At 49.6% G+C, this 230,686-nt stretch carries 193 protein-coding genes (2 of these 193 cut by a window edge); 87 read left to right on the top strand and 106 right to left on the bottom strand.

The window, feature by feature from the left end; genetic code table 11:
• The 3 genes in view from arsJ to SPL68_RS02920 are tightly spaced (at most 17 nt apart) and all read left to right on the top strand, a layout consistent with a single transcriptional unit that may run on beyond the window.
• On the top strand, positions 1-1,053 hold the 3' portion of the coding sequence (gene arsJ, locus SPL68_RS02930; RefSeq protein ID WP_323813569.1) for an organoarsenical effux MFS transporter ArsJ. It extends 159 nt beyond the left edge of the window; 1,053 of the gene's 1,212 nt are visible here — the last part of the coding sequence; its start codon lies off the left edge, out of view; it ends in the stop codon at positions 1,051-1,053.
• A 2-nt stretch (positions 1,054-1,055) separates the two neighbouring features.
• The gene (locus SPL68_RS02925; RefSeq protein WP_323813568.1) at positions 1,056-1,511 is read left to right on the top strand and encodes a potassium channel family protein; all 456 of its coding nucleotides are present in this window, start codon (positions 1,056-1,058) and stop codon (positions 1,509-1,511) included.
• Between the two features lie 17 nt (positions 1,512-1,528).
• The gene (locus SPL68_RS02920; protein WP_323813567.1) at positions 1,529-2,794 is read left to right on the top strand and encodes a hypothetical protein; all 1,266 of its coding nucleotides are present in this window, start codon (positions 1,529-1,531) and stop codon (positions 2,792-2,794) included.
• 23 nt (positions 2,795-2,817) lie between these two features.
• Here the strand turns inward: SPL68_RS02920 and SPL68_RS02915 are convergent, their stop codons facing one another.
• The 3 genes from SPL68_RS02915 to SPL68_RS02905 form a co-directional block, all read right to left on the bottom strand.
• Positions 2,818-3,489, bottom strand: a complete 672-nt coding sequence (locus tag SPL68_RS02915) for an RES family NAD+ phosphorylase (protein ID WP_323813566.1) — start codon at positions 3,487-3,489, stop codon at positions 2,818-2,820.
• The gene (locus tag SPL68_RS02910; RefSeq protein ID WP_323813565.1) at positions 3,489-3,899 is read right to left on the bottom strand and encodes an MbcA/ParS/Xre antitoxin family protein; all 411 of its coding nucleotides are present in this window, start codon (positions 3,897-3,899) and stop codon (positions 3,489-3,491) included. Before SPL68_RS02910 ends, SPL68_RS02915 begins: the two co-directional genes overlap by 1 nt.
• 197 nt (positions 3,900-4,096) lie before the next feature.
• Positions 4,097-5,602 (bottom strand): methyl-accepting chemotaxis protein, encoded by a 1,506-nt coding sequence (locus SPL68_RS02905; RefSeq protein ID WP_323813564.1) that lies wholly within the window; start codon positions 5,600-5,602, stop codon positions 4,097-4,099.
• 173 nt (positions 5,603-5,775) lie between these two features.
• On the opposite strand from SPL68_RS02905, the gene SPL68_RS02900 reads away from it, so the two are divergent.
• From SPL68_RS02900 to SPL68_RS02870, 7 genes are all read left to right on the top strand, one after another.
• Positions 5,776-6,150, top strand: coding sequence for a hypothetical protein (locus SPL68_RS02900; protein ID WP_323813563.1), 375 nt, complete (start codon positions 5,776-5,778; stop codon positions 6,148-6,150).
• Between the two features lie 93 nt (positions 6,151-6,243).
• Complete coding sequence (locus tag SPL68_RS02895; RefSeq protein ID WP_323813562.1) at positions 6,244-7,545, top strand: TolC family protein; 1,302 nt, start codon at positions 6,244-6,246, stop codon at positions 7,543-7,545.
• Positions 7,542-8,804 (top strand): efflux RND transporter periplasmic adaptor subunit, encoded by a 1,263-nt coding sequence (locus tag SPL68_RS02890; protein WP_323813561.1) that lies wholly within the window; start codon positions 7,542-7,544, stop codon positions 8,802-8,804. Before SPL68_RS02895 ends, SPL68_RS02890 begins: the two co-directional genes overlap by 4 nt.
• 13 nt (positions 8,805-8,817) lie before the next feature.
• Positions 8,818-11,925, top strand: a complete 3,108-nt coding sequence (locus SPL68_RS02885; protein ID WP_323813560.1) for an efflux RND transporter permease subunit — start codon at positions 8,818-8,820, stop codon at positions 11,923-11,925.
• Between the two features lie 11 nt (positions 11,926-11,936).
• On the top strand, positions 11,937-12,287 hold the full coding sequence (locus SPL68_RS02880) for a DUF3147 family protein (protein ID WP_323813559.1): 351 nt from the start codon (positions 11,937-11,939) through the stop codon (positions 12,285-12,287).
• Positions 12,288-12,373: 86 nt separating this feature from the next.
• Positions 12,374-12,997 carry a cation efflux transmembrane domain-containing protein gene (locus tag SPL68_RS02875; RefSeq protein WP_323813558.1) on the top strand — a complete coding sequence of 208 codons (624 nt, stop codon included), beginning with the start codon at positions 12,374-12,376 and terminating at the stop codon, positions 12,995-12,997.
• 19 nt (positions 12,998-13,016) lie between these two features.
• Positions 13,017-13,694 carry a YkgJ family cysteine cluster protein gene (locus SPL68_RS02870; protein ID WP_323813557.1) on the top strand — a complete coding sequence of 226 codons (678 nt, stop codon included), beginning with the start codon at positions 13,017-13,019 and terminating at the stop codon, positions 13,692-13,694.
• A 79-nt stretch (positions 13,695-13,773) separates the two neighbouring features.
• Here SPL68_RS02870 and SPL68_RS02865 read toward each other — a convergent pair whose 3' ends face one another.
• The 31 genes from SPL68_RS02865 to SPL68_RS02715 form a co-directional block, all read right to left on the bottom strand.
• Positions 13,774-15,330, bottom strand: coding sequence for a pectate lyase family protein (locus tag SPL68_RS02865; protein ID WP_323813556.1), 1,557 nt, complete (start codon positions 15,328-15,330; stop codon positions 13,774-13,776).
• Between the two features lie 439 nt (positions 15,331-15,769).
• Positions 15,770-22,369 (bottom strand): outer membrane protein assembly factor BamB family protein, encoded by a 6,600-nt coding sequence (locus tag SPL68_RS02860; RefSeq protein WP_323813555.1) that lies wholly within the window; start codon positions 22,367-22,369, stop codon positions 15,770-15,772.
• Positions 22,370-22,494: 125 nt separating this feature from the next.
• Positions 22,495-25,227: a bifunctional diguanylate cyclase/phosphodiesterase gene (locus SPL68_RS02855; protein WP_323813554.1), complete on the bottom strand. Its 2,733-nt coding sequence runs from the start codon at positions 25,225-25,227 to the stop codon at positions 22,495-22,497.
• On the bottom strand, positions 25,193-29,809 hold the full coding sequence (locus SPL68_RS02850) for an eCIS core domain-containing protein (RefSeq protein ID WP_323813553.1): 4,617 nt from the start codon (positions 29,807-29,809) through the stop codon (positions 25,193-25,195). Before SPL68_RS02850 ends, SPL68_RS02855 begins: the two co-directional genes overlap by 35 nt.
• Before the next feature lie 15 nt (positions 29,810-29,824).
• Complete coding sequence (locus SPL68_RS02845) at positions 29,825-30,619, bottom strand: hypothetical protein (RefSeq protein ID WP_323813552.1); 795 nt, start codon at positions 30,617-30,619, stop codon at positions 29,825-29,827.
• Positions 30,620-30,656: 37 nt separating this feature from the next.
• A complete protein-coding gene (locus tag SPL68_RS02840) occupies positions 30,657-35,075 on the bottom strand; it encodes a DUF6519 domain-containing protein (protein WP_323813551.1) in 4,419 nt (1,472 codons plus the stop codon).
• Positions 35,076-35,293: 218 nt separating this feature from the next.
• Positions 35,294-36,970, bottom strand: a complete 1,677-nt coding sequence (locus SPL68_RS02835; RefSeq protein WP_323813550.1) for a phage tail protein — start codon at positions 36,968-36,970, stop codon at positions 35,294-35,296.
• The gene (locus tag SPL68_RS02830) at positions 36,963-39,779 is read right to left on the bottom strand and encodes a baseplate J/gp47 family protein (protein ID WP_323813549.1); all 2,817 of its coding nucleotides are present in this window, start codon (positions 39,777-39,779) and stop codon (positions 36,963-36,965) included. Before SPL68_RS02830 ends, SPL68_RS02835 begins: the two co-directional genes overlap by 8 nt.
• Complete coding sequence (locus tag SPL68_RS02825; RefSeq protein WP_323813548.1) at positions 39,776-41,236, bottom strand: baseplate J/gp47 family protein; 1,461 nt, start codon at positions 41,234-41,236, stop codon at positions 39,776-39,778. The genes SPL68_RS02830 and SPL68_RS02825 overlap by 4 nt, the downstream gene beginning before the upstream one ends.
• Positions 41,236-41,631: a GPW/gp25 family protein gene (locus SPL68_RS02820; RefSeq protein ID WP_323813547.1), complete on the bottom strand. Its 396-nt coding sequence runs from the start codon at positions 41,629-41,631 to the stop codon at positions 41,236-41,238. The genes SPL68_RS02825 and SPL68_RS02820 overlap by 1 nt, the downstream gene beginning before the upstream one ends.
• Positions 41,632-41,677: 46 nt before the next feature.
• The gene (locus SPL68_RS02815; RefSeq protein WP_323813546.1) at positions 41,678-42,490 is read right to left on the bottom strand and encodes a phage baseplate assembly protein V; all 813 of its coding nucleotides are present in this window, start codon (positions 42,488-42,490) and stop codon (positions 41,678-41,680) included.
• Between the two features lie 41 nt (positions 42,491-42,531).
• Complete coding sequence (locus tag SPL68_RS02810; RefSeq protein ID WP_323813545.1) at positions 42,532-43,659, bottom strand: phage late control D family protein; 1,128 nt, start codon at positions 43,657-43,659, stop codon at positions 42,532-42,534.
• A 1-nt stretch (position 43,660) separates the two neighbouring features.
• Positions 43,661-43,948, bottom strand: coding sequence for a hypothetical protein (locus SPL68_RS02805; RefSeq protein ID WP_323813544.1), 288 nt, complete (start codon positions 43,946-43,948; stop codon positions 43,661-43,663).
• 81 nt (positions 43,949-44,029) lie between these two features.
• Positions 44,030-44,695, bottom strand: a complete 666-nt coding sequence (locus SPL68_RS02800; protein WP_323813543.1) for a CIS tube protein — start codon at positions 44,693-44,695, stop codon at positions 44,030-44,032.
• Complete coding sequence (locus SPL68_RS02795) at positions 44,692-44,967, bottom strand: hypothetical protein (RefSeq protein WP_323813542.1); 276 nt, start codon at positions 44,965-44,967, stop codon at positions 44,692-44,694. The genes SPL68_RS02800 and SPL68_RS02795 overlap by 4 nt, the downstream gene beginning before the upstream one ends.
• 1 nt (position 44,968) lies before the next feature.
• Positions 44,969-46,243, bottom strand: a complete 1,275-nt coding sequence (locus tag SPL68_RS02790) for an ATP-binding protein (protein ID WP_323813541.1) — start codon at positions 46,241-46,243, stop codon at positions 44,969-44,971.
• Between the two features lie 77 nt (positions 46,244-46,320).
• The gene (locus tag SPL68_RS02785; RefSeq protein WP_323813540.1) at positions 46,321-47,343 is read right to left on the bottom strand and encodes a Pvc16 family protein; all 1,023 of its coding nucleotides are present in this window, start codon (positions 47,341-47,343) and stop codon (positions 46,321-46,323) included.
• Positions 47,343-48,230, bottom strand: a complete 888-nt coding sequence (locus tag SPL68_RS02780) for a hypothetical protein (protein ID WP_323813539.1) — start codon at positions 48,228-48,230, stop codon at positions 47,343-47,345. The genes SPL68_RS02785 and SPL68_RS02780 overlap by 1 nt, the downstream gene beginning before the upstream one ends.
• Positions 48,227-49,138, bottom strand: a complete 912-nt coding sequence (locus SPL68_RS02775) for a T4 family baseplate hub assembly chaperone (protein ID WP_323813538.1) — start codon at positions 49,136-49,138, stop codon at positions 48,227-48,229. Before SPL68_RS02775 ends, SPL68_RS02780 begins: the two co-directional genes overlap by 4 nt.
• A 3-nt stretch (positions 49,139-49,141) precedes the next feature.
• Positions 49,142-49,651 (bottom strand): phage tail protein, encoded by a 510-nt coding sequence (locus SPL68_RS02770; RefSeq protein ID WP_323813537.1) that lies wholly within the window; start codon positions 49,649-49,651, stop codon positions 49,142-49,144.
• Positions 49,652-49,747: 96 nt separating this feature from the next.
• Positions 49,748-51,259, bottom strand: a complete 1,512-nt coding sequence (locus tag SPL68_RS02765; RefSeq protein ID WP_323813536.1) for a phage tail sheath family protein — start codon at positions 51,257-51,259, stop codon at positions 49,748-49,750.
• Between the two features lie 469 nt (positions 51,260-51,728).
• A complete protein-coding gene (locus SPL68_RS02760) occupies positions 51,729-52,511 on the bottom strand; it encodes a HEAT repeat domain-containing protein (protein WP_323813535.1) in 783 nt (260 codons plus the stop codon).
• A 31-nt stretch (positions 52,512-52,542) separates the two neighbouring features.
• Complete coding sequence (locus SPL68_RS02755) at positions 52,543-53,487, bottom strand: HEAT repeat domain-containing protein (protein WP_323813534.1); 945 nt, start codon at positions 53,485-53,487, stop codon at positions 52,543-52,545.
• Positions 53,488-53,560: 73 nt separating this feature from the next.
• Entirely contained in the window at positions 53,561-54,619 is a 1,059-nt protein-coding gene (locus SPL68_RS02750; RefSeq protein WP_323813533.1) for a glycoside hydrolase family 11 protein, read from the bottom strand.
• Between the two features lie 456 nt (positions 54,620-55,075).
• Positions 55,076-55,513: an energy transducer TonB gene (locus tag SPL68_RS02745; RefSeq protein WP_323813532.1), complete on the bottom strand. Its 438-nt coding sequence runs from the start codon at positions 55,511-55,513 to the stop codon at positions 55,076-55,078.
• Between the two features lie 48 nt (positions 55,514-55,561).
• On the bottom strand, positions 55,562-56,053 hold the full coding sequence (locus SPL68_RS02740; RefSeq protein WP_323813531.1) for a sulfite exporter TauE/SafE family protein: 492 nt from the start codon (positions 56,051-56,053) through the stop codon (positions 55,562-55,564).
• Between the two features lie 5 nt (positions 56,054-56,058).
• Positions 56,059-56,331, bottom strand: coding sequence for a hypothetical protein (locus tag SPL68_RS02735; RefSeq protein WP_323813530.1), 273 nt, complete (start codon positions 56,329-56,331; stop codon positions 56,059-56,061).
• A 56-nt stretch (positions 56,332-56,387) separates the two neighbouring features.
• The gene (locus tag SPL68_RS02730; RefSeq protein WP_323813529.1) at positions 56,388-57,983 is read right to left on the bottom strand and encodes a sensor histidine kinase; all 1,596 of its coding nucleotides are present in this window, start codon (positions 57,981-57,983) and stop codon (positions 56,388-56,390) included.
• Positions 57,976-58,566 (bottom strand): YfiR/HmsC family protein, encoded by a 591-nt coding sequence (locus tag SPL68_RS02725; RefSeq protein WP_323813528.1) that lies wholly within the window; start codon positions 58,564-58,566, stop codon positions 57,976-57,978. The genes SPL68_RS02730 and SPL68_RS02725 overlap by 8 nt, the downstream gene beginning before the upstream one ends.
• A gap of 59 nt (positions 58,567-58,625) precedes the next feature.
• Positions 58,626-60,689, bottom strand: coding sequence for a TonB-dependent receptor plug domain-containing protein (locus SPL68_RS02720; protein WP_323813527.1), 2,064 nt, complete (start codon positions 60,687-60,689; stop codon positions 58,626-58,628).
• Between the two features lie 104 nt (positions 60,690-60,793).
• Positions 60,794-61,795: a diguanylate cyclase gene (locus SPL68_RS02715; protein WP_323813526.1), complete on the bottom strand. Its 1,002-nt coding sequence runs from the start codon at positions 61,793-61,795 to the stop codon at positions 60,794-60,796.
• A gap of 231 nt (positions 61,796-62,026) precedes the next feature.
• Between SPL68_RS02715 and SPL68_RS02710 the strand changes: the two genes are divergently transcribed.
• Complete coding sequence (locus tag SPL68_RS02710) at positions 62,027-63,619, top strand: sigma-54-dependent transcriptional regulator (protein WP_323813525.1); 1,593 nt, start codon at positions 62,027-62,029, stop codon at positions 63,617-63,619.
• Between the two features lie 13 nt (positions 63,620-63,632).
• Here SPL68_RS02710 and SPL68_RS02705 read toward each other — a convergent pair whose 3' ends face one another.
• The 5 genes from SPL68_RS02705 to SPL68_RS02685 form a co-directional block, all read right to left on the bottom strand.
• On the bottom strand, positions 63,633-64,022 hold the full coding sequence (locus SPL68_RS02705; protein ID WP_323813524.1) for a helix-turn-helix domain-containing protein: 390 nt from the start codon (positions 64,020-64,022) through the stop codon (positions 63,633-63,635).
• Positions 64,023-64,031: 9 nt separating this feature from the next.
• A complete protein-coding gene (locus SPL68_RS02700) occupies positions 64,032-64,316 on the bottom strand; it encodes a type II toxin-antitoxin system HigB family toxin (RefSeq protein WP_323813523.1) in 285 nt (94 codons plus the stop codon).
• 89 nt (positions 64,317-64,405) lie between these two features.
• On the bottom strand, positions 64,406-66,235 hold the full coding sequence (gene glmS / locus SPL68_RS02695) for a glutamine--fructose-6-phosphate transaminase (isomerizing) (protein ID WP_323813522.1): 1,830 nt from the start codon (positions 66,233-66,235) through the stop codon (positions 64,406-64,408).
• A 176-nt stretch (positions 66,236-66,411) separates the two neighbouring features.
• Positions 66,412-67,191 (bottom strand): DeoR/GlpR family DNA-binding transcription regulator, encoded by a 780-nt coding sequence (locus tag SPL68_RS02690; RefSeq protein ID WP_323813521.1) that lies wholly within the window; start codon positions 67,189-67,191, stop codon positions 66,412-66,414.
• A 70-nt stretch (positions 67,192-67,261) separates the two neighbouring features.
• The gene (locus SPL68_RS02685) at positions 67,262-67,936 is read right to left on the bottom strand and encodes a hypothetical protein (RefSeq protein WP_323813520.1); all 675 of its coding nucleotides are present in this window, start codon (positions 67,934-67,936) and stop codon (positions 67,262-67,264) included.
• Between the two features lie 172 nt (positions 67,937-68,108).
• Here SPL68_RS02685 and SPL68_RS02680 point away from each other — a divergent pair, with 172 nt between their 5' ends.
• Positions 68,109-69,533, top strand: a complete 1,425-nt coding sequence (locus SPL68_RS02680; RefSeq protein ID WP_323813519.1) for an MATE family efflux transporter — start codon at positions 68,109-68,111, stop codon at positions 69,531-69,533.
• Between the two features lies 1 nt (position 69,534).
• Here the strand turns inward: SPL68_RS02680 and SPL68_RS02675 are convergent, their stop codons facing one another.
• From SPL68_RS02675 to rpmH, 22 genes are all read right to left on the bottom strand, one after another.
• A complete protein-coding gene (locus tag SPL68_RS02675) occupies positions 69,535-70,359 on the bottom strand; it encodes an oxygen-binding di-iron domain-containing protein (protein WP_323813518.1) in 825 nt (274 codons plus the stop codon).
• 200 nt (positions 70,360-70,559) lie between these two features.
• Complete coding sequence (locus SPL68_RS02670) at positions 70,560-72,776, bottom strand: glycoside hydrolase family 9 protein (protein ID WP_323813517.1); 2,217 nt, start codon at positions 72,774-72,776, stop codon at positions 70,560-70,562.
• Positions 72,777-72,945: 169 nt separating this feature from the next.
• On the bottom strand, positions 72,946-74,304 hold the full coding sequence (glmU, locus tag SPL68_RS02665) for a bifunctional UDP-N-acetylglucosamine diphosphorylase/glucosamine-1-phosphate N-acetyltransferase GlmU (RefSeq protein ID WP_323813516.1): 1,359 nt from the start codon (positions 74,302-74,304) through the stop codon (positions 72,946-72,948).
• Positions 74,305-74,404: 100 nt separating this feature from the next.
• Complete coding sequence (locus tag SPL68_RS02660; protein WP_323813515.1) at positions 74,405-74,830, bottom strand: F0F1 ATP synthase subunit epsilon; 426 nt, start codon at positions 74,828-74,830, stop codon at positions 74,405-74,407.
• A 77-nt stretch (positions 74,831-74,907) separates the two neighbouring features.
• Positions 74,908-76,287, bottom strand: a complete 1,380-nt coding sequence (atpD, locus tag SPL68_RS02655) for a F0F1 ATP synthase subunit beta (RefSeq protein WP_323813514.1) — start codon at positions 76,285-76,287, stop codon at positions 74,908-74,910.
• A 108-nt stretch (positions 76,288-76,395) separates the two neighbouring features.
• Entirely contained in the window at positions 76,396-77,259 is an 864-nt protein-coding gene (gene atpG, locus SPL68_RS02650) for a F0F1 ATP synthase subunit gamma (RefSeq protein ID WP_323813513.1), read from the bottom strand.
• Positions 77,260-77,331: 72 nt separating this feature from the next.
• Positions 77,332-78,876, bottom strand: a complete 1,545-nt coding sequence (atpA, locus tag SPL68_RS02645; protein WP_323813512.1) for a F0F1 ATP synthase subunit alpha — start codon at positions 78,874-78,876, stop codon at positions 77,332-77,334.
• A gap of 22 nt (positions 78,877-78,898) precedes the next feature.
• Complete coding sequence (locus tag SPL68_RS02640; RefSeq protein ID WP_323813511.1) at positions 78,899-79,435, bottom strand: F0F1 ATP synthase subunit delta; 537 nt, start codon at positions 79,433-79,435, stop codon at positions 78,899-78,901.
• Between the two features lie 11 nt (positions 79,436-79,446).
• On the bottom strand, positions 79,447-79,917 hold the full coding sequence (locus SPL68_RS02635) for a F0F1 ATP synthase subunit B (protein WP_323813510.1): 471 nt from the start codon (positions 79,915-79,917) through the stop codon (positions 79,447-79,449).
• A gap of 46 nt (positions 79,918-79,963) precedes the next feature.
• A complete protein-coding gene (gene atpE, locus SPL68_RS02630) occupies positions 79,964-80,200 on the bottom strand; it encodes a F0F1 ATP synthase subunit C (RefSeq protein ID WP_323813509.1) in 237 nt (78 codons plus the stop codon).
• A gap of 58 nt (positions 80,201-80,258) precedes the next feature.
• Entirely contained in the window at positions 80,259-81,167 is a 909-nt protein-coding gene (gene atpB, locus SPL68_RS02625) for a F0F1 ATP synthase subunit A (RefSeq protein WP_323813508.1), read from the bottom strand.
• 39 nt (positions 81,168-81,206) lie between these two features.
• On the bottom strand, positions 81,207-81,638 hold the full coding sequence (locus SPL68_RS02620; protein WP_323813507.1) for an ATP synthase subunit I: 432 nt from the start codon (positions 81,636-81,638) through the stop codon (positions 81,207-81,209).
• 264 nt (positions 81,639-81,902) lie between these two features.
• Positions 81,903-82,814 carry a ParB/RepB/Spo0J family partition protein gene (locus SPL68_RS02615; RefSeq protein ID WP_323813506.1) on the bottom strand — a complete coding sequence of 304 codons (912 nt, stop codon included), beginning with the start codon at positions 82,812-82,814 and terminating at the stop codon, positions 81,903-81,905.
• Positions 82,815-82,837: 23 nt separating this feature from the next.
• Positions 82,838-83,638, bottom strand: coding sequence for a ParA family protein (locus SPL68_RS02610; protein ID WP_323813505.1), 801 nt, complete (start codon positions 83,636-83,638; stop codon positions 82,838-82,840).
• 36 nt (positions 83,639-83,674) lie between these two features.
• Positions 83,675-84,280, bottom strand: a complete 606-nt coding sequence (gene rsmG / locus SPL68_RS02605; RefSeq protein WP_416377413.1) for a 16S rRNA (guanine(527)-N(7))-methyltransferase RsmG — start codon at positions 84,278-84,280, stop codon at positions 83,675-83,677.
• A gap of 84 nt (positions 84,281-84,364) precedes the next feature.
• The gene (mnmG, locus tag SPL68_RS02600) at positions 84,365-86,275 is read right to left on the bottom strand and encodes a tRNA uridine-5-carboxymethylaminomethyl(34) synthesis enzyme MnmG (protein WP_323813503.1); all 1,911 of its coding nucleotides are present in this window, start codon (positions 86,273-86,275) and stop codon (positions 84,365-84,367) included.
• A 774-nt stretch (positions 86,276-87,049) separates the two neighbouring features.
• Entirely contained in the window at positions 87,050-87,850 is an 801-nt protein-coding gene (locus SPL68_RS02595) for a ParA family protein (RefSeq protein WP_323813502.1), read from the bottom strand.
• Positions 87,851-87,975: 125 nt separating this feature from the next.
• A complete protein-coding gene (mnmE, locus tag SPL68_RS02590; RefSeq protein ID WP_323813501.1) occupies positions 87,976-89,340 on the bottom strand; it encodes a tRNA uridine-5-carboxymethylaminomethyl(34) synthesis GTPase MnmE in 1,365 nt (454 codons plus the stop codon).
• Between the two features lie 5 nt (positions 89,341-89,345).
• Entirely contained in the window at positions 89,346-91,004 is a 1,659-nt protein-coding gene (gene yidC, locus SPL68_RS02585; RefSeq protein WP_323813500.1) for a membrane protein insertase YidC, read from the bottom strand.
• 1 nt (position 91,005) lies between these two features.
• Positions 91,006-91,308, bottom strand: coding sequence for a membrane protein insertion efficiency factor YidD (yidD, locus tag SPL68_RS02580; RefSeq protein ID WP_416377404.1), 303 nt, complete (start codon positions 91,306-91,308; stop codon positions 91,006-91,008).
• A complete protein-coding gene (gene rnpA, locus SPL68_RS02575) occupies positions 91,286-91,825 on the bottom strand; it encodes a ribonuclease P protein component (RefSeq protein ID WP_323813499.1) in 540 nt (179 codons plus the stop codon). The genes yidD and rnpA overlap by 23 nt, the downstream gene beginning before the upstream one ends.
• A gap of 108 nt (positions 91,826-91,933) precedes the next feature.
• Positions 91,934-92,071: a 50S ribosomal protein L34 gene (rpmH, locus tag SPL68_RS02570; protein WP_084617888.1), complete on the bottom strand. Its 138-nt coding sequence runs from the start codon at positions 92,069-92,071 to the stop codon at positions 91,934-91,936.
• A 549-nt stretch (positions 92,072-92,620) separates the two neighbouring features.
• Here rpmH and dnaA point away from each other — a divergent pair.
• From dnaA to SPL68_RS02545, 5 genes are all read left to right on the top strand, one after another.
• Positions 92,621-94,252, top strand: a complete 1,632-nt coding sequence (gene dnaA, locus SPL68_RS02565; protein WP_323813498.1) for a chromosomal replication initiator protein DnaA — start codon at positions 92,621-92,623, stop codon at positions 94,250-94,252.
• Between the two features lie 82 nt (positions 94,253-94,334).
• Positions 94,335-95,438 (top strand): DNA polymerase III subunit beta, encoded by a 1,104-nt coding sequence (dnaN, locus tag SPL68_RS02560; protein WP_323813497.1) that lies wholly within the window; start codon positions 94,335-94,337, stop codon positions 95,436-95,438.
• 17 nt (positions 95,439-95,455) lie between these two features.
• Positions 95,456-96,568: a DNA replication/repair protein RecF gene (gene recF, locus SPL68_RS02555; RefSeq protein ID WP_323813496.1), complete on the top strand. Its 1,113-nt coding sequence runs from the start codon at positions 95,456-95,458 to the stop codon at positions 96,566-96,568.
• Positions 96,569-96,669: 101 nt separating this feature from the next.
• Entirely contained in the window at positions 96,670-99,090 is a 2,421-nt protein-coding gene (gene gyrB, locus SPL68_RS02550; RefSeq protein WP_323813495.1) for a DNA topoisomerase (ATP-hydrolyzing) subunit B, read from the top strand.
• A 311-nt stretch (positions 99,091-99,401) separates the two neighbouring features.
• The gene (locus tag SPL68_RS02545) at positions 99,402-99,569 is read left to right on the top strand and encodes a hypothetical protein (protein WP_323813494.1); all 168 of its coding nucleotides are present in this window, start codon (positions 99,402-99,404) and stop codon (positions 99,567-99,569) included.
• A gap of 80 nt (positions 99,570-99,649) precedes the next feature.
• Here the strand turns inward: SPL68_RS02545 and SPL68_RS02540 are convergent, their stop codons facing one another.
• Positions 99,650-102,454, bottom strand: coding sequence for an alpha-amylase family glycosyl hydrolase (locus SPL68_RS02540; RefSeq protein WP_323813493.1), 2,805 nt, complete (start codon positions 102,452-102,454; stop codon positions 99,650-99,652).
• A 275-nt stretch (positions 102,455-102,729) separates the two neighbouring features.
• Positions 102,730-104,271 carry a sigma-54 interaction domain-containing protein gene (locus SPL68_RS02535; RefSeq protein ID WP_323813492.1) on the bottom strand — a complete coding sequence of 514 codons (1,542 nt, stop codon included), beginning with the start codon at positions 104,269-104,271 and terminating at the stop codon, positions 102,730-102,732.
• 287 nt (positions 104,272-104,558) lie between these two features.
• Between SPL68_RS02535 and SPL68_RS02530 the strand changes: the two genes are divergently transcribed.
• Genes SPL68_RS02530 through SPL68_RS02510 form a run of 5 tightly spaced genes read left to right on the top strand, consistent with a single transcriptional unit; the run spans position 104,559 to position 108,677 of the window.
• Complete coding sequence (locus SPL68_RS02530; RefSeq protein ID WP_323813491.1) at positions 104,559-106,019, top strand: CmpA/NrtA family ABC transporter substrate-binding protein; 1,461 nt, start codon at positions 104,559-104,561, stop codon at positions 106,017-106,019.
• Positions 106,019-106,846, top strand: a complete 828-nt coding sequence (gene ntrB / locus SPL68_RS02525) for a nitrate ABC transporter permease (RefSeq protein WP_323814300.1) — start codon at positions 106,019-106,021, stop codon at positions 106,844-106,846. Before SPL68_RS02530 ends, ntrB begins: the two co-directional genes overlap by 1 nt.
• 3 nt (positions 106,847-106,849) lie before the next feature.
• Complete coding sequence (locus SPL68_RS02520) at positions 106,850-107,773, top strand: ABC transporter ATP-binding protein (protein ID WP_323813490.1); 924 nt, start codon at positions 106,850-106,852, stop codon at positions 107,771-107,773.
• An 11-nt stretch (positions 107,774-107,784) separates the two neighbouring features.
• The gene (cynS, locus tag SPL68_RS02515; RefSeq protein WP_323813489.1) at positions 107,785-108,225 is read left to right on the top strand and encodes a cyanase; all 441 of its coding nucleotides are present in this window, start codon (positions 107,785-107,787) and stop codon (positions 108,223-108,225) included.
• A gap of 5 nt (positions 108,226-108,230) precedes the next feature.
• Positions 108,231-108,677 (top strand): nuclear transport factor 2 family protein, encoded by a 447-nt coding sequence (locus tag SPL68_RS02510; protein WP_323813488.1) that lies wholly within the window; start codon positions 108,231-108,233, stop codon positions 108,675-108,677.
• A 96-nt stretch (positions 108,678-108,773) separates the two neighbouring features.
• Here SPL68_RS02510 and SPL68_RS02505 read toward each other — a convergent pair whose 3' ends face one another.
• Entirely contained in the window at positions 108,774-109,121 is a 348-nt protein-coding gene (locus SPL68_RS02505) for a hypothetical protein (RefSeq protein WP_323814315.1), read from the bottom strand.
• Between SPL68_RS02505 and SPL68_RS02500 the strand changes: the two genes are divergently transcribed.
• Positions 109,120-110,226 carry a CAP domain-containing protein gene (locus SPL68_RS02500; RefSeq protein WP_323814299.1) on the top strand — a complete coding sequence of 369 codons (1,107 nt, stop codon included), beginning with the start codon at positions 109,120-109,122 and terminating at the stop codon, positions 110,224-110,226. The genes SPL68_RS02505 and SPL68_RS02500 overlap by 2 nt on opposite strands.
• A 294-nt stretch (positions 110,227-110,520) precedes the next feature.
• On the opposite strand, the gene SPL68_RS02495 is transcribed toward SPL68_RS02500, so the two are convergent.
• From SPL68_RS02495 to SPL68_RS02485, 3 genes are all read right to left on the bottom strand, one after another.
• Complete coding sequence (locus SPL68_RS02495) at positions 110,521-110,922, bottom strand: hypothetical protein (RefSeq protein ID WP_323813487.1); 402 nt, start codon at positions 110,920-110,922, stop codon at positions 110,521-110,523.
• Positions 110,909-112,156, bottom strand: a complete 1,248-nt coding sequence (locus tag SPL68_RS02490) for a lysozyme family protein (RefSeq protein ID WP_323813486.1) — start codon at positions 112,154-112,156, stop codon at positions 110,909-110,911. The genes SPL68_RS02495 and SPL68_RS02490 overlap by 14 nt, the downstream gene beginning before the upstream one ends.
• Positions 112,157-112,313: 157 nt before the next feature.
• Positions 112,314-112,787 carry an Lrp/AsnC family transcriptional regulator gene (locus tag SPL68_RS02485; protein ID WP_323813485.1) on the bottom strand — a complete coding sequence of 158 codons (474 nt, stop codon included), beginning with the start codon at positions 112,785-112,787 and terminating at the stop codon, positions 112,314-112,316.
• A 395-nt stretch (positions 112,788-113,182) separates the two neighbouring features.
• Between SPL68_RS02485 and leuA the strand changes: the two genes are divergently transcribed.
• The 8 genes from leuA (at position 113,183) to SPL68_RS02445 (ending at position 123,025) form a co-directional block, all read left to right on the top strand.
• A complete protein-coding gene (leuA, locus tag SPL68_RS02480) occupies positions 113,183-114,850 on the top strand; it encodes a 2-isopropylmalate synthase (RefSeq protein ID WP_323813484.1) in 1,668 nt (555 codons plus the stop codon).
• Between the two features lie 136 nt (positions 114,851-114,986).
• Complete coding sequence (locus SPL68_RS02475) at positions 114,987-115,538, top strand: hypothetical protein (protein WP_323813483.1); 552 nt, start codon at positions 114,987-114,989, stop codon at positions 115,536-115,538.
• A gap of 323 nt (positions 115,539-115,861) precedes the next feature.
• Positions 115,862-117,112: an ABC transporter permease gene (locus SPL68_RS02470; protein ID WP_323813482.1), complete on the top strand. Its 1,251-nt coding sequence runs from the start codon at positions 115,862-115,864 to the stop codon at positions 117,110-117,112.
• Positions 117,112-118,377, top strand: a complete 1,266-nt coding sequence (locus tag SPL68_RS02465) for an ABC transporter permease (RefSeq protein ID WP_323813481.1) — start codon at positions 117,112-117,114, stop codon at positions 118,375-118,377. The genes SPL68_RS02470 and SPL68_RS02465 overlap by 1 nt, the downstream gene beginning before the upstream one ends.
• A 211-nt stretch (positions 118,378-118,588) precedes the next feature.
• Positions 118,589-119,317, top strand: coding sequence for an ABC transporter ATP-binding protein (locus SPL68_RS02460; protein WP_323813480.1), 729 nt, complete (start codon positions 118,589-118,591; stop codon positions 119,315-119,317).
• A 73-nt stretch (positions 119,318-119,390) separates the two neighbouring features.
• Positions 119,391-120,629, top strand: coding sequence for an ABC transporter permease (locus SPL68_RS02455; RefSeq protein WP_323813479.1), 1,239 nt, complete (start codon positions 119,391-119,393; stop codon positions 120,627-120,629).
• A gap of 12 nt (positions 120,630-120,641) precedes the next feature.
• A complete protein-coding gene (locus SPL68_RS02450) occupies positions 120,642-121,907 on the top strand; it encodes an ABC transporter permease (RefSeq protein WP_323813478.1) in 1,266 nt (421 codons plus the stop codon).
• Positions 121,908-121,951: 44 nt separating this feature from the next.
• Positions 121,952-123,025, top strand: coding sequence for an efflux RND transporter periplasmic adaptor subunit (locus tag SPL68_RS02445; protein WP_323813477.1), 1,074 nt, complete (start codon positions 121,952-121,954; stop codon positions 123,023-123,025).
• 53 nt (positions 123,026-123,078) lie between these two features.
• Here the strand turns inward: SPL68_RS02445 and SPL68_RS02440 are convergent, their stop codons facing one another.
• On the bottom strand, positions 123,079-123,813 hold the full coding sequence (locus SPL68_RS02440; RefSeq protein ID WP_323813476.1) for a helix-turn-helix domain-containing protein: 735 nt from the start codon (positions 123,811-123,813) through the stop codon (positions 123,079-123,081).
• A gap of 158 nt (positions 123,814-123,971) precedes the next feature.
• Between SPL68_RS02440 and SPL68_RS02435 the strand changes: the two genes are divergently transcribed.
• On the top strand, positions 123,972-124,310 hold the full coding sequence (locus SPL68_RS02435; RefSeq protein WP_323813475.1) for a hypothetical protein: 339 nt from the start codon (positions 123,972-123,974) through the stop codon (positions 124,308-124,310).
• A 50-nt stretch (positions 124,311-124,360) separates the two neighbouring features.
• Positions 124,361-125,230, top strand: a complete 870-nt coding sequence (locus tag SPL68_RS02430) for a DUF2145 domain-containing protein (protein WP_323813474.1) — start codon at positions 124,361-124,363, stop codon at positions 125,228-125,230.
• A gap of 38 nt (positions 125,231-125,268) precedes the next feature.
• On the opposite strand, the gene SPL68_RS02425 is transcribed toward SPL68_RS02430, so the two are convergent.
• Positions 125,269-125,967, bottom strand: a complete 699-nt coding sequence (locus SPL68_RS02425) for a hypothetical protein (RefSeq protein ID WP_323813473.1) — start codon at positions 125,965-125,967, stop codon at positions 125,269-125,271.
• Positions 125,968-126,282: 315 nt separating this feature from the next.
• On the opposite strand from SPL68_RS02425, the gene SPL68_RS02420 reads away from it, so the two are divergent.
• From SPL68_RS02420 to SPL68_RS02320, 21 genes are all read left to right on the top strand, one after another.
• Positions 126,283-127,194, top strand: a complete 912-nt coding sequence (locus SPL68_RS02420) for a MipA/OmpV family protein (protein WP_323813472.1) — start codon at positions 126,283-126,285, stop codon at positions 127,192-127,194.
• 70 nt (positions 127,195-127,264) lie between these two features.
• Entirely contained in the window at positions 127,265-127,654 is a 390-nt protein-coding gene (locus SPL68_RS02415) for a DUF3019 domain-containing protein (RefSeq protein ID WP_323813471.1), read from the top strand.
• A gap of 154 nt (positions 127,655-127,808) precedes the next feature.
• Complete coding sequence (locus SPL68_RS02410) at positions 127,809-128,507, top strand: response regulator (protein ID WP_323813470.1); 699 nt, start codon at positions 127,809-127,811, stop codon at positions 128,505-128,507.
• Between the two features lie 91 nt (positions 128,508-128,598).
• On the top strand, positions 128,599-129,921 hold the full coding sequence (locus SPL68_RS02405; protein ID WP_323813469.1) for an ATP-binding protein: 1,323 nt from the start codon (positions 128,599-128,601) through the stop codon (positions 129,919-129,921).
• Positions 129,922-130,447: 526 nt separating this feature from the next.
• On the top strand, positions 130,448-133,411 hold the full coding sequence (locus SPL68_RS02400; RefSeq protein ID WP_323813468.1) for a TonB-dependent receptor: 2,964 nt from the start codon (positions 130,448-130,450) through the stop codon (positions 133,409-133,411).
• Positions 133,412-133,463: 52 nt separating this feature from the next.
• Positions 133,464-135,830, top strand: coding sequence for a fibronectin type III domain-containing protein (locus tag SPL68_RS02395; protein ID WP_323813467.1), 2,367 nt, complete (start codon positions 133,464-133,466; stop codon positions 135,828-135,830).
• Positions 135,831-135,919: 89 nt separating this feature from the next.
• The gene (locus SPL68_RS02390; protein WP_323813466.1) at positions 135,920-139,147 is read left to right on the top strand and encodes a pectinesterase family protein; all 3,228 of its coding nucleotides are present in this window, start codon (positions 135,920-135,922) and stop codon (positions 139,145-139,147) included.
• A 94-nt stretch (positions 139,148-139,241) separates the two neighbouring features.
• On the top strand, positions 139,242-141,068 hold the full coding sequence (locus tag SPL68_RS02385) for a pectate lyase family protein (protein ID WP_323813465.1): 1,827 nt from the start codon (positions 139,242-139,244) through the stop codon (positions 141,066-141,068).
• Positions 141,069-141,205: 137 nt separating this feature from the next.
• Positions 141,206-143,944 carry a pectate lyase family protein gene (locus SPL68_RS02380; RefSeq protein WP_323813464.1) on the top strand — a complete coding sequence of 913 codons (2,739 nt, stop codon included), beginning with the start codon at positions 141,206-141,208 and terminating at the stop codon, positions 143,942-143,944.
• Between the two features lie 387 nt (positions 143,945-144,331).
• Entirely contained in the window at positions 144,332-144,886 is a 555-nt protein-coding gene (locus SPL68_RS02375; RefSeq protein WP_323813463.1) for a PEP-CTERM sorting domain-containing protein, read from the top strand.
• 11 nt (positions 144,887-144,897) lie between these two features.
• A complete protein-coding gene (locus SPL68_RS02370) occupies positions 144,898-149,154 on the top strand; it encodes a pectate lyase family protein (protein WP_323813462.1) in 4,257 nt (1,418 codons plus the stop codon).
• Between the two features lie 519 nt (positions 149,155-149,673).
• Complete coding sequence (dinD, locus tag SPL68_RS02365) at positions 149,674-150,516, top strand: DNA damage-inducible protein D (RefSeq protein ID WP_323813461.1); 843 nt, start codon at positions 149,674-149,676, stop codon at positions 150,514-150,516.
• A 74-nt stretch (positions 150,517-150,590) separates the two neighbouring features.
• Complete coding sequence (locus SPL68_RS02360; protein WP_323813460.1) at positions 150,591-150,731, top strand: hypothetical protein; 141 nt, start codon at positions 150,591-150,593, stop codon at positions 150,729-150,731.
• 80 nt (positions 150,732-150,811) lie between these two features.
• Complete coding sequence (locus SPL68_RS02355; protein ID WP_323813459.1) at positions 150,812-153,670, top strand: monovalent cation/H+ antiporter subunit A; 2,859 nt, start codon at positions 150,812-150,814, stop codon at positions 153,668-153,670.
• Positions 153,670-154,044 carry a Na+/H+ antiporter subunit C gene (locus tag SPL68_RS02350; protein WP_323813458.1) on the top strand — a complete coding sequence of 125 codons (375 nt, stop codon included), beginning with the start codon at positions 153,670-153,672 and terminating at the stop codon, positions 154,042-154,044. Before SPL68_RS02355 ends, SPL68_RS02350 begins: the two co-directional genes overlap by 1 nt.
• Positions 154,041-155,570, top strand: coding sequence for a monovalent cation/H+ antiporter subunit D (locus tag SPL68_RS02345; RefSeq protein WP_323813457.1), 1,530 nt, complete (start codon positions 154,041-154,043; stop codon positions 155,568-155,570). Before SPL68_RS02350 ends, SPL68_RS02345 begins: the two co-directional genes overlap by 4 nt.
• Positions 155,570-156,100: a Na+/H+ antiporter subunit E gene (locus tag SPL68_RS02340; RefSeq protein WP_323813456.1), complete on the top strand. Its 531-nt coding sequence runs from the start codon at positions 155,570-155,572 to the stop codon at positions 156,098-156,100. The genes SPL68_RS02345 and SPL68_RS02340 overlap by 1 nt, the downstream gene beginning before the upstream one ends.
• Positions 156,082-156,351 (top strand): K+/H+ antiporter subunit F, encoded by a 270-nt coding sequence (locus SPL68_RS02335; protein WP_323813455.1) that lies wholly within the window; start codon positions 156,082-156,084, stop codon positions 156,349-156,351. The genes SPL68_RS02340 and SPL68_RS02335 overlap by 19 nt, the downstream gene beginning before the upstream one ends.
• Before the next feature lie 53 nt (positions 156,352-156,404).
• On the top strand, positions 156,405-156,734 hold the full coding sequence (locus SPL68_RS02330; RefSeq protein ID WP_323813454.1) for a Na+/H+ antiporter subunit G: 330 nt from the start codon (positions 156,405-156,407) through the stop codon (positions 156,732-156,734).
• A 27-nt stretch (positions 156,735-156,761) separates the two neighbouring features.
• Positions 156,762-157,472 carry an HMB family subclass B1 metallo-beta-lactamase gene (gene blaHMB / locus SPL68_RS02325; protein ID WP_323813453.1) on the top strand — a complete coding sequence of 237 codons (711 nt, stop codon included), beginning with the start codon at positions 156,762-156,764 and terminating at the stop codon, positions 157,470-157,472.
• Positions 157,473-157,490: 18 nt separating this feature from the next.
• Entirely contained in the window at positions 157,491-157,847 is a 357-nt protein-coding gene (locus tag SPL68_RS02320) for a VOC family protein (protein ID WP_323813452.1), read from the top strand.
• Between the two features lie 15 nt (positions 157,848-157,862).
• Here the strand turns inward: SPL68_RS02320 and SPL68_RS02315 are convergent, their stop codons facing one another.
• The gene (locus SPL68_RS02315) at positions 157,863-159,584 is read right to left on the bottom strand and encodes a DUF3592 domain-containing protein (protein WP_323813451.1); all 1,722 of its coding nucleotides are present in this window, start codon (positions 159,582-159,584) and stop codon (positions 157,863-157,865) included.
• Between the two features lie 580 nt (positions 159,585-160,164).
• Between SPL68_RS02315 and SPL68_RS02310 the strand changes: the two genes are divergently transcribed.
• The 6 genes from SPL68_RS02310 (at position 160,165) to SPL68_RS02285 (ending at position 167,561) form a co-directional block, all read left to right on the top strand.
• Entirely contained in the window at positions 160,165-162,264 is a 2,100-nt protein-coding gene (locus SPL68_RS02310) for a pectate lyase family protein (RefSeq protein WP_323813450.1), read from the top strand.
• A gap of 111 nt (positions 162,265-162,375) precedes the next feature.
• Positions 162,376-164,916: a pectate lyase family protein gene (locus SPL68_RS02305; protein ID WP_323813449.1), complete on the top strand. Its 2,541-nt coding sequence runs from the start codon at positions 162,376-162,378 to the stop codon at positions 164,914-164,916.
• 141 nt (positions 164,917-165,057) lie between these two features.
• Entirely contained in the window at positions 165,058-165,648 is a 591-nt protein-coding gene (locus SPL68_RS02300) for a Crp/Fnr family transcriptional regulator (protein ID WP_323813448.1), read from the top strand.
• 97 nt (positions 165,649-165,745) lie between these two features.
• The gene (locus SPL68_RS02295; protein WP_323813447.1) at positions 165,746-166,372 is read left to right on the top strand and encodes an NAD(P)H-dependent oxidoreductase; all 627 of its coding nucleotides are present in this window, start codon (positions 165,746-165,748) and stop codon (positions 166,370-166,372) included.
• Complete coding sequence (locus tag SPL68_RS02290; RefSeq protein ID WP_323813446.1) at positions 166,369-166,809, top strand: DMT family transporter; 441 nt, start codon at positions 166,369-166,371, stop codon at positions 166,807-166,809. The genes SPL68_RS02295 and SPL68_RS02290 overlap by 4 nt, the downstream gene beginning before the upstream one ends.
• Positions 166,810-166,817: 8 nt before the next feature.
• Entirely contained in the window at positions 166,818-167,561 is a 744-nt protein-coding gene (locus SPL68_RS02285) for a GNAT family N-acetyltransferase (RefSeq protein WP_323813445.1), read from the top strand.
• Positions 167,562-167,579: 18 nt separating this feature from the next.
• Here SPL68_RS02285 and pelA read toward each other — a convergent pair whose 3' ends face one another.
• From pelA to glyQ, 5 genes are all read right to left on the bottom strand, one after another.
• A complete protein-coding gene (gene pelA, locus SPL68_RS02280; RefSeq protein WP_323813444.1) occupies positions 167,580-168,719 on the bottom strand; it encodes a pectate lyase in 1,140 nt (379 codons plus the stop codon).
• 26 nt (positions 168,720-168,745) lie between these two features.
• Entirely contained in the window at positions 168,746-169,504 is a 759-nt protein-coding gene (locus SPL68_RS02275) for a lysophospholipid acyltransferase family protein (protein WP_323813443.1), read from the bottom strand.
• 24 nt (positions 169,505-169,528) lie between these two features.
• The gene (gene gmhB, locus SPL68_RS02270; protein WP_323813442.1) at positions 169,529-170,104 is read right to left on the bottom strand and encodes a D-glycero-beta-D-manno-heptose 1,7-bisphosphate 7-phosphatase; all 576 of its coding nucleotides are present in this window, start codon (positions 170,102-170,104) and stop codon (positions 169,529-169,531) included.
• Between the two features lie 156 nt (positions 170,105-170,260).
• A complete protein-coding gene (gene glyS, locus SPL68_RS02265) occupies positions 170,261-172,354 on the bottom strand; it encodes a glycine--tRNA ligase subunit beta (RefSeq protein WP_323813441.1) in 2,094 nt (697 codons plus the stop codon).
• Complete coding sequence (gene glyQ / locus SPL68_RS02260; protein WP_323813440.1) at positions 172,354-173,337, bottom strand: glycine--tRNA ligase subunit alpha; 984 nt, start codon at positions 173,335-173,337, stop codon at positions 172,354-172,356. Before glyQ ends, glyS begins: the two co-directional genes overlap by 1 nt.
• 372 nt (positions 173,338-173,709) lie before the next feature.
• Here glyQ and SPL68_RS02255 point away from each other — a divergent pair, with 372 nt between their 5' ends.
• The 5 genes from SPL68_RS02255 (at position 173,710) to SPL68_RS02235 (ending at position 178,916) form a co-directional block, all read left to right on the top strand.
• Entirely contained in the window at positions 173,710-174,276 is a 567-nt protein-coding gene (locus tag SPL68_RS02255) for a CBS domain-containing protein (protein ID WP_323813439.1), read from the top strand.
• A gap of 200 nt (positions 174,277-174,476) precedes the next feature.
• Positions 174,477-175,364, top strand: a complete 888-nt coding sequence (locus SPL68_RS02250) for a lysophospholipid acyltransferase family protein (RefSeq protein ID WP_323813438.1) — start codon at positions 174,477-174,479, stop codon at positions 175,362-175,364.
• Positions 175,365-175,446: 82 nt separating this feature from the next.
• The gene (locus SPL68_RS02245; protein ID WP_323813437.1) at positions 175,447-176,262 is read left to right on the top strand and encodes an ATP-dependent zinc protease family protein; all 816 of its coding nucleotides are present in this window, start codon (positions 175,447-175,449) and stop codon (positions 176,260-176,262) included.
• 66 nt (positions 176,263-176,328) lie between these two features.
• Positions 176,329-177,912 (top strand): inactive transglutaminase family protein, encoded by a 1,584-nt coding sequence (locus SPL68_RS02240; RefSeq protein WP_323813436.1) that lies wholly within the window; start codon positions 176,329-176,331, stop codon positions 177,910-177,912.
• Positions 177,909-178,916 carry an alpha-L-glutamate ligase-like protein gene (locus tag SPL68_RS02235; protein ID WP_323813435.1) on the top strand — a complete coding sequence of 336 codons (1,008 nt, stop codon included), beginning with the start codon at positions 177,909-177,911 and terminating at the stop codon, positions 178,914-178,916. The genes SPL68_RS02240 and SPL68_RS02235 overlap by 4 nt, the downstream gene beginning before the upstream one ends.
• Before the next feature lie 234 nt (positions 178,917-179,150).
• Here SPL68_RS02235 and SPL68_RS02230 read toward each other — a convergent pair whose 3' ends face one another.
• The 4 genes from SPL68_RS02230 to SPL68_RS02215 form a co-directional block, all read right to left on the bottom strand.
• Entirely contained in the window at positions 179,151-179,417 is a 267-nt protein-coding gene (locus tag SPL68_RS02230; protein ID WP_323813434.1) for a superinfection immunity protein, read from the bottom strand.
• Positions 179,418-179,533: 116 nt separating this feature from the next.
• On the bottom strand, positions 179,534-180,250 hold the full coding sequence (locus tag SPL68_RS02225; RefSeq protein WP_323813433.1) for a LytR/AlgR family response regulator transcription factor: 717 nt from the start codon (positions 180,248-180,250) through the stop codon (positions 179,534-179,536).
• On the bottom strand, positions 180,243-181,412 hold the full coding sequence (locus SPL68_RS02220) for a sensor histidine kinase (protein WP_323813432.1): 1,170 nt from the start codon (positions 181,410-181,412) through the stop codon (positions 180,243-180,245). The genes SPL68_RS02225 and SPL68_RS02220 overlap by 8 nt, the downstream gene beginning before the upstream one ends.
• Positions 181,413-181,459: 47 nt before the next feature.
• Positions 181,460-182,221 carry a CPBP family intramembrane glutamic endopeptidase gene (locus SPL68_RS02215; RefSeq protein WP_323813431.1) on the bottom strand — a complete coding sequence of 254 codons (762 nt, stop codon included), beginning with the start codon at positions 182,219-182,221 and terminating at the stop codon, positions 181,460-181,462.
• A gap of 478 nt (positions 182,222-182,699) precedes the next feature.
• Between SPL68_RS02215 and SPL68_RS02210 the strand changes: the two genes are divergently transcribed.
• The 9 genes from SPL68_RS02210 to SPL68_RS02170 all read left to right on the top strand — a co-directional run bounded on the left by SPL68_RS02210 (position 182,700) and on the right by SPL68_RS02170 (position 190,136).
• On the top strand, positions 182,700-183,842 hold the full coding sequence (locus tag SPL68_RS02210) for a DUF5924 family protein (RefSeq protein ID WP_323813430.1): 1,143 nt from the start codon (positions 182,700-182,702) through the stop codon (positions 183,840-183,842).
• Between the two features lie 461 nt (positions 183,843-184,303).
• On the top strand, positions 184,304-184,867 hold the full coding sequence (locus SPL68_RS02205; RefSeq protein WP_323813429.1) for an outer membrane beta-barrel protein: 564 nt from the start codon (positions 184,304-184,306) through the stop codon (positions 184,865-184,867).
• A gap of 147 nt (positions 184,868-185,014) precedes the next feature.
• Positions 185,015-186,382 carry a glycosyltransferase family 4 protein gene (locus SPL68_RS02200; RefSeq protein ID WP_323813428.1) on the top strand — a complete coding sequence of 456 codons (1,368 nt, stop codon included), beginning with the start codon at positions 185,015-185,017 and terminating at the stop codon, positions 186,380-186,382.
• Complete coding sequence (locus SPL68_RS02195; RefSeq protein ID WP_323813427.1) at positions 186,369-187,079, top strand: class I SAM-dependent methyltransferase; 711 nt, start codon at positions 186,369-186,371, stop codon at positions 187,077-187,079. Before SPL68_RS02200 ends, SPL68_RS02195 begins: the two co-directional genes overlap by 14 nt.
• Complete coding sequence (locus SPL68_RS02190; RefSeq protein WP_323813426.1) at positions 187,079-188,149, top strand: prenyltransferase/squalene oxidase repeat-containing protein; 1,071 nt, start codon at positions 187,079-187,081, stop codon at positions 188,147-188,149. The genes SPL68_RS02195 and SPL68_RS02190 overlap by 1 nt, the downstream gene beginning before the upstream one ends.
• Positions 188,150-188,178: 29 nt before the next feature.
• Entirely contained in the window at positions 188,179-188,904 is a 726-nt protein-coding gene (locus tag SPL68_RS02185; protein WP_323813425.1) for a 16S rRNA (uracil(1498)-N(3))-methyltransferase, read from the top strand.
• 10 nt (positions 188,905-188,914) lie between these two features.
• Positions 188,915-189,385, top strand: a complete 471-nt coding sequence (locus SPL68_RS02180) for a tRNA-uridine aminocarboxypropyltransferase (protein ID WP_323813424.1) — start codon at positions 188,915-188,917, stop codon at positions 189,383-189,385.
• Positions 189,386-189,482: 97 nt separating this feature from the next.
• Positions 189,483-189,749, top strand: coding sequence for a DksA/TraR family C4-type zinc finger protein (locus tag SPL68_RS02175; protein WP_323813423.1), 267 nt, complete (start codon positions 189,483-189,485; stop codon positions 189,747-189,749).
• Positions 189,750-189,878: 129 nt separating this feature from the next.
• The gene (locus tag SPL68_RS02170; protein WP_323813422.1) at positions 189,879-190,136 is read left to right on the top strand and encodes a hypothetical protein; all 258 of its coding nucleotides are present in this window, start codon (positions 189,879-189,881) and stop codon (positions 190,134-190,136) included.
• 31 nt (positions 190,137-190,167) lie between these two features.
• Here SPL68_RS02170 and SPL68_RS02165 read toward each other — a convergent pair whose 3' ends face one another.
• The 12 genes from SPL68_RS02165 to SPL68_RS02110 all read right to left on the bottom strand — a co-directional run bounded on the left by SPL68_RS02165 (position 190,168) and on the right by SPL68_RS02110 (position 199,343).
• Positions 190,168-190,800, bottom strand: a complete 633-nt coding sequence (locus SPL68_RS02165) for an FMN-binding negative transcriptional regulator (protein WP_323813421.1) — start codon at positions 190,798-190,800, stop codon at positions 190,168-190,170.
• Between the two features lie 22 nt (positions 190,801-190,822).
• Entirely contained in the window at positions 190,823-191,053 is a 231-nt protein-coding gene (locus SPL68_RS02160; RefSeq protein WP_323813420.1) for a hypothetical protein, read from the bottom strand.
• A 65-nt stretch (positions 191,054-191,118) separates the two neighbouring features.
• Positions 191,119-191,571, bottom strand: coding sequence for a very short patch repair endonuclease (locus SPL68_RS02155; protein ID WP_323813419.1), 453 nt, complete (start codon positions 191,569-191,571; stop codon positions 191,119-191,121).
• Between the two features lie 7 nt (positions 191,572-191,578).
• A complete protein-coding gene (locus tag SPL68_RS02150; RefSeq protein ID WP_323813418.1) occupies positions 191,579-192,973 on the bottom strand; it encodes an MvaI/BcnI family restriction endonuclease in 1,395 nt (464 codons plus the stop codon).
• A 19-nt stretch (positions 192,974-192,992) separates the two neighbouring features.
• Complete coding sequence (locus tag SPL68_RS02145) at positions 192,993-193,262, bottom strand: hypothetical protein (RefSeq protein WP_323813417.1); 270 nt, start codon at positions 193,260-193,262, stop codon at positions 192,993-192,995.
• A gap of 21 nt (positions 193,263-193,283) precedes the next feature.
• Positions 193,284-194,531, bottom strand: a complete 1,248-nt coding sequence (dcm, locus tag SPL68_RS02140; RefSeq protein WP_323813416.1) for a DNA (cytosine-5-)-methyltransferase — start codon at positions 194,529-194,531, stop codon at positions 193,284-193,286.
• A 251-nt stretch (positions 194,532-194,782) separates the two neighbouring features.
• Complete coding sequence (locus SPL68_RS02135) at positions 194,783-195,715, bottom strand: family 43 glycosylhydrolase (protein ID WP_323813415.1); 933 nt, start codon at positions 195,713-195,715, stop codon at positions 194,783-194,785.
• Positions 195,716-195,932: 217 nt separating this feature from the next.
• Positions 195,933-197,042 (bottom strand): hypothetical protein, encoded by a 1,110-nt coding sequence (locus SPL68_RS02130; protein ID WP_323813414.1) that lies wholly within the window; start codon positions 197,040-197,042, stop codon positions 195,933-195,935.
• Between the two features lie 106 nt (positions 197,043-197,148).
• Positions 197,149-198,045, bottom strand: a complete 897-nt coding sequence (locus SPL68_RS02125; RefSeq protein ID WP_323813413.1) for an NAD(P)/FAD-dependent oxidoreductase — start codon at positions 198,043-198,045, stop codon at positions 197,149-197,151.
• 3 nt (positions 198,046-198,048) lie between these two features.
• Complete coding sequence (locus tag SPL68_RS02120; RefSeq protein ID WP_323813412.1) at positions 198,049-198,537, bottom strand: Rrf2 family transcriptional regulator; 489 nt, start codon at positions 198,535-198,537, stop codon at positions 198,049-198,051.
• Positions 198,538-198,724: 187 nt separating this feature from the next.
• Positions 198,725-199,126, bottom strand: a complete 402-nt coding sequence (locus tag SPL68_RS02115) for a PIN domain-containing protein (RefSeq protein WP_323813411.1) — start codon at positions 199,124-199,126, stop codon at positions 198,725-198,727.
• Complete coding sequence (locus SPL68_RS02110) at positions 199,116-199,343, bottom strand: AbrB/MazE/SpoVT family DNA-binding domain-containing protein (RefSeq protein ID WP_323813410.1); 228 nt, start codon at positions 199,341-199,343, stop codon at positions 199,116-199,118. Before SPL68_RS02110 ends, SPL68_RS02115 begins: the two co-directional genes overlap by 11 nt.
• Positions 199,344-199,525: 182 nt before the next feature.
• Here SPL68_RS02110 and SPL68_RS02105 point away from each other — a divergent pair, with 182 nt between their 5' ends.
• Both SPL68_RS02105 and SPL68_RS02100 read left to right on the top strand, forming a co-directional pair.
• Complete coding sequence (locus SPL68_RS02105) at positions 199,526-199,771, top strand: type II toxin-antitoxin system CcdA family antitoxin (RefSeq protein ID WP_323813409.1); 246 nt, start codon at positions 199,526-199,528, stop codon at positions 199,769-199,771.
• Complete coding sequence (locus tag SPL68_RS02100; RefSeq protein WP_323813408.1) at positions 199,772-200,089, top strand: CcdB family protein; 318 nt, start codon at positions 199,772-199,774, stop codon at positions 200,087-200,089.
• Positions 200,090-200,187: 98 nt separating this feature from the next.
• Here the strand turns inward: SPL68_RS02100 and SPL68_RS02095 are convergent, their stop codons facing one another.
• The 11 genes from SPL68_RS02095 to pilG form a co-directional block, all read right to left on the bottom strand.
• Entirely contained in the window at positions 200,188-201,519 is a 1,332-nt protein-coding gene (locus SPL68_RS02095; protein WP_323813407.1) for a reverse transcriptase domain-containing protein, read from the bottom strand.
• Positions 201,516-202,097, bottom strand: a complete 582-nt coding sequence (locus tag SPL68_RS02090) for an SLATT domain-containing protein (protein WP_323813406.1) — start codon at positions 202,095-202,097, stop codon at positions 201,516-201,518. Before SPL68_RS02090 ends, SPL68_RS02095 begins: the two co-directional genes overlap by 4 nt.
• Before the next feature lie 595 nt (positions 202,098-202,692).
• Positions 202,693-203,031, bottom strand: a complete 339-nt coding sequence (locus tag SPL68_RS02085; RefSeq protein ID WP_323813405.1) for an FKBP-type peptidyl-prolyl cis-trans isomerase — start codon at positions 203,029-203,031, stop codon at positions 202,693-202,695.
• A gap of 185 nt (positions 203,032-203,216) precedes the next feature.
• Positions 203,217-203,702 carry a chemotaxis protein CheW gene (locus SPL68_RS02080; RefSeq protein ID WP_323813404.1) on the bottom strand — a complete coding sequence of 162 codons (486 nt, stop codon included), beginning with the start codon at positions 203,700-203,702 and terminating at the stop codon, positions 203,217-203,219.
• 39 nt (positions 203,703-203,741) lie between these two features.
• Positions 203,742-204,662: a chemotaxis protein CheB gene (locus SPL68_RS02075; RefSeq protein WP_323813403.1), complete on the bottom strand. Its 921-nt coding sequence runs from the start codon at positions 204,660-204,662 to the stop codon at positions 203,742-203,744.
• Between the two features lie 9 nt (positions 204,663-204,671).
• Positions 204,672-212,039 (bottom strand): hybrid sensor histidine kinase/response regulator, encoded by a 7,368-nt coding sequence (locus SPL68_RS02070; protein ID WP_323813402.1) that lies wholly within the window; start codon positions 212,037-212,039, stop codon positions 204,672-204,674.
• A gap of 29 nt (positions 212,040-212,068) precedes the next feature.
• Positions 212,069-212,965 carry a CheR family methyltransferase gene (locus SPL68_RS02065; protein WP_323813401.1) on the bottom strand — a complete coding sequence of 299 codons (897 nt, stop codon included), beginning with the start codon at positions 212,963-212,965 and terminating at the stop codon, positions 212,069-212,071.
• Between the two features lie 10 nt (positions 212,966-212,975).
• Positions 212,976-215,135 (bottom strand): methyl-accepting chemotaxis protein, encoded by a 2,160-nt coding sequence (locus tag SPL68_RS02060; RefSeq protein WP_323813400.1) that lies wholly within the window; start codon positions 215,133-215,135, stop codon positions 212,976-212,978.
• 158 nt (positions 215,136-215,293) lie between these two features.
• The gene (locus SPL68_RS02055) at positions 215,294-215,836 is read right to left on the bottom strand and encodes a chemotaxis protein CheW (protein WP_323813399.1); all 543 of its coding nucleotides are present in this window, start codon (positions 215,834-215,836) and stop codon (positions 215,294-215,296) included.
• A gap of 121 nt (positions 215,837-215,957) precedes the next feature.
• On the bottom strand, positions 215,958-216,320 hold the full coding sequence (gene pilH, locus SPL68_RS02050; RefSeq protein ID WP_323813398.1) for a twitching motility response regulator PilH: 363 nt from the start codon (positions 216,318-216,320) through the stop codon (positions 215,958-215,960).
• Positions 216,321-216,470: 150 nt separating this feature from the next.
• Positions 216,471-216,866 (bottom strand): twitching motility response regulator PilG, encoded by a 396-nt coding sequence (gene pilG / locus SPL68_RS02045; protein WP_007639219.1) that lies wholly within the window; start codon positions 216,864-216,866, stop codon positions 216,471-216,473.
• 358 nt (positions 216,867-217,224) lie between these two features.
• Between pilG and gshB the strand changes: the two genes are divergently transcribed.
• From gshB to SPL68_RS02020, 5 genes are all read left to right on the top strand, one after another.
• Positions 217,225-218,178 carry a glutathione synthase gene (gshB, locus tag SPL68_RS02040; protein WP_323813397.1) on the top strand — a complete coding sequence of 318 codons (954 nt, stop codon included), beginning with the start codon at positions 217,225-217,227 and terminating at the stop codon, positions 218,176-218,178.
• A 64-nt stretch (positions 218,179-218,242) separates the two neighbouring features.
• Complete coding sequence (locus SPL68_RS02035; RefSeq protein ID WP_323813396.1) at positions 218,243-219,166, top strand: energy transducer TonB; 924 nt, start codon at positions 218,243-218,245, stop codon at positions 219,164-219,166.
• A gap of 64 nt (positions 219,167-219,230) precedes the next feature.
• The gene (locus SPL68_RS02030; RefSeq protein ID WP_323813395.1) at positions 219,231-219,827 is read left to right on the top strand and encodes a YqgE/AlgH family protein; all 597 of its coding nucleotides are present in this window, start codon (positions 219,231-219,233) and stop codon (positions 219,825-219,827) included.
• A 17-nt stretch (positions 219,828-219,844) separates the two neighbouring features.
• The gene (gene ruvX, locus SPL68_RS02025; protein WP_323813394.1) at positions 219,845-220,264 is read left to right on the top strand and encodes a Holliday junction resolvase RuvX; all 420 of its coding nucleotides are present in this window, start codon (positions 219,845-219,847) and stop codon (positions 220,262-220,264) included.
• A gap of 34 nt (positions 220,265-220,298) precedes the next feature.
• Entirely contained in the window at positions 220,299-221,198 is a 900-nt protein-coding gene (locus SPL68_RS02020) for an aspartyl/asparaginyl beta-hydroxylase domain-containing protein (protein WP_323813393.1), read from the top strand.
• Positions 221,199-221,245: 47 nt separating this feature from the next.
• Here SPL68_RS02020 and SPL68_RS02015 read toward each other — a convergent pair whose 3' ends face one another.
• Together SPL68_RS02015 and SPL68_RS02010 are read right to left on the bottom strand one after the other, a co-directional pair.
• On the bottom strand, positions 221,246-222,391 hold the full coding sequence (locus SPL68_RS02015) for a PilT/PilU family type 4a pilus ATPase (protein ID WP_323813392.1): 1,146 nt from the start codon (positions 222,389-222,391) through the stop codon (positions 221,246-221,248).
• A gap of 95 nt (positions 222,392-222,486) precedes the next feature.
• Positions 222,487-223,521, bottom strand: a complete 1,035-nt coding sequence (locus SPL68_RS02010; RefSeq protein WP_323813391.1) for a type IV pilus twitching motility protein PilT — start codon at positions 223,519-223,521, stop codon at positions 222,487-222,489.
• 75 nt (positions 223,522-223,596) lie between these two features.
• On the opposite strand from SPL68_RS02010, the gene SPL68_RS02005 reads away from it, so the two are divergent.
• From SPL68_RS02005 to SPL68_RS01995, 3 genes are read left to right on the top strand one after another with little or no spacing between them, the layout of a single operon-like run.
• Complete coding sequence (locus SPL68_RS02005) at positions 223,597-224,292, top strand: YggS family pyridoxal phosphate-dependent enzyme (protein WP_323813390.1); 696 nt, start codon at positions 223,597-223,599, stop codon at positions 224,290-224,292.
• A 52-nt stretch (positions 224,293-224,344) separates the two neighbouring features.
• The gene (proC, locus tag SPL68_RS02000; RefSeq protein ID WP_323813389.1) at positions 224,345-225,166 is read left to right on the top strand and encodes a pyrroline-5-carboxylate reductase; all 822 of its coding nucleotides are present in this window, start codon (positions 224,345-224,347) and stop codon (positions 225,164-225,166) included.
• A gap of 45 nt (positions 225,167-225,211) precedes the next feature.
• The gene (locus SPL68_RS01995; protein WP_323813388.1) at positions 225,212-225,805 is read left to right on the top strand and encodes a YggT family protein; all 594 of its coding nucleotides are present in this window, start codon (positions 225,212-225,214) and stop codon (positions 225,803-225,805) included.
• 50 nt (positions 225,806-225,855) lie between these two features.
• Here SPL68_RS01995 and SPL68_RS01990 read toward each other — a convergent pair whose 3' ends face one another.
• Together SPL68_RS01990 and SPL68_RS01985 are read right to left on the bottom strand one after the other, a co-directional pair.
• Complete coding sequence (locus tag SPL68_RS01990; RefSeq protein WP_323813387.1) at positions 225,856-226,044, bottom strand: hypothetical protein; 189 nt, start codon at positions 226,042-226,044, stop codon at positions 225,856-225,858.
• A 76-nt stretch (positions 226,045-226,120) separates the two neighbouring features.
• Positions 226,121-226,321, bottom strand: a complete 201-nt coding sequence (locus SPL68_RS01985) for a CsbD family protein (protein ID WP_323813386.1) — start codon at positions 226,319-226,321, stop codon at positions 226,121-226,123.
• Positions 226,322-226,587: 266 nt separating this feature from the next.
• On the opposite strand from SPL68_RS01985, the gene SPL68_RS01980 reads away from it, so the two are divergent.
• The 3 genes from SPL68_RS01980 to metX form a co-directional block, all read left to right on the top strand.
• Positions 226,588-227,505, top strand: a complete 918-nt coding sequence (locus tag SPL68_RS01980; RefSeq protein WP_323813385.1) for a transporter — start codon at positions 226,588-226,590, stop codon at positions 227,503-227,505.
• A gap of 231 nt (positions 227,506-227,736) precedes the next feature.
• Positions 227,737-229,755 (top strand): dynamin-like GTPase family protein, encoded by a 2,019-nt coding sequence (locus tag SPL68_RS01975; RefSeq protein WP_323813384.1) that lies wholly within the window; start codon positions 227,737-227,739, stop codon positions 229,753-229,755.
• Positions 229,756-229,889: 134 nt separating this feature from the next.
• On the top strand, positions 229,890-230,686 hold the 5' portion of the coding sequence (metX, locus tag SPL68_RS01970) for a homoserine O-succinyltransferase MetX (RefSeq protein WP_323813383.1). The gene runs 346 nt beyond the window's last position; 797 of the gene's 1,143 nt are visible here — the first part of the coding sequence; the start codon lies at positions 229,890-229,892; its stop codon lies beyond the right edge, outside the window.

Raw genomic sequence — 230,686 nt, 5'->3', positions numbered from 1 at the left:
TTTGGTGTGGTCACTAATTTATTCGGCGGTTATTTGGGTGCGCGTATTGGTTTGAATCGCACCATGAATATAGGTTTGGGTTTGCAAGTTATCGCGCTTGCGCTGCTCGCTGTTCCTACATCATGGTTAAGCGTGCCCTTGGTGATGGGTGCGCAGGCGCTCTCGGGTGTCGCCAAAGATTTAAATAAGATGAGTGCTAAAAGTGCGATTAAACAATTGCTGCCCGGCGATCAGCAGGGGCGCTTGTTTAAATGGATCGCCTTGCTAACCGGCTCTAAAAATGCATTAAAAGGGGTGGGATTTTTTCTCGGTGGCCTACTGCTAGCTACAGTTGGATTTAAAACCGCTGTGATATTAATGGCTGCTGTATTAGCTTTGGTATGGATGTGCAGTGTTCTACTGTTGCAACAGGATTTAGGCAAAGCCAAAAACAAACCCAAATTCAGCGAACTGTTTTCCAAAAGCCGCGCCATTAATTTTTTATCCGCGGCGCGTTTATTTTTATTTGGTGCACGCGATATTTGGTTTGTGGTTGCGTTGCCGGTGTTTTTATCCAGCCAGTTGCAGTGGGATTTTTGGCAAACCGGCGGTTTCTTAGCGAGCTGGGTTATCGGCTATGGAATCGTGCAATCCCTAGTGCCTTTTATTTTGCGCAGCAAACACCAATCGGCGCCGGGCGGAACGGCAGCACTTGGTTGGGCCAGCGTGCTTGCTGCCATCACTGCGGCACTGGCAATTGCTATAACGACCTATGACGCCATAGAAACCATCCTGATTAGCGGCTTAATTATTTTTGGTATTGTGTTTGCGATTAATTCATCGCTGCACAGCTATTTAATTGTCAGCTACGCCAAGGACGATGGCGTATCGCTCGATGTCGGTTTTTATTATATGGCTAATGCGCTCGGGCGCTTGGTTGGAACACTACTTTCCGGCTACCTTTATCAGCAGGGCGGACTTTCATTGTGCCTATGGGGCAGTGCGATTTTTTTATTGCTGGTAGTGTTTATTTCTATGGGTTTGCCCAATACCCAAACCAAACAGGTTGAGTAACCATGCTAATCTCTTTGTTGGTTAATTTTCTCATTGTTGCACTCTGTGTATTAATTCATTTTGAAACCATCAATATACTGACTAACACCCTGTTCAGTGCAAAACGCTCGCCGCGCATCAGTATTTTATTCAGCCTATTCGCCTGCTTTTTTGCTCACGTAATTGAGGTGCTTATTTTTGCCGCTGGTTATTATTTTTATATGCAAGCCGGCGGATTCGGGCAACTGGTAGGTGGTGACTTGGCTGGTCATGGTTTATTTGGTACACCCAGCACCGGCTTTATTGATTGCATCTATTTTTCACTTACCTGTTATACATCACTGGGTTTTGGTGATTTGGCGCCCACTGGTTGGTTGCGTTTTCTAGCGGGAGTTGAAGCACTCTTAGGTCTGTTGCTTATCGCCTGGACTGCTTCATTTATGTATTTGGAAATGCAAAAACATTGGCGGGTTAAATAAATCTCGATAGGTGAAACATGAGCAATTGCACAACTGATTGTAACTCTGCCGCTGAGTTATTAAATCGCGGCTGCTTCTGTAAAACCCTTGACCGCGACCAGCTCATAACCAAGCTACAAGCACAAAAATTACCTGCCGAAGTATTACAACATCAGCAGCAATTGTTTTCCCATACCGCCGTGTTTGTCTCGCCAGAGCAGTGGCAACAGTTGCAACAACTGGTAGCATCAGTAATGCGTGTTACTGAGTTGCCCGCTTACCGAACGCTCGCGTTAAGCAATGCGCCCGAAATTGCCCAAATACCCAGCCCAACCACCGGTGTTTTTATGGGGTTCGATTTTCATTTAAGCGATGCAGGTCCACAGATTATTGAAATTAATACCAATGCCGGCGGCGGCTTTTTAAATGCAGTTTTACTCAGCGCACAAACAGCTTGCTGCAATGCAAGCGATAGTTTTCCTGCACTGCTACAACCACAAATTGAAACTGAATTTGTCGCCATGTTTTTACGTGAGTGGCAATTGGCACGCGGCGACCAACCACTGCGCGCTATTGCTATTGTCGATGAAAATCCCACAAGTCAATTTCTCTATCCGGAATTTTTATTAGCCCAAGAATTATTTGAGCGGGCGGGGATTCGCACGTTGATTGCTGATCCGCAAGAGCTGGAATTGATTGCGGGAGAAGTGCACTGCCAAAATCACACTATCGATTTGGTCTATAACCGACTCACGGATTTCTCGCTCGCTCAACCAAACAATCAAACTTTGCGCGCGGCTTACGAACAAGATGCGGTTGTACTCACACCCAATCCATTTCATCACGCGCTTTATGCCGATAAACGCAACCTCACGCTATTAAGCGATGCACAGCAACTCGCTGAGCTTGGCGCTGCAACTGAGGATATTGATTTATTGATCGCCGGTATTCCGCGCACCCAATTAGTGAGCAGCGAGCGCGCCGATGAATTTTGGCAGATGCGCAAACACTTATTTTTTAAACCAGCCACCGGTTACGGCAGCAAGGCGGCTTATCGCGGTGACAAACTCACTAAAAGTGTGTGGCAGGATATTTTGCAAGCGGATTATGTCGCGCAACAGCAAGTGCCGCCGAGCGAGCGCGGCATTCTAGTGGATGAAGAAAAACAGCAATTAAAAATGGATATTCGCGCTTACGTTTACGCTGGAAAAATCCAGCTGCTCGCCGCGCGCCTGTACCAGGGGCAAACCACCAACTTCCGCACTCAAGGTGGTGGTTTTGCTCCGGTATTTGTGGCGGGATAGATGCAGGGTAGTTACTGAGGTAGTTACTGAATTTCTGATACCGCCAACACATGCGTGATCAAATTTCCATCCCAATAAAACTGGTAATGCCCCGCTTGTATCGCCGGTGGTGTTAACGCTTTTGGGCGCAATGCAGCGATGCATTCACCGCCCAGATGACGAACCGAGTTATACAAAATCCCCATTTCGTTTTGCGCTTTTAATTGCCGCCCCAAGGTTTGGGCATAAGCGAAACTGTCCGGGTTGTGAACTTGCGGATCAGCGCGAAGATCGACCAACTCTGTGTGCAGCTCGCAGGTGTAGCAGCGCATGGTGAGCATCAGCGGTGGTTCATTGGTCGCTTGTAAGAAGCGCGTGCGGCTAAAGCGCGATTCAGCCAACGCCGTTTCCAAACTCAAACCAGCGTAATAAATACCGAAGCGGCCATCGGTAAAGCGGCTGGCAATTCCGATGTGGGTAAAGGCAGCCATGATGGCCGTAGTTCCCATACCAGTAACTCGATCCTCAGGGGCAACCAAGGCGATATTGCCTGCTTGATCTTGCAGGCGGTCATTGGTGAGGCTTTCGAGCGCGTAGGCGGCATCCAGCTCGGCGGGGTCGAGTAGATTTTCAAAAAGTGAGATAGGCGGGAAATGGCTGGGGATCAGGCGATAGCTATTGCTGTGAACTTCCTTGTATTGGGTAGGTGCTGTCATCAAACATATGCCTCGCCGCGCCATGCATCCAGATAGCGGCGTACATCTACCAAGTCCACTACCCGGCCGGCCAGCATACGCTCCAGTGCAGATGCACCGCCAAAATCGCGATTGGGTTTGCGCACCCAGTTTTTCCACTGTGCCGGATCGGCAAAGAGCAACTGAAGCGCCTTGTAGATACCGGCAAGGTAAGACAGCCGTTCAAGAGTGTCTTTGCCCAGTTTGATGGGTTCACCCGCCGCCAGTTTTTGTCGCCAATTGTGCAGGGTGGTGCGGGTGCCAAGTCCGGCAAGGGTGCAACGCTGTTCGTCGGTAAGACTCCATTCTTCTGCTATGCCAAAGAACAATTTCACAGCGACACGGCTCATTTGTACTTCATCTATAGCGGGTTGAGGTTGTGGCTTGCTCATGGTTTTTTGCTCCTGCATTTTTACATCTCCCTTTACTATATGTTCAAAAGTGAACAATATCAAACTATGCGTTTTAAAATATACAATTTAAATGGATCTCGACTTGGACACCAAAAGCAAAAATAGCGATCACCAGCGGCTGGTTAGCCACTGGTGATAATCAAGATATTTACTAAAGAAAATTCAGGAAGCGGCGATTAACTCGCCACTTTGAAAAACGACATCAAGTGATGCAGGTGTTGCGATTGGTCGTTGGTCTGTTCAGCGGTGGCGGCCAGTTCTTCTGCGGCGGCTGCGTTTTGTTGGGTGACGCTGTTAATTTGGCTCATGGCGACATTCACTTCCGATAATCCGCTCGATTGCTCGGTCGAACTGGCGGCAATTTCCTGTACCAAATCCGAGGTTTTGGTAATCGCAGGTACCATGTCGCCCAGTATTTTTCCGGCGCGCTCCACCAAAACCACATTGCCGTTAGTCAGTGCATCAATTTCCTGCGCGGCAACGCGGCTGCGCTCAGCGAGTTTGCGCACTTCACCCGCAACCACGGCAAAACCGCGCCCGTGTTCGCCTGCGCGCCCAGCTTCAATTGCAGCGTTCAAGGCGAGCAAATTGGTTTGGTAGGCGATGTCATCGATAATGGCGACTTTTTCTGCAACCAAACGCATTGCATCCACCGTTTTAGTCACCGTCTGGCCGCCGTCTTTGGCTTGCAGCGCCGCTTTGGAAGCTATGCCGTTGGTGATTTTGGCGTTGTCGGAATTCTGCGCCACCGAACTGGAAATTTGCTCCAAGGTTGCCGAGATTTGCTCGACACTGCTGGCCTGCTCAGTGGTGGCTTGGCTCAAACTTTGGGTGGTTGCCGATACCTGTGCCGAGGCGCTGGAAAGCGCATCTGAGGTTTGCAGAATATCGGTCACGGTTTGCGACAGGCGCTCCATGGAATCATTCATCGCACCCAACAGCTGACCGAATTCATCTTTGCGCGTATCACTATTGCGGAAGCTTAAATCGCCCTCGGCCAATTGGCGCACGGCATTGGCCACTGTCTGCAAAGGTGTGGTGATACTGCGGAACAGGGCGATGGAGAGAATGATCGCCAGTACTATGCCGATAGCGCCGGTGATGATCATGGCTATTGAGGTGCTGTTAAAATTGGCCACAGCCGATTCATGTTTGGCTGCCAGAATTTGCTCCAAGCGCTCCTGCATTAAATCCAGCTGATTGCGCATGGCTTCAAAATCGTCGGCTGCTTTTCCGGTACTCAACTGCAAGGCAGCTGCTTGGTTACCTTGTTTTATCAGGGCGATTACCTGATCGGTTGAAGCCTCCCACTGATCGCGCAACCCTGCGTAGAGTTTCATCTGCTCACTTAGTTGGGCATCGTCCATCAGGCTGAAAAACTGATCGACCCTGTCGCGCGCCTGCTGTTTATTTTCGGCGTGCTCTTCCAGCAGGGTTGGGATTTTATCGCTCGCGGGATCAGTTGCGATTAGCGTGCGCTCGGCCACCAGCGCCTGCTGTAAATCCCGGTCTGATGAGTAGAGCACGCTGGTGCCAGGAATAAAATTACTCAACAATAATTTGGTAGTGCTGTGCTCCTGATGAAAGGCATAGGCGACAAATACCAGCAGTGCAACAAAGGTGAGTGTCACCAATGCAAAACCGCCGCCCAAGCGTTTGGAAACCGAAATATTCACGAGCATAGGGTGCCTCCGTTCTCGCTGTGCAGATTATGTTTATTCGTCACTCATTCGGTGGTGCCAGCATTTAAGCTAGCCCGAGTTGAGTGCTTATTCCAGTGCCGCGCCGGATAAAACCTAGGCAGACTCTGCGCTCTTGGTTATGCTTGGCACTCATACAACCGTTTCTGCTTTTTATGCGCAAACCAAAACTCGCTCATCACTTTGCCTTTATGGCATTCGCGCTCTGGCTGCTCGGCAGCTGGTTGGGTGCGCATGGGCATTTTTGTTTTGATGGGCAGGAGCCGCCGGTGTCGGTGCATATGCATGGATTGAGCGATCATCCGGAACACCATGCCGATGAAGAGCATCAGGATGCCGATGTCGATTGGATGCAATCGGCCATCGCCAAGCTGAGCAAACTGGATCTGGGTTTAATTCTGTTTGCGGTGATTGCGCTATTTCTGGTGCAACCGCCCCGGCAGATTTCCAGCACCCCCTACTTCACCCTTGTCCCCACCCACAGACCCTTTGCGCGGCCTCAGTTGCGCGCCCCTCCACTGACTGCCTGAGTATTCGTTGTTGATGTGAACTGCACGCGCAGTTCTGATGAATAGCTTGCGCCGAAAAAGCGCCTACTTGATAAAAAGTGGTCAGGATTTGCTATGAAAACCTTATTAACTGCACTGGTTCTTGCGACCAGCGCATCGTTTGCCTGTGCTTCGGCGCAGACAATCAACTCATCCAATGAGATCAGCCTGCAGCAAGCGCTCAACCTCAGCTTGCAGCACAACCCGCAACTCGCGGGCTATCAATTCCGCCGCACCGCCTTGGTGGGGGAACAGACCAGCGCCAATTTGCGGCCGCAAACCCATATCCAACTGGAGGCAGAAAATCTCGCTGGTTCAGGGGATTACACAGGTGCAGATGCGGCTGAATTTACCCTGTCTTTCGCATCGATAATCGAACTGCATGGCCAGCGCGATAGCCGTGTTGCCGTGACAACAGCGCGCCAGCAACAGCTGGAAAGTGAAAGGCGCGTTGCGGTGTTGGATCTGGTCGCGGCGGTGAATTACCGTTTTGTCGCCCTTTTGGCAGCGCAGGAACAGGTGAAGCTGGAAGAGGAAGCGCAGCGACTGACGCAAGATTTGGTGAACAGCCTGATCAAACGTGTACAGGCTGGCAGCACCCCGCAAGCCGAATTGATGCGCGCCCGCGCCGCCTTGGCGCGCACCGAAATCGCACTGGAAAAAACCCGCCAGCAGGCACAGCAGGAAACCATGCAGCTGAGCGCTTACTGGGCCGATGCCACGCCGGATTTCACCCGCGCGCGCGGCGATTTGTTTGCACTAAGCCATCTAGAAAACCTAGGGCCAGAAAGCCTCGCCAACTGGCAATCCCGTCTTGCACATAACCCGGATTTGGCGCTCTTGGGCGACGCCAGCCGCCTGCGCGCCGCCGAACTGCGCAAGCTTGAAACGGAAAGTAAATCGACGCTCGGCTGGAGTGCTGGTGTGCGTCAGTTTCAAGAAACTAGCGATACCGCACTGGTAGTCGGATTAAGCATGCCACTTGGCAGCGGCAAACGTGCAAGCGGCGCCTTGCAAACTGCCCGCGCCGAGCAAGATGCCGCCGAGTTCGCCGAAGATAGCGCCAAGTCCCAGCTGCAAATTCGCTTGAATCAAACTTTTAGCCAACACCAGCAAGCCTGGAGCGAGGTGCAAAGCCTGCGCGAGCGCATTTTGCCGCTGATGCAGGAGGCCAGCCGCGCTACCGCCAATGCCTTTGAGCAGGGCCGCTATAGCTCGCTCGAACTGGCTATGGCGCAACGCGAGCTGCTGGACACCCGTGCCGAACTGATCAGCGCCGCGCTGCGCGCCCACGAAACCCGCATTGAATTGGAGCGACTGACTGCATCCGCGCAATCAGCGACTGCACCAGCGACAGAATTTGAGGTGACCCCATGAGTCGATTAGCCATAAAACCCATCATCAATACCTTTGTAAAAACCCTGATGCTCGGCCTTGCCTTCAGCTTGGCTAACCCGATTTTCGCCTCCGGCGATCACGGCCATGGTCACGGTGATGAAGAACACGCAGAGCCCGAATTTGAAAAAGGCTCTCACAATGGCCGCTTGTTAGTAAAAGATGATTTTGTGCTGGAACTGGCGATTTTTGAGCAGGATGTTCCACCTGAATATCGCGCTTGGGCGACTTTAGATGGCAAGCCCCTCAAACCAAGCAAATGGCAACTGGAAGTAAAACTCACCCGTCTCGGCGGCCGCGAAGATGTGTTCCCATTCAAGGTCGAGCAGGACTTTCTGCGCGGGCAGGGCGTAGTGGAAGAGCCGCATTCGTTTGATGTCAGCGTCACCGCGACTCACGCCGGCAAACGCTACCACTGGGATTACGACTCCTACGAAGGCCGCATCACTATGGCCGAGCCTGTCGCTCAAGCCTCCGGCCTGACTACCGCCATCGCAGGTGAGGGAGTGCTGCAAGAGCGCATCAAACTCTACGGCAATATAGTCGCCGACCCGCTGCGCCTGAGCCATATTCAGGCGCGCTACCCGGGTTTGATTCGCAAGGTAAACCCCAGCATCGGCATGCGCGTAAAAGCAGGCGATGTGTTGGCGACGGTCGAATCCAACGAGAGTCTGCGCGAGTACCCGTTGCTATCGCCGATTGATGGGACTGTAGTTGAGCGCCACGCCAATGCTGGTGAATTTACTGCAGATCGCGTGCTGTTCAGCATCCTCGATGAGCGTGTACTTGAACTTCACTTACAAGCCTTTCCCGCCGATGCCACCAAGATCAAAAACGGCCAGACAGTGACGATCAAGGCCGACGGCCAACAAACCAACACCAAAATCGAGTACATCACCCCGCGCCACGGCGACACCCCAACACTGGAAGTTCATGCGCCGGTGGATAACAGCGCCGGTAACTGGGTGCCCAATCAGGCAGTGGAGGGCTGGGTGGATGTAGCCCAAACCCCGGTGCCGCTGCTGATCGACACCCGCGCCTTGCAGCCTTTCCGCGACTGGCAGGTGGTGTTTATCCAAATTGGCAACACTTATGAAATTCGCCCGCTGGAGTTGGGGCGCAGCGATGGAGAATTCACTGAAGTGCTGGGCGGATTAAACCCGGGCGATAGTTATGTGGTGGAAAACGCTTACCTGCTCAGAGCGGATCTGGAGAAATCCGGCGCCTCTCACGATCACTAAGGAGGCAGCCAGCATGATTGAATCTCTATTACAGACCGCGATTGCGCGGCGCTGGCTGGTACTCGCCACCGTAGGTTTTCTTATCGCATTGGGCATTTGGAATTACCAGCGCTTGCCGATTGATGCGGTGCCCGACATCACCAACGTGCAGGTGCAAATCAACACAGAAGCGCCCGGCTATTCGCCGCTGGAAACCGAGCAGCGCATTACTTATCCGGTAGAAACCGCGCTCGCCGGTTTGCCCAAACTTTCCTACACCCGTTCGATTTCCCGTTACGGTTTATCGCAAGTCACTGTGGTATTTGACGAGGGCACGGATATTTATTTTGCGCGCAATTTAATTAACGAGCGAATCAGTCAAATTAAATCCAATCTTCCCGAAAATATTTCGCCGACTATGGGGCCAATCGCGACTGGCCTTGGTGAAATATTTATGTACACGGTGGAAGCGAAGGACACCCCACAAAACGATGGAGAGACGTTTGACGCAATGGCTTTGCGCGAATTGCAGGATTGGGTCATTCGCCCGCAATTGATGCAAGTAAAAGGCGTGGTGGAAATCAACGCGATTGGCGGTTACACACGGCAGTATCACATCACCCCCGATCCGGTGAAATTATTGCAGTGGAAGCTGAGCTTTGACGACATCATCAGCGCATTAAACGCGAACAATAATAATCGCGGTGCCGGTTATATCGAGCGCAACGGCCAGCAATTATTAGTGCGCACACCAGGGCAGCTGGACAATATCAGCGATATTGAAAATGTCATTGTCCGCAACAACGCCGGTGTAAAAGTGCGCATTCGCGATTTGGCACAAGTAGCGATTGGCAATGAGCTGCGCACCGGAGCAGCAACCCAAAACGGGCGCGAGACTGTGCTGGGTACTGCGATGATGTTGATGGGCGAAAACTCACGCACTGTTGCACGAGCGCTGGCAATTAAACTGGAAGACATTAATCGCTCACTGCCAGAGGGTGTAACTGCAACAGCCGTTTATGACCGCACGCAATTGGTGGATAAAACTATCGATACCGTGCAAAAAAATCTGCTTGAAGGCGCACTGCTGGTTATCGCCATATTGTTTTTATTACTCGGCAATATGCGCGCGGCCTTAATTACCGCTGCAGTGATTCCCATCTCTATGCTGATGACCATTACCGGCATGGTCAACGCCGGAGTATCTGCAAACCTGATGAGCTTGGGTGCATTGGATTTTGGTTTGATTGTGGATGGCGCGGTGATTATTGTTGAAAACTGCATTCGCCGTTTGGGTGAAGCGCAGCGCGGCGCAACATTGGATGTAAAAGCCCGCCTGCAACTCGCCTATGAAGCTACCAATGAAGTGATTCGCCCAAGTTTATTTGGCGTGGGCATTATCACGCTGGTGTACTTGCCGATATTTACGCTCACAGGTGTGGAAGGAAAAATGTTTCACCCTATGGCGCTTACGGTAGTGATTGCACTGACCGCCGCGCTAATTTTATCGCTCACCTTTGTACCCGCCGCTATCGCCCTTTTTATGAATGGCAATATTGCCGAGCATGAAAACCGTGCAATGCGCTGGTTAAAAGATCGCTATCAACCGCTGTTAGTTGCTGCGTTAAATTTCAAAGCAGTTATTCTGGCAAGTGCGTTGATATTAGTGATTGGCTGTGTGTGGCTATCTACACGTTTGGGTTCCGAATTTATTCCGCAATTGGATGAAGGCGATATAGCGCTACACGCACTGCGCATTCCCGGCACTGGACTTGAGCAAGCGATCTCCATGCAAAGTATTTTGGAAGAGCGCATTAAAGAATTTCCCGAAGTGGATAAAGTCTTTGCCAAACTCGGCACTGCCGATGTCGCCACCGACCCTATGCCGCCTTCGGTTGCCGATAACTTTGTCATCTTTAAACCGCGCGATCAGTGGCCAGATCCTAAACGCTCCAAACAGGATTTGGTAAAAGCGATTGAAGAGGCGGTTAGCAACTTGCCCGGTAACAATTACGAATTCACCCAACCGATTCAAATGCGTTTTAACGAATTAATTTCCGGTGTGCGTTCGGATTTGGGCATTAAAGTGATTGGTGATGACCTTGAGCAATTACAAAAATCCGCTGCGGAAATTTTGGAAGTGCTGGAAAAAATTCCCGGTGCTGCCGATGCGCGCATGGAGCAGGTCACAGGTTTACCCATGCTGACCATTACACCCAAGCGACGCCAACTCGCGGCCTATGGTTTAACCATGACCGAAGTACAGGATTTTATTGCAGCAGCGATTGCTGGTGAAACTGCCGGATTAATTTATGAAGGCGACCGCCGTTTTGAATTAGTCGTGCGTTTACCCGAAAATCTGCGCACCGATTTACGCGCACTCGAACGTCTGCCAGTGCCCATCGCGGGCGAACCCAATTTTGTGCCGCTCTACGAAATTGCGAGCGTCGATTTAGCCACAGCGCCCAACCAAATTAGCCGCGAAAATGGCAAGCGTTTGGTGATTGTCACCGCTAATGTGCGCGGCCGCGATTTGGGTTCATTTGTACAAGAAGTGCAAACGCAAATCAGTGAACAAGTAAAATTGCCCACGGGTTATTGGCTGGATTACGGCGGCACTTTTGAACAGCTCGAATCCGCGAGTAAACGCTTAGCGATTGTTGTTCCATTAACACTATTAATGGTAATCGCATTATTGGTAATGGCATTTGGCTCACTAAAAGACGCACTGATTATTTTCACCGGCGTGCCACTAGCACTCACCGGCGGCGTACTCGCACTCTGGCTGCGCGACATGCCTTTATCCATGAGTGCAGGTGTCGGCTTTATTGCACTCTCCGGCATAGCGGTATTAAATGGCTTGGTCATGCTCGCATTTATCCGCCAGCTCCATCACACCTCCGGCGATTTAATTAACGCAATCATCCAAGGCGCACTCACGCGCTTGCGCCCGGTATTGATGACTGCGTTAGTCGCAAGCCTCGGTTTTGTACCTATGGCATTTAATGTAGGAATCGGTGCGGAAGTACAACGGCCATTAGCGACAGTGGTGATTGGCGGGATTATTTCATCCACATTATTAACGCTGGTGGTGTTGCCGATTCTTTATGCGTTGGTTCACCGGAAATCAATCAAACACTAAACGTAGAAACTATGAACTGGATTATTACTAAATACTTAATCACTGCCGCTATGGTGGTGTTGATTTCCGAAGTTGCCAAACGCAGCGATAAGCTGGGCGGTCTGATTGCCGCCCTGCCGCTGGTGACGTTACTCACGCTGACCTGGTTATTTATCGAGAATCAACCCGCTGCGAAAATCGCCAACCATGCCTGGTATACCTTTTGGTATGTAGTGCCAACACTGCCGATGTTTTTATTTTTCCCAATGCTGCTTAACCGCTTTGGTTTCTGGTTAGCACTGGGAATGTCAGCCATAATTACCATCGTCAGTTTTGTGTTGTTTGCATTGGTGGTAAAGCGTTTTGGCGTTGAACTTTGGTAATTAAACGCTAGCAGCCGCTGCAGGTTGGGGTGAGCTTGCGAACCCCAACATTTATCACAATAGTAGTTATTGATAGGGGAGATCCCATGGGTGCCAGCTGTTGCAATCACGACCACGATCATGAACCTTCGCATTCACCCGATCCCAAATATCGCCGTATTTTATGGGTGGCGTTGATTATTAATGCGTTGATGTTTGTGGTGGAAATTATTTTTAGCCAGCGCGCTAATTCGGTGTCGCTGCTTGCTGATTCCATCGACTTTCTCGGCGATGCGGCCAATTACGGTATTAGCATCTGGGTGTTGGCAATGAGTGTGCAGGCACGCGCTAAGGCTTCATTGGTGAAAGCGGCGTCTATGGGGATTTTCGGGATAGCGGTGCTTGCTCATGCCGTTTGGAATGCAGTGAGCGACGTAGTGCCGGATGCACATACCATGACGTTGATTGGTTTTCTTGCACTCGCGGCGAATGTGAGTGTGGCGATCATGTTGTATGCCTATCGCAATGGCGATAGCAATATGCGCAGTGTGTGGTTGTGTACGCGCAACGATGCACTGGGCAATATCGCGGTGGTGTTGGCGGCGGTGGGTGTATTTGGTACTGGCACCGGCTGGCCGGATTTTATTGTCGCGGCGATCATGGGAACGCTGGCGCTGACGGCTTCTGTACAGGTGATCAAACAAGCGCGACAAGAATTGCACCGCCATTAATTTTTTTGATGTTGATTCGATGACCGATATTTTCCAAACCGCTGCGCTGACTGAATACCAAAAATCCTCAGCGCAGATTGCCAAATTAAAAGACGCACCTACTGCGCTAAGTAAATCCTATGAGCGCTACGATAATCTTATCGCGACAGCGTTTGATGAATCGCCAAACAAACCTGCGTGTAAAGCAGGTTGCGCGTTTTGTTGTCATTACAAAGTAGAAGTGCGCGCGCATGAAATATTGTTGCTGAAAAATTACATCAGTAAAAATTTTTCAGCAGAACAAATTCACACTGTGCTTGCAGAGGCAGAAAGCAACGCGGCAATTATTCGCACACTCACGCCTGAACAGCACCTCACCACCAATTTAAAATGCCCGATGCTGGTGGATAATCAATGCAGCGTTTATCCCGCGCGCCCCTTTCGCTGCCGCAACTTTCATTCAACCGATGCAGTTGCCTGTGAACAATCGTTTAATGATCCGGGCAATATGGAAATCGCGGTGGGTATGATTGAAGATGTCGCCATGCTCGCCGATGCGCTTACGCAAGGTTTTGAGGCCGCCGCAGAACAGACCGGAAAAGATAATCGCGTCTACGATTTTACTACTGCATTGGTAGAAGTATTTAAGGATGCAAATGCACTCAAACGTTATCAGCGCGGCAAGCAAACTTTTCAAACCGCAATTGTGGTTGAGTAATTAATCAATTCATTGCTCGAAAACAAAAAAACCGATCTTTTGGGATCGGTTTTTTACTTTCACAACTAGCTGTTAAACATTATTTTTTGTACGAACATTTGTTCGGGTTGCCTTGCGGATCTGAACCGAAGGCAGCAACGGTACAGGCGATTGAACCAGGTACAGATACTTTCTTCACTACCCAATTACCTTTACGACCAAAAGCTACCCAGCCATCCCCTGAAGTTACTGAACAAGTGCCACCCAGATCAGCACATTTGGAGAAGCCAGTTGGATAGTCACCTGTGCCAGTTAATACCGGCGCTCCGCCCGCTGAACTTGCTACGCTGCTTGAGCTGGAAGATTTGCTGGATGACGAAACCGCAACGGAACTCGATGAAACCGCAACGGAACTTGATGATTTACTGGAAGAAGAAACTGCCACTGAACTTGCTGCCGAACTGGTGCTGGTACCACATGCAGAGCTGGTCAATTGCGCACCGTTTTTACCTACACCGGCATAGCTTGCCAATTTGCTTTTCACACAGTCAGCTGACACTGGCGAGTAGCTGTATGGCAGGCTGATCGGGAAAGGCGCCGTGGTTGTCCAATTAGTCGCATCAACAGTGCCACCGCTAGACCAAGTGATATTGTAAGTTGCAAAATCGCCCGGGGTTTTTACGTTGTTATTGCGCAGATCCCAGAAGCCGCAGTTGCTGCTGTCGTAGCGACAAGTGACCGGGTTAAGCGCATTTTCAAAGTAGTTGTTTTCAATCAGCGCATAGCCGCCCTGACGCACGTTAATACCGGAACCGGTAATGCCGTCGTAGTGGTTGTTGTACATGTGCGTCCAACCGCCGCGTTGCAGAGGCAAGCGCGCATTTACATTTTTATAAATGTTGTGATGGAAAGTAATGTTGCGTTGGAAATCAACCGAGGTGTGACCATCCAAACCGACTTTTTTGCTGTCGTGAATATTGTTGTAAGACACAGTGACATTTTTGGAATCTTTTTTGATATCCAGCGCACTCTCAAATGTCAGGTCGCCATCGGGTGAACCATTACATTCGTTATTAACAGCAAACAATTCGTTGTGATCAATCCACACGTTGGAGGTGTTATCCACGCGCAACATATCCGCGTCGTTATTAGCACCGCCGAGCGCACCAATTTTCATATTGCGAATAATCACGTTTTCACTTTTGATCAAAGTAATACCAAAGTTGGCCGAAGAACCATTGGCACCCTGAATAGTAATCCCCTTGGTGAATTCTTTGATTTGCACTTCGCGGTAGGCATCGTTCCAGTGCGCTTTGGGGCAGTTGCCGTTGGCGTCGACTGTGTGATCTTTTACGATCTGGTTGATCAGCGAATCTTCATTGCCGGTATAGGTGATGATGAGCGGGTAAGCACCGCCAGTCACTTTATTGCCGCTGGAATCCAAGCGCGCGTTAGCGATGATGGTGTTGATCTCTTGATAGGTTGCAGCGGTGAAAGATTTTGCACCCGAAACATTGCCGCCATCGGTAGTTGCGAAACCACCGGACGCCGCTGCAAAAGCCGTCGAGCCAGCGCACAAAGCGACAGCAGCAGCCATAGTTTTTAAGGTAAAACCTGCTGCATTTTTTTGCGCAGTAGAGCTGTGGAAAGTGGACATAATTACAATCTCGTCTTGGTTATTCATTATTAGGACGGATTGACCGAGATGCCTGTGTTGTCGATTGGGGAATAAAATTCCGGTAACGACTGCGAACGCTTTTTTATTTTTTATGGCTGTTATTTTTATTGTCGCCTAGGCGCTAATCGATACCTCTGGTAACTAAATATAGAGCGCACTTGAGCGAGGCGCGACATTACGGCTTCTCTATGTCGCTCGCAATATATCTACGCACTAATGGCGCCAAAATCCATATAAATTTAGCGGATGATATTTACCCGTTTCGGAAAGTGACAAGCGCTGATTTTTGTCCGTGGCGCTTTAGTAACGCGTGTTACTGAAGCTCGCTGTAGTTTGTACGCCGCACTAAAAAGATACAGGCTAAAAAAGAAAACCGATCGCGGGGATCGGTTTTCTTTTTTGCTCAGTCCAACAATTGTTATTGCACGCGGATGTTGTCGATCCAAACGGCGTCCTCGCCTCTGGCAACACTGCCATCTTTTTGGTAGACGAATTTGATAGTGTGGAAACCCGCGCTGATCGGCAAACTTTGCGACTGCCATTGATCGATGGATTGCACGTAGAGTTTCAACTCACCATCTACATAGACATACAAACTATCGCAACAGCTTTCAGAGGAAACCCGCGCATCAAAACTCAATGTGGATTGATTAAATACTGCGGCCCATTCCACCGCAGAGTTTTGGCTATCGCCAATCGCACCTGAGCGCAAACTCTTAGTGCCATTTGATGCAACGCCATCAGTTACCGTCCAACCCGCATGAGTATTAGCCGGCGTAATCCAGCCCGTAAACGACTGCTCAAATGACTCTGCAAAGCTCACCAGCGCGGCGGGTTTGCTCTGCGCATCATTCGGGTCAGTCATAAAATGGGTGACTTCCAGCAGATCGCTAATGGAGTCCGAATCCGAGTCACTTTGCAGCGGATTGGTGTGATATTGATAGACTTCTTCGCCATCGGTTAAGCCATCGTCATCCGAATCCGGGTCATTCGGATTGGTATTGAACTCGTTGACCTCATCGCCATCATTGACCAGATCACCATCGGTATCATCAAGCGCAGGATTGGTATCGACTGCAAACTCTTCCAAGGCACTCAGGCCATCGTTATCGCCATCTAGCGCAGCATCGCCCGGGCTATCGAGATCAAGGCCATTGGCCAGTTCCCACCAATCCGGTAGTCCATCGCTATCGCTGTCCGGCTGCGGGAAACTGGCCAGATAAACTGTTGGTATCGCCAGTGTTTGCGCACGCTGCCAATCCGCCGAGTACCAGACAATCTGGTTGTCGTAGTTAATGACCAACAATTCGTTGCGATCATTAACACTGGCCGTGCGCGCAGAGTTGACGCTCACCCGCTGGTCGATCAAGCGCTGGGCGTTGTAGCGAATTACTTCGTTATAAGCCACTGCGATCAGGCGATCCTCGCTATCGATCAGGATTTGCCGTGCATCAACCGTGTTCATCTGGCTGACCAGCGCCAGCGTATTCGGGTTGTACTTGTACACCACCGAATTGCTATAGGCGTAGATAAAACCACCTGAGTCCAAGGCAATCGAGGTGTAGTTGTGCGAACCAAACCGGGTAATCGCGCCAGAGGTCAGATTGACCCTGTCGATCCCCCCGGTATTGGTTGCCGAATTCCAGGTAGTCGCATAGGCAAAGTTACCCGCTGCCGCCACTAGGCCGCCAACGTCAGAATAGTAGCTGAGCGCGCCCAAACCATCGAAGTAGCGCCAGTTAAAAGTGGCCAAATCCAGCACCCCCAAACGAACCTGATTGCCACCAAACAGTGCTACCAGTTTTTCATTGCCGATACTGGCGATGCTCTGCACAGTTGCATCCTGCACCGATAGGCCGGTACCCAGGCTTCTTACAAGAGTTTTATTGGCATCGATAAATTGCAAGCTGTTGTTGTACAGACTTACAAACTGCACCCCCAATTGGGTATTGGTCTGCGCCGTTTGAATCACCAGATTGTCCAGATAAATCGCGCAAGACTGGCTGTTACTGCGAATACTGATCGTGTGCATTCCCAATGGAATAACCGTCTTGAGGCTAGCCCAACTGGTAGTCACGTAGATGCTGCCCATCAACTGCTCATCCACATAAACGTCCAAGGTGCCGGCATAGTCGCAATTCGCTTTCACATCGAGCGAGAAATCACTGGCGCTAAAGAAGCCGGTAAAACCTATGTCTGCTTCATAGCGCATTTGCAGGGCTTTGGTGCCGTGGCTGGCGTTATTCAGGCTGATACTGACATCAGTGGTGGTATCCGATAACACCCAACCAGCAGGTAAGTTGGCATCTTCGAACGAATAAACGCCCGCACTGAACATGGGCGGAATCGAAAGCGCATTGTTCGGGTCTGTGCCCACCAGATACTCGGAGTAGTTAGGTATGCCATCGCCGTCAGTATCCAGATCGCGGTCAGCGGCATCGAGCGGATTGAAGCCATTGCTGACTTCCCAGTCGTCGCGCATGGAGTCGCCATCCGAGTCTATGCTGGTCGGATCTGTGTGATGCGTATTCACCTCATCAGCATCGCTCAACTGGTCGCCATCCGAGTCCGTCTGGTCGGCGTAGGTGCCTTGCGTGAACTCTTCCAGATTGGTGAGGCCATCGGCATCCAGATCGAGCGCTGCATCGCTGGCATCCTGCAGATTCAAACCATAGTGACGCTCCCACCAGTCGGGCAGGCCGTCGTTATCGCTATCACCTTCCAGATTGATCGCCACCAACTGCTGATCCGCCTGAATATAGAGTGCACCATCGGCGCCCAATGCCAAGCGTCCACCCGCTGCATAGCTCCAGAGCAGCTCACCGGTGCTGGACGAGAGCGCATAGGTAGTATTGCTAGTGGCAACAAAGATATGACTGAGGGTCGCAATGATATTGCTGTTCAGATAATAGCTATCCGGACGCCAGCTCCAGCGCTGCTGGCCATTGATTTCATCCACCGCCGTCAGCGAGCCATTAGTCAGGTAGATCACCTGCCCATTGGCGGCAACCGGCAGGACACTTTCATTGTAGTACTGATCATTGACGCGCCAATTAATCTGGCGTGTCGCTATGTCGTAGCTGATCAAATCATTGGCGTGAGTGAGGATATTGTTGCGTGAACCCAATACTAGATTAGGGTTGGCGTTTGCTTGGGTATCGATGCTAAACGCGGCCGTACCGGTAGTGCGACTCAAGGCATGGATTTGCGCGCTGTAGGTATAAAACAGGTACTGGTCATTGAGTGCCATATCATTGCCGGTGGACACGCTGGCACTCCACAGGTTTGCACCTGTATCCAAGCGCGTTGCCACAATAGCGTTGTGCGCCATTGAGTAGGCGGTATTGCCCAACACACTGGGGCGCAGCTGGCTCGCGTAAAAAGAGTTACCCAAGCTGACACTGGTCGCTGCCGCACCGGAATCTGCATTAAATTGGCGGATGCTGGTTGGGTTCGAGGCCTGCACAACTACCTGACCAACACTAAAGGTGGGTGCGCTGATATTGTAGATTTGTGACAGATCTTGCTTCCATTCTTGCTTGCCATCTACCGCATTGAGCGACAGCAGACTATTGCCACTGGAGTAGTTGCCACCCTGAGTGACAAACACATGGCTGTCGCCGGTTGCCACAGGCGAGATTGGCAGGCTAAAACGCTTGCTCCAGCGCAGGCTAAAGTCAGCTTCATCGAGGCGATAGGGTTGGAAGCCATTGTGGGCGGCATTGCCCTGTGTCATCGCCCAATCACCCAAGTGCGGAGTGCTGGCGGCGCTGTTGTGGTCGGTGCCACTGTAGATTTCATCGAGGTTGCTGAAGCCATCGCCATCGCTATCAGCAGTGGCATCATTTTCATCGAGCGGGTTCAAGCCGAGCGCCAATTCGCGCGCATCATCCAGACCATCGCCATCAGTATCAGCCAAGAGAGGATTGGTAGCGTGAGTGTTCAGCTCGGCACCGTCACTTAGACCATCGCTGTCCGAATCGGCGCGCAATGGGTTGGTGCCACTGGTATTCAGCTCATAACCATCAGTCAAACCATCGCCGTCGGTGTCGGCCACCAGCGGATTGGTTTTGGCCGTGTATTCCTGCAGGTTGCTCAAACCGTCGCTATCAAGGTCAACCGCCGGATCCAGATCGCCGCCATAGCGGCGCTCCCACCATTGCAGCAGGCCATCATTGTCGGTATCGCCCTGGGTATCCACCGCAGTCACTTGGTTGCCATTGAACAGATACAGGGTGCCATCAACCCCCATCGACAACTCGGCAGCGCCCTTGGCAATACTCCAGGCAATAGTGCGCGTGGTCAGGTTCAGGCCATAGGTAGTGCTGCCATCAGAATAGAAAAGATGGCTGGCGGTCAGGACTATATTGTTTGAACCCCAGTTGTAGGGCAGCGTCATGCTCCAGCTGAGCGCACCTGTTTGCTCGTTGATCACACAGAGTTTGTTATTGCCCATGACATACACATGGCCATTGCCCAAGGCGGTACGGTAGCCCGGACAATCCGGGTTGAGCCAGCTGCGGGTGCCATCGGCGGTATTGATGCTGCTGAGTTTGCCATCCTGGGTTTGCACAATCAGGTTGTCTCTGGTGCCCATCATCACCTGCTCGATGTAGCCCTCAAGGGTGATGCGTCTTAACAAACTGCCATTAGTAACCGAGAAAATATTGAGCGAACTGCTGCCTACGGCAACTAGCTGGTTATTACCCAGCAAGAAGCGCTCGCTATTGTAAAAATAATCGCTGGCGGCGTTTGAACTCCACAGTAAATTCCCGCTCGCCAGACTGTAAGCCTCAAACGAACGGCCACTGCTGGCGACGGCATAGAGTGTATCGCTGCCCAAGATAGGCAGGCGATTGTTGGAGTTGCTGCCCAAGGTCTTGCTGCGCAATTGAGCGCCGGTCGCGGCATTAACTACCACAAAACTCGCAGTGCCATTTTGGCTGGTGAAATACACCAATTTGCCATCCTGAGTGGCGAGGTTGGTATCGCTGCTATTGGCCGTTGTGTTGCGCCAGATTTCTGCACCTGTACCTGCATCCCAACCTACCAGCTGGCTATTGGCGGTGCGCATAATCAAGGTATCGCTCGCACTTACCGGCATGCTGAGCGTTTGCACCGAGCTCCTGCTCCAGCGCTCGCTAAAGCGGCTGTCATCCAACATTAAAGGGTTGTAGCGATTACGCTGGTTATTGCCGGAAGTACGCGACCAGTCACTCGCTTGCGGGCGGGAATTAGCGTCATTAAACGCAGTATTGGCGCGCAGCTCATGGAGGTTGGAAAAGCCATCGCCATCGCTATCGGCAAGGGCGTCTTGACCGTCGAGCGGGTTTAAGCCAACGCTGATCTCTTCTTTATCACTTAAACCATCGCCATCACTATCCACTTTGGTGGCATCGGTCAGATGGGTTTTTATTTCGGCGTAGTCACCCAAACCATCGCCATCGGTATCCGCGATTAAGGGCGAGCTAGCGCCGCTGGACTCTTCGCCATCCAACAGCCCATCACCATCGGTATCAGCGATTGTCGGGTTGGTATTCAGATTGAATTCTTGCAATCCGGTCAAACCATCGCCATCGGTGTCGGCGGTAGGGTTGATGTTTTTATGCAGGCGCTTTTCCCACCAATCGGGCAGGCCATCTGCATCTATATCGCCTTCAAGATCAATTGCCACCACGCCAGTCGCGCTAAAAATAACTAGCGCACCTTCCGCCATCAACATACCACCGGAGGTGTTGTTCAACGTCCAAGCTAATACACCTGTCTCCAATAGATAGGCATAGGTATTTTGAGCGTCGCGCACAAACAAGAGGTTGTTGGTCAACAGTGGATCGCCGATAAAACTGTTGCTGCCACTGATGGTGGAGACTAGCGCACCTGTCGCTATGGCACGACCTTCAATCACACCATTATTGATAATGTAAAACTGATCGCCCTTAACCACTGGCTGGCCGCTAAAAGTAGAACCGAGCTCCCATGCCAGTGTTTTGCTCGCAAGGTTAAACGCCACTAACCGGCCCTGATAGTTAGCGAGCACATAATCACCCGCCACCACTGGTGCCAGGTTCATACTCCAACCGCCCCAGACAAAATTCGGATCGGGAATTTCAAAATCCACATTGCCGGTAAGACGGTTGGCAACGGTCAGTTTGGGCGAGTATTGGCCGGTATAGGCGATGGCATAGCCACCTGATATAGCAGGGGTAAATTGATCGTACTGGTTAAGGGTCTGCCACCATTTTTGCGCACCGGTTTTGGCATCAATCGCATACATTCCACCGTAGTAACCTCCGGCGATATACACAGTGCCATCCACGATGGTTGGAGGGAAAAAACTACTCCACTGATCTTCCAGCTTGGTTTTGAATACCGGTGCACCATTCGCCGCGGTAAACGCCCAGAGAAAGGCATCCTCATAACCGCCGGTTTGTACATAGACAATGCCATCGGCGTAGGCTGGCTGGTTAAGCCCATAAAAGGAATCGCCCGCCAGAGATTGGGTCCAGAGGGTGGTACCGGTACGGGCATCCAGCGCTATCAGCTGGCCACCCTGATTGAGGAAAATATAGCCGTCACCCGCCGCGCCCGGAATGGCGGAGGACAGCGCAAGGTTGGTGCTCCAGCGCTGCTTGAAGTTGCTGGTAGTGAGGGTGATATCTATATGGCCGCTGTGTTTGGCATTGGCTTGATAGGTTGTCCAAGCCGGGATCGCTTGCCCTAATGGATCGGTATCGGCGTTATCGCCAATCCCGTCATTGTCGGTATCGACAGTCTCAGTAGCATCATTCGGGAAGCGGTCTTTGTTATCGCCCACACCGTCGCGGTCAGAGTCGAGCCACTCACTGGGATCATTGGGGAATGCATCAGTGCTATCGGGATGACCATCGCGGTCAGTATCCAAAGGCGCAACAGATGAAGTCCCGCCGCCTCCACCCCCACCACCTCCGCCGCCACCACAGGCGACAAATAGCGAACACAACAACACGCCAGCTAGCAAACGAACAGAACGTCCGGACATACAAACCCCTTCCATAAGGAATCAATTTATTAAATTTATTAGGAAATTGGCCAGAGACCCTTGGCCAGAGCACGCATGCTAGCAATCAGCTTGTTTATTTGCACGACAATTCGCAGCAGTATTGATCAACGTCCGTCAGGAAACTCGGAAATAGGTACAGGGCGACCAAAAAAGTAGCCTTGGTATTTAAAACAGCCTTCGCTTTCGAGCCAATCGCGCTGCTCTTTGGTTTCTACACCCTCAGCGATAACCGTGAGTTCCATGCTTTGTGCGAGACGGATCACCATACGCGCGATGGCGGCATCGTTGGGGTCGGTGAGTACATCTTTGACGAACGACTTGTCGATTTTCAACTCGCTGATCGGCAAGCGCTTGAGGTAGGAGAGGGATGAATAGCCAGTGCCAAAGTCGTCGAGCGAGAAGCGGATACCCCGGCTTCTAAGCGCGTCCATTTTGGTGATGATGTCCTGCTGATTGGCGACCAGCATGCTTTCGGTGAGTTCGAGTTTGAGGCGATTGGGCACAGCACCCGTCTGCTCGATTATCGCCAACAGCTGCTCTACAAACTGCGGGTGCTGGAATTGGCGCGCACTGACGTTGATCGAGAGGATGATGTCTGCCGTCTGCGGACTTTTGCTCCACTCCACCAACTGCGCGCAGGCGGTGGCGAGAATCCAGTGGCCGAGCGGCAAAATCAGCCCCGACTCTTCCGCGAGCGGGATAAATTCCAGCGGCGGCACCATGCCGCGTTGCGGGTGAATCCAGCGCACCAAGCCTTCGGCGCCCACCACCTTGCCGTGTTGATTGAGCTGCGGCTGGTAGTAGAGTTGGAACTGTTGTTGGTAGAGCGCATCGCGGATTTCATTTTGCAGCGCAAACCGCTGGGCGGTGATGGTCTGCATTTCCGGGTCAAAAAAGCGCAGGGTATTTCGCCCCGCCGCCTTGGCGTGATACATGGCCTGATCGGCTTGTTTCAGCAGCTCGTCAATCTGCACCGGAGTATCGCCAAACAGGCAAATCCCGATACTGGGCGAGTTGAAATACTCCTGACCTTCAAGTTGATAAGCGTTATTGAGGCTGGCGAGGATTTTCTCGGCAATCTGCTGCACCTGACGCGCGGCCTTGTCGTGCTCGGCATCCAACCCTTCAAACACCACCAGAAATTCATCGCCCCCCAAACGCGCCACCGTATCCTGAGTGCGCACCGCTTGGCGCAAGCGATCCGCTACGGCGATCAACAGCAAATCGCCGATGTGATGACCGCGGTTATCGTTGAGGGTTTTGAAGTCGTCGAGGTCGATAAACAAGAGCGCGCCCAGTGAGCTTTGGCGCTGGCTGGTGACGATTGCACGCTCCAGCCGATCTTGCAGCAGACGGCGGTTAGGCAACTGGGTGAGCGGGTCATAAAACGCGAGTTTGTTGATGCGCTCTTCGCTTTCTTTGCGCTGGGTGATGTCGCGGCTCAAAACCACAAAACGGGTAACGCCATCCTCACTATCGGCTTTGCGTGACACAGATAACTCAAAAGTCGCCGGGCCACGCGGCAAATTTATCGAATACCATTTGCCAGTGGAGATGCCGCATTCTGCTGCTTCGCGCAGTGCCTCATCCACAATGGTGCAAGCCGGTTCGGGCAGGAACTGATGAAACCTCTGCCCCAAAAACTCGTCCGGTTTGAGTACCAATAAATCCGGCTGGTTGGTGTGATAACTGTGGATGATGCCTTTACTATCAACCTCAAATAACTGGTCGGGGATGGCATCCAGCGTCGCCTGCAGATGGGCGCGCGCCTTGAGCAGCTCGCGCGTCTGGTCGGCTACTGCATCCTGTAAATGCAAACGCCGCCGCTGAATCATCACCATCAGCCAACCTTGGTAACTCAGCAGCAAACTCAGCAACAAAGCGATCAGGATTTCACCCAGTAAATGCATCTGATCCGTCCAACCTGCAACCGGCGCGACACTGAGCGTCCAATTGCCATTAGGCACATCAAACATTTTATGCACAGGGTCGATCAGAAAACCGGCTTCATGGGCGGTAATCGTCTGCTGCTCTCCGGTATCGGGATTAGTGCGCCACAGCCGATAGGCCATGCCCTGATCCGCCAATTGGTTGAGATTAGCGCTCTGCAACAGGCGATCGATACGAATAATGACGTTACTAAACCCCCAAAACTGCTGCCCTTCAGGGGTCGATAAATACACCGGCAGCCGCGCCACAGCACCTACGCCCCCTTGCACCAATTGCACCGGGCCGGCGAGGGTTAACTGGCCGGAGTCGCGCGCGCGTATCGCCTCTTTGTTTTGAAAGGTGTCGGCCAATTGATTGAAGCCGAGCGATGCCTCGTTGCCTTCGAGTGGGTATACCTTGGTAATAATCCCGTTCGGCGACAAACTGATATGGGAGACGCTATCGAAATAGGGCAGAAGCTCGCGCGCGGCATCTTCAAAGCGAGCAGTGGCGCCGTGGCCAAGGCGTACCATAGCGGCGAAAGAGTAGTTGAGCGTCAGTGCCTGATTGAGGCTATCGCGCACCAAAAAAGCATGGTTCTGGGCAATATTTTCCACATCAGCGCGGCGCGCATGGCGTTGGTTATCTTCCAATTGCCAAATAATCAACGCCGACAAACTGAGGCAAACCGCCAACACCGCCAACGCCATCGCCTTGGGACTGCGCAAAAGTAAGGGAATGGCCTCAGGCATATTGGGAAACAATCCGGTTACAAAACAAACAATGAAAGATGTGACAACTATAGCATTGCTATAGCCGCTTGCCTGCGGGATTGCTGCATGAATGGTGCCTAAATGATCAGATATAAACCCACTAGCTATCGCCTTCAGGTATAGGATCAGAATCACTCTCAGTTACTGGCGAGGTGTATTGGGTATAAATGGAATCGATCGGACGGCGAATCTCATCGCGCTTGGTGCCATCGGCATTTTTGATATAGGCATAGCAGTTGAATCTGGCGTTGATAAAGTTTGCCGGATCTTTTTTGCCCGGCTGGGGAATTGTCTCCTGAATGTTGTTTACATCTACGCTGTAATAAACCCAGTAGTGATGCTGTATCACCCAGTTTTTCACCTGCGTTTCTATTTGATGTAGATGCGCACTGTTGGCAGCTGCGGTGATGGGATACATATTGGCATTATTGCCAAGCCCACCAATATGATGATTGAGCAAGTGTCCCTTGATATAACGCGATACGCTGGGACGACGTGGATTTGTCACTAAATTTTTCATCACATCACCCAGTGCGGCTCGCGCAGGAGGGCTGCCTTGGTTAATTTTATCTGGCCCTACCGGATCAGCCACCATGGTTACTCCCACAGGGAAACCAGCAGCTGAGCCACTAGTTCCGGTGGGAGTCAAATTGGACGCCAAGGTCAGCCCCGACGTTGTGCCTTTGAGCGGCGAATTGATATCGACCATCTGCTCTTGCGTTGCGCGCAATTTCACGCGGGTGATTTCGCCAGAGGTTTGGTACACCACTTCACTTAACGCAAAGCGATTTTTGATGCGCAGGAAATATTCGGCCAGTGCATCTGTGCCATCCGTTGCCTCTACCGCCAGCAAAATCATTTGGCGCGCACCGTTTAAATCGATGCGCTCTTCATCGGCGCTGCGCGGTGTGGTGACGGGCACATCATTTAAATTATTTAACGTAAGTGGATTAGGCAGACGCCCGCTCGCATCACCCACACCCAATAAAGGTGTGAGGTGAGTCGCGAGTAAATCCACTTTTTGTGTCAGCTCCGCGCGCAGTGCCGTGGTATCTGCACCTTCAGCGGCGCTCGCCAAGCGCTGTTTAATGCTTTGAATTTCACGCAGGGTCGCAACCGCTTGGGTTTTATGGGTTTGTTTTTGCGCGCGCTGTGGATCGGCATCGGCAATCACCAGATTTTCCAGAAAAATATTCACCGGCGTAGGTGTCGATTCCACAATCAATTCGCCGCGCTCACTTTGAAAATACAATTCGTGGCTGTGACCTTCACTATCGCGAAATTCTTTGCGGCTCTCCCACCAGTTGCGCACTGCCGCAGCACCGGCGCGCAGCATATCCAGAAACGCGCGCCCGGCACGCACCGCTGCACCGATAATACTGTCGAGCGCGCCGTTAACCCGCTCGCGAATACTTTCCACCAATTCGCGAATACGCTCGCCCAGATTGCCAAAACCAAATTGATTGGCGAGAAAACCGATCACAATCGGCATGGCATCCGCCATAGTGGTTTCCAAATAATTCGCGGCGGTATCAATCATGCCGCGCGCAATATCGGCGATGCCCGCCACCACCGAATTAATAATTCCCAACATTTCCACCATGTACTGCGCAAAGGATTCAATCGCGTGGTAAATCGCAATCAGCGCATTGATCACCGGCATAATGCCGGTCACATCCAAGAGCGACATCAACCAGCGCGAAGCAGTGCCGATAATCGCAGTGTTAATCCAATTGACCGCGCTGGTGAGCACCATATTCCACAAATCGGAAATGCGCTCCTGAATCATGCGCCACAATCCGGGCAGCCCCTCCATAATCGCCACTTGAATAAATTCCCACGCGCCGCTCGCCAATTCCACTGCGCCGCGAATGCGCTCCACCATCGGCTGCCCCACATGCACCGCGAGCAAACGCCAGATATTTTCCAGTGTCAAACCCAGCAGCTCAAACACAAAACCGATAATCGAGCGGAAGCTGGTAATGTCGGGCGGCGTTAATCCGGCCTCGGTAATTTTGCTAAATAGCCAACCGGTTACGCCGCCAAATAGATGCGTAAAAATATTGCCAAAAAATTGCGTGACGCCCTGCCACATGGAGCGCAATAAATTGCCGAGAAAACCGATTGGGTCCATCAAAATATCGGAAAAAGCTTGCGCGGCATTGGCGACAATTTGCACCAGCAATTGCGCCGGAATTCCAATCAAGCCGAGCATCTCGCGGAAGAAACGCCAGGCCGCGCCAAACAAATCGCCATCGACAAAAATTTGCCGAAGTATCGCCAATGCTGTCGTTTGCACCCGCTGCCAGATATCGCCCGCCGCAACCAATTGTTGAAACAGCGGAATACGGCCGATAATTTGTTCGACAAAAAAATCTTTCAACGGATTTTTAATGCAGTCAGGCACCAGCGCCCAGAGCGGCCCGAGTAAAAAATCCGGCAGCCGCCCGAGCAGATCACCCACCACTGACACAATCCGCTGCAGTGCATTTAACACCGGCTCGATAAAGTGCGAGAGGTACACAAGTGCATCGCCCAGCGCGCTAAATAATCCCTGCACGGTTTCGCGCGCCCAACTGCCGATGCTGTCCAGCCCGGTGCTAAGCCAGGAAAACACACTGCTTAAACCATTGAGCAGCGGGGCGATAACCAAGGCATTGATAAATTGTTTGCCGGTATCCACAGCGCCGCCAATTTTTTCAGCAATCCAGCTGCCGGTATCAATCAAGGTGGTGCGAAAGTTTTGAATGCCGAGCAAAATCGCAGGCAATAGTTCACGCAGTGTCGTTTGGTTTTCGGCAACATCGCCGCCTTCACTGGTATCCATATTGCGCGCGGTTTCCGCGACCTGTTGTAACCAGCCATTTACCGTTTCGCGGAAATTTAAAATCGCTTCCAGCGGCAATATTTCCTGCACCTTGGTAATCACCGCTTGAATGGGTTCGATCACCGGTGCGAGTTCGGTTTTAATTGCCGTCCACGCCTCTTGCGCTTTGCCTTGCACCCATTGGATTAATCCGTTTTGATCATTGCCCTCATCGTCCGGCAAGCCCAATTGCGCTTTGATCCAATTCCAGGCATCGCTCATTACATCACGCACGGCATTCACGACCGGGCTCGCCCAGTTCCAAATATCCTGACCCAGTTCCTGAATAAATTGCCAGGCATCACCGGCAACTTCTTGCAACCATTCAATTACTGGTGCGCCAAAGCGCTGCCATAAATTGGAAAAAAACTCGCCGATAGGGCGAAAGAAATCGCTGATCGCTGTCCATGCATCATTGGCTAATTCGGTCACTGCATCGCGCATGCTGCGCAGCGCGGCAAACAAGGGTTCACAATCGCCCTGCGCGAGTCCCGCCAGAATTGTGGTGGCACTTACCGCCAAGCGCGAAAAGGTCGTTAGCAAGGTGGCAACAAAACCACTTTGATCTTCAAGGCCGTCAAAAATCGATTGGGTTACCGCTTCAATTTTTTCGCGCAGATAACCAAAAAATCCCTTCTCGCGTATTTCAGTAATCAAGCGCGCCAACTCGGGTGCATAGTCTTCTACATAAGACCAAACAAAATCCGCGCCCGCTTCAATAACTGCTTCGCCTGCATCAACTACTGCACCGCCCACTGCCACTGCCGCATCACCAACCGCGCCTACCGCATCGCCCGCTGCATCCCATGCATCACCCGCCCAATTGCGCTGCACTTGCTGACTTGAGTTGGAAATTTCGGCGGGCGCCGTGTTTGTTAATGGCACCGCAGGAGTTAGCACAGAAGCAATTTGATTAACTGAGTTTACCGGCTCAGCGGTTAACACATCGGCATTGAGAACTGCTGTATTGAGCGCAGCCGGCGCAAGTGTTTGCACTGCTCCCTGTTGCACCACATGGGTGAGCTCGTGCGCGAGTAAACGCAAACCGCTACTGGTTTCCGGTTGATATTCTCCCGGCGCAAAGGCGATGTGATCGCGCCAGGTAAACGCGCGTGCATGAATTTCCTGCGCGCTTTCGGCGGCTTGTTGATGGGTGTGAATTTGCACGCGCGAAAAATCGTAACCCATACGCGCTTTAAAAAAATTCACTGCACTTTTGGGTAGATAACGGCCGGTGCGAAATGCACTTTTAATTCGCTGCCATAAACCGGGGCGCGTTTGTGTCTGTGATTCAGATGACGTTTGTTGTTCCGCTTGCGCATAGCGTTGCAACTGCTCCTCTTCACATTCTGAACAGAGGCGCTGCAATTCCGGTTCTGTCGTTTGATTTGCTGATTGCACTAGAGGTTCAGCGGTCACACGTTGAATTTCAGTTTCTTCTTCACAACTGGCGCAAGCGCGCTGTACTTCAGCAGCATTGCTCTGCGTTGCAAATGGAGAATATGCAGTGCGGTCAGTTTGCGCCATCACGCTATCGGCAACACGCTCAGCTTCTAATTCAAGCGGATCGCTTGGTTCACTAATCGCAGGCAATGATTGTTGCGGTTTTTTTTGTACTTCTTCCGCACATTCATCGCACTGACGCGATAACAGAGATTCGCTGCTAGGGGATATATGACTGAGCGAGTGATTGGTTGTTGCGGTTGTAGTCTCAGAGGCTGAATTTTCCACCAAGCCCGGACGCAACACGCGCATAACACTTGCAGTTTGACGATGTGCAGTCACAGGTCTGCTTTTACTGCGCGCAGCAGCAGCGGGTTTACGCGCGATACTGACCTGTGTGCGTTCCATAAGCGAATGCCGGATTTATACCCTAGGACACTGATTGCTGTAAGACGAAAAGCCAAACACATCCGCGATATAACTTGCATAACATTCAGGGTTGCGACCACGCTGGCGCTGGTTGCCCGCATTGTGCGCTTGCAAGCCGTAACGCAGATGCGCCAATTCATGCACGATCATGGTCGCCTGTTCACCCGCGGTTGATGACCAAAACGGCGGGCAGAGTGCAATTGCGCGCGCGCTTCGCTCCGGGCAAGTCCAGGCACCCCACGCAGGATGCGCACTGCAGCGATCGCGACAAGAACCAATACTCACGCGTGAACGATCATTGCTAATGTAACCAATGCCCGCATCGAGATAAGTGCCAATATTTTCAAAGCGCGCAGACAGCGATTCCAATTCGCGCGCTTGCGCCTGAGCTTCGGTTGCATAGGTTTGGCCACTAAACCGATTGCGAAAACGCGTGCCTACTTGTTCCGGCGTATCGAATCGGTTCAGGTAGGCGAGGAAGGAATTCGATGAACTGTTATTCATCGCCATATCCAACATCATGCTATCGAGAAAACTAAAAATGGTTGCTGATGTTAGATAACCGGCGGCCGCTGAATCTGCCGCAGTAACTACCGCACGCGGATCAGCCGACGCGGAATGCAAATTCGCTGGCAGAGATGAATTTCCAGAAACTGTACCCACAGCCGATGTTTGCATCACTTCCTGCACCGCAGGAGATTGCTGTGGATATATACGTGAACGCGACGTTTGCGGGTTCCGCATTGCAATGTGCGCGGCACGTTTACCCGTACAATATTTAACAGCCATAACCTTTCCTCCATGAGGAAAAATACAGCGGCGATAATTAACGCAAGAGTTTCAGTTTGTTCTGTGCCTCTTGCACCATGACCAATACTTTTTGTGCATCTACACCGCGCTCAACTAATTTGGCACTATCGACACTGGCCAGATCATTTACCGTTAACACACCTTCATTGCGCAAAATTTCCTGGGTTTTGGCATCGACGCTGGCCAATTCTTTTACCGGCCGCACCTTGGTGACTTCCAGTTGTAGGGATTTTAAATTGGTGCTGATTTCCACCATACCCGATTGCATGGCGATCAACTCCTGTTGCGCTTTGCTGCGTTCAGTGCGCAACAGATTCAACTGCGAATTCAGTGCTGCTACATCTTCAACGGCTTTGGATTTTTCTTCTTGCAGGGCTTTCAACTGATTTTGCAGTTCGGTGGTTTCATTGAGCGATTGTTTGCGCGCTTCAACGCGGGCGATGGATTCTTCCACCGCCTGCATATTTTCCAGCGACTGTTTGCGCAGCTCAAATTCAGCTAATTTATTTTCATCCAGCGTTAGTATTTTTTCCTGCGGCGCTTCTGCTGCATAAAACAACACCTTTCCATTTTTTTGATAGACAGTCACCTTGCTGTTTTTCGGAATGCGCTTGGGTGTCTCTTGATATTTTTGTAATACGACTCCCGCTTGCTCAGGGCGATATTCTTTTACCTCAACTTGCATTCCCTGTTGTTCCAACTCTTGTACTGCAGATTCCGTTTGCGCAAATCGCAATGCCAGTTTATCTGCGCCATCTTCTGCTGGTTTGCGTTGATTAAACAACAATTTATCGCGCAGCAATGCCATAGGTGCGGAAAACTGTTTGGTGTTTTCGCGCATCATCATTTTGACATCGGTTGTTTTTGCCTGATACATCGCCTGTTTATAGGTCTTGCCACTGACAACGGCAAACTGGTCAGTATTGGCCTGATACTTATCGGCATAATTTTTAAAGAGATTGGGGAAAATAGCGCAGCAGATTTTAGATACACCCAGTTTTATCACTGGCAAGATAGGTACTATAGAAAGCCAGTACTCCAATTTTGGAAAAGTCCATACATCTTTGCGTTTACCTAGATTGCAAATTTTATACACTTCGCTGTCTTTCACCGTTATGCACGCCAGCCATACCTTGTCTTTTTCATCGCAGTCCGGGCAATTCATCAACAGCAAATGGCAAAAACAATCTTTCAGGTTTTGCAAAAGATTTCCAGCCAATGCAACAAATGCGAGGATAACCTCCCAGCGATACTTAGCCAGCGCATTATTAAATGCTTGATCAGTTTTTAATTCATCCTGCGGAATTGCGGTGAGTGTATTACTGGCAAAATTTAAAGAATAAACCGTGCCTTTTTCGCGGCTTATAGCTAACGCGGTCGGCATTATTTGCACGGGAACTCGCTCTACCGCCACGTTTATCCGTTCAAATAATTGCAAGCGAAATTCATCTTGCAAGGCAACAATCAAACATGAAAGCCCGGTGTGGTAGGCGAGGGTTATTTCAGTGTCCGGCAACTGCGAATATATTTGCGGTGGTGCAGTGGGAAAAACACCATTGTTGATGTTGTAAACTCTGATTTCTTTATTGTCATTACTACCGTCAACGACAACATAGAGCTCGTTGGTATTGTTTTGATTTGCGGGGCTTAGCGCAATGCCATCGCTGCCACTGGCCAACACACCACTCGCGGGATTCGTTAATGTATGAGTTTGCGCAACTATATTTTCACTATTCGCAGTTGCACCAGCCAAAGGCACTATTACAATCCGGTCATAGATTGTAGTTTCTCCGGCACTGGCGTCAGCGGCAGTAGCAAACAATCGCTCCTGCTCAACGTCATAAGCGACATGACCCACCGCATTAAATTGACAACTGGGTGCGGGGACAAATTTTTCATCGCTAAATATTTTTTCAGCATCGATGATATAAAGCCCATCGCCGATGCCTAACACAAACAGCAAGTTTTCCTGCTTGGACACAAAACGCATATCCGCTACACGTACACCGCAGAGTACGGCACTCACTTCCCATTCGATTTTTCCCTCTTCAAAACGACCGCGGCTTAAAATCGAATCCATACCGTTAATATCGACTGCGGCATAAATTAATTTTCCGTCCTGTGAAAAAGTAACAGCAGTTGTCTCACCGCCTTGCGCCGAAGGCACATTGCTTTTTGCTATGAGTGTTTCGTTATCCACATTAAAAATATTAACGCTGGTATCGCTGCCGCCGTAGGTGAGTACAAATTGCTCCTGCGGATGAACTACAAGCTGTTGATGATGGTCGCGGCCAAAATAGGTGGTGATGCTGGTTTCCGGAAATGGATACTCGGGAAAGTCCTGCCCTTTAAGCATGCCGCAAAAAGTTTTACTCTGCAGAATTTCGCGCAGGCGATGATAAAAATCACGCAGGATCACGTGCTCTTTCTTGGAGGTAAACACATAAGCGCCGTGGGGTTTGGAAAGTAAATAGACAATCAGGTTAATCAGGGTGGTAAATTTTTTGCGGCGCACGGAAATTAATTCGCCATTGTTTTTTTCCTCTTCATCAATTTCATCGATATTCAAATCGTCAAGTTCGTCTTTCACATCGTCGATCAAGTCCTTGATACAGGTCTGATAGAAATCCATCCAAATGGTGCTATCAAACAGATTATCTTTATGGGTTTTTTCGTCATAGGCTTCGATTTTTAACACCGGGTCGCCGCCAGCTTCGCCTATATCGATATACAAGCAAAGGCTTGCATTGCCTTCTGCATCCAGTATTGTTGTTGCTGTTTCCTCTTCGAGTTTTTTAACCGCTTCGAGCACATTAAAATTCTGCGGCAATTCCAGCACCAGATCATCGCCCTCACAGCCCAACGCATAACCGGGTGTGACAGTTACGCGCTCTTGCGGCTGCACACTGCCATCGTCTTCAATTACTGCCGGTGCGCATTGCACTTTTAATCCGCAGACCACACCCATGCCGTGCAAATGTTTGTTGTGCCATTTTAGATTGCGCTGCTGGCATAAATAATCCAGCGCTTCTTGCACAGTGCGCACATTGGGACCGTCGCAACTGCTGTTGTCGTAACACACATCTTTTGCGCTTATGTCGGTGAGCGGCGGAAATTCAAACGAGGTGCATTCACTGCTTTCGGGAATAAAATTGCTCAGGCTACCGTCAGCGGCTATTTGCGCACGGCCGAGCACAAAATAATGATGGCGAATGCCATTGGGCAGCGCTTGATCAAGCAATACTGAACCCGCGCTGTGAATAACTTCGCGCACCGGTGCCTGCCAATAATCTCCTGCCAATGCGGTGTTACTGGCAAGATCAAAAGTTAAAACAGTTTCATTTAGATTGATTGTGATCGGGCCCGTTAAATCGATAAACGCGTGGTCGCTATCGCCATAACTATTACTCAAACTGCGGCCGCGATCTGCACCGCTTACTAGCGACCAAACGCCCGCAATTTTTTGTAGCTGCACAAATCCATCCCAGCGTCTTACCAGTGGTAAATTCGCGGGTTTACTTGAGGGATAACCATCAAACAATTGCCCGCGCACCGGCGCAAAACCATTGGTGAGATGATGACCGAGGTGTTTTTCACTGGTCATGTGTAATGCAGCATTCTCTGTATTAACGCCAGAAAAAAATTCGTAACACCACTGGCTGGATGCAAAACCCGGCGGCGTTTCACCATCGACATATTGTTCAGCGCCGTTTTCGCTTGACCATTTAAACGTGATACCACTGATTTGTGGAATCGCATCCGTTGTCCATTCAACATGGTGCACTTCAATGCGAAATAAATAATTGCCGACTTTATCTTGCAGCGCGAGTTCATCGGCACAGGGATCGCAGGGATCTTTCACTGTTTTACCGGCGCGCAGCGAGAGCGAAACCGGAATTGTGCCTATGGCGGGATTGAGCGCGGCATTATTGTGAATATCGTTAATACTGATGCTGGTGGCACAGGCTTTTATTTGCGCCATGGTTTGTGTGCGTGTGCAGGTGTCGGCGCCTTTTAAACCCGGGTCTAATAAATTTTCATCTTCCAGTGCGGTAACTGCGCGCTCCCACACATCGGCATATAAACGATATTCACCGGCAGCCAATAGCGGGGCGGAAGGAAAATCCGCTTGCTGATAAAAATTAAATTGCGGATTGGCAGTTTTGCTATTGGGTAAAACGCGCGCGCGAATACCATCGACATACACATGTCCCCAATGCAGTTGATGATTGTTGGGTGCGAGGGTTTTGACCATGCCGCGCATGCGTGGTGTGCCGCTGCCGATCACATCTTGCAGCGCGTCCTGCATTTGGAATTGCACCAGTTGCGACAGTTCATTCCAATCCGCATCGGTGATCATGCGCCCCATCTGCTGGAATACGCCGGAGTAATTATTGTCTGCTGAAAAGCTGGCGCGGGAAATTTGTGTTTTCATAGCCTTGTCTCAATCGCTGGTTTAATCGTTGAAAATCCGTTTGTCCTTGGTCTTACATCGAGTATGTTCCCTGCTGGAATGGATTTGATTACTGGTTGCGGGACCGTCTGAGACAGGGATGTCGAAGATGAGCCTACATGGATGTATTCACGGCGTGTCCCGCAATCAGTAATCAAGTCCATTGAACAAAGTCCATCAAATTCAATATTCAATTAACACTAAGTCATTAATTCCGGAAAGCGCGTTAAGTGTTCATCCGGAATCACCACTGCTTCAAAACCTATGGGTAAATAATCTTTCAGTTTTTCTTTCACTGCCGCAAAACGCACACACAAATATAAAAAGTGATAGGCGCCCATTTCGGTTCCATCTTCGGCGCCCTGACAAATGCTTTCGTCGCTTGCTGGATGCAATACTCCACAACTGCCATGACCAAATTGCTCGCTAAAAAAATGCACCGGCGCGCGCGTATTGTGAAAATGTTGTTCGAGATTGGCGGGTAGTTGCGCGGGCAAAATATGGCTGTAGCGCACACACATTTTGGTGGGCGGCGCTTTGGCGGGTTCGGCGGGAATCACATGGTCTTTGCGAATCAGGCAAGTAAAAATGCACTCACTCGCTTGCAGCGCTTCCACCAAACATTTTTTCAACACTGTGCAATATTCAAGGCGCGTTAAACTGGTGGCGGATTGCAGATCGCGAAATAGACAATTGCGCGCATGAATCACTGGCACCTTGAGATGACGCGGATCTGTGCCCTCAAAACGGCTGTGTACTTCCAGAATTTTTACCGCGCAGCGATCCAGCGTTACCACACCTGAATCGATTTCAACTTTGTTATTGAGCACCAGCCCGGCAAAGTGATAGCCGTTGACGCCCGGGTCTGGCTCTGGGTCAGCGGGGCCGACACCGGAAGGAATGATTTGGCCGAGTTTAAATACGCCGTTGATTTGCACCGGGGTAAAAACACGCGCACTGAGTTGGCGATTTTCAAATACCAAAGTGCCATCGAGTCGAGAATAAAGCGCAACCTGTTTTAAAAAACTCTCGCTGGGAATTTCAACGTTATCCAACCAACTTTGCTGCCATTGCACTTTGATGATGTTGCGCGGAAAAAATCCTTCGGGCTGCACCACATTGAGCAAAATTTTGCGCGGATGAAAATGGCCAACGCGCCAGTCACTACTGCGCAAATCGGGCGTGCGTTTACTGGCATCATCAAAGGCCGCGCTATGAAATTTTCCACTCGCGTCTATGTGCTGGTGATGGCAGGGTACGCCGTGAGGATATTGTTGGCGCCAGCGATAGGACACACCGCCGACACTGCTCACCTGACTGTTGGGATAGTTGTCTTCACTGGCTACCGCGCGGGTGCCTATGCGGAAATCGATAGTCGCCGCAGGCAGGCCGGGGTGTTTGGCCATTTCACTGGGAATTGTCTTATTCAGCTCAGTCTCGGCACCAAAATAGGCTTCCGGCAGTAGCGGTTCATCCAAGCGCGGTGTCATCGCCAGCCGACGCCATGCCTCCTGCACCACCACTTCCCACTGGCCAATGGCTTCGGCTACCTCATCCACCACTCGCAAGGTGCCTTTGCGCTGGCGCCAAGCCACAGCCTTGGCAATTTCAGCGCGTTTACCCTCAGCCAAGGGTGATACCAAACGCACATCGAGCAGGTCGGCAAAGTAGGGCAGCAGCCACTCCTGTGCGGCGGGTTCTGTGTCATCCAGCGGCAGGTCGGGAAAGTTGTCGGCGTAGTGCTGACGCATTGTCTGGTAGAGGCGGTCGAGCAGGCTGTCGGCCGCCGCTAAATAGTCGCGCGTATGGCCGGTTTCATCCTGCTGGCGAATGTAGGCGGGCAGTATGTCGTAGAGTTTGAGGGTGCGATCAGACATCGGCGGCCTCCCAGCTGATACTTGGGGCGATAAGCTCCGCGTTGAGGTAAATCAGTTGGCGATTGCCCGGCGTCAGGCGGCGCAATGTGTGGTCGTCACCGTAGAAGAGATCGGCAGGCTCGGTCAGGTCGCCGGCCTCATCGATAAAGCCGTCGGGATTAATCAGAACATCGGCGTTTTCCACACCTTCCACTGCTTCCACTACTTGGTAGACGCGCGATAAATAGAGTGGTTCGGCCAGCTGCGCTTGTTGCAAACTAAAGCTATCCAGCAGGCTTATACGTACAAGTTCGGCGATCTTGTCGCCATCGTAGGCATTGATATCGACCCGTAATTTGATACGTAAATCGAGCAATATCGCCTGATAGGCTTCGATGTAGACCGACACACCGGGGCGCGAAAAACCTTCCAGATAAGTTTTGATGCCAGCTTTGAAATCTGCACTTAAAGCCCCGCCACCAGCGGGCACCAACACCACTTCCACCCGATCAGTAGCGCGTGGGGTATCGGGCAGGGCGTAGGAACGGGCTTGCCAGATGCTGGCGTGGCGCTGGGCGATATGGCCGTAATCGGCGATGGATACTGCCCGCTCCAGCGTCAGTACCGAAGCCGGTGCCAGCTCGCGCAGGGACGCCCCGGTTTCCAAGTCACCGCCACCAGTCGCGGCCACTGGTTGCAACACCGCCTCCACCAGCGCATGAGGCTTTTTCAGTTTGCTCAGGCTGGCCGCGGGTAAATTGCCCGCAATACCGGCGCCGAAACGCGCCTGAATCAGCAGGTTATTGGTGCCGGTGGGCAGGCGCTGGCCGTGAATGCCATCGCCAAAGCGCACCAGCGCCTGATGGTCTTCATTGAGCGCCACTTCATAGTGGGTATCGGTAGCTTCCGAATCGCGCAGGTTATCCACTTGCGTCCAGACGCGGTCATCCACCTGAATCCGCACTGCAGCGCGCACGCCACTGATAAAGTTGTTGTCCTGTTCAAAGGCCAGGCCGGTTTTGGCGAACAGAAATTGCTGATTGGCCTCGATCCGGTTGCCACTGCCCAGTACTGACTGGCCGCGATTTTCGCCCTGCCCGGCCTTGACCACATTGGCGCAGACGCGGGTGGCGTATTTGGGCAAATCCATACCGCTAAGACTGGGTTTTACTGAGATCACCAGCTCGCCATCATCAAAATCCAGAATCTCCTGCACCGTCACCAAGCGGCTATCCTGCGCGCCCAGCACCCAGAGCGCGCGGCCAACGGTCATTGCTGGAGGCAACTCGGCGAGGTTCAGCGTCAATTGGCTGTGAGTGCTGGAGCTATCGTGATAAATCGAATCCTGATTTTGGTTGTAACCCAAGTGCGGCAGGGATTCCTTAAAGTGCCCCTGCCCCAGAATCCAGCGCCCACTAGCCAGACTGCCTTGTACCGTGAGGCGATAGGCGCCCTCAAGCAGCTCGATCTTGGCAATTTTGCGGCTGTAAAACTGGCCGCTGGCATTTTGCAGAATGATCCAGTCACCGCTCGCCAGATCCCCCGGTTTACCGGAGAACTGTAATACCGCAGACGTAGTGTTGAGGATGCTGAACGCAGCAGGCGGGTTGACTGGCAGGTAATAAATACTGGCGCTGGTATTGGCATCAAGCGCGTCATAAATATGCTCACTGCCTTCATTATGTGCTGTCGGCGTAACCGCTGTCTGATCTGATTTCCATACCGAGGCATAGCCGCGCTGTTTCGGCAGGACAAATTCACCCGCTTGCTTTTTGGACTGCAAGGTCTGATACAACACTGTGCCACTGGTAACCGAGCTATTGAATTCAACACGATTGCCATCCACCGCCAGTACCTTGCGAACAACCCAATTAGCGCCTGAGGCATAAGCCAAAAGGTCATCTGCACGCACACTGGTATTGACGCTGGATACCTCCACCACATTGGCACCATTCAAGCGCGGTGCGTTTTGCCATGCAGGCGCCAACTGCAAACGCAGATCAGCCAGTGCCCAGCTTTGCGCGCTAAAGCCCTGCTCAATCACCTTGAGGCCGATGTGATCACTGCTGATCGATATGATTTCTACCGCCGCCGCCTGATTCAGGCAGGTCACCAGCCCTCTATCGCCCACACTGGTGCCCTCGGGGATGCCTTCTGGGATGGTACTGAGCCAATACTCCAGCGTGCCGTTGCAGGCGGGAATGGTCAGGTTTGCAACCGAGCGATCATGGTTAGGCGCGCGCAGTTCATTGAGGCGATAATCAAGCGCCAGCTCTTGCAGGGTTTCAAACACCAGCGGGCTGCTGCCGTCTTTGGGCTGGTTTTGCAGGGCGAGCCCCGGATCAATCACACCTACACCTGTGATGCCCTTGCTGGCATCGGGCAGCTTGGCAAAGAGCGCGACCCAGGCCTCGGCCGAGGCGGGCGGTGCCGGGTGATAGTCGAGCATTTTCACCAGCCGCCGCACATTGTCCCACTGGGTGGCGGTGCGGATGTAGCGCTCGTTGCTATAGGCATCGATGGTCTGCGCCAGCACATGGCTGGAGCGGGCAAAAGTGCGCAGGATTTCCCAGGCGTAGTCGCGCCTTGGGCTGCCGTATTGGTCGAGCAGCCGCACCTGCCATTCGCGCAGGTTTTTATCGCTGGCGAGACTATCAAGATCGCCGCCCAACCACGCCAGCACATCCTCATCGGCGCCAAATTGGGTGCGCAGCGCGAGGCGCAGGTCTTCCAGATAAGTGGCCGCATTGCCGTCGATATACTGCAAACGGCTCAGGCCAGCGCGATTCCAGCGAGTCAAATCATCTGTGGATTCGAGGGAGCTGCTCATCCGCGTTGCCCTCCGTGTAACGTCAGCCGCCAGTAGCCGTAGGATTGTCTTTTCTTGGTCGCAGCGTCTGGCTCATCCTTGGTGCAAGCCTCCGGCAGGTTGTCGCAGCGGGCGATCTCAAAGGCATCGAGCTTGATCACTCCCGAGCCGGATTCATCGGCATAGCGGTCGCCGACCCGCTTAAAGCGGTTGAGGCAGACCGCCTTGACGCCATCGAGTGCCATCAGGGTTTCGATCAGGTCGCTGGCGTAAATATCCTGCCCAAAGGCCAGTCTGCCCGGCTCAAAAAACCCGCCCGGATCAGTGCCCAGCGCCTGGGCGATGGCCTGCCGGACTTCAGATTGGAAGTAGTTGGCATCCACCCGCACCGACAGGTTCAGATAGAGGCCGACCGGTGTGGCATCGCGCAGCCAGACCTGTTGACCGGCCATGCGATAGCGGTCGATATAGGCGTCGATCACCATGCGAAAACTCGGGTGCAGATGCCAATCCACCGAGGGCAGTTGCTCGCCCCAGTGAAAGTCATCCACCGCCTGCTGCAATCCGGCCAGTTCATCGGCGGGAACGGCGGCGTCTATGGCTTCATCCAAAATACCGTTTTCACTTAATACCGCGACTATTTCGATGGTTGCCCATGAGCCAGTCCAGCGGCTGTTGGCGGCGGCGCGCAATACCAGTGGATGATCTTCGCTGCGCTCGCGATAGTCGTTGAGCGTCACCATGCGCCGGTTGGTGTGCAGCGCGGCGGGGCCAGCGCGGCGCGCGGCGTCCATCAAATGGCTATTGTTGTACCAGCGCTGCTCCAGCTGTTCAGTGGCAAAGCGGCGGTGGGCGGGAATTTCCAAATCCAGCGCCTCGCGCAGGTTGTCGGCGTCATAGCCCAGCAGCTGCAAAAACTGGCGCTCGGTAGTGCGATTGGCAAGACTGGGGGCGCTGCCCAAGGCATTAGCGGGTTGCTCCAACCAGATCAGCAGTCGAATCAGGTGCTCAGTACGGGTCAGGTCGGGCACAAAATTGAGGCTCGCCACCGCTAGCCCTTTGAACGCAAGCAGATGTTTGACCAGTGCGGCATCGTTCCACTGGGGCTGATAGTGCTCGCGCACCGCGTCGTAACCGATTAGCGATAACAGACGGCGCAGGCTGTCTGGGCGGCGCGCCGAGTCCAGATAGGCTTCACTCTGGCTGCGGTCGAGGGTGTCGGAGATCTGGTCGAGCACTACCGCCAGCGCCTCCACTAACACCACTTCAATATCCGCCGGCGTCCAGCGGCTGCGTTCAGGGAAGCGACCGGCCAGCTCCTCCAGCATAAACAACCGAAAACCGTCGTAATCGCGCTGCATCCAGTCGAAATCGTCGCCGATCTTCGGCAAAGGGCGCGGCAAATCCACCTGCCGCTGGCCGCAGTCGCCACAGCAGTTTTTGACAAATTCAAGCAATGGCTGGGGCGTTTGCGCCATCACACACCTCCTGCCACGTCAAACTCCACCAGCTCGGTGTGGTTGAGCGCCGTAAGGTGATAGGCAATGCTGACGATCAAGCGCTCGGGAAAATCCTCATCGGCGCGCACACTGATTTCCAGATCGCGCGGTGCGACTTCGCCCGCGAGCGCCTCCGCCAAGCTCGCCTGCAAACGCTGTTTGGTGATTTGCCAGAGTGGTGAGCTGTTGGGCTCAAAGATAAGCGCGCGTATACCGGCGCCAAATTCCGGCCGGAACCAGCGCTCGCCCGGGTCGGTAAACAGCACCATTTCAATCTGGTCGCGGATATGGGGAATGCGCTGCAAGGTCGCCGCCCCTGTGCGCCCCAAACGCAGCGGGAAATCCATATAAACCGGTTGATTGAGTTTGCTCATGGCCTGTTCTTCCTGGATTGAGTGGCTAATTGCGTTGATTTTGCGTCTAACTGGCCGTCGTTTTGGTGGTTAAGGTCGACATCTCACCCTGCGGGATCGGCGGCGAGGTCGGCCCGACCGCACAGGTGTGCATATGGGTGGCAAACATAGTTAAGAAGCTGGTGCCCTTGATCAGTGGCTCGCCGCCGCTGCCGCCCAGCGCGACTTGGCTGCCTTCAATAGTGATCATGGTGCCTTTCACGGTTAACTGGCCGGCGGCCATGGTGATCTCATTGCCGTTGGCGTCTTTAATCACTGTGCCGCTCGAGTCCATCACCATGCTGTTGCCATTGGCATCTTCGAGGGTGACGCTATTGCCTTGAGCATCGAGCGTTAGCGTGGCGCCCTTGGCATCGGTGAGGATCACTGTGCCGTTTTCATCTACATTCAGCTCCGCCCCTTTGGGGTGGGCGAGGCGCAGCTTTTCCTTGCCGGATTCATCGTCAAACTGCAACACATGGCCAGACGGCGTTTTGATCACACGAGTGGTCGGCGGCGATTTTTGCGCCTCGGTCGGGATCGCCTCGCTCGGCTGCCAGAAGACGCCCACCCAGATCGGCTGGTCTTTGTTGCCCTCTTCAAACTCCACCCACACCTGCGCTCCCACCTCGGGGATCATAAACACACCCTGTTCCGCCAGACCGCCAAAGGGCGAGCAGGGCAGCGCCCAAAAAGTCTCTTCGCCGCTGAACACCGAGGGCACAGTTACCTTGACTCGGCCGAGCTTATTCGGATCCTGATTGTCGGTCACAAAGCCGCGGTACTTGCCGTAGTAGCGCTGCTGGCTGTGGCGGACGAGTTGTTCCAAAGCATTGGGCATGGGTCTTAATCCCTTTTGGTTAAATCATCAAACAATCCACTTCAAAAAATGGCCGCGAGCGGATTGCTCAGGCTGAGTAGGTCATCGCCATAGGCATTGCGGGCGACCTCAAAACTCTGGCGATAGCCGCTCATATCGAACTTGTGTTCCACCTTGGTCACATACCAGCGGCCGCCGTAGCGATTGCCGATACCGTCGATACCCACCGGATCGCCCGGCAGCAGCACATGGCCGTAGAGCACGCCGTCCAGCTCGCCGGTCGCCTTGATCTTGAGCGACTCGCTATTGGCCTGCGCCTGCGCCCGCTGCTCGGCCTGATTGGGGCTGCTCACACCTTCGCGGCTCAGGCGCCAAGCGAACTCATCGCTGCCGGGGTTGGCGCTACTCACCGGTGTGGTACCGAGCAGCGGCAAGTTGGGCGTCACCCGCGAGGGGCTGGTGGTCGAACCTGAATCGCTGGCGATTTCATAAATCACCGCGTCCGGGTGGTGGCCGTCGTCATCCAGATCAAAGCGAATACAGGAGGTGGAAGTTCCCGCATACACCAGAATGCTGGGCTGGGGCTTGCGCTCAAAACGCGGCGCGCCGAAGTACAGCTGGCCGGCGCGGAAGAACAAGTCATAGGCGTTTTCCTGCGCGCGCTTGGCCAGAAAGCGGATGTCGGTTTCGTTCTGCTGCACCACCAGATCGCTCATGCCTTGGCCGGGCATATCCAGCGGTAGCAAACCCGCTTCAGCCAATATCTGCTGGACGATTAAGGCATCGGTCGTGGGCGCTTCATCGCCCCAGCGTTTGTCGCGCTGGTTGCGGTCGAGCAGCAGCGAAGTGTCCTGACAGGTGACGGTGACCTTGGCCGCGCCTTTCTGCTCGGGAAATTCCACCCGCACTTGGCGGATATAACCGCGAAACACCTCATCTTCGCGCACGCCGAAGCTGGCCAGAATCTGGATGCTCTGCCAGGGCCGGATACGCTCGTCGTCGTGCACGCTCCACTGATCGCCCGCGACGCGGCGGGTTTCAAATACCAGCGTCGCCTCGCTCGCCTCGGCGTTGTTGAGCACTGCGTTCACCTCCACCAAGCAGTAGTAGAGATCGGCAATTTCCAGCCCGGCGATGCGGATAATGCAGCTCGCCGGCGCGCGGATGAGATCGTTCAGCCAGTCCAACATATCAAGCCTTGCCCTGCGGAATTAGAATTACCCGCCCGACGTAATCCGGCCCCAGTAACTTGTCGGCAAACAACAGCTGCGGGTTGGCGTCGATAATGCGCCACCAGAGCCGATCATCGTCGTAGTAGTGCCGGGCGAGGTGGTCGAGCCGGTCGGTATCGGTGATCGTGTGTTCGATCACCCCTTCCAAGGTCGTCACCGGCCGCGCGCGCAGACCGCGAAACACGCCTTCCTGCCCCTGCGGTTCAAACAACCGACCGCCGTTGTAACGGGATTTTTTCACTAACATCGCCGCCTCCTTGTTGATCACAGTTAACTACACTGACCGACCATCACCACCACAACTCTCGCCACTCACGACGCTTTGTTATCAACCAAAAATACGCCCCAATACACTGGCAGGGGTGGAGGCAAAATTCAGCGCCGCACCCGCCGCCATACGCACTCGCTCCACCTTAAAGAAGGGGTTGTTGCCCTCAATCACCTGAAAGCTCAGGTTGACGTTGGCGCGATAGGGTTTGAGATTGGGCAGATGCGCCACTTCCTCGACCTGCACGCTGGTGAGAAATACCGGCAGCACATGGCTGCCCCAGACCAGCAATAACACCGAGGGATACTCGTCGCGCGCAAACGCACGCGCGCTGCCCAAACCCAGACCCGCCAGCATTTGCACGCCACCGGGCCCCTGGGTTTTGGGTTCCACCATGGCGCGCAAAGTATCCAGATCCGGCTCTACCCCGAAGTCGTTGGCGACTGCGTGGGCAGGGTGGTTGATATCGCCCATGCGGTCGGTGGCATCGACCAGAATATCGAGGCTGAACTGCTCCGGCTCCACACTCACCCCCTGCGCCACGCGGCTGGTTTCGGAGGGGAAGTTGAAGTCGTAACCGCCCTTGGTGCCCGGTGCGCTACCCGTGGTAATAGTGACCGAGCGGGTGCGGCTGAGGGATTCGGGGTTGAATTCAAACTCCAGTACCAGCGGCGGCATAGTCAAGCCGTACTCCACCAGTGCGCCCTTGGTGACATTGGGAATCACAACCGACCTCCTTGCGCCAATTGGCGCTGCGCACTAGTAATCAGTGCCTGCGCCAGTTGGCGGGCGATGGCCAGATTGGTCTGCTGGCAGGAGAGCGGCAGCGGCGGCAGATCCAGTCGCGCCAGATCCCCCTTCGGCCATTCCAGCCGCATCAACTCACTGCGCAGCAAGCGCACTATGCGGTGTTTGCGCGCACCAAGGCTGGCGGGCAACTCCAACGTAAGGGAGGTGATATGCACATCGGCCGAGGCAGTTTTCGGAGTAGCTTTCATCTCAACTTACCTCCAGATGATCGGGAATATAGGCCGCCAGCGCGCCCAGTTGGCTGGCGGGCACACGGCTCTGCTCTTTTGCCAATTCGCGGTGAGCGGCAAGGGCGATGCAGGTGATATCGATGGATGTTTGCTGCGCCGCAGCGAGATAAGCGGCGTGGAGCGCGGCATTGCGGATTTGTCCGCCGCTGAAATTCACCGCTGCGGCGACTTGGGCTAAATCCAGCTCCGCTGCTAGCGGTGCGCGCGGTGGCAGCAAGCCGCGCCAGAGTGCGAGCCGCTGCTCGGCGTCGGGGCGCGCGAACTCCACCACGATTTGAAACCGGCGACAGAAGGCTTTATCGATCTGGCTGCGCAGATTGGTGGTGAGCACACAGGGGCCGTCGTGATCTTCAATGCGTGTGAGCAGGTAGCTAACTTCCATATTGGCGTAGCGGTCGCGCGCCTCGCGCAGCTCGCCGCGCTTGCCCATGAGCGCGTCCACCTCGTCAAACTGCAAAATCACCTGCCGGCCGTGGGTCGCATCAAACAGACGGCCGATGTTTTTTTCCGTCTCGCCCACGTATTTGCTCACCAGCGCGGCCAAGTCCACGCGAAACAGCGGCCAGCCCAACTCCTGCGCCAGCACACTGGCGGCGAGGGTTTTGCCGGTGCCCGATGGCCCGGCAAAGAGCGCCACCGGCCCGCCCACTTTTTGCCCGCCCCAGTTATCCACCACTTGCTGCTGGTGCTCGATCCAGTACAAAAACTCGCGCAGCAGATTTTTTTGCGCCGGTGGCAGAATCAGTTCATCCCAACTGGCGCGCCGTTTGACTGCGTAGGCACCGGGTGGTGCGCAGTCCTCCAGCGACCAGCGCATCAGCCGCGAGAGCGATAATCGGTCGGGTAGCAACGGCGAAAACGGGTCGCTGCTCTCGCGCTGGACCAGACCGCGCTGCTCCAGTTTCCACAGGGTTTTGCGCGACTGTTCCAAGAGTTCGTCGGGCAACCCCAGCAGTGAAATGAGCAGCGCCTCACTGGGCGCTGGCTGGCTGCTGTTTTGCAGGTTTTGGTAGAGCCAGCCCACGCGCGGCAAGACTTGCGGGGCGATGATGCAGGCGAGCAGATCCTGCGCGAGCAGATCGCCGCCCAAATCCAACACCTGCCAAAAATCGCCCTTGCGCCACTGGATCACCGCTTGCTGCGCCTGTTTAAGATCGCTCAGCAGCGCCTCGCCCGGCCCCTCTTTGGCGTTGAGTAAACACAGACATAGCAGCTCGATACGCTGCCACTCCACCAGATTGCCCAGCAGGGGCGGCGCGGCCTGAGCGGCTTGTTCGGCCAGCATTTCGCTATCTAGGGCAAGCGACTGGGTCATTCGGTCGCCTCCCGGTAGAGGGTGATTAACAGGGGATTACTGCGCAGAGTGATGCTGGGGCCGCCGCTAAACGCTTGATAGCTGCGCACCGCGTAGAGCAGTAATTGCCAGCGCGCGGCATCGGTCAGGGTCAGCGTGGGCAGATCAATGGTCGGCAGACCGACGGGGATGGATTCCGGCTCTATCGCCGCCGAACTGATAACCAAGTTGCCGCCATCCGCCTCGTTCCAGCGCTCATCCTGCCAAACTTGCCATTCGAGGCTGATCGACGCGCCCGCCTGACCAGCGACCCACAGGCGCGGTTTGACTGTGGCCGGGTCAACCGCGTCCACATCAATACTCAGCACACTGCTACAAGCATCGCCCTCCACCCAGCAGATCACCGGTGTCCAGGCCGGATTGGCGCTATTGACCGCGTGGCGGCTGACCGGCAGCGCGCGCAAACTGCCCGCAAAAGGCTCAAAGCGGCGGCGCATATCGGCGCGGGTTTCCAAGCCGGTAAAACCGACGCGCGGCGGTTCACCGCGCAGGTTGGTGGGCATAATCGGCGCGAGCGAAACCTCGTAAATCACCGAGGGGCGATAGCTGGTATCGCCCTGAGTCGACCAAATCTGGTTGAGCTGCTCTTCGCTTGCGGGCACAAACACCACTTGCAGGCGCAACTGCTCAGTGCCGATAGTCACTTGTGGCATTAGCCGATGTTCATTGAAGTAAGACATCACCATGCCCAGCAGACGCAAATCCTCCAAACCCTGATCCTGATCCAGCTTGGTCATACAGGTCACCAGCACAAACATGCGTATGCGCCAAGGTTCGTTGGGGTGTACACCGGCCTGAAAACCCGAGGGTTCAAAGCGATAAAAAAACAGATTGAGGCGATTCTCATCGGTTTTGCTGGCGATATCCGCCGGCGACCCCATGGAAATACTGATCTCGTGGGTATTGGCCTGAATACCTTCTTCCAGCCCATCGACCAGCGCTTTGCAGGCGAGATACAAGGAGGAGTCCGGCAGCGCCATTAGAGTGTCCTCAAAAATTGGCGGCTGTCCGCGCTGGTGATGGCATCTGAGATTTGCGCTTTTTTCCCAACGTCACTCGGGCGCTGAGCGGCTGCCTGAGCAGGCGCACTATCTATCACCCGAATACTGACCGCACCGATCCGCAATTGCGGCGCCGATGGTTTTTCTAGCGCAAGGCGCTCGGCCAAAACACTTTCGCTTAACAGCCGCTTGCTGCAATGAGGTTCCGCCATAGATACCTGCGGCTGTGCAGATTCGTGCGCAGACCGTTCGCCCTGGCTGGTGCTGGCTTCGCTTGTAGTGGGTTGGCGAGCACTGGTTAAATCCGGCGCAGGTGTTAAATGCTGCTTGTTAAATATCGGCCGATTAAGTTGCTGTTGATTAACAGGTTGTGAGTGAAATACCGGCTGATCGAATGTCGGCGCGCTGCGTGTGCTAATTCGCAGCGGCATTTTTTTTGACGCTGATTGAATGACCTTGGTCGGTAGCACGGGCGCTGGTGCTGTTACTGATTGTGTTAGGGGTTGTGTTGCTGATGTCGCAATTCGCGCTTGCTTATCCACCAATGTACTAGCGTTATTGGCAACGACATGAGGCGCATCAGTTCCACTGGGGTTAACCATCGCCGGCTGAGCAACAGGATCAGAGAAATTCACAGCCACACGCGAGTTGTCAGCGGGCGTCGATGTGTTTGCAGATAATTTGTGCTGTGAATCCTGAGCGCTCGAATTGAGATGTGTATCTGTTACAGGTGACAGCATTTGTTGCACAGACTCTTCTAATTCAAATGCTGGACGCGCATGTGAATCATCAGGCAAAGGAGTCAGCGCATCGCGAATAATGCGCGCAAAAAATCCTTGCTGAAAATTATTGATTTTACCGCTCACAGTGCCGCGCCTCCCTCATTGCTCCAGCGGCTAATCCCGCGTGCGCGTTCAAGTCGCTGCAAATAGGCCATGCGCCGCGCTTGTGGCAGCGCGAGAATTTCCTGTTCGCTCCAGTGATAATTGGCCGCGAGTTGATGAATTTGATCGAGCAGTTCATCCACCGGTTTGTGCATACCGCGATACCAATCCAATTGCACCTGATGTTGCGTTCCACATTCAGGGCAACTCAGTTGCAACTGTTCGGCAATTTCCGGCGACGCCTGCTCCAGCGCCGATTCAAGCGCGACAATATGTTCATCGCTGAGATGATTAATTAACGCGGCAGAATTTTCCTGCAGGATTAATCGCTGCAACAGTGCGCGGCGCAGTTGCGTTGCATCGCGCGTGGTTAACTGCGCGATAAATTCCTGATCGCTGCCGCGCGGAACACGCACCTGAATTTCATCTTCACCATTTACTGCCGATGACAATCTAAAACGAATCTGCGGAAAGTTTTCACCCGCCGGTTTTATCGGCAGTTCCGCCCATTCAAGCGGAAAATCGTAGCGCGCTTCACACTCTGGGCAGTGCGCACTCAACCATTCGTAATCACTGCCACCCGCAACAAACAAACGCCATTGCAATAATAAAAAATGGCGGTCGGCCACACAGAGTTCGCGCACCAGCGCCAAGCCTTGCGCCACACTTTTTTCATCGCTCTGCACAATGGTGTGAGTGGCGATGCGTGCGAGCACGGTGGTTAAAAATTGGCTGATCCAGAGTGGATGCGTATCCTGATTGGCGCGGCAGTCGTGCAGCAAATCTTGCAAGCGCAATTCAAGCGCGCCGGTAATCGGGCGAAAACTAAAATCGCACAGGCGCTGAGTTTCGCCATCGACTTCCATGATCAATCCGCCGGGCAAATTCACGAATCAATTCTCCGCGGGTTCGTTGACTGAGTTGTCGCGCTCCCAACCTTCGTGCTGCAACACAATGCTTTGAATGCCCACCGCATTCATGGTGCCCGCATCAAATTCCGGCAGCGCTTGATACTCGGAAACCCAGGCGCGATACACCTTGTAAGAAATCGCCACTGTGCCTTGCAAGTTCAATACGTTGAGCACTATGTCTTTGCGAAAATCTTTCAGCGACATGCCCGAACTGCCCTGAATGTTATTCACCAGATTGGCCCAATTTTCAAATACCGGATCGTGGGTTAATCCCTGCTCCAAGGTAATTGCTTCATAGCTGGTGCCACCGGGTAATACGCGCTCGTGTGATGGGTCACCGGCGGTGCGCCACTTGACTGCCTCAGTGGTTTTTTTCAGCACGCTCATTTTTTTTAAACCGGCAACGACCTTGCCGTCGATAATCACTTGAAACATAAAAGTGCGATAGGGATCGTAGCGATGCGCATTGACCGAGAACATGGGTGCGGCCATTTTTTCTCTCCTGAAAATATTTAAAGTGCGGAATTAAAAAATAAAAATCCTGCTGCCGTACTAATCGATAATTGCCAATCGATAACTACTGATCGACTATTGCTGACCGACTTTTTGCTGTAAGCGCAGGATCACAAATTCCGCCGGTTTCAGCGGAGCAAAACCCACCACAATAATCACTTGGCCGCGATCTATATCGCCTTGCGTCATAGTGTCGCCCAGCCCGCAGCGCACAAAATAAGCTTCATCGGCAGTCTTGCCTTGAAACGCGCCCGCGCGAAACAGGCCATTCATAAATGAACCAATATTGGCGCGCAGTGAACTCCACAGCGGATGATCATTAGGTTCAAATACCGCCCACTGAATGCCGTTAAAAATACTTTGCTCGATATAAATTGCCGTGCGGCGCACAGGCACATAGCGCCATTCAGGATCGGCTTTGGTAGCGAGTGTGCGGCTGCCCCAAAATACCGGGCCATAACCGGGGCGTTTGCGAATGCAATTCACGCCGAGTGGATTGAGAAAATCCTGCTCCAAATCTTCAACATCGTAGGCGACACCCGCAACATTAATGCGCGTCTCTACACCGGCAGGTGCTTTCCACACGCCGCGTTTTCCATCGATTTTTGTCCACATACCCGCAGCAATTGCAGAGGGCGCAATTTGAATGGTGGTTGCCGCAGTGGGATTGGTATCCGCATTGAATAAGGGATTATTAATCGTCACCCAGGGATAAAATAAAACGGAATAGGTGGAGGTGGGCAGCCCAAGACCATCAACATCTGAAGCGCTATCTAACTCTTCATTTTCAATATCGATAATGGCTACACGGCTCATTGTCGCTTCACAGTGAGCGATGGTCGCGTCAACAATATCGGAATTATCTGGATAAAATTTTCCCGGCAAAACGATAATTGAAACATCGGAAACTTTGCGCAACACATTGTCGTACAAAGATTGGTATTCAGTGACGGTTGCAGCTGAACCTGCCGCGCCATCGGCTATATCCGTAAATGCGCCCGCTGCATGCATTGTTGGCAAAGTGGTTGAAAGCACCTCCACTGTTACCAAACGCGATGAAGCATTTACGACTTTTTCAGCAAAATTATCCGCAGTTTCTACCAGCGATAATCCTTTAAAATATTCGCCAATAATGGGAACAAACTCTGATCCAATTTGAGTCCCAATTGCCAAATCAAATCCTGCCCCATTTGCATAAACACCAACACCTAAATTATTTGCCCATTCACCCGGGCTTGATGCTGTTATTTTTAAAACAGGTGTTGCATCTTTATTGATAGTGAGGGTCGCCGCTGTCGGAGAACCGCCCAACAGACGACAAATGTAAGCCGCTTTTCCGCCATTTTGATAAAACGCACGCACGGCTAATGCCGTTGCGTCAGTTTCACTTTGAATGCCGGTGCGCTGATTAAAATCACCAAACTGCGCGACATATTCATCCCAGGTACCGATCAAGGTTGGCGTATTAACCGGCCCGCGAAAGGTGGTGCCCACAAATGCCGTGGTCGAGGTGGATACACCTTCGATAGGTTTGGAACCGCTGGGAATTTCTTCGATGTAAACACCGGGGTGCAGGTAACTGGGCATGAGCGCTTTCTCCGTTTTGTGCAGAAATCGGAAAGAAGCAGAGACGAATGCGATAGTCGTCTGGCAGACATCCTTCTGATTCAGACTCGTTTATGAAATGGATAAACCAAACGGACGTGCAACATGCCAAGAGAAAGGCGACTCACACATCCTTGAACGATAAAGACAGCTAAAACAACACAACTTTTAATAATTTCGACGACAAAATAAATATTTTGATGACAGCGAATAGCGTGAGTTTTGCAACGACAATGACAGTAAAGGTGACAACAAAAGCGACAACAAAAAACAGCGGGGAAAAATACGTTTGTTTGTGAACTGATTATTTTATGAGCTAGTTTTTTCTGCTTGTCAAACTCCCTCTTTGGTGAATATTCACATTGGCATCGCAATCATTTTTTTACCGATCAACGGAATATTTTGTTCAGGCAAGTGGGAAGCATCTACACATTTTTTTGGCACAAATTATTTACTGCGGCAGTTCTGCATTGATATCCGCAAGCGAGATTCGGGTGCGCGCTTTGGTGCTCAGGTTTTGCAGATGTTTGAAGGCATCCTGCGCCAGCCAGCTGACTGACTCATCGGTGTGATTGAGCAGCGGTTCGAGCGCAACCAGATGACTTTCATTGCCAGTGGCGCGCAATGCCAAAAGTGCATCCAGCAGCACACTGGTGTCGCTGGTTTGCAGTACCGGCAAGAGTGCGTTGGCGGCTCCGGCGTAGTGGGTTTTGGCGAGGGTTTGTAGGGCGGCGCGCTGGGCGAGGGGGTTATCACCGGCCAGTGCTTGCGCAGTTTTATTCACAAAATCATCCAACAGTTGGTTGTCGCCGCGCAGCGATAACACCTGCGCTATCACTCGTTGTAAGTCCTTATCCGTCTGATTCCGGTACAGCTCGATCAGCTCTTGGTTGCTCAGCGCAGCGGGATTTTCGGCCAAATCCACAACAACCTTGCAGGCGAGGGGAATCGTTTGGGGGATGCTATTTTCGCCCACAAAGTCGCGCAGCTTTTCACCCAGGGTGCGCGGGTCGCCGATAAATCGGGTACTTAAATCCTTGCGCAGTTGCTCTATATCCACCGCCGGTGCCGCAGCTTCTGTTGCGGCCAGCGCAAGCTCTGGCACCCTGTTGATCGCTAAGTGATCGCGGTTATCGCTCCACCTCTGCAAACCAACATGCGCGCCATAGCCCAGCGCCGCGCCGATACAAAGGGCGAGCAATAAATGGTGGCGATGGTAGCGAGGCGGGTTCATAAATTTCCTTTAATCAAATTACTGAGCTGTTTTACTGAGAAGGGATCACTGGTAGCTCGGCGACTATATCGGCGGTGGCCAACTGGGTGCGGGCGCTGTCGCTCAGGTTTTGCAAGCTGCTGCTCACATCGCGCGCCAACCAACTAACGGCTGGGTCAGGGTCATTCACCAGCGCATTCACCGCGTGCAAGTGGCGCTGGTTGCCAGTGGCGCGCAGGGCTAAAAGTGCGTCGAGTTTTACGCCTGTGTCCTGATCCTGCAGCAACGGGGTTATCAGATTGGCCGCGCTGGCGTAGCGGGTTTTAGCCAGTGCAATCAACGCCTGCTGACGCTGCTCCGGTTGGTCGCTATGCAAGCGGGTTTCGCTGTTGGCGATTTGCTGTTCGAGCAGACGATTATCGCCGCGTGCAGCCATCACCTGCGCTGCTACCCGCTGCAACTCGGGGTTGCGTTGCTGTTGGTAGAGGGCTTCGAGTTCATAGTCGGGCAAGAGCGCGCGGTTGTCGGCCAGATCGACCAGACTCTTGCTGGCGATAGCGATATTGGTGCGGCTGGAATCCTGCGCCAGCAAGTCGGCGATTTTTTCCGAAAGCGCGCGCGGATCGCGTTCCGACTGAGTACTCAAATCGCGCAACAGACTGTCACTGTCGGGCGCAGCAGGAACGGATGCTTGATTCTTATCCACAGCGGCGGGCAGGTTTTGGTCTTGGCTCGCCCGCGCGGATGACGTTGGTTTTGCAGGCTGACCTTGGGCGAGGGAGGCAAAATCCCCCGCAGCAAAAAAGCGCGCATCTTCCAGATCGGCTTGGCTTTGCTGAAGCTGTAACTCCAAGTCCAGAATCCGGTTTTCCAGCAGGCTAATTTGTTGCTGCGAATGCTCACTATCATCGACAAACACTTGCACACCAAAGACCAGCGCAGCGCCAAAACTGGCGGGTAGCAGCCATTGGTAGATGAGATCACGACTGGGGCGCATAGCTATCTCCCGTACGGGTATCGTGGATGAAGAAAAGGGGCAGAAGATCTGCCCCTTTGTCATTGTCGATAACTCAGAGATTTCCGTAGCCGATAGCGCCGTTGCAGTGCAGCCACTCGCTCATACCATTACCGCCGCCGCAGCTGCCGTTTTGGTAGACGCCAGTGTTATAGCTTTGCGCTTCTGACTGGCGCACCGAGCCGTTGACGCTGATGTAATCCACCTGCACATCGCGGCCAGTGGCATCGTTGGTGTACTCCACCACTGAACCGCCGCTCAGACTGGTGGTTGCGGTGTAGTTGGTCATGGTGGTGCTCAGCGTCCAGGTCTGTACCGCCGTGTTGTTCACTTTGAGGGTGATGCTTTCACCGCCAGCAACGCCGCGTGCACGTACTACGATGGTTTTGCTGCCGCCCGATGGCGCCGAGCTTGAGCTGCCACCGCCGCTCCCACTGCCAGAGGCAACAGTGATATCGGAACTACCGGTACTTTGGTAACCCTCGGTCGCCATTACCTGATAATCGTGATTACCCAGATTCAACCCCTTGCTCGCCCAGAAATTCACGTGGTTGGCAAAGGTGATAGTGCCGGAAATATTGCCGAAGCCTTTTTTCGGATTGCGCACACTGAAGTATTGGTAGAAGGTCTGGGTGCCATCGATAGAAGGCTGTTGCACGCGCTGACAGCGGCGCACGTTGTAGGTCGCGCCATCACTTTGGAAGCTGCCGTAGTCAGTACCACCGGAACAGCTAGCCGGATTGTAAGAACCGTAGCTTTCGATGATGTAGTACTCGATCAGTGGATTGCGCGTCCAGCCGTAAAACGCCAGATATGAGTTCTGGCTACTGCTAACACCGTAGTTGCCCGAGTAGTTCAACACGCGCGAACTGCTGCCCGGATTCCAGCCTTTACCGCCCACCCAGTTGTTGGTATTGCTGGTCCACTGCGAGGTATAACGGCCGCCCGACTGCAAAGTCATGGACGCACTGCCCGAGTCTTTCCAGAAGGTGTAGTAGAACCCGTTGTTGGTGCCGGTTGAGTTGGAGTTGAGGGTTTGTGCACTTGCCGCAGATGCACACAGAACACTAGCGGCACCAAGTGCCATCATGGTTTTTTTGCCAATCAATTTCATTATTAGAGTCTCGTGAATGCCACTCAACCAATACCGCCTATAGAGGAGGTGGACTGTTGAAGGTTGATCCCGTCTATTGCAGACAGGCGTCATTGAGCGCCAAACAGAACTGCTGTTATTGTTAATACCACCCAGCGCCCAACGCATACTTGTATACATCTGGATTTATATATTGTCAAACAAACCATAAGCATATAGTCAAACAAACAATAAAGTCTGATTTATATGATGCGGGCTAGGTAAATTGAAGCGACCGAGGTGGGAAATTTGGTTACAGCTCAGGAAATGGAATGGAAAAATGGGATGAGTAATCCGCAATAAAAAAGGCAGCTAAAACTTAGCTGCCGGAGAAGAAAGTGAAAATGTTTAAAGACACTCGCAAGAATCCCCTTAAACACTTGCGATTATAGACGCTTTAATCTACTTGCCTATGCGGCAAATTGGCGCAGGCTCGGGTCAGTTATTAAGGCTGCACTCTGCCGCTGCCTGAGCATAGCTCCGACCATTACTCATAAAGAAGGTAAAAGTGTTGTTAGTAATAACCGCTTCTCGCTGTGAATTGGTTGCTGAAGGAGAGAAAGTAAACTTTGCAACTGTACTCAAGGCAACCTTATCAAAGACTCCGGCAGGTGACGATTTAACAACTCGCGCATTTTTAGGGCGACCATCAGAGTCAACAATAAACTCCACATTGGCACAGCCTTCGGTCCCACTGCTCAATGCTCGTGAAGGATATGGAGGCGGGACTTTTTTAGGAATCCACATACTAACGTCATCACTGGCAAGATGTTTTAACTGGGATCTATCAATGTCAATTTGTTCAGTAGTAATCACTTGGGACTGACTTGCACAGCCCGATAACAAAAGTAAGAAGAGAATATTTTTTCGCATCATTTGATCCATCATCTGTTTATTAGAAGTTATCTAGTTTAAAGACAAATCTCACAGCACCGCAACCAACCCAAATAAACTGACGACCAATAACGCGCAGCCAATCACCCGATAAAAAATAACTGGGTCGGCATTGACCAAATGCTTGTGAAATTTCAATCCAAAAAAATGCCCGACGAAAGCGGCTGGCAAGAGCCAGAGATGCGCTTGCAATTGCAAATCCACCCCGGCAATCAAAAACGCCACCATCTTGATACAGACCAAAATAAACCAGAGCACAAACAGGGTATCGCGCAATTTTTCGCGTGCGACATGCGCCATGTACACACTCATGATCAACGGCGCGCCAATTAAAGACGTACCGCTAATGTAAGCGCCGAGCGATAGAAAAATGCCATCGCTAACCGGGTGTGAACTCTTGAAGGGTTTATTCAAAATATAGGTGATGGAGTAAACCGAAATAATCGCAAAAATAATCGCGCTCATGATGCTCGCCGGAATTGTGAGCAAACCGGCAACCCCTATCAACTTGGGAATAATCATGATTTTCAGGGATTTTTTAAGATAAACCCAATCCACGGTCGATGGTTTTTTTCATCGCTCGCAACGCGCTTGCGATTGTTCTGCCACACAGTCAGCGTAGAAAAAATCAGCAGATGCACCGCAATAATCGGCAAATACACCAGCGGGCGATTATCTACTAACAGCAATAGCGGCAGCGACATCATCGCCCCACCAAAACCCAAACCGGTGCGAACAAACCCGCTCCAGACAAAAATTAAACACACCAGTAGCAACTGTGTGAGCGTCAACTCATCCATTTTTTAAATTCCACAGCAATAACTATTTCAATAAAGAGCAAACCGAATAAGTGCTATCAGTAAGACTCTTCCAAACTTTTGAGCCATTCTACCAAAGGCTTGAAGCGATAGTTATTTACGTAGGTTTGTAGCTGTGCATGAAATTCGCGAAATTCAGATTCCTCGGCCAGTTCTCTCACTGCGGCGCGCACACCCAGAATATTGTGCTGCTGGGCCAATTCAATCAGCCGCTGGCGGGTGCTTAGGGAAGGGAGATGGAGTGTTGCTGGTGTATTTAGCGATGAATCAAGTTGGTGGAAATTAAAATTACCTGCATTAGCTAATACCGGCAGTTCCAGATCAAACCAAAAGCGACTGCCTTGCTCGGGGCTACTCTCTACCTGCAGCCGAGAGCCCATCAATTTGGCTAAACGTTGGCTAATAGCTAGCCCCAAGCCGGAACCTTCGGCGCGGGTAATGGGATTATCAACCTGATGAAAAGCGATAAAAATATTTTTTAATTCTGCTGCGGGAATGCCTATGCCGCTGTCGCTCACACTAAAACGCAGATGAACGGTGTTGGGGCTTTTCGCAGATAGTTTTTCTACACCAAAAACCACTTCGCCTTTATCGGTAAATTTCACCGCGTTATTAAGCAAATTGAGCAGTACCTGGCGCAGGCGTTTGTCATCAAAGGCAACCGATACCGGTAACTGCTCAGGAAAATGGTAATTGAAACCTATGGACTTTAAACGGGCGCTTACCGCTGCCATTTCTATTAGCGTTTTTAAAAAATTCTCCAGACCAACTTCGCGTGGATAAAGTTTTAAATTGGCTTCATCTACGCGCGAAAAGTCTAGAATATCGTTAATCAGTAATAGCAGATGTTCAGCACAGCGATCGATAGTGTTAATACCCTGCCCATGCCTTTCCATTAGTGCATCATTGGTTTTATAAATTTGGGTGTAACCAAGTATGGCATTAAGTGGCGTACGCAATTCGTGAGTGACATTGGCGATAAAACGGGTTTTGGCGCGGTCCGATGCTTCAATGGCTTGCTTTGCCCTATGCAGCCGATGAAACATTATCAGCATGGCAATCCAGACTGCGGCCAATAAACCCAAAGCCACGCTGGATTCTGCATAGAGTTTGGATTTCATTTCGCCGCTGAGCACTACAAAATATTTATCGCTGATGGAAATGTCGGCCACGCCCAATAATTCACCGACGTGATTAATCAGCGGCAGGGAAATCTGAAAACAGGACACGCACCGGGTATCGCCTTCACGTAAATCCAGACTAGCCGGCGCAGCATCTACCAAATCGTAATCTATTTGCAGTGCTATGCCAGTCACAATTCGCCCGCCGATGGCGGGATCTTCCACTAGAAGAATTTCTTGTAGCGCATCGTAAAATTTTTGTGCCAGTTGTTCAGCTTTACTGTGTTCCAATACCTCTACCAAAATGGCGACTTGCGATTGCGCGATAATTTTTGCCTGAGTCTCCGCAGTCGAATAAAGTCGCGGCTGCAAAGTGTTTTGCCAATAGCGACCAAGCGAAATAAAAAATGCCGCAAATAATATTAAGAACACCAAACTGATCAGCAAATGACTGCGCCAGACGCTGACTGTATTAAATGCATTTAAAAGCGACCTCGGGTGTGAATTATTCATACTGCTTGGCCACCTTGAGATAAAAACTTTTTATTTCTACACCGCTTTTATCCAGCGTGTGCATGTTAATCAACGGTTGCACTCTGGCTTCAACCGACAATCCGCCCAGTACTCCTTTTTCAACATCGCCCTCAAACGGCGAAAATAAAATAATTTTTTGCTGGATGCTGTAGCTCACCAGCTGTTCCAACTCCGCAGCGTTGAATTGTTGTGCGATAAAAATGGCGGCAGGTTTTTCTGCTGTTTGCGATTGTAGTTGTGCCAGAGAAATCGTTTTTATATTTACATTCAGCTCGCGTACTTTGGGCATGGTTTCAGTGAGCGATTGCTGATAGTCCAACGCGGCGCTGTCATTGCTGGCAAAAGCTAAATAGATTAATAGCTCATTTTTATTATTGGTTTTTTGCGCAAGTTGTTGATCTGCTGTAACCAGCGTGCGAAATAATTTCAAACCTACATAGGCGCGTTTGTCATTAAAGGTATCAGCTAAAAGACTAAGGCAAGGAACCGAACAGAGCGCAACCGCCAGTGTTATCTGGAGTATTAGCGCACGCGCAAAATGGTTCCTGACCTTGACTAACATAAGAGCACTGCAGTTGATATGACGATTAAAAGCACAGGTCTAGATCGACCTGCTGCCAATTAAAATCCGTATTCAAGTTCTGCCCACCAAGTGCGCTCGCCATTGGGTAAACCCCGTGGATACTGCGAGGGTGTGGGCACAGTGTTGTAGTGTTGATCAGCAAGATTTTTCACCCCCGCCTTCAGCTCCAGATCGCGCTGCGCAAACAGGCGATGAACACTCAGGGTGTAATCAAGCAACACATAGTCATCAAAACGATCCGTCGGCGGGGTGCGGGTTTGCAGCTCCCAGCCTTCCTGCTCGCCGACGTAGCGCAGATTGAACGCATGACTCAGCTGCTGATCGCTATTCCAGGTAACTCCCAAGTTGCCCAGCCAATCCACTGAACCCAGCAGCTTCTGGTCAACATCGAGCGGGTCCTGCGCATCCACGTAGGAAATGTTGGCAAACCAATTCCAATTGCGCCCCAGCGTTTGCTGCCACTCAAGCTCCACGCCTTGGGAATCTATCTCACCCAGGTTGTGCCACTTGGGGCGCTGGCCGGGGGTGATGCGATATTCGATCAGGTCGCTAACCTGAGATTCAAACAGCGTTGCGCGCAGGCTGTAATTGACGGCGCGATAGATATAGCTGGCTTCGGTGGAGTCCAGCTGCTCTTGCGTCAGCCTTTCGTAGACGGTGCCCTCGGCGGCGCTGGGACCCGGATTTAATACTCCAAGTGTCGGCGGTCTGAACGCTTCGGCGTATTGGACTTTGAAAATATGCCTGTCGCTGGCGCGCCATACAGCAGCCAGACGCGGCGAGGTGTGGTTGCCCCAATCGTCGTAGTCGTCATAGCGTGCGCCCAGCGTAATCTCCACTGCCGGGTGAATTTGCCATTGATCTTGCAGGGTCAGGCTAGTGAGGCCGCGCTCACCCAAATCTTTGGCTTGCACCAGACTTGGGGTGGCACCGTTAACCGGCGCCTCTATCAGCGTCATGCGCTTGTAGGCGCTATCCAGTTGGCTCTGTGAATATCCAGCTTCCATAAACACATTGTGATTAGTCAAACCTGTCCAGCGCAGATTGAGGCGGATGTGTTGATTGGAATCGCTGGTGCCATCCTGACGATAGAATTCATTGATCAGTACCGGAGCGGGGCCGGGCGGATCTATCCCTTTGGGGATAGGGAGATAAGTCGCCTCATCAACTTTGGTTTCCAGCTGCCCCAAGGCCATACCCAAGCTCAGATCCTGTTGCAGTTGCCAGTTCTTACTCAGCTCCACACTAGTGATTTTTTCCACCCGCGGCGCCAGTGCGCGCGGCATAGCGGCATTCTGGCCGTACCAGGCACCGCGCTCCATATCGGCATGCTGCACTTGCAGGCGATAGCCGTTGTAACTCAAGTCGGCCAATAGCAGCTGACCTTGCACGGCGTCCTGCACATCACCGGGGGAATAGCCCTTGCCGGACTGGGCAAAGTTATCGGGGTTGGTTTGCAGACCGCTGTTGTCTCTGTCCCAAGCGCTGGCATTGATTTGCATGCTAACGCCATTGTCGAACTCATGACTGACCATGGCATCCAGCTGACGATGATTGTGGCTGGCGGTTCGCAGGGCGACAGCGGTGTCGCGTCGGGAAATAATATTGACCACGCCGGAGAAGGCAAACTCGCCATAGAGCGCTGAACCCGGGCCGCGAATTACTTCAATGCGTTCAACCTGACTCAAGGGCAAACGCAGCGCCCAGTCGGCCGAGGCGTTAACCGGGCGATTGATCGCCACCCCGTCCACCAGAATCTTGAGATTACTCGCCTCCAGCGAGGCGCCCGCACCGCGCACTATGGCGCGCACATCACCCGCGTTTTCCAGGGTGGTGTAAAAGCCGGGCACTTGGTTTAGTGCCTCTGCCACTGTGGCGTACCCCTGACTTTTCAATTGGTCGCTGTGCAACACACTCACCATGCCGGGCACAAAATCGGCGTTCATTTTGGTTTGGGTCGCCAGATCAGTTTCTTCGTTGAGTAAATCCATCAGCGCCGCCAATTCAGGATCATCACCGGATTGCGCAAAAACATCATTAACACTCAAGGTCACGAGGCAAAGTGCCAATACCCGAAACGCGGGTAAAAATGGGGTCTTCATCAATTCAAAATCCTATAGGAGCAAGCAAAAAGGCGGGCAGGGTAACTGCAATTTATTCACAGACCAAACCCAACACCTAAACGGGCGAAGGGAATTGCCCTGAGCTAACGGCGGAAATTAACCACTTGCCCTGTCATTTGGGGCTGACTGTTGAATCTGGCCTGATTATGTTTGGAGCTCAGAGTCGCCAGACTCACACAATTGCGCCCTGCGTGTTTAGCCAGATAGAGCTGTTCGTCCGCCTGCGCGATCAATGCCTCCTTGCTCTGTTGATTTGCAGGGAGAGCAGTAGCGCCGCCCAAACTGATAGTTACAAATCCGCTTGCCGGAGAAGCGCCATGCTCCAGCGCCAATTGATAAACAGCCTTGCGCAGCCGCTCAGCAACGGTGATGACTTCAATCATATCTGTCTCCGGCAAAAGGGTGACAAACTCCTCGCCGCCATAGCGCGCCAGTAAATCGCCGGGCCGATTGAGGGCTGCCTGCAAGGCCAAAGTGACACGCTTGAGACAGTTGTCGCCCGCCACATGGCCGTAGTGGTCGTTGTAGCGTTTGAAAAAATCCACATCCATCATGATCACCGACAGCGCGGTATTGTTGCGTTGCGCGCGCATCCATTCACGCTCCAGAGTCGCATCAAACTGGCGACGATTGGCAATACCGGTAAGCGGATCAGTACCCGCGAGCTTTACCAGCTGGTCACTTTTGCGCTTGAGCGCCAAATGGCTGCGCACTCTGGCTTTCAAAATCGATACGTTAAAAGGTTTATGAATGTAGTCCACCGCGCCCAGCGCAAAGCCAAACTCCACATCGGTAGGGTCATCGCGCGCGGTCAGGAACACTACCGGTATTTCTTTAAGCTGCGGATCCTGTTTGAGCAGGCGACACATGCTGTAACCATCCATGCCCGGCATCATCACATCCAGCAAGATCAAATCCGGCAGCACATCCTTCGCCAACTTAAGCCCTTCTTCCCCCGACAGCGCCACCACCAACTCCAGACTCTCGTCATGTAGATGTTCAATCAAAATATCCAGATTAGTGGGTACATCATCCACCACCAGCACTTTGGGTTTGGCAGAGCCAGAATTCTGGAAACTATTCATAAAGTCATCCTTTGGTTATTCCGCGCGGGGAAAGATTTTGTCTATTTCACTCTTGCTTTCATTCTTGGTTTGCAAAAGCTTTGCCAAAAAATAAAACTAATAAAATCAATACATTATAAGAATCGCTTATAGAAACGAGCAAAAATCGCCGATAGAAAAGTCCGTGTTTCGCTTATAGTTGCTTATACTGCGTTTATATCGCTTATAGCTAACCCGAATGGAACACAGCCCGTGACTCACAACACCCTGATTTTGATTGTCGATGACCAGCCCCATAATCTGGATGTACTGATCGATTATTTGGGCGAGAGCTTTTTAGCAGACCAAGGCTTGGAATTGATGGTCGCCACCAGTGGCACAGAAGCACTGGAAGTTGCCCGGCAACGCCCGCCCAGTCTGGTGTTATTGGATGTGATGATGCCGGACATGGATGGCTTTGAAGTCTGCCGCCGTTTGCAGGCCGGCATAGTGACTAAAGAGGTGCCGGTGATTTTTATGAGCGCCCTGACCGATATCCAAAACAAGGTCGAGGGCTTTGCTGCCGGCGCGGTGGACTTTGTCACCAAGCCGATCCAACGCGAAGAAGTGCTGGCGCGCATCAACGCTCATCTGACTCTGGCACGTCAGCAACAGGAGCTGCTGGATAAGAATCGCCAACTGGAGCGTTTGAATAGCGAATTACAGGAGCAAATCGACCGCCGTCTGCGCGCAGAAAGCGCCTATCAACTAGCCGATCAAACCCTCTCATCGCTCACCCGTCAGGAAGCCCAAACCTGGGGTATAGATGCCTTTGTTGGCCAGACCCCAGCCATAGTCCAGTTGCTGGATGAGGTGCGCAGTCTGCAACAGGCGCCGCGCACCAATGTGCTGGTCTTGGGCGAAAGCGGCACCGGCAAAGAACTGATCGCGCGCGCCATTCACTACGGCAGCGCCAGACGCGGCAAGGCGTTTATCGCCGTCAACTGCGCGGCTATTCCCGCCGAGCTGGCCGACGCCGAATTTTTTGGCCACACCAAAGGCGCCTTTACTGGCGCCACCAGCGACCGCCACGGCTATTTTGAACAGGCCGATGGCGGCACCCTGTTTTTGGATGAAATAGGTGATATGCCCCTGCCACTGCAGGCCAAGTTATTGCGCGTATTGGAGGATGGGTTGGTGACACCGGTGGGCGGCAAATACAGCCGCAAACTGGATGTACGCGTAGTCGCGGCGACCAATGTGGATATGCGCAACCGCATTCAGCTGCAGGAATTCCGTCAGGATCTCTATTTCCGTTTGGCGAGCTATAGCATTTCACTGCCGCCGCTGCGCGAGCGCATTGGCGATGTACCTATCCTGACTGCACATTTTCTCGCGCAATTGGGTGGGCAAATGGGGCGCGACAAACCCGCCATTTCTGCCGAAGCACTGGCGCAACTGAGCCAGTATCACTACCCCGGCAATGTGCGCGAATTGAAAAACCTGATCGAATACGCCCTTATCGCCAGCCGCGGGCAGATGATCCAAACCCAGCATCTGCATTTTCTGGAACCCCTGTCTGAATCCTCGCAGAAACCCTCGCAAACAATGCCAGCCTCTGCATCAACCCCCAGTGCAATCCTCAACGAATCTGGTAGTACAGGTGCGCTCGCCAGTAGCGAATCCGAAGAACAACTTTTGCTGGATTTTGCCCGCGCACAAGGCCGGATCGATAATACCCTCGCGCAAGAACTCCTAGCCATAGACCACAGCCGCGCCTCTTATCTGCTCAAAAAATTACACAAAGAAGGGCGCCTGCATAAACAGGGTGAGAGACGCTGGGCGTTTTATACGGTGGGGGATTAAATCAATCGCACCATCAAGATACTTTTTTAGAGAGTCTGCGCGGCTCGCGGATTAATACCTGCGCCGAAATATCCAGACCTTCACTTAAGCGGCGAATCATATTGATGCTGAGTGCACGAGTACCATTAAGCACTTCCGTCACCTTGGAGGCCGAACCAATAAAGGGAATAAGATCTTTTTTGAGCAACCCCTGCTGCTCCATACGAAATTTAATCGCTTCTATAGGATCAGGATTTTCCATGGCGAAATGCTCTTGCTCGTAGCGCTCAACTAAGAGTGCCAATACCTCCAACTCATCGGCCTCTTCGCTGGCAGGAGCGAAATGTTTATCCATGAGCTCGCTGACACGCGCTAGCGCCTCGGCGTGATCCTGATCATTTTTTATGAGTTTGATGCGGTACATAGCCACCTCCTAAAACACCTGCTTGCCGTATTCTGCATGAGTGCCAATCCATTCAATCAGCGCAATGCCATGTTGGTATCTAACCTTGATCACCAAGCGATAATGATTGCCTTTGATATTAAAAATGACACGGTTATCTGCCAGAAAGTCGGCACTGGAATATCGCTCTTTTATATCCTGCGGTGTTTTCCATTGTGCTTTTAATGCTTCATCGAACCAGACATCCAGCACTTTTTTGGCATTTGCATGTTTTTGGCTAAAGCGGATTAACTTGTCCCGTCCTAAGACCTTCATTGCAATTCCTTTTGTATTTCATGTGCGGAAAGGCTTTTATACTTCCCTTTTTGGGAAGTATAAAAGGCAGTTCCCAAAAAGGGAAGTTTTTATTCCACCGTCACGCTCTTGGCCAAATTTCTTGGCTGATCCACATCCGTTCCTTTAATAATCGCCACGTAATAACTCAGCAATTGCAACGGCAAGGTGTAGAGAATTGGCGCGAGCCAAGGGTGAATGTGGGGCACATTGATTACACGCATGGTGGCATCGGATTCAAAATGTGCATCTTCATCGGCGAATACATACAAGATGCCGCCGCGCGCGCGCACTTCTTCGACGTTGGATTTTAATTTTTCCAACAAGTCATTATTCGGCGCGACTACGATGATCGGCATGTGCGCATCGATGAGTGCGAGTGGGCCGTGTTTTAATTCACCGGCAGCGTAGGCTTCTGCGTGAATATAGGAAATTTCTTTTAATTTCAGTGCGCCTTCCATTGCAATCGGATATTGATCGCCGCGGCCTAAAAAGAGTGAGTGGTGTTTATCAGCAAACTCTTCAGCGAGAGCTTCAATTTTTGGTGCAAGCGCTAAAGATTCTTCCAATTTCGCCGGCAGGTTTTTCAGCGCAGCGACCATCTCTTGTTGCTGCTCTGCAGTTAAGCCGTTGTATTTACCTACCGCTAAAACCAGCATCGCCAAACCAACCAATTGCGTAGTAAATGCTTTGGTTGACGCTACACCAATTTCTGCTCCAGCGCGCGTCATAAACGCGAGGTCAGATTCACGCACCAGCGAAGAACCTGCCACGTTACAAATGGTGAGGCTGCCGAGATAGCCCATTTCTTTTGCGAGGCGTAATGCCGCGAGTGTATCGGCAGTTTCGCCCGACTGGCTGATAGACACTAACAAGCTGTTTGGCTGCACAAAGGATTTGCGATAGCGGAATTCACTCGCGATTTCTACATTGCACGAAATGCCGCCGAGCGATTCAATCCAATAGCGTGCGACCATCGCCGAGTGATAGCTGGTGCCGCAGGCAACGATTTGAATGTGTTTCACTTGTTTAAATAATTCAGCGGCGCCGTTGCCAAAAGTTTCATCCAATACCGATTCACTGCTCAAACGGCCTTCGAGTGTATTCATCACCGCGTTAGGCTGCTCGTAAATTTCCTTAAGCATAAAGTGGCGGAATTTGCCTTTGTCACCCGCGTCATAACTCGCAGTGGATTCATGTATCTGGCGTTCAACTTTGTTGCCATCTTTATCAAAAATGGTGATGTGAAACCGCGTAATGCTCGCAACATCGCCTTCCTCCAAAAAGATAAAGCGACGGGTCACCGGCAAAAGTGCAAGCTGGTCAGATGCAATAAAATTTTCGCCAATGCCCAAACCAATCACCAGCGGCGAACCTGAACGCGCAACCACTAAATGCGATGGATCATTTTTATCCATCAATACAGTGCCGTAGGCGCCGTGCAATTGTTTTACCGATTTTTGCACCGCAGCCAATAAACTTTGTGTTGTTTTTAATTCTTTTTCGACCAAGTGCGCGATCACTTCGGTGTCGGTATCGGAAGTGAATACATACCCTTCTTCTTGCAACAGACGGCGCAAACTTGCGTGATTTTCAATGATGCCATTGTGCACCACGGCGATGTGTTCTTTTGACACGTGCGGGTGCGCATTGCGTTCACTTGGCTCACCGTGAGTTGCCCAGCGGGTGTGCGCAATTCCGGTGCCGCCGGCGATAGGTTCGGCGTGAATGGCATCGGCCAATTCTTTTACTTTGCCGAGACGACGCACACGGTGTAATTCACCATTGCTCACCACCGCCACACCGGCTGAGTCGTATCCGCGATATTCAAGACGGCGCAATCCTTCCACCAGAATATCCGCTACATCGCGTTGCGCTACTGCGCCAACAATTCCACACATGATTTTTCTCCTTGAGTTAAAAACTAGTAGTAATGATTAAGTGGTAGTAACAATTTATTTCTTGTAAAAATTTTGCTTTTTTAATCTCCCTCAAAAAAATGGGGAGGAAGAGCAATCCCTCCTAACCTCTCTTTGTCAAAAGGAGGGACTAAATCCCCCTCTTTGACAAAGAGGGGTTAGGGGAGATTAGAGATTTCTCCAATAAGCACTTGCACGCCTTGTTGTTCTATTTTTTGTTTATCAGTTGCACTTATGCCTTCGTCGGTGACCAATACTTTAATCGCCGACCAAGGCAATTCGAGGTTGTGAATTTTGCGCCCGAGCTTGTCGGACTCCGCCATCACAATCACTTCGCGCGCGACTTCCGCCATGACGCGACTCAGGCTATAGAGTTCATTAAAAGTGGTTGTGCCGCGCGCGAGATCCAGACCATCGGCGCCGATAAAAAATTGGTCAAAGTTGTAGGAGCGCAGAATCTGTTCGGCGAGTTGACCTTGAAAACCTTCGGATTTCGGGTCCCAGGTGCCGCCAGTCATCAAAATAGTGGGTTCGTTTTCCAGCTCGCGCAGGGCGTTGGCAATGCTGAGGGAATTGGTCATCACCACCAGCCCCTGCTTATGGGATAACTCGGGCAAAAGGGCGGAGGTAGTAGAACTGCCGCTATCGAGGATGATGCGGTTATGGTCGCGGATCAATTCAGCAGCAGCTTTGGCGATGGCTTGCTTACGAAGCGAAACTTTTTCGACTGGATCGCTCATCAACTCTTGCGGGACGGGAACCGCGCCACCATAGCGACGCAGCAGCAAACCATTGGACTCCAGTGCCGCCAAATCCTTGCGAATGGTTACTTCCGAGGTGGAAAACTGCTCAGCAAGGGCTTCTACACTGACTTCGCCGCTTTCATTAAGCAGATCGATAATCGCCCGACGACGCTGCTGGGTGTTGCGTTTTGTCATTATTTGCTCGCAATAAGTTTCGATTTGAAAGATATTTTAGTCCTTCGAAACTTATTAGCAAGCTATTTGATCACTTCAGCGTTAGTTTTGCCTCACCAGCCAACACATTGGCCTCGGTGTGGCACTTGCCTTTACCTTGCCACTCAAGACTGGCACCGACCAATAGGGAGCGCTGGCCGGAAGTACTCTCACCTTGTGGGTTGATAAGCTTCACATCGCCCACCTTGGCAGCCAGTGCTACCGCGGCTAACTGGCTTTGCGTGAGAGTAATGTCAATTTGACCAGCACCCAACTCTGCTTTCAGACACCCACTGGTGTCACTGATGGTCAGTTCTCCCGCACTGACATTGACCTGCAATGGCTTATCCTGCGGCACGCCAATTTTTACTTTGATCTTCACATTGTTAAAGTTGCTGACACCATCAGGCAGCAGCAAAAAATCAGCCGTACTAGCGATGTTTTGCGCCCAACCCAGTTCCTTCAATAGATCCAAACACACCTCCCGCTCCTCATCCTCACAGACGGCAGTCACTTCCGCCACAAGGTTAGTGCCCGCGATACCCTCAATATCGACCTCACCCACCGGAACACTTAAGCGGATGAGTTCGGCACTGGCCACATCCTGCTGCAAGCTGATGTGGCGCTCACCCTCGGTGGCAAAAACCATCGTTGAACAGAGGAAGCTAGCCAGTAGTGCGATGCTGAAGCGAATAGGGTTGATGGTGTTGCGATTGGTCTTGTGCATAGGATTTATCCACATAAGCAGTTGAATGACACTGCTTATCTAGACGTGGATAAAACGAATTTGGATTCTGCCTTGATGAAATAAACAGCGCAGAAACAAAATCCACTTAAACCCCAGCTAGGCTAAAGTTCATTCAGGTTGATTAATTGCACATCATTAAAAGGAAGCGTTTATGTCTGACAACCAACAGGCGTTGTTTTTGGAGGGGTCGATTGCGCGGGCGCTCATGACGCTGGCAGTGCCGATTATTCTTGCCAGCATTTTGCAGGCGGGCTACCAGCTGACCGATGCCTTTTGGGTCGGGCGATTAGGTGCAGCTGCAGTTGCAGCGGTATCGGTGAGTTTTCCGGTCACCTTTTTGGTGATTGCAATGGGTTCGGGGCTGGCGATGGCGGGGGCGACGCTAACCGCGCAGTACATGGGCGCCGGGCGGCCGGATATGGTCAACCATGTGGCGGCACAGACGATGCTGATGGTGACAGTGGTCTCGGTGATTTTGGGGTCAATCGGCTATTACCTATCACCCTATTTATTGCACCTGCTCAAGGTTGCTCCTGATGTGCACGAGGGCGCGCTGGGTTTTATGCGGGTGTCGTTTATCGGCATTATTTTTGTGTTTATCTTCTCCATGTTCCAGTCGCTGATGCGCGGCGTCGGCCAGACCAAAGTGCCGCTGTTGATTGTGCTGGGTACGGTGATTCTCAATTTCGCGCTCGACCCGCTGTTTATTTTTGGCTGGCAGTTTGTGCCTGCTTTCGGGGTGATGGGCGCAGCATTGGCGACGCTGGCAACCCAAGCGCTAGCAGCGGCGATTGGTATGTGGATATTTCTGCGCGGGCGCCACGGCATTCAACTGAATTGGCGCGCGTTTAAACCCGATCCAGCTTACATCAGACGCGCGTTTTTCCTCGGTTTTCCCGGCTCGGTGGAGTTATCCACACGCGGTTTGGGGCTGATGGTGATGTCGTTTCTGGTCACCAGTTTTGGCACCCTCACCATCGCCGCTTATGGCGTCGGCTCCAATATTTTGCAGTTCATCACTATTCCCGCGCTGGGCTTGTCCATGGCCGTTTCGACACTGGTGGGGCAGAACATAGGCGCGGGCAATATCCAGCGCGCGGCGCGTATCGCCATGCTCGGGTCGCTCTACGGTTTTGTTGCGCTCACGCTGGTGGGCATCATCACCTATATTTTTGCCCACAATATAGTCGCGTTTTTTGTCCCGGATGATGCCGAGGTTATCCGCGAAGGCGCAAAATTCATCCGTATTATGGCACTGGCTTGGGGCGGGATTGGCGTGCAACTGTGCATCGTTTCCACCTTCCGCGCCTCGGGCAATATGCTCAGCGCTATGGTGATTGCGATGGTGTCGCAGTGGATGATCCAGTTTCCCATGGCCTATGTGCTGTCCAAACACACGGACTTACACGAAACCGGCCTCTGGTGGTCATTTCCGGTGACCAATATCGCGGTGGCGATTATTGCGCTCTGCTGGTTTGCACGCGGCAGTTGGAAACAAACCCGCATCACTGAAGACGACAAACACATCGCCAAAGTGACTCAGGATGCCGTTATTGAGGATGGGTTGCCGGGTTAGATCAGCCCCTATACCCAGCCTTGCGCGCATCAAAACTCGACTGGGAAAGCAGATCGATTCCGCACTGTAAATCGCTGATCCAATCGAGAAACTGATGCACCATCGCCTTGCCCACAAAAGGGCTTCCGTGTTGCGGGACGATCATTTCCACATCCATTTGCCGCACCATGTTTGCCCAGAGGCGGCAGGCGCGATTGCTGGCCATGTAGCGCTGGTGAAAGCCGCGCATGTGCGGCACATGGGCGATGAAATCTTCTACCGGTTGTTCAGCGTGAGTTTCGATTAGCGACGCGCCCATATCGCCACTGAACAAGATTTTGCTGATGGGATCATAAAAGTGGAAGTTGCCCACTGAGTGCAAAAAATGAGCGGGCAACACCACAATTTCAGTTTCGCCCAAGGCAACAGCGCCACCCTGATCAGGCATGGCGATAATCCGCTCCTCAAAAGCCTGACAGTATTGCTGCGTCATAAATTGCGAGGCCAGGTGCGGCAAAAACCGCGACCAGAGTTTGGAGGTAACGACTTTGCACTGGGTGTGCATCATCCAGCGCGGCAATGAGGCGATTATGTCCGGATCTTGGTGAGAGGCGAAAATATAATCCAGCTGCTGCAGCTTCACCAATTTGCCCAGTTCGATATTAAGCGGCGTATAGGTGAGGTCGCCACCCGGGTCTATGAGCGCGGCGCGGCCATTATTGATAATCAAAAACTGGTTGGATTGAATGCCTTCACCAATCACCAAATCCGAAAACTGGATGCAGACATGATTGGGCTGCTTGTAGAGCACATGGGCTTTGTCTTTAGGGAAAAAGGGATGATTCATAAAAGTCTCCGCGAATAGCCCAGCCTAGTCGGGATGGCGCAGCGGACTTTGATACGAATCAAGCGAAGTGAAAATAACGGAAGAGTTTTTAATTCTGTTGAGCTATTTCAAATTCAATCGCAGAATTGACCAAATAAAAGCCCGCCCTGCGTTTGCAGGGCGGACTGGGGAAACATGCGGATCATTAATCCACAAAAAGGTTAATTTACAAACTTGGATAACAACCGCAGGTAATTCGACTGATAGCCGTTTGAGTTTTCGGTCACGCTCCAGGAATTGATCGGCCAACTGGTGTTGAAATCTTTATAGGCTTTCTGTGCTGGCTGGTCCTTGGGCGGAGTAATCGCTTCAACAGTTTCACATTTGGTATCGCTAGAGCTGGTAGTACAGTATCCATCCCTGTCATAGCTTGGGTTAGGGCCACCCACAAGGAATCCAGGCGCCGGGCCATAAATAGATGTGCTCACCTTGTCCCACTTAGCCGAGCCATCGGTAAACCAAGTGTGGTAGAACTCGTTCACCGAATTGTACACACCCAAACCATACATATTGGACAAGTAAACTTTCCCCTGCGGGTTAACTCCATGCAGGTAGTTCACATAGGTGAGTGCAGAGTTTTTGGCCGCTGTGGTGTCAAAACCGGTGATATTGAACTCAATCAGATCCATAAACATACTGCCCTTGGCCGACTTGGTGCTGTTGCTACCCCAACCGTAATAGTTGATGTAGGCAAAGTAGGGATCTTTTTTAGCCGTCATTGCCTGCCAGTTATCACTCGAGTTCATGGCATTTTTAAACCAGGTATTGATGTCGGTCGCAACGCTTGGGGTTACACCAGCCAGACTTGCGTAATAAAGCAGAGCGGTATTTTCCATTTCACGGAAAGAGTCGGAAAAGGTTTTGAGATCCGCATTTACATAGTCTGCTTCAAGATGGCTTTTGTAACTTGCACCGCCCGTAGCCGCATACAAGTACACGGCTGCCATACGTTTTTTAGTCGCGCGATCCTTGGTACTGGCAGTGCCGGTGTTCCAATCGATTGGTTCCTGCTGCCCAGCACCTAAATTGGCACTGCCCGGCTGCCGGCTTTCATCATTGTTAAAGAAAGTAACATCAGGGTTGGCGACTGCCCACGTCCAAGCCGCTTCTGCCCGGGTTTTGAGATCGTTCGCATAGCTAGTCAGCCCGGCATTGTTTTGCTCTCCCAATACTTTACTGGCAAACGCAAAGGCTGCCGCCGTAGACATAGTGGCATTGGTACTGGCAGTCCCGTAATAGCTGGGAGTGGTCGCGGTAGAGGGTGGGCTGGCGATGGGACCATTGGTTCCAATGTTGTGGGACAACCCCACAATGCTCAGCACCGAATTATTTCCCGTGGCATCCTGCATTTTTTTCAGCCAATCCAGCCCCCATTTCACCTCGTCGATAATATCGGGAATGCCGTTATCCGATTCGGGGATATTAAAGTCATCACCCCAAGCTGCTGGATTTTCGATATAGGCATGCAGCAAGGTCAGTACATAATCCGCCGCCCAAGTGGTGTACTTGTTGTAATCTCCCGCGTCATACCAACCGCCAGATAAATCCTTCGCAGTCGCTGCGTTAGTTTTATCGCTATACAGACGCGCTTCTGAATCCTGCCCTGCCGCTAGGTGACTGGCGCTATCCACCCAGGCCGCGTCGGCATAGGGTTCTTGCTTGGGAAAGCCAGCGCGCTGATAAAAGAAGGTTCGAAATGCTTCTTTCAGCACTGGTTTATACACATTGGCGTCTATCTTGAAATCGGGCGAGCGTAGGTTGTTGGTGTTATCCACCACCGCATAGTTACCGGATGTGGTGATGCTGGAAAAATCAAACCACCAGGCTTTATCGCCTGAGCTGGTATCAGTTTCACCCTGATTCCAACGGCTAGGTGCAGCACTTAGCACCACCTCATTGGTAGCCAGATTGATCAATTGATAAGTCGCGCCCGGCGTAAAACTCTTTGCCGCGTCATAACCGGTTTGCGGATCGCGGATCACCGCGATTTTTTGTGCATCCGGCAGATAGCCAAACTGATCCACCACAATAAATTCGCTGATAACTGCGGTTATAGGGCTTGATGACGAACTACCTGATGAACTTATCGAGCTGGACGCAAGACTGCTAGATTCAATCATCGAACTGGACGAAGCCATTAGCGACGAACTCACCGAAGAAGACAGCACACTCGATGACATTACCGAGGAAGAAATCGTTGAGGAGGACACCAGAGAAGAAGAAAGCGCCGATGATGCAACAATCGATGAAGGCGCTGAACTACTTGCCGGTGGAGCAGAGGATGCAGGCGCAGGATTGGAACCGCCGCCACCTCCACCACCGCAGGCTGCTAATGAACTGATAACCGAAAGGGTAATTAAAGATCTTAGTAAGGTCATAAATCGCTCTTATATTTATCTGATTTAATGCCTGATGATAACGGTTTCATCTTTAAGCGACAGCTAATTTTTGTACCGTTTTTATAACTTTACTCTTTCTTGCAGATCGCCTCAGTCCAGTTTCATCCATAAAAAAAACGAGGCGCTTTGGCCTCGTTTTTATCACTCATTATTTTTTCGTCGGCCGTTCCCAACCCTGAATATTACGCTGCTTGCTGCGCGCAATCGCCAGTTCAGCATCTTCGACATCTTTGGTGATAATCGAACCTGCGCCCACGGTTGCACCTGCGCCGATTTTCACTGGCGCGACCAACGCAGAGTTGGAGCCGATAAACGCGTTATCGCCAATTTCGGTTTTGAACTTATTCACGCCATCGTAGTTACAAGTGATGGTACCTGCGCCAACGTTTACCTTACTACCGACTTTGGCATCGCCGATATAACTCAGGTGATTCACCTTACTACCTTTGGCGATCACTGCTTTTTTGGTTTCCACAAAGTTGCCGATTTTCACCTCGTCGGCCAAATCTGTTCCCGGGCGCAAACGCGCGTAGGGGCCAATATCGCAATTCGCTGCCATCACTGCTTCTTCAATATGGCTGAAGGCTTTGATGTGCGAGTTGTTGCCAATCTTGCTATTGATGATCACGCAATTAGGCTCGATCACTACACCATCGCCCAAGACCACATCGCCTTCAAATACGCAGTTCACATCGATCACTACATCGCGACCGACGGTTAAATTACCGCGAATATCCAAACGCGCTGGATCGAGCAAGGTTACACCGGCAACCATCAACTCATTGGCTTTTTGTTTTTGATAAAAACGCTCCAGCGCCGCCTGTTGCTGGCGATTGTTGATGCCTTCAACTTCTTCAATCGCATCGGGTTGTTCAACATGAATCGCGATGCCATCGGCCTTGGCCATAGCGATAATATCGGTCAGGTAATATTCACCCTGTGCATTATTGTTCTGTAATTGCGGCAACCACTTTTGCAGATGCGCTGCTTTCACTGCCATGATGCCAGTATTAATTTCAGCGATTTTTTTCTGTTCATCGTTGGCATCTTTATGTTCAACAATCGCGATCACTGCGCCGGAAGCATCGCGCACAATGCGCCCGTAACCGGTTGGATCTGGCATGTTGACCGTAAGCAGCCCCATCTGCGTTTCATTTACGCCAGCAATCAATTTTTGCAGGGTTTCAGCGCGAGTGAGCGGTACATCGCCATAGAGGATTAACACAGTTGCATCATTGCGCAATTGTGGCAGCGCCTGTTGCACCGCATGACCTGTGCCCAGTTGCTGCGCTTGCAACACGAATTTCACATCGGGTGCAGCCATGCGTTCTTCCACTTTTTCCGCGCCGTGGCCAACGATAATTAAAATTTGTTCACCACCTACCTGACGCGCTGTATCCACCACATGCTGCACCAGCGCCTTGCCGCCAATCGGGTGCAAAACTTTTGGTAAGTCGGAGCGCATACGTGTGCCTTTACCGGCAGCGAGAACGAGGATGTCGAGCATGGTGAATTCCTTTGAGTTAAAAAACGATGCGAGTGTACAGTGGAGCAGTCTAAATAAAAAAGGCGACTCGAAAGTCGCCTTTTGGGTAATCCACAATCGATTACTTGCCTGCTTTTTTCTTGATCGCTTGCAAGGTACGCAATTGTGCAGCAGCTTCAGCCAATTGAATTTGAGCTCGTTGGAAGTCAATTTCTTTAGCTTGTTCAGAAAGCTGCTTTTGTGCCAGTTCTTGAGCTTCCAGCGCCGCGGCTTCATCCATATCATCAGCACGCAAGGCAGTATCTGCCAATACGGTTACATGATAAGGCTGAACTTCGAGGTAGCCACCGGAAACGAAAAACACTTCTTCAGCGCCGCCTTGTTTGATCAGACGCACAGGGCCTGGATTGATACCGGTCAGCAATGGCGCGTGTCCATAGGCAATACCTATGTCACCCAAAGTACCTGTAGCAATTACCATCTCCACAATACCGGAGAAAATTTCACGCTCAGCACTGACGATATCGCATTGAATTGTCATGGCCATATAGTGTCTCTTTAACTTGGATAAACTGTATTAATCCGCTCAAAACTAAACCCTGCACTCTCGTGCAGGGCTAGGTATTACTTGAGTTTGCCGGCTTTTTCTACAGCTTCGTCGATAGAACCCACCATGTAGAAAGCTTGTTCTGGCAGGTGATCGAAATCACCAGCAAGCAAGCCTTTGAAACCACGGATGGTTTCTTTCAGTGGAACGTATTTGCCCGGTGAGCCGGTGAATACTTCTGCTACGTGGAAAGGCTGAGACAGGAAACGCTCGATTTTACGTGCGCGCGATACGGTTTGTTTGTCTTCTTCTGACAATTCATCCATACCCAAAATCGCAATAATATCTTTCAGCTCTTTGTAGCGTTGCAATACGGTTTGTACACCGCGCGCTACTGCGTAGTGATCCTGACCGATGATCATTGGGTCCAACTGGCGTGAAGTTGAGTCCAGTGGATCAATCGCTGGGTAAATACCCTTAGCGGCGATATCACGGCTCAATACTACGGTTGAGTCCAAGTGCGCAAAGGTGGTCGCTGGTGACGGGTCAGTCAAGTCGTCCGCTGGTACGTATACCGCTTGTACAGAGGTGATAGAACCGATCTTGGTAGAAGTAATACGCTCTTGCAGAACGCCCATCTCTTCCGCCAGAGTTGGCTGATAACCTACCGCAGAAGGCATACGGCCCAACAATGCTGATACTTCGGTACCGGCCAGGGTGTAACGGTAAATGTTGTCAACGAACAACAGAACATCTTTACCTTCGTCACGGAATTTTTCTGCCATGGTCAAACCAGTCAGAGCAACACGCAAGCGGTTCCCCGGCGGCTCGTTCATTTGGCCATAAACCATCGCTACTTTATCTACTACGTTAGAGTCTTTCATCTCGTGGTAGAAGTCGTTACCTTCACGAGTACGCTCACCTACACCGGCGAATACAGACAGACCGCTGTGCTCTTTTGCGATGTTGTTGATGAGTTCCATCATGTTTACGGTTTTACCTACACCGGCACCACCGAACAGGCCAACCTTACCGCCTTTGGCGAAAGGACAAACCAGGTCGATTACCTTAATACCGGTTTCGAGCAGTTCTTCAGAAGCAGCCAGCTCTTCGTACTTTGGCGCTGCACGGTGAATTTGCATACGCTCTTTTTCACCGATTGGGCCAGCTTCGTCGATTGGGTTGCCCAATACGTCCATGATACGGCCGAGGGTTTCAACACCCACTGGCACTTTAATTGGCTCGTTGGTGTTGCTTACGGTCAAACCGCGACGCAGACCTTCTGAGGAACCAAGAGCAATGGTGCGCACAACGCCGTCACCTAATTGCTGTTGCACTTCGAGGGTAAGATTGCCTTCGGTAATAACCAGTGCGTCATACACTTTAGGCACTGCATCGCGTGGGAATTCCACATCGATAACGGCGCCGATAATCTGAACGATACGTCCGCTACTCATTTCCGGTTCCTCATTTGTTCCAGAAATTCCAGACCCTTTAATAGCACTCGGGGTTCTGAAGGATTAAATATAAAAATCGTTAGTCTTTCAGGGCAGATCAGGCGCAGCTTATTGAACTGCTGCCGCACCACCTACAATTTCAGACAGCTCCTGAGTAATCGCTGCCTGACGCGCTTTGTTGTAAATCAACTTCAAGCTATCAATCAATTCACCGGCGTTGTCGGTTGCGCTCTTCATCGCAATCATACGCGCTGCCTGTTCAGACGCCGCGTTTTCAACTACCGCTTGATACACTTGTGATTCGATAAAGCGAGTCAGCAAACCTTTTAACAGGAACTCTGCATCCGGCTCGTAGATATAATCCCAGTGATGTTTCAACTTGGTATTTTCTTCGGCCACCAGAGGCAGCAACTGGCGAACTTTGGGTGATTGCGTCATGGTATTAACAAAGTCGTTACCTACCAGATACAGCTTATCGATAGTGCCGGCTTCAAACGCATCCAGCATTACCTTCACGCTGCCGATCAGGTCAGCCACTTGCGGGGCTTCGCCGATATCGCGGGTAGAGGCAACAACATTGCCACCAAAGCTTTTAAAGAATTGACCCGCTTTGGCACCAATCAGACACAAATCAATCGCGATGCCGTTATCCGCCCAGACCTTCATATCTTTGATAGCTGCTTTGAACATATTTGTGTTCAAACCACCACAAAGACCGCGGTCACTGGAAACCAGGATATAGCCTACGCGTTTAACTTCGCGCTCTTTCATAAACAGGTGTTTGTACTCGGGGTTGGCGTTGGCCAAGTGCCCGACTACTTCGCGAATGCGATTGGCGTAAGGTTTACCCAATTGCATGCGCTCTTGTGCACGACGCATCTTACTCGCGGCGACCATTTCCATCGCGCTGGTAATTTTCTGCGTGCTTTTGACGCTAGATATCTGCGTCCGAATTTCTTTTGTGCTTGCCATCTCTCGAACCCCGGTTAAGGCCTAAGCCTAAAAGGTTAGAGATCGCTGCGAGTTAGCGCAGCGATCGCCAGATTACCAGGTGCGGCTCGCTTTCAGCTTGGTCACCAGCTCTTTGAATTTGCCTTCCAATTCGCCGTTCCAATCACCGGTCGCATCGATGTGCGCCATAGTGTCAGCGTATTCAGCTTTAGCAAAAGAGAGCAGGGCAGCTTCGAAGTCCAATACTTTGCTAACTTCGATATCTTTCAAGTGACCTTCGTTCGCAGCGAACAGTACCAATGCCATTTGCGCAACGCTAAATGGAGCAAATTGTTTTTGCTTCATCAGCTCGGTAACACGTTGACCGTGTTCCAATTGTGATTTGGTTGCTTCATCCAGATCTGATGCGAACTGGGAGAAGGCCGCCAACTCACGGTATTGCGCCAATGCGGTACGGATACCACCAGAGAGTTTCTTAACTACTTTAGTTTGTGCAGCACCACCTACACGCGATACCGAAATACCGGCGTTCATCGCAGGACGGATACCTGAGTTGAACATGGACGACTCAAGGAAGATCTGTCCGTCGGTAATAGAGATCACGTTGGTTGGAACGAACGCAGAAACGTCACCAGCTTGGGTTTCAATGATTGGCAGTGCAGTCAAAGAACCGGTTTTGCCAGTCACTTCACCTTTGGTGAATTTCTCTACGTAGTCTTCGCTTACACGAGATGCGCGCTCAAGCAGACGCGAGTGCAGATAGAACACATCGCCTGGGTAAGCTTCACGGCCTGGTGGACGGCGCAGCAACAGAGAGATTTGACGGTAAGCCCAAGCTTGCTTGGTCAGGTCGTCATAAATGATCAGGGCATCTTGACCGCGATCGCGGAAGTATTCACCCATAGTACAACCGGCAAACGGAGCCAGGAATTGCATCGCCGCTGGATCAGATGCAGTCGCAGCGATCACAATGGTGTGCTCCATAGCGCCGTGTTCTTCCAGCTTGCGTACAACGCTTGCAATAGAAGAAGCTTTTTGGCCGATAGCAACATAAATACACTTAATGCCAGAACCTTTTTGGTTGATGATGGCATCAACAGCAATGGCAGTTTTACCGATTTGACGATCACCGATGATCAGCTCGCGCTGGCCACGGCCGATAGGTACCATCGCATCGATTGCTTTCAAACCGATTTGTACTGGCTGGTCTACCGACTTACGCCAAATTACGCCCGGAGCAATTTTTTCAACTGCATCGGTCATTTTAGCGTTCAGCGGACCCTTACCGTCGATTGGGTTGCCCAGTGCGTCAACAACGCGACCGAGCAATTCCGGACCAACAGGCACTTCAAGGATACGGCCGGTACACTTACATTTTTGGCCTTCGGCCACACCGCGGTAATCACCCAGAATTACAGCACCAACGGAGTCGCGCTCCAGGTTCAGTGCCATACCGTAGATACCGCCTTCAAATTCAATCATCTCACCGTACATAACATCGGCGAGACCGTGAATACGAATAATACCGTCTGTTACAGAAACGACAGTACCTTCGTTTTGTGCTTCTGTTGAAAACTCAAGGCCAGCAATGCGCTGCTTGATGATTTCACTGATTTCAGAAGGATTCAGTTGCTGCATGCTCTGTTCCTCAACCCTAAAATTAGGATTTCATTGCTTCGGCGAGCTTCGCCAAGCGGCCACGGACTGAACCGTCGATAACCATATCGCCAGTAGAGATAAGAACACCGCCTAACAGACTCTTATCTACAGAACTTTGAACACTGACTTTACGATCCAGTTTGGCGCTTAGTGCCTGAGCCAATTTGTTGATCAAGTCAACCGGCAACTCATAAGCTGCGGTTACCTCGACATCGATAGTTTTTTCTTGCTGCGCCTTCATTCTGGCAAACAATTCTTTTACGAACGGAAGCAGTGCCAGACGTTTATTGCTCGCAAGGGTGTGGATGAAATTCTTTTGATTTTCATCCATCTTTTCACCACAAACTTGTACAAAGATGGAAGCTTTTTGTGCTGCAGAAAGACCAGATGCGCCCAAGGCTTTTTTCACCTGATCTTGTTCTGCTACAGCGGCTGAAACTTCCAGAGCTTCAAACCATGACTGCAATTTATTGGCAGCCAAGGCGAATTCAAATGCTGCTTTGGCGTAGGGTCTAGCCAAGGTAGTCAGTTCAGCCATATCTACCTCTCTTAGAGCTCTGCAGCGAGTTTGTTTACCAACTCGTTGTGAGCGTTTTGATCGATAGAGGATTCAAGAATTTTTTCTGCACCAGCCAGAGCAAGAACCACTACTTTATTGCGCAATTCTTCTTTTGCACGGGCAGTAGCTTGTTCAATTTCAGCTTGGGCAGAGGCCTTGATACGCTCAACTTCAACACGTGCTTTCTCTTTTGCTTCTTCAACAACTTCGATTGCACGTTTGTTAGCTTGATCGATAATCGCGGCAGCTTCTTTCTTCGAAGCTGTAAGCTGCTCAACGACTTTCTTTTTGGCCAATTCCAAATCTTTTTCGGCTTTATCTGCAGCCTGTAGCCCATCAGCGATACGCTTGGTGCGTTCCGCCATTGCCGCAACAATGGGAGGCCACACATAACGTTGTGTCAGGTAAATGAAGATGGCAAACGCCACTATCTGACCGATGAAAGTTGCATTAAGGTTCACAGTTGAATGCCTTTGTTAAAGGGATTTAATGTTAATGCGCGAGTACTTAAACAACCGCAAACAAAATGTACATGCCGATACCAACACCAATCATTGGAACCGCATCCACCAGACCCATAACAACGAAGAACTGGGTACGCAGCATTGGCAGCAATTCTGGTTGACGAGCAGCGCCTTCCAAAAACTTACCACCCAACAGTGCTACACCGATTGCAGCGCCGATTGCGCCCAAACCGATAACCAGTGCACCCGCCAAATAAATCAAAGCTGTTGCTTCATTCACAGTGTTTTCTCCTACTTAAGTTGATAAAAATTAAAAACCAAAAAACAAATTGTAAAACTTAGTGTTGTTCATCCGTTTGGAACGCCATGCTCATATAAACAATGGTCAGAACCATAAAGATAAATGCTTGCAGGGCGATGATCAGAATGTGGAACAGCGCCCAGATAATTTGCAGTGACATACCAAATACACCCAGAACCAAATTCACACCGATCATGATTGCGATCAGAATGAAAATAACTTCACCAGCGTAAAGGTTACCGAACAGACGCAGACCCAGAGAGATAGGTTTAGCGATCAAGTTGGACAATTCCAGAACCAGGTTTACTGGAATCAACAGCAGTTGTACAAAAGCATTACCGCTGTGGAATGGATGCAGAGTCAGCTCTTTAGCAAAACCTACAAGGCCTTTTTCACGCAAGCTGAAGAAAATAATTAACAGGAAAACCGTCGCCGCCATACCCAAGGTGATGTTAGGGTCGGTTGATGGAACAACTTTGAAGAATACCGAGTGAGGATCGGCGCCCAATACATGCACACCAAATAACTCAGCAGTTTTCGGTAGCAAATCGATCGCAATCAAGTCCATCGCATTCATAAAGAATACCCAGACCAAAATTGTGAGAGCCAGTGGGCCAACTACAACGCTTTTGTAAGGAAACATGCCCTTAACGCTGTTATCAACAAATTCAACAACTGCTTCGATACCGTTTTGAAAACCAGTGGGAACATCGCTGGTCACTTTTTTCGCGACGCTGCGGAAGATGAAGAAAAACAGAGCACCTAAAAACAACGACCAACCCATGGTATCTACGTTAACGGCCCAAAAGCCCATTTGTGCAGCTTCATCACCGTTATGGGCAAAGCCCCAAGTACCATCGGGTAATTTTCCATAGGTGAGGTTGGTAAGGTGGTGTTTGATATATTCTGAGGACGTAATTGCTTCTGCGTGTTCAGCGGATGACATTATTTAATTCCAAATGACCAAAGTTGAAATCGGTTCTCACTAGCGGCGCCCGGCGGGGCTGCGAACTAGCGGATATAGCCAGGCAATTGCCTGAACCAACACATAAGCCAAAATCATAGTCGCTGCGTAAGTGGCACTTTTGAATAGCGCTATCTGCTTGAACGCGAGCAAAAACAACAGGGCTGTGATAACAAACTTTCCCAATTCACCGACGTAAAAAGCCGCCAGTATTTTCTGGGTGGACGCGCCCAATCGGGGACGAAACGTCACGAGTGCCAGCCACAAATTGGCTGCCACGCAAATAATTCCACCAGTAAACATTGAAATTGCGATCTGATAATCGACCGCAAGAGCCAGGGCACTGATCACCAAGCTTACTAATAATTGAACTGCCACTATTCGAAGAGCAAAGCCACGCCCATTTAGATAACGCGACATTTTGAATCTTGCCCTCTTTTTTTGCGGCGGCATTCTGTCACAAAGAACCGCTTATTACCATTGGTAACAGGTTTATGCTCCAGACGCCCAAACGTGGCGCATTATAGAGATTAAGCCCCCTAGCAGCAACCATCGGACTAGCACCAAACACAAAAACTGCCTAGTAAATTTGCTGTAAATTTAGGCGTAATTTTTGTGTTTACTGCAAATAGTGTTTGATGTGGATATGGACAACTAGATATTGGGGACAGGCGCCTTTTGCATAGGCGCCAGAAGAACAATAAGAAACGTAAAAATTTATTTGATGTGGCCGAGAATGCCGTCCAATTCATCAAGCGAGTTGTAACTAATCACCAATTTTCCCTTACCTTTGGCGCCATGCTGGATCTCAACCCCAGCACCCAAGGTATCGGAGAGTTGATCTTGCAGGCGGCGGATATCAGCGGAAACCGTCACTTCAGGTTTTACCTTTTCCGCATCGCGCCCTTCCTGATGCAGACGTACCAAGGCTTCGGTCTGACGTACCGATAACCCCTTAGCGACAATCTGCCGCGCAATCGCACGCTGGGTTTCAGGGTCGAGTGTCAGCAGAGCACGAGCATGACCCATTTCCAGATCACCGTGTTCCAGCAGAGTTTTTACTTCATCGCTCAGGGCGATAAGGCGCAGCAAATTGGTGATAGTGGTACGGGATTTCCCCACCGCTTGCGCCACTTCCGCATGAGTCAGTTCAAATTCATCTTGCAAACGCTTGAGCGCAACAGCTTCCTCGATGGGATTTAGGTTTTCGCGCTGGATGTTTTCAATTAGCGCCATCGCAATTGCTGCTTCGTCGGGCACATCGCGAATAACCGCCGGAATTTTATCTAACCCTGCAATTTGGGTAGCACGCCAGCGGCGTTCTCCAGCGATAATTTCGTAACGACCTTCACCAATTGAGCGCACTACAATCGGCTGCATTACGCCCTGAACTTTGATCGATTCGGCCAATTCTTCCAAGGCTTCAGGATGCATGTCGCGACGCGGTTGATATTTGCCGCGCTGGATCAGTTCCACCGGGATATGCGCGAGTTTGCCATCGCGATATTCCAGTTTGCTATCTACTTCCGCAGGATTTATCGGCATTTCGGGCGCAGGTGCAGTTACACCCAAACCGGCACTCAAGAGTGCATCCAAGCCTTTTCCTAATCCTTTGCGTTTTGTCGACATCTGAATCGCCTTAATCAGTTTTGTTAGAGAGTTTCTGCAGCCGCAGAAGATTTAGCGCCGGTTTCATTGCGACGCAAAATTTCACCCGCGAGCGCCAAATAGGCAATTGCGCCTTTGGATTGGCGATCAAATGCTAACACGGGCATACCAAAACTCGGCGCTTCAGCGAGGCGCACATTGCGCGGAATGCAGGTGCGATACAAACGATCGCCAAAATGCTGCTGCAATTGCGCCGATACATCGTTGGTCAAACTGTTACGCGGATCATACATGGTGCGCAGCAGGCCTTCGATTTTTAAATTCGGATTGAGCACTTTTTGAATTTGGTTGATGGTGCCAACCAACGCCGACAAACCCTCGAGCGCATAGTATTCACATTGCATGGCGATGATTACGCCATCGCAGGCAGTCAAACCGTTCAAGGTCAACATGTTGAGCGAAGGCGGGCAGTCGATAAGAATATAATCAAATTGATCACGCACTTGATGGAGTGCATTTTGCAAACGACGCTCTTTGTTATCGAGCGCGAGCATTTCCACTTCTGCGGCCGTTAAGTCGCCATTTGCAGCCAATACCTGATATTTGCCACTTTCCGAAAAAACCAAACATTCATGAATGGTTTTGCGTTCTGTGAGCACATCGTAAACTGAATGCTCGACTTCATTTTTATTTACACCACTGCCCATAGTGGCGTTACCTTGTGGATCGAGATCCACTAGCAAGACACGCTTTTTGGTTGCTACCAGTGATGCTGCTAAATTCACACAGGTGGTGGTTTTACCCACACCACCTTTTTGATTGGCAATAGCGTATATCTTGGTCAAGTGAAAATCCTATAACCACAGTGTGGTTGAAAATTTTTATTGTTTTGGCTGTAAAACCAGCAGATGGCGTTCACCATCGGTTTCAGCAACCAAAAGTTTACTACTTTCAAGCAAGGAAATTTTATCGGCGATGGGGGTAAGTTCATCCTGCGGAAACAGGCCTTTCATCGCTAAAAAAATACCATCCGATTCCAACAGGTGAGTACAGCCGTCAGTCATATCTTGCAAACTTGCAAATGCGCGGCTGATCACCGCGTTAAATTTTTGCTCAGGCTGGAATTCTTCTACACGGCGATTTTCAACCGTGACATTGGTTAACCCAAGCAGCGTTTTTACCTGAAATAAAAAACGGGTTTTTTTACCGTTGCTATCGAGCAGGGTAAATTGTTTTTCCGGAAACATAATTGCCAGTGGAATTCCCGGTAAACCGCCGCCGGTGCCAACATCAATAATCCGCGTAGCGGAAAATTTTTTATTGGCAGTAAACCAAGGCACCACACTTAAACTATCCAATAGATGGCGCGCCACCATTTGGCGAATATCGCGCACTGCAGAAAGATTATAGGCTTTATTCCATTTTTCAAATTCGCGCACATAGACGAGCAGTTTTTCAATCTGCTCGTCATTCAGCGCTACCGACATTTCGACAGCGCCGCGCACCAGTTGATTGCGCAATTCAGTGTGTAAATCAGTCACTCACAACTCACTTAGTTCAATAGCAAAAAATTACGATGCTTGCTGCTCTGGTGCATCGTCTTGCAAGCGTTTTAACACACCGCGTTTTTTCAAATAAATCAGCACCAGCGAAATCGCCGCTGGTGTAATACCGGAAATGCGCGAAGCGCGCGCTAGCGTTTGCGGCCGCGCAGCGGTCAATTTTTGTTTGACCTCATTCGATAAACCATCCACCACCGAGTAATCAAAGTCATCTGGGATGATAGTATTTTCGTAAGCGCGCAAACGCTCAACATCTTCTTGCTGACGCTCAATATAACCGGAATATTTTGCTTCGATTTCAACTTGTTCCGCTGCCGCTTCATTGGCAATCGATTCACCTTTGAGCGAAGCGATATCGTTGTACGACAATTCCGGACGGCGCAATAAATCCATCAAGCTGTATTCGCGCGTCAATTTGGTTTGAATTATCGCTTCGACTTTTTCTGCTTCAGTTGATCCCGCTTGAATCCAAGTGGAACGTAAACGCTCTTGTTCCAGCGCAATCTGCTCACGTTTATCGCAAAACACTTTCCACTGAGCTTCGCTAATCAAACCAAATTCGCGCGCTTGTTCAGTCAAACGCAAATCGGCGTTATCTTCACGCAACAATAAACGATATTCGGCGCGGCTGGTGAACATGCGATAGGGTTCTTTGGTGCCAAGCGTAATCAAGTCATCGACCAACACACCAACATAAGCTTGATCGCGCGTTGGGCACCAAGCCGGTTTTTCTTGCGCGCGCAGCGCGGCGTTGATACCAGCAAGCAAGCCTTGCGCTCCAGCTTCTTCGTAACCAGTAGTGCCGTTGATTTGACCCGCAAAAAATAATCCGCCGATCACTTTGGTTTCCAAACTGTGCTGCAAATCCTGTGGATTAAAGTAATCGTATTCGATCGCATAGCCCGGGCGCAGAATATGGGCGTTTTCAAAACCTTTCATTGAGCGCACGATTTCCAACTGCACATCAAACGGCAAGCTGGTGGAAATCCCATTCGGATAAAGTTCATGGGTAGTCAAACCTTCCGGTTCGATAAACACCTGATGCGAATCTTTATCCGCGAAGCGGTGAATTTTATCTTCAATTGATGGGCAGTAACGCGGGCCGATGCCTTCGATCACACCTGAGTACATGGGTGAGCGATCGAGATTGCGGCGAATCACATCGTGAGTTTTTTCATTGGTGTGGGTGATGTAGCAGCAAATTTGGCGCGGCTGCATAGCGCGATTGCCCATTACCGACATCACCGGGCGCGGTTCATCGCCAAATTGTTTTTCCAGCACATCAAAATTCACCGTGCGCGCATCAATGCGCGGCGGAGTACCGGTTTTTAAACGATCAACGCGCAGCGGTAATTCGCGCAGGCGTTTGGAAAGTGCAATCGATGGCGGATCACCCGCGCGACCACCGGAATAATTTTGCATGCCGATGTGGATAAGGCCGCCGAGGAAAGTCCCCGCAGTCAACACCACTTGGTTGGCCATAAATTTCAGACCCATTTGGGTCACAACACCGCGCACCTGATCGTTTTCCACAATCAGATCGTCAGCAGCTTGCTGGAAGATCCACAGATTCTCCTGATTTTCCAAGGTTTCGCGAATCGCCGCTTTATAGAGAATCCGGTCAGCTTGAGCGCGGGTTGCACGCACCGCTGGACCTTTGCGCGCATTCAATACGCGAAATTGAATACCGCCTTTATCAGTCGCCAGTGCCATAGCACCGCCCATGGCATCGATTTCTTTCACCAGATGGCTTTTGCCAATCCCACCGATGGCTGGGTTACAGGACATTTGGCCGAGGGTTTCAATGTTGTGGGAGAGCAACAGGGTTTTACAGCCCATGCGCGCCGCGGCCAGACAAGCCTCGGTACCGGCATGGCCACCGCCGATCACAATCACATCAAAACGATCCGGGAAAATCATCGCTTACTACCTTGCAGCTGGGCTGCTTACGAATACCTTGGACAGGCTAGGGACAAAAGGGGCGACATTATAGAGCGACTCTTGGATTTGCACAAAACTTGTACAGGGATTAATCAGTAGATTTTTTATCCATCGCTTTTTAACGCCCTTTTCTGCCAATGGAATCCGGAATTGATTCTGAGACTGTCTGAGACATGGATGTCGAAGACAAGCCCCCATGGACGCTTTTCCTTAAATGGAAGGGGCGGCGTGTCTCAGAATCGATTTCGGATTCCATCTCTATCCAAACTAAAAACTTATTCAAAAAAACTGTTCGCGTTACAACAAAGGAAAATTTTTTTTAATTTATGAAATATATATTTTGTTATTTAGGGTTTTAAAAGATGTTGTTATATATGTAGATCATTATTTCTGTGGATAAGGTAAAAAAGTTATTATTTTTCAGTATGTTAATTCAATGATAACCGATAGGAAAACGACTCGGTAAGCTGGTTTTAAGCTGGCAGAAAGCTGGTTGTAACAAGTGGAGTTATACAGAAAAAAGGGAAAAGTGGATTTATCCCCAAAACCCTACCCAGTTTTTGTCATCAAGATGCACAGGGTTGTGCACACCTCTGTTTGGTAGATAACAAAAATTCTCGTTAAAACAGGTATTTACAGCAGAAATCTCGATTTTCCTGTGGATAACCTGTGTAACTATGTGGAAAAGACTGAAGATAAGTCTGTATTAAGGTGACTTTAACTGGAAGGTTTATCAAAAAATAACCAAATCAATCAGGACGACTTAAGTTGTGCCTGAACTTCAGATTCAACCAAGGTTTCAGCAAAAGTTTCATCCAACCATCGCTGTGTAGACACCTGCGCATCCAACCAACATAGTAATAAATCCCAATCTTTGCGGTCGCGCTCATGGCTTTGCAGCTTGTAATCCCCAATGCCACGCCCTTCGCTATAGGCGCGCACATAGTGTTGGGTGTCTCGGAGTGTTGCGGGGAAGGGGATGTTTAGACTGAGCAAAAACTTTTGCAGCCGCTCCCAGGCATTGGTTTGTTGTTTAACGCGATTGGCAACCACTGCGATGGGACGACGTTGGCGACGCATGCTGCGGTTGAGTAAGAGTTCACCGATAAAACGGGCGCTGGCGCGAATATCGATATCCGAAGGTAAGACCGGCACTATGATGAGATCGTGATTCTGGATCACATCCTCCAGCTCATTGCCCGACAAGCCGGGCGCTGAATCGGTAATCAGCCAGTGAGTGGATTTTGGGGCGCGCCATTGAAAGCTGCGGGTGGTGCGGCTGTGCACATCGATCTTTACTCCAAAAATCGCAGGTAAATTAGCGGGGCGCGAGGCCAACCAATGGCTGGCGGAGCCCTGCGGATCGGCATCGACTAGCACGGTGGTTTCGCCGCGTTGGGCGAGCCATGTGGCCAAATTGGTACTGACGGTAGTTTTGCCGGAGCCGCCTTTGCCGTTAATCACCAGAATGCGGCAGGCCGATAGCAGTTGTATCGCCACCAGCGGATCGTTGCTGTTAGTGGCGTTGTGAATGGAGTGGAGAGAATTGGACATGGTGCATATCTCTTTATCTGATAACTTGGCTAATTAATAACCAGTATAGACAGATAAATCGACATGCAAATATGCAAGCTCCGGGTTCAGCTAGATGAACTCAGTGCATATATAAAGAAGAAGGATTATTTGCCGATGCAGAAACTGCTAAAGATACGGCCGAGTAGATCATCGGGTGTAAATTCGCCAGTGATTTCACCCAGCGCGTTTTGTGCGTGGCGCAGATCTTCTGCCAGCAGTTCACCCGCGGCATAACCTTGCAGTTGCGCTGTGCCCGAGGCTAGAAAAGTTTGGGCGCGTTCAAGTGCATCCAAGTGGCGGCGGCGCGCGGTAAAACCACTTTCGCTGGTATCGCTAAACCCCATAATGCTTTTGAGATGGTCTTTTAGTGCATCAATCCCGGCACCAGTTGCAGCGCTGATACCTATATAAATGTCGCCTGATGTTGAGCTAAACAAACCGGCTGCTTCTTCACTTAGGTCAATTTTGTTGCGAACCAACGTAATTTTGCTTGGATCCTGCAATTTATCGACAAACTCTGGCCAGATCTCATGGGAATTGGTTAGCTGGCTTTGGCGACTATCGACTAATAAAAGCACGCGATCTGCCTGTTGGATTTCCTGCCAGGCGCGTTGGATACCAATTTGTTCGACCTCATCCGGGCTGTCGCGCAAACCAGCGGTATCGATAATGTGCAGCGGCATACCATCGATATGAATATGTTCGCGCAATACATCGCGCGTTGTGCCTTCAATACTGGTCACAATTGCCGATTCACGTCCGCTCAAAGCGTTGAGCAGGCTGGATTTTCCGGCATTGGGGCGGCCTGCGATCACTACGCGCATACCATCGCGCACCAGCACACCTTGGCGTGCTTCTTTAAATACCTTATCCAGTTTGCTGACGATACCATCGAGATCGCGCGCAACCTTGCCGTCGCTGAGAAAATCAATTTCCTCTTCGGGGAAGTCGATTGAGGCTTCTACATAAATGCGCAGGTGAATTAAGGCTTCAACCAGTTCGTGGATACGTTTGGAAAATGCGCCTTGCAGTGAGTGCAAGGCATTGCGCGCAGCTTGCTCGGTAGTGGCATCGATCAGATCGGCGATGGCTTCAGCTTGAGCTAAATCGAGTTTGTCGTTTAAAAACGCGCGTTCAGAAAATTCACCCGGGCGGGCGAGGCGGATACCCAGTTGGGTGATTTCGCGCAAGAGTAAATCGAGGATTACCGGTCCGCCGTGACCTTGCAGTTCCAGCACATCTTCGCCGGTAAAGGAGTTGGGGCCGGGGAAAAACAGGGCAATGCCTTGGTCGATTACTTCACCAGAGCGACTTTGGAAATCGCAGTAGTGAGCATGACGCGGTTGGAGTTTGAGTTGAAGCAGTTGTTCGGCGACCAAACCGGCTTTGGGGCCGGAGACGCGAACTATACCGACACCACCGCGGCCAGTGGCGGTAGCGATGGCGGCGATGGTGTCGGTAATCATCATAGGAGTTATTTGCTGTCTTCGGCTTCGATTTGTTTGGTAATGATGTACTGCTGCAGGATCGACAAACTGTTGTTAGTCACCCAGTACAACACCAGACCCGCTGGGAACCAGAGGAACATAAAAGTAAAGATCAGCGGCAGCATTTGCATAATGCGCGCCTGCATAGGATCGGTTGGTTGTGGATTCAACTTCTGCATAAAGAACATGGTTACGCCGTAAATAATCGGCAGCACGAAGTAGGGGTCTTTCACCGACAAATCGGTAATCCAGCCAAAGAAAGGCGAGTGACGCAGTTCAACCGATTCCATCAATACATAATAAAGGGCAAGGAAAACCGGCATTTGAATCAGCAGTGGCAAACAGCCGCCAAAGGGATTCACTTTCTCGGTTTTGTACATCTTCATCATTTCTTGCGAGAACTTCTGACGGTCATCGCCCAAACGCTCTTTAAGTTCCGCCATTTTCGGCGCTAACTTGCGCATTTTCGCCATAGATTTATAGCTGGTTGCGGAAAGTTTGAAGAATAACAGTTTCACAAACAGGGTCAGACCGATAATCGCCAAGCCCCAGTTGCCAACCAGATTGTGGATAAACTTGAGTACCACGAACAAAGGTTTAGAGACCCACCAGAGCCAGCCGTAATCGACAGTCAGGTCGAGGTAAGGGGAGATTTGTTCCAAGCGCTCGGTATCTTTAGGGCCAGCGTAGAAACCAGCTTTGATACTGCCTTGGGTACCGGGAGCAACTTCGTTAACTTTGCCGGTAAAACCCAGCAAGTAGAGGTCATTAGTGCCTAACTTGCGCAGATGATAGGTGTTTTGACTTTCAGCATCGGGAATCCAGGCGCTGATAAAGTAGTGTTGCACCATCGCCACCCAACCACCTAATTCAGTGGTTTTGAATTCACTTTCTGCGATTTTGGCAAAAGTCAGCTTTTTGTAGTTTTCATCTGGAGTAGTAATCGCTGCACCCAAATAAGGATTCATTTCCAAGGCACTAACTTTTACAAAGTTTTGGCTGTCGCGTTTGATTTGGCCATAAAGTTGCGCAGACCAGGTATTGGCGCTTTGGTTGTCGATCAGGTATTCCACATTGATCAGGTAATCGCCGCGGGTAAAGGTAAAACGCTTGGTGATTTTTACATCGCCCTGTTGCAACTGCAGATCAACCACCAGTTGGTTTTCACCTTCATTTAGGGTGTAAGCCGTTTTTTCGCTGCTAAACAGCGGGCGACCTTGGGCGGTATCTGTACCGTTGGTACCGATCAAACCACTTTGGGCGAGATAAGTGTGGTTGTCGCGGTTATCCAGCAACACAAAAGGTTGATCTGGCGTGTTTTGTTTCAGGTAATGGCGCGGTAGAGCAACCTGCACAATATCGCCACCGAGTGGATTGATGGTCAGATCAAAACTGTCGGTTTTCACACTGATCAGTTGGTTGGCAGCCAAGGTTACCTTTTCAGCTTCAGACAAGTTGCTTGCGGCAACTGGAATATCGCTATTGGCTGTTGCGGCTGGAGCGGGAATCGCATCGGCACTGCTGCTCGTTTGCGTGGCGACAGGCGCCTGAGCGGGAAGATTTTCCTGAAATTCATGCCAGTGAATAACCAACATCAATAAGGTTGCGAGAATTGCTGCAATTAATAAGTTTTTTTGCCAATCCATCTTAATGACTGCCATCAGTAGTGTGTGAATGTTTAGACGAACAACAGGTCTTGTTCAATTCCGATACTGGATCCAGACCGCCTTCATGCCAGGGGTGGCATTTTAGTAGGCGGATCAGGGTTAAATAAGACCCTATCAAAAATCCATGCCGTACAAATGCCTCTTCCGAGTAGTGCGAACAACTGGGATAAAAGCGACATTGGTTGCCAATCCAGGGGCTCAATAGATAGCGATACCCATGCAGCAGTTTGACTGCCAGCCAGACCAAGCCGGAATTCAGCTTATTGATCAGTCGCTTGAGCATGGGTTGATACCTGCTGATCCGGTTCTTTATCTGCCCCTGTACCTGCTCCAGAATTTTGCGCTTGCGATGTTAACCGATGATGGCGCAATTTTTTGTAAATTCGCTGCCATTGTTGGGTTAATTGCTGTGAAAACTCGCTATTGGATAGTTTATCCATCCCTTTGCGCGATAAAACCACAATATCCAACCCCGCCAACTCCTGTTGTTGCAGGCGAAAGCTTTCGCGGATCTGGCGTTTCATCCGGTTGCGATCAACGGCAAGACGCATGTGCTTTTTCGCCATCACCAAACCCAGACGTGCATGGGGCTGTTGATTCAGGCGAGCGAGGATCAGAAAAGATTGGTGCGACGCGCGAAATGGAGCGTCATCAAACACGGGTTTGAAATCAGCGGCGCAGAGTAAACGCAGGGATTTGGTAAAGCGAAACGAGGGGAAGGGGGAACCAGAACCAAAGTGAGAAAGACTTTGGGGTTGATTCAAACTAGCAGGCTGTTGAAATTCTATTTTGGCTGGCATAAGTGCGCTAAAAGAAGTCTAGGTTGGAGCCTTATCGACTAATTTTGCCTCACTTGTGTCAATAACAAATTTCAACAAACTGCTAGTGAACCAAGAAGCCGATAGCGATTAAACGCGAGTCAGCTCAGCACGGCCTTTAGCACGGCGACGAGCCAATACCAAACGACCACCTTTGGTAGCCATACGAGCACGGAAACCGTGGTTGCGAACGCGTTTCAGATTGCTGGGTTGGAAAGTTCTTTTCATGATAAACCTGTTAAAAATTCTGAGTTAATTCACACGGCGTGCGAAAAGAGGCGGGATTCTAAAGAATGCGCTTTGTTAAAGCAAATAATTTTGAACAAATAATCAACAAAAACAGGAGATTTTGGTAGTGCACATTTTTTACCTGCTTGTGCGCAGGTAATTCATATTTTACTCACAGGTTTATCCACAGGCGTGGCATTTTATTCATTCTTTTTATGGCAGATATAGGGCTATCAATACGTGGTTGCGCAGGGTGTAACTGTTTGAATTCTAATGGCTAAATTTTGTTCTCTTACACTAATTTTGACTTTTGTTGTGGATAACTCGGGGGGGCGAGAGTAGACTTAGCTCCCTTGTTCAAACCGGCGCTGTGAATCCGCTATGGAATTCCGTAATTCGCTCTGGTTTCCTCTTTTTCTTTGTTTATTTATTAGTCTATTTGTTGATAGATCTTATTGTTAGGTCTTTTTAGTCGTTTAAAAAACTAGCAGCTCAATAAACACTAGTTACATAAACAATAATCGCTATTGGCGCTTTGGGAGTTTGGTTTTGTTGCAGTCGATTTGGAAATTATGTGCCGCCAGCTTGCAGGATGAACTGCCGTCGCAGCAGTTCAATACCTGGATTCGGCCATTGCAAATTGATGAGTCTGCATCTCCACTCGAATTGCGTTTGCTGGCGCCGAATCGTTTTATTTGCGATTGGGTGTCGGAAAAGTTTCTCAATCGTATCCGCGAGCTAGCTAGTCACTATCATCAAGATAATAATCTGCAAGTTGCTGTAGGTGTTGCACCGCGTCCGGCTGCCGGATTTCAGATGAATGCGATGGCGTCTAATGCAAACAATATAAATAGCGTCCAGCGTCAATCAGTGGTTGCTCCTGCACCCCGCTATGAGGGGCCGGTTGAACCCATTATTCAGCCAGTGCGCGATATTCGTGAAGCGAGTCTGACCTTTGGCAGTCAGAGTCCCAGTCTTGATGCAGATGACACTAGTGATCTTTATACACCAATAGCATCTGCTCCAACTGCTGCGAATAGGATCGTAATTCCTGCAAAATCCAGCGAATATGACGATAAAATTCAGGAATCTAGCACTGAAGCCAGTTTTGATAGTGGCCGTAGTGCACCGGATATTCAGGTAGAAGGTGGCCTTAAACACAGCAACTACTTAAATGTGTCATCAACCTTTGCCACCTTTGTTGAGGGTAAGTCCAACCAGTTAGGTTTGGCCGCTGCGCGTCAGGTAGCGGAAAATCCGGGCGGCGCTTATAACCCCCTCTTTATATATGGTGGAGTTGGCTTGGGTAAAACCCACTTGATGCAAGCGGTAGGTAACGCCATGGTGGCGCGTAACCCTAATGCCAAAGTGGTGTACCTGCATTCCGAGCGCTTTGTGGCCGATATGGTAAAAGCGCTGCAGTTAAACGCGATTAACGATTTCAAACGCTACTATCGCTCAATGGATGCGTTGCTAATCGATGACATTCAATTCTTTGCCGGTAAAGAGCGCTCGCAAGAAGAGTTTTTCCATACCTTTAACTCGCTGCTAGAAGGCGGCCGCCAGATTATTCTTACCTGCGACCGTTTTCCTAAAGAAATCAATGGGTTAGAGGAACGGTTAAAATCCCGTTTCGGCTGGGGTTTAACGGTTGCAGTAGAGCCGCCAGAGTTGGAAACGCGGGTGGCGATCCTGATGAAAAAGGCCGAGCAGGTAAACATCGAACTGCCGCACGACGCCGCCTTTTTTATCGCCCAGCGTATTCGCGCTAATGTGCGCGATCTTGAAGGTGCCTTAAAGCGTGTTATCGCCAGCGCCAACTTTACTGGCCGTTCAATTGATGTCGAACTGGTGCGTGAAGCCTTAAAAGATTTGCTCGCGCTGCAGGATAAACAAGTCGGTATCGACAACATCCAGCGCGTGGTTTGCGAATACTACAAAATCAAAATGAACGACATGATTTCCAAGCGTCGCAGTCGCTCTGTTGCGCGTCCGCGCCAAGTGGCAATGGCACTTGCCAAAGAGCTTACCAACCACAGCTTGCCGGAAATCGGTGAGGCTTTTGGTGGCCGCGACCACACCACGGTATTACACGCCTGCCGCAAAATTAAAGAGCTGCAGGAAGAGACAGCGGATATCCGCGAAGATATGAAAAACTTGCTGCGCTCACTCACGACTTGATTTATAAACGCTGTTGTTTGTGCTTCATAAAGTAGAGATAAAAACTCAATAAGTCCCGGAAGATTACCTAAGAGACCATCACATGAAATTTGTCGTATCCCGCGAAGCCCTGCTCAAACCCTTACAACTGGTAGCTGGTGTGGTGGAGCGTCGTCAAACGCTGCCGGTGTTATCCAACGTACTGATTCAATTAAATGGTGATCAACTCTCGCTTACTGGTACTGATCTTGAGGTGGAGATTGTTGGTCGTATTACGCTGGAGCAACCGGGTGTTTCGGGCGATATCACTGTTCCAGCACGTAAGCTGGTAGATATCTGCAGATCCCTACCAGATAGCAGCAATATTGAGTTTTTTCTGGAAGAGAACCGGATTATGGTCAAATCCGGTCGCAGCCGTTTTACTTTATCGACTTTACCAGCAGCGGATTTCCCCAATGTAGAAGATACTCCAGGCAATTTGCGTTTTAGCTGTGCGCAACAAGAAGTTAAACGCCTGATTGAGCGCACTGCATTTGCTATGGCGCAACAGGATGTTCGCTACTACTTGAATGGTATGTTGTGGGAAGTACGTCAGGATCAACTGCGTGTAGTGGCAACTGATGGTCACCGTATGGCGATGTGTACTCGCGCAGTTGCGGTAAATACTACTGAGGTTGTTCAGGCAATTTTGCCACGCAAAGGTGTATTGGAATTATCGCGTTTGCTTGATGACTCTACTGCGCAAGTTGAAGTGGTTCTGAGCTCTAACCATATCCGCGTAACCTCTATGGATTACACATTTACCTCCAAATTGGTGGATGGTAAGTTCCCGGAATACGAGCGTGTATTGCCCCGTGGCGGCAATAAAGTGGTAATCGGCTCGCGCTTGGAATTGAAACAAGCTTTTGCTCGCACAGCGATTTTATCTAACGAAAAGTATCGTGGTGTACGTCTGTTATTGTCGGATGGCAGTCTCACAATTGTCGCTAATAACCCTGAGCAGGAAGAAGCAGAAGAGCAGGTCACTGTGGATTACACAGGTGATTCATTGGAAGTTGGCTTCAATGTGAGTTATCTGCAAGATGTAACTAATGTAATCAGCAATGAAAATGTGAAGATTACTCTTTCTGATGCAAATTCCAGCGCCCTGTTGGAAGAGCCTGAAAACAGCGATTCCCTCTATGTTGTTATGCCGATGCGCCTTTAAGGGAGATTGGTAATAGCTTGTCTGTTGGTCGTATGACCTTAAAACGTCTTTTTATTCAAAACCTGCGCAATCTTGAAGGAGTGAATATCACTCCTTCGCTGCAGGTTAACCTTATCTATGGGGAAAATGGTTCGGGTAAAACCAGTGTTTTGGAGGCCATAAACCTACTCGCATTGGGACGCTCTTTTCGCAGCCATAAACATAAACCCCTGATTAATCACCAGCAGCAATCCTTTACCGTGTTTGGTCGCGTTCATACTGACGATGAATCTGATGTTCCTATTGGGATTACCCGCAGTTTGGATGGTGAAGCCAGCTTTAAGGCGAATGGGGTACTGGTTCCATCGGCTGCAGATTTGGCTGCATATCTTCCTGTCCAAGTGATCAATTCTGATACTTTTCTATTGTTAGAAGGTAGCCCAAAGGTCAGGCGGCAGTTTATTGATTGGTTAGTGTTTCACGTGGAACCTAATTTTTTCCCCGCATGGAAAGCCATCCAGCGCTGCTTGAAACACCGCAATAGCCTGCTGCGGCGTGATAGAATAGATCCTTTTGAGCTAGCTACTTGGGATAAAGAACTGATCGGATTAACCGATAAAATCCATGATTTTCGCACTCAATGTATTGCTCAATTTCAGGAAACTTTTGCTGAGTTACTGAAAGAATTTATCAAGATCGATGGAATCGCACTGAGCTATTACCGCGGTTGGGATAAAGAAAAATCCTATGCAGATGTACTCGCTGCAAACTTTGAGCGAGATAAACGCCAAGGTTTTACTCACTCTGGTAGTCATAGAGCTGATTTGAAAATAACAGTGAATGGCCAGGATGCCGCAGAAGTGCTCTCACGTGGTCAGCAAAAGCTGCTGGTCTGTGCACTGAAGATCGCTCAAGGTTATGTATTTACCCGAATGACTGGCCGTAAGTCTGTGTATTTAGTTGATGATTTACCGGCAGAGCTGGATGAAAAACATCGCGCTTTATTGGTTCATTGGTTAGATACAATGAAAACACAGGTGTTTATTACCGGTGTTGAGCGCGAGACGTTGTTATCTAGCTGGATTGATAGAACGGAAATAACCCCAAAAATGTTTCACGTGGAACAGGGTAGAGTGACAGAAGCGAGTTAAACGGGTTTATTGCTTAGACTTATCGTCTACAAGAATGTGTATACAGCTTGCCTAGCCAGGTCTAGATCAGCTGCTACTGAACAAAAAAGCGGAGAAAAGCTATGTCAGAAGAGAATGTTTACGACTCGTCCAGTATTAAAGTCCTTAAGGGCTTGGATGCGGTGCGTAAGCGCCCAGGGATGTACATTGGCGACACTGATGACGGCTCGGGCCTGCATCACATGGTGTTTGAGGTTGTAGATAACTCTATCGATGAAGCATTGGCTGGTCATTGCGATGAAGTGCGCGTCACTATTCATCCAGATGAAACCGTCTCTGTCTCCGACAATGGCCGCGGTATTCCTACCGAAATGCACGAAGAGGGCGTTTCTGCCGCTGAAGTTATCATGACCGTACTTCATGCGGGTGGTAAGTTCGATGACAATACCTATAAGGTATCTGGCGGTTTGCACGGTGTGGGTGTATCGGTAGTAAACGCTCTGTCTGAGTGGTTAAAACTGACTATTCGTCGCGGTGGCAAGATTCACGAGCAGGTTTATCGCCACGGTGTACCTGACGCACCTCTCACCATAGTGGGAGATTCATCCACCACGGGTACTGAAATTCACTTCAAACCTTCTGCTGAAACCTTTAGCAATATCGAATTTCACTTCGAGTTGTTGGCAAAGCGTCTACGCGAACTGTCATTTTTGAACTCAGGTGTGCGTATCGTATTGAAGGATGAACGCACAGCGAAAGAAGAAATCTACCAATACGAAGGTGGTTTACGCGCGTTTGTAGAGCATTTGAATAAAAACAAAACCACCATTAACAAGATGGTGCACTTTGTTTCACTCAAGCGTGATGATGGTATTGGCGTTGAAGTGGCGTTGCAGTGGAACGATTCCTTCCAGGAAAACCTGTTCTGCTATACCAACAACATTCCCCAGCGCGATGGTGGTACCCACTTGGCCGGCTTCCGTGCGGCGTTGACCCGCGGTTTGAACACCTATATCGAGAAAGAAGGTATCGCCAAAAACGCAAAAGTTGCGACTACAGGTGATGACGCCCGTGAAGGTCTGACTGCGATTATCTCGGTAAAAGTCCCTGATCCAAAATTCTCCAGCCAAACCAAAGATAAACTCGTGTCATCCGAAGTAAAAAGCGCGGTAGAGCAGGAGATGAACGAGCACTTTGGTGCTTATTTGCTGGAAAACCCGCAAGAAGCTAAATCGATTGTAGGCAAGATGATCGATGCCGCGCGCGCCCGTGAAGCGGCACGTAAAGCCCGTGAAATGACTCGCCGTAAAGGCGCATTGGATATCGCAGGCTTGCCCGGCAAGCTGGCAGATTGCCAAGAGAAAGACCCGGCGCTGTCTGAACTTTACCTGGTGGAGGGTGATTCTGCGGGTGGTTCAGCCAAACAAGGCCGTGCGCGTAAGACACAAGCGATTCTGCCGCTCAAAGGTAAGATCCTGAACGTTGAAAAAGCGCGTTTTGACAAGATGTTGTCATCGGCCGAAGTGGGTACCTTGATCACGGCTTTGGGTTGTGGAATCGGGAAAGAAGACTACAACCCCGAAAAACTGCGTTACCACAGCATCATCATCATGACCGACGCCGACGTCGACGGTTCGCACATTCGTACCCTATTGTTGACCTTCTTCTTCCGTCAAATGCGTGAATTGATTGAGCGCGGCCATGTGTATATCGCCCAGCCACCGCTGTACAAAATTGCCAAAGGCAAGCAGGAACAATACCTGAAAGATGAAGCGGCAATGACCGAATTCCTCACTCAGGCAGCACTGGAAGATGCCAGCCTTTACGTTAACCCTAATGCGCCGGCAATTGCGGGTGAGGCATTGGAAAAGCTAGTGTACGAATACCGCAAGGTGATGGCGACTATCGATCGTTTGTCGCGTTTGTATCCGGCAGATGTACTGGAAAAAATGATCTATTTACCTGCTGTTCGCTCTGAACATTTGGCGGATCAAGGCCATATGCAGCAATGGTGTGATCAGATGGCAGCGCATTTCAGTCTGGATGCCCGCGCTGGTAGCCAGCGTTACAGCATCACCGTACGTGAAGACAGCGAGCGCCATTTATTTATGCCGCAAGTTGAAATTACTGCACACGGCATAGCCACCCCTTATCCGTTCAACCATGAGTTCTTTGCTTCGGGCGAATACGCGTCAATCGTTTCACTGGGCGAAAAACTGGAGAATCTGATCGAAGAGGGTGCCTATATTCAGCGCGGTGAACGCAAACAACCGCTGTTGAAGTTCGCGGATGGCCTTGAGTGGCTGATGAAAGAATCGCGCAAAGGCTACAACATCCAACGCTATAAAGGTCTGGGTGAGATGAACCCTGAGCAGCTGTGGGAAACTACCATGAACCCAGAAACGCGCCGCATGCTGCGTGTGACTATTCAGGATGCTATCGCAGCTGATCAAATTTTCACCTGTTTGATGGGCGATAACGTGGAACCGCGCCGCGATTTCATCGAAACCAACGCTTTGGCCGTTGCTAACCTTGATGTGTGATTTTTGTTGATTTTAACGCCAAAAAACCCGCGAAGCTCGCGGGTTTTTTTATTGTTATAAGTGAGAGATCTGGATCTCAGCAGAAAATTGAGTTGTCGTTTATATGGCTACTTATTAAACATAGTTTGCTTTTTAATAAAGCAGAATGTAGTAAATATCAGCTATTTTTATTATAAAACGAAATTAAAAACGGCATAATTTTGTCGGTATTGGTTATGTGGTGGACTATACTCAGCCGGTGTGAACGATTAATCGTGTCACGCCTAGAGACTCAAGTCGGCTAAAACAACCAGTGAGAATAGAGATAGATAATGATAATAGAGAAAAAAACACCCAAGGTGCTCCTGACGCAGATTGAAGACGCGCTTGAAGAGCGCCAACGCCATGATCGTCGCCAAAATGACGATGGTATTCCACAGGATGTTTCCCATGAACGTCGCAAAGTGGATCGCCGCGCATCAAAACCTAAAAAGGCTTAATTGATAGCAGTAGCACAACCAGCAGATGTAACGTGAAAAGGGGCCTGAGCCCCTTTTTTATTGGATGGATGTTTACCAGATTAACGCAGCCAGGTTCCGGTTGTGCCTATCTTGCCCGAGCCATTTAGCACGTAAATCCCCGCCGAATAACTCGCCACACTAAAGCTGATACTGCCGTTAGTGACGGTGATGCTATTACCAGTGACCGCATCGCGATATGTCCCGTTTTTAACTCCACTTACCGTAATGGCTTGTGCACTAGTTGACGCCAAACCAACCACCGCATAACTGCCCTCGCTCGATAAGTCACGCACATAACTCATGCCCGCGCCCCATTCATTTACTTGTGTACTTGGGGCTTTTTGCAGAGCAGGGATCGCACTGCGAATTTGGTTCAAACGTTTGATGTGCTGATAGAGTGGATGACTTTGGGTGGCGGCTAAATTATCCAAATGTGGCCCAAAATAAGCGCGCCCAGTTTGGTCGATAGTATCGCTGTTACCGGCGATATCCTGCGGTAATCCCGCTTGGAACATAATCTCTTCCCCGTAATACAAGGTTGGGATACCACGATTGGTCCAGAGCAGGTTGTACACCATAGCCGCGTTGCCCATGTCGCCGCCGTAGCGATATTTGAAGTCGTTATCCGGGCCGACATCGTGGTTTTGGAAGAAGGTAACCAGCTGGGTGGCATCACCGTAAACCCAATCCATCGCCATCACCCCGCCGATACCACCGAAGTTGCCGCGGGTAACGTTATCGCGGAAGGTGGAGAAGACCGAGAAATCCAACACCGAGAAACCGGAATCACCACCCGCCAGTGGGTTGGCCGGGTCGTTGGTAGTGCGCGTGTACCACCAGGGGCGAATCACCGCGCTGGCGTTATCGTTGGCGATTTCTGAACCAAAGCCAGTGCCTTTCACCAAGTTCTCGCCAAACACAAACAGTCCGGGTTTATGCGCTTTCCAGTTGTTGACGTAAGTGAGCATTTCATCGCGCTCAATGTGTTTCACGGTATCCAAGCGGATTGCATCCACACCCATATCCAGATACATCTGAATCGCACCGTTCAAATAATCCTTCACGTTCTGGCGGCCAGTGGCCAAATCGATGGTATCCCCCGCCATATGTTTGCGCTGCAGTGCGAGTGGGCTTTCCCAATCGCCACCGGACATAAAGCCATCCAGGTGATACCAGTTGGGGTCGAGACCGGCGGCATCTATACCAAAGAAACGGTTGGCGTCATAACCGGCTTTGGGCACAGTTACGCCAGTTTTCGGGTCAACCAGCGGCACAGTACCGGCAGCATCGCTGGTGTGGCGATCTTTAAACCACTGGGGCGCGACTGGATTGTCGTTATCGTCGCGGAATTCACTTTGATAATCGCCCAAGTTGCCGAGATAAGGCCCATTAACGATATTGCCCTGGGTGCCGCCCGCAGGTACGTAATACTTGATCGGCAGATGGTCGATCCAGACCGCGTTGCGCAAACCGTATTGGCTGGAGTGATTGATCACCACGTCCTGAATCACCTTCAAACCCTTGGCGTGAGCCGCATCGATAAACTCTTTATAACCTGCACCGGGCGATTCCAAACGTGGGTCGACTTTGTAGAAGTCGTAAGCGTGATAGCCGTGATAATCCAATCCCGAGCGGTTCTCCACTGGCGGCGTTACCCAAATCGCGGTGAAGCCGAGATCTTTAATGTAATCCAGCTTTTCAATCAGTCCTTTAAAGTCGCCGCGCCAGTGCGGATCGCCCGCTTTGTAGCGGTCGCGGTTGTAATAGTTGTTGCTGCTATCGCCATCGTAAAAGCGCGCGGTCAGCAAAAAGTAAATCGTCTCTTTGCGGAAATCGCTGTTGATTATCGCAGTAGACGAATTTGAAGAACTGGATGAAGACGAAGCAGAACTCTCACTTGAACTACTGGAATTCAAATTCGTGAGCGTGATGGCTTTAGTGCTGGCATTAAAACAAATCGCATAAAGCGCATTGGCTGAAACGACATAATCTGCTTGCGGATAGCTCTCTGTCCAATTCGCAAAGTGATCAATTTTAAAACGTGGATTAGTACTGGCAGCACCGAATTGTTGTTCAGTGCAATGCAATCCATTTTGCACTGCCATCAAGGTTGAACCCCAATTATTGGAAGTGCCACGGAAGTACCATGCATCGCTCGATGCAGACGAAGAAACAAAAGAAGAACTACTACTGGAAGACGAGCTGCTGGATGAAATTGCGCTTGAACTGGATGCGGTAGTGATAGGTGTTAGCGTATAGGCGAGCGTGGAATCGTTCACTTGCACACGATAAGTACCAACAACGGTTGAGTAAATATCGCTGCCACTTTGATTCAAAATACCATCGCTATTGCTATCGCCGTAATTCACCACCCAGTTATTACTGGTATCAAATTTAAAACGCTGATTTGTTTGTCCATCAAAAACCACATCAACCGACCAAAGATTATTGGCCACCAATGTCATAGGTGTTGTATCCCAATTGTTGGCGGTGCCGCGAAAATTTAAAGCAGAAAAATTTTGCGAAAAATTTGTAGTATCGCAACTACTAACGCTTTGCAGTGCAACTACTTTAGTCGAGGAATTAAACGTAATTTTGTAGGTTTGATTAGCAGTGACTGTGTAATCACTCGCAGGATAACCTTCACTCCAATCGCCGGTACGATCAATTTTAAAACGTGGATTAGTGCTTGCCGCACCAAAACTTTGGCAAGTGGAATAGTCAGTGGCATTTACCGCGGTCATAGCGGTAGTTGTCCAATTATTGGGAGTACCGCGGAAATACCAATCGGCATGGCACAGGCTGCTAAATAATAGCGAACCTGTTGCAGCCAGTTTGATGGCTACATTTAGAGATAGATTCATAAAATCCTCGTCAGGGTTGTGAATTATTTTTTTCAATAGAACGAGACTGCAGCGATAAAAATCCTGCAGAAAATTACCATCGCAAATGCGATTCAAGAGGAAGGCTTAAACAGCAAGCTGATACATCAAATTATTGTTGTTATTGGTTGGGCAAGGGCTTGCCCGGAAAATCGAAGAAAGACTAAAGCTTGCAGGTAGGACAAAACAATTAACTGCATACGTATGCAATTGATGAATACGTATGTAAAAAATAAATGCTATAAGCAGAACTGCTCTTAATGCGTGAGCACTTTTTTATCCAACCCCCATTTTTTTAAACGAGAGGCAAGAGTGGTAGGTTTGATTCCGAGCAGATTGGCAGCACCATCAACTCCATAAATTTTTCCACCCGTTTTGCGCAACGCGTCCAGCGTAGTTTGATATTGCAGATTTTTAACACTAGCCTCGGTATGGCATTCGATTGGTGTTGGATTGGTTGGTGCGATGGTGGTTGGTGCGATTGCCAAATCGTCCAACACCAGCTTATCACCCAGACTTAAAATCACTTGTCGCTCGATACGATTTTCCAATTCGCGAATATTTCCTGGCCACTGATATTCTTGCAGACGTTGAACTTGGGCGAGCGATACTTTTAATTCCGGTTTATGAAAACGCTGGCAAGTTTTTTTGAGAAAGTGGGTCACTAATAAAGGAATATCATCCAAGCGTTCACGCAAAGGTGCCGAGCGAATCGGGAATACATTTAAACGGAAATACAAATCTTCGCGGAACAAACCTTGATCTACCAATTGTTTTAAATTGCGATTGGTAGCGGTAATCACGCGCACGTCCACTTTACGCGTAATAGATTCACCTACACGTTCAAATTCGCCATCCTGCAATACACGCAATAATTTTCCTTGTAATGCTAGCGGCAACTCGCCGATTTCATCCAAAAATAAGGTGCCGCCATCAGCGACTTCAAAACGTCCAAGGCGTGAATTCACTGCACCGGAAAATGCGCCACGCACATGGCCAAAAAATTCGCTCTCAAATAGCTCGGGTGGAATCGCCGCACAATTTACACGGATAAGTGGGCGCTGATTGCGATCGCCGGCGCGGTGAATAGCGCGTGCAATTAATTCTTTACCAGTTCCCGATTCACCAGTGATTAATACCGTAGCGACGGTCGGCGCGACCAGTTGAATTTGATAATTAATTTGTTGCACTGCCGGGCTGTTGCCGACGATATGGTGTGAACTAAAACCCTCGCTGATCTCTTGCTGCAGATAGGCATTTTCCAATTCGAGTTTGTGGGTAAGTTGTTTTACCTGCTCAAGTGCTTCGCGCAATTCTTCCATAGTGGAATGCAATGTTGCTTCGGCAATTTTGCGTTGCGACACATCACGAAAAATTACCACCGCACCGATTAATGTTTCCTGATCGTAAACCGGTGTACTGGTGTATTCCACTGGCACGGCGTGACCATCGCGACACCAGAAAACTTCGTCGTCCACACGCCGCACTGTGCCATCGCGAAAGGCCGCAAAAATTGGGCAATCCTGCGCGCAGTAATCTGATCCATCGGTATGGCTATGGTGAATGGCGAGATGAATATTTTTGCCGAGCAGATCATCAGCCTTCCAACCGAGTATGCGTTCCGCCGCCGGGTTTACAAAAGTCGCGCGCCCTTCGGCATCAACACCGTAAATGCCTTCCCCCGCCGCATTTAATAACAAATGATTTTGTTGCGCGAATTCCTGAAACACCTGGCTGATTGCCGGAATCGCCGCTGTGTGGTGATGGCTATGGCACAAAGGGGGAATGGTTTGGCTCACAGGATCTTCCTCAGTAAATGACCGATTCCCTTTACAACGAAAAATCGTGCCAACTACCACGAAATTTCGTTAACCACGAAGTTTCGTGCTGATAAATTTTACGGAGAAAAATAAAAACCCTAATGAAATCATTGAGCTACAGATAAGAAATCCTTTTTTAAAAATTGGCACAAGGCTCGCAATAACCCAATCGCTAAAAACGTAAAACATTATTCGCCGTTTTTTATTTTCCGATAAAAATTCCGCAGCGCCTTTTGCTGGTGCTGCCTGCCTAAAAAGGGGGCGTTATGCGCGATAAGAGTTTGGGTGATGCTTTTGATAGTGAAGTGTCTTTAACACATGCCACTAACCATGTAAGCAACTGTAATTGTTCTGCCTGCGCAGCTGCAGGTAATGAGCGCGCCTATGCTCAGGCGCTTGAGCAGCAAGCTGAAAAAAATGCGCAGCTGACTATCAAGCAAGATGAACAAGCACCAGCGTTTGAATCTGCCGATGCACTTATGGATCGCGCCATTGAAAACACTATCGTGCGTGCGCTCTTTAATCAGGACGACAACAGTCGCCGCCGTTTTATTCGCGCAATGGGTGGCGGCACTTTAGCAGCGGCCTTGTCATCGGTATTGCCGATGGGCGCCATTAAAGCGGCTGCCAAAGAGCAGGGCGGTCCGCTGGAAAAGAAAAATCTGAAAGTCGGTTTTGTTCCCATTACCTGTGCAACGCCAATCATCATGGCGCACCCTATGGGGTTTTATGAAAAACACGGCCTCAATGTTGAAGTGATAAAAACCGCAGGCTGGGCTGTCGCGCGCGATAAATCACTTGCGGCGGAATATGACGCATCGCATATGTTGACGCCTATGCCGCTGGCGATGAGTTTGGGTGTGGGTTCAACCGCTAAGCCTTTTATTATGCCAGCGGTGGAAAATATTAATGGCCAAGCCATTGTGTTGCATGTGGATCACAAAGATAAACGCGACCCTAAACAGTGGAAGGGATTCAAATTCGGCGTGCCTTTTGAATTTTCCATGCACAATTTTTTGCTGCGCTATTACCTCGCCGAGCACGGTATTGATCCCGACAAAGATGTACAAATCCGCGTAGTGCCGCCGCCGGAAATGGTGGCGAATTTGCGCGCGGGCAATCTCGATGGTTATTTATCGCCAGATCCATTTAATCAGCGTGCGGTGTGGGAAAAGATTGGTTTTATTCACACGCTCACTAAAGATATTTGGGAGGGGCACCCCTGTTGTGCCTTTGCGTGCAGCAAAGAATTTGCGCTGACTAATCCCAACACCTACGGTGCATTGCTGAAATCGATTGTGGAGGCAACTCACTATTCATCGGCGGCGGAAAATCGCAAAGCGATTGCCAGTGCGATAGCACCGGCAAATTATCTCAACCAACCAGTGCAAGTCATTGAGCAGGTGTTATTGGGCCGCTACGCCGATGGTTTGGGTGAAGTAAAAAATGAACCTAACCGTATCGACTTTGATCCTTTCCCCTGGCACTCAATGGCGGTGTGGATTCTCACCCAAATGAAGCGTTGGGGGTACATCAAAGGCAATATGGATTATCAAGCGATTGCGCGCGAAGTTTATCTCGCCACCGATTGCGAAAAAGTGATGAAAGAGTTGGGTTATGCGGTGCCCACCAGCACCAACAAAAATTATTTCATAATGGGTAAAGAGTTCGATTTCAATAAGCCCGAAGAATACATCAACAGTTTTGCAATCCGGAGAACTGAGTGATGCGTTCGTTAACTGTTCGCGCCTGGATTCTGTCGCTCACGTTTTTAGTTTTGGTATTGGGTGTGTGGGAATTCGCCGTACAAGCACCGGAAAAAACAGAAGCGCAATCCGAATATGAAATGTTAATGGGTGGTGCCGAGCAGGAGGCGCGGGTGCCGCCGCCCTCGGCGATTGCAGCGCGTGCCTGGGAGGAATTGAGCAATCCTTTTTACGATGCCGGCCCCAATGACAAAGGCATAGGCATTCAACTGGGCTATTCAATTTATCGTGTGCTCAGTGGATTTTTTCTCGCGGTGATTATCGCCATACCGGTTGGATTTTTAATTGGTATGTCGCCGCTAATGTATCGCGCACTTAATCCCTATATTCAAGTGTTGCGCCCTATATCGCCGCTGGCGTGGATGCCGCTCGCGCTATTTGTGATTAAAGATTCCGAGACCTCAGCCATCTTCGTTATTTTTATTTGCTCTATCTGGCCGATGTTATTAAACACCGCCTTTGGTGTCGCCAATGTGCGTGAAGATTGGATCAATGTCGCGCGCACTCACGAACTCTCACCATTGCGCACCGCCTTCACCGTAATTTTGCCCGCCGCGGCGCCGACAATTTTAACCGGTATGCGAATTTCCATTGGTATCGCCTGGCTGGTGATTGTCGCGGCAGAAATGCTCGTAGGTGGAACCGGCATTGGCTACTACGTATGGAATGAATGGAACAATCTGGATTTAACCAGTGTGATTTTTTCCATATTGATGATTGGAGTGGTGGGGATGTTGTTGGATCTTTTGCTCACCGCCGCCACCAAACTTGTGCAGTACGAGGAATAGCGAATGAGCCAATCATTTTTACAAGTGCAGCAACTTGCTAAACGTTTTGTTTCCAAAAATGAAACGCTCACGGTGTTTGAAAACGCCAACTTCACTATCGAAAAAGGCGAGTTTGTTTGCATTATCGGTCACTCCGGCTGCGGTAAATCCACCATCATGAATACCCTTTCGGGTTTGGATGTTCCTACCGAAGGTGTGGTGATTATGGATGGGCGCGAAATTAGCGGCCCAAGTTTGGAACGCGGTGTGGTGTTTCAAAATTATTCGCTGCTGCCTTGGTTGAGTGCGCTCGACAATGTCATTTTTGGTGTGCGTGCGCGCTGGCCGCAGTGGAGCAAAACCCAAATTTGCGAACACAGTTTGCGCTATTTAAAGATGGTGGGTTTGCAGGGCGTAGAACAGCGTAAACCGGCGCAACTTTCCGGCGGTATGCGTCAGCGCGTTTCAATCGCACGCGCTTTTGCAACCCAACCAAAATTGCTTTTGCTCGATGAACCCTTTGGTGCACTGGATGCCTTAACCCGCGGAGTGATTCAGGACGAACTTATCAATATTTGTGCAGAAACCAAACAAACGGTTTTTATGATTACCCACGATATCGATGAAGCTATTTTATTATCGGATCGCATTTTATTAATGAGTAATGGCCCGGGCGCGGTGATTGCAGAATCGGTGCTGGTGGATTTACCCAAACCGCGCAAACGCGCCGACATTATTCATCATCCTGGCTATTACAGCATTCGTAATCATCTGGTGGAGTTTTTAGTCAATCGCTCCAAAGAATTGCGCAAGATGGAAGACACTTCCGTATTCCCAATCAGTGTTAATCCGCTGCAACCCATTTCATCTGACGTTAAATCGACAATTGAATTTCAACCATCCACTGAATCGCATGCTGCTAAAGCGGTTCATTTAATTAATGCCTGAGAGGTGTGACCATGAAAAAGCAAGACGTTGTAGAAGCCATTGTGATTGCCAAACAAAAAATGAATCTGACATGGGAAGGCATTGCTGAAAGCATTGGCATGTCACCTGTGTGGACTACTTCGGTATGCCTGGGAATGAACAGCGCACCGGCCGATAAAGCCGAAGCTCTGTGCAAAGTATTCGATCTGCCCGAAGCGGCAAAAGCGGCACTAATGCAATGCCCGACTAAAACCTGGGGCGATACTATTCCGCAAGATCCACTGATCTATCGCCTCTATGAAATGATCGGTGTCTACGGCCCAACCATCAAAGAAATTATTCATGAAAAATTTGGCGATGGCATTATGAGCGCGATTGATTTCTCGATGGAAATTGGCAAAGAAGAAAACCCGAAAGGCGATCGTGTCATTATCAATCTCAACGGTAAGTTCTTGCCTTACAAGGCTTGGTAATTTGCATGAGCATCCAAACACCAGTGGATTTAATGGCGGTTTTTCCTAAACCGCCGCTGCCGCCCTTTACACAAGAAACTGCATTCAAAAAAGTGCAGGCAGCGGAAGATGCCTGGAACAGTCGCGACCCGGAACGGGTTGCGCTGGCCTACACGCCTGACAGTGAGTGGCGCAACCGCGATCAGTTTTTTTCTGGGCGTGAAGCCATAGTGAATTTCTTGCGCGCCAAGTGGGACAAAGAACAAGAGTATCGTTTGAAAAAAACGCTTTGGTCTTTTACCGATAACCGCATTGCCGTGCGCTTTGAATACGAGTGGCACGATCATTCCGGCCAATGGTTTCGCTCTTATGGCAATGAGATGTGGGAGTTTGCCGAAAACGGTTTAATGCAAAAGCGATTTGCGAGCATTAATGATGTGATGATTGCCGCTGATGAACGCAGGGTTTTATAACAAGGTGTTTTATCAATAATCTATAGAAATTGATTACCACTGAGTTGCGGCGGAATTCGCATTACCACTAATCCAATCTTGTTAATATTTTTATAACTATTGGCATTTTTGGATTACGCACATCATGAACCCATTATTATTTGGGCGCAGTTTAATTGTAACTGCGTCATTTTTATTATTAGTCGCTTGTGGTGGTGGCGGCGGAGAAAATTCCAATACCCCAGCCAGTTTATCCATGAGTAGTTCATCCACGAATGTTTCATCAACTCCTGCTACGAGTAGTTCCAGTCTTGCATTTAGTAGCCTTAGTTCGATTAATATTTCATCATCAAGCACATCAAGCACATCAAGCACATCAAGCACATCAAGCACATCAAGCACATCAAGCACATCAAGCACATCAAGCACATCAAGCACATCAAGCACATCAAGCTCAGTAGCCATACTTTCGGCTCCGCAAAATGTGTCCGTTGTACCGGGCAACACGCAAGTTACTTTGACTTGGACTAACGTTGCTGGCGCAACTGGCTATCGAATTTATTACGCATCTGAGGCGAATATTCTAATTGCATCTATTGCAAGTTTTGACGATGGCACTCGTGTAGACAACGCGACATCACCTTTTGTAATTAATAATTTGCGCAATGACGAAACCTACTATTTTGTAGTGACAGCAATAGCTGCAAATAGTGAAAGTCTTGGCAGTAGTGAAGTCAGTGCAACACCGGGCTCTATCGATATTGCCAAGCAACCAACTGCGCAAGAAGTATTGGTGGTTGAATTAGTGAATCGTGCGCGTGCTAATCCCGGTGCCGAAGCCGCGCGTTTTGGCATTGGCTTAAATGATGGCATTACCGGAACACAAATTAGCGATACACCCAAGCAACCACTCGCGCACAATTTATTGCTAATTGAATCAGCGCGCCTGCATTCACAGTGGATGCTTGATGAAGATATTTTTTCTCACACAGGTATTAATAATTCCACTCCCCATGAGCGTATGCAGGCAGCGGGCTATGTGTTTACCGGTAGCTGGACCAGCGGGGAAAATATTGCCTGGGGAGGCACTACGGCGAATAACATTAATTTAACTAGCTATGCAGTTTCACAACATGAAGGATTATTTAAATCTCCTGGGCACCGCGTAAATATTCTCAACGGCAATTTCCGCGAACTGGGCGTGGGGCAGAAGCAGGGTTATTTTATGCAGGATGGTCGCAATTATTTATCGTCCATGCTCACGCAAAATTTTGCGCGCTCCGGCTCAAACTATTTTTTAACCGGCGTGATTTATGACGATAAAAACAACAACGAGTTTTACGATGTGGGTGAAGGCTTAAGTGGCATCACGATTAGTATCAACAATAAATCTTACGTGGTTTACAGCACCGGTGCCTATGCAATTCCGCTCGCTAATGGCAGTTATGATTTGAGTATTACCGGCGATGCCTTGAGCACGCCGGTTTATTATTCGGTGCAGATATCCAATCAGAATCGTAAGTTGGATGTGATTAAAGTAGGCAATAATGTTCGTGTGAATTCGCCTTGACTATCAGTTTGCATAAATGACCTATTTAAACCAGTAGCGCCGTTTTATCCTTTGGCGATTTCAATAAAAAATGAATGCACTCTGCCCACACCAACGTCAGTCCGATTTTGCGTGCATTGAGCAGGCCGACATAGCAGTGAAGGCTGGATTCTCCATCGTGCGCACCCACACAGGAAAGGGGGGAGACTGATGCTATCCCTGTTTCTGATAGGACATACGCATTCAATGGATGAATACGTATGTAATGAATGGGTTATAGGGAGCGTAAGGATAGAATTATGGGATATTTTTAATTTATTTTTTGGTGGAAAGTAAATCGCATTTAACAAAGCTCCAGCTAATAATTTTGGGTGATTCATTCTCTTTAAAGTATTCACCACCAGTTAATATCTGTAAGCACTGCCCATCCTTTGAGTAATTAAAATGGCAATAATTGACTCCAGTGCCAGAACAAAATTCAACTTCTACCGCACCAGCATTATATATTGGCTTTGCTGATCCGAATTCCTTACTAAAAATATTTCCCGTTTTTTCAAATGTTTCCAGAGGTTTCCATCCTGCATCAATAAGTATTTTTCGTTCATTAAAAATAAATTTACCTTTCTGAACTTCTACTATCTCATTTTCCGCAAAGCAGAGACAAGATGCTAATGGAGATAGCATTAATGATATTATTAATTTTCTATTTTTCGACATTTATTTTATTAAACTCCGTATTGTACAAATTCTTAATTGACTCTAAAGACCTGCTTCCACCAGAAATACTGGATCCACTTTCATTTAATGGAAATGCATCCCACCTCTTTGCCGCGTTAAATATAGCCTTATCTAAATTACCGACTTGTAATTCAGAAATAACATTTAAATCTCTCAATAAACTTATTGCAGCCAAATCCTGTGACCTTGAAGAAAAATCAGGTAATCCTTTAGCAACGCCATATTCATTCCATGTGTCATAAGTGAACTGATATGCTCCTGATGCGGTACTGGGATATTCACTACCATCGGATCTCTTAAACCATACTTTAATATTAGGGTGCTTTGATAAATCACTAAATTTCTCACCTCCAGTTATGACATTATATCTATTTCCGCTTTCTTTAAATCCTAAAACAGACAGGAAAGCTTTTACTTCAGGAGCTTTTAGTAAATTCACATTTTCATCATACTCCTTCAAAATAGAAATTTTTTTGCTCAATACTGAATTAGTTTTTCCACCAAAATGACCATCTAAATCCTTACCTGTAAATCCAAGCTCCTTTTGTAGGGCAAGTACGCCATCACCTTTTGATCCAATTTTTAAATCTGAAGACAGATTCAATAATTTATTCAATTTATCATTAGCAGAAGTAGCTGATTTTGATAATTTTTTTTCATCGGTCCTGGGTGAAATTGAATTTTCCTTACGCACAACAGTAATTGGCTTTGGTTTATCATGTACCACCGAAAAAATATCCTCAATTTTTTCCTGTGCGATTTCATAAGGAGTGTCTAAAAGGTTTTCAGTGAATTCAAGCGTTTGTAATCTATGCCAATTATTGGAGATGGACATCAGATGGTTTTTTACTTTTGTTGGTGCTAGCCAGTAGTGGTTACTTTTATCCTCCCAAAAACCTTTATGCAGATGATTTTCATCACTTTGCCATTCGAAAGCAGCACGGAAAGGTTTTCCTGAGAGTGAGACATTAAAATATTGAGTGCTACTGATAAGGTAGTTAATGCGATCATTTACTAGATCGTGATTTTGAAGTGGTTTATAGCGGCCAACTTCTTTGCGAATGAATTCCTGAATATTCTGAATGCGCATCCACAATTGATTGGGATCGATCAGCATGTTCATTATGTGGTGATGGGCAAACACTGGTGCTTCTACATAAGGAATATCTCCCCATGTGAGTTGACTGGAATGTTTGATTTGAAAAATTTTCATGGCGCAATTCCTTGAGCTAAAGAAAAAATCGTCCGTGCCTTAAAAGAATAGGTGATGAAGGCGGTCACACCCTATTGATGGTGTGTTATCTGGTCAATACAGCTTCTATAAGAGCTTGTAAAAATGTGGAGCAACTAACAGATTCTGGCGTGCACGATTAAACCGGTAGCGCCGTTTTATCCTTCGGCGACTTCAATACAAACGACGAATGCACGCCGCCCACACCTTCGATTTTGAGTAATTTTTGCAGCAGGAATTGCTGGAAGGCATCCATATCTTTGACGATGACTTTTAATAGGTAGTCGGCGGATTGGCCGGTAATCAAATGGCATTCCAGTACTTCGGGATAAGCCTCGATGGTTTTTTCAAACACATCAAAACGGTCGGGGGTGTGTTTATCCATGCTGATTTGGATAAAAGACACCAGTGTCAGCCCGAGTTTGCGCGCATTGAGCAGGGCGACATAGCCGTCGATCAAACCGGATTCCTCCAGTGCGCGTACCCGGCGCAGGCAAGGGGAGGGTGAGAGGTTGATGCTATCGGCCAGTTCCTGATTGGACATGCGGCCATTTTGCTGCAGGGCTTCCAGAATCAAACGGTCGTATTTGTCCATTTCTATTCGTGGTTCCATAGCGACAAACCTCAATAGGTAAGCATTAAATATCAATAAATAGAAAATTTAAGCAATAAAGTTGCTTATCGGTCGATATTAACACAATCTTAGCAATCATCTGCCGGAATAACTTCTTTATACTGACCTCATTGCTGATAAAGCCCCGGCGCTACCCGCGCAGGTGTGGGGTTTCCGCCGATGTGATCGCATCACAGGAAATCGATACTTGTTATCCCCAAGTGTTAGTCCAAACCAGCTGTTCAGCCAAGACCGCAAGACCACTACTACAGCAGTACACAAGAACTATACAGCTCGGAGTCTCTGGAACACTTGCTCAGCAAGGTTCCATGAACTCCACACAAATTGTTTAACCCAGTTAGCCAGATCAGTTAGATAAAAATTCGGAGTCGATCATGCTTGCCAATCCATCCACCAAGTACCAGCGTTTTGTCGGTGTTTCCTTGCCCGACCGTCAATGGCCGAACAATCACATTGAAAAGCCGCCGATTTGGATGAGCACAGACCTGCGCGATGGCAATCAGGCGCTGATCGACCCTATGTCAGTCGCAACCAAATTACGTATGTTTAAAGAATTGGTGGCGATTGGCTTTAAAGAAATCGAAATCGGTTTTCCTTCGGCGAGCGAAATTGATTACAACTTTACTCGCCAGTTGATCGAGGAAAATTTAATTCCCGACGACGTGACTATCGAAGTGTTGGTGCAAGCGCGCTACGACTTGATCGAAAAAACCGTGCAGAGTTTGCGCGGTGCCAAGCGCGCGATTTTGCATATGTACAATCCGCTTGCACCGGCATTCCGCAAAATTGTGTACAACACAGATGAAGCAGGCGTAAAAAATATCGCGATTCAGGGCACCAAGTGGTGTAAAGAATTAACGGTTACAGCGCCAGAAGTAGATTGGACTTTCCAATATTCTCCCGAAGTTTTTTCATCCACTGAAATTGAATTGGTGAAAGAAGTTTCTGATGCAGTGATAGAAATTTGGAATCCATCGCCAGCGAAAAAAATGATTTTGAATTTGCCCGCAACGGTAGAGATGAATACGCCGAACACCTACGCGGATCAAATCGAGTGGATTCACCGCAATATTAATCGTCGCGATTCAATTGTCATCAGCGTGCACCCACACAATGACCGCGGCACTGCTGTTGCAGCAGCAGAGTTGGCAGTGATGGCGGGTGCAGATCGTGTTGAAGGTTGTTTGTTTGGCAACGGTGAGCGCACCGGTAACGTGTGCTTGGTGACCTTGGCGATGAATTTGTATTCGCAAGGTGTGAATCCCGGTTTGGACTTTTCTGATATCGACCGCGTGCGCAAATTGCATGAAGAGTGCACCCAGTTGCCAGTACATCCTCGCCATCCTTACGCTGGTGAATTGGTATTTACTGCGTTCTCGGGTTCACATCAGGATGCGATCAAAAAAGGTTTTGCAGTTCAGAAAAAAGATACTTTGTGGGAAGTGCCTTACTTGCCTATCGACCCGGCAGATTTGAATCGCAGCTACGATGCGGTTGTGCGTGTGAATGCACAATCCGGTAAAGGTGGTGTGAGTTTCTTGTTGCAGCAAGAAGCTGGTTTGCAATTACCGCGTCGTTTGCAAATTGAATTCAGTGGTGTGGTGCAAAAAGTTAGCGATGCAACCGGTAAAGAAGTGAAGGCTGCCGACATTGTTAAAATTTTCAGCGACGAATATTTGTCAGTGAATGCGCCCATTGCCTATCAGTCGAGTAAATTTACTGAGCAGGATGATACTCATCAAGTGGATATCGTCATTCACGCACAGCATCAAAATAAAACGGTAGAAATCAGCGGCAGCGGCAATGGCCCCATCGATGCAGCGGCGCACGCGATCAGCCAGTTTATCGATGGCGACGTTAGCGTGATTGATTACCACGAGCATTCTGTCGGTGAAGGTTCCGATGTTGCAGCAGTGACCTACGTGGAAATCAAAGTGAAAAACGGCAAAACCGTTTACGGTGTAGGGCAGGATCGCAACATCATCACCTCAGCCGTTAAAGCGCTGATTAATGGTGTAAACCGCAGTGGTGCCGTCAACTAAGAGCAGCATTTAAAAACAAGCAATCTGTGTTAAAAAAACGCAGTCGGTGAAAATCGGCTGCGTTTTTTTTACTCTCCAATTTGCTAGTATGCGCGCCACATGCCCTCTATTAACATAAACGTTGAAAGGAAATCTGATGAAAGTTTTCTCCCTGATGGCTTTATTGGCCTGCGCTAGTCTTCCAGTACATGCACAAGAAAATCAGCACAATCATTATCGCGGATCAATCGGCCTTGGGGCTGGCATGCTTTATGGCCTAGATGTCGGCTTGCGAGCAGATTACCGAATAACAGAACAAGTGACAGTGAACCTGGGTATGGGGTTCGATGAGCAAAACCCAAGTATTGGTATGCAGTATCACTTTGTTCCGCAGAACCGGATGTGGCAGCCGCGGATAGGATTGCATTATGGTGTGATTGATTCTTTGGAAGCCTCCTTACCAGTAGATGAATCTAACACCAAGTACTATCAAAAAACCTATTACTTTAAAGGCTTTGCGTTTGAGGCTGGGCAAAGTTTTAACTTCGGTAAATCCCGTCGTCACGGGGTGGATTTAAGCTTTACTCTGTGTTTGGGTAGCGATCAAAAAGAGAAAAAGCGCGAAGAGTTGGGAATGAGTGAGGGGTGGTTTGAAGAGTTGGATCAGGCTTACAACACGTTTAATATCGGATATAAATACAATTACTAATTTGGATTTTATTGTCACTCGCTAAACGCAGTTTCTTGAATCCAAACTCTATCTTCTTGCATCAAATCTATCGAACAGGCTCGTTTTCTATATTCCCCCGACTTGGAAATCGAGTTTGCTTCATCCGTTAACTAATTAGCGAGCAGCGCCTTTAGGCTAATTTGTTATTTCGTCTCCAATCTGCGCTGGGGTTGGAGTTTTTTCGTGTGTTTTTGAACATCGTGCTATGTTGTGCACCTGACAAATATTTTGTGGAATTGAATCCGGCCGTATTTTTGCTGCATCAAAGCGATAAACGGCCCTGAATGCGATTGGGAAATCATATGGATAGCCTGCAAGAAATCCTTTTTACCTTGCGCCAGAACAAACTGCGCACAGGGCTCACTGCCTTTGGGGTATTTTGGGGAATCCTCATGTTGATCCTGCTGCTCGGTGCCGGGCGCGGGATGGAAAAAGCTTTTTTAGAGGGCAACTTCAACGACACTGAAGATTCCATGTGGATCCAACCCTATATCACCTCTATCCCCTACAAAGGTTTTTCAGTAGGTCGGCGCATTAACTTTACCGAGGAAGATATGCTGGCAATTCGCCAAAATATTCCCGGTGTGCGTTTTCTCTCCAGTGAAAATCCGCTCGGCAATTTTATCAACTCCGATATTTTGGTGAATAACGGCACTCGCTCCGGTGTGTTTCAGGTGCTGGGCGTTGCCGACCAATATTTTAATATCAAAGAAAAAGTCGAATTTAATAATGGCCGCCGCTTAAATTATTTTGACAAAGAAGATAGCCGCAAAGTCTGCGTGATAGGTACCCGTGTGCAGGAGCGATTATTTTCGGAAGGCGAAGAACCTCTTGGCAAAGACATTCAGGTCAATGGCGTTATTTTTAAGGTAGTAGGAATTTTTTACGATAAAGGTAACCAAGGGCGAATGTCGGAACGTGTGTATATGCCGGTGAGTGCTTTTAAAAAAACCTTTGGTGGCGGGACTTCTATTGATCTGCTTGCTGTGCGCCCGAAATCTGGTATTGATGGCATAGCCCTGGAAGATGAAATTGTTAATTTTCTCAAAGAGCGTCATCACATAGCGCCCAGTGACAACCGCGCAATTTGGGTGATGAATTACTCGCGGGTTACCAAGGATATTAAAGAAACATTTGCTGGTTTGAATTTATTTATCTGGTTAGTGGGTATAGGCACCTTGCTCGCCGGCATTGTGGGTGTGAGCAATATCATGATTATCACTGTGCGTGAGCGTACGCGCGAAATTGGTATTCGCAAAGCCTTGGGTGCAAATCCTTTGTCGATTGTTGGCAGTCTCTTATGTGAATCCATTTTAGTGACCAGTGTTGCTGGTTATACCGGATTGATTACCGGTGTGGCGCTGCTGGAAGCTGTTGCCGCGATTTTAGAAAAACTGGACATTCAATTGCCATTTTTTCAACAGCCAGAAATTGATTTAAACATAGCATTGGGTGCGCTGTTGTTATTGATTATTGCCGGTGTGTTAGCAGGATTAATGCCTGCACTGCGCGCTGCGCGCATTATGCCGATTGAAGCGATGAGAGCAGAATAATGTTTGCCACATGGATTGATTGGGACAAATGGCAAGAAATTATTGCCGCATTAAAAAAACAAAAAATGCGCACAGCACTGACAGCCTTTGGTGTTTTCTGGGGCATTTTTATGTTGGTAATCATGTTGGGCTTTGGCCAAGGCTATAGCAACAATGTCGATGCATTGTTTGGCGATACAAAAAATGCAGTGTTTATGCGGCCTTCCAATGTGACTCAATTTGCTTACAAAGGTTTGCCTAAAGGCCGCGAAATCCGTTTCACCCAAGATGACATAGATGCAATCAAGCAAAAAATTCCCAATTTGCAAACTCTGGCTGGAATCAACTGGCTGAGGGGCTCGCAATATGTGGTCAATAAAAAAAATGGCGGTTCCTTTTGGGTTATAGGAACTCATGGTGGTTGGGCTGCATTAAACACCAATCGTGTTGTGGAAGGGCGCTACATCAACCAGCGCGATGAAGATGAATTCCGGAAAGTGGCGGTCATTGGTACACGGGTTCGCCCAATACTTTTTAAAGATCAAACTGAAGTGATTGGAAAGTTTATAAAAATTCAGGGCATTAGTTTTAAGGTAGTGGGGATCTATGAATCCACTGAGCCGGATAGCGGAGACCAAAATCAAAGCATCAGCGTGTTTCTGCCCAACGAAACCCTGCGCAAAACCTTTAATCAAATGGACAGATTCAATCAGATTTTAATCCAGCCGGGCGCGCACCAGAATACGCAGGAACTGGAACGAGAAATAAAAAAAATCATTTATGAACGGCAAAAAATTCATCCCGATGATCAAGGTGTGTTGAACACCTACAACAGTGAACAAGAGTATTTACAAAATAAAAACCTGGTCAACGGCATTATCGGTTTTAGCTGGATGGTAGCTATAGGCACCATTATCGCCGGGGTGATTGGAGTGGGTAACATCATGCTGATTGTAGTCAAAGAGCGCACCCGTGAAATTGGTTTGCGCAAAGCGCTGGGTGCTACCCCAACCAATATTAGTTTGATGATTATGAATGAATCATTGGTGATTACGCTGGTCGCAGGCTACACCGGTTTGGTTGCCGGGGTTGCCGTACTTGAAGTGGTTAAAGCTGTGTTAATCAATATGGGGAAGGGCAATGGCATGTTTGCGTCACCATTTATTGACATAGGTACGGCATTCACGGCTTTGACTGTTCTGGTAGTAATAGGAGCACTGGCTGCGCTCTTGCCCGCCATAAAAGCAGCATCAGTAAATCCCATCGTTGCGTTGCAGGACGAATAACAGGGTGAATAATAAAAATTTCAAACTCACTGAATCCAAAATATCAAAGAACACATCCAATGGATTAACAACAGGCTCTTTATACATGTGTGAAGCTGACAGAAGTCATTAAATTGTTAAGCCAGCGTAAATAAGTCGGATATTTGTATAAAAGCCTCTAAGCTATCGCGCCATACACAGGCTCAATAGTAATGAATAACAGGAAGCCACGATGATTAAATTGCACAACATCCACAAGTATTACCACTCGGGCGAGCAGCCGCTGCATGTGTTGAAGGGCATTGATCTGCATATTCGCGAGGGCGAATTAGTATCGATTATGGGCTCGTCCGGCTCCGGTAAATCGACGCTACTCAATATTCTCGGCATTCTGGATACCCACGATCAGGGCGACTATTTTTTGGCCGGGCGTGAAATTAAAAATCTGAAAGAAAAAGCCGCCGCAAAAATGCGCAATGAATTATTGGGCTTTGTTTTTCAATCATTCAATTTATTGCCGTTCAAAAATGCCACCGAAAATGTTGCGCTACCACTCTATTACCAAGGCGTTGGCCGCAAAGAGCGCAACTATCGCGCTGAGCAATATTTGGAAATGGTTGGCCTTTCCCATCGCGCTAGACACATGCCCAATGAATTATCTGGCGGGCAAAAACAGCGTGTAGCAATTGCCCGTGCCTTAGTGACTAAACCCAAAGTGATTCTTGCGGATGAACCCACAGGTGCACTCGATAGCCAAACAACCCATGAAGTGATGGCCTTAATGAAAGAGGTACATGCGATGGGTAATACCATCGTGATTGTGACTCACGAACAGGATATCGCCGATCAAACCCAGCGTCAGATTATTTTGAAAGATGGTTTGATCGTGTCGGGTGCTGATCATCATTCACCTGTTGTAGAAAAAATTGCCGATCAGGATGAAGAAGACACTTTGGCTTGAAAAAGGGCTGGGTTAAAAAAACTGGGCTAGTCAAAAACGTTTGGGTTAATCAAAGGCCTTCGGATTAATAGTTATGCTCGATAGCTTGCAAGAAATTCTTTACACCCTGCGCCAAAACAAATTGCGCACAGCGCTGACAGCCTTTGGTGTGTTTTGGGGAATTTTTATGTTGATTCTCTTGCTCGGTGCCGGGCGGGGAATGCAAAACGGTGTCTATCAGGATTTTGGATCAGATGTGTTGGATTTCATCGTGGTTTACACTGGAACTACTTCTGTTGCATATAAAGGTATGGGGTTAGGTCGCTACATTCAATTAACGGAAGACGATGTAGCCGCAGTGAAACAACAAATTCCCGGTGTGCGTTTTATTTCGCCCCAGAGTAGTCGCAGCGGTATCGCAATTGTGAATGAGACTATGCAGGGTGCCTTTGAAGTAATGGGTGTGCCCGATGAATATTTTAAAATTAAAGAAAAAATTCCATTTACCTCTGGCCGAAAAATAAATGGGTTGGATGATAACGAAGTGCGCAAAATTGCATTGTTGGGGTCAGTTGTTGTCGAGCGCGTGTTTGGCAAAGGCGTAGATCCGGTTGGCATGGATGTAAAAGTCAATGGCGTTGTGATGAAAGTAGTAGGTGTGTTTTACGATAAGGGAAATCGTGGGCGCGATTCAGAGCGTGTGTATATTCCCGCAGCAACCTTTCAAAAAATGTTTGGAACCAGCAATCAAATAGGCTCATTTTGGTTGCGCCCCAATGAAGGTATAGATGGATTTGCGTTGGAAGAAAAAGTAATTGAGTTAATGAAACGTCGCCATTCAGTGGCACCAGAAGATAAACGTGCAATCAACTCATTCAATATGGCTGAGCCAGCCAAAATGGTAAACGGATTATTTTTTGGTATTAACGCGATTATCTGGTTTGTTGGTCTAGGCACTTTGATGGCAGGTATTGTTGGAGTCAGCAATATCATGATCATCACCGTAAAAGAGCGCACCCGTGAAATTGGAATTCGCAAAGCCTTGGGTGCAACGCCATTCAGTATTGTCAGCACATTGTTATTTGAATCGATTTTAGTGACGGGAATTGCCGGTTATGCGGGTTTGGTAATGGGGGTTGGCTTAATTGAGTTGATCGCCTTTGCATTGAATTCAGTTGGCGCAGAGCTGCCCTTTTTTAAAAACCCCGAGATCAATTTTCAAGTGGCCGTTACCGCAATTATTTTACTGGTATTAATTGGTGCAATCGCAGGATTAGTACCTGCACTGCGCGCCGCGAAAATTATGCCAATCGAAGCCATGCGTGCGGACTAACAGGAGCCACCGATGATTATCGATACCGAAAAGTGGCATGAGATTTTTAAAACCCTCGGCCAACATAAATTGCGTACATCGCTCACCGCTTTTGGTGTGTTCTGGGGCATCTTTATGCTCACCCTGCTGCTTGGCGCAGGCAAGGGTTTGGAAAATGGTGTGAACGAAGGTTTTCCGCGCGTACCTAATATTGTGTACATGTGGATTAAAGGCAGCACCCAAATGCCGTATCAGGGAATGCCAATTGGCCGACAAGTTTCACTTAAACCAGAAGATGTAGCTGCAATTGAAAAAAATGTTTCCAGCGTTGGCTTTGTGCGCGGACAAAACTCTGTGGGCATCTGGAGTGGAACACCGCCCTACACAGTGCATAAAGATAAAAACGGGACTTTCTATATTGAAGGCACTCACGCACACATGGATATGATTCATTCGCTGCGCATGAAAGAAGGCCGTTACTTTAATGAATTGGATGATTTGGAAAAACGCAAAACCGTTATTATCGGAACGCGCGTTCGCACCCAATTATTTACGGATGATGAAAACCCGATTGGCGCAGATATAACAATCAACGGTATCAGTTTTAAAGTCGTCGGTGTATTTGAATCGCTTGCCAATGGCAATCAGCAACAAGAAGAAGAAAAAATTTATATCCCTAACGATACGCTGCGTTATGCGTTTAATCAGGTGGGTGCGATTGGCAGTTTTGTGATTCAACCCAAACCGGGCATACATGCGCGTGTTGCAGAGGAAGATGTTAGGAAATATTTAAAAGAAATTAAAAAAGTGAACCCGGATGATATGGGTGTCTTTGGCAGTTTTAACTTGCAAGACGAATTCGACAAAATCGAAGGCCTGTTTACTGGTATTGCGGTATTTAGTTGGGTAGTAGCGATTGGAACCATCATGGCTGGTGCAATTGGCGTAGGCAATATCATGCTAATAGTCGTGAAAGAGCGCACACGCGAAATTGGTTTACGTAAAGCACTGGGCGCTACACCCAATTCCATTATTGGAATGATCGTGCAGGAATCTGTTTTTATCACCACAGTGGCCGGCTATATGGGGCTGATTGTTGGCGTACTAATTTTGGAAGCTGTAGGAAAACTATTGGAAGCCGGCGGTGGAAAAGCAGGCTTTTTTGGAAAACCGGAAGTGGATTTTGCCACTGCGTTTGCCGCATTGTTGGTGTTAGTGATTTCAGGGTTACTTGCATCGCTTCTGCCTGCGGCTAAAGCGGCGGGTGTAAATCCGATAGTTGCATTACAAGACGAATAATTTTTACCACTCAATTTTTTATTGGCGATAGTAAGAAGGACATCATGAAAAAGTTTATAGGCTATGTCGTGTTAGTGTTAATCGCTGTGGTGTTTATTGGCACTGCGGTATTTTTGTACAACAAATCCCAGGAGAAGCCAGTCACCTATACCTCGGATGAAGTATTCAAAACAACCATTGTGAAAAAGACAGTGGCGGTAGGTAAGGTTATTCCTCGTCGCGAAGTAGAAATTAAATCGCAAGTGTCTGGTGTAGTTGAGCAGCTTTATGTAGTTGCAGGCCAAACAGTTAAAAAGGGCGATATTATCGCCAAAATTACTCTTGCCCCCAGCATGGTGATGCTCAACCAAGCAGAATCGCAATTGGAAACTGCCAAGTTAAATCTAAAAAATGCTACTGATGAATTTGAGCGGCAGAAAAAACTCTTTGCAGATAAATTGATTTCGGCCTCCGAATACAACAAATTTCTGTTGAATTATGATCTGCAAAAAGAAGCGGTAACCTCAGCGGAAAATAATCTCTTGTTGATGAAATCCGGTGCAACTAAAAAATCCGATAAGGTTTCCAACATGATTCCTGCAACGGTAGATGGAATGATTTTGGATCTGCCTTATAAAGAAGGTGCATTTATTGTTGAGACCAGCTCATTCGGTTCCGGTACCACAGTGGCAACCTTGGCCGACATGAACGACATGATTTTTGAAGGTATGGTCGATGAATCCGAAGTGGGAAAAATTCGTGAAGGCATGGAATTAGTGTTGGATGTTGGCGCACTGGAAGGTGAACCCTTCAAGGCGACGCTCGAATATATTTCTCCCAAGGGGATAACTGATCAAGGCACCATTAAATTTCAAATCCGCGCGGCGGTAACTCTCAGCGAAAAATTATTCCTGCGCTCCAACTACAGCGCCAATGCGGATATTGTGTTGGACAAAAAAGAAAACGTTGTCGCCATCAATGAAGGCAACCTGATTGTTGAAGAAAAAGAACAGTTTGTAGAAATCGAAACCGGCCCTCAAAAATTTGAAAAGCGCAGCGTGAAAACCGGTATTTCCGATGGCATTAACATTGAAATTCTTGAAGGCTTGAAAGAAGGCGATAAGATCAAGCATCGCTAAATATTAATTAGTTTTCATTAATTAAAATGGGCAATCGCAAGATTGCCCATTTTTTATTTTCTGCGCATGGATTCAAACATCTGCAACTCCCAAGGGCGCAGTGCAAGAAGCACACCTATATGCTGGCGTTTATCCAGAGGTAGTTTGGTATCTTGTTGATTGAGTAATGCTGCGTCTTGAGTCAATTGATTTAATTTACTTTTGAGCAGTGCGATAGAGGCATCGGAATAGCTGCCACGCAGATAAAAACGAAACGCATTTTCCTGATTAAAATCGCCATCCAGAAACTCCACAATAACATTGCGGTTCATGAATTTTTCCAGGGGTCCACCGGGAATCCAGCGAAAATCCTGAGCGATCAAAAGTTTGAATTTATTACCCGGTAACAGCTGCAACATTTTTAACTTATCCAGTCGTGCCAGAAGCCGAACACATTCAAGTTCATCAATGGAATACTGGGTGATGATGTCGTGAAATGACCAGCCATCGCGCGCGCATACCGCAATCAGCAAAAGTTTTTTATTGCTGATTAACTCTTCTTCCTGTTCTTGAGTTAGCTGTGAAAGCTTGGGTTCTTTTTGTGAGCTTAATAAAAATAAATCGGAAAGGCTCAATTCCATCACACCGCATACTTGCTCCAATCGCTCCAGCGTAAAACTTTGGTTGGCAAAGATACGTTTGATATTAGCCTCGCTAAGCTCCAGCGCTTGAGCCAAATCCTTGTAAGTAATATTGCGCGCTTTCAACTGCTGCTTAAGCGTATCGCAAAGATTAGTTATTTGACTCATGGTATTGAAATCCTATGCTTTGGGTCGTTTTCGCCGCTACTTTAACCGGAAAAGTTCACTATCGAAATACTTATCAGCATAGTGCACCCATCGCGGGCTGATACGGCATAGGCGCCGGGCAGTGACTTGCGATCTTCAATTACGCAAAGGATTTAATTATGAAAACTATCAATCAGCTTTTTGTTTTGGGTGTTGTTTTGGCTACTAGTCAGACGGCTTTTGCTGCAGACAGTGTGGGTAATGCCGCTGCCTCTTTAAATCATTCAGGCAAGGCAATCAAACATGCGGCGATTGCTTCAGGTCAGGTTGTAAGTGGTGCTGCCGCAGTGCCGTTAATCGTGGTGGGTGAAGTCGGTAAGGCGAGCGGCAAAGCGGGTGAAGCTTTGATGAATGTCGCTACCGATAGCGAACCGCTGGAAGTTACCGATATGAATCTGACAGCTGAGCCAGCCCCATCGGTTGTGATGAACGATGCAGCACAGACCAATCAACGCTAATTGATAGTTATTGATGGAATCAGGAGCAGGGATGCAGGGGGGAAATACTAATGAAATTGGATCAGGAAATTATCATGAAAAATGTGCGCATTTTATTCTCGCTAGTCAGTGTATTACTGTTGGGATTTTTCAGCCGTGATCTTTATGCTGGAAGTACCGCTGGTGGTGAAGCGCAATTTGCGCCGGAAGAAATCAGCCGGTTTGCAAAACAAGTCGAAAAATACGCGGCGAGCCAAGGGGCAAGAGTATTTATTATTGGGCGTGTAGGGCGCGCGCCGGAAGATCTACCCAAAGGCGTTGAGTTTACCCATACCGCCGTTGCTATTTATTCCAGTATCGATTTACCCGACGGAAAAACGGCAAAAGGTTATGCGATCCATAATTTGTATCAACTCGCCGATAAAAAAGATCGCAGTGAATTGGTAGTAGATTATCCGGTAGATTTTTTCTGGAGTGCTCAGCAAATGCGTGCGGGCATCATCATCCCGGATACACAATTGCAGCAGCGTTTATTGGAGGCTTATACCAAGGGTGTGCAAAATCAAGTACATATTCCGCAGTATTCGGTTTTAGCCAATCCTTACAATGCCAAGTATCAAAATTGTACCGAGCATACCCTCGATGTGATTAATGCGGCGATCTACCAAACAACGGATTATGCTCAGTTAAAGGCCAACACCAAAGCGCACTTTGATGCACAGCAGATGAAAATCAATGGGATGAAATTATTGCTGGGCAGTATGGTGATGGATGATGTGAAAACTTCAGACCAATCATCCAAAGTGATGACGGTAACTATGGGCAGTATTGGACAGTATTTGGCGGATAACCAATTGCTGAAACATGCGGTGATTATTGAACAGGATGGCCAGATAAGCCCAATGCAATATAAAAATAAGAATCTTGTAACTGCGCGTTAAAAAATAGCAGTGCTGTATAGCAGCACTGCACTTTGCTGTTACTTTTTCGTCGCTGCGACCTCCAGCTCCATAAAGTAAATGGTGGTAACTGCTTCAAAACCTGAATCGGTAGATAACAATAACCATACATTTCCTTGTTCATCGGTGATGCTGGAAAAATCGCCGGTGGAGCTGATCAGAATTTTTTTCATGTAGCTGGCATTGGTATCGCCACACTCACGCTCGTTGGCGAAATTGCCGATCACGATAGCATCAGTTCCGCTGCCGGCTTGTTGGCCTTTATCGATATTCATCAGCAAGTTTCCCGCACCGTCATTGACCGCTTTGGGTTCAGTTTTGCCGGCGCCAACTTTAATCCACACACTTTCTCCCGGTGCGCCGCCAACGCCCATGCAATTTTTTTGCGCATTGGTGCCAAAGGTGAGTTTGAAGCGGAAATCGTATTGGGTGTTAGCTTCCAAGCCGTCTACTTTTTTGGCGATAAACATATAAAGATCATCGCTGTGATTATTGCCGCTGAGTTTGAACCCTTTGCGATTGCTGCCCAGACTTGCCGGTAGCGTTTCCAACCCCGAACTTAATTCATAAAAAGTTTCTTGTCCGGCGGGATAATCGGCAAAGCCTGCTTGCCAGCCGCTGGCGCCATCGTTGAAATCTATATGAAGCATTTTTGTGTTGGGGTCAATGTCCAAGTCGTCATCGCTACCGCAAGCAGTTAACAATGCGAGCAGGGGCACAAGTGCACATAATTTTTTGAGTGAGGTTATTTTTTTAGAAGAGAAAGTTTGCATCATTAGGCTCCTACTCTGATGTGAACATAAGAAAATGAAACATCAGGAATTCTGTGCGTGGATGCTCCGGGAATCTGTGGGGGATATGTAGCGAGGCGTTAAAAAATGTAATAGCGGGTGTTTTATGCCCAGTGTCAAAAGTGTATGCGTTTGTTCTGGTCGATAACTGGTATCCTGCGCGCTAGCTACAAATCATTACAGCGGCACTTGTAAAACCCATTTATAAAGGGCGGTAATATCCCAAACTGTTTGTCTTTACTTATGAACTTGCACCAAAACATTCTCACCTACTGTATTTTTGCACCTGTTGCTGCGTTGATCGCCAGCCATGCGATTGCCTGCGATCCGCAAACGGATGAGTGTGTTGAAGTGGGCAAGTGGGAATTTAGCCTGGGTGTGGGTGCTGGTGTACGTACGAATCCGGTGGAAAATGCATCGGATATTCCGCTCGTTTTGGTTCCCGAAATCAGCTACAGCGGCGAACGGTTTTTTGTGCAGAATCTCGATCTCGGTGTTTATCTGTGGGAGAGCGAAACCCAACAAATCAATTTATTGGCAACACCCGGTTACGACGATGTGTATTTTCATCGCTGGAGCCCCAATAATTTTTTTCTTGATTCCGCGCGGGTGATGACCTCTGGTAGCAAAAATACAGAGAGTGAAAACTTGCCGATTATTGAGGCCGACGACAAAGAATTTATCAACCCGAGTTTTACTTCGGTCAGTGAACGTAATTTGCGCGATAGACATATGGCGGGTTTGGGTGGTATCGAATACAACCTGAGCTTAAATAGCGTTGAGTTGCAACTGCAGTATCTGAGTGATTTCACCGGAGTGCATCACGGTGAAGAGGCGCGTATTTCACTGGCGAAACATTGGGTGAATGGCCGTCATCATCTGATTGCGTCTGCCGGGGCTGTTTGGCAGAGCAGCGAGGTGGTGAATTATTACTACGGACTGACGCCTGCCGAGGCCGACGAGCGCGGCCCTTATGCAACGGAAGATGCTATTTCCGGTCTTGTCCGTTTTGATTGGAATTACGAACTTACCCAGCGCTGGGATCTGCGTTTATTGGCTAGCTATCGCCAACTGCCCGATGAAATTTCAGCAAGCCCACTCATAACCGATAATAAAGTGATCACTGTGTTCATTGGGGGGGTGTACCATTTTTGATGGGAAACCGCGCAGTGCACGCACTGTCATCTGGCTCAGACTATGCTTAATTCTGGCAGCGATCTTGCCGGTGAGTTTTGCCTGCGCCGATGATTTACGAATCGATGCTGCAACAAGTGCAAGTTCATCGTCGCTCCCCGTTATTCAATTTTCGATTAAACCGCGTCTGTGTGTATTAACCGCTGGCGAGGAAGTCTGCCGCGATGAGCTGGAAGTGAAATGGCTGTCGGAGCAGGCGCGCTCATTGTGTTTGTATCAAACCGATAAAACTGAACCGCTGCGCTGTTGGCAAAAAGCGACGCAGGGTGAGTATCAGTTTGAGTTAACCGCCAGTGTCAGTACCGATTTTCAGTTGCGTGAATTGGATAGTGACACCAGCTTGAGCGACCAACGTTTTCAAGTGGTGTACAACGATAAAAAATATCGCAAGGCCAGGCGTAATCCCTGGAGTTTTTTTTAGTTGTTGTTTTCATCTCGGTCTGTAATCAGTGCGAGACCGTCTGAGGCATGGATGCCGAAGTCGAGCCCACAGGAAAGTGTTTACGGCGAGTCTTGCACTGATTACAGACTGAGATGAAATAAAAGCTCCCGAAATTTATCAGCAGGACAATTTTATGTCGCAAAACAATGTCATTTTATTAGTTGAAGATGATCGCCGTTTGGCACAGCTGGTAAAAGATTTTTTAGAGACTAACGAATATCAGGTAGTCATTGAAGAAAATGGCAACCGCGTTTTGCGTCAGGTGCAAAATATAAATCCGGCTTTGATCATTCTGGATTTAATGCTTCCGGGAAAAGATGGCTTAACCCTGTGCAAAGAATTGCGCCCGCAATTTAAAGGGCCGATCTTAATGCTTACCGCGCGCGACTCGGATGTAGATCAGGTGTTGGGTTTGGAATACGGTGCCGATGACTACGTGATTAAACCGGCAGAGCCGCGCGTGTTGCTCGCGCGTATTCGCGCATTAATGCGCCGTTATTATCAAAACGATCCACGCGAGCAAGAGGCGTTAGTATTTGGCGATTTGTGTATCCAGCCCAATGCCCGCAAAGTATCGCTCGCGGGAGTGGAAATTATTTTATCCAGTCACGAATACGATTTGCTGCTCGCATTGGCGGCACAGGCCGGGCAAATTCTCAGCCGCGAATTTTTATTCAATCACATCTATAACCGTGAATACGATGGGCTTGATCGCACCATCGATGTCCGCATTTCCCAATTGCGCAAAAAGGTGAATGACAATCCTGATAATCCCACGCGCATCAAAACCATTTGGGGCAAAGGCTATTTATTTATTGCCGATGCGTGGTAATTCGTTTGATGAAAGTGCAGTGCTTGCTGCGATATGGTCATGTAGGGGTTCGCAAGCTCACCCCAACCTACAGGGAAACTAATTCCATATTATGAATCGCGCGTTTATCAGCCTCTATTTTTTTATTGTCGCCTCGGTGGTATTGATCGGCTGGGGGATGAATCAATTTTGGGAGAGCATAGCTCCCGCGCAAAAACCGAGTGCCGAAGTTCAAGCGCTAATGCAATTTTTGGAGCGGGAATTACTACAGCAAGCGCAAGCTGAAAAAGCTACCAGTGCAAGGGTGCGACAACTTGGCGAGCAGTTACATCTTCAATTGGATTTATATTCACTGGACGATTTAGCACAATCCGCTGCTATGCAGGAATTACGCGCAGGAAAAATAATAGCGGCAACCAGTGAAGAAAATATCCTCTGGTATAAACGTCTTGCACAAACGGATCAGGTATTGATGCTGAGCATTGCGCAATCCAGTGATCAGGAATCGCCGCTTTATAATCTACTCTTGATTGTGTTTTATCTCGCCATCGCCTTAGTGATTTATTTGTGGGTCTGGCCGCTCTCGCGCGATAGCAAAAAACTCGAATTACAAACACGCAATCTGGGTAAAGATGGTGTGCCTGAAACCTTAAAAATTTCATCTGCCTCGACGCTTTATCCATTAGCGCAAGCGTTTAATCATATGGCGCAGCGGCTGCGCGAACTTATCGCCTCTCACCGCGAAATGACCAACGCTGTATCGCATGAACTGCGCACTCCCTTAGCGCGCATGAAATTTGCGTTGGCGATGATCGAAACTGAAAAATTAACGGATAAAGAGCAAAAACAATTACACAGCATCGAGCAGGATATTAGCGAAATGGAAGCGCTGATCAGCTCCCTGTTAAATTACGCGGGCTTTGAGCAAAAAACCCAACAGCTGCAACAGACACGCGGCCATATGCGCGACCTGCTCGATGAATTGCAATTGCGCTTTGCGCGGCAAAATGCAGCGCAGCAAGCCGTACATTTGCAATTGGAAATTTGCGACCTCACTGACAACGCTGAATTTGTGTGTGAATGGAAGTTGATGGAAACTGTGCTACAGAACCTCATCAACAACGCCAGCCACTATGCGCGATCCTGTATTCGTGTCGAGTTGGCGCAAACTGAGTATGAATATGTTATTGCAGTGGAAGATGACGGTGTGGGAATTCCAACCGATAAACGTGAGCGGGTATTCGATTCCTTTGTGCGTCTTTATTATGAAAATTCAGAAGGTACACAACCCTCCGGCTCAGCCACCGGCGGCTTTGGCTTGGGGCTCGCCATAGTCAAACGCATCATGCAGTGGCACAGAGGCAAGGCAGAATTTGTCGAACCAATAACCTTGTGCGGCGCACGGGCGCAGGTGCGGTGGCCGAAGTTAAAATAATGATAGCGCTATCTGGGTGGCCATCACCCAATGTGCTGTTTGGGCGTAACGGTGTGCAGCTACCAAAAGTAACACTTGCCAATACCCAGACACATAATGTGGAAAAGCGCGCAATTTTGAGTGTAAGATTTCACAATCTGCCCAGTGCAGTTCGTATATAAAAATTAAATTATAAGTAAAGAGGTGCCGACAGGCGCCCATAAGCAGGCCAAAAAAACCTGCTAATCAACTTAATCCGCAATTGTATCGTTTCGGTCTAAACCAAAATCTGCCACTGATTTTGGTGGTGGTGTGCGCACTCTAACCAGAGTTTCGCGGGAAAATCACAATCGAAAAACGATACGGCCATGAAGATCTCAACACCTTTTCACCGCCGTTTTAGCTTCAGTGTTTGTGCATTGCACAAGCACCTGCAGTTATTCCTCTTTTTCGCCCGTTTCTACTTCTGGTTGTTTTACGTCTGCCACCTTGGCTGCAAGGCAGCTGTTCGGAATGACAATAAATTTAAGTAGCAAAGGGGAGTCCCATGCATAAGAAACGTTTACTGCCACTGTGTATTGCTTTGATCGCAAGTGGTCAACTTCATGCACAAACGACTTCATCAAGTCAGGAACTTGTTGAAGAAGTAGAAGTTACCGGTGTGCGCGCCGCGGAATTAAACGCACGCGAAGAAGAGCGCTCCAAGAATATTTTCAGTTCGGTAATTTCTCAGGATGACGCAGGTAAATTTGCCGACCAAAACGTTGCAGAATCCTTACAGCGTTTGCCTGGTATCACCTTGCAAAAAAGTGAGGGTGAAGGTCAGTTCGTTTCTGTGCGTGGTCTTGGCCCCGGGTTTGTAAACGTCAGCATGAATGGTAATGAATTGGCTTCGTCCAGTTCTGATACCCGCGCCTTTGCATTGGACGCAGTACCTTCAGATTTGTTGAGTTCGATTGAAGTTTTCAAATCACTTACACCGGATATGGATTTGAACTCCATTGGCGGTACGGTAAACGTGAAAACTGTAAATGCGTTTGACCGTAAAAAAGATACCTTGCGTGTTACCGGGCAACTTTCCCAGCAGGTATACAACGGTGATACCTCGCCAAAAATTTCATTGCAAGGCACCAATTTGTTTGCCGACGATACCATCGGTTTGGGTTATTCCATGTCTTACGAGAAGCGTGGGACAGATGGTTATCTGAATGTGCATCACGCTGAGCAAGATCCTACCTATCGCCAACAGAACTATAAAAATATAGATGGTGGAGTTCCTCAAGGTGAGATGATGCTCACCCCTTGGCAGTTTGAAGCGAAAGAAGAGCAGGCTGAAAGAGAGCGTACCGCTGTGTCGGTTGATTTAGGCTGGCGCCCGAATGAAGAGAGCGATTATTACATTCGCTATACCCGCACTTCTTTGGAAGACCTTGATATAGCGCTGCGTGAATACTATCGCTTTGATACAGCGTCTACCGCTGAGCAAGAAGTGCCTTACATAGATACAACCACCGGAACTTTCGGTGTAACTGATGCTGAATTGCAGCAACAATTCTTTATCCAAAAGGGCGAAGCGGTTACCGACGCATTTGAGATTGGCGGTAAAAATACTTTTGACGAAGAGCGTTGGAAGTTGGATTACAACTACTCATCGTCCAAAGGTGAGTACTCCAAGCCCGATGGTCGCCGTGTGCAATTCCGTATTCAGGATTTGCCAATGCTCGGCCAAGCAGGTGAAGACTATATTGCTGCACAAATTATTTCCCCCGCTGATATGGCAAACCTCGCGGGTACTACGGTCAGTAATTTGGTGAACACTGGCGGTTATTTCTTGATGGATACTACCCAGCGCAAACAGGGTGGTATGACTTACGACAACATCTTTATTGAAGACAGCTTCCGCACCGATACGCTGGATCAATTCTCGATGAATCTTCGCCGTGATTTTGATGAAGGCTTCCTGAATTACATCAAAACCGGTTTTGTGATGAAAGATCGTGAGCGCGATCGCAACAAAGACCGCTGGAGTATTGTTCCAGGTAACTATCCAAATGCCTGTGATGGCGATGCGGTATGCGACGACTTGCGCAACTCTTCATTGGCGGATTTTGAAACTTACACGCCTAACCACCCAGACATTCAATACGATTTCATTACGCGCAGTGAAGCTGAGCGCTTGTTGGATGCGACCTCGCGTATTGCGAAATACACTGACCCGAACCTGACCGGCCAGGAAAGTCGTAAAGAAGACTATCTGTTAACTGAAGAATCACAAGCTGCCTATGTAATGGTGGAATTCCAAACCTCGGAAAACTCTACCTTGATCACTGGTGTACGCTACGAAAATACCGACTTCTCTTCGGACGGTTATCTGGCGATCCGTAACGATCGTTTTACTGAAACAGATAACGCAGAGAACTCGAATCTCGATATCGCTATTCCGTTGCAAGATACCAAGAGTTCCTACGACGACTTGTTCCCCAGCATCCACTATCGCTACGACATGGCGGATGACATGTTGGTACGTGCATCGCTTTGGACCAGTTTTACCCGTCCATCATTTGATCAGGCGCGCGCCTATGGTGAAGTGGTTGGCCGTGTAGTTCTGTGCAACCCGGATACCAATGTGTGTAACGACAACCCACCGGCTAACGGCGGGATCATGAATGATCAGCAACAGATAGTTACTGCTGGTGGCACACCTTTCACCATGGCGAGCGGTAATACCTTGGAAATAGGTAATCCGAATCTGGTGGCCATGACCTCCGTAAACTTCGATACCTCGATTTCCTGGTATGGCGAAAACGGTGACAGCTGGCAGGTAGCAGCTTTCTATAAAGAAATCGATGATTTTATCGTCGGTGTTCGCGGTGCGGAGATGAGTGTGGCTGACCTGCCAATGGCGCTGCCATTTGATCAGGTAACACAGTTTGCTGTTCCGAGCGATTTGGTTATCGATCGAGTCAACTTTGCCACTAACGGCGAAACGGCTGAAGTTTACGGTGTGGAGCTTTCCTACTCCAAATACTTCGAGTCTGGTTGGTTTGTGCAAACCAATATGACCCTCATGGACAGTAAAGCAAATGTTGGCGACACATTGCGTGTAGGCACCATCAAACTTCCTGAGCAGGCCGATCAAACCATCAACCTGTCTGTGGGTTGGGAAGGCGAAGCTCTTAGCGCTCGTTTGATTGGGAACTATCGCAGTGAAATTCTTAAGCGCGTGGGTGCTTGTAATGCCGATGCCATCGCAGAAGACGCAGTACTTGGTTACGCCGAAAACTGCCGCACTTGGGCTGATGTTTATCAAGACGCAAGCCCAACGCTCGATTTCAAAGGCACTTATGCATTCAACAAAGCGCTGCAGTTCAGTCTGGATATCACCAACCTGACGGGCGAAGTGGATACCTATTACTTCAGCGGTAACGAAGATTCTGGCGGCAAGATGCTGTTTAACACCGAAGACTACGGCAGCACCTACTTATTGGGTGTGAGTTACAAATTTATGTAACGCGCTTTGAACAGCAACGCATGTCGACAAGAATTTATAGAGGAATAAAAAGATGAAAAAAATAACCTTACTCAGCCTGTTTAGTTTGAGTGTTGGATTAGTTGCCTGCGGTGGCGGCGATCCTGAAAGTGCGTCTGATAAACCCGAAAGTCTGTTCCCGGAAGGCTATGTACCGCCTTCATCGGCGAGCAGCAGTAGCAGCAGCTCATCAACCGGAGGAGGAATTGTTAATCAAGCTATTCCGTTTCATGAGAACTTTGATGCAGCAACTAATACCCGCCAGTTTTTTACAACGGCTTATAAAACGCTGAATACAGATGCGAGCTTGCCGTTTTATTTTGCTACTGGCGGATTTGTAGATGAGTTTGGCAACCCATCGCCTACTACAGATTCATGGATTACCGGTGATGCCAACCGTAAGTTACGCATTGGTAACGGCCGCTTGACCTTGGGTCAGACCAAGTTGGAAGTGAACACGACTACTGCTGATACCAGTATTCCAACCTGGGGTGAGTTTGATTTGAGCAAGCCTTATAAAGTGTCTTTCTGCGTTGTGCAAAGTAGCGGTGGCGGCAACTTAGAAATTTATGTCGACAACAACACTACTGGCGGCAATAACTCCATTTACGGCGCCGGTAATGCATCGCGGATTTTCCAAAAACAAGCCGCAACTCTGGTAGCTGGTCAGCGTGTTGAAGTATCTGTCCCCGTGAATGACAAGCAAATCGGTACCAGTACCTCCTTCTTCCAATTCCGCGTATCCAGCGGTGGTTGGGCGGTAATTGATGACTTGGTAGTGGAATACGCCGGTGAGCCGCACGGCTTTACTTTGCCAGCCTGTGTAGCAGAAGAGTCCATCGCGCCTGCTCCGGAAACTCCACCCGGTGTTCCAGTGGCGACGTTGATCGCGGGCGATGCTGAAATTGTGGTGAGCTGGTCATCTACTGGTATAGATACAACCTATGACGTGGTTTACAACACCGTAAATGATGTCACCAGTGCAACCGTCTTTAGCGGTAACCCGGTTACTGGCACCAACGCCCAACTGACTGGTTTGGTTAATGGTCAGGAATATTTTGTGTGGGTGAAGGCGACCAATGCTGTTGGTAGCTCGGAGTACAGCGAACCTGTATCTGCAACTCCAGTCGCACCAAGTGGTACTGATGAAAGCAAAGAGTGGGGCTTTAACAGCTTTGAATACAGCGCACTCTTTGGTGGAGCGACCTCGGGCACAGTAGCGGTTACCGTGAGTGACGCGCCTTATGAGGCAGATGGTTTGAACATCTTCCTCAATAACGGCACTGCGCTGCGTTATCGTTTTGACAGCAACGCATGGAACTACAACGGCAACTCTTTCCGCTCCAGCGATAGCCGTGTTCCTGCTGTTGGTGAAGTAGTACCAGAGCTGCGCGCTTATGTTGGTGTGCCAGTGGTTGAAGCGCGTGCAGCGACCATTACCTTTACTGTGAAGCAAACAGGTAGCGGTCAAACCGGTAAAGCGGTGATTGTGGATCAGGACAACAAAGTTGTTAGTGTGATTGATCTGCCTTATATCGCGTCCGTTCCAGAAAACCCGGATGCCGCTAACGTCGCCTTCCCTGTAACGCTTGCTGAAGGTCACAGCACCACCGAGCTGCGTCTTTTCTATTCGCGCGAGGGTGCGGGTAGTGGCGGCGCTGATTTGCTCAAGCTGCTGAAAAACTATGCAGATAGCCCATTGGAGCCTTCAAGCTCCTCCAGCAGCGAAGCCAGCTCTTCTGCTCCAAGCTCTGTAGCGCCATCAAGCAGCTCTGAAGCGTCAAGCTCAGTTGTTGCTTCATCTAGCAGCGAAGCAGCTTCGTCTGTGGCAAGTTCGGAAGCGACAAGCAGTTCATCCAGCAGTGTTGATGGTGGTACTACTTCATCTGAGGCTTCAAGCTCTTCGAGTGCGGCTGCAGGCTCAACTGTACTTGCGATGGATTTCACCAGCTTGGGTGCTACCGGCTTATCCGAGAACACGGAAATGGTTTTGGAAGCGGAAGTTGACGCTCCAACTACCACTAACACAGCAGGTTATGCGGTGAAAATGATCGGTAAGTTAAAGATCAATACCACTCAAAACCCACCAAGCGGTGCAGATGGTTCAGCCGGTGTGGTGCAGTTCAGCAATGGTTCCAGCACCCCTGGTAAGGTGATCATTAAACAAGTGCAATGCCCATTTACGATGCAAGTAAAACATGCGCCAAGCAGCACTGGTGATGCGACTCGTAAACTGCGCATCACTGTTGATGGCAATGAAGTTTATTTCGATGGTAATGGGCTATTCCAAACTGCCAATGTAACGCCAACATGTACTGGTACTGTTGATGTAGAAGCCTATGGCTGGGACGGTGAAGTAGGTAAAGGCGTACGTATCTTTGATTTAACTATTACCCAGTAACACCCCAAAAAGCCCATTTTGCATGTAGCAAGATGGGCTTTTTTCGTTGTATCACCATTAATGCGATTAATAATAAAAAAGGTAGGACTATGAAAACATCACCACTTGTACTCAGTCTTTGCATCGCTACAGCCCTTACCGCTTGCGGGGGCTCTGATAACAAAGGCTCTAATTCCAGTTCATCCAGCTCGGTAAGCTCGGCCGCATCAAGCACTGTTGTATCGTCAGTTGCTAGTTCGTCCAGCGAAGCCAGTTCGTCTGTCGAAAGCTCTTCAAGCGAATCTTCCAGCAGTGTGCCAGCCAGTGTGGCCTGGACTTGTCCGGCGACCGGTTTGTATTTCTGCGATGACTTTGGCGCAAACAACAGCGACAAGTGGAGTCTCTTGCCCACTACCGAAAACACATTAGTTCCCGATGGTGCTTTTGATATTGCCGATGACAATGGCAACTATGTACTGCGCTATACCGCTGCCAGCAAAGGCGGCGTGATCGCGTTAATTAATCCAACCGAATTGGCTGGTGTGACTTCAGCGGATTATTACGTCGAGGCGAAAATCCGCCCGCGCGCTAACAGCACCACCAGCAACAAACAAATTTATCTGATTGCCCGCTATGTGGATGGCAACAACTGGTACGCCGGTGCGCTCAATGTGCAGAACGCCAATACCAGCACCAACGTCGAAATCGCCAAAATGAAAGACGGCTCCATCAGCCGCCCCAAACAAGTCAAAAAGCCGATCGACCAAGGTACTGCCGGCATGCTGGATGGCCAGTGGTACACCCTGCGCTTTGAAGTATTGGGCGATACCCTGACGGTGTATCTGGATGGTGAAACCATCGCGACTCATACCGATACCGACTTTACCGCTGCCGGCCAAATCGGCCTGTGGACGGCAAACAAGTCATTTGAGATCGATGACGTCAAAGTGGGCAACGCCAGCGAAAAACCGGCTTCTCTGCTGATCTCTCCCGCCGCTGCCAGCTATGCCGCAGAAGTGGGTGACGCTGTGCGCACCATTAGTGTTGCGGCGAAAAATGCCTTGGGTGAGGCAGATCAATTTACCGTTGAATCAAGCGATAACGCGGTTATTAGCGTCGCCATCAACGGCACCGATGTGACTCTAACTCCGGTGGCTGCAGGTACTGCCACTATCACCTTTACCAGCGTGTCCAACCCGGACTTGGTGCGTAAGATTACCGCCACTATTGCGCCACAATTTGTGCAATCAACCGCGACCTACAATCTTGCTGATCTTGTTGTACCAGCCGTTGCCGAAACCAACGCCTATGAAGATGCAACACTCAAACTGACCTTCGATAGCGCGCCAACTCTGGGCAATAGCGGTTCTATTCGTATCTTCAAAAGCGATGACGATTCTCTGGTAGACAAGATCGCGTTGGTTGATGAGTCAGATGCAATCGGCTTCGGCACTTTGCGCAGCCTCAAAACCCGCCCGGTGCGCATCAGCGGCAACACCGCCAGCATCTCGCTGCACTCGAACAAGCTGCAACCCAACACCAACTACTACGTGGCGATCAGCGAATCTGCATTTAGTGGCGCTACCTTGGCCGGCCAAGCCTTTACCGGTATCGGCAAAGCCGCTGGTTGGAACTTTACTACCCGCGCAACGGTTCCAGCTGCCGGTTTAACCAGCCTCACTGTAGATGACAACGGCACCACTGCTGACTTCCGTTCAGTGCAAGGCGCATTGAACTACGCGATGGAGCATGTCGCAGCGGCGGATGCTATTACCATCAACGTGAAAGACGGTGTTTATGAAGAGCCGTTGTACCTGCGCGACAAAAACAACGTCACCCTGAAAGGTGAAAGCCGTACCGGCACAGTGATCCAATATCCAAACAACGAGTTGCTGAACTCGGGTTCAACTGGCCGTGCACTGTTCCTTGTTGAAGGGGCAGACATGCTGACGCTGGATAACTTGACCCTGAAAAACACTACGTTGATTGGTGCAGGTGGTCAGGCTGAAACCATTTACTTCAACAGCACCACTGGCCGTTTGGTTGCAACCAATGCCAACTTTATCAGTGAGCAGGATACCCTCTTGCTGAAAGGCTGGACCTGGTTCTACAACACGCTGGTTGCCGGTAACGTCGATTTCATCTGGGGTTACAGCAAGGCATCGCTGTTTGAAAAGAGTGAAATCCGCTCAATCGGCCGCTCAACTGGCAACAGCAATGGCGGTTATGTATTGCAAGCGCGTGTTGAAGCAGAAGGCGATAAAGGCTTCGTATTCCTCAACTCCAGCCTTACCGGCGGCGAAGGCCCAACTGGCGAATTACCAGTTGATGGCTCTCACTACTTGGCGCGCAGCCCGGGCGGTACCACCACCTTCGACAACATCGTATTTGTGAACACCAAAATGGGCAGCCACATTGCTGCAGGCGGTTGGGCAGGTCTGGGTGTGAACTCACAACCAGCGGCTAACCCTGCAACTGGCACTGCTACCACTGGCTGGCGCGAATACAACACCATGGATTTGAGCGGCAACACTATCAGCTTGGCTGGTCGTGAGTTTGGTTACGAGATGTCATTGGCTGAAGCTGCTGGCTATTGCAGCCGTGCGCAAGTGTTTGCTGCCTACAACAGCGGCGCTGGCTGGGATCCAATGCCGGATGACATCAGCGACTGCGTGAATGTGGATGGTGTAGTAACTTCATCTTCTGCATCAAGCACAGCTTCTGAAAGCAGCAGTTCATCAAGCGCAGCGACTTCCAGTGAAGCAAGCTCTAGCGAGACTAGTTCATCTTCCAGCTCGGCAGTGGTAGGTGGATCTTCAAGTGAAGCGAGCAGTTCAGCCAGTAGTGCAGCGGCCGGTTCAACTGTACTTGCGATGGATTTCACCAGCTTGGGTGCTACCGGCTTATCCGAGAACACTGAAGTGGTTTTGGAAGCGGAAGTTGACGCCCCAACTACCACTAACACAGCAGGTTATGCGGTGAAAATGATCGGTAAGTTAAAGATCAATACCACTCAAAACCCACCGAGTGGTGCAGATGGTTCAGCCGGTGTGGTGCAGTTCAGCAATGGTTCCAGTACCCCCGGTAAGGTGATCATTAAACAAGTGCAATGCCCATTTACGATGCAGGTAAAACATGCGCCAAGCAGCACTGGTGATGCCACTCGTAAACTGCGCATTACTGTTGATGGCAATGAAGTTTATTTCGATGGTAATGGGCTATTCCAAACTGCCAATGTAACGCCAACCTGTACTGGTACTGTTGATGTAGAAGCTTATGGCTGGGACGGTGAAGTAGGTAAGGGTGTTCGTATTTTTGATTTAAGCATTACCCAATAAATGTTCACGTAATTCGAAAACGACCGGCTCGCCGGTCGTTTTCTATTGGTGCCGGGATGCAAAAAATAACAGCAGTAAATAGAGGTAGATGTAAATGAAAAAGACCAATGTAATGCTCAGTCTGGCAGCAGCAATCGCACTGACGGCATGTGGTGGAGGCGGCGGTGGAGGTGGAGGCGGAAATCAATCGTCTGCATCAGTGACACCTTCCAGCTCGTCTGCATCATCCGTATCTTCAGTAGTAGAGACCAGCAGTTCTGTTGTATCAAGCAGTAGCAGTGCATCCAGTGTGGATTTCGCCAGCTGTGAAAACTTCAATACAGTGCAAGGTTATGCTGCACAAGGTAGCGGTGTGACTGGTGGTACTGATACTGGCCTTGGCAATAATGTCATCACCGTTAATACAGGTGCGCAACTCAGTGCCGCATTGAGTGCAACCAACGCAACTTACAAAGACAAGCCTTTGGTTATTTATATCGATGGCAAGATTACCTGGGAAAATTCCAACAATGCGGAAATTCGCATTCGTCGCAGCAATGTATCAATTATTGGTTTGGAAAATAGCGGCGAATTTGACGGTGTTGGTATTCGTATCAGCCACGGTGCCAGCAATATTTTGATTCGCAATTTATTGATGCATGAAGTACCGCAAAGCAGAGGTGCTGGGGATCATATTAATTTGGATGGTCAAGACGGTGCGGTCAGCAATATCTGGATTGACCACAACGAGTTTTATAACGACCTAACCGTTGATAAAGATTTCTACGATGAATTAGTGAGTGGCCGCAGCGCAGTTCATAACGTGACTATTTCCTACAATATTTTGCGCAATAGCCAAAAAACTTCGCTCTGGGGTTCATCGGATACCGCTGCCGAAGAAGATGTTGGCCGTACCATTAGTTATCACCACAATTACTGGAAAGATGTAGTCTCGCGCTTGCCTTTATTCCGTTTTGGTGAAGGTCACTTGTGGAATAACTATTATCAAAATGTCACTGGTTCGGCGATCAACTCGCGCATGGGCGCAAAGTTGCGCATCGACAATAACGTCTTCGAAAGTGTGAAAAATCCGATCTTGTCGATTGATAGCCCGAGCATTGGTTACTGGAATGCCACCGGTAATAGTTTCACTACCGTTACTTGGGGCAGTACCCCCGTTGCAAATTGCACAACACCACCTTGTTATGCAGGCACCAGTGATTCAGTAACCACCGACTTCACACCGCCTTACGACCATAACGCTATGCCAACAGCAGATGTTAAAACTCACGTAATGACTTTCGCGGGTCGCAACAAAATTAACAGCTGTTTGAATTTACCAGCAGCGAGTTCATCGTCATCCAGCAGTGAATCGTCGAGCTCTAGTAGTGCTGCGGGTGGTGCAGATGTAAATACAAACTGGGCAAATTTTGATCCCAATACCTATATCAGTATTTTGTCCAATCCTGATGTCTCCACCACCAACAACGCAGTCATTCAGAGTTCGACTGCCCATAGCGTGAATGGATTGAATTTCTTTCACAATGCGACTGGCAGCTTGCGCCATCGCGGTGGATCTAATCTGGAGTGGAACTTTAATGGTACCGGCTTTGCGTCGGGCGATCCTGTTGCAACAGTTGGTGCTGCTGCGGACGCAATGCGTGCCTACATAGGTGTTCCGGTTGATGCAGGAAGGGCAGTAACTATTACGGTTGTACATCGCAATTCCACCTCCGCCGGTAATCCGCTCGGGTCAATCGTGTTTGTCGGCAGTGATGGAAATGTCCTCGCTAAATTTGATGCAAACCTGGGTACAGCGACAACGACGACCTTCAGCCTGCCAGCGGGACATGCGCAAACCGAAGTGCAGTTTCTGTTCTCGCGTGAGGGTGGTGGTGCAGGCGGTATGCACGTAACTTCAATTGATAAAACCTACAACTAAATAGTTTGTACTCGATTAAAAAACCGGAGGCGACTCCGGTTTTTTAGGATAAAAAAATAAAACGCGCAGGTTCACCAGACGTTACATCGGCATTGGTTTGGCTATTAAATTATTAAAATAATCCAAGAGTGTAACCAATGAAAACAATCCCTTTAATTACCGCCAGTTTGGCATTGAGTTTGGCTGCCTGTGGCGGCGGTTCATCTGGCTCAAATAACAACGTATCCTCAACTGCGATTTCATCTACCGTTAATTCCTCTAGCCTGATTTCTGTTGCATCCAGTGACAGCTCTGAAAGCAGTCAAGCACCATTGTCTTCATCTGCACCAGCATCAGAAGAAAGCTCCAGCATTACATCATCGGTTAACAGCAGTGAAACTACTTCTAGTAGTGCTTCAACCGAATCGGGAATGTGGAATCTGTATAGGGGCAACTATCACCCCGCGACCAATGGTTCCATCACACTTGTCGATAACACTGCGGCAGAATTTATCCAAACAGGTACTGGTGATTTTTTCACTGCACAAGTTGATGGCACGGTGGTGTTAGATACCAGTGCTGATGCTGCCAATACCAGTGGCGTCAGTTTTGCAAACGTAGTGAATGCCGATGCTGTCTATCCAAAATATTTCACCTTGGTGGCCGGTGTAAGTGGCAATAATGACAATCTGCGTGTATTGGAATTGGAAGTAGCAATGGCCGATACGGCAGCAGCCGGTAGCCGCCTTAAAATAATTTTGCGCAATGATGGCAGCAATAAAGGTGTGCAATTAGAAAGAGCCAACAACGACGTTACGGTAAACAGTTTTGGCATTGTTGATATGGACAAGTTTGCGATTTACCAAGTTGCGATTACCTTGACCGATGCAACCACCGGAACCGTGAGTGTCTATCGCAATGGCGCGCTCATGCCCAACTTATCACTGACTGGCGTCACTATGCGTGCGACCAGCGCAGCAGGCGATAACTTTATTCGCGTTGGTGAAATCAGCGGCAGCGCTGCCTATAAATCCACTATCGATTGGTTAGTTTGGACTAACGAAGCGGCCTACAGCCCGGATGATATTTCCGGTTGGTTGCCTGCTGATATGGGCTGTGTATTTGGTTATGGCAGTTCTGATCAAACTGAAACCTGCACCAATATTTCATCTTCCAGCAGCTCTGTTGCAACTGGTGGTGGAAGTTCATCGGCTGCCAGTAGCATTGATTTTGGTAGCGCAGATATTCGCCCTGCAAAAATGGAAGGCTATGCGGCCTATGCAAATGTGACCGGTGGTGCGGGCGGAGAAACAATTACAGTTTCTACCGGCACCCAATTGAATGCGGCACTCTGTACTGCCCGCGCGAGTAAAACGACTCCGATTATTATCATGGTTGATGGCACCATCAATCACGCCAATACCAGTGCGCAGGGCTGTAATACCCAAGCCGATGTGATTGAAATTAAACAAATGAGCAATGTCTCAATAATTGGTGTAGGGACTAATGCGTTATTTGATGAAATTGGTATTCATGTGCGCGATGCCTCCAACATCATTATCCAAAACGTTCATGTGCGTAACGTGAAAAAAAGTGGCTCGCCTATTTCTAATGGCGGTGATGCTATTGGTATGGAATCCAATGTTGATCGCGTGTGGTTGGATCACAACTGGTTAGAAGCTTCGGGCGGCGAGAAAGATGGTTATGATTCATTGATTGATATGAAATCTGGCGTAACTAACGTCACCGTGTCTTACACTTTGTTTAACGATTCCAGCCGCGCAGGCTTGGTCGGTTTTAATGATAGCGATGATGCTAATAACAACATCACTTTCCACCACAATTGGTATCACAATATTCAGCAGCGCACGCCGCTGGTACGTCAGGCATTGGTGCACAGCTATAACAATTATTGGGATAACGATGACATCAGCTACATGATTCATGGCATCAACTCGCGTGCGAATGCCAAAGTATTGGTGGAGAGTAATTATTTCCACAATACCAATAACCCGCTAATTGCATCTGACGATTCGCCCACTGCTGGTTGCTGGACTACCAACAACGACAACACAGTGACGCCCTATATTTATTACAGCCGTTCGGTAGGTAATGGTGCCTTGGTTGTTCCCGCTATTGTTGATGGGCAGCTGCAATCCAGCTGTACAGAAGCTGTGACAGTGCCTTACACAGTCGAGCTGGATCCATCAGCCAATGTGCCTGCCGTGGTAATGGCAAATGCGGGTGTTGGAATTATTTCTACTGGCAGTGGCAACTCATCATCTTCCAGCAGTGAAACCTCGAGTGCAGCTTCATCGGCAGTGAGCAGTGCAGCATCCTCATCCTCTGTTACTACTCCGGGTACGAGTGCAGGGTTTAGCGAAATGTTTGATGTTGATAAAGACACATTGTTTAGTGCGCAATATCAAGCCATCTCAACCGATGCAACAGCATCACTCTTTTTTATTACCGGTGGTGGCAGTGGAATTAGCTTCGCTGTTGACGATAACAATACTAAAAAGAATGAACTGACTATTGCCGGAGGTAGATTCAGTATTGGCAATCGTCCACCGCGAACATCAACTACCGCAACGGATACCAGTGCCAACGGTGATTTTGATTTAAGTCGTCCTTATCGCATTAGTTTTACGGTGGTAACTGCATCCGGTGCTGGAAAAGTGCAGGTATATATTGATAACAATGGCACCTCTGCTGGCAACTCCATGCACGGTAGCGACTCGCGGGTATTTGATGCGGCAGCGAACAGCTTAACTGCCGGACAGTTGGTAGAAATTACTCCAAGTGTGGGAACAACAACATCCTTTATTGCGTTTCGTGCAGAAAGTTCAGCGACGATTGTTATCGACAACTTGAAGCTTGAATATCTTTCTAATTAATCGAACTTAAGAGAGCGCCCGGAATGACTCCGGGCGTTTTTAATAAGACATCTGCATTAGTCTGGTTACTGAAAGAAACCCCCCCTGTTTTCCGCAGGTAAATTAGTATCAGTGAGTTAGTGTGAAACTGGTCATATTGACTCGCCGATAAAAATTTACTGGATTATCACTCATATCATTAGCAATAATGGCACTTATTACATCGGCCATGAATATCAATCATAAGCAGCATTTTTGGTTATAAAAATAAGTGTTTTTTATGAGTATTTCGGTGGTTCTGTAATAGATTAAGTTTCAGATTGCGTTTACATAACAATAAAATTTCCAATCGACAATGTGATTTAGTGAATACCCCAAGTTCAATAATTTTAAAAAATGGGGAATATCATGACTCTGAATACAGTTAAAAAAATAAGTGTATTTTTTACTTTTCTATTTTGTTTAAACAACTCGACGAATGCTGCGTTAATTACTACCAATTTTTCTGAGCTTGTTGGTAATCAAGGAACGGTGGATATCAATCTCTCGCTTGCTGATGGTGAGCTGATGAATGGTCTATCGGTCTATTTTGCCGAAGACCTCTTCGCTGATTTAGCCATAGTTACCAGCCCGGCAGAATGGGATAGTCTGGTCTTTCAACCGGATCCGTTGTTGGGTGCAGGTCTGTTCGACAGCTACAGCATCGATGGTTTAACGAGCGGTGCTGCACGTATTTCCTTTACGTATCTCTCATCTCTGCCGTTTCAGGCTTCTCTTCAGTCGTTAGCCTACGATATTTACGATACGGATTTTGAACTCGTTAGCTCCGGTGTCTCTACCGCAGCCAGTGTTTCAGTGCCTGAATCTTCGCCGATGATATTAATGATGATTGGTTTGATTGCATTGGGTTTACGCAGACGTGTGCGTACTACCAGCTCAATGACTTATTCCTTCGCTCATTAATAGGTGACAAGATGAAAAATATATTTTCTCGCACTGGGGTGAAAGCCCTATCCGGGTTATGTGCACTTGCGTTTGCAGGTCATAGCATGGCGTTGGATTTAAATGTGGTGTCACTGACAAAACTGAGTGAAACCCGTATTGATCGCACTACTTACGATTATGTTTTCTCTGTGACGGTAAAAAATGGCGAGCAGGCAATTATCAATGCAAAGCAAACCTTAACTGCGTCTGGTGCAGGAACAACCATTCTCGATGGTGATGTGGTGATTGGTGATTTGGCCAGCGGTGAACAAATAACGCCAGCCGACACCATTAAAATTCGCCACAACCGCGCAATCGCATTTGATCAATCGGCTTTTGTCTGGTCCGCTACCGGTGAGCCAATTGTTGTTGAGAATCGCGTATTACTCAGCGAACCTTTTGATGTTGATAAAGGGACTTTATTCAGTGCAGCCTATCGCTCAATTTCAACTGATCCGGGAGCGGCATTATTTTTTGTCACAGGTGGCAACAGTGGAATTACTATTGCCAACCAAGAGCTCACGTTTGCGGGCGCGCGGTTTACCATCGGCAATAAACCACCGCGGACTAATACTACCTCGGGCGATACAAATGCCAATGGCGATTTTGATTTAAGCAAACCCTACCGCATTTCTTTCCGTGTTGTTGCCAGCTCTGGTTCCGGTGCTTTGCAAATAATGGTAGACAATAACACCACCAGCGCCGGTAACTCATTGCATGGCAGTGCATCGCGCATTTTCAACGCCAGTGCGAACAGTTTGGTTGCAGGGCAGGTGATTGAATTACTGCCTTCTGTGGGCACAGAAAATTCATTTATTTCTTTGCGTACAGAAAGTTCTGCATCAGTAACTATCGATGATTTGGTAATTGAATATTTGGATGATGTAGTCACCAGTTCTTCGGCTTCATCAGCTGCGCCTTCATCGGCACCGGCATCCAGTAGTGTTTCCTCTGCTGCGGTATCCTCCAGCGCGATCAGTGTTGTTCCTGCCAGTAGTTCTTCTGCCATTGCTCAATCATCTAGCAGTGCAGCTTCATATGATGGCGCGCTTCGTCCGGCAAAACTTGAAGGTTTTGCAGCTTATACCGGTGTTACCGGCGGTGAAGGTGGCCCGGTAATTACCGTGACTACGGGGACTGAATTAAACGCGGCTTTGTGTGGCGCGCGCACGAAAAGCAATCCGACGCCGGTAACTATTTTAGTGAATGGCACTATCAACCATGCCAACACTACTGCGCAGGGTTGTAACACCCAAGCCGATGTGATTGAAATTAAAGAAACAGCAAACGTGTCGATTATCGGTGTGGGCACCAATGCATTGTTTGATCAAATCGGCATTCATGTACGCGCTTCATCCAACATTATTATTCAAAACGTGCATGTGCGTAACGTGAAGAAGAGCGGTTCGCCAACTTCCAATGGCGGTGACGCGATTGGTATGGAAAGCAATGTTAATCGGGTGTGGATTGACCATAACTGGTTGGAAGCATCCGGTGGTGAAAAAGACGGTTACGATTCATTGATCGATATGAAATCAGGCGTAACTAATGTGACTGTGTCTTACAACAAGTTTAATGATTCCAGTCGCGCAGGTTTGGTTGGTTACAACGATAGTGATACCAACAACAACATCACTTTCCATCACAACTGGTACAAAAATATTGAACAGCGCACGCCGTTAATTCGCAATGCCTTGGTGCATGTGTACAACAACTACTGGGCAAATGACAACATCAATACCATGATCCACGGTATTAACTCGCGCGCAAATGCCAAAGCCTTGGTAGAGAGCAATTATTTTTACAACACCAATAACCCGTTAATTGCGAGTGATGATTCTGATACTCCCGGCTGCTGGCAAACGAATAACGACAACACAGTGTTGCCGTATATTTATTACAGCCGCACTGTTGGTAATGGTGCGTTAGTTGTACCGGAAATTGTTGATGGTCAATTGCAATCTACCTGCGCAGTCACTGTGCCTTATTCAGTGGATATGGATCCTGCGGCTGAAGTTCCTGCGATAGTAATGGCGAATGCCGGTGTAGGAAAAATTGCCGATCATGCAGCCAGCAGTTCAAGTGCAACTTCTGTTGCATCCAGCAGCACAGAAAGCAGTGCAGTATCTTCCGTTGCCAGCTCTTCATTGTCTTCTAGCATAGAGTCTTCTAGTGCAGAGTCTTCAAATGCAGAAGCCAGTAGCAGCACATCGGTTATCTCATCCAGCTCTAGCGATAGTCCTGCGCAAATGTTTTTTACTGAAACGTTTGAGGGCGCAACTGCCAGCAACTTCTACACAACTTATCGCGTAAATGGCAGCGGCCAATCGCTCTATAAAAAATCGGGCGGTAATCCGGTATTTGTCGATGGCACTATTGGTTTGACAGGAGCGCGTTTCACTATTGGTGAAGCGGGTAAGGATCTGGACTTAAGCAAACCTTATCGTTTGAGCTTTGATGTTGTTCAAGCGTCCGGTTCCGGTCGCGTGCAAGTATTTGTCGATAATGCCAGTACATCGGGCGATAAAATTTTTGAACAAACGGCGAATACATTGGTTGCAGGTCAGCATTTAGTCGTAGAGTCGTCGATGGGTACATCAGCTTCTTTTATTCAAATTCGCGCAGAAAGTTCAGCGACTTTAGTGTTGGATAATCTGGTGATTGAATACACAGGTGAAGCAGGTGCATCCAGCAGCGCCTCAACTGTCAGCAGTGCGGCTAATTCATCGGCGGTTGCAAACAGTTCAGCGACTAGTTCGGAAAATAATTCAGCCAGTAATTCATCGATGCTGTCTTCATCAAGCAGCTCGGCGCCTTACATTCCTGAAAACGTAAATCTGAGTGCAGACTGTATTAGTCTCGCCACTAACCCCAACGTGAACTGGCGCGATACTGCATTGCAAACTGATCAGGAAATTGTGGAGTGTTTGTCGCAATCACTCGGTAAGCCTGTTGGTTATGGTGAAAATGCCAAAGGTGGATACGATCCTAACGGCAACAGCAAACTCACTATCATCACCAAAAATTCAGCGGTAACTGTTGAGCAGCAATTGATTAATGCGCTGACTGACAATGCACACAACTGGATTGTGTTTGATAAAGCGGAATTTGCGCAGCCATCAGAAATTGGTATGTATCGCACTTACTGTAACAACAGCACTGTGCAAACCATGTTGGGTGCAACTGAAGCGGAATGTATTGATTACCACTCATGGTGTGCGCGCAAAGGTTTCAATGGCGAAGCACAATGCCGTACCGAGTTTTTCAATAAAGCGATGAACAACAAAGATATTCCAATTCGCATTCCCGCCGTTGGCTCCAACAAAACCCTCGATGGCCGCGGAACTGAAGCCTATTTTATTTTCAGCGGTTTTGCGATTGGTAAAGACAGCGATGGTGTGCCAACCCAGACATCGGAAAGTGTGATTTTTACCCACCTGAAATTCCAGGGCGCAGGCCACACCGAAGATCACTATGTAGACCCGGATATGATTCGCTCCACCGGCGCATCACACGATATCTGGATTCACAAAAATACGTTTGATACCACAGGCGATTCCGCGTTTGATGTAAAAATCGGCGCAAACCACATCACCATGTCATTCAACCGTTTGCAAAATGTGAAGCGCGCAGTGCTGCACGGTTCCAGCGATAGCCGAACTATCAATGCGAACATCACCACCACCATGCATCACAATGCCTTTGTCACTACCGACGATAGCTACATGTTGCTCGGCAATACATTGCGCCGTGTGCCTTTATTGCGTCGTGGTAAAACGCACATGTTCAACAATGTGTTTGTGAATTATCGCAAAGAGATTTTGAGCTTGCGTGTGGGTGCCAGCGCCTTCCTGGAAGACAACGCATTTGTAGTGAATGCAAGTTTGCAGGAGAAGAGTTCGGTCGCGGCATCGCTCGCAGAAATCAGCAATAACTATTTCAAAGATATTGCCGATGGCTTCTTCCGCAACGATCGCAACTTCCTCTGGTTTGGCAGCGGCACTTGTGTCGTGAATGACGCAACCAAAACTGCACTGACTGCGACCAATGGCAGCGTTGCGGATTTGTCGGAAAACTATAACGCGACCTCACTCAATTTTATTAACGGCTGGCGCTTTGAGGCAGGTCAGGAGTTGATAGATTATGTTGTTCTTACGGCGGGAAAATATGGCGATGCTCCATTTAATTCGCCGCTGTCTGCCGATAGAACTTATATGGAAGCGCTTACTCCGGTGACATGCCAGTAACCATCGGTAACAAAAAAATAATCAAGTAGCAGAGGGAACTGCTACTTATAATGATAAAAAGTATTTTGTGAATAAATACGCGTAAATTTTCACCAAACGTTCTTTTGTCGCATCAATTTGCTGTGCTATAAATATTGTGTCAAATGGGATTTGCAATGGTTTGCTTGATCAATAAAAACGCTCTGCAAAGAACAAATTATTGATTGCAAATTATCTTAATAAGAATAGACACATTGACATGGGTTCCCGCCCACATTACAGCAGGTAGAGAGTTATGATTGCGTTAAGTATTAGTCAGCAAGTGAAATTGTGTGGTTTCCTGATTGCTGTTCACCTCGTTTTATTTGTGATCTCCCCCGCCTGAGTTTCCAACCAAACAAAAGGCAGCGTAAGCGAAAGCCATAACCTAAACCCGGGTTGTGGCTTTTGTGTTTTTGGGGTGCGCTAAATTTGTTTTCTGGCCGATTGGGAGTCAACTGGGTAGACTGCTGGCGATCTTAACTAACAAGGAGAGTGACCATGACGCAAAAACTTACTCAAAGCCAAAACGCGACCTTTGAAAATATCAAAAAGCTAGATGAAAACGGCAACGAATTTTGGCCTGCCCGCCAACTGGCCAAGATATTGGAATACTCGGAATATCGTCACTTTTTACCAGTGCTGGAGCGCGCGCGCGAAGCTTGCCGCAACAGCGCACAAGTGGTGGAAGACCATTTCGAGGATATCCTCGAAATGGTCGAAATTGGCTCTGGCGCACACCGCGAACTGCCAAATGTACGCCTGTCGCGCTACGCCTGTTATCTGGTGGTGCAAAACGGTGATCCAAGTAAACCCGTTATTGCCAATGGCCAGACCTATTTTGCCTTGCAGACCCGTCGGCAAGAATTGGCAGACGGCAAAAAATTTACTCAGCTGAGTGAAGACGACAAGCGCCTTGCCATTCGCAATGAACTTGCCGAGCACAACAAGCAGCTGGCTGCTGCAGCCAGAGATTCAGGTGTGGAAACGCCGCTGGACTATGCCATTTTTCAAGATCATGGCTACAAGGGGTTGTACGGCGGTTTGGCGAATAAGGATATTCATATCCGTAAGGGTTTAAAAAAGAGCCAGAAAATTCTCGACCACATGGGCAGCACTGAGTTGGCAGCCAATTTATTCCGCGCTACCCAAACAGAAGATAAGTTGCGCCGCGATGAGGTAAACAATAAAAGCCAAGCCAATAAAACCCACTTTGAGGTGGGGCGTAAAGTGCGCCAAACCATTGAAGAGTTGGGCGGTACTATGCCTGAAGACTTACCCACCCCCGAAACCAGCATTAAACAAGTGGAATCGGCGCAGAAAAAATTGACTAAAAAAGAATAATAACCCGCATTGCCAAAGCCGATCTTTACGGGCCTTAACTGGTATAGTTTGGTCAAAATGGGTATAACTGGCGCATGTCTCATGTTTATCTATCACCGCAATCTCTCACTCCATCTCTCGGTAAGCTGTGGGATATAGGTGTTTTTTGGCTGCGCAGCCGTTCGCCGCAGAGCCAGCGCTATCCTTTCTTTACCGACCCTCCTGTCACCATTTAATAGCCGTTTACCTTCTATGCTATAGGTCAGCCTGCCGCTGTCTGTGGCTGGATACTTTGTAAGCTTGTTGAGGTTATTTCATGGCATTACTGCTGATTATTCTGTTGCCCTTGCTGGGTGCGTTGCTGCCGCCGCTGTGCGAGCGCTTTGGGCGCAATGTTTGCGCCTTCTCGGCGGCGCTTGGCCCGTTATTGGCGTTGGCTTTACTACTGAGCCATGTGCCGGCGCTGTTTAGCGGGCAGATGTTGTTTAGTAGCTGGGGCTGGATTCCCCAGCTGGGCTTGAACTTGAGTTTGCGGTTGGATGGCTTGAGCCTGATGTTTGCGCTGCTGATTCTGGGCATCGGCCTACTGGTGATCATCTACGCCCGTTATTATCTGGCCGATAAGGATTCCCTCGGCCGCCTCTATGCGCTTTTGCAGCTGTTTATGATGGCGATGCTGGGGATTGTGCTGTCCGATAACCTGCTGCTGTTGATTATCTTTTGGGAGCTGACCAGCCTCAGTTCCTTTCTGCTGATTGGCTACTGGTCGCATCGCAGCGAGGCGCGTAAAGGTGCGCGTATGGCCTTGGCGATTACCGGGGCGGGGGGCTTGGCGCTGCTCGCCGGTGCGCTGGTGCTTGGCCAGATTACTGGCTCCTACAGTTTGCAAGTGATCACTAACTCGGCGGAACTGATTCAATCCCACAAACTTTATCCTATCGCGTTGATTCTGATTTTGATCGGCGCCTTTACCAAATCGGCGCAGTTTCCCTTCCACTTCTGGCTGCCGCACGCCATGGCCGCACCCACACCGGTATCGGCCTATTTGCACTCGGCGACTATGGTGAAGGCGGGGGTGTTTTTGCTGGCGCGCATGTATCCGGCGCTTTCGGGGTCGGATTTGTGGTTCTATCTGGTGACCTTTACCGGCCTTGCGACCTTGGTGTTTGGCGCCTATAACGCGCTCTTTAAACACGACCTCAAAGGGCTGCTGGCTTATTCGACGATTAGCCATCTCGGTCTGATCACCATGTTGTTTGGCTTTAGCAGCCAGCTCGCAACTCTGGCCGCACTCTTTCACATCATCAACCACGCGACTTTTAAAGCTTCGTTGTTTATGGCGGCGGGCATCATCGACCACGAAACCGGCACGCGCGATATGCGCAAAATCAACGGTATGTGGAAGTACATGCCGATTACCGCCACTGTGGCGATGGTATCGGCCTCGGCCATGGCGGGGGTGCCGCTGCTCAACGGCTTTTTGAGTAAGGAGATGTTTTTTACCGAGACCTTGCGGGTGGATTTGATGGGCGGCTTTGATTGGATCATTCCGCTGTTTTCCATTCTGGCCGGTATCTTTGCGGTGGCCTACTCCTATCGTTTTATCCACGATGTGTTTTTCAACGGCTATCCCATCGACCTGCCGATTTACCCGCCGCACGAGCCGCCGCGCTACATGATTTTGCCTATGGCACTGCTGGGTGTGCTCTGCCTGCTAGTGGGCATTTTGCCCAATCTAACCGTGGCGCCGTTTTTAGCCGCGGCGAGTTTGGCGGTGCTGGGCGATACCCTACCTGAGTACCATATCGCCATCTGGCACGGGCTGAATTTGCCGCTGTTGATGAGCTTTCTGGCGACCCTTGGTGGTTTGCTGCTGTACAGCCAGCGCAGCGGCTTCTTCGCATTTTACGAGCGCAAATACCGGCTGGATGAAAACGTCGAATTTGAAAAGCGCATTCAGGGCATAGTGCGTTTTGCCCAGCGCGTGACCGATGCTCTGGAAATTGGCTCGTTGCAACGCTCGGTGGCGCTGTTATTGGCCACTGTGTTGGTGGTGGGTACGGTCGAACTCTGGCCTATTGGTTTCACCCATGTGCTGGGCGATGTCGCGCTCACGCCTATCGATTGGGTGAGCTTGCTGCTCGCGGTGGTGATGATGATCGCCGCGCTGGTGACGGTGTTTATCCATCACAACCGTTTTGCCGCGCTGCTGGTCGTCGGCGTAGTGGGGCTGATGGTATCGCTCGCATTTGTGCGTTTCTCCGCACCGGATTTGGCGCTCACCCAAATTTCGGTCGAGGTAGTCACTATTATTCTGTTGATGCTCGCGCTCTACTTTTTGCCCCAGCTCACGCCCTTTGAATCCAGTGCGGGCATAGTTGTGCGCGATATCGCCATAGCTGCCGGCGCCGGTTTGGGGGTTGGCCTGTTGACGCTGGCGATACTTACGCGCTCCTACGACACCAGCCTCGCCGAGTTTTTTGTCGCCAACAGTGTCAGCGGCGGCGGTGGCACTAACGTGGTGAATGTGATTCTGGTGGACTTCCGCGGCTTCGATACCCTGGGTGAAATTGCGGTGCTGGCGATTGCCGGACTGGGTGTGTACCTGATGCTCGACGGCTTGCAGTTGCCGCTGCCGAGCACGGATCTGGATGGACGCGGCTGGGCACGTGACCCCTATCCGCCGATTCTTATGGTGCTTTCGCGCATCCTCCTTCCGCTTGCATTAATGGTCGCGGTCTACATCTTCCTGCGCGGCCACAACCAGCCGGGCGGTGGTTTTATCGCCGGTTTGATCACCAGTATCGCGCTGATTTTGCAGTATGTGTGCAGCGGTTCCGACTGGGTCGAGCGGCGCCTGCCAGTGGATTACGGCAACTTAAGCGTGATTGGGGTGCTGGTCGCGGCGCTGACGGGCGTTGGCAGCTGGGTATTTGGTTACCCCTTCCTGACGACCACTTTCGGCCATATCCACTGGCCGGTGGTGGGCGAATTTGAACTCGCCTCGGCGATGATTTTTGATACCGGCGTGTTCCTCACGGTGGTGGGCGCGACCCTACTGATGCTGTCGCAACTGGGGCGTTTGGCGCAGACCACCTACGGCGTGATGGTCGCTGCACCTCCGGGCGATGAGCCCTTCATTACTGATTCAGCTCCGCGGGAGGTAAACAATTAATGGAAGTTTTAGTTGCTTTAGTCATTGCCGTATTAGTCGGCTGCGGCGTTTACCTGCTGCTGCGCGCGCGTACCTTCCCGGTCATTCTTGGGCTGACGCTCGTCTCCTACGCGGTCAACCTGTTTATTTTTGTGATGGGGCGCCTGCGCTCCGATGCCTCCACAGTCATCGGGCAGGGCGACCGCTACGCCGATCCACTCCCGCAAGCGCTGGTGCTCACCGCGATTGTGATCGGCTTTGCCATGACCGCCTTCCTGCTGGTGCTCGCCCTGCGCGCCCGCGCCGAATTGGGCAATGACCACGTGGACGGCAGCGCCGCCATCGGCGAGAAGCCGGTTCGACCGGTGCGCCCGCTATTGGAGGACGAAGTGTGAGTCACTGGATTATTGCTCCGATTCTGTTGCCGCTGCTCAGTGCAGTGGCAATGATTTTGCTCTCTGGCCGCCGCGCGCTGATCCGCACGCTTAGCTTTCTCTCGGCCACGGCGCTGCTGGCGATCAGCATCTACTTATTTATTCAGGCGCGCGACGGTGAAATCCATCTCTACGCCTTGGGCAACTGGCTACCGCCGTTTGGGGTGATGTTGGTGCTGGATCGCCTGAGCGCTCTTATGTTGTTAGTCACTGCGGTCTTGGCCTTTTTCACCATCGGCTATGCGGTCAGGGGAATGGACGCACCCGGCGACAAACTCCACGCCATGCTGCAATTCCTGCTGGTGGGAGTAAATGGCGCTTTTCTGACCGGCGATTTGTTCAATCTGTTTGTATTTTTTGAAGTGCTGCTGATCTCATCTTACGGCTTGCTGTTGCATGGGCGCGGCGCTGAGCGGGCGCGGTCCGGGCTGCATTATGTGGTGATCAATCTGTGCGGCTCGGCGCTGTTTTTGATCGCCGTAGCCGCACTCTACGGCTTGACCGGCTCACTCAATATGGCTGATATGGCCGCCAAAGTGCGCCAGATCAGCCCCGAAGACGCCCCCCTAGCCGCCACCGCCGGAGTGTTGTTGCTGGTGGTGTTTGGCCTCAAAGCCGCCATCGCGCCGCTCTACTTCTGGCTGCCGCGCGCTTATGCCGCCGCCAGCGCACCAGTTGCGGCTATGTTTGCGATTATGACCAAGGTCGGTGTCTACACCATTGTGCGTATTTATACACAAATCTTCGGCAATGATGCTGGCAATGTCGCCAATCTGGCGCTGCCCTGGCTTTGGCCGCTGGCGCTGATTACGCTGGTGCTGGGTTTGCTCGGCGCGCTGGCGGCGCGCGAGTTGCGGGTGCAAATCTCCTACCTGGTGATTGTCTCGGTCGGCACTTTACTGGCGGGTATCGCCCTTCATAGCGCTGCCGCCTTGAGTGCGACTTTCTACTATCTAATCCACTCCACGCTTATCTGCGGCGCGCTGTTTTTACTGGCCGATCTTATCGCCCGCCAGCGCGGCGAACTGCTCGACCGCATCACCAAAGGCCCGCGTTTGCGCCAGTCGGCGCTGCTAGGGGCGCTGTTTTTTATCGCGTCGATTAGTGTGATTGGTATGCCGCCGCTGAGTGGCTTTATCGGCAAGTTGCTGTTGCTCAATGCCGCCGGTGTGCATCTGAATAAGCTGTTGCTCTGGGTGATTCTGCTGGCCGGTAGTCTCGCAACCCTGATGGCGCTCAGCCGCAGCGGCTCGACTATCTTCTGGCGCACCGACAATCGCATCGCCACCGCACCGGCGGCCGATAAAGGCGCGCTCTTGGCGATTATCGGCCTGCTCGGCTGTATTTTGTTAACCACCATTTTCGCCGGGCAAGTGCTCGCTTACACCGAGGCTTTGGCGCAGCAACTATTGGAACCACAGGCGTATAACGATGCGATGCAAGCCTTCAGTATCTATGACGCCAAGGTCAAAGGGGAGGCACGCTGATGAATCCGCAAATTGCTCAACCAGTAAAAGCGCGGCGCTGGTTTCCGCACCCGACGCTGAGTGTATTTATGTTGCTGCTCTGGCTGCTGCTGGCCAACAGCCTGAGCGCGGGTCAACTGGTGCTTGGGGCTATTCTCGCCTGGCTGATTCCCTGGTTTACCCAAGGCTTTTGGCCGGAGGCGCTGCGTATCCGTAAACCGCTACTGCTGATGAAATTTTTGGGGGTGGTCTTGTGGGATATCCTTATCGCCAATCTGATTCTGGCGGTACGCATCCTCGGGCCTATGGGCAAGTTACAGCCCGCGTTTATGCGCGTGCCGCTCGACATCGAACAGGAATTCACCATCACCCTGTTTGCCAGCACCATCTCACTTACCCCCGGCACCGTATCGGCGGATTTGAATATGGAGGAGAAATATTTGCTGGTTCACGCACTGCATGTGATCGATATAGACGCCGCCATCGCCGAGATGAAACAGCGCTACGAAGCCCCGCTCAAGGAGGTGTTTGAATGCTCACCACAGCCATAAGTATTGCGATGCTGCTATTGAGCCTCGCCATCGCACTCAACCTCTGGCGCTTGATCATCGGCCCCTCGCTGCCCGACCGAATCCTCGCGCTGGACACTATGTACATCAACGCCATCGCACTCTTGGTGTTGTTTGGAATTTATGAGGACAGCATGTTGTATTTTGAAGCGGCGCTTTTGATCGCAGTGATGGGTTTTATCGGCACGGTTGCGCTCAGCAAATACCTGCTGCGCGGTGACATTATTGAGTAACAGAAAGTTGAGTAATAGAAAGTTGGAGAAAGAAAAGTTGAATAGGAAAAATTATGTCTACCTGGCTTGAAATCATAATCAGCGCCTGTCTATTGATCGGCGCCAGCTTCGCGCTGATCGGCTCGATTGGTCTAATGCGCCTGCCCGATTTTTACCTGCGCCTGCACGGCCCCGCCAAAGCCACCACCCTCGGGGTAGGCGGCATCATCATCGGCTCGGTCATTTATTTTTCCACCCAAGGTGACGGCCTGAGCTTGCATGAATTACTGATCGCGTTATTTTTATTTATCACCGCACCAGTGAGCGCGCACATAGTTGCAAAAGCAGCACTGCATTTGAAATTACCCGCGGTAGAAAGAACCAAAGGTAAGCCGTGGGAATAACAATAATTTTTTAAAAGGATGCTAAAAATGAAACGATTGTTAATACTTTGCAGCCTATTGTTTGCAAGTGTCGCATTTGCAGAAGAGCCGCTACCCGAACTGGAAGTTAAAAAAATCGATGAGGGAGTTTATCTGCACACATCCTACGAAAATTATCCAAGCTGGGGTTTGGTTGCATCCCACGGTTTAGTTTTTGTGGATGGCAAAGACGCTTACATTATTGATACGCCCGCTACAGTTAAAGACACAGAAGTCTTAGTTAGCGATCAAGGCTTCAAACCCAAGGTCAGCATCTCTACGCATTTTCACGATGACAGCACCATCGGCATTGCCTACTTGAATTCCAAATCCATTCCGACTTACGCATCAGAGCAAACGAATGATCTGCTTAATAAAGAAGGTGCGGTGCAGGCAACACAGTCGTTTAGTAAAAATCCCTATTGGCTGTTAAAAAATAAAATTGAAGCTTTTTATCCGGGCGCTGGCCACACGCCTGACAATTTGGTGGTGTGGTTGCCGAAGCAGAAAATTTTATTTGGCGGTTGTTTTGTAAAACCAGAAGGGCTGGGAAACTTGAGTCATGCAGTGATTGCCGACTGGCCCGCTTCTGCAGAAAAACTTATCAACCGCTATAGCGACGCAAAAATCGTAGTACCGGGTCATGGAACAATGGGTGATGCATCGCTGCTGGAAAAGACCAAACAGCGTGCGCTTGAGGCAAGTGCGAAACAGAAGTAAATCTGTAAAGGAGCAACTATGAACATTCACGAAAAGCTCAATTATGTCGAATTTGCCGCATGTGATCTGGCGGCGACAAAGAAATTTTTCTCAGCAGTGTTTGGTTGGGATTTTGTCGATTACGGTCCTGAGTACGCAGCCTTTTCCAATCAGGGTTTAGATGGCGGTTTTTTCAAAGCGGCTATGAGTAGTAAAACCAGCAATGGTGCAGCACTTTTAGTATTTTACAGCAAAGATATTCAAGCGACTCTGAAAAAAGTAAGCGCAAACGGCGGCACCATTGTAAAACACCTGTTCGATTTCCCCGGCGGTTGCCGCTTTCATTTTATTGAACCTAGCGGCAATGAATTTGCGGTTTGGTCTGAAGCTCAATAATAAAAAAACACTCAATTACGTTATTCGATACCCACTCAAACTCCCAATCGCCTCCAATGCTGTTTGCGCTGTGGCACGGCCTTGGAGGTTCATTGCGATCAAAATCTTTTTGCCGCTCTGGGTGAGTGCGTGAATTTTGTAAAGTTCTTGATAACCCTTGTCCCCATTACCGCGTAAACCAGCGGTGAGTTGCAGTTTGGCAATTTCGGCGCGCGGGATTTGATCGCGCCCTATGGCGATGCCCAACCAATAGCGCTGGCTGATCAGGCCGTTGTGATCGAGTTGAATGCGCAAACTGGTAAACAGCCATTTGAGGCAGATAAATACAATGCCGCCGCCCATCAGCGTAAAGGGCCAGACAATAATTCCCGGCGCATCGGCTTCGGCGCGCATTAATAAACCAGCGCCAAAGAAAAATAGTCCGCACACCAAGCCCACCAGATTATTGCCCCAGTTGTGCAGCATCGGAAAATACATAGCGACGCCGCCGGGAATTTGTTCGATGTTCGCAACACTTTCAATCAGCGCTTCGTGTTCATCATTTAACAGTGGATGCTCACAGCTTAACGGCAAATTAGTTTGGGATTTTTCCGCCGTCGCAAATACCGGCAGTTCAAATTGGCGATGCAAATCTATGCCGGGTAAATCGGCATTTAAATCCAATCGCCAAAATCGATAACTGCGGCTGTGGGGTTCCGATGCAGGTAAGTCGGCAGGTACATCAAAGCAAATTGCCAGCAGTGTTCCGCTAGTGGGCGATGGATGCGTGTGTGCAAGTCCGCTCGCGTGCCAAAGAATTTTTTCATGGCGGCTACGATTTTTGCCGCTGCCGGTTTCATAGCTGTGAACGCATTGCAGGCTCACCGGAAAACGCTGCTGGCTGCTGTAAGCGACAGGCACTTCAAGCGTGCCACCGACTTGCCCGCCGATGCTGCCGGGGTAGGGGTCAAGCGTAAGTACAAGCTGCCCGAACTTGTACCAACTGAGCGTGAATTTAACCGCTAATACCAGCAGATAAATTCCCGCCAGTGGGAATATCAAGGCAATCAGGATGAGCTTATTGCCGGATGCGAATTCTGCGGGAATCGCAGAGGTCGCAGGCAGTGAAACCAGATTCCAGAAAAGCGCAAATGCCCACATAAACCAGATGTTGTTTTTTGCTTTGCAAGTGATTTGGTTGCTCGCCCATTCCTGCTGCCCGAGCCAGGGTTTTAAGCTGCTTTCCGGGTGATCAGTCGCGCCGGTTTTTGCGCTGAGAGTTGCGACCATCAAGCCAATACCCACGCCGCCAAAGATCAACACAAAAATCATTTTGAAGCCGAGCATACCCCAGCGCATATCGCGGTTGAGCACGGCATCGGCTGGGTCATCAGGGTTGACCCACGCAGGCACTGGCCGCTGGTCGCGCAGCGCTCTCTTGAGCTGCGCAGCCAGATTCTGCTGAAAGCGGCCGATGTTATCGCTGCCGCCCATAATCGCCACCCGGTCGCTGGTGTAATCCATCATCTGATAGCGGTAGCTATAGCGCGCGATGGCTTGGTAAGTGTCGCTGTCATCACCACGGCTGGTAGACAGATCGGCGTGGAGGAGGCGAGCCTCCACCTGCGGCCAGCTTTTCATCTGCTGCCATTCATACAGGCTCGGAATTACACTCAAAAACAAAAAGCCCAAGCCAACCCCGGCAAAAGGCAGGCAAAACAGCAGCAAAAACAAACGGCTTTTTAGCGATTTTTTCATCTCGCAAATAATCCTGGGAAGTTGGCAAAAGAGGAAGATACAAGTGTAGCGGGAGTCGGTTCGCGGAGAGGAATTGCCATTTTCCAATACTTTGTGAAAAAAATGTGGAAAGGGAGAAAAAGCTGATCAATTGCTAATCATGGATGATTTAGCAGTATGTTTATTTTTTTAAATATAAAAATGTCATGGCTTTTTATAACCATAAACTTGCAAAACCGTCACAAAAACGGAATTTGAGTGGGATTTTGGGTTGACGCTTATCTGATCAAAACGCATCCTTTTCGCCTCATTCGTAGCTGCCAGTCAGCATTTATGAGATTTCAGGCACTAACAACAATAACGCTTGGCTCTCAAAACAGTGTTTTCAGCATCACCCGATCATTTAGAAAAACCATAACAACAAGCTTTATAACCATAAGTCTGCGCATCAACTCAGCAGTCATTGCCTTACCTGTCGGTAGGCGCCTATCGGTGTTTTCGGTCATATCCCCTTAGCGGAGAACTAGGGGAGTCGCGCGTTGCGCGGCATACATCTGAATAACAACGAAACAGCGACGATCCCAGGATCAAGGTACTTTCCATGACTTCAACAAAATTCATGACTGCAACAACGCTCACCGGCCGCATTGGCCAAACTCTGGCGCTTACCGCCGCAACCAGCCTGCTTGCCTGCGCCGTACACGCGCAAACTCTTGGCGCCAACCTCTCATTGACTGGCCCCAGCGCCGGTGCCGATGGCTCAGGTTTTAGCGATACCAAACTGGTACGCGATGGCGATGCCAGCACCTATACCCAAGCGAGTGGTACATCCAACCAACGCGTGTCCGTCAAATGGGGCAGCGCGATCAATTTCAACACCGTGATTTTGCGTGAATCCGGCAACACCGCCGGTGCATGGCAACTGGTGAATAACGATACCGGCGCGGTTCTCGCAACCGGCAACGGCATAGGCTCAGCGCGCACCGTGAATCTGGGCAATGTGTCCATGAAAAAGCTGAACCTGATTGTGAGCGGTAGCTCGCCACTGCGTATGGCCGAGATCGAGGTGTACAACGCCACTGGTGCAGTCAGCTCCAGCTCAGTTGCCTCCAGCACTCCATCAAGTGCAGCCAGCTCCAGTGCATCGGCGAGCCAAACGGTGGTTTATCAAGCCGAGAGCGGCAGCCTGTCGCAAGCGGCAGTGGAGTCCAATCATGCTGGTTTCAGCGGCAGCGGTTTTGTGAATTTTGACAATCTGATCGGCAGCTACGCCCAGTGGACGGTCAACCAAGCCTCTGCGGGCAATGCGGTATTGAACTTCCGCTTCGCCAATGGCACTACTACCAATCGCCCTATGTCGATCAGCGTAAATGGCACTGTGGTGAATTCCGGTTTGGCGTTTAACGGCACCGGCGCTTGGGCGACTTGGGCAAACCAATCTTTAACGGCTTATTTGAACGCCGGTAGCAACGTGATTCGCGCAGTATCTGTCACTAGCGATGGCGGCCCTAACCTGGATCAGTTGTCAGTGACTGGCGGCTCAGTGGTGGTTGGCTCATCCAGCGTTGCATCGTCCAGTGCTCCTTCTTCAGTAGCATCCAGCAGCGCGCCTGCGTCTTCATCAGTAGCGTCTTCAACCCCATCCTCAGTGGCTAGTTCAAGTGTTGCCTCGTCTTACAACGGTGCGATTCGCCCAGCCAAGATGGAAGGTTTTGCGGCTCACGCCAACGTGACCGGCGGTGCTGGCGGTACTGTGGTGACGGTATCGACCGGTACGCAATTGAACGCGGCACTTTGCGGTCGCAGTACCATGAGCGAGCCAATCATCATTCGCGTCAATGGCACCATCAACCACAGCAACACCACATCTCAGGGCTGCAATACTCAAGACGACGTGATTGAGGTCAAGCAAATGAGCAACATCTCAATTCTCGGTGTTGGCACCAATGCGCTGTTTGATGAGATCGGCATTCATGTGCGCGATGCGTCCAACATCATTATCCAGAACGTACATATCCGTAATGTGAAGAAAAGTGGTTCGCCAACCTCAAACGGCGGTGATGCCATCGGTATGGAAACCAACGTCAACCGCGTGTGGATCGACCACAACTGGCTCGAAGCGTCAGGCGGGGAAAAAGATGGTTACGACTCATTGCTGGATATGAAAGCCGGTGTGACCAACGTGACTGTGTCTTACAACCTGTTTAACGATTCCAGTCGCGCCGGTTTGATTGGTTCGAGTGATAGCGACAACAAAAACACCAACATCACTTTCCACCACAACTGGTACAAAAACATCGAACAGCGCACTCCGCTGATTCGTCATGCGTTGGTGCACATGTATAACAACTACTGGTCTAACACCAGCATCGACTACATGTTCCACGCCATCAACTCGCGCATGAACGCCAAGGCGCTGGTTGAGAGCAACTATTTCTACAACGTCAACAACCCGCTGATCGCCTCGGATGATTCCTCTGAGCCAGGCTGCTGGCAAACCAATAACGACAACACTGTGCTGCCGCAGATTTACTACAGCCGCACCGTGGGCAATGGCGCTTTGGTTATCCCGCAAGTGGTGAGCGGCCAATTGCAATCTACCTGTTCTGTATCTGTGCCTTACTCGGTGCAAATGGATGATGCAGATGATGTTCCGGGGATTGTGACTGCGAACGTGGGCGTAGGAAAAATCCAGCCTTAAGGGATCGCTGATCCGTCTCTAGCGCGCAGGAGTTGGTTCGCACCAGCTCCGGCGTTGCTGTCGAACAAGCTTAAAAATCTCAATAACAATAATTTTTCACAGGTAATCGAAATGACTATTTTCAAACAAAAATCCAAGCAACAGTTGCATTGGTTGGGGCGTGGTTTGGTGTTTGGCGCCGCCAGTCTGGCGCTGGCGGTTCAGGCGCAAACACTGGGTGCTAACCTCTCATTGACTGGCCCCAGCGCCGGTGCTGACGGTTCCGGTTTTAGCGATACCAAGCTGGTGCGCGATGGCGATGCCAGTACTTACACCCAAGCCAGTGGCACTTCCAACCAGCGTGTATCCGTAAAATGGGGCAGTGCGATTAATTTCAATACGGTGATTCTGCGTGAATCCGGCAGCACCGTTGGCGCTTGGCAGCTGGTGAATAACGATACCGGTGCGGTACTCGCGACCGGCAATGGCATAGGTTCAGCACGCACCGTGAATCTGGGCAATGTGTCGATGAAAAAGCTGAACCTGATCGTCAGCGGCAGCTCGCCACTGCGCATGGCCGAGATTGAGGTGTACAACGCCACAGGCACCGCCAGCTCCAGCTCGGTTGTTTCCAGTTCAATAGCTTCCAGCACGCCATCAAGCGCAGCCAGCTCCAGTGCGCCTGCAAGTCAAACAGTGGTTTATGAAGCCGAGAGCGGCAGCCTGTCGCAAGCGGCAGTAGAGTCCAATCACGCCGGTTTCAGCGGCAGCGGTTTTGTGAATTTTGACAATCTGGTCGGCAGCTACGCCCAGTGGACGGTCAACCAAGCCTCTGCGGGCAATGCGGTATTGAACTTCCGCTTCGCCAATGGCACCAGCACCAATCGCCCTATGTCGATCAGCGTCAACGGCACTGTAGTGAATTCCGGTTTGGCCTTTAATGGCACTGGCGCCTGGGCGACCTGGGCGAATCAATCGATCACTGCCTACCTGAATGCGGGTAGCAACGTGATCCGCGCAGTATCTGTCACTAGCGATGGCGGCCCTAACCTCGATCAGTTGTCAGTGACTGGCGGTTCAGTGGTTGTTAGTTCATCTAGCGTTTCTTCTTCCAGTGTTCCCTCATCAAGTGCTCCTTCATCCGTAGCATCAAGTAGTGCACCAGCTTCTTCATCCGTTGCATCATCCAGCAGTGTTCCGGTATCGAGTAGCTCGCGCAGCAGTGTGGCTTCTTCTGCCAACTCATCCAGCGGTGAGATAAGCGCAGCTTGTATCCAATTGGCGACCAATCCATCGGTCAACTGGCGCGATACTTCATTGCAAAGCGATCAGGAAATCGTTGAGTGTCTGTCCAAAACCTTGGGTAGTCCAGTGGGTTACGGTGAAAACGCCAAGGGTGGGTTCAATCCCAACGGCGGCAGCAAGCTAACTGTTATCACCAAAAATTCCAGCGTGACCGTTGAGCAGCAATTGATTGATGCGCTGACCGACAACGCGCACAACTGGATTGTGTTCGACAAAATCCAATTTGCGCAGCCATCGGAAATCGGTATGTATCGCCAGTACTGCGGCGACGCAACTGTGCAATCGATTCTCGGCGCGAGCCAGGCAGAATGTATCGACTATCACTCATGGTGCGCGCGCAAAGGCTTTAGCGGTTTGGAAACCTGTCGCACTGAGTTCTTTAACAAGGCGATGAACAAGAGCAATATCCCGATCCGCATTCCGGCGATTGGCTCTAACAAAACCCTCGATGGCCGTGGCACTGAAGCCTATTTCATCTTTAGCGGTTTCGCGATTGGTAAAGACAGCAATGGCGCGCCAACCCAAACGTCTGAAAATGTGATCATGACTCACCTGAAATTCCAGGGCGCGGGTCACACCGAAGACCACTATGTCGATCCGGATATGATCCGCTCCACCGGCGCATCACACGATATCTGGATTCACAAAAACACCTTCGATACCACCGGCGATTCAGCGTTTGATGTGAAAGTGGGCGCCTATGACATCACTATGTCATTCAACCGTTTGGTGAATGTGAAGCGCGCGGTACTGCACGGCTCCAGCGACAGCCGTACCATCAATTCACAAATCACCACCACCATGCACCACAACGCCTTCGTCACTACCGATGAAGACTACACGTTGCTCGGCAATACCCTGCGCCGTGTACCTCTGCTGCGCCGTGGCACCACCCATATGTTTAACAATGTGTTCGTGAACTATCGCAACCAGATCCTGAGTTTGCGTGTAGGCGCGAGTGCGCATATGGAAGACAGCGTGTTTGTAGTAAATGCCGCGCATCAGGAAAAGAGTTCACTGGAAGCTTCATTGGCAGAGTTGGCTGCAAATCAATTTAAAGATATTGATGACGGCAACTTCCGCAACGAGCGCAACTTCCTCTGGTTCGGTAGCAGCACCTGCGATTTGAATAGCGCAACCAAAACCGCCCTGACTGCCAGCAATGGCTCGGTATCGGATTTGGCATTGAATTATTCCGCGGCATCGCAAAGCAAAATCAACAGCTGGCACTTTGAAGCCGGTCAAGACTTGGTGGATTACCTGAGCGCGACCACCGGCAAATACGGCCAAATGCCATTCAACTCACCACTGGCGGGCGACCGTCACTACGTGTTGGGCTTGGGCAAAGTCGGTTGCCAGGTTAGATAAAAATCCTCACAAGGGATAAACCTAAAAGCCCCGCTGCAGTGCAAACTGCAGCGGGGCTTTTTTATGGCGTAAATTTCTTGCCCGCTTTTTGCGGAATTACCTAAAATCTAGCGCCGATATTGCTAGTGAGTGAACTGCCCTATGAATGATATGGAAAATGTCTTTGCCGCATTAAAAAAAGCCATGGACTCTTATTACCTCTTGGAGGCAGAGACTTGGGAATTATTCAGCGCAATTTGCAAATACCGTGAACTGAAAAAACATCAAGTGTTGTACGCATTGGGAGAAATACCTTCGTCATTTGCGTTTGTACACTCAGGTTTATTCAGAACTTTTATCACCGATGACAAAGGCAATGAGTACAACAAGAATTTTTTCTACGAAGGCACTTTCCCCGGTTCTATGGCTGCTTTGTTGCGCCATGAACCGTCTCAGTTTGCGATAGTCGCGCTTGAACCGGCACAGATTATTGAAATTGATTTCCCTGCCTATCGCGCACTGCTGGATAAATACGAAGATTTAAAATGGTTCCAGATCAACTATCTGGAAAAAAATTGGCTGCTCGCCAAAGACGCGCGTGAAGTTGCCATAGTGCAGGAAAATGCCACCCAACGTTACCAACGCTTTATTCAAGACTATCCATTTTTAGTAGAGCGCTTGCCGCAACACCATATTGCATCCCATCTGGGCATCACACCGACGCAACTTAGTCGCATCCGCAAAAGCTTGTAAATTTCTATTTCATCAACCTATGTAAATGAATTCGCAGGTTGCTACCCCTATGCTGGCTCTATTGTTGAATAGAGCCAAAAGCAAAGAGGTAAACAGCGTGAATATTATTGAATCCCTTCACTGGCGCTATGCGGTGCGCGAATTTTCCAGCGAACCGGTTGCGCCAGAAAAAGTGCAGCAATTATTGGATGCAACGCGCTTGAGCGCTTCATCTTATGGATTGCAGCCGTATCATTTATTGGTAATCCAATCGCCGCTAATTAAACAGCAACTGGTTGAATTTTCCCTCGGGCAAGATAAGGTCGCGCACTGCTCGCATCTGGTGGTCTTTGCCGCACATACGAATATTGGTGATGCAACAGTAAATCGCTATATCGATATGTTTTCCAAAACGCGCGGTGTTGATCCTGCGCAACTTGAAAATATGGCGCAGCATTACAAAGCTGCTTTGGCGGTGATGACGAACACCCAGCGGCAAGAGTGGGCGCATCAGCAAGCCTATATTGCCTTGGGCAATTTCCTCACCTGCGCCGCTGTGTTGGAAATTGACAGCTGTCCGATGACGGGAATAGAAGTGGAAGGGTTTGATCGCGTATTAAATTTGCGCGAAAAAAATCTCACCACTACAGCGGTTTGCCCCATTGGTATTCGCCATCCACTCGACAAAACTGCCCATGAAAAAAAGGTGCGCTTTAATGCACAGGAGTTGGTAACACTGCTATGAATTATTTTTCATGGTTAGCGCTACTAGCCGGTGCCGCTATAGCAATTCAGGCAGGCATGAACGCACACTTGGGGGTGATTTTAAAAAGCCCTTTGTTATCAGCTGCGATCGCGTTTGTTGTGGCTTGTTGTTGTGTGTTGCTGGTGATCGCCATTACCGCGCGACAATTACCTTCACTGGGTAGCATCCAAACTGTACCTTGGTATTTATGGTGTTCAGGAGCTATCAGTGCATTTGGTGTTGCATCATTTTATTTTCTAATTCCGCGTATGGGGGTTGGCGCCATGATGTCGTTTGCGCTGACGGGACAACTCCTCGTAGCAATGTTGATAAGCCATTGGGGATTTTTTGATTTGCCGATCAAGACCATCGACCTGAAAAAAATATTGGGTATGGTGGCGATGATTGCTGGCATTGTATTGATCAATAAGGACTGAAAAACAATATGAACACAGAAAAATTAAAGCAATTGAATGTAGATAATCTGACCTCGCTCTGGCGGAGGATGGGAATTAACAAAAATTCCGAGTGGAATAAAAAAGGCTTAACTGTTTCAGAAAAATGGCCGAATCGTTATTGGTTTGATTGGGATGCAAACATCCAGCAAATTAATTCGATAGTTCCGGTGTTGCATCAATTGCCTGCGCAAGCGGTTGTACCTGTTTGGATAGGAGCAGGGCAAGCAGCTAATCAATTGGAAGTGTTTTTAAAAGATGAATGTTTTCAGGTGTTATTTTCACAGCAGGCAATGTATCTGGATTTGCAACAGCAAGTGCTTCCCAATTTACCTGAACTCAATGTAATAGAAGCGCAATCGCCTACTGACATAGAAACCTGGGTCGCCACTGCGAGTGCGGCATTTGGCTACACAATTGATGTTGCAGCAATTGCCGCTCTGGTGGATGTACCTGAAGTAAAGTTGTTGCTATTGAAGGAGGCTGAACAAGCAGTGGCAACAGCACTGGTCTATCAAACCGGCGATGTCATTGGCGTACATTTGGTAGGTGTGCCAGATGAATATCGCGGCCGGGGATTTGCACGTATGATCATGCAGCAGGTGATAAAAATCAGTATAGAGATGGGCGGAAAATATCTAACCCTGCAAGCATCTGCTGCTGGCGAGCCGCTCTATTTGCAGTTGGGGTTTGAGCGGCAATTTGAAATTCGAAATTACAAGCGCAGCTCGTAAACGATTAAGTATTGATTATTATTGGTCGATGGATTTTTTCCATTCGCGATAATCCTGCTCAATAAGCTGGCTAGGCCAGTAGCCGTACCAGCTGTAGCCGGTGCGACGCTCGCGTGCGACTTCGCTGAGTGTGGCAACACGAGTGCCATCGCGGTTGGCAAAGAAGGGAGTGTTATCCGCTAAATCATAAAAGCGTGCCCAGAGCAGGGGCGCTTGCGCATCGGGCGTTACAATAAAATCTGATGCGCTACCATGAAAATCAAAACGCTCGGCTTTTGCTGCTATCTCCTGATAACGCAAACCCTGAATCGCATTTTCCTTAAACCAAGTAATCGCATTTTCAATTGCATTGATGGTGGCTTTATTGGGATTTTTAAAACCCATTAGATACTGCACAACTTCAACACTTTCACGCGCGACTAAACCGGGTAACTCGAATGCGCGTCCGGTCGTAGGCTGTACTTTATCGCGCGTGTATTGTCCTGCCCAAATCGTCGGAATACCGTTTTGTTTTATTTGCAGTTGCAGCAGTAATTGATCGCCGCGATTTTGCGCGATTTTCGCTGCGTGCCGCTCTTGTTTGGTCAGGAAAATAAAATTGGGATCGCCTTCATTAATTTCGCGCAATAAAGTCAAAATTCCTGGCATCACCGCATCCATAATCGTGATATGACCAAAGTAGTCATCGGTGCGTGCGGGTGTATGTGTCCATCCGCCGTTAGGCAATTGGGTATCGATAATAAAAGAGAGGCCGCGGCGCGCAGCATCGCGATAGAGTGAATTGTTCGTCTTTCTAAAAGCAGCTGCTAGATAACGGATTTGCGGATAAGTATTGCGATTATCGAAACTGGAATCTTGTGCGTTGTGCTGAGCTTGTTCGGCTTTAATTTCGGCGCTGGTTAATTTGCGCAACGGATTGCGATTGACTGGCCAACCGCCATCGGCGCGCTGATAAATTAATAAATTATCAGCAATTGCGGCGATATTAGTTTCCGGCCAAAGCGGGGCAGTATCATCGGCATTTTGATCATTCCAATGCTTAATGATGTCCTCAAAGCCCGAGATGTCGATGGCATCATTCGCTTGTGCTGTGGAAACACTTAGCGCCAATAACAATAAAACTGAACAGATACCTTGTTTTATGGTGCAGTGTTTCATGGTGCAGTGTTTCATGGCGCAATGTTTCATGAAGCAGTATTTGATTGTGCAACAACTCGTTGACCATCTTTACGCGCCGGCGGCATCTTGGCGATTTCGCTTTCGATCCAATTTTTTACATCTTCCGTTAATTGCTTGCGATCTTTACCTGCGGTTTCAAATGGCTCGCTGATAACAACGCGAATGGTGCCGGGGTATTTAATGAAATTTTTGGTTGGCCAGCATTCACCGGCATTGTGCGCAACGGCGATTATGGGTACACCGGCGCTGATAGCAATGTCGGCGCCGCTGCGCGCGTAGTTGCCAATTTCACCAACAGGGGTGCGTGTACCTTCAGGAAAAATCAGTAAATTATTGCCTTGCTCCAAGCGATGCAGGCCGATGCGTTTAATATCTTTTAATGCTTGCATTGGATTGCTGCGGTCAATTGCGATAGGGCGCAAGCTCGCTAAACCCCAACCAAAAAATGGAATACGAAATAATTCTTTTTTGAGGATGGTGCTCACCGGGCCAAAATAATATTGCAGAAACATGGTTTCCCAAGTGCTCTGATGTTTGGCCATGACGACGGCAGGAAATTTGTCGGTATGTTTGTTACCAACAATTTCAAAACGCACGTTGCAGCACACGCGAATCCAGAACATTACAAAACGGTTCCAGCAAGTCACTATGCGCCAGCGCCACGAGTAGGGAAGGATCGGCCAAATAAGAACGGCGATAAAACCGATCAACGCACTGGTAAGGTTGTATCCAACAGCAAACATAAAACTGCGAAGCTTGAGCACGTTAATTCCTGTGAATGATCGGTATTAGTTATCGGTAGTAATAATGAAATCGGCTGCAGCACCAAGGTTATCAAACACCTGTACTTGATCCGCCGTAATGTGTGGGGTGCCGCTCTGTAACGCGGGAACTTCCAATTGCGCCAAAGTGCGCACGCCGTTGCCGGTTTTTACCAGAATGGGTTTACAGCCTTTTTGCACAGCGGCTTGCAAGTCGCGCAGGCTGTCGCCGACAACATAACTGCTTTCAACAGAAGTATTAAATTCTGCTTCAATCGCATCGAGCAAACCGGGTTTGGGTTTACGACATTTGCAATTGTCATCCGGGTGATGCGGGCAATAAAAAATACCGCCCAGCTCGCCGCCGTTTTCTACAACCAAGTCGGTAATTTTTTGGTGGATTGCTTCCAAATCTTCCAGCTCAAATTTACCTCTGGCCAAACCCGCCTGATTGGTCGCGATCACCACTGTGTAACCCGCTTTATGCAGGCGCACAATCGCATCAATGCTGCCAGGGATGGCAATACATTCATCGGCGGATTTTACATAGTCATCGCGATCGTGATTAATCACGCCGTCGCGGTCGAGAATAATTAGTTTCATGGGTACTCACTGGGAGAGTGCGTGTTCGGAGTCGGGCGCAAGCCCGTGAGACACGCCGTAAATCCGTCCATGGAGGCTCATCTGCAGCGTCCATGCTGCAGACGGTCTCACAAACTTGCGTCCGACCCCGAACGACAAGTTTGTGCCAGATTCCAATTAGTTTTTAGCAGGAACCAAATAGGAAATATCTGCTACTTCCAAAAACAATCCGCGCAATTTGCTTAACAGCGCCAAACGGTTTTGTTGTAGCGCCTGATCTTCACACATCACCATTACGCTATCAAAAAACGCATCCACCGTCGGTTGCAAATCGGCAAGCGCTGCCAAGGCTTTGGTGTATTCGCGTGATGCAAATAAGGGAGCAACCAAAGCTTCTTTTGCATTTACGGCTGCAGCCAGATTTTTCTCTGCATCTTCTTGCAGCAATGCTGAATTAACATCAGTGCTTACCGCTGCATTTTGTTTAGCGAGAATATTGGATACGCGCTTGTTAGCGGCAGCCAAGGCCTGCGCCTGTGGCAACTTGCTGAATTCATTTACGGCATGTACGCGTTGGTTGATGTCCAAAGGTTGCGACAATTGTTTTGCCGTTACCGATTGGAAAACCTCTGCAGGAATCTGCGCATCTTCAAACATGGCGCGGAAACGGTCGAGCATATAGCTGAGCACTTGCTCTACCAGTTCATCGCCAACCGTTAAGTTTTTGTGTTGTGCTTTAGCGAAGGTCAACAACTCGCGCAAATCGAGCGTCAGATTTTTTTCCACCAGCAAACGCAATACGGCGATGCTTGCACGGCGCAAAGCGAATGGATCTTTGGAGCCGGATGGTTGTTGGCCAATACCGAAAATACCGCTGATGGTATCCAGGCGATCCGCGAGTGCGATAATGGTACCGGTCACAGTTTGCGGCAATTGGTCGCCGGCAAAACGCGGCATATATTGCTCGTTCATCGCGGCAGCCACTTCGGCATTTTCGCCATCGTTTTGCGCGTAGTAATAACCGGCGATACCTTGCATATCATCAAACTCGCCAACCATATTGGTCACGAGATCAGACTTACACAATTGCGCTGCGCGCTCTGCTGAAGTTGTATCTGCATTGAGTTTTGCTGCAATTAATTTTGCGAGGCCAGCAACGCGTTCAGTCTTATCGTAGATAGTGCCGAGCTGCGCTTGGAACACGATAGTTTTCAAACGCTCGCGCAGTGAAGCGAGAGTGGTTTTTTTATCGGTTTCAAAAAAGAACGCTGCATCGGACAAACGTGGGCGAATAACGCGCTCGTTGCCGTTAATAATTTGCGCGGCATCTTTGCTCTCAATATTCGCCACAGTGATGAAGTTGTTTTTCAACTTGCCATTGGCATCTACCACGTGGAAATATTTTTGGTGTTCTTTCATGGAAGCAATCAAGGCTTCTGCAGGAACAGCAAGGAAACGCTCTTCAAATTTTCCAGTCAGTGCGACTGGCCACTCAACCAACGCAGTCACTTCATCGAGCAGGTCGGCATCAATTACTGCAACGCCGCCAACTTTTTTCGCTTCAGCTTCAACTTGGGCTTTGATCGTTGCGCTGCGTTCGGCGAAATCAGCCACTACATAACCGGTGTTTTTCAACACTGATGCATAGTCACTGGCTTTCGCTAATTCAATCGTATTGTTGTAGTGGAAACGATGACCACGGCTGGTGCGACCTGCTTGCAAACCGAGAATGCTGGCATTAACCACATCGCTACCAAGCAGCATCACTAACCAGTGTACTGGGCGTACAAACTCTTCGCGGGTTGCGCCCCATTTCATGCGTTTGGCAATGGGCAATTTCGCCAGTGCATCGCTCACCACTTTTTCCAACAGGCCAGCAGTTGCTTGGCCTTGTTGGGAAATGCGTGCAACCAACTTCTCGGCTTTGCCATCGCTCTCAGCTTTTAATTCAGATGCGGCGATGCCATTTTTTTCGGCAAACGCGAGTGCCGCTTTGGTCGGCTTACCTTCTTTATCAAAAGCGATAGCTGCCGGTGGGCCCCAGACAACCAATTCTCTTGATGGTGTTTCGCTCGCAAGATTTTCAACCAACACGGCCAAGCGGCGTGGTGCGGCATAGGCTTTAACAGCGGTGAAAGTTAATTCCAGTGCGGTGAGATCCGCTTGAATGCTTTCAACAAATGCATTCATCAAATTTTTTAAATTTTTGGGTGGTAATTCTTCTGTACCCAGCTCTACTAAAAAATCAGTAACCAGAAAATCAGCAGACATTATTTACTCTCCTCAGCAGAAGTCGCAGCGGAAGAGCCTTCAGCGGCTGTTGAAATTAAAAGCTCTGCACGTAAGGCTTCAGGAGCAAGGGGGAAGCCGAGGGCTTTGCGGCTATCGTAATAAGCTTGGGCAACGGCGCGCGACAGGGTGCGCACACGCAAAATAAAACGCTGGCGCTCGGTCACAGAAATGGCGTGGCGCGCATCCAGCAAGTTAAAAGCATGGGATGCTTTCATCACCATTTCATACGCGGGCAGCGGCAGATTTTTTTCCATCAAGCGCTGGCTTTCTTTTTCGTAGAAATCGAAATTGCTGAACAAAAATGCGGTGTCGGCTTCTTCAAAGTTGTAGGTGGATTGCTCCACTTCATTTTGATGGAACACATCGCCGTAGGTGACCTTGTCGCCGTTCGGGTTGATGGTCCAAACCAAATCAAAAATCGAATCCACACCCTGCAGGTACATAGCGATACGCTCAATACCGTAAGTGATCTCACCGGTGACCGGGAAGCATTCCAAACCGCCGACTTGTTGGAAGTAGGTGAACTGGGTAACTTCCATACCGTTTAACCAGACTTCCCAACCCAGACCCCAGGCGCCGAGGGTGGGTGATTCCCAGTTGTCTTCCACAAAGCGGATGTCGTGCACATTGGTGTCGATCCCCATTTCGCGCAGCGAGCCCAGATACAAATCCTGGATATTGGCGGGCGATGGCTTCATCGCCACCTGAAATTGATAGTAGTGCTGCAAGCGGTTGGGGTTTTCGCCGTAGCGTCCGTCTTTCGGGCGGCGGCAGGGTTGCACGTAGGCGGTGTTCCAGGTTTCCGGGCCAATGGCGCGCAGGAAAGTCGCGGGGTGGAAAGTACCGGCGCCGACTTCGAGGTCGAGCGGTTGCAGAATCACGCAGCCTTGGCGCGCCCAGTAGTCTTGCAGGGCGAGAATCAAACCCTGAAAGGTGCTTACGTCGTATCGTTTTTCAGACATGGTGGACCTGATCTGTGAATGGTGGTCAATGAAATGCAAAAAATGCGGGGATTATAGCCGCCAAGGCCGCGCGCTGTCAGCGCTTATCTCATGTGTACCTTTTGGTGCGCTCAGACCCATAAATTGCAAATTCGAGCGCTTTGCTGGTGCGTTGTTACAGCGGTTTTACGCGTTGAGTAAAGCGCTCGTAAACACTGAGTAAATCCAGCGTAAAAGCCCGTTTTGAGGGTTTTAATCGTCACTTTCAGAGCCTATGTTGTAATCACAGAGTGAGCGTCAGAGGGGCGATTAAGTCGCCAGTTGTAAAGACGGCAACGCTCTTTCTGAGTTACTCAACTTTATTATCGAGCTGTAGAGCTACCGGGGTTTGTCATGAAAAATTTAAACGTGTTTTCGTTAGCAGCGAATGATCATCTGGTTAAACCGGAAGAGTTTGACGATGTGCAGGGTTCCACATCGGCGCTGGCGATTCTCACTGATTTCCGCAGCCATAAACCCCACATGGTTGATAGCCATCTTGAGGCGACTGAAGCGCTGGAAGTGATGTTGGCGGAAGATGTCCAGATCAAACTGGTGGTGGATGGCAGCAAAGAATTTGTCGGGGTGATCAGCGTTGACGATCTGGCCGACCACAATATGCAGCTGCGCCAAATGGCGCTGCATGTGAAACGCGATGAACTGCTGGTGCGCGATTTGATGCACAGCCGCGCGAGTATCCGCGCCATCGATTACGACCAATTTAAACGTGCGACCGTGGCCGATGTGGTTTCGACGCTGAAAAAATCCCATCAGGAATATCTGCTGGTGGTGGATAAAGATGCACACCATATCCGCGGCATAGTGTCTTCCCGCGAGATATCCAGCCGTTTGCACGCGCCGGTGGAGATCGAAAAAGAGCTGACCTTTGTCGATATTTTCACCGCGGTAACCGCGCACTGATTGTCCAACCCTTTGAGAGCGGGCTTGCCACTAGCCCGTTTTCTTTTTTCTAGTCTATTTTCTTTTTCTAAGCCGCTGTGTTTTGTAACGTCCCGCCTTTCACACGCAAATATCCCCGCTCTTGGGGTGGTTCGAGCATTTAGTTGTCGCTTTTTTTCCGGTAAGCTGCGCGCACTTTTTGTTGCATTGGCGCGCGTCCCATGAAAGATCATCTGGCACCTGCACTGTTTAAACTACTGGCTCTGCTACCTCTGTGCGTTTTGCGCGCGCTAGGCAGTGCGCTCGGCTGGCTTATCTGGCTGTTAAATACCCGCGCCGCCAAGATCACCCGCGTGAACATCGCACTCTGTTTTCCTGAGTTATCCCCCGCTGAACAAAAAACGCTGGCGCGCCAAAGCCTGCAGGAGACTGCCAAAACGGCAGCGGAAGCAGGAGCCATCTGGCGCAATTCCTGGAGCTGGTTGCAGGGGCAAATCGTGGCGATGGAGGGCGATGAACTCCTGCGTGCCAAGCTGGCCGAGGGTAAGGGTGTATTGGTACTGGCGCCCCATCATGGCAATTGGGAAGTGGTAGCGCCTTATCTGGCGAGTGTGGCTAATCTCACGGCGATGTACCAACCGCTCGACAACCCTAAAATGGATGAGCTGGTACTGGCCGGGCGCAGCAAACTCAATATCACTATGGCGCCGACCAATCGCAAAGGTGTGATGATGTTATTCAAAGCGCTACAGGGCGGCACTATTGTTGGCATCCTGCCCGATCAGGTTCCTGGCAGCGACGCTGGCGGTGAGATAGCACCTTTTATGGGGCATCCCGCACTGACGATGACACTGGTGCAGGGTTTAATCCAGCGCACTGGCTGCGCGGTTTGCTCATGCTATGCCGAGCGCGTTAAAGGCGGTTTCAAGTTGGTGGTGATTGAGGCGGATGCGCAGATTTACAGTGAAGATCCGCTCACCTCGGTGACGGGGTTAAACGCCAGTGTCGAGGCCTGCGTCCGCCGCGCACCGGCGCAGTACCAGTGGGAATACCGGCGTTTCTATCGTTTGCCGGAGTCTTATCCTCAACATTACCGGTTCAAATCCTGATCAACCGCTACACTTGAACCACGTGACTTTAGTAGTTAGTTACACATCATTTTTCACATAATCGATATATCTGGTTGTTGCAATGAATACATCTGTAGTCCCAACTAACTGGCGCCCGCTGCGGGTCCTGACTCTGGCGACAGCAGCGATCTTCTCGCTCAGCGCCTGTACCCAGCAAAAAGTCTTGCAGCAAACGCAGGAAGGATTGGCCACTGCCAACGCTTGTGTGGCGAACTATGAGACGCAAGGTCAGCAGCTCGGCCAGCAGCAGGCGCAAATCCTGAGCCAGTTGCAGCAGGTGCAACAGCAGTTGGTAGTGCAACAGCAGGCGATTGAAGCCAAACCGCAGATAATCGAGCGCGTGGCGCCCAAAGCTAAGTGCCCGCCAGTTCCGGTGATGGTGAGTAATCCGGCCAAAGTTCAAGCCTTGCTCGATAAGCAAATTGTCGGCTTGCGTGAGCAGGCGTTGATCGCCGGTTTGAATATTGTGATGCAGGCAAAAATCAGCACCAGCGTGGCCAATTCGGTGATCGATGCGCGCAACATTCAAATGTTTGAGCGCAACGGCGAAGAGTGGGTGCGCTTTACTATCTATAACCCCGAGACCAAAGAGCCGCACATTTTGGAGCGCAAGCGTCTGCGCTTCCAAACTGTGCAGTCCGCCAGCCCTACGCCAGATCGCCGCCCGGTAGTGGAAATTCGTTTCACCATCGGCAAGCTGACCCAGAGAGGCGAGTTTATTCTCTCGGATCGCAGCACCTCCGAATTCCCCGTTCTGATCGGCCGCAATTTGCTGCGCGATGTGATGTTGGTGGATGTGAGTGGCAATAACCTCGCGCCCCTGCAGCGGGTGGATGAAGCGATTAGCAGTTCAGGTTCGTCAGCCGCGAAAAAATAAATCGATTACCTCTAACGCCGGTCATTCGTACCGGCGTTGCAAGACCCGCCTTTAAGGATCATGTTCATGAAAAAACCTTCACGCGCCCCTTTTTATGCCGTTATCGGCCTGCTTGTGCTGGTCGGTTTGGGCACCGCTTTGATGCGCCATCACCAAATGGAAATACCCTTCACTCCGGGTGTGCAAAAGCCCGTGTGGCTGATTGAGGCGCGCATCGACTTTGATGCCACTGGCGAACCAGTGACTGCCCGCTTGGGTTTGCCCGACGAGCCGCCCGGCTACCGCAGCTTTAGCGAGCAGGCCGCCGCGCCCGGTTATGGTTATTCGGTGGTGAGTGAAGATGGCGTGCGCCGTGGTGAATGGTCCAAGCGCGAGGCAGTCGGCCCCCAGACCATCTATTACAAAACCCAATTTATCGAGATGGATGGTGAAGCCACCGCAGCCGCGCCGCTCAGTCTGCCCAGCGCCAGCCATGTCGATTGGGATGGACCTTCGCAAGAGACTGCCGCCCAGCAAGTGCTGGCGACTGCTTACGCCAAATCCAGTACCCAGCAAAGTCTGGCGCGCGAGCTGATCAAATTGCTCAACTCGGAAACCCTCGACCAAAACTCGGCGCTGTTGTTGTCGGTGCAAGCGGAAAAGTCAGTGCTGCTGGAAAAGCTCGTCAATCAGGCGGGCATAGCGGCGCGTCCGGCGCTGGGTTTGTATCTGGAAGATGCCCGTCGTCACCAAAGCTTGACCCGTTTGGTGCAGGTGTTTGATGGCGAAACCTGGGTGCTGTTTAACCCCTACACCGGCGAGCAGGGCGTACCTGAAAACCTGCTGCTTTGGCATACCGGCGGTGAGTCGATTCTGGATGTGGCGGGCGGCAACCGCTCGCGCGTGAGCTTCTCCATGATCCATCAAACCGTACCGGCGCTGGATCTGATCAAAGGGCAATCCAAAGACAGCGTCTTCAGCGTGCTCAGCATCCAGCACTTGCCCATCGAAGAGCAGAGCATGTTCAAGCTGTTGCTGCTGTTGCCGATGGGCGCGTTGGTGGTGGTGTTTATGCGCATCATTATCGGCCTCAAAACCTCCGGCACCTTTATGCCGATTTTGATCGCCATGGCGTTTTTGCAGACCTCGCTGGTATTGGGCGTCATCAGTTTTGTCAGCGTAGTGGCGATGGGCTTGGTACTGCGCACCTACTTATCGCGGCTTAACCTTTTGCTGATCTCGCGGATTGCGACCTTGGTGGTGTTGGTGATTTTTATCATCTCCGCCCTGAGTCTGGTGGGTTACCAGATGGGCTTTAACACCGGCATGACTATCACCTTCTTCCCAATGATCATCATCGCCTGGACTATCGAGCGTATGTCGATCCTGTGGGAGGAAGAAGGTCCGAAAGAGGTAATGGTGCAGGGCGGCGGCAGCCTGTTGGTGGCGGTACTGGCTTATGCGCTGATGCAGTTGTCGATTGTCGGCCACTTGACCTTCAACTTCCCCGAGCTGAATCTGGTTGCCTTGGCGCTGATCATGTTGATGGGTCAATACACCGGCTACAAACTCTCCGAACTGCGCCGTTTCCGCGCTATGGTGGATAACGCCAATGGCCCCAAGCTAACCGATTTGCCCAAAACTGACTCAGACAAAGGAGCCGATGCATGAGTGCACCATCGGCGCCAATGAGTCCAGCGGGAATCAAACGCTGGTGGAATTCCTGGGTTAGTCCCTGGCGTTTAAAGCGCATGGGTATACTCGGCATGAACTGCCGCAACCACGACTTTATTGCCACCTACAATCCACGCAGCTTGTTTCCCTTGGTGGATAACAAACTCAAAACCAAGCTGCTGGCGGAAGAGTATGAAGTTGCCACGCCCAAGCTGTTTTTTGTGGTCAACGCCCAGTTTGAGATTGCCCACATCGAAGAGAAGTTGATGGCGCTGGAAGCCTTTGCAATCAAACCGGCGAAAGGCTCGGGCGGCAAGGGGATTCTGGTGATCATCGGCCGCCGCGGCGACAAGTTCATCAAAGCCTCGGGCGCAGAGATCACCATTGAAGACATTCGCCGTCATATGTCCAACGCCTTGGCTGGCTTGTATTCCTTGGGCGGCAAGCCGGATGTAGTGATCATCGAAGACCTGATCCAGTTCGACGACTACTTCAAAGACTACTCCTATGAAGGTGTACCGGATATCCGCATCATCACTTTTAAAGGTTATCCGGTAATGGCCATGCTGCGCCTCGCGACGCACAAGTCGGACGGCAAAGCCAACCTGCATCAGGGGGCAGTGGGGGTGGGGCTGGATATCGCCACCGGTCGCGCGCTTAAAGCGGTACAGCACTCCAAGCCGGTCACTCATCACCCGGACACCAAGCGCGCGCTCAATGAGATTCAAATCGCCGATTGGAAAAGCTGGTTGCTATTGGCATCCAAATGCTACGAAATGACGGGGTTAGGTTATATCGGCACCGATCTGGTACTGGATAAGGTTCGCGGCGCGCAACTGCTCGAACTCAACGCGCGCCCCGGTCTGGCAATTCAAGTCGCCAACGGCCGCGGGTTGTTGCCGCGTCTGCGCCACATTGAGTCGCTTAAAGAACGTATGCACCGCACCGCCGAACAGCGGGTGGATTATGTAATGAAAACCTTTACTGCAGATGGTTTGTAATCTGCGCTCACTGAATCACTAAACCTCAACGGAGAAATTCTGATGTCGACCTCTGCTATTGTTGGACCTGGCCTGTTAATTGGCGTGTTTGTACTGATCATCCTGACCGGCTTCACCCTGTCGATGCTGGAGAACCGTCTGGCGCCGACGCGCGAGCATTAATAAATCCTTCCCCGTCTCCTTTTTTACCAAAGGAGAAATGACACCCCTCTTTGCAAAAGAGGGGTGGGGGGATTAAGAAGTCCTCTCCGCAGTATTTTTTTGTTTTACCTTCTCTGTTACTTTTCCAGTTACTGCCCACAGAATACATGCGCCCCACGCGATAAAAGAAAATCCGGCGGGAATATTTGCCAGAAAAATCAATTTCAAATATTTACGATTGAAAAGTAGCGCCAAAATACTGGGAATAAACCAGATTACAAACGTTAGTGGAATAACCCATAACCATGCGATGACAGGTGCTTGCTCAAGCTGTTGGAAAAACGTCGTTACCATATCCATTGATTGCATCCTCACATTATCGTAATTGAAAGACAGGAATGCAGTGTCAAATATTGTTCGGGAGCAGGACGCAAAAAAATGAACAGAGGTGAATTTCGGTGATAAACGGTTTGGAACTAGAATCCGCCAAACACCGTGCGCAATACCTGCACTTGTCGACGGCTAACTTCTACGATTTGGTCATCCTGTAAAATCGCCAGCATACTACCCGGTGTTAAACCGGTTTCTAATTCTTTAATCGCGCTCACTCGCACAATATCAGCGCGGCTCGCGCGGAAAAATTGTTGTGGGTCTAAACGCTGCTCAATTTTGGAAAGTGAGCTGTGCAAAAAACTTTTGCCATAACAGGTGTACACCGCGCTGTGGTTGCCCACACTTTCAAAACGATTAATTTCACTCAAGCGCACAATTCGCTTGTTATCGCCAAATTTCAGCAACAATCCGTGGGATTCCGGTAAATAATTTGCTTGAGGTTGTTGTGCGGGTGTATGAGTAAGCCGCTGCAAGGTTTTTGCTAAACGGTCCGGGTTAATCGGCTTCACCAAATAATCCAATGCATTTAATTCAAAGGCATCCAGCGCGAAAGAATCAAACGCCGTGCAAAACACAAATTGCAATTGCGGATTCAATGTTGCTGCCAATTCCAAACCGTTGGTGCCGGGCATTTGAATATCCAGAAACACCAAGTTAATGGGGAACTCGGCCAGCAATTGTTTGGCTTCATCGGCACTTGCGGCTTCGGCACAGATATCAATCTGTGGATGCGCGGCGAGCAAACGTTTTAACTCAGCACGTGCCAAGCGCTCGTCATCAACGATCAGCGCCTTAATCATCTGTCAGCTCCATTGCCGATTCCGCCTGATACATATTTATAGTCACTTCAAAATGCTGTGGTGTTTTGCGATAGGATAATGTGTGCAGCGGTGAAAGCAGGTGCAAGCGCTGTTGCAAATTAGCTAGTCCGGTTTGAGTTCCCGGAACCATAGCATCTCCATCCAAGGTATTATTCACGCAGATTTGCCAATGTTTTTTATCCAAACGGCGGCTAATAATTTCCAGCGTGCCGGATATTTGGCTCGGATTAATGCCATGTTTGATGGCGTTCTCCACTAGTGTTAGTAGTGTCAGTGTCGGCAATTGTTGCTGCCAAAGCGATTCATCAAATTTGAGCTCCAATTGCAAACGCTGCTCTAACCGCACCTGTTCAATTTCCAGATAGCGCTGCGCAATTTGCCATTCATCCTCCAGTGCGGACACCGGATTTAAATGGCTTTGCAAATGTACACGAAACAGCTCAGAGAGTTGCGTGAGAGTATGTGCTGCTTTTTGCTGGTCTTCAAAGATCAGCGCGCGAATACTATTCAATGCATTAAATAAAAAGTGCGGATTCAATTGATTGGTGAGCTGTTGCATTTGCGCCTCGCGCATCTGCCGTTGAATTTGCTTTTTACTCACCAAGGTATGCCAAAACAAATACGCAAGTGCCCAAATGCTGTACATCAGCGTTAAATTAATCGCCCCAATAAACACCAGAGTGAAAAGGGTGAGCTTCATGGTCATATTGTTTTTTGCATCATCAGGATGTTGGATGTTGATATTGCTGAAATCCAAATTTCCAAAGGGTGATAATTTGGCCAATTGTATGATCAGCACAATCATCACAAGGGCAAGGCAAAATGCAAAACATAAAAATTGTAAAACGTTCCAACCAAAACGATTTTGTGGGAGAAGGTAAAGTTTGAGATAAGGGCGAATAAAAAAGTGGCAGGAAATAAAAAATATTCCCGCTTCAACACAAGCGCGAAACAGGAGTGCGGGCAGCATTTGATTGGATTCGCTGCGAAACATGGATTGCATCATGACCATGACACTTAAAAAATACAGCGTAGTAACAATACTCATCACCCAACGATAACTGCGGCTGCATTGAAAGCTGATATCCCAATAGGGTTTTACACTTTTCCAAAAATTCTGTGTGTATAAATGAATGGACACTTGGGTTCCTTAATAATTATTTTATTAGATAATTCCGCTGCTAATAATCATAGTCCGCTATTAATAAGCATAGTCAGGTGCGCAATCATGTGTGCGCCTATCGCAGATTCCAAGCCATATTTCCAATATAAATATCCGGCAATAAAACCGAATACGGCATTGGCGAAAACAATATAAAAAATTAGGGATGTACTGATGTCTGGCGATAGCATTAAGACAGTCGGAAGATGGCCGGCGCCAAACACTAATGCGGATACTATAATCGCTAGCAAGTAATTATGCGTTTTTATCGCCGTGCCTTTGGTTTGGGTAAGATGATAAAAACCCCACACAAAAAATGACATCAAGCCCCATCGCACTAGAATTTCTTCAGTAATGCCCCCGTATAGTATTTTGGTGTACCAGGGAGGCGTAAGCTTTTCACCGGCACGAATAAAGTCAGGTGGAAGATAAGGCGAAAGTGCGTCCGAAAATATCACTATCAATATTCCACCGGCAATACCGCCGATAATGGCCGGAATAAGCTGAGGTTTTAATGCGCTAACCATATTGCGGGAGCTGGCGATAGCCGCAATCACGGGTGCGGCCAAGCCCACTTTATTTGCGCAAATCCCTCCCAGCCACACCATTAAAAACAGTAAAACAGATGATTGGAGAATCGTGAGTGCCTGAATGGCAGCCATGGGTATAGGTAAGGGTTCAGGTTGTAATGCCAGTAACTTGGGAATCAGTGGTGCAATCGATACAACCCCGGCAAATCCCAGAATGAATAAATAGATCGCCGGTTTTAGTGTTTTTTGGACAGCCATTATGGTCTCTCTGGTCGATGGATTATTGATTGGCGCTTATTGTGGTGGATTGCGATTATCAATTTAGGACGCAAGTGATTAAGGGTTAAAAAGCAGGATGTGAGGGTGATGGCATGGTCTAAACGGAATACCACTTTCATCGATCTGCCTCAACACGGCTGCCTGTCACTCACGGCAAGCTATGCTTAGGAGTGGTGATCATCACCACAAACCGATTACTCACAACTCTATGGGAGCACTGACTATGTCTATCTCAGCGATTGTTGGATCTGTTCTGTTGATTGGTGCCTTAGCGCTGTTCTTGCTTGCGGGCGTTGCCCTTGCCGCGGTGGATAAGCATCTGGATGCAAAACGCGAGCACTAAGTGGCTTGCTGCCGTACGCTGAAAATTGCGGCGTCTGCGCTTTAGCAAACATAAACCAAGGGGCTATAGGGTTATTCTGATCGCCTTAATGACAGGATAATTCGGATAATTGTCATGGCTACTGTGTTCAAGACCCTGACCCTCTGGGTGCCACGTATTGTTGATCTGACCGAGCGCTATCCCTGGGCGATGCCGCTGTTTGGCTTTTGCTCGGGGCTGGCCAGTTTTTTTCTGGTCGAGCGCAAAGAGGAAATCGCCCAGCTAATCGCGATTCTTATGTTAGCTAGCTGGGTCTGGCTGATGGTGGAAAAGTTTCTGCGCCGCTTTGTCTCCAGCTGGTTCGGCCTGCAGCTGCCATCCTCACTGATGAACTACTTTGCCCAGTTGGTACATCAGGAAAGCCTGTTTTTTATAATCCCCTTCTTCTTTATTACCACCTCTTGGAATAGCGGGCAGATGGTGTTTACCGGGCTGCTGTTAGTTTCCGCGTTTGTATCCATTATTGATCCACTTTACTTCCGTTGGCTGGCACCGCGTCGCTGGCTCTATTTCTGCTTTCATGGCATCACCTTGTTTGCGGTTTTGCTCACGGCTTTGCCAATTCTCTTTCAGATTCCCACGGCCAAAAGCTACTTCTGGTCGCTTGCCATTGCCTTGGCAATCACCTTGCCCAGTGTGGCCAATGAAATGCGCTGGAGCTGGTGGAAGCGTATTCTGGCAGTAGTGATGTTAGGCGCGGTGACGGCGGCATCTGCCTATTTACTGCGCCCCTGGGTGCCGCCTGCAACACTTTGGCTGACGCAGGTGGCGATTACCGACCACATCGATAACCGCACCCGTTCGCCCGACAAAGTGCTCAAAGTCATCAGCCCAGAGCAGCTACATCAAGGGCTTTACGCCTACACCGCGATACACGCGCCACGCGGTTTGAACGAGCGGATTTACCACGAGTGGCGGCTCAATGGGCGCCTGATCGATAAAGTACCGTTGGATATCAACGGTGGTCGCGCAGCGGGTTATCGCGCTTGGTCACACAAACAAAATTTCCCTGCGCATGCGCTCGGGCGCTGGCAAATAAAGGTAGTCACCGAAGCCAATCAGGTTATCGGCATACTGCGCTTTCAAGTGGTCGATTCAGCGGAGAAGATAGCAGCGGCTGAATCCTCGGCGTCGCCCACAGGCATCACTCCTGCACCCGTCACTGCTGATGATGCGATGAAATCCACCATTATGAAGATTGTTGAAGAAGAGCAATAAATACAGCTTCTGGATGCGATTTGATCTATATCAATAACCCGCACAGGCAATAGCGCACACTGTCCTTGAGCACGCAATCGAGCGTGATAAATCCAGAGAGGGCATAGAGATGGTTATTTCAGGAATCGTTGCTACTGTGACACTTGTTGGTGTATTGGCGCTGTTATTTGTTGGTGGTTTAACCTTGGCGCTGATTGATAAAAAAGTAGATGCGACTCGGGAGCATTGAGTTATTGATTGAAATAAATGTAATTGTTTGAAATGGTTTTGGGGCGATGAAAAAGAGTAAGAATGAACAGCAATTTTTTGATTAACGCTGTTTAGTCATCATTGCATTAGATAGAATCCATGCCGCAAAATTTTGTCTGTTGGACGAATCAATTTGCGCACAAACAGTTACATCTATCAATCAGCTTGATGAGCATAATGGATGCTCTACAGGGATTTATTAAGGACTTTTTATGAAAAAGCAAATAATTGCTGCCGCTCTATTTTCTACTCTCTCTTTTCCTTCTTTTGCCGCCGGAATCTATGTATTCGCAGATTTTGAGCGCAACAAAGCGGAGGCAGACGTTGAAGATGTGAGCATTAGTCAAAGTGAAAATGGCTTTGGTTTGGGACTCGGATACAAATTTAACCCAACTTGGGCGGTTGAGTTTGCTTATCGCGACATGATGAATTTTAACGATGATGAAGTTTACGAAGATGTTGAGTTTCATGATGATACTGATGTCAGCGCACTGCAGATCTCTCTGCTAGCTAACTACCCGTTAAATGAGAAAGTTAATTTATATGGACGTTTGGGCGTCGGCAAAATTGATATTGACAGTAAATCTACCGCTAGCGGTTGGGGTGAAAGTTACAGTGAAAGTTCAAGCGAATCTGAAACCAAAGCTATTTTTGGCGTAGGTGGTAGTTATGCTTTTACTGAAAAACTGGGTATGCGTCTGGAATATAGCCAATTCGCGAAAATTGAAGAGACTACACTTTCCAGCCTTTCTATTGCGCTGACTTACGGTTTTTAATCGCCAAACCACCTGATTTTCAATCAGGTGGTTTATCTCTCTGTTCTGATATGAACAGCCTGTGGTAATCCTCTAGTATTAACTGAGAATGGTCGCCAAATACCTGCTGCGCCTATAATGCGCAAAACTTTCAGGTAAATGTGCTCCATGTCTTATCAACCCGTTGCTTACAAACCCCAGCTTGATGTTTCCGCCGATGCACAATCAGCGCCGCGCACCGGTAAGGGTTTGCGTATTGCACTGCTCGGCTACCGCAGTCATCCCCATGTGGGTGGGCAGGGGATTTATCTGCATTATCTGAGCAAAGCGTTGGTGGAATTAGGCCATCAGGTGGATGTCATTTCCGGCCCGCCTTATCCCGAGCTTGATCCGCGCGTGCGCCTGATTCAATTGCCCAGTCTTGATCTATACGCACACCCCAATCCCACGCGCGCGCTCAAATTAAAACACTTGTTGTCGCTCGCGGATTTTTCCGAGTGGTGGAGCAAGTTAAGTGGCGGCTTTGGTGAGCCTTATAGTTTTGGCCGCCGTTTGAATCGCTACTTCAAAAAAAATAAACCCCTCTACGATATTGTTCACGACAACCAAAGCCTCTGTTACGGTTTGCTCGCTTTGCAAAAGCGCGGTGTGAATGTCATCGCCACAGTGCATCACCCCATCACGCAAGATCGCGATCTCGCGCTCGCTGCAGCAACAACCAAAGGCCAGCGCTGGTTAATCAATCGCTGGTACAGCTTTTTGGCGATGCAGAAAAAAGTTGTGCAGCAATTGAATCATGTAATCACTGTTTCCAAACAGTCGCAGCAGGATATTGTTGCGGCCTTTGATCGACCCGCTGAAAAAATTCACGTCATTTCCAACGGTGTTGATACCAGTATTTTTAGGCCTTTGGAAAATATCACACGCATACCATTTAGATTAATTACCACTGCATCGTCCGATCAACCTTTAAAGGGTTTAAGTGTATTGCTGCGTGCGTTAGAAAAATTGCGCGCTGAATTTCCTGAATTGCACTTAACCGTTATCGGAAAATTAAAAGAAAACGGTGAGACTGAAAAAGAATTGCATGCACTGAATCTGCAAACAGCAGTGCAATTTAAATCCGGCATCAGTAACGATGAACTGGTCGCTGAATATGCGCAGGCAAGTATCGCCATAGTGCCGTCACTTTACGAAGGTTTTGGTTTGCCCGCCGCTGAAGCTATGGCTTGCGGCGTGCCGTTGATTTGCAGCGATGGCGGCGCACTGCCGGAAGTCGTCGGCGATGCTGCGCGACTAGTGCGCGCTGGCAATGTAGATGCTTTACAGCAAGCGCTAAATGCATTGTTGACCGACGACAGTGCGCGCGAGCAATTAGGGGTGCAGGGTAGGGAGCATATCCTGCAACAACTCAGTTGGGATTGTGTGGCTAAAAAAATGGAACGTTTTTATTTTCAAACTCTGAATCAGCCGCAAGATAATCAACTCGATAATCGTGAATTAGCGAGCGAGCAGGTACAAAATGCTTACGATTAACTTTCGCGATTTTCCATTAAAGACTGGTGACCTGGTATTGGATCTCGGCTGCGGCGAAGGCCGCCATGTGATCAATGCCTATCTGCACGGCGATGTCACCGCCATAGGTGTCGATTTAAATCACCGCGATCTGCTTACCAGCCGCGAACGATTTTTACCTTTTGATCAGCAATCGCAAAACAAAAAATTTTATTTGCAACAGGCCGATGCCACAGGTTTGCCCTTTGCCGACCACAGCTTCGATAAAATTATTTGCAGTGAAGTGCTGGAACATATTCCCGACTATCAAGCCGTGCTGGTGGAAATTGAACGCATCTTAAAACCCGGCGGCCTGCTCGCTGTTACGGTGCCGCGCGCTTGGCCAGAAAAAATCTGCTGGTGGCTGAGCGATGAATATCATCAAGTCGAAGGCGGCCACATTCGCATCTTTAACGGCCAGCTTTTGCGTCGCGAAATTGAACAGCAGCCATTTCAATTTTATAAACGCCACTGGGCGCACGCGCTTCACTCGCCTTTTTGGTGGATGAAATGCCTCTGGTGGAAAACACAGGATTCCAATCCGCTGATCAAACTCTATCACCGCCTATTGGTGTGGGACTTAATGGAAAAACCCTGGCTCACCCAAACGCTGGAAAAATTCCTCAATCCGATAATGGGGAAAAGTGTGGTGATGTATTTCAGGAAAGAGAATTCATAATGAAAAATTTATTACTTTCCAAAGGCTTTTTCCCCGAGAGCCTATTGCGCCCAACCATCAATTATATTTTGCAAACCCAATTGCCCAACGGTTGTATCCCTTGGTTTGAAGATGGCAAAGCCGATCCTTGGGATCATATCGAAGCCGCTATGGGCTTAACGATTGGCGGCGAACTAACTGCCGCGCGCCGTGCTTATGAATGGCTGGCGAATGAACAACTTGAAGATGGCAGCTGGTGGGCCAATTATCTGGGTGATGAAGCGGTCGATAGAAATCACCGCGAAACTAATTTTATTGCCTATATCGCTACCGGTATTTGGCATTACTTTTTAATCACGGGCGATAAAACCGTTCTGCGCGAATTTTTTCCAGCAGTAAAAAAAGCGATAGATTTTGTGCTGCGCTATCAAGCGCCCACTGGCGAAATTTATTGGGCAGTCGCGCAAGATGGCAGCGCAAAAAAAGATGCATTAGTCACCGCATCCAGCTCCATCTATAAAAGTTTGGAGTGCGCTTTATTAATTGCCCAAACACTGGGTGAAGAATCCGCACACTGGATGAGCTGCTGGAAAAAACTAGGCAATACCTTGCGCCAGCACCCGGAATGTTTTGACCGCACCTGGGAGCCAAAAACCCGTTTCTCTATGGATTGGTTTTATCCCATTCTCACTGGTGTTGTTGAAGGCAAAGCCGCGCAACAGCGGATAGAAGAAAAATGGAAAACTTTTGTAGAAAATAACATCGGCTGCCGCTGCGTCAGCGATGAGCCTTGGGTAACAGTGGCAGAATCTTGCGAACTCACGCTAGCGCTTTTAGCGGCAGGCGAACACGCTAAAGCGGTTAATTTATTTAGCTGGTTGTTTCAATTTAAAGATGAAGACGGCGGCTACTGGACGGGTTTTAATTTCCGCGATCAAGTCATCTGGCCGCGCGAAAAAACTACCTGGACCGCAGGTGCAATTCTGCTCGCTGCTGACGCGCTTACGCAACATACCGCCGCCGCCAATTTGTTTTTGCAATCGGCTATTGAAAAGCAGATCACCGAATTATCGCGCACGACTGAACATTAATCTCAACCTATTTATTGCCAAGAACAATTATGCGTATCCCACGAATTCATACCGAACAAGCTTTAGTTACCGGCGAGTTAATCAAACTGGAAGAAGCCGCGTCGCACCATCTGAGCAAAGTCTTGCGTATGCAAGCCGGGCGCGAGCTGATTTTATTTAACGGCACAGGCGGAGAATTTGCCGCGACCATTAGCGAAGTCAACAAAAAATACGTGAGTGTATTAATAGCCGAACATACTGCGGACAACCGCGAATCGCCACTGCAATTGGAATTGGCGATTGGTATATCGCGCGGCGAACGCTTTGAATGGGTACTGCAAAAAGCAACTGAACTCGGCGCCACTAAAATCACACCGCTGATTACCGAGCGTACCGAAGTAAAAACCGGCGGCGACAGGCAAGAAAAACTGCACGACCGCTGGCAACACATCATCATCAGCGCCTGTGAACAATGCCAACGCAATTTAGTGCCGGAGCTATCATCACCCGTACAGATTTCCGATTGGTTAAACACAGTAGATTCAGATCTACGCTTCGTCCTTCATCACCGCGACAGCAAAAGCCTGCCCGCCGAACAAAAACCGCAAAGCGTCAGTTTATTGATTGGCCCGGAAGGTGGCCTGAGTGAAAGCGAAATTGCTCTTGCCCAAGCAAAACAATTCAATGCTTTAACGCTCGGCCCAAGGGTATTAAGAACCGAGACAGCACCAGTCGCGGCAATTAGCTTGGTGCAGTATTTGTGGGGAGATTTTTAATAGCTAGCAAATGAAAATATTTTTACTCACCCATGAGCGAGAACTATTGCGCGCAACCAATACAGGAGCTTTGGCAGCGAGAGTCGCGCCTGAAATAGTAGAGCGAATAGTCTGGGCGAGAAACACTTCTGATCCGTCTTTGCTGAATACAATCAGTAATAACAATACGCTATTGCTCTACCCGGTAGATGATGCCGATGCAGTCGCGATAGACGCATTTGAAAATATCATTTTGTTGGATTCCACCTGGCAGGAAGCCCGCAAAATGTTTAATAAAAGCCTTTATTTAAAAAACCTACCTAAAGCGCAGATAAAGTCCCAAACTGTTTCCCAATATCAACTAAGACGCAATCAACCGGAGGGAGGTTTGTGTACTGCTGAATGTGTAATGGAAATACTCAGAGCAAAAAATCACACAGACATTGCTGAGCGATTAGAGGCAGAGTTTGCGATTTTTAATTCAAAAATAATCCGCACCTAAATGTAGGTTGGGGTGAGGAACGAACCCCAACATAACAGGCTTTACTCGCCTAAACTGTATAAAGCTTTCATTAGTTAATTTTAGCGAGGGTGCAACTATGGCAGGCGGATGGGCGAAAGACGGAGCCGTGCAAGACCAAATTGATGCGAGCATTGAAGACGCCGTACAGCTCGCGCGCAGCCGTCTACCTGAAGGCGAAAGCTTAACCCATTGCGAAGAATGCGATGCACCCATACCGCAAGCGCGGCGCAACGCCATACCCGGCGTGCGCTTATGCGTTAGCTGCCAACAAGCACACGACGAAAACGAAACCCTTTATTCCCCCATCAACCGACGCGGCAGCAAAGACAGTCAGTTACGATAACTCCGTGTTTCCCTTCTCTGCTAGCCACTTTGGGAAAACCTAAGCGAAACACTTAATTCATAGAGAAAGCTTGATGGTTACACTTTTATGCGCATAAAAGTGTGGTCTCTCTCCTATTAGCTTAGGTAGATGCCTGATTCAAGCGAGTACTTAAGTGATGCACGTGCAGAAATAGAGTTCATCATTACCAATGACGATGGCAATGTAGTTCCCGTGGAAGTAAAAAGCGGAAAACGCACTCGCGCCAGATCATTACAATCCTACATTGAAAAATGCAGCCCTCATAAAACTCTCAAGCTAACTGGCACTCAAGGTTCAGGCGTAGATGAGCAAACCAATATCGTTATGCCGCTTTATTATGCTGAATATGTTTTAACACGTATTTAATGTATGTGATGGAACAGGCCAGCCAGTTTCGTTAACTATTCTGAATGGCATCCATCGCAGCCGCGAGTGCAACAAGCCCGTTTGATTTTAATTGTGCAGCTACTTGTTGCTGATCTTCGCGCGAACGATTTTGACTAAGTTTGTATTTACACTGAATTTCAGTAATCGCAATCTCTACTCCGACAATGGCATTTAACATCGCTGCTTTGTACTCAGGCTGCCAAGGTTTTTTAAACGCACTTTCGTATTTTTGCGTTAGTGCATCCACAACGTATTTCAGCTTTTCTGCATCGTCGATTAGTGAACAAACGCCATAAATATGAACAGCTTGATAATTCCATGTGGGAACGCCCGGAGAGTTATACCAAGAAGGCGAAACATATCCATGAGCACCTTCCAAGGTAATCAATACCTCTTGCCCTGCTAACTGAGTGTGTTGCGGGTTAGCAATTGCCAAATGCCCGTAAATTTTTGTTTTATCTTCCGATAATAAAAATGGCATATGGGTGGAAAATATTTTGCCATTAAGCTGAGAGATTAGCTGCCCAAATGCGTTTTCCTGAATAAAAGCAAACTTCTCATTATCGTCCGTAATTTCAAATGGCTTTGGGATGTACATTGTTATTCCTTGGTTTGACTTGTGTGCACACAAGCGCAATTTCAATAATCCCTATTTTAAGTACGAATTATTCAGCTAATGTGTTGTTAAGTAACGTATCAATTGCAGTTTTCGCTTCTTGAAAAGCATCTTCAACTGTGAATGCAAGATTGGATTCTAATATTTCATTATCTTTACATATCGACCATTCAAATCCTTCTCTATAAGGATCAGGATTATTTTCAATGTAAATAGTGTAATCTTTGAATTCTTCCTCAATAGATCCGTGAATTTGTTCGGTAACAGAATAGTTTTTCATGGCAGCATCCTCTGTTGTTATGTGTATTTTCGGATTCTGCCGTGATTTCGTCTACGGACTAAAAGTCACAACTTGCCAGTAATTTCCGCTGATTGTGAATCATATAAAAGCCAATTGGCTGTAGTATGAATAACTTCATTGAGATTGCGGCGGGTTTTGCCTTTTAGAGCACATTCCCAAATGACCAATACTTTCCAGCCAAGCTCTTCACAGGCATAAATATTTCGCTCATCGCGAATTTTGTTTGATCCTATTTTTTCTTTCCAAAACTCGATACGAGTAGACGGCCATTTGAACATGTGGCAGTTGTGTGCATGCCAAAAGCAGCCATTTACGAATATAACTGCGTGATGTTTAGGTAATACCAGATCAGGCTTGCCGGGCAGATCCTTTCTATGTAATTGATAACGAAAACCTAGTTTATGCAATCCTTTGCGGATAGTCATTTCTCCTCGGGTATTTTTGTTTTTAATACCCGCCATCATTACGGATCGTTGTCCTGATGAAACTTTATCCATATCAGTGTTATGTGTTTAGTATTTCATACTTGTTGTACAGATTTTTTATATCTTTATGATTGACTCGAAATTGGCTTCTTCTTTTTATTTTAGGTGAAGTGCTTGATGCATTTTCCATTTTAATTCCCGGGTCATAAAAAATTGTACCGGTTTGTACTGCGGCAAGAAAAACCTCAAAATTAGTTCCTTCACCTAATTCCAGATTATTTCCAAAATGATATTCCTTAAGGCCTGTTACTGTATTGATTCTGGATAAACAAGGAACATAAACAGCTTGTGAGTGTTTTCTTTTCCAGTGATCGATCAACTTTGCAAAGCTCCATGATGCAGCAATTTGATCATTTTTATCTATCAATGCAATTGACCCATTTGGATCTATAATGGACAAACTTTTCTCATCAAACCCAAGAATTTGCATGGTTAAATTTGTTAAATTCTGAGTTTTACCTGCGGTATGTTTTCCTCCAAAATTATATCTATCTTGTATTCCAGACTTGTCGGGGTATCCATAGTTTTGGATAAAAGCTGACGGCCCTTTTTCAACGTATATTCCACCGTTTGGTTCTGGCGTCATTAAAGTTGTTGGTTTTGCTCCACTGGATGGAAACTTTGATACTCCAAATTGCTTAACTTCCCAGCCCATGTAGTCGGGTTCTGAGAATCCATTGGGATAAATGTTAAGGAGGGATTCCAATGTATAACCACCGCCATTTGGGGCGGAGTAATTGCTATAAGTTAAATCAGCGTTTAACTTTCTACTGGAAATCCATCCTTGGGAATGGATATTCAGGAGCGTTCTAATGAGAGAATCTTTTGTTGATACTTCATGTTCTTTTTCATCGATCTCGATTTCACTAAGAACACTTCCAACGCTTTTAAATGAGATCAGACTTAATTCATTAGCTAGATTGCTTTCAGGTGTAACAAGATAGGCATATATTTTTTTATTATTGCATACTCCAAAAATTAACCATCGCCCTTCACTTCGTCCTTGTTTTTGCGGTGCCATCCATTTACTTATATTCACTTTTGAGTTACGTAAAAAGCCTGATAGCCTGACTTCCGGATATTGTGGGTAATAAATTAATTTTGCATGTGGAGCTAATATGCAATTCCCTTCTGGAGTAATCCACTCCAAATGCAGACTGGCTTGAAACTTAATTGATGTTTTTGATTTCTTTGTAGAGCTGGTAATAGATGGTTCTATTTCATCCGTTGGTATAAAAGAAAGCTCGGTCAGATCTCCACCCAAGTAGGGTTGATTCTTACTATTATCGTTAGGCGATAATTTTTTAACATAGATTTTATCTACACCATTATCGATTAGGATTTTCTTTAAAATCGTAAGGTTTATTTCTTTTGATGCTTGAGAATCGTAGGTTCCAATATCGTCTTTAGGCATATTTTTCTGCTTTTTAGGGTTAGCCTTGAATATGAAAGTTTTTCATAAAATAAGGATATGCAGCCTCATATACCAGATCCCCAAAGGAGCTAAACATGATGCTCATTATCATATTGATTTCAGTTATTTCATCGGAATTGAAAATAACCTCTCCAGTTTTTATTGAAATTAAATTTTCTGGCGATTCATCAGGGTGGAACAAAAGTCCTTTTTCATACATTTCTGAAAACCAATAACTCATCCCATCAAGAGTTTGATCTGTAAATTTGGGTATTCGTGAAATTTGCATTTCAAAGCTCCTTGCGTGATGTTATTTAACTTTGGTCTTATTCTTGTTTTCCGCGCGTACATGTTCAATCACAAAGGGTGTTACTAGTCGAGCGACTTCTGTAATAACCGGAACAACTACGCTGTTGCCAAATTGGCGGTACGCTTGCGTATCACTCACGGGTATTTTAAATGAATCCGGATATCCCATTAATCTTGCACACTCGCGAGGAGTTAAACGGCGAGGGCGTTTGCGTGATCCTTGTGAGACCAGAATTTCAGAGCCATCCTTGTAGTATCTAGCAGATAAAGTGCGCGTAACACTATCACCTGTTACCAATCCAAAACCAAATCCGTTTCCAGCAGCGCTGTGTTTTTCTTTATAGGCTTGCAGGTAAGCCCATAGGTTTTCAGTTAAGGTGTACTTTGGATTGATTTTCCCTTTCTCGCCAATTGTGTAAGGGTCTTCAATTTTTTCACTTCCATCTTGTGGGTGAAGAATAGAAGATAAACGTGGCCCCGTTGATGGCAACTTTAATTTGTCCCAAGAAAAGTCATTTTTTTCGAGGAAGCCGACAATAATAATTCTTTCCCGGTGTTGGGGAGTAAAGTGCTGTCCATCGATTACTTTGTAATGTACTTGGTAGCCCAGTTCATCTCGCAAAGTTTCCAAAATGACTTTAAATGTATTGCCTTTATCGTGCGAAACTAAATTCTTAACATTTTCTAGAAGAAAGGCCTTGGGCTTTTTTTCGGCAATAATACGTGCAACATCAAAAAACAAAGTTCCTTGTGTTGTGCATTCAAAACCATGAGGACGGCCTAGAGCATTTTTCTTTGATACACCTGCAATGCTAAATGGCTGACAAGGAAATCCAGCTAATAAAACATCATGGTCAGGGACATCTGACTCATGTACTTGTGTAATGTCACCCGCAAACATGTGAGTTTCATCCGCAGGGAAATTTGCCAGATAGGTTTTTTGCGAGAAATTATTCCACTCACTGGTAAATACGCAATGACCTCCAAACTTCTCAAATCCCATCCTTATCCCACCAATACCGGCAAACAAATCAATAAAGGTAAAAGGATGTTCCTGATTTTTCGGCTGTGTAATGAGCGGCAATATGCGTTGGCGAATAGCATCAGATAAATAAGGCGGCGGTTCATTTTCACGAACCTCCCAGCGTCGTATCGTTCTTACATCAACACCAAGAATATCTGCCAAGTCGCTTTGGCTATAAATTGCTCTGGCTTCACGAAGTAAATGTAGGGGGTGTATATCGTTCATATCTTGCTCACCGGCGGGAATAAATGCGGACATAATGCCCTAAGAAATTTCCAATTTGCAAGCGATATTTATGTATTTATATACAGTAGTATGTGGCGTTGGAGTTGGGTTTCCTAGCTATGCTTCCTGGATCATTTTCGTAGCGTCACGCAAATGATCGCGTTAAGAAGTAGCCAAACATCCAACCAAAACAAAACGGCCGCAGAAATTTGCGGCCGTTTTGTTATCTACATCCAAAAATCTTTGATCAATTAAAACGTCGGCCAACCACCAGAGAAGTTCAGGTCGCTGATAAACAGAATCGATGCGCCGTTGCTGCTGGAGTAGCGGTGGCGGGCGATGCGGCCGCTGGCGACTGACTGTCCGCCTGAGGCTGCCCAGCCTGAGCTTGCACCTTCAAATACAGTGCCGCCGCCGTTTTTCATGTCTACGCCGTTCTTGTCGAGGTAGGGGCCGAACAAGCTGGTCGAGCGGCCGTAGGCGATGTAATAAGTGCTGTTTGCACCAGCGCAGCAAACACCTTTGGAGACGAATAAATAGTAGTAACCGCCGTTGTACACAATGTTCGGGCCTTCAATACCGCCGCTCGCTGAGGCGATGCGGTAGGAGTTGCCGGTGGCTTTCATGGTGCTGGAGTTGAGCGCGGTGACGTAGATGCCGTTGCTCCAGGAACCGTACACCATGTAGGGCGCGCCGCCCGCACTTTGGATGAAGCTGCCGTCGATGGCGTTGATGCCAGCGCCAGCGGCCGATTCGATTACTATGCCGCCATCCGTCCAGTTACCCGTCGCCATAGAGGTGGCTTTGGCTACGCCGATCGCGGATTTGGTGGAGCCGAAGGTGGATACGGAATAGAACACGTAGGTATTACCGTTGTAACGGAAAATGTCCGGCGCCCAAGTGGAGGCGGTGTTGCCGTTATAGGCTTTCCACCAGTTCAGGCCGCCGCCAAAAATGGGTACGCCTTGAACCCAGTTAGTGCCGTCGGTGGAGTATTTGATCGCGATACCGCCCGCGGTGCTGGTCTCGCCCAGCCACCAAATGCTCTCTTTGGTGATGCCCGGGTCGTGCGTGACCAGATTGCCGGTCAGGGTGTAAGTGCCTGCAGTTGCGGTGGTTGATAGTGAAAGAGCGCCGATTGCCAAAGACGCAACCGCACCCCATTGCTGGAGTAGACGTGACATTTTCATAGTTAGCCTTTTTATCTTTATATGACTAATTTTTAGGAATCCCGCGCACTTCTATATCAGCATATAAGCAGCGCTGGGATTTATTTTGTGTCTTATTGTAAGACAATATTAATAATAGTTGAGCAGATCAGATGCTGGCAAGAGCAGTTTGTAAAAATAATCGCCAGTTGTTGTTTAGGGCGTCATTGATCGGTTAGAGCCCAAGAATTGTTTAGGGCGCTAGCGCTAAGTCGCGTTTGAGGCTGTTGCGCTGGCTATCGTTGAGGTAAGCCAATTGGTCGATGTAGGCGCTGGCCTGATTGGGGTCGGATTGTTTGATGGGCGAGAGCAGGCTCAACAAACTATTCAACTTGAGCTGGGTGTTTTGGATGCGACCAGCCGTCGCCAATGCTTGGGCGGGATTATTGGCTTGCTGCTCAACCAGCTGACTGAAGAGCGAATCCAATGCAGGCGATGGCGTTTGGCTGCCAAGCCAGCTGGCAGCGGCGATTTCATCATCCGTCAGCCACTGGCGATACGCATTTTCCAGCAGCTCGTTTTGTTGCTGTTGGGCATCGTCCTGCGCTGTTTCGCTCGGCATGTCGCTCAACATAGTTCCGGCGCGGCCGGGTGGTGTTTCGGTCGTCTGCACCGGTTGTTGCACCAGCCATTCCAGCGCCGATTGCGGTTGATAGGTCGCCCATTGTTCGACCAATGCGCGGGTTAAATCCTGCCGAAAACCATCGTTCTGGTCGAGATAATCCAGTAAAAACACCGCCGAGTCGTAATGGCCACCGCGCGCCAAACCTTGAATCGCCGCTTGGTAGATGTCTTTTTTAATCGGGCTTTGCGCCTGCGCATAGCGGTCGGCAAAGTCCAGCGTTGCGGTGGGTTGGGTGATGGCGATGGCGCCAATCAGTGCGATAAAAGCAGAGTTATTCTGAGGGTGATTCGACTCCAGCCAGCGCCAGGCGAGTGCCGGATTGGTCTGCCCCCAAAGCGCGAGAATCTGGTTTTGCGCATCTTGCTGGAGTTCGCCTTTAAGCTGGCGCGTCTGTTCAAGTGCTGCTTCGGGCGCGGTTTTGGCCAGCTCCAATAAATCTTGCATTTGCAGCCAATCGCGCTGGTAGCTGGGTTGATCTGGCAAGTTTGTAATCTGTGGCTGCTGGATGGCGGGTTGCGCTGGCTGCGGCGCAGGCACAGCCGGAGCTTGGCTAAACGCGGCTGGCTGCTGATAAACAGCATCAGGCGTTGGTGATAATTGCGGAGCAGTCCAGCGCCCCGCAAAGAAGGCGCTGGCGAGACTGGCACCGGCCAGACAAACGAAACTGAGCTTGTTCATTATTAGTATCTGCTGCGAGTGGTCGCCAATTAGGCGATTTAATTGTCTTATAATCCTACGCTTAAACAGTCTCAATATTCAAAGCTTTGTTAGCAAAGCCCTGGCATCACAGTCCAAAAATCAGCGAACGGTGAGTCGCAAACCCCGCCAGAGCGCCATCGCCCACGGCAAAAGTGACACTGCCCATAGGCCGCGCCAAGTCGCCGCAGGCAAATACGCCGGGCACGTTGGTCTGTTTGAATTCGTCGGTTTTGACGTAAAAACCCATAGGGCTTTCGGCGATTTCGCAGCCTAAATCCTGCGCAATCCGGTTGGATGGTTGCATGAGTGTGGCGACAAACAAGCCCGCCAACTCCACCAATCTGCCGTTTTCGAGCTTGATAATCGCCGACTGCTCGCCTGCAATTTCAGTTACTCGCTCTGTTTCGATGCTCACGCCGCGCGCCGCCAATTGTGTGCGCTGATCCGCATCGGGCGTAAAGCAGTTGTTGGTAAACAGGGTAGTTGGGCCCCAGTCAGGAATCAGCATCGCCTGATGAAACGATGCCTCGCTGGTAGCGATTACACCCAGTTTGCCCTGATTTAATTCATAGCCGTGGCAGTAGGGGCAATGGAACACGGTTTTGCCCCAGCGCTCTTGTATTCCTGTGATTGCCGGTAAGTGATCGCTTACACCTGTGGCGAGAATCAGGCGTTTGGCGCTGAAGGTTTTATTGTCTTTTGTCGTTACCGCGAAGTTATCGCCGGACTTTTCTACTGAATCCACCAAGCCTTGCAACCAAGTGAGATTGGGATATTCCAGCAACTGTGCTTTGGCATCCTCGGCGATGGCGCTGGGCGATTTTCCATCCTGCCCCAGAAACCCGTGGGAGTGACTGGCGAAACGGTTGCGGCGCACACCGCCGTCGATCACCAACACCTGGCGACGACCGCGGGCAATTTGCAGAGCGGCGGCCATACCGGCATAACTGCCGCCAATCACGATGACATCAAACTGGCTCATGGGTTAGTCCTCTTCACTGCTGGATTCGTGGGGGAAAATGGCATGTTCGTGGGTGCCGGAGAAACCGCGCGCCTGCATACGCTGGTGGAAATCGGCGCTGAGTTGGGCGAGGGTGACAGCGCGAAAACGCGCCAGCAGCAGGGCTTCGGCTTCGGCAAACGTCGAGTTGAGCGCGTTGTTGACCGCCTCTTCCACCAAACAACCGGGCGACTCGGTGCGGTTGCCCATCGCCAGTAGCCTGGGTTGGTTCAGCGCCTGATAGATGTCGTAGAGGGTGATGCTGTCCAACTCGCGGCACAGCTTCCAACCACCGCCGTGGCCTTTCTCCGAGCAGACCAACTGATGCTCGCGCAGCCCCGCCAGCACCCGGCGGATCACCACCGGATTGGTTTTCATCATCTGCGCCAAGGCTTCCGAGGTCATGGGCGTACCCACCTCAGCCATATGCAGAAGAACGTGCAGCACGCCCGAGAGTCTTGAATCGCGTTTCATAAATCACCTTTTGTTTGATCGGCAGAGCAATCAAATTCACGTAACTAAATTGGTTACGTGAAAAGGTAATCCATTAAATTAACTTATGCAACTTTTGTTGTTACATAAATATTGTTACGTGATGTGGGATTAGGTAAATGAAGAGGTTTATATAGGCAGATAAGGATTAACCTGAATTGGCAGTTGCTCAGGTGTGAAATGGGTTGGTTATACGTAGCTGATTTATCGTTTGCGCGTTTTGCATGTCTTCTGACGCCAGCAGATCGCATCGGCTTTCAAGCGCCGCCGCAATAATCAGGGAATCGTAAAAGCTGTAGCCATATTGCGTCGCAATCGCCAGCCCGATGTTGTGGATTTCCTGAGTCAACGGAATGACTTCAGAGAGCGTTTGTATGGCGTGGCTGAGGTCAGCGATTTCGTGCCATTCCAGTTTGGCCTTTTTGCGTGCGACCTGTGCAAATTCGTTGAGCACCTGAGTGCTGATCACACAGCCCGTCTGAACCAATTCGAGTGCGGTTTGTTGTTTGCTGCCCTCATCCAGAAGGGCGTACACCAGAATATTGGTGTCGAGAAAAATCCTATCTCTCATTAATTTCATCCCGATTGAAGGTGAAGTTGCGGGGCAAGCGGCCAGTGAAGCGGCCAAGCGTTTCCAGTGCTTTGGCTTTGCTTTCGTCTTTAATGACTTCAAAACCAGTAGGCGACGCCACAATTTCCACTTCGTCTCCGGCTTTCAGCGCTAAAGATTTAGCGACATTCGCAGGAATTCGCAGCGCCAGACTATTACCCCATTTCGCAATTTGCATGATGTGTACCTATCTGAATGTGCCCTTGGATATACATATTTATCAATGTATATCATTGAGTAAAATTTGTGCAAGCTGATTATTGGCGCGCAGCCAAGTCGTTGTCGTTAGGCGAGCTTTACACAATTGCTCACTAATAGTAATGCGCATAACATATGCGCATGAAATTAAAGGAGGCAGCTATGCTTGCAGTTTACGACCAAAACGCCCCGAAAAAGCCGACAAACCTGAGCATCAATAGCGACTTGCTGAAGAAGGCAAAAGACTTGGAGATAAACCTCTCCGCAACTTTAGAGCAGGCGCTTACCAACCAGATAAAAGCCAAACAAGCTCAGCAGTGGTTGGAACAAAACAAAGATTCGATTGCGGCCTACAACAAGGCCGTTGATGAAAACGGTGTGTTCAGCGATGGACTGCGGAGCTTCTAAATGGCGCAGTTCAGTGTTTACCAAAATAAAAATCCACACAGCAAAAACGACATTCCATTGCTCTTGGATATACAAACAAATTTGCTCGAATCACTCCAAACGACTGTCGTAGTCCCACTCAAAAAACTTGCCACAAACAAAGCTCAAATGTTGGCGCAGCTAACCCCAGTGCTGACGATTGAAAACGTAGATTATTTAATGCTCACCCCGCAATTAGCAGGTATTCAGCGCAAGGAATTAGGCGAAGAAGTCGCGAATGTTGAATCCGCAAGAACAGAAATTTTAAACGCCTTGGATTTTCTTTTTAGCGGGATTTAATCGCAATTGAGTTAGGCATTTCCTTGCCTTTTAAAAATTGTCGATTGATTTCATGCGTACGATTACGCTGCGCTAATCGTACCTACATGCTTCTAATTTTAATATCCAAAATCTTTTACATCGGAAAGTAGGTCTTTAACTTGTCTCCCAACTCTCTTATGAAATTCAAACTTAACCTCTTCATCTTCAAGTTTCGATACATTCATGCCAAAATAATCAACTAAAACAGCCCTCATCATATCGATATCATATTTATCAAAATTTGGTATGTAGTTTGTTTCATATCTTTTGTGAGTTAACTCTTTAAAAGCTCGGACAAACTTTTTCGGAGTCACGTCAACATTAAATCTGCGGCATAGTTTTTTGACATGGTTGTCAAGTGTGTGCAAAAGTTTTTCGTCATTAATTTCTGCGAAAAAAAATAACCAACCCTTGCTTTTGTTTTCAAAAACACAGCCCGTGATACGCAAATTTAATCGCCATAGTAAAAAATTTTCATTTTTTCCCTTGGAGTGGGCGTGAGTAGTAAATATTGCAACTAAAGAGGATTTTAATTTTTCCACACTACCTTGTCGTGCACTGATTAAACTGTTTGAAAATTGATACCCCAAATAATCAAAGCTATCAATGATAGATCCAATACTGGATTTTTCTGGGGCTTTTATAGGGTCATGTACTTGAAGTCCAATTTTGGAAAACCGTTTGATAATCTCTCTAGCAATACTTTCAGCATCAGTTCGGCTGCAAAAAATAAGTACATCATCCACGTAACGATAACAACTTACCTTAGGTAATGATGACAAATACCGATCAATATTAATTAGGTATATCGCCGCTAAAATATTTGAAATGGCTAAGCCTTGTGGGACACCTTTATTAACACGTGAATCGCTAGGCTTTGAAACCGTGACGGTTGGTGACGTCAATGCACTGAAAATAAAATCCAGAATATTCTGGTCTCTAATCTTTTTTCTAAGTCGACTAAGTAATTCATCATGCCGGACAGAAGGATAAAAATTAGTGATATCAAGTTTTATATAGCCATCATACCTACCTGATGAAACATCAGACTTAACTTTCTTCACTATATTTTGAGGTAAATCAAAATTAATTGTATTTTTATAGTGAGCACCTAAAAAATCACATAGGGCTCTTAATGCAATACGATCCCTGACGGTAGGAATCGAAATTTCTCGGGGTATTTTGTTTCGCCCTTTGCTAACTAGTTTTAATTTATATTTGGAGAATTTATAGGTTGATGATTCGACTTTTCTTGAAAGTATATCTATTTGTTCATTTAGTTGTTTTCTAAATGCATACTGATCTAGGTTATCTATCCCAGTGGCGCCTGAGTAAATTACATAATCGGTAAATATTTTCTCTAAACGTTCTTTAGAGAAGGATTTTTTAAAGAGTTTTTCGACAGTCAATCAATACACCTCAATTGTAAGAATATTGCGACTGGTAATAGGTAAAATAAAATCATTATTAGGAGTCGTTTAATTTTGTACCAAGCCACATAAAGCCAAATATATTTAGTTGGAACTCTATTTAATTCTTTTGATTCCGTTGTGAGATAACTTTCACATAGAGCGCTGTAATAATCGATAGTTAGGTGGTTTTCGCACACTCCTAAAATTTGTTCATATTCTTCGGAGAATTTTTCTGTTGATAGATCTGGAGAATTTAGCGATTCATAATGTTTAACTCTTCGATAGATGTTATTTAGAGTTTCATAGCATTCTTTAATAAGCCCTGCTCTTTCTTTAAAAGATAATCCATTTATAAAACCTGATATACATAAAACAAGTACAGAATAAATTACCCAAGCAATTCCGGAAACGTTATCCTCTTGGGATGAGGTTTTTAAATAATAGATGGAAACTGCAACTCCAAAAAAGGAGTACCAAAGTAGAAGAATTTGAGCTTGGAATGCATTAGATAAAATTCTTTTTTCAGCATGAATTTTTGCTTTTCTGGTCCACCATATATTGTCTGAAAATGCCATTATTTATTTCCTTAAAAGAGATGCCCTGAGATGTCATTTAGTTACATTGAGTTAACACCCGTTGCCGGGCAAGTCCGAAGACTAAGAGGCGAGCTCTTCAATATTAGTTGCACTCACAAGTGAGTGGCCTGCCGAAGCTGGCACATCTCAGGGCGAAGCAGATTAAACCCTATCGAAAACCATTTAAGCAAGCTTATTATTTTACAAAAATAAGAAAATAAAAAATTGTTATGATGCAATATAGTTTCTATTTTTGTATTAGAAAATCTTTAACCTTTTCCTTCATTATTTTTAATGATGCCAGCTTAAAAATTTCTTAAATAAAATTAGGGTGGCCATAATTCGTATCGCAAATTCTATATATGTTTTTTTACATCTATCTCAAGATATTTAGCTGTTATATTTATGGCCCGTAAACAGCGGTTAATTTTTTATTATTCGAAAAATCTTGGATTTGATTAATCACAGTCTTCCCATCAAGGAAAGCGGCTAACAACCTGTAGTTATTCCTATGTCAATCCAATGGCGTGATTTTCTACTATAGCCAATATTTTGAGGAATACATCACATTACACAAGGTTTTGGTATGGAGGGATTAATCATCCCTCGTCAGCACTTCCAACAATTCAATCTCAAACACTAAGTTGGAATTGGGTTTGATGTGGGCGCCGATTTGGCGTTCGCCGTAGGCGAGGTGGGCGGGAACTTGGAGTTTGCGTTTGCCGCCGACTTGCATGCCCATTAGGCCTTGATCCCAACCTTTGATAACACGGCCGGTGCCGATGACGCATTGGAAGGGTTTACCGCTGCGGTGGGAGGAATCGAATTCGGTGCCGTCTTCTAACCAGCCGGTGTAGTGGGTGGTGATAAGGGCGCCTTTGACGACGGTTTTGCCGTCGCCAAGTTGCAGGTCTTCAATGATCAGTTCGTTCATAGTCTTGAGAAGGTTTAATTTTTTTACCGTACGGTAAAAAAGAATGCTCTTTACGTGTTTTGGAAGATGATTTTTTACCGAGCGGTAAAATTTTTAGATGCGCCCGCGAGATTTATCGGCTCGCGGGGCTGTTTAACGTTTAACAAAGCTTAGTTATCTAAATGCCCTAATTATCTAAATGCCTCTTAATTATCCAAATGCAAATAGTCGAGAAACGCGCGCTCCATTGCTTCCACATGGGGAATTACCGCTTCTTCGCCCGCCCAAGATACATGCATCAATTCAAAAGCTTTGTTGTCGGCGTCTTCGCGTTCGCTGATTTCCTCTTCGGTTACCCGCGCCAAACGCGGTAAGCCTTGGGTGAGGATGGCGAGAAAAGGTAGGGATTCGTGCTGGCCGGTGGTGTTTAGCACGGCAAAACGCGAGCGCTGGGCGAGGTTGGGTTTGTCTTCGCCGTTCATGACTTCAAACGACAGCAGCGGAATGGTTTGTTCGCGCCAGCTGCAATTGCCCAAGTACCACGCGGGTGCATCCTGCACCGGCACCACTTGGGATACAGGCACAATTTCTGCGACTGTCACGTTGGGTGCGAGCAGCTGGCGCCCTTGCAAGGGGATGAGCAGGCTGGCGACTTCTTGTACTTTTTTCTCGATGCGCTGTGGTGCTCTCATGGGCTAATCCTGTCGGTTTTGTTCTGTATTATCAATGCGTTAACGTTTTAGCTGCGCCAGCGCGCGCGCCAGATACTCGGGCGTTCCGCTCAGGCTTACACAGCCAGTGGCAAGCGCCGATACGGGCATGGAATCGCTGGTGCAATCATCGGGCGACTGCGCCCAAGCCTTGCCGCCGACCTGTTTAATGAGGCGACAACTGGCTGCGCCGTCATCGCCCATGCCGGTAAAAATAATCAGGCCGCAGCGCTCGCGATAAATGCGTGCGGCGTTGGCGGCTATCTGGTCAATCGAGGGGGCGTAACTGCCTTTCCACGACTGGCCATAACTCAAAGCTAAAGTGCCATTTGCCAGAATTTCCACCGGGTCGCGCGCCGTTACCAGCGTCATGCTGTTGGCGGTTAATACCACGCCTTGGGTGGCGACCATTGCCGGATAGTTGCCGGCGTTGCTCATCATGCGGTTGAGGGTGACGGCCTGATGCGCATCTATATGTTGTACGTACAAAAAGGCGATGCCCAAGTTGGCAGGCAAATGCGCCAAAAATCGTTTTACTGCCGCCGGGCCACCGGTCGATGCGGCCAGTATCCACAATTCGCTCGCGGGATGAGCCTGCTGTAAGTTGATATCGCCGCGCAGCCGCTGCAAGCGTAAACCGGTGCGCCGCAACCAAGCGCTGTGCTCATCGCTGCCGGGGGTAAATTCGCTACTGTCGCTGAGGATGATCGGCACCCGAGCCTGCGCGAATAACTGTTGCAGGCGATAGTCGTCGCAGTAGTCGTCGGCGATATCCACCAGCCAGGCATCGAGCGGCTGTGCGAGCAATTGTTGGCTATCGGTGCTATTTGTGCGTGCCGATAGCAGCAACTGGCAGCCCACTTTATGACCCGACTGGCTCACCAGTTGGGTCAATGCCTGCTGCTTGGGGGCACTATCGACCAGTATTCCCAGTTGCAGCATGGCCGTGCCTTAACGAACCTTTTTGCCCAGCAACTCGTTGATGTTATTGAGCAGCAGATCTTCCTGATAGGGTTTACCCATGTACTTGTTCACGCCCAAGCTAAAGGCGCGTTCGCGGTGTTTTTCACCGGTACGCGAGGTGATCATAATGATCGGCAAATCCTTCAGGCGCGAGCTGGTGCGGATGTTTTTGGCGACTTCGAAGCCGTCCATACGCGGCATCTCGATATCCAGCAGCATCACATCGGGGATTTGATCCTGCAGTACTTGCAGCGCTTCTACCCCGTCTTTGGCCGAGATCACGCGGAAACCTTCGCGCTCCAGGAAGCGGGTGGTTACCTTGCGTACGGTTACCGAGTCATCCACCACCATGACGGTTTTTTCGGATTGATCGTCTTCCGCTGCGCCGCCTTTGTTAGGCTCCAGCAGGATCGAATGCTGCAAACCGAGCGCCAGCTGTTCGCGGATCATGGCGTGCAGATCGAGAATCACCACCACGTTACCGTCACCCATTACCGTGGCGCCGGATACACCGCGCACGGCGCTGAATTGGGCGCCAAGGGTTTTTACCACGATCTCGCGCGAACCGAGCAGACGATCTACTTGCAGCGCTACAGTATGCTCGGTGCTGCGCACCAGAATGACTGGCAATGGCAGCATTTGGCCGTCGAGTTTCGGCTGGGCGCTGGAGTCGAGCAGGTTGCCGAGGTAGCGTACCAAGTAGTTTTCACCGGCGTAGTCGAAACGCGCACTCTCATCCTGATAGTAGTGCTCCAGCTCAAATGGGCTGACGCGCACAATACCTTCGATGGTGTTGAGCGGAATGGCGTAGAGGTCTTCGCCGATCTGTACCATCAAGGCGCGGTTTACCGATACGGTAAACGGCAGGCGGATGGTGAATTGGGTGCCGTTACCCCATTCGGAGTCGATAAACATGGCGCCGCCGAGTTGTTTGATCTCGGAGTGCACCACGTCCATGCCCACACCGCGGCCGGAAATCTGGGTTACTTTTTCGGCGGTACTGAAACCGGCGTGCAGAATAAATTGGATGACATCCTGATCCGCCAGCTGTGCATCTGCTGCCATCAAACCGCGTTCAACCGCCTTTTCACGCACACGTTTCAGGTTGATACCGCGACCGTCGTCGATCAGGCGGATGATTACATCGCCACCTTCGCGGCCGAGGGTGAGCAGGATGCGGCCGTTGGCATTTTTACCGGCGGCGATACGCTCGTCCGGCATTTCGATACCGTGGTCAACCGCGTTACGCAACATGTGTTCGAGCGGCGCGACCATGCGTTCCAATACGGTACGGTCCAGTTCGCCTTCGATGTTATCCAGCTCGAAGTCCACTTCTTTGCCCAACTCGGTCGCGGCTTGGCGCACGATCCGGCGCAAGCGCGGCACCAGGCGTGAGAAGGGCACCATGCGCGAGCGCATCAGGCCTTCTTGCAGGTCGGTGTTAATACGCGACTGTTGTAACAGCAGGGTTTCGGTATCGCGGGTTTTATCCGCGAGGGTGAATTTCAAGTCCATCAAGTCAGATGCAGATTCGATCAGCGAGCGCGACAGTTGCTGCAACTGCGAGTAGCGGTCCATCTCCAGCGGGTCGAATTCTTCGTGCTGCGCCATCTGCTCCTGGCGGAACAATACTTGCGCTTCGGTTTCGATATCGAGGCGGCGCAGCTGCTCTTGCAGACGTTGGATGGTGGAATCCATCTCCTCAATCGAGCCGCTGAGGTCGCTGACTTGCTGCTCCATACGGCCACGGCTGATGGAGGTTTCACCGGCGAGGTTTACCAGTTCTTCAAGCAATTCGGCGGATACTTTCACCACTTCTTGCGGGCCGCTGCGGCGCGCTGCCAAGTGCTGTACCTGCGCTGGGCCAGTATTGCCCGAGCGCAAGCCGCCGCCGTATTCGGTGCCGGGAATCGCCCCGGGAACTGGTGCTGTAGGTTTGGCTTTGGGCGCAAAGGTCAGCACATTGGGTTTTTGGCTGCCATTGTCATTTTGTAAAAGGTCATTCGGTGAAAAATCATTCGGCACAAAACCGCTGTCTTCGCTGAGGTTGTCAGCATGATCGCGGGTGTTGTCTACCACTACGGTTGGTTTGTGGTACTGGCCGTCTTGATGTTCGTCGTGCAGCTCATCCTGCAGGACAGGCACTGCATCGGCGTCGGTAAATTGCAGATCGGCAACGGCGTCATCAACGCTCACATAGTCGTCTACGGCCGGAGTTTCAATATGCGGCGTGTAGTCGTTGGCGATTGGTGTGTTCAGTACCGGAATAGCGGGTTCATCGGCAACCACTTCGCTGTTCATGCGCGCCTGTACGCGGGCGACACCTGAGTGCATGCGATCCTGATAGTCGTGCAGACGGTTGAAGAAGGATTGATCCAACTCGGCGTCGTCGTCCATCTCGATCAGGATGGTTTCAAAGTCGTGCGACAAATCGCCCAAGTCGGTCAGGCCAGCGAGGCGCGCGCCACCTTTAAAGGTGTGCAGCAAGCGCTTCAGCTCTTCCACACTCGCAGTGTTGTTCCAATCTTCCTGCCATTCGTTAAGTGAAGTGTCTATCTCTTCAAGCAGCTCGTTGGCTTCTTCGATAAAGATTTCAATGATTTCAGGGTCGAAATCATCGTCTTCTGCATCAGCCTCAAATGCTTGCTCGGCAACAAAGCTTGGCGCAGGCTCTTGTTCGAAGATAATTTGCGGCTCAGCAACAAATGCCTGAATCTCTTCCGGTTCGGCTTCGAGTATTAATTCAGGGGTCTCGTCGCTGGCTTCAACGTCATATTCGTCACTATCGCCTTTCTCGACTTCTGATTCCAAAATCGCTTCTGCAAACTCAAGTTCGATATCAGCAATGTCATCGCCATCATCAATCAGCTCGACGATTTCATCTTCGTCGAGAGAAGCATCATCAGCGGAATACTCGATGGCTTCGCTAAGGTCTAGAGCTTCATCAAAGTCGAGAGCCGCTTTTTCCGGCTCGTTTTCGTCGCTTAACTGGTACTCAGGCTCTTCATCGAACTCAACTAGCGGTAGGGCTTCGTCGAGCAGGATTTCTTCAGCCTCAACGTCTTCAATTAGGGCATCTTCAATCAATGTTTCTTCTTGCAGATCATCTTCAAGCGCAACTTCTTCAACAACCGGTACATCTTCAATAGCAGGCACTTGGTCATTGATGAGTGCGCTGAGGGTGACGGCTTCGGTGCTGAGCAGTTCGTCGAGTGATTCATTGATCGCGTCGGGAATGCCGTTGAGGTTTTGGCCAGCGGCAATAGCGTCCACCATATCCAATAGGGCGATATGGGCGGAGTTCAAAGTGGTGCAGACCGCCGGTGAGCAAGCCAGTTGGTTGGCGATGATCAGCTCGTAAACGCTGTGGATTTTCTCGCTCAGCTCGGCCATGGCTGGCAGATAGGCGTGGGCGGCGGCTTTGGTCAGCTTGCCCAGCTCGTCCATCACTGGCGTCAACTGGTTGGTATCGGCCGGATCGGCGGCCCACAGGGCGATAATCTTGTCCGCGTCCAGCAGCAGGTTCATTTCCTCGGCCATAAAGATGGCGAGCAATTCCGGGTCAACCGGGCGTTTGCCGCTCTCGTCCAGCTCTTGCAGGCTGACCAGCGGCGCAACATGGATTTCGCGCAGTTCGTTTACGCGCGCAATAAATTGTTGCAGGCGTGGGATATCAACGGTTTCGCCGCCCTCGATCTGGTGCAGTGCGATCTGGGTGTAAATGACGGCATCGCGCAGCAGTTGGAGGATATCGTCGTTGATATTGACGTGATATGAGCGCAATTCCTTAACAAATCGCTCCAGCGGCGTCGCCAGTTCGGCCACTTGGGTGACCTCGGCCATATGAGCGCTGCCTTTGAGCGTGTGCAATGCGCGCTGCATGCCTTCACTCGGCGGCTCGTAAATCGGCGCTTCGGCTTCCATCCGCGCTATGTATTCTTCTACGGTCTGCAGGTGGGTGAGGGCTTCGGTGCCAAAAATCTCCCACAACTGATAATCGGCATCTTCGCCTTCGCTGTCTTCATCGATATAAGCGAAGCTGTCGGTCTGATGTTCGCTGTAGGCTCTGGCCAGTTGTGCGACTTCGTCTTCATCGCTCAACTCAATGTGTTCATCGAGGCTGATATCACCCAGGTCGATCTGCTCATCGAGTATCTGCGACGCAACTTCCTCGGTAAATTCGAGGGTTGGAATCTCGTCGCTGTCTGCCAATGCTGCCAATTCATCAAGCTCGGCCGATTCATCAAGATCAACCGCGATTTCGCCAAGCTCAGCAGTTTCGTCAAGCTCCAGGGAATCACTCAGTTCAGCAGAATCTTCCAGTTCTTCATCCAGCTCCACAACTGGCAGGTCACTGAGCTCCAGCGTCAGCTCTTCATCGCTGGTGTCCTGATCTTCAACAATCAGACTCAGCTCGTCGAGTGGATGCACGTCTAACTGGCTATCTTCATCCTCAGCAGCAAAGCTGTCTTCGGCGACTTCATTGAGCGCCAGCTCATCGTTCAGGTCGATAAGGGTTTCCGCCGGATCTTCTTCCGCAAGATAACCATCGTCGGTTTCATCTTCGGCAACCACCGGAGCCGCAGGGGCACTGCCCAATTCGGCCAGTAATTCAGCAGGCACTGTACCTTGGGATAGCAAGGTCGCCTGCTGGCGATAGGTTTCGGCTAATGCTGCGTGTGGGTTTGGCTGGTTGTCGCGGAAGGCGGCGATCATATCCGGCAGCAGCAGGCGCACTTGCTCGATGATGTGTACATGTACTGCGCCGGCGGTGATGGTGCGGTCAATCACACGGTTGAGCATGTTTTCAATCGACCAGGCCAGCTCGCCAATTTCATTGGCGCCGACCATGCGGCCGCTGCCTTTCAGCGTGTGGAAAGCGCGGCGGAATTCAGTGAGGGCTTCGTTATCCTCATGGTTTTGCGCCCAGCGCGGGAAGTATTCCGCGATGGTTTCGGTAACTTCGGTGGCTTCTTCGATGAAAATCTCGATGATTTCGTCGTCGATATCTTCATCATCGCGCTGGATAACCGGTGCGTTGGAAGTGGCGACCAGATCGCTGCCGTGCGACGCTTCTGGGTTTTCCTCTTCTATTGCGTTCTCTGCTACAGCTTCAGCTTCTTCAACTGCCTCTAATTCAATTTCTTGCGCTTCGATTGCCTCTGATTCAATGACCTCTGCTACAGCTTCGTCTGCGGTATCAGCCTCGATGATATCTGTAGCTGGCGCTGGTTCGCTCAGATCGACAATGGTGTCGGAGATATCCAGAGTTTCAACTTCAGTTTCTGCGGTCTCATCAGCTACTTCATTGGCATAGATGGCAGTGAGTTGCGCAAAGTCATCTTCATTGTTGTCAGTTGAGTTCGTATCGCCAGCGTCAACGACAGCTTCTTCATAGCTTTCAACTACAGGGTTTTCGATAGCCGACTGTTCAGCTGATAGGCTTTCGACTGCTGCGTCTTCTGCAGGTGTCTCTTGCGCAAAGGCATCCTGATAAGCAGCGGCCAGCTCATCAGCGGCGCTGTGTTCTTCATGCGCTGCAACTTCTGGCTGGGCGTCGGCAACATCAAGCTCGATTGCCTGCTCAGCAATTTCGCTTTCGGTTTCAGGCTCATGTTGAGCTGGGGTATCGCTGGTTTTACTGGTTTTCGCCACTGCATAGCCGAGGCTGGCAACGCTCTCTTCAGCGCCGGTCAACAGCAGGTCGTTTTCTTCTTTGCGGCCGCCGCTGCTCAAGCGCTCAAGATAGTACTCAACGCTGGTAATGGCATCGGCGAGGGTGTCCAGCGTTGTCCATTGCGGTGTGGCATCTTGTTGCAGCAGCTGTTCTTCGATAAAACGGGCGCAGGCACCGAGGATGCGCGCCGGGCGCGGCAGCGGCATGATTTCCAGGCCGCCGCGAATTTCGCGCAAAGTGCCGGGCACTGTGTGCAGGTGCTGACGATTCCACTGGGAGGCGATGTATTCGATGATCGCGTCTTTGGCGTGTTCCAAGCCATTGCGTGATTCGCGCAGCACCGATTCTTTGGCGCGGCTGAGGGTGATATCCATGTCGTCGTGGGCGTCGGCGGTTTCCTGCTGGGCACCGCTTTCGATCAGACCATCGAGGGTATTTTCTACTGCGATTAATTGGCTGGCGACAGCGAGTAATTGGTCGTCGCTCAACTGGCTTTCAGATTCCACTACCAGATCCAGCGCAGCACCTTGTTCAAGTACGCGTTTGCGCAGATCGCCCAAGCCGAGCACGGCAAGGGTATCGGCAACGCGTTTAACAATCGGCAGTGCATCAGTCAGCGCGCTTTGGCTGTCGCCGCCAGCGAGGCATACATCGAGGCTGCTTTTGATCAGGTTCAGCTCTTCTTTAATCGCGCCCACCACCGAGCGCATGGCGTCGGCATCGGGAACAGAGAGCATGTTCTGGCTGTCATCGCCGCCTTCTTTGCCTTCCAGCAGTGCTTCTTCAAGGTGATAGGTTTCGTAAATGCGCTGCAACTGCGAGTTGGGCGCAAAGCCGGGCGCGTGTTTACCAGCGCGGGCGACGTAGTAGAGCAGGTTTTTGATCAGCTCGTCGTTGGTGAAACTATTGAGTGCCTTGGTGCCGTGCACGGCGAGCACTTTGATTTCGGTATCCAGTTGGCGCAGCAGGTTTTTCACCGCAACGCTGATTTCAATCGCATCGATTTCAATCGCTTCTACTAATGCGAGCGAGATATCCCAAAGCGCAAAACGCGCGGTGCCGTGAGTCAGTTTTTGCAGGCGCGAAAATGCTTTTTGCAGATAGGCGAGGTTTTCATCCGGGTTTACATTGCGGATAAAACCCGAGGCGGCGTACTGGTACATCTGACGCAGCTTGAGCACCATCGCCTGAAATTGCACATTGTCATTGGTGACGGGCAGGCGCGCGCCCGAGACTTTTTTGGCTGGGGTCAGGTTGGGTACAAAGAGTTTGGTGTCGGTGAGCAGACTTTCGCCGCGCACGGCGCGCAAATCGTTGAGCAGTGGCAATACCACCAGCGGGTTGTCTTTGCGTGTGGCTTTGACCTGTTCCAAATAGAGCGGGAATTGCAAAATGGCGCGCATCAGCACTTCTTGCGCTTCGCTGCTGTTGGCGACACGGCCGGCGATCATCGCTTGGGTCAATTGCTCCATTTCGGAGGCAAGCATGGCGGCGCCGTAGAATTCCACCATTTGCAAGCTGCCGTGAACCTGATGAATGTGGGTCAGGCAGAAGCGGATGCGGGTGGCATCTTTGGGATTTTCAACATAGCTTTCGAGGGCTTGGCGCGCTTCTTTCAGCGTCTCACTGATCTCATGGATCAACCAATCCAACGCGGCAAAATTGCGATTATCTGCCATGCAGAACTTTCCTCTATTTGTTCTCGTTTTTATCGTTCTTCACGAACGTAAGCCTGCACCTGGTCATCGCCAGTGCGCTGCATTTTCGGGTGTTCCCAATCCACCACTTCGCCCAGGCCGACAATTAATAATCCGCCCGGTTTAAGGCGGTCGACCAAGGCATTTAATACATCCCGACGCAGCCAGCGGCGGAAATAAACCAACAGGTTTTGGCAAAAAATCACATCCACTTGCACTTGCGGCAGCTGGCGCGCGTGGATGATATTGGTGTGGGTAAAGCACACCCGGTCGCGCAATTTATTCACTACTTCATAGCTGCCATCGGCGCAGACTTGCAGATAGCGTTTGGCTTCGTCGGGTTTTACCTGCTCGACGCGGCGTTTGCTATAGCGCCCCTTGCGACCGGCAACCAGCGCCGACGAGCTGATATCCATGGCGGTGATGCCGTAATAAGGGTCGATTGCTGCCAGCTCAAAACAGTCGTTGACTACCATCGCCAAAGAGTAGGCTTCTTCACCGGTGGCGCAGCCCATGCTCCAGATATCAAAGCTGCTGTGCAGCGCCTGATTATTGATTTTGTGCTGCAGGTAATTGCGCACATATTCAATCGAATCGCGGTGGCGGAAAAAACTGGTTTCCTTAACCGCCACCCGGTCAATCAGGCGCGCCCACTCCAGTTTGGCCTCAATGGTGTCTTGTGCGACAAACTGGAAATAGGCGTCGTAATCTTCGTCACCATGATCGCGCAGGCGCGGGTTCATCTGCGACTCCAACCAAGCTTTCTGTTGAAACACCAGTTGGATGCCCGTGCGCTCCTCCAACAATTTACCCCATTGGAGAAACTGCTGTTCGGTGAGGGTGGGTAGAGTGCGTAGCGACCAGGCCATATTGCGCGTTACCAGCTGCGATGCCAGCAGAGCCGGCATCGCTTACTTATCAGGCTTTAGACGGTTGGCCGAAGATATCGTCAGGCAGAACTTCATCGTCCAGATCGATAACATCGGTTTCGCTCTCGCCGTCAAATTCCATCGCAGGCGTTGCCATAGCAGAGCGTGCTGCATTGGCGCGACCTTCAGACATATCTTCTTCCGGCAGTTTGAAACCGGCTACGGATTCACGCAGGTCGAGTGCCATTTCGGCGAGATTACCAATCGACTGCGCAGTAGCTGAGGTACCGGCAGAGGTTTGGGTGGTAATTTCCTGAATAACATTCATCGTGTTGGAGATGTGACCCGCAGACGATGCTTGCTGACGTGCAGCATTCGAAATGTTCTGGATCAATTCCGCGAGGCTTGACGATACGTTTTCAATTTCTTCCAGTGCCACACCCGCATCCTGTGCGAGGCGCGCACCGCGAACCACTTCAGATGTGGTTTGTTCCATCGAAATTACCGCTTCGTTGGTATCGTTCTGAATCGTTTTAACCAGCGCTTCGATCTGCTTGGTTGCTGCTGCGGAACGTTCCGCAAGGCGTTGAACTTCGTCCGCTACCACCGCGAAGCCGCGGCCCGCGTCACCGGCCATCGATGCCTGAATCGCGGCGTTAAGTGCGAGGATGTTGGTTTGGTCCGCAATGTCGTTAATCAAGCTTACGATGTCACCAATCTCTTGTGACGATTCACCGAGGCGCTTAATACGTTTGGAAGTATCTTGAATCTGCTCACGGATGGTATCCATCCCGTGGATAGTGTTCTGTACCACTTTCGCACCGTTACCCGCGATCGATACCGCGCGCTCCGCTACCGCTGCCGATTCGGCGGCGTTCGCAGATACCTGGTCAATGGTCACGGCCATTTCGTTTACCGCGGCCGATGCACCGGCAATTTCTTGCGCCTGGTGTTCAGATGCTTCGGCGAGGTGCAGTGCAGTTTGCTGGGTTTCTTGCGCAGCGGCCGATACGTTTACCGCGGTTTCGTTAATGCGCGCTACCAGAATACGCAGCTGGTCGATGGTGAAGTTAATAGAGTCAGCAATCGCACCGGTGAAGTCCTCGGTTACCGTAGCGGTAGTGGTCAAGTCACCGTCCGCGAGGTCGGCCAGTTCATCGAGCAGACGCAAAATCGCGGTCTGGTTACGTTCGTTGGTTTCGGTGGTTTCGTCCGCACGGGTACGAGCGCCGCGGTACTGGTTAAAACCGAGGAAGAATAAAGAGGCCAGAGTAATCGCCGCGAGGATGATAACGGTAGTGTTGTTGATGAACGGTCGGTTGTCCGCTTGGGCGGCGATTTTATCGGAGATGGTCGCCAGCGCTTGCAGCAGTTGTGGGGTATCGTTCAATACTGCATCAGATGCCTGACGGGCGCGGGTCAGGTTGGTCGCACCTTCCACCATTTCCTGAATCGATTTATTTACACCTTCAAACAGGGAGGTGATTTGGTCGAGACTCGCACGCGCTTGCATATCCGATACACGGGTAATACGCAGTGCCGGGTCGCCTTCTTTCATAGCAGTGAGAACGCGCGCATAGAAGTTGGCGTCACGGTTAAATTGGTCGGCAGCATCGCCAGAGTCGGTATCACCGCGCAGCATCTTGTCTACGTTACGGCCGATACGTTCGGCGCGCCAAGACAGCAGCTGGGCTTGAATCGCCTGATCCGCAGGAGCGCCGGATTCAAGCAAAATATCCACGATATTGTTGTGTTCGGTCTGCAGGGTCGGCAGGTTTTCGTTCAGGTTGTTACCCACGCTGTTGAGCGATACGATCAGGTCTTTGTTGGTCGCAATCGCTTGAGCGTTGGTTTTAACGCGGTTCCAGATGGCGCCGTAGTTATCGAACTCGGCGCTGAGTGTGGCGCGCGTGCGTTCGTCACTATTGCGGAGCATGTTCCAGGTGCTGTCCATGCTGCTTACTACGCTGGTCAATTCACCGAAGGCATTTTCATCGCCCGAGGTGGCGTCGCGCGAGAGCGAGGTCAGACGATAGGCTTGCGCACGCAAGTCACCGGCTTGTTGCAGATAGCGCTGGTCGTTGCTCTTGCCCTGGTTAATCAGGAACAGCAGTACCATCGCGGCAGCAAACGAAGCCACCAGCAAGACCGCGGCGATAATCGTCGTCGGTTTTGCCTTGAAAGCGGCAATCTTTGAATCAGTTTTCATCTAAGCACTCCTAACCAGCGTTCGGTTTTATTTTTTCTATCCACTCAGCTGTTGCGCAGGGCAGCAGCCTCATTTAACTCCAATCTAACGATTTCATCTAACTGATTGTTTTTGTAACAACTTTTTCTACTGCACTAACTTTTGGCGGGTGAATCCGATCAGGATTTAGCCGCATTGGTAAAACGTGGATCTTCCGCCAGCAAGGCTGGACGGAACAGCGACCAGCGCTCGCCGCCCTGCGGATAGCTGCCGGTTACAAATGGCAAAAGTGAGCTGGCGACAGGGCCTGCTTGCTCGCTGTACTCATCCATCGGGAAGTGCTGCATGCCGAATACCTGATCTACAATCAGGCCGGAATACAGGGTTTCGGTTTCCAATATCAATACCCGGCGCTGTTTGCGCGAGCCGGTAAGGCGATCGCCAAAAAACATCGCCAGATCAAATAGGGGCAGCAAGCGGCCGCGCACATTGGCAACGCCTTTTACCCAAGGCTGTACACCGGGTAGATGGGTGTGATTGGGGACTTCCAGCATCTCTGAGATTTCACCAATTGGCACCACAAAATAGCTGCCCATGAGCGCAAAACCAATGCCGCTCCAATGGGGGCGTATGTCCGCCTGAGCCGGCAGACCGCGTGCGGCAGCGCGACTGCGCTGTGCCAATGTAAGCAGGGCCTGAAAGGCGGCCTGGGGTTCTGACATAAATCTATCCGTAACTGTCTACATCACCACTTGGGATTGGCGCTGGCGCCAACTATGGTCAGTGGTGCGGCTGTTGTTATTGTCGTGCGTCGTCCCTGGGGCTGATAAAGCTATCCTTTAATTAAGGCAGTACTTCCGCCATAGCGGCCATCAACACTTCAGCGGTAATGGGTTTGGATAAGTAGGCTTTAGCGCCTTGACGCATGCCCCAAACGCGGTCGGTTTGCTGGTCTTTGGTGGTGACGATAATCACTGGAATATGAGCGGTTTCAGCGGTTTTGGTCAGTTGACGAGTCGCTTGAAAACCATTGAGGCCGGGCATGACTACGTCCATCAGCACTAGATCCGGCAGCTCTTTTTGTGCCATCGCAATACCGGCTTCGCCGTTGTCGGCGGTCATCACCACGTGGCCATTTTTTTCCAGCATGCTGGTGAGCTTGTAAGTTTCGGTCGGTGAATCGTCAATAATCAATACTCTGGCCATAAGCACTCCAAAAAAACCAAATAGTTATTCCGCAGCAATGCGGTGATTGTTGGATAGTCCTTTAGAAATTGATCCAGACTGTTATTGAGGTGATGGCGCCTAAATGGGAAGGCGTCAATAACAGTTAAAAACCGGAGTAGATACCCGCGATTAAGAGGCTTTTAAATGCTTGACGTGGGCTTCGATGGCGCCGAGTAACTCGCTTTTGCTGAATGGCTTGGTGAGGTACTGGTCAGAGCCGACAATACGCCCTTTGGCTTTGTCGAACAGACCATCTTTACTGGAAAGCATAATGACCGGGGTGGTCTTGAATTCGCTGTTATTCTTGATCAGTGCACAGGTTTGATAGCCGTCGAGACGCGGCATCATAATGTCCACAAAAATAATGTCGGGGCGGGTATCGGCGATTTTGGCCAAAGCATCAAAACCGTCGGTAGCAGTGATGACCATGCAGCCCGCTTTTTTAAGCAGTGTTTCAGCTGTGCGCCGGATGGTTTTGCTATCGTCGATAACCATCACTTTTAGGCTTTCGTAAGTTACTTCCATACTCTGACCTTGCCTTTTGTTATTGCCGCAGTGGTTGCCGCAGCTGCCAGATATACACGTTGATTGTTAAAGTGAGTTAATTTTTGCTTTTATATTGCAGTCACTTCTAAAAACCGGCGCTCAAATAACGCCATCAGTGAAGCGAAACTTTTAACACAGTTTTTAGGGTTACGCCATAACTACTTGAATATATGAGTAATCCATACCGTTTTTGATTTTTTTATAGCTGTTTAATCTGTCGGTAATAATCTTGCTTTAATTGCCTGCAGGACTTAACTTTAGCCCGCCGCACCGACTCCGGCAACGTATTTGCAATCCTCAGGCGCAAGTTTGTGCCTATCTAACTCGAGCAACCGCTATGGCAATCTCTCTCGGCGTGGTCATGGACCCTATCGCAGACATCAAATTCTACAAAGACACAACACTCGCGCTGTTGCTTGCGGCGCAGGAGCGCGGTTGGGATTTGCACTACATGGAGCAGAAAGATTTGTATCTGCTGCAGGGGGAGGCGCGAGCCAATATGCGCAATCTGTTTGTGGCCGACAACGGCGATAGCTGGTTTGAGTTGGGCTTGCATGAAGATAAAAAGCTGGGTGATCTGGATGTGATCATCATGCGCAAAGACCCGCCCTTTGATAACGAATACATATATAGCACTTATATTCTTGAAGCCGCCCAACGCGATGGTGCCTTGGTGGTAAATGATCCACGCAGCTTGCGCGACTGCAATGAGAAAATCTTCGCCACCCAATTTCCACAGTGCTGCCCGCCCGTTTTGGTGAGTCGCGATATGCTGCGTTTGCGCGAATTCCATAAGCAGCATGGCGATGTCATCTTTAAGCCACTCGATGGCATGGGTGGTAGCCGTATTTTCCGCTGCCGCCAAGATGACCCCAATGTGGGGGTGATTCTCGAAACCCTGACCGAGTTTGGTGTGCAGACTATTATGGCGCAGCGCTATATCCCGGCAATCACTGAAGGTGACAAGCGTATTCTGGTAGTGGATGGCGAGCCAGTTCCCTATTGCTTGGCGCGTATTCCCGCCAAAGGTGAAACACGCGGAAATCTGGCTGCTGGTGGCACCGGTGTCGCCCAACCGCTGACGGAACAGGATTACTGGATAGTGGAGCAGGTGGCGCCCACGCTTAAAGCCAAAGGCTTGCTGTTTGTGGGCTTGGATGTAATCGGCAACTACCTGACCGAGATCAATGTCACCAGTCCGACCTGCGCGCGCGAAATCGACAAAGCCTACAACACCGGAATTGGGTCACGGCTAATGGATGCCATTGAGCGTAAATTAGCGGCGCAATAATCAACCGGGTTTTTAAATAGCTGTGTCGCCGAAAAAGACCAAAGAGATAACAAGAGTAGATCGAATGAATCAGGCAGTTACTTTGGAAGAAGAAAACCTTGCCGCATCACCGGTAGATACGGGTGATCGCCTGAGTTTTACCTTCTTTCTGGCGATTGCCCTGCACGCGTTTTTGATTTTGGGGTTTAGTTTTAAGCTGCCTGATCACAGTAGTAAATCGCAAACCATCGAAATTACGCTGGCGACGCACAAATCGCTCAAAGCGCCTGATAATGCCGATTTTCTCGCCCAGCACAATCAGGAAGCGAGCGGCACGCTAGATGAAGCCAAGCAACTGACCACTGAGCGCCAGGCTGAATTTGCTGATACCCAAGTGCGTGATGTGAACCCGATTCCACAGCAGCAGGCGGCTTCAACGCAAAAGATCAAAGAGCAGCAACTGTTATCTACTACTGCCCAAAGTGTGCGCACAACTCAGGTGAAGTTAAATCCGGACGAGCGCGAAGAGCGTGAAACGCTGGATGGTTTGATGGAAGACCAACCGCTGATCTCGGCTGAGATCGCCAGTTTGCAAGCCAAGCTCGATAAGCAGCGGCAGGAGTATGCCAAGCGCCCGCGAGTGCGCACTCTGACGTCGGTATCCACCAAGGAATCCTTTGATGCCAAATACCTGCACGAGTGGAGTACCAAGGTCGAGCAGGTGGGCAATCGCAACTATCCGCAGGAAGCCTTAAGTCGCCATATCACCGGCCATCTGCGTCTGTCGGTGGTGATCAATCCCGATGGCACCATCTATGAGATCAAGGTGCTGCAATCCTCCGGTCAGCGCATTCTCGACGATGCTGCGCGCCAGATACTGCGCCTATCATCGCCCTTTGCCTCCTTCCCGCCTGAAATCCGCAAGCAGGCTGACCGCTTGCAGATTATCCGTACCTGGAACTTCGAAATTACCGGTAACCAGTCCACGATTACTACCTCTGCCAATTGATCCGTGCAGGATAAATTTGTGCAGGCGTGTTTGTTTTAGTTCGGATTGGCCCCATACTGCGAACATGAACGAACAAAATACCTTTACTACTGAATACGATGAACTGACGCCGGGCAGTTTGCGCGACCACTTTCTGATTGCCATGCCGGGGTTAAACGATTCATCCTTCGCCCACACAGTGACCTATATCTGTGAGCATAGCGACAAGGGCGCTATGGGGGTGGTGATTAATGCCGCTACACCCATGCTGCTAAAAGAAATTTTCGCGCAGATGAACTTGGATGATCTATCTGATCAGGGTGAGCTGATAGTCATGAGCGGTGGTCCGGTGCAACCTGAGCGCGGATTTGTCCTGCACAGTAATGACGCCAAATGGCAATCAACGCTGGAAGTGTCTTCCGATATCAGTCTTACTGCATCGCGCGATATCATTGCGGCCATGGCAGAAGGGCGCGGCCCTAAACAATGCCTTATCGCCCTTGGTTATGCCGGTTGGGGCGAGGGACAGCTGGAGGCGGAAATCGCCGCTAATAGCTGGCTCACGGTTCCTGCCAACAAAGAGATTATCTTTAATACACCTTTCGAAGATCGCTGGGCTTCCGCTGCACAAACGCTGGGAATAGACGTCAATTTGATCTCCAGTACTGCCGGTCACGCTTAATCTAAAACTTTTTCATCATGATTAAATCCTTGCTTGCCTTTGATTACGGCACCAAAAATATTGGTGTCGCTTCCGGCCAAACCATCACTCACTCCGCCAATTCCCAGCCGCCGCTAAAAGCCAAAGACGGTGTGCCCGATTGGCAGCAAATTGAAAAATTATTGAAAGACTGGCAGCCGGATTTAGTGTTGGTGGGATTACCACTCAATATGGATGGCAGCGAAAGTGAGTTGAGCGCGCGCGCGCGCAAATTTGGCAATCGTCTGCACGGCCGCTTTGGCGTAAAAGTGGAAATGGTCGATGAACGCTTGAGCAGTTTTGAAGCGAAAGGCGAAGTTATCGAGCGCGGAGGCTCACGCGATTACAAACACAATCCAGTCGATTCCATTGCTGCGCGCGTAATTTTGGAAAGTTGGTTTGAACGGCAAATTAATTAATTCAGATTGTTGAAATTCTTAAAGGAATTTTTTTATGGGGCTTGTCGTTTTAGCTATTTTTATCATTACCTCTATTTATGTACAAAATAGAGGTTCTGTTCAACATGATCTTCTTACACGCAAGATAACGGATCACGCCAATATTTTCGCACCGATTAACTGCTTGTTTTATTTGTTTTCAAAAGATCGCAAATCGGTTTATTTCGATTTAAAAGATTTTCCCGAGTTGACTAGTCTTCAAGAAAATTGGCAGGTGATTCGCGATGAGGCAGTTAATCTCGATACCGCTGCACAGATCAAAGCATCTGATGATCTTGATGATATTGGCTTCAATTCTTTTTTTCGTACGGGTTGGAAACGTTTTTATCTGACGTGGTACGGCGCCAACTTAAAGTCGGCAGAGCAGCTTTGCCCTAAAACACTGGCGCTAATTAATCAGCTCCCCAATGTGAAGGGCGCCATGTTTGCGATGCTGCCGCCGGGGGCGAAGCTTACCAAGCATCGCGATCCCTATGCAGGATCTTTGCGTTATCACTTGGGATTAGTAACGCCCAATTCAGATGACTGTTATATCTCTGTTGATGGGCAGCGCTACGCATGGAAAGATGGCGAGGCGGTAATGTTTGATGAAACCTTTATTCATTACGCCGAAAATAAAACCAATCAAAATCGTATTATTTTATTTTTGGATGTAAAGCGCCCGATCAATTTTTTTCTGGTTGATTGGATTAACGAAATTTTTTCGCGAGTAGTGGTTGCAAGCACGGCAACTAAAAATATGCCGGGCGATAAGGTTGGTTTGCTCAACCGGGTTTTTGGTTATTTGTATCAAATTAGAATTCAGGGAAAGAAAATCAAAGAATTTAATCGCCCGCTGTATTACACGCTGCAATACGCTATGTATTTGGGATTGATTTACTGGATTTTCTTTTAATCGGGATTGTATCAGTGCAGGTTTTAACTGCACTGATACATGAGTGGTTAAAACATCTTGCCGCGATTGTTGTGGTCATCGGTTTGAATCGACAAACTGTCAGCGGCGTGTGACAAATAATTTGCGTCGGTTTCGGAGCCGAGTTTAATCATCAAGCGCAGGTCGTTGGGTGAGTCGGCGTGCAAGAGCGCATCTTCATAAGTAATTTCGCCGTTGTCGTAAAGTGCGTAGAGAGCTTGGTCGAACGTCTGCATTCCCAATTCGGTTGAGCGCTTCATCAATTCTTTCAAATCACTTACTTCGCCCTTGCGAATTAAATCCTGCGCGAGTGGGGTATTAATCATAATTTCCAAACAGGCGCGACGACCATTGCCATCGGGAGTTGGAATTAATTGCTGTGCCACAATCGCTTTCAGGTTGAGCGATAAGTCCATCCACAATTGGTGGTGACGATCAGCGGGGAAGAAGTGAATGATACGATCGAGTGCTTGGTTGGCGTTGTTGGCGTGGAGCGTACACAGACACAGGTGGCCAGTTTCAGCAAAAGCAATCGCGTGATCCATAGTTTCGCGCGAGCGCACCTCACCAATCAAAATCACATCAGGCGCCTGACGCAGAGTGTTTTTCAGCGCAACTTCAAAGGATTCGGTATCAATGCCCACTTCGCGCTGGGTGATGATGCAGCCCTGATGTTGGTGAATAAATTCAATCGGGTCTTCGATAGAAATAATATGACCTTTTGAATTTTGGTTGCGATGGCCGATCATGGAGGCGAGCGACGTGGATTTACCGGTGCCAGTCGCTCCCACAAAAATAATCAGGCCGCGTTTGGTCATCGCCAGTTCTTTAATGATTTCGGGCAAGCCCAATTCATCAATCTGTGGAATTTTAGTTTCAATGCGGCGCAATACCATGCCCGCCAGATTGCGCTGATAAAATGCGCTGGCACGGAAACGGCCAATACCGCGCGCACTTACCGCAAAGTTCAACTCTTTCTTTTCGATAAATTCATTGCGCTGTTTTTCGTTCATTACGCTCAGCACCAGTTCGCGCGCTTTTTCTGGCGCGAGCGGTGTGGCGGTAACGGGCACAACCTTGCCATGGACTTTGATCGAAGGCGGCACGCCTGCGGTGATAAACAAATCCGACGCGCCTTTTTCTACCATTAACGATAATAAACGATCAAAATCCATAACTATGCACCTTAAAAATTATTGATTGCTTGTGCTTAAAAAGTTGATTAACTATTTCCCAAGTCTTTTTATCAAAAGTTCTCTGGGTCTTTCTATTAGAAATTCTCTGGGAACTTGGCTTTGCTGCGCGCTGCTTCACGGCTGACGATACGGCGTGCAACCAAGTCAGCCAAGCACTGATCCATCGTCTGCATGCCGAGCGAGGCACCGGTTTGGATCGCTGAATACATCTGCGCAACCTTGTCCTCGCGAATCAGGTTACGGATCGCTGAAGTACCGCGCATAATTTCGTGTGCCGCCACACGGCCGCCGCCGTTTTTCTTCATCAATGTTTGCGAGATTACCGCTTGCAACGATTCTGACAACATTGAGCGCACCATGGATTTTTCGTTCGCGGGGAACACGTCCACGATACGGTCGATGGTTTTTGCCGCCGAGGTGGTGTGCAGTGTGCCGAATACCAAGTGGCCGGTCTCTGCTGCTGTCAGAGCCAAACGGATAGTTTCCAGGTCGCGCATCTCACCTACCAGAATAATGTCCGGGTCTTCACGCAGTGCCGAGCGCAGTGCTTCGTTAAAGCCGTGAGTATCGCGGTGAACTTCACGCTGGTTGATCAAGCATTTTTTCGATTCGTGTACGAATTCGATAGGGTCTTCAATGGTCAATACGTGTTCGTATTTGTTGTCATTGATGTAGTCGATCATCGCTGCGAGGGTAGTGGATTTACCCGAACCGGTCGGCCCGGTTACTAGCACCAAGCCACGCGGTACCGCGCAGATATCGCGAAACACATTGCCCATGCCCAGTTCTTCCATCGTCAGCACTTTGGACGGAATGGTACGGAATACGGCGCCGGCGCCGCGGTTTTGGTTAAAGGCGTTCACACGGAAGCGTGCCACGCCGGGAACCTCGAACGAGAAGTCGGTTTCCAGAAATTCTTCGTAGTCCTTGCGCTGCTTGTCATTCATAATGTCGTAAATCAAGCCGTGAACTTGCTTGTGCTCCATGGGCGGCAAGTTGATACGGCGCACATCGCCATCGACGCGGATCATCGGCGGCAAACCCGCCGAGAGGTGCAAGTCAGACGCGCCTTGTTTGGCACTAAACGCCAGCAGTTCGGTGATATCCATTAAGAGCAACCTTTTGTTATGCGTCTGCAGCGCAGACATTTGTGGGCTAGTTCAGCGATTATTAAGAAAACGAATATGCACAAGATAGACGACCAGCTCGCGAAAGTCACCGCACGAATTGATCAAGCCGCTCTGGCCGCCGGACGAAATCCGCAAACTGTGCAGTTGATCGCTGTGAGCAAAACCCAACCTGCACAAGCTTTGCGCGATGCCTACAATTGGGGGCAGCGCGCTTTTGGCGAAAACTATCTGCAAGAGGCGCTGGATAAGCAAACGCAACTCGCCGATTTGCCTGAACTTGAATGGCACTTTATCGGCCCCATCCAATCCAACAAAACCCGCCCGATCGCCACTCACTTTAGCTGGGTGCACTCGGTCGACCGGTTAAAAATCGCCCAGCGCTTGAGCGAGCAGCGCCCGCCGGAGCTGCCGCCGCTGAATATCTGTGTGCAAGTAAATATAGATGATGAGGCGACAAAGTCAGGTGTCAGTCTTGCCGATTTACCCGCACTTGTAGCGGCGATCCAACCGCTGCCGCGCTTGCAGCTGCGTGGTTTGATGGCAATTCCCGCCGCCGATAACAATCCTGCGCAGCAGCGCGCCGCCTTTGCTAAATTGCATGAGGCCCTGATCACCTTGAATGCACAGGGCTTTTCGTTGGATTGCCTGTCGATGGGCATGTCGGGCGACTTGGAAGCGGCCATCGCCGAAGGCGCGACTTTTGTGCGGGTAGGGACGGATATTTTTGGCGCACGGCCTAAACTGAACTGAGTTTTTTATCACCTACTAAATAGTTTTATAGATTAACCATTAAGGATCCATTGTGAGTACAGCCAAAATTGCCTTTATCGGCGCCGGTAACATGGCCAAAGCGATTATCGGGGGCTTGATTGCCGAGGGTTATAGCCCTGCCCAAATTATCGCCGCTGGCCCGCGTATGGAAACGCTCGAAAAAGTGCAGCAGCAATTTGCGATTGAAATCACCACCGACAACGGCGCTGCCGCTGCGCAAGCCGATGTGGTCGTGCTGGGGGTAAAACCGCAGATGCTGAAAGAGGTGAGCCTCGCGCTGCGCGCCTCTCTTGCGCATAAACCGCTGATTATTTCGCTGGCAGCGGGCATTACCACCACAAGTATCTCCAGCTGGCTGGGTGAGGATCAGGCGCTAGTGCGCTGCATGCCCAACACCCCATCGCAATTGCGCGCCGGTGCGAGCGGCTTGTTTGCCAATGCCTTGGTGAGCGATGCGCAAAAAGCCTCGGCCGATGCGATTCTCGGCGCCGTAGGTATAGTGCAGTGGCTGGAAGATGAAGCGCTGATCAACAGCGTGACTGCGGTATCCGGCTCCGGCCCCGCCTATTTCTTTTTAATGATGGAAGCCATGATCGATGCCGGTGTCGAGCTGGGCTTAACCCGCGAATGTGCGACCGAGCTGACCTTACAGACCGCATTGGGCGCCGCCCAGCTCGCGAAAGGCAGTGATTGCGATGTCGCCGAACTGCGCCGCCGTGTGACCTCGCCCAAGGGCACAACCGAGCAGGCGATATTGTCATTTGAGCGCGACGGCCTGCGCGCTACTGTATTAAATGCCATGACGGCCTGTTCCAATCGCGCGGTGGAATTGTCTGAACTCTTGGGTAAATAACGCACTTGGTGTCATAAACAGTGGCATAAACAATCGGAGATATACATGTTTGTCAGTATTTTGCATTTGATCGCTTATAGCTTGATGTCGTTGTTTTTAGTGATTGTGATTTTGCGTTTTCTGCTGCAATTGGTGCGCGCCGATTTTTACAATCCGGTTTCGCAAGCCATAGTCAAAATCACCATGCCGCTGCTTAAACCCCTGCGCAAAGTTATTCCCAGTGTGGGTGGTATTGATACCGCTTCGGTGGTGCTGATTATTCTGGTGCAGCTGGTCGCCTCTGCGATTCTCGCGCTTATCATGGGCGCCGGCGGCATTATTCTTAACCCGCTGCCGTTAATTCTGTGGGGCATAGTGGGAACACTGACGATTGTCTCCAGCATTTTCTTCTGGAGCATGATCATCAGTATCGTGGGTAGTTTTATCGCGCCTTTTAGCCATCACCCGCTGCTGCTGCTCGCTAACCAGATTATCAACCCGCTTACTGCACCCATTCGCAAAATTCTCCCACCACTGGGCGGCGTGCTGGATTTATCGCCGATCATCATCCTGCTCGGTTTGCAGGTGGTGGATATCCTGATTGATCGTCTCGCATTTATGGTGGGGATAGATCCGCGTTTGGTGCTGGGTTATTGGTAATCCGCGCACCTATGACGATGACGCCAGATGTTAGCTTTTTAAACCAGTGCTTAGTGAAGCGATGCAAAATAATCATCGACTTCGCGTTGCAGTTTGAAGCGGCGTTTTCCTTGTTTTTCTTTGGGGCGGCTGGTGTGTTCGTGATGAAATAAAAAATCATCCTGATCATCGCGGCCGCTGCCAAAGTGTTTAGCAAAATTTTGTTTTTTCAGTTTTGTTTTTGACGTTGCAGAATGCATGTTTAATCCCTCATTTATAGTTAAGTTGTACTCGTCCTTGAGCGGAATATTTCCTCATCATCCCTGAATCAGGTCACTAGTGAGTGGTATCCAAATAGGTATCAATTTCTTTTTTGGCTTCCTCTTTGGAGCGACCGTAACGCTCCTGGAGTACGCCGATAAAACGCTCGCGATTACCTTTGATGCGATCAAAATCATCATCAGTAATATCACCCCATTTCTTTTGAATGGCGCCTTTCATTTGTTTCCATTTACCTTCAGCGATATCAGTATTCATTTGCGTGTACCTCTGTAGTTGGTTTCATGCGTAAAAACTATTTTCAATCCTTTGCGTGAGTTCCTTGCACTTGGGTTTTTGCAAGGCTAGTGCCAATTTTTATCTCATTGTTTTTTAATGAATTAATGAAAAAATGCGCAGCGAATATGTGGAAAATTTTTCAATTAGGTAGCTTTTACAAAAAACGAACTACTATTGATTGAGTTGTTCGCCTTCGCTGGATTGGTTTGTGTTCTGGGTCATTAGGGAAATTACGAGAGCGTCATATGCACTTACATCGCTTTGGAATCTTTGTTGCCCGGATTACCGGAGTCTTGGTGCTCATGAGTACAGGGGCGGTATTCGCCCAGCAGCTTGAGCCGCGTGCCTATGCGCCATCGCCAATCGACGTGACTGTCTCAGGCTTGGCGGCAACCTACTCAACCGGTGAGGTCGCAATCGACCCTTCTGTGCCGATTACCGATGCGGAGGCAGATGTCATTCTGGTCGCGCCCTACATTGGCCGCAGCTTCGCTCTGTTCGATAAACACGCATCTTTTTCTCTTGTTGTGCCTGTCGCCAATATCGATGGAACAGGTGAGCTGCGTGGGGAAAGGGATCAGGTCAACATTACCGGCGTGGGCGATCCCATTCTGCGGCTTGCGGTTAACCTTATGGGTTCGCCCGCGCTGACGCCGCAGGAATTTGCTACACGCGAGCGCGAGACGATTTTGGGTGCCAGTCTGTCGGTCGTTGCCCCTTGGGGCGATTACGATGGTTCGAAGTTGGTTAATCTGGGCGCCAACCGCTGGGCGATTAAACCGGAGCTGGGGCTGTCCCATCCGGTTGGCAATTGGGATCTCGAACTCTACGCCGGCGCCTGGTTTTTTGAAAATAACGATGATTTTTATGGTGGCCATTTGCGCGAGCAGGAGCCGCTCTATGCCACGCAGACGCATCTGGTCTATCGCGTTCGGCCGGGCATGTGGGCCTCATTCGATTTCACCTACTATACCGGCGGCACTACTACCGTCGATGGCACGCGCAAGAATGACCGTATCGATAATAGCCGTGCCGGTCTCACCTTCTCGCTGCCTTTGGCGAAACACCATGCGTTAAAACTTTCTTGGTCGCGCGGCGTGACTGTGCGGGTCGGGAAGGACTTCACCATGCTGGGCGCATCCTGGTCTTACGTCTGGTATTAGCCGGGCGTTGCGGTCAATCTTTCCTCCCTCCGAATTGGCGTATTCTCAAAACGGGTATTTCATCCCCCTGAAACGACCATTCACTGTTCAAGATCTAGCCAGTGGCGCGGTTTTCAGCTTTAATGGCTGGATAAAAAAATTATGTAGGCTAGGTTTAGTTATTTCGGTCAGTTATTAAACAATTTCAATAACACTAACATCGACAAATAACGCATATATCGAGATCAGTTTATGGACATAAGATCCCTGCATCGCCAGATGACTCATTACAACCGTTGGAAGCGTCAGTTGGATGAACGCTTGCAGCGCTTTGAGCAATGGAGTCAGCAGCACGATATGGCTGGTGCCAACATGGGCAAAACCCTCCAGCGCGCGCGCCAGTTGCTGCGCGGCGAGAGTTTTACCATTGCTTGTGTGGGCGAGTTCTCGCGCGGGAAAACCGAACTGATCAACGCCCTTTTATATACCGGCGGTGGCCGCCGTTTGCTGCCATCGCAACCGGGGCGCACCACCATGTGCCCGACCGAAATTTTCTGGGATCACCATCAACCCGCCAACTGTGTGCGTCTGCTGCCCATCGAAACCCGCCGCACCAATACCAGTCTGCAAAGCTTCAAGCGCATCCCGCAAAACTGGGTGGCGATTCATTTTGATGCCCAAGATCACGAGCAAACGCGCGCGGCTATCAATCAAGTCTCCGCCAGTAAGCAAGTCAGTGTGGCCGATGCCATCAAGCTGGGTTTTGCGCAGGATGAACTGGGCGAGCGCGATGAAAACGGCATGGTCACAGTGCCCGCATGGCGCCATGCGCTGATCAGCCTTGATCACCCGCTGCTGCGTCAGGGCTTGCGCATTGTCGATACACCCGGATTAAACGCGCTCGGCAACGAGCCGGAGCTTACGCTCAAAACCCTGCCTGATGCTCAAGCGATTCTGTTTTTGCTCTCGGCCGATGCGGGTGTTACCGCGAGCGATATGGATATCTGGCGCGAGCATATTCAACTGTTGCGCGACAACAACTGCACCGCCGTGATCGCCCTGCTCAACAAGATCGACAGCCTTTGGGACGACCTCACTCCAGCGCAGGAGATTGAAGCTAATATCGACCAGCTGCGTAAGCTCACTGCCCATCAATTATCGCTGTCGCCTGAGCATGTAGTCGCGCTCTCGGCCAAACAGGGTTTGCTCGGCAAAGTAGGGCGCAATCAGGCGCAGTTGGCGCGCAGTAATTTCCCGCAGTTAGAGCGGATGCTGGCCGAGTGTGTGCTGCGCAATCAACAGCAGATTATTGGCCATCGCTTGATTGGCGACAGCTACGCGATGGTGATTAACGCGCGCAATAGTTTGCAGCGCCGTTTGGCCGAATGTGAACAGGAATGCAATGAATTGCGCGCAGTGGCGCCGGAAGCAGCAGCTGAAAAACTGAATGAGCTGCGCGATAGTATCCGTCGTAGCCACCACGAATATCACAAGCAAGCGCTTTCACTGCGCACCAGCCAGCGGCTGCTCGACTCGCAAAAATTATCGCTACTGGGGCCGATCAGTAGCGGCCTGTTGGAACGTCAAATCGCTGAAGCCCACGCCAATCTGGCGCAGAGCTGGACCACGGTGGGTTTGGCACGCGCCATCGGCAAATTCTTTGATGATGTGGACAACAACCTGCGCCACCTTGAGCGTGAAATTGAGCGCTGCAATCGCCTGCTGACCTCGATCTACGAGCGCCCCGAGCAAGGGCTCAGCGGCGATGACTTGATCATGCGCCATCTGCTCAAAATCCAGAAACAGCGCCGTCAGCTGAACCAACTGCACGCGCGCGCTGACGATTTCCGTAAATCCCTGAGCACGGTGTTCACTCACAAGGGTGCGCTGATCAGTCGCTTCATTAATACCTTGGTGCAAGAAGTGCGCTCGGTCTACGCCGATTTGAATCAACACATCACCCATTGGCTGCAAGAAGCGCTGGCGCCGCTGTTCCATCAGAATCAATACCAGAAGCAGCTGCTGGAGCATCACATGCTGCGCCTCACGCAACTGCAAACCCAACGCAACAGCCACGCCGAACAAGTGGAAGTCTTGCAGCGCAATATCTACCAATTGCAGACTGCGCTGGGCAAGATTGAGCCTCTCTATAAAGAGCTGATGACTGCGCCGCTGGAGCCGGAATCAATGGTCGATCTTGAACCCAAGGACGCCATGAGTGCACAAGTGGTATCGATTAGTCAGGGGCGACATGGTGTGAGTCACCGCTAGGGGCGATGCTGCTGCCCTGTATAACTTGCAGCCCCGATTGGCTCTCTTTAGACTGTCGCATCATTTAATCCAGCCGGATTGGCACTCCAGAGAAGTCGTGCCAATCCGGTTGTTGCGGTAACAAAGAGATAGCCATGCCAAACCAACTACCTGCCGACTCGGTAGGTCTTGTCACTCCCCAAACCCATCACTTCACCGCGCCGCTCTTGCTGGCCTGCGGGCGCACGCTCGATGAGTACGAACTGGTCTATGAAACCTACGGCCAGTTGAACGCGGCTAAATCCAATGCGGTGCTGATTTGCCACGCGCTCTCCGGCCATCATCACGCCGCGGGTTTCCATAGCATGGACGACAAACGCCCCGGTTGGTGGGATGCCTATATCGGCCCCGGCAAACCTATAGACACCAACAAATTCTTTGTGGTGGCGCTGAATAACCTCGGCGGCTGCCACGGCTCGACAGGACCGCGCTCGGTTAACCCGGCAACTGGTAAAGCCTGGGGCGCAGACTTCCCGATGATCCGTGTGCGCGATTGGGTGGCGAGTCAGGCGCGTTTGGCGGATGTACTGGGGATTGATGTTTGGGCGGCAATTATCGGCGGCAGTCTCGGTGGTATGCAGGTAATGCGCTGGACGCTGGATTACCCCGAGCGTGTGCGTCACGCGGTGGTGATCGCATCGGCATTAAAACTCTCTGCGCAAAATATCGCGTTTAACGAAGCTGCGCGCAAAGCGATTGTGAGCGATCCGAATTTCTTCGATGGCAACTACATCGAGCACGATACTCTGCCGAAAAACGGTTTGGCGGTGGCGCGCATGATTGGCCACATCACCTATTTGTCAGATTTTGCGATGGGTGAAAAATTCGGCCGCGATCTACGCAGCGGCAGTTTTGACATAGGTATCGCAGAACCGGTTGAGTTCCAGATCGA

Source organism: Cellvibrio chitinivorans (assembly GCF_035117775.1).
Classification (GTDB): Bacteria; Pseudomonadota; Gammaproteobacteria; order Pseudomonadales; family Cellvibrionaceae; genus Cellvibrio; species Cellvibrio chitinivorans.
This window is presented reverse-complemented; position numbering and strand designations above follow the sequence as displayed.

Bases quoted from the DNA above. Each gene is read 5' to 3' on its own strand.
- SPL68_RS02925 (WP_323813568.1), top strand. From the start codon at position 1,056: ATGCTAATCTCTTTGTTGGTTAATTTTCTCATTGTTGCACTCTGTGTA.
- SPL68_RS02920 (WP_323813567.1), top strand. From the start codon at position 1,529: ATGAGCAATTGCACAACTGATTGTAACTCTGCCGCTGAGTTATTAAAT.
- SPL68_RS02915 (WP_323813566.1), bottom strand. From the start codon at position 3,489: ATGACAGCACCTACCCAATACAAGGAAGTTCACAGCAATAGCTATCGC.
- SPL68_RS02910 (WP_323813565.1), bottom strand. From the start codon at position 3,899: ATGAGCAAGCCACAACCTCAACCCGCTATAGATGAAGTACAAATGAGC.
- SPL68_RS02905 (WP_323813564.1), bottom strand. From the start codon at position 5,602: ATGCTCGTGAATATTTCGGTTTCCAAACGCTTGGGCGGCGGTTTTGCA.
- SPL68_RS02900 (WP_323813563.1), top strand. From the start codon at position 5,776: ATGCGCAAACCAAAACTCGCTCATCACTTTGCCTTTATGGCATTCGCG.
- SPL68_RS02895 (WP_323813562.1), top strand. From the start codon at position 6,244: ATGAAAACCTTATTAACTGCACTGGTTCTTGCGACCAGCGCATCGTTT.
- SPL68_RS02890 (WP_323813561.1), top strand. From the start codon at position 7,542: ATGAGTCGATTAGCCATAAAACCCATCATCAATACCTTTGTAAAAACC.
- SPL68_RS02885 (WP_323813560.1), top strand. From the start codon at position 8,818: ATGATTGAATCTCTATTACAGACCGCGATTGCGCGGCGCTGGCTGGTA.
- SPL68_RS02880 (WP_323813559.1), top strand. From the start codon at position 11,937: ATGAACTGGATTATTACTAAATACTTAATCACTGCCGCTATGGTGGTG.
- SPL68_RS02875 (WP_323813558.1), top strand. From the start codon at position 12,374: ATGGGTGCCAGCTGTTGCAATCACGACCACGATCATGAACCTTCGCAT.
- SPL68_RS02870 (WP_323813557.1), top strand. From the start codon at position 13,017: ATGACCGATATTTTCCAAACCGCTGCGCTGACTGAATACCAAAAATCC.
- SPL68_RS02865 (WP_323813556.1), bottom strand. From the start codon at position 15,330: ATGTCCACTTTCCACAGCTCTACTGCGCAAAAAAATGCAGCAGGTTTT.
- SPL68_RS02860 (WP_323813555.1), bottom strand. From the start codon at position 22,369: ATGTCCGGACGTTCTGTTCGTTTGCTAGCTGGCGTGTTGTTGTGTTCG.
- SPL68_RS02850 (WP_323813553.1), bottom strand. From the start codon at position 29,809: ATGGAACGCACACAGGTCAGTATCGCGCGTAAACCCGCTGCTGCTGCG.
- SPL68_RS02845 (WP_323813552.1), bottom strand. From the start codon at position 30,619: ATGGCTGTTAAATATTGTACGGGTAAACGTGCCGCGCACATTGCAATG.
- SPL68_RS02840 (WP_323813551.1), bottom strand. From the start codon at position 35,075: ATGAAAACACAAATTTCCCGCGCCAGCTTTTCAGCAGACAATAATTAC.
- SPL68_RS02835 (WP_323813550.1), bottom strand. From the start codon at position 36,970: ATGTCTGATCGCACCCTCAAACTCTACGACATACTGCCCGCCTACATT.
- SPL68_RS02830 (WP_323813549.1), bottom strand. From the start codon at position 39,779: ATGAGCAGCTCCCTCGAATCCACAGATGATTTGACTCGCTGGAATCGC.
- SPL68_RS02825 (WP_323813548.1), bottom strand. From the start codon at position 41,236: ATGGCGCAAACGCCCCAGCCATTGCTTGAATTTGTCAAAAACTGCTGT.
- SPL68_RS02820 (WP_323813547.1), bottom strand. From the start codon at position 41,631: ATGAGCAAACTCAATCAACCGGTTTATATGGATTTCCCGCTGCGTTTG.
- SPL68_RS02815 (WP_323813546.1), bottom strand. From the start codon at position 42,490: ATGCCCAATGCTTTGGAACAACTCGTCCGCCACAGCCAGCAGCGCTAC.
- SPL68_RS02810 (WP_323813545.1), bottom strand. From the start codon at position 43,659: ATGTTGGACTGGCTGAACGATCTCATCCGCGCGCCGGCGAGCTGCATT.
- SPL68_RS02805 (WP_323813544.1), bottom strand. From the start codon at position 43,948: ATGTTAGTGAAAAAATCCCGTTACAACGGCGGTCGGTTGTTTGAACCG.
- SPL68_RS02795 (WP_323813542.1), bottom strand. From the start codon at position 44,967: ATGAAAGCTACTCCGAAAACTGCCTCGGCCGATGTGCATATCACCTCC.
- SPL68_RS02785 (WP_323813540.1), bottom strand. From the start codon at position 47,343: ATGGCGCTGCCGGACTCCTCCTTGTATCTCGCCTGCAAAGCGCTGGTC.
- SPL68_RS02770 (WP_323813537.1), bottom strand. From the start codon at position 49,651: ATGGCCGCACCCATGTTCTCGGTCAATGCGCATCGCTACGATCCCTAT.
- SPL68_RS02765 (WP_323813536.1), bottom strand. From the start codon at position 51,259: ATGCCCAGTTACCTGCACCCCGGTGTTTACATCGAAGAAATTCCCAGC.
- SPL68_RS02760 (WP_323813535.1), bottom strand. From the start codon at position 52,511: ATGAACCCGCCTCGCTACCATCGCCACCATTTATTGCTCGCCCTTTGT.
- SPL68_RS02755 (WP_323813534.1), bottom strand. From the start codon at position 53,487: ATGCGCCCCAGTCGTGATCTCATCTACCAATGGCTGCTACCCGCCAGT.
- SPL68_RS02750 (WP_323813533.1), bottom strand. From the start codon at position 54,619: ATGAAATTGATTGGCAAAAAAACCATGATGGCACTTGGTGCCGCTAGT.
- SPL68_RS02745 (WP_323813532.1), bottom strand. From the start codon at position 55,513: ATGATGCGAAAAAATATTCTCTTCTTACTTTTGTTATCGGGCTGTGCA.
- SPL68_RS02740 (WP_323813531.1), bottom strand. From the start codon at position 56,053: ATGATTATTCCCAAGTTGATAGGGGTTGCCGGTTTGCTCACAATTCCG.
- SPL68_RS02735 (WP_323813530.1), bottom strand. From the start codon at position 56,331: ATGGATGAGTTGACGCTCACACAGTTGCTACTGGTGTGTTTAATTTTT.
- SPL68_RS02730 (WP_323813529.1), bottom strand. From the start codon at position 57,983: ATGAATAATTCACACCCGAGGTCGCTTTTAAATGCATTTAATACAGTC.
- SPL68_RS02725 (WP_323813528.1), bottom strand. From the start codon at position 58,566: ATGTTAGTCAAGGTCAGGAACCATTTTGCGCGTGCGCTAATACTCCAG.
- SPL68_RS02720 (WP_323813527.1), bottom strand. From the start codon at position 60,689: ATGAAGACCCCATTTTTACCCGCGTTTCGGGTATTGGCACTTTGCCTC.
- SPL68_RS02715 (WP_323813526.1), bottom strand. From the start codon at position 61,795: ATGAATAGTTTCCAGAATTCTGGCTCTGCCAAACCCAAAGTGCTGGTG.
- SPL68_RS02705 (WP_323813524.1), bottom strand. From the start codon at position 64,022: ATGTACCGCATCAAACTCATAAAAAATGATCAGGATCACGCCGAGGCG.
- SPL68_RS02700 (WP_323813523.1), bottom strand. From the start codon at position 64,316: ATGAAGGTCTTAGGACGGGACAAGTTAATCCGCTTTAGCCAAAAACAT.
- glmS (WP_323813522.1), bottom strand. From the start codon at position 66,235: ATGTGTGGAATTGTTGGCGCAGTAGCGCAACGCGATGTAGCGGATATT.
- SPL68_RS02690 (WP_323813521.1), bottom strand. From the start codon at position 67,191: ATGACAAAACGCAACACCCAGCAGCGTCGTCGGGCGATTATCGATCTG.
- SPL68_RS02685 (WP_323813520.1), bottom strand. From the start codon at position 67,936: ATGCACAAGACCAATCGCAACACCATCAACCCTATTCGCTTCAGCATC.
- SPL68_RS02680 (WP_323813519.1), top strand. From the start codon at position 68,109: ATGTCTGACAACCAACAGGCGTTGTTTTTGGAGGGGTCGATTGCGCGG.
- SPL68_RS02675 (WP_323813518.1), bottom strand. From the start codon at position 70,359: ATGAATCATCCCTTTTTCCCTAAAGACAAAGCCCATGTGCTCTACAAG.
- SPL68_RS02670 (WP_323813517.1), bottom strand. From the start codon at position 72,776: ATGACCTTACTAAGATCTTTAATTACCCTTTCGGTTATCAGTTCATTA.
- glmU (WP_323813516.1), bottom strand. From the start codon at position 74,304: ATGCTCGACATCCTCGTTCTCGCTGCCGGTAAAGGCACACGTATGCGC.
- SPL68_RS02660 (WP_323813515.1), bottom strand. From the start codon at position 74,830: ATGGCCATGACAATTCAATGCGATATCGTCAGTGCTGAGCGTGAAATT.
- atpD (WP_323813514.1), bottom strand. From the start codon at position 76,287: ATGAGTAGCGGACGTATCGTTCAGATTATCGGCGCCGTTATCGATGTG.
- atpG (WP_323813513.1), bottom strand. From the start codon at position 77,259: ATGGCAAGCACAAAAGAAATTCGGACGCAGATATCTAGCGTCAAAAGC.
- atpA (WP_323813512.1), bottom strand. From the start codon at position 78,876: ATGCAGCAACTGAATCCTTCTGAAATCAGTGAAATCATCAAGCAGCGC.
- SPL68_RS02640 (WP_323813511.1), bottom strand. From the start codon at position 79,435: ATGGCTGAACTGACTACCTTGGCTAGACCCTACGCCAAAGCAGCATTT.
- atpB (WP_323813508.1), bottom strand. From the start codon at position 81,167: ATGTCATCCGCTGAACACGCAGAAGCAATTACGTCCTCAGAATATATC.
- SPL68_RS02620 (WP_323813507.1), bottom strand. From the start codon at position 81,638: ATGCCGCCGCAAAAAAAGAGGGCAAGATTCAAAATGTCGCGTTATCTA.
- SPL68_RS02615 (WP_323813506.1), bottom strand. From the start codon at position 82,814: ATGTCGACAAAACGCAAAGGATTAGGAAAAGGCTTGGATGCACTCTTG.
- rsmG (WP_416377413.1), bottom strand. From the start codon at position 84,280: ATGTCGGTAGCGCTGAATGACGAGCAGATTGAAAAACTGCTCGTCTAT.
- mnmG (WP_323813503.1), bottom strand. From the start codon at position 86,275: ATGATTTTCCCGGATCGTTTTGATGTGATTGTGATCGGCGGTGGCCAT.
- SPL68_RS02595 (WP_323813502.1), bottom strand. From the start codon at position 87,850: ATGTCCAATTCTCTCCACTCCATTCACAACGCCACTAACAGCAACGAT.
- mnmE (WP_323813501.1), bottom strand. From the start codon at position 89,340: ATGATGATTACCGACACCATCGCCGCCATCGCTACCGCCACTGGCCGC.
- yidC (WP_323813500.1), bottom strand. From the start codon at position 91,004: ATGGATTGGCAAAAAAACTTATTAATTGCAGCAATTCTCGCAACCTTA.
- yidD (WP_416377404.1), bottom strand. From the start codon at position 91,308: ATGCTCAAGCGACTGATCAATAAGCTGAATTCCGGCTTGGTCTGGCTG.
- rnpA (WP_323813499.1), bottom strand. From the start codon at position 91,825: ATGCCAGCCAAAATAGAATTTCAACAGCCTGCTAGTTTGAATCAACCC.
- rpmH (WP_084617888.1), bottom strand. From the start codon at position 92,071: ATGAAAAGAACTTTCCAACCCAGCAATCTGAAACGCGTTCGCAACCAC.
- dnaN (WP_323813497.1), top strand. From the start codon at position 94,335: ATGAAATTTGTCGTATCCCGCGAAGCCCTGCTCAAACCCTTACAACTG.
- gyrB (WP_323813495.1), top strand. From the start codon at position 96,670: ATGTCAGAAGAGAATGTTTACGACTCGTCCAGTATTAAAGTCCTTAAG.
- SPL68_RS02545 (WP_323813494.1), top strand. From the start codon at position 99,402: ATGATAATAGAGAAAAAAACACCCAAGGTGCTCCTGACGCAGATTGAA.
- SPL68_RS02540 (WP_323813493.1), bottom strand. From the start codon at position 102,454: ATGAATCTATCTCTAAATGTAGCCATCAAACTGGCTGCAACAGGTTCG.
- SPL68_RS02530 (WP_323813491.1), top strand. From the start codon at position 104,559: ATGCGCGATAAGAGTTTGGGTGATGCTTTTGATAGTGAAGTGTCTTTA.
- ntrB (WP_323814300.1), top strand. From the start codon at position 106,019: ATGCGTTCGTTAACTGTTCGCGCCTGGATTCTGTCGCTCACGTTTTTA.
- SPL68_RS02520 (WP_323813490.1), top strand. From the start codon at position 106,850: ATGAGCCAATCATTTTTACAAGTGCAGCAACTTGCTAAACGTTTTGTT.
- cynS (WP_323813489.1), top strand. From the start codon at position 107,785: ATGAAAAAGCAAGACGTTGTAGAAGCCATTGTGATTGCCAAACAAAAA.
- SPL68_RS02510 (WP_323813488.1), top strand. From the start codon at position 108,231: ATGAGCATCCAAACACCAGTGGATTTAATGGCGGTTTTTCCTAAACCG.
- SPL68_RS02505 (WP_323814315.1), bottom strand. From the start codon at position 109,121: ATGGCTACTGAGCTTGATGTGCTTGATGTGCTTGATGTGCTTGATGTG.
- SPL68_RS02495 (WP_323813487.1), bottom strand. From the start codon at position 110,922: ATGTCGAAAAATAGAAAATTAATAATATCATTAATGCTATCTCCATTA.
- SPL68_RS02490 (WP_323813486.1), bottom strand. From the start codon at position 112,156: ATGAAAATTTTTCAAATCAAACATTCCAGTCAACTCACATGGGGAGAT.
- SPL68_RS02485 (WP_323813485.1), bottom strand. From the start codon at position 112,787: ATGGAACCACGAATAGAAATGGACAAATACGACCGTTTGATTCTGGAA.
- leuA (WP_323813484.1), top strand. From the start codon at position 113,183: ATGCTTGCCAATCCATCCACCAAGTACCAGCGTTTTGTCGGTGTTTCC.
- SPL68_RS02475 (WP_323813483.1), top strand. From the start codon at position 114,987: ATGAAAGTTTTCTCCCTGATGGCTTTATTGGCCTGCGCTAGTCTTCCA.
- SPL68_RS02470 (WP_323813482.1), top strand. From the start codon at position 115,862: ATGGATAGCCTGCAAGAAATCCTTTTTACCTTGCGCCAGAACAAACTG.
- SPL68_RS02465 (WP_323813481.1), top strand. From the start codon at position 117,112: ATGTTTGCCACATGGATTGATTGGGACAAATGGCAAGAAATTATTGCC.
- SPL68_RS02460 (WP_323813480.1), top strand. From the start codon at position 118,589: ATGATTAAATTGCACAACATCCACAAGTATTACCACTCGGGCGAGCAG.
- SPL68_RS02455 (WP_323813479.1), top strand. From the start codon at position 119,391: ATGCTCGATAGCTTGCAAGAAATTCTTTACACCCTGCGCCAAAACAAA.
- SPL68_RS02450 (WP_323813478.1), top strand. From the start codon at position 120,642: ATGATTATCGATACCGAAAAGTGGCATGAGATTTTTAAAACCCTCGGC.
- SPL68_RS02445 (WP_323813477.1), top strand. From the start codon at position 121,952: ATGAAAAAGTTTATAGGCTATGTCGTGTTAGTGTTAATCGCTGTGGTG.
- SPL68_RS02440 (WP_323813476.1), bottom strand. From the start codon at position 123,813: ATGAGTCAAATAACTAATCTTTGCGATACGCTTAAGCAGCAGTTGAAA.
- SPL68_RS02435 (WP_323813475.1), top strand. From the start codon at position 123,972: ATGAAAACTATCAATCAGCTTTTTGTTTTGGGTGTTGTTTTGGCTACT.
- SPL68_RS02430 (WP_323813474.1), top strand. From the start codon at position 124,361: ATGAAATTGGATCAGGAAATTATCATGAAAAATGTGCGCATTTTATTC.
- SPL68_RS02420 (WP_323813472.1), top strand. From the start codon at position 126,283: ATGAACTTGCACCAAAACATTCTCACCTACTGTATTTTTGCACCTGTT.
- SPL68_RS02410 (WP_323813470.1), top strand. From the start codon at position 127,809: ATGTCGCAAAACAATGTCATTTTATTAGTTGAAGATGATCGCCGTTTG.
- SPL68_RS02405 (WP_323813469.1), top strand. From the start codon at position 128,599: ATGAATCGCGCGTTTATCAGCCTCTATTTTTTTATTGTCGCCTCGGTG.
- SPL68_RS02400 (WP_323813468.1), top strand. From the start codon at position 130,448: ATGCATAAGAAACGTTTACTGCCACTGTGTATTGCTTTGATCGCAAGT.
- SPL68_RS02395 (WP_323813467.1), top strand. From the start codon at position 133,464: ATGAAAAAAATAACCTTACTCAGCCTGTTTAGTTTGAGTGTTGGATTA.
- SPL68_RS02390 (WP_323813466.1), top strand. From the start codon at position 135,920: ATGAAAACATCACCACTTGTACTCAGTCTTTGCATCGCTACAGCCCTT.
- SPL68_RS02385 (WP_323813465.1), top strand. From the start codon at position 139,242: ATGAAAAAGACCAATGTAATGCTCAGTCTGGCAGCAGCAATCGCACTG.
- SPL68_RS02380 (WP_323813464.1), top strand. From the start codon at position 141,206: ATGAAAACAATCCCTTTAATTACCGCCAGTTTGGCATTGAGTTTGGCT.
- SPL68_RS02375 (WP_323813463.1), top strand. From the start codon at position 144,332: ATGACTCTGAATACAGTTAAAAAAATAAGTGTATTTTTTACTTTTCTA.
- SPL68_RS02370 (WP_323813462.1), top strand. From the start codon at position 144,898: ATGAAAAATATATTTTCTCGCACTGGGGTGAAAGCCCTATCCGGGTTA.
- dinD (WP_323813461.1), top strand. From the start codon at position 149,674: ATGACGCAAAAACTTACTCAAAGCCAAAACGCGACCTTTGAAAATATC.
- SPL68_RS02360 (WP_323813460.1), top strand. From the start codon at position 150,591: ATGTCTCATGTTTATCTATCACCGCAATCTCTCACTCCATCTCTCGGT.
- SPL68_RS02355 (WP_323813459.1), top strand. From the start codon at position 150,812: ATGGCATTACTGCTGATTATTCTGTTGCCCTTGCTGGGTGCGTTGCTG.
- SPL68_RS02350 (WP_323813458.1), top strand. From the start codon at position 153,670: ATGGAAGTTTTAGTTGCTTTAGTCATTGCCGTATTAGTCGGCTGCGGC.
- SPL68_RS02340 (WP_323813456.1), top strand. From the start codon at position 155,570: ATGAATCCGCAAATTGCTCAACCAGTAAAAGCGCGGCGCTGGTTTCCG.
- SPL68_RS02335 (WP_323813455.1), top strand. From the start codon at position 156,082: ATGCTCACCACAGCCATAAGTATTGCGATGCTGCTATTGAGCCTCGCC.
- SPL68_RS02330 (WP_323813454.1), top strand. From the start codon at position 156,405: ATGTCTACCTGGCTTGAAATCATAATCAGCGCCTGTCTATTGATCGGC.
- blaHMB (WP_323813453.1), top strand. From the start codon at position 156,762: ATGAAACGATTGTTAATACTTTGCAGCCTATTGTTTGCAAGTGTCGCA.
- SPL68_RS02320 (WP_323813452.1), top strand. From the start codon at position 157,491: ATGAACATTCACGAAAAGCTCAATTATGTCGAATTTGCCGCATGTGAT.
- SPL68_RS02315 (WP_323813451.1), bottom strand. From the start codon at position 159,584: ATGAAAAAATCGCTAAAAAGCCGTTTGTTTTTGCTGCTGTTTTGCCTG.
- SPL68_RS02310 (WP_323813450.1), top strand. From the start codon at position 160,165: ATGACTTCAACAAAATTCATGACTGCAACAACGCTCACCGGCCGCATT.
- SPL68_RS02305 (WP_323813449.1), top strand. From the start codon at position 162,376: ATGACTATTTTCAAACAAAAATCCAAGCAACAGTTGCATTGGTTGGGG.
- SPL68_RS02300 (WP_323813448.1), top strand. From the start codon at position 165,058: ATGAATGATATGGAAAATGTCTTTGCCGCATTAAAAAAAGCCATGGAC.
- SPL68_RS02290 (WP_323813446.1), top strand. From the start codon at position 166,369: ATGAATTATTTTTCATGGTTAGCGCTACTAGCCGGTGCCGCTATAGCA.
- SPL68_RS02285 (WP_323813445.1), top strand. From the start codon at position 166,818: ATGAACACAGAAAAATTAAAGCAATTGAATGTAGATAATCTGACCTCG.
- pelA (WP_323813444.1), bottom strand. From the start codon at position 168,719: ATGAAACACTGCACCATAAAACAAGGTATCTGTTCAGTTTTATTGTTA.
- gmhB (WP_323813442.1), bottom strand. From the start codon at position 170,104: ATGAAACTAATTATTCTCGACCGCGACGGCGTGATTAATCACGATCGC.
- glyS (WP_323813441.1), bottom strand. From the start codon at position 172,354: ATGTCTGCTGATTTTCTGGTTACTGATTTTTTAGTAGAGCTGGGTACA.
- glyQ (WP_323813440.1), bottom strand. From the start codon at position 173,337: ATGTCTGAAAAACGATACGACGTAAGCACCTTTCAGGGTTTGATTCTC.
- SPL68_RS02255 (WP_323813439.1), top strand. From the start codon at position 173,710: ATGAAAAATTTAAACGTGTTTTCGTTAGCAGCGAATGATCATCTGGTT.
- SPL68_RS02250 (WP_323813438.1), top strand. From the start codon at position 174,477: ATGAAAGATCATCTGGCACCTGCACTGTTTAAACTACTGGCTCTGCTA.
- SPL68_RS02245 (WP_323813437.1), top strand. From the start codon at position 175,447: ATGAATACATCTGTAGTCCCAACTAACTGGCGCCCGCTGCGGGTCCTG.
- SPL68_RS02240 (WP_323813436.1), top strand. From the start codon at position 176,329: ATGAAAAAACCTTCACGCGCCCCTTTTTATGCCGTTATCGGCCTGCTT.
- SPL68_RS02235 (WP_323813435.1), top strand. From the start codon at position 177,909: ATGAGTGCACCATCGGCGCCAATGAGTCCAGCGGGAATCAAACGCTGG.
- SPL68_RS02230 (WP_323813434.1), bottom strand. From the start codon at position 179,417: ATGGATATGGTAACGACGTTTTTCCAACAGCTTGAGCAAGCACCTGTC.
- SPL68_RS02225 (WP_323813433.1), bottom strand. From the start codon at position 180,250: ATGATTAAGGCGCTGATCGTTGATGACGAGCGCTTGGCACGTGCTGAG.
- SPL68_RS02215 (WP_323813431.1), bottom strand. From the start codon at position 182,221: ATGGCTGTCCAAAAAACACTAAAACCGGCGATCTATTTATTCATTCTG.
- SPL68_RS02210 (WP_323813430.1), top strand. From the start codon at position 182,700: ATGGCTACTGTGTTCAAGACCCTGACCCTCTGGGTGCCACGTATTGTT.
- SPL68_RS02205 (WP_323813429.1), top strand. From the start codon at position 184,304: ATGAAAAAGCAAATAATTGCTGCCGCTCTATTTTCTACTCTCTCTTTT.
- SPL68_RS02200 (WP_323813428.1), top strand. From the start codon at position 185,015: ATGTCTTATCAACCCGTTGCTTACAAACCCCAGCTTGATGTTTCCGCC.
- SPL68_RS02195 (WP_323813427.1), top strand. From the start codon at position 186,369: ATGCTTACGATTAACTTTCGCGATTTTCCATTAAAGACTGGTGACCTG.
- SPL68_RS02190 (WP_323813426.1), top strand. From the start codon at position 187,079: ATGAAAAATTTATTACTTTCCAAAGGCTTTTTCCCCGAGAGCCTATTG.
- SPL68_RS02185 (WP_323813425.1), top strand. From the start codon at position 188,179: ATGCGTATCCCACGAATTCATACCGAACAAGCTTTAGTTACCGGCGAG.
- SPL68_RS02180 (WP_323813424.1), top strand. From the start codon at position 188,915: ATGAAAATATTTTTACTCACCCATGAGCGAGAACTATTGCGCGCAACC.
- SPL68_RS02175 (WP_323813423.1), top strand. From the start codon at position 189,483: ATGGCAGGCGGATGGGCGAAAGACGGAGCCGTGCAAGACCAAATTGAT.
- SPL68_RS02170 (WP_323813422.1), top strand. From the start codon at position 189,879: ATGCCTGATTCAAGCGAGTACTTAAGTGATGCACGTGCAGAAATAGAG.
- SPL68_RS02160 (WP_323813420.1), bottom strand. From the start codon at position 191,053: ATGAAAAACTATTCTGTTACCGAACAAATTCACGGATCTATTGAGGAA.
- SPL68_RS02155 (WP_323813419.1), bottom strand. From the start codon at position 191,571: ATGGATAAAGTTTCATCAGGACAACGATCCGTAATGATGGCGGGTATT.
- SPL68_RS02150 (WP_323813418.1), bottom strand. From the start codon at position 192,973: ATGCCTAAAGACGATATTGGAACCTACGATTCTCAAGCATCAAAAGAA.
- SPL68_RS02145 (WP_323813417.1), bottom strand. From the start codon at position 193,262: ATGCAAATTTCACGAATACCCAAATTTACAGATCAAACTCTTGATGGG.
- dcm (WP_323813416.1), bottom strand. From the start codon at position 194,531: ATGAACGATATACACCCCCTACATTTACTTCGTGAAGCCAGAGCAATT.
- SPL68_RS02135 (WP_323813415.1), bottom strand. From the start codon at position 195,715: ATGTCACGTCTACTCCAGCAATGGGGTGCGGTTGCGTCTTTGGCAATC.
- SPL68_RS02130 (WP_323813414.1), bottom strand. From the start codon at position 197,042: ATGAACAAGCTCAGTTTCGTTTGTCTGGCCGGTGCCAGTCTCGCCAGC.
- SPL68_RS02125 (WP_323813413.1), bottom strand. From the start codon at position 198,045: ATGAGCCAGTTTGATGTCATCGTGATTGGCGGCAGTTATGCCGGTATG.
- SPL68_RS02120 (WP_323813412.1), bottom strand. From the start codon at position 198,537: ATGAAACGCGATTCAAGACTCTCGGGCGTGCTGCACGTTCTTCTGCAT.
- SPL68_RS02115 (WP_323813411.1), bottom strand. From the start codon at position 199,126: ATGAGAGATAGGATTTTTCTCGACACCAATATTCTGGTGTACGCCCTT.
- SPL68_RS02110 (WP_323813410.1), bottom strand. From the start codon at position 199,343: ATGCAAATTGCGAAATGGGGTAATAGTCTGGCGCTGCGAATTCCTGCG.
- SPL68_RS02105 (WP_323813409.1), top strand. From the start codon at position 199,526: ATGCTTGCAGTTTACGACCAAAACGCCCCGAAAAAGCCGACAAACCTG.
- SPL68_RS02100 (WP_323813408.1), top strand. From the start codon at position 199,772: ATGGCGCAGTTCAGTGTTTACCAAAATAAAAATCCACACAGCAAAAAC.
- SPL68_RS02090 (WP_323813406.1), bottom strand. From the start codon at position 202,097: ATGGCATTTTCAGACAATATATGGTGGACCAGAAAAGCAAAAATTCAT.
- SPL68_RS02085 (WP_323813405.1), bottom strand. From the start codon at position 203,031: ATGAACGAACTGATCATTGAAGACCTGCAACTTGGCGACGGCAAAACC.
- SPL68_RS02080 (WP_323813404.1), bottom strand. From the start codon at position 203,702: ATGAGAGCACCACAGCGCATCGAGAAAAAAGTACAAGAAGTCGCCAGC.
- SPL68_RS02075 (WP_323813403.1), bottom strand. From the start codon at position 204,662: ATGCTGCAACTGGGAATACTGGTCGATAGTGCCCCCAAGCAGCAGGCA.
- SPL68_RS02070 (WP_323813402.1), bottom strand. From the start codon at position 212,039: ATGGCAGATAATCGCAATTTTGCCGCGTTGGATTGGTTGATCCATGAG.
- SPL68_RS02065 (WP_323813401.1), bottom strand. From the start codon at position 212,965: ATGCCGGCTCTGCTGGCATCGCAGCTGGTAACGCGCAATATGGCCTGG.
- SPL68_RS02060 (WP_323813400.1), bottom strand. From the start codon at position 215,135: ATGAAAACTGATTCAAAGATTGCCGCTTTCAAGGCAAAACCGACGACG.
- SPL68_RS02055 (WP_323813399.1), bottom strand. From the start codon at position 215,836: ATGTCAGAACCCCAGGCCGCCTTTCAGGCCCTGCTTACATTGGCACAG.
- pilH (WP_323813398.1), bottom strand. From the start codon at position 216,320: ATGGCCAGAGTATTGATTATTGACGATTCACCGACCGAAACTTACAAG.
- pilG (WP_007639219.1), bottom strand. From the start codon at position 216,866: ATGGAAGTAACTTACGAAAGCCTAAAAGTGATGGTTATCGACGATAGC.
- gshB (WP_323813397.1), top strand. From the start codon at position 217,225: ATGGCAATCTCTCTCGGCGTGGTCATGGACCCTATCGCAGACATCAAA.
- SPL68_RS02035 (WP_323813396.1), top strand. From the start codon at position 218,243: ATGAATCAGGCAGTTACTTTGGAAGAAGAAAACCTTGCCGCATCACCG.
- SPL68_RS02030 (WP_323813395.1), top strand. From the start codon at position 219,231: ATGAACGAACAAAATACCTTTACTACTGAATACGATGAACTGACGCCG.
- ruvX (WP_323813394.1), top strand. From the start codon at position 219,845: ATGATTAAATCCTTGCTTGCCTTTGATTACGGCACCAAAAATATTGGT.
- SPL68_RS02020 (WP_323813393.1), top strand. From the start codon at position 220,299: ATGGGGCTTGTCGTTTTAGCTATTTTTATCATTACCTCTATTTATGTA.
- SPL68_RS02015 (WP_323813392.1), bottom strand. From the start codon at position 222,391: ATGGATTTTGATCGTTTATTATCGTTAATGGTAGAAAAAGGCGCGTCG.
- SPL68_RS02010 (WP_323813391.1), bottom strand. From the start codon at position 223,521: ATGGATATCACCGAACTGCTGGCGTTTAGTGCCAAACAAGGCGCGTCT.
- SPL68_RS02005 (WP_323813390.1), top strand. From the start codon at position 223,597: ATGCACAAGATAGACGACCAGCTCGCGAAAGTCACCGCACGAATTGAT.
- SPL68_RS01995 (WP_323813388.1), top strand. From the start codon at position 225,212: ATGTTTGTCAGTATTTTGCATTTGATCGCTTATAGCTTGATGTCGTTG.
- SPL68_RS01990 (WP_323813387.1), bottom strand. From the start codon at position 226,044: ATGCATTCTGCAACGTCAAAAACAAAACTGAAAAAACAAAATTTTGCT.
- SPL68_RS01985 (WP_323813386.1), bottom strand. From the start codon at position 226,321: ATGAATACTGATATCGCTGAAGGTAAATGGAAACAAATGAAAGGCGCC.
- SPL68_RS01980 (WP_323813385.1), top strand. From the start codon at position 226,588: ATGCACTTACATCGCTTTGGAATCTTTGTTGCCCGGATTACCGGAGTC.
- SPL68_RS01975 (WP_323813384.1), top strand. From the start codon at position 227,737: ATGGACATAAGATCCCTGCATCGCCAGATGACTCATTACAACCGTTGG.